A 230686-nucleotide genomic window follows, 5' to 3' on the forward strand; every position below is an offset into this window, starting at 1 on the left:
ATGAGATTGCGCGCCATATCGAACTGCCGTCCATAATCGATGCAAGCCATAGTGAAGCAAAGCTCAGCGATGGTGTGCTCGAACTTACGTTGCCAAAATCGGCTCCTCCCAAGGCCGTCAACATCAAGGTCGCATGAAGACATAGCCCTCGTTCGGTGCAGGGACGTTATAGAGCATCTTCCCTGTAGCTTGGTATCCCGGAAGGGGCGTGCAGCGGCGTTTTCATTGCGGAAAACGCCCATAGATGCGGAAGCCCTGATGCGGAAGCCCTATTCTACAACTGCAGGGAACAATGCTCTAGCCTCACGGAATGACTACGTAGGGAAGTGTGAATCTGCTTTCGCGAATATCGAGCAGAACCCGATTGATCTCATCCAGGCGGCAGGGCGTGACCTTTGGCCGCCATGAGAGGTTTGCAACAAGCTGCAGATACTCGGCGGCATCTCGCCGCGTGAGATTGGCGACGCTGCGGAGTTGCCGTTCTCCCCAAAGAAGCGTGTCGTAGTCGAACGACGGAATGCGGTCCAGATGGACGGCATTGATCGCGACGACTCCTCCCTTCGAGAGAGAGCGAAGGGCAGAGATAACAACATTACCGACAGGCGCAAAGGTGATTGCTGCATCAAGCTGTTCGGGAGTTTTCTCATCGAGCGGACCTGCCCAACGTGCGCCCTGGGTGCGGGCCAGATCCTGGTGGTCGGGTTCGCGGGTGGCCACGAAAACGTCACAGCCCCACTGGAGAAGAACAGGCATCACCATTTGCACCGAAGCGCCGTATCCAAAGAGACCCACGCTTGTACCGGGTTTGACGTCAGCAACGCGTAGACTCCTGTACCCTACTGCGCCAGCGCAAAGAAGCGGGGCGGCCGTTTCCGACGACAGGCTTGCTGGAATTGAATAGGTGAAACGAGCATCGACGGTAACGTATTCTGCAAACCCTCCATCGCGTCCGTATCCCGTGAATACGGGATGGTCGCATAGATTTTCACGGTCCGTCGTGCAGTATCGGCAGGTGCCATCGGTACCGCCAAGCCAGGCAACGCCAACGCGATCTCCAATTTGAAGAGAACTAACGTTCGTCTTCACGACCTCGCCCACGATCTGGTGCCCGGGAATGATGGCCTTTTTGATCGGAGGAAGGTCACCTTCAGCGATATGGAGGTCAGTATGGCAAACTCCACACGCCACAACTTTCAGTAACGCTTCACCGGGCAAGGGCGAGGGCACTGGGACGTCCCGCAGTACCAGCGGTGAGGTCTCAATCGGCGCCGGCTGTTCCAGGACTGCAGCACGCATCGGAGAATTCCTCGATGATCCATCATCGTACCGTCCTGGTAATTGGAGCAATCACTCCGTTCGGAGCGCGGTCATCGGGCTTACGTCCGCTGCTCGTCTTGCCGGCAGGTAGCCGGAGCAGACAGCGACAGAGAGCAGAAGCAGAATCATTCCGGAAAATGTGATCGGATCGCCAGGCTCCGTTCCATAAAGCAATGCGGTGATGGTTTTCGCCACCATGAAGGAAACGATGGTTCCAATGGCTATGCCGATGACCGAAAGGCGCACCGTTCTCCCAATAACACTGAACAGTACGCGGCTGCGTGTTGCCCCAAGAGCCATGCGAATGCCAATCTCCTGTGTCTGGCGGGCAACTGAGTAGGAGATGACACCGTAGATTCCAAGGCATGCAAGCAAAAGCCCAACAGCGGCGAAGATTGCGACGAGGAACGCAAAGAAGCGGCGAGGAGAGATGCTGTGGTCGACCAATGCCTGCAGTGGGCGGAGCTCTACCGCGGGCTGACCAGGGTTGAGTCGCCGCAGGGTAGAAAGTAAGGGAGCTGCAAGAGTATCCGGTGGCATGGAACTGCGAATCACCAGTTCTGCGCCATCTTCGCCCCATCCCTGGGCGATGGGCAGATAGACCTGCCACGAAGAACTCGCTTCGACGTTGGTTTCATGGATATCTGAGACAACACCAATGATGCGGACGTCTTTCCCGCTCATCACCACCATGTGATCGATCGCATCGCCATTGGGGAACAGGAAGCGTGCAGCCTTCTCATTGATGATGATCACCGGTTCGTTGGTAGCGTTGTCATTCCAGGAGATATCACGCCCACGAAGATGCATTCCCATGGTTGGGAGATAGCCCGGAGAGACGACGTAAACGAATGTGGACGGACGCTCGTTCCGCCCATACATCACCCCTTTTACTCCAGGAGGGCCCCAGGTGCGATTGCGTGCGAGGGGAAGATTGTCGGAGAGACCCGCAGTCTGAACTCCCGGAACCATGGAGACTTCGTGCATCAAATTGCGATAGAAACTGTATCGATCCTCATTCTTCAGGTTCGGCACATCAACCGTGATTGACGCGGATTGTGATGGCCGGAAACCGAGATCAACATCCATGACATGGAGAAAGCTCCTCAATAGGAGGCCTGCGCCGACGATCAGGACACAGGCCAGGGCGATCTCACTCACGACAAGCGCATTGCGCAGCCCTTCGTGCCGTTTGCCTTCACTGGCAGCCGGTCCACTGTCTTTAAGTCGAGACTGAAGGCCAGTATCGGTCGCTCGAAGGCTGGGGATTGTGCCAAAGAGGACCATCGCGATCAGGCCGAGAAGCACTGTCCACCAAAGGGTGATTGGATCGATACGAAGTTCTGAGATGAGCGGCAGTGCGATCGATCCCTGATGGGCAAGCCAGCGTACGACGGTTGCAGCAAGCGCGACTCCCAGGATCGAACCGGAAGCGGCGAGCAGGAAGCTCTCCGTGAGCAACTGCCGTATCAGTCGCCCGCGGCTGGCGCCCAGCGCAAAGCGGAGGGAAAACTCTTTGCTGCGCGATGCCGCACGGCCAAGCAGCAGATTTGAGAGATTGACACAGACGATCAGTAGGATGGTCGCAACTGCGGCCCAAAGAACATAGAGAGAACGGCGAAGCTGCCCGGCAACATGTTCCTTCATCGGGACAGCGATGGCTCGGCCATAGCTGCCCTTACTATCGGGGAATTTCTTTCCCCAATAGAACTGAGGGAACAGCGTTGCGGTTTCGGCCGATGCCTGCTGCGCGGGAATGCCCGGCTTTAAGCGCCCGATAAAAGTCAGCGTATTTCCGGAGTAACGGATCGCCTCTACATTCAGAGGCGTGAGCACGTCTACGCGTGTGCCGGGCGAAAATGTAGAACCGAAATCGAAGCTCTCCGGCAGTATTCCGACAACCGTTACTGGTGTGTTGTCGATGGAGACCGCGGTATTGATCAGGTCGCGGTCTCCATGGAAGCGCGTCATCCAGAATTCATGCGAAAGCATCACAACCGGTGAAGCGCCTTTAATCCCGTCTTCCTTGCGGAAGTCTCTTCCAAGACCAGGCGATACGCCAAGTACGTTAAGAAAGTTGGGAATGACATCGATCCCGCTGATTGGTCGCGGAATGCCGTTCCCGGTAAGTTTATGGTTGTTGGGCGAACTGAATGCAAAATAGCCCGTCACGCCGCTGTAAGAGCGATTCATGTCGCGCAGGTCTTCATACGCGTCGACCGAATAGGTGGAACCGGAGAGCCCGCCGCCGGCATCTGCGGGCTGAATCCATACCAGCGCTTCGGGATCGTGAAAGGACAACGGTCGTAAAAGGATCGTGTTCACCAGGCTGAAGACAGCGATATTGGCTCCCATCCCGATTGCGAGAATCGCAACAGCAACCACGGTAAAACCGCGATCTCGCTTCAGGGAACGAAGGCTGAACTGAAGATCCTGCCGCAGGGTGTCTAACCATGCCCGCGGATGCTGATCGTGACATTGTTCGCGTGCAGCTTGCATGCTGCCGAATTCAATGGAAGCCTGACGGCGGGCTTCGTGAGGTGACAGGCCTGACGCAATCTTTGCCTCGACGGCGTGCGCCATATGAAGGCGCAGCTCTTCGTCGACTTCCGTCGAGGCGTTGTGCTTGCGAAAGATATAGCGGAGGCGGGAGATGGCTTCGCGGATCATGCGAACTCCTCTCGGGATGCGTTAAGTACCGTAGAGATCGCGGTGCTCAAGCGCTCCCACTGTTCCAGCTCGGACCGTAGTTGTTTGCTGCCGACAGGCGTCAGGGAGTAGAACTTCGCCTTCCGGTTGTTCTCTGAGGCTCCCCAGGAAGCTTCAATCCAGCCCTTGTATTCGAGCCGATGCAGCGCGGGATAAAGAGAACCTTGCCCAATCTGGAGGACATCCGCTGAGATCTGCTGAATGCGAGTGGCGATGCCCCAGCCATGCATGGGGCCGTGAGCGAGGGTTTTCAGGATAAGAACGTCGAGTGTTCCCTGAAGAATGTCAGTGGACGGCGGCATAGACTCTCCCCTTGATATTCGACAAAAGGGTTTCGTATCTCATGTCGAATGTCAAGGGGAGGATGCCGTGGATCTGCGATCAGGCCTTCGAGCTAACCATTTGGAGCTCCTGCGGGCCGACGCTTCCGTCGAGGAGATCGTCGAGCTGCTTGGAAAACGCCTGGAAATGCGGGGTAGCGTAGTGGTACTCCAGGGCCGCTTTTGAGACCCAGTTTTCATAGACGACCCATGTATTTGCGTCATTCAGGGAATGGTGCAGGTCGTAATTGATGCAACCCTCTTCTGCGCGCGACGGTGGCACAAGTTCGAGAAGCGCCTGTCCAAGTGCCTCGCTCTTACCCGGCTTCGCTATCAGGGTTGCAATGATCGTAAGTTGCGGCATCGTTCCTCCGATTCTTATTTTGTGGTGGCTAGGTCCAGATTATTACTGCAATGGCTTCAAGGAGACGGTCTTTCCGGTTTGCACTGAGGTGCGAGCGGCGTCGAGGATCTGCATCACGATCAGGTTCGTGTCCAGGGAAGACAGATCGCCCTGATCTTTGACCTCTCCATGAAGAACGGCAGCCAGATATTTCAGAGAACCGGATTGGTCGGCGGGAAGCGAGGGAGAGGTTCCGGTCTGCTCTTCGGATTCGCCGACGAAGCGTTTGCGTGCATGGGAGGGGCCAACGGTAAAGACGGTTCCCCGGGTTCCGTAGAGCTCCATATCTTTGCGGGCGAAGCTCCAGTTCCACGACGCCATCAGAACTGCCTGAGCCTTCGGGTAGCGCACGATGATCGTTGCATCGTCGTCGACGTGCGGATAGATCTCCGGCTTGTCGGTCTGAGCGGAGGCGGTGACAGAGACTGGAGTTTCTCCATGCATCAGTACTGTGGCAAGGTCAGCACCGTAGCAGCCGAAATCGAAGAGTGCACCTGCACCATTGCGAACGGGATCGGTGAGCCAGGGAAGCCATTCCGGGCCGACGCCAATCTCCTTCGGGCCTTCGTGCCCATCGTGCACAACGACTTTCCGTACATCGCCTAGCTTGCCATTGGCAGCAAGGCTCAAGGCTTCAGCGTTGGAGGAGTACCACGTCGTCTCATAGTTGACGAGGACATGCACGTTGTAACGTTTTGCCGCGTCCCGGATGGCGAGCGTATCAGGCATGGTCGTCGCAAGGGGCTTCTCTACCATGGACGAGATGTGATGACGGGCAGCGGCCTCGATGACGCGGCGATGGTCCAGGATGGTGGTGTAAACCAGTACGGCATCAGGATGCGTGCTGTTGAGCGTCTCTTCCAGGTCGGCATGGAAGAGGGAATGGTCGAGAGAGAACTGCTTCTCGTACTTGGCGGCGAGCGCGGTATCGGGTTCCACGATTGCGACCAGTTGAGCATCCGTGGACTTGGGAAGATCGCGAAGGAAGCCTTTGACGTGGCCGTGCACGAGGCCGACGATCGCGACTCGAATCGGCTGCTGTGCGCGGAGCACAGGTGCGAGTGCGAGGAAGAGAAGTGCCAGGGGTAGTCTCAATTTCACTTGGGTCAAGCTCCTTTGCCGTCAGAGCATTTTCCCTGTAGGTGTGGTGTAGGGCTTCTGCATCGATGAGCGTTTTCCGCGATGAAAACGCCGCTGCACGCCCCTTCCGGGATACCTAGCAACAGGAAAAATGCTCCAGAAGGCAAGTGTGCCGTGTCGCTTTGATGGTGGTCAAGCAAACCGGAGGAAACCCAACATCTTGCAGAATACGGTGGCTGAACAAACGAATATTCTCGGTCCAGCCACCATAGGACACCTGGCCCTGGTCTTCGCGGTTATGTTGTGCTTGCGCTGTTCCGGCTGCGATACAGCATGACAGGCCGCCGTGCCTGCATCGTGACCGTGACCTCGCGGCCTGCCTGCTTCAGAGAGACGGGTTCTTTTCTGTCTGGGAAGAGTATCGCGCCTGTGACCTCCTGGGGGTTCCAGGAGGAGGGCAGCGTCGCGGTCAACGGGCCATCATGGACGGAATACATGGCGATGCGATCATTCCCCAGGGGGCAGAAGACGGCGTCCTTTCGTGCCACCTCCGCTCCGTTGAGGATGACTTTGTAACTCTGATCTTGCCAGTCCATCTCGATGGAGTTGCCGGAGCCTTCGAGGTGTGTAACTGTCCGGTCTTGAGTACGCTGAAAGCCCTCGATGTTGAGCAGGTGCAGACGGAACCACGGCACCATTGTCAGATAGAAGGAGTCGAGCATCTTCTCCTGTGAGGCATCTCCATTGAAGATGGAGTGCTGTGCTTCACCGTAGAAGGTCATGAGAAAGAGTGGAAGCTCGCCCGCGTTACCGGCGCGGCCCCAGACTGCGCTCTTGCGGTAGATCATGGAGAGCATCGGTACTGGCTTTCCACCGAAGGGGCAGGGCTTGGGACCGCCCGCGTACCAGCTCATGCTCATCTTGCCGATGAATGGATAGCGAAGCCCTTCCGACGTGACGTCGACGCCGTGCTTGGCGAACTCTTCCATAATGCGGTAACGGCCCGCATTGAGATTACGAATGCCGCTGGCTGGATGTTTGGAGTCCCAGTCGTTGCGGATAGCGTAGTACGAGAGCACGTCGACATGGATGGTTCCCGGCAGCTTGTAGCGTTCGCAGGTATAACGGACGCGATCCGGACCTGGGCCTTCCATATACTTGGCCAAGCCCTGAATGTACGATTCTTCGCCGGTCCATTCGCGGCTCTTCCAGAGCTGGCCATCGGGTTTGCGGGCGATCATCTCTTCGTTCCATGCCGGGCTGCTGCGATATGCGTCGTCGTAGTTGTCTGAAAGGCTGACGGTTGTGTTCAGAGCCTTCGCGCGGTCCATCAGACGCATCATGCCGTCATAGCCTCCAATGCGTTCATCCACAACGTTCACCGCGGGGTAGCCCGTGTCTTTTCCGCGGAACTGCCAGCCCCACAGGTGAACGAGTTGCGGAGAGCCATCAGTCAGGGCATGGATATCTCGAATGATTTGTTCGCAGCGCTCAAAGGTTGCTGACGGTTTGGGAAACTTCGGCTCGTCAACCCGAATGCCATAGATGAACTTGTCATCGTAGAAGTGATTGGGGATGGCAGGCATACGTGCCCGGACAAGTCTTGCTCCATCGACCCAGTCGAGGACCTTTCCGCCTGCTTCCGGTTCAAGGAAGTCGAGGCGGCAGGTAGACTTCTGCTCTACCAGTAGGTTAGGCGTAGCGTTGTTGCCACAGCTCTTCGGAGCGCCGCGTCCCAGGTTCATGTCGTAACAGGCGCTTCCGTCAACACGATGAACCTTCGTCGTTCCGAGCGCGGCGATTCTTTCGGGGGCTTCGCCTGTTACCGACAGGAGTGTGCCATCCATGAATGCCGTCGTCTCCTGCATGCAGACCGTGCCGGAGTGCCCGGCCATGATGACGGGAAGAACGCCGTTGATCTCTCCCCAGAAGGTATTGAGAGGCAGCTTTCCGGCCTTGGCATCGCGTAGCGAGACCAGATCGCCGCCGTCGTCCGCATGGGCGATCCATGCATTTGGATCAGATTCGTGCACGCTGACAAGGGAAGGCATCGAGAGTGAGATCAGCTCAAACCCGGGTTGCTCCTGTACATCCTCGAGCGTGACTTGAATGCGCCGCCCATCGATCGCATAGCGCAGGATGAAGTTTGCCGCAGGTGCGGAATCGCAGGTCGCCTGGAAATGAAAGTCGGCCGTAGACCGCGTTGTCTTTTCGGCGGAAGGCCGTATCTCCACATCACTGAAGGCGTGAGGTTCGCGCTGGAAGAGGCGGACCTTCAAGGGGGTAGCAGGTGCGCTTCCGCGATAGAGTTTGCCGGAGCGGAGCAACCGATAGGAGACAGGCAGGCCGGTCGTTGCGTCGAGTTGCAGAACGAGATGGAGCGATCGCAGCGAGGTGGTGCGGCCTGCAGAAACGGGCGCGGCCGGCTCAGAGAAGAGATCGCCGGTCTTTGCCATGGCCATGCCGGCGGCACTGATTTTGAGAAGGGTGCGGCGGCTCAGGCCATCGGGGCGAACGGTCATGTGTGCTGCTCCTTGTATTGCCTTGTGGGGACGAGCGTTGATGCGCTCGTCCCGATGGTTAGAAACTAAGTTTGCCGCCAAACTGCAGTTGGCGTACGGTACCGGCCCCCGTGATACGACCGAAGGTTGCCGTACCGATGGTGCCGCCCGGATTGGAGTAGCTGGGGTTGTTCAAGGCGTTGGAGGCCTCTGCCCTGAACTGGAACTTGACGCGCTCCGTAATCGGGAAGGTACGCGCCAGATTAAGATCGACATTGTGATACGCGGGGCCCGTCAGGAAATTACGAGGCGTGTTGCCGTTAACTGGAACACCATTCGTGGGTACAGCGTTCTGAACAAATGCTGATGTATTGAACCATTGGCTCAATGAGCGCTGCACCGCATTCGGCTCGCCTATCACGGAGGCGCGGTCGTTGGTCTGCCCGTCCAGGTTGGCATCGAGTGAATTCAACACAGTAAAGGGAGAACCGCTACGGAGACGAGCGAGAGGCGAAATCTCCCATCCCTTCGTGACCGCTTTGAGCCAGCGTTGTGATCCGCTGTAGTAGTCCGGCTGCCAGACGATGCCGATCGTAGACATCTGGCGGTAGTCATTGTCGGTGCGGCCACGTTCGTCGCGCAGGCGTGTGTAGTTCTGTGCTGTGCCTCCGGGGCCTGAGCTTTCAAGTCCGACGCTGGAGAGCGACTTCGACCACACATACGTGCCGCTGACAGAGAGATGGTGAGACATGCGCTGCGTCACCGTCGCCTGCAGCGAGTGATACGAAGATGACTGGTTGGACTCAGTGCGCAGAATTGTGCCAAACGGCTGGTAAGGTCGGCGGCACTGAACGTTACCCGTGGTTGCAGTGAGTGTTGGCGTGCCTGTTGCTCCGGTGGTGCATCCCGAACTGCCGGCAGCAAGACCATAGTTTGTGTTGAGGCCGGGGTAGTTGAGATCGGGAGCGTAGACCTGATTGCGGCTGAGTGCTCCCACATACGCGAGCGAGATGCCCCAGGAGTTTGTAAGTTGCTGCTGGACAGATAAGTTCATCTGCACGGTGTAGGGGGAGTCAGCCGACTTGCTTGTCGGCTGAATGGGGCCGGCTACCGGAAAGAAGTTGCCGGTGTATGGAAAGATATTGCCGGAGGGCTGGCCACGATACGGATTCGAAAGGCTGGCGCCCGTTGTGCTGGAGACGACCGGGAAGCTGTAGCGGATAGCGAAAGGAATCGTATTGCCGCTGGCCATCCAGCTCTCTTCCGAGAGTGAGCCCCAGAAGAGTCCTGCGCCGCCGCGGAAGGCGGTTTTGCCATTTGCAAACGGATCATAAGCGAAACCGAGGCGAGGAGAGAAGTGGCTATACCGCACAGGGGTGATGCCGCGGGAGATGCCTGCGTCGCCGGGAAAGAGCAGGCCAACAGGTGCATTCGGACGCACCGTAGATTGCTGCCCGGCAACAAAGCTGGATTCGCGATTCGCCGGATCGACCGGAGGCGTCTGAATGTCATAGCGTAACCCCAGATTGACGGTAAGCTGCCGATTGAGGCGGAGATCATCCTGCAGAAAGAAAGACGAGGTCAGAGTGACAGCAGAGACGGAAGCAGGCGCGTCCTGCTGTGCCGAACTGGGGAGACCGAGCAGGAAGTCGCCAAAGCCGGCAAGCCCTGTCGACTGACTGCCAACGCGGGTGACGCCTCCATTGAAGGAGAAGCTTCCCCAGTTATTCAGATTGGCGACCTTCTGCGATTTGTCGAGAACGGCCTCGCCCCCGAATTGAAGCGTGTGGCGGCCGCGCGTCCAGGTGACCAGGTCACGGACGGCATAGTTGTTCGTGAACCCGGGACCGGAGTTCGTTTGCCCAAGAGTGAAGTATCCAGTGATGGAGAGATTGGGCAGCGCCTTTGGCCCTTGCGGAGCAAAGGCAGAGCCGAAGTCAGCAAGCGAGAGGGTCGGGGTGTTGACGCGGTTTGAGAGCAGGCGCGTGTAGGAGATCCAGGCATTGTTGACGATGGCCGGCGTGATGGTCCAGGTGTGCGCAAGAACGAAGTTCTGCTGCCTCCAGAGCATGTTCTGCGAAGAGTAGGGGACATTGCTTGATCCGCCGCGCGCTCCATTAAAGCCGCTGGAGTTAAAGTAGGTGCCCGACAACTGCTGGTTTGCGCTCAGCGTGTGGTTCAGCTTCAGCAGGAAATCATCAGTGTTGTAGGGAGAGTTGTAATAGCCCTGCCATGAAGGATAGGCGCCCACTGAGCTGGAGAACGTCGTATTCGGCGCCGGCAGATAGCTCTGCATGAATCTCGTCGCAACGGGATCGAGATGGGCCGCGGGAATGATATTGCCTGGATATGTGGTTCGGCTGGCGGTGCTGGAGCTGCTGTATGGATTGCAGATCAGATATTTGCCGCTTGCAAGGTCGGCAGCCGATAGGACCGGGGCAGAACCTGACGCGCACGAGTAGGTCGAGCTTGAGGAAAGACTAGCAGGGAAGTGATCGCTCAGGTTGCCGGCCTGATTTGCGGCTGTGGGAATGATGGAGTTCTGCAGGAAGGTGCCACTGGTCTGGCGAAGGCCTGCATAGGAGCCGAAGAAGAACGTCTTGTTGGGTACGATCGGACCGCCAAGCGTCGCGCCGAATTGGTTACGGTGCAGAGGAGATTTCGGGAGTGTGGCGTTCGATCCCCAGTCGCGCGCATTGAGCTTCTGGTTACGAATGAACTCGAAGACCGTGCCGTGGACCGTGTTCGTTCCGGACTTGACCAGCGCATTGATAATGCCGGAAGCAAAGCGTCCGTACGGCGCACCGTAGTTGCTGGTCTGAACCCGAAACTCCTGCAGCGCGTCAGGATTGGGAAGAATGTTGCCCGAGTTGCGCAGACCGGTCATATTCGGCGCGCCGTCAAGATAGTAGTTGACCGAACCTGCACCGTTATCACTGCCGCCGTTGATCAGGGTGATCTGCGCGGGCGCGCCAAACGACTGAATGTTGGAGTTGGTTTGCACGCCGGGTGTCAGGTCGAGCAACTGATACGGATTTCGGTTCACCAGTGGCAGCTCGATCATCTGGCGTGAGTCCACGGTGGTTCCAACCTCGGCATTGACGGTGTTGACCAGCGGCGCCGAAGCCGTGACCTCAATCGACTCCGTCACTTCGCCGGCGGAGAGCGCAATGTCGACGCTTGCCGGCGCTCCTGCATTGAGCGTGATGCCTCTCTGCACAAACCGCTTGAAGCCGGGCATGGATACGGTGACGGTGTAGTTGCCGGTCAACAGGAAGTCGATGCGGTATGCCCCATCGCTCCCTGTCTGCGCAGACTTCGACTGACCGCGATCAGTATCCGTGGCGACTACGGTGGCATCTGCGATGGCGGCTCCGGTGGGATCCGTGACCGTGCCGACGATCGAAGTTGTAGTGACTTGGCCGAAAAGTGCAACGGGGGCCGCAAAAAGCAACACGAGGAATAGGGCGCGATACACGTATGACATAGTTTGATGTCCAAACAAATGAAGCTGGAACTACGCCGTTTTTTTACTCTTAGAAAGTATTTGTTGTAAATAAAAAACTGCATCTGGTTCGAAAAAGGCCGAATACGGGTGTCTCGATAGGCTTTCGTCTAAACATTTTTATTCGCGTTACTGATGATCGTCATGATTACGCTGCGAGGGGGAATAGAACCGGATTGGACGTATGCGCGTCGTTCGCCTTAAATAAATCTGCGCTCCTTGTGGAGCGCAGACCTGGGTGTGGTTAAGGGAAGCAATAAATCGTATGTGGTGACTCGCCCTAGACTCCGACGAGGACCTGTTTTTCTGAGCCCTCGATCATGCTGGTCAAGCGGCTTACAACCTCATTCAGCAGACTCGACTGTACGGTGAGTTCCATTGCTGCCGCGGCGCTCTGTTCGGCGCTTGAGGCAGAGGTTTGGGTGACACGCTCCATGGCCGAGATCGACCGGGTAATCTGATCGATGCCACGAGTCTGTTCCATGCTGGCTGAGGTGACCTGATCCATCAGGGACTTCACGCGGTTCGACTCAGCGGTTGCGATTCCGAGAACCTCAACGACCATGTCGAGCTTCAGCTTGCCGGCATGGGAACCCCGCATGGACTTGTCTACGATTACAGACGAGTCCTGGACAGCCTGGGCGCAACGCTGTGCCAGATTGCGAACCTCTTCCGCGACGACGGCGAATCCGGCTCCGGCCTCACCTGCGCGGGCGGCCTCTACAGCGGCGTTCAGCGCGAGGATGTTGGTCTTGAAGGCGATTTCATCAATCACGCGAATGATCTTCGAAACCTCGTCGTTCGATTTCTGGATCTCATTCATTGCGTCGACGAGTTCCACGAGGGATTGATTCGTTTGGACGAACCTCTCCTGCGATGCGGCCACAAGATCGTGGGCCGAACGGCAGTCATCGGTGCTGCGAGCTGCCATGGCATTGATCTGCTGTGATGAAGCTGAGGTCTCTTCCAGCGAGGCTGCCTGGTTCGAAGCTCCCTGAGCCAGCGATGCGCCGGAGTCGGAGACCTGACGCGCGGATGCGGCAACACGGCGCGCACCATCGGCAAGGCGTTCCGCCAGACTACGCAGCGGAGAAGAGACCTGCTTCTCCATCACGAAGATGGTCAGGCCGGCAAAGCCCGCGGCAATGCCGAACAGGACGAGGGTCAACCAGCGCTGCCATCCGTTGGAACTGTTGACAGCGGCAAACTCAGCTTGAAAGGCCTTGTCGCCGATGGCGGAGGCCATATCGTCGAAGGCCTGCTCCATCTTGCTGTTGTCCTGGGCGAGGCTTGCAAGAGAGTTCTGTGCTCCGTCGGTCATGCTGTCCGGAGAAGAGACCATCTTGGTGTAGGTGCTCTTGGAACGCTCCCGAAGGCCCGCATAGAAATCTGCTGCATCAGCGACCTGCTTTTGCAGCGCTGGGACTGTCTTGAGCTTATCCTTGGCTTGCTCCAGTGCTTCGGTGGCATTCCTGGCATCGTCATCCGCGGCCGCCAGGGCTTTGGCGTCCTGCAATAGTACGGCGTCCTTATAGTCCTTCACAACGGCTTGAAAGCTGCTGTGGGCGCGGTTGATGCTGAGTGTTGCCGGATAGATAGCACTCGATACCTGAGACAGATGCTGCTGCGTGCGGCCGGTGGTCCACTGCACCAGAGCAAAGAACAGCAAGTAGCCGCCTGCCAAGGCACCGACGCCAAACAGTAGTTTGGCTCGAATGCTGAAGTGTTTCATGTTTTTAATTCCTCCATCGCGATGTAAGAGGTGTGTCGCGCGTCGATGGCGAGGCACTCTAGGCGTATTCCTCACACATCATTTATCGGCCAGGGGTAAAAAACATTACTGTAACTAGCGGTTACCACTGGCGATTACCGTTGGGTTCACTCTCCTGTCATGTTGCCGAACTGTCCGTCGATAGAGAGTTTGAGACCGCGCGTTCATTGTCGCGGTACGCGATTTTTTAGGAGTTTCTAAGATGAAGAGGTTTCTTGCCTTTGCTGCGGCCATGTTGATGGGCGCAGTTATTCCAGGTCATAGCCAGAGTCTTGACGAGTTGAATGTTCAGATCCACGGATATGCTACGCAGGGCTTCCTGTACACGACGAACAACAATATCTTTACAACCAAGTCCAGCGATGGCAGCCCCTCATGGGATGAAGGCGTCCTCAATATCAGCGCACAGCCGGCCCAGAAGCTTCGCGTCGCTGTCCAGGGCCGCTACTTCGTACTTGGCAACTTCGGCAATAAGATCACTGTTGACTACGCGATGGCCGACTTCAAGGCGAACGATCACTTTGGCGTTCGCTTCGGTAAGGTAAAGACCCCTTCGGGCCTGTTCAATGAGACGCAGGATATCGATCCTTCCTATATCTGGGCGTTGCTTCCGCAGAGCATCTACCCCATTTCCAGCCGTAACTCGCTGCTCTCGCACTTTGGCGGCGTGGCCTACGGCTCGTTTGTGCTTGGCCATAAGCTCGGCAAGATTGAGTACCGCGGCTTTGCCGGTCAACGTACCCTGTCCAGCGATGACGGCTACTTCGTCAATCAGACCGAGGCGGGCATTCTACTTCCGAACGGGACTCACCAGAACATGTTTGGCGGAGCTATCCATTGGAAAACTCCTCTCTCCGGCCTGATGATCGGCGTATCCAACATCAAGAACATGAAGGGTTCGGATGTGGTTACAGCCGGCAACGGAGCGATCTCGGGTACGCAGTCGCTCAACACATTCAACCTCCCGAACTACTTCGCTCAGTATGAGAAGGGCAAGTATATGTTCGCCGCGGAATGGACCCGCATTCCGGTCTCGGGCTCGCTCGCATTACCTCCAGTGATAACGCAGCCGATCCATCTGGACCTGCGTAGCTGGTATGTCATGGGCAGCTATAAGCTGACGGACAAGTTTAGTGCGGGTCTGTATCACGGCGAGTCGTTCGACCGCAGAGCCACTCTTGGCGCCGCACGCTATTCGAAGGATTGGGCGGTTGCAGCTCGCTACGATTTCAGCCAGTTCATCTATGCCAAGGCGGAGCAGCACTTCATCGATGGAACCTCCATTGGCTATGACACGAACCTCAACACCGGTGGCCTGAAGCCGACCACGAAGATGACCGTCCTGAAGATGGGCGTCAACTTCTAAGCATTCGCGAAACGGAGATCCACACAATGAAAAAGATATTAGTTACTATTCTCTTCGTCGCGAGCGCATCATGCTGCACCCGTCACGCTTCGGCGCAGGCAATTATCGTCAACCCCAGCGTCAAGGCGACCGAGGCCAGCAAGGCTGAGTTGCGGGAGATTTTTTCCGGAGCGGCGTCCAGCCTGAAGGATGGTTCGCATGTCACACCCGTGCTCCAGAAGGGCGGGGCATCGCATGAAGCGTTTCTCACTTCCATCGTCGGCAAGGCAGACGCTGCCTTTCGCGTGAGCTGGCGCAGCCTGGTCTTCTCCGGGCAGGCGGTTATGCCAAAGAACCTGGATACTGACGCTGCCGTCGTGGAGTATGTCGCCCACACTCCCGGTGCGATCGGTTACGTCGCAAAAGATTCCGGTCACGATGGCGTGAAGGTTTTGACCGTCCACTAAACAACATTAGAGAGACCGGCCATGCAGGCGGTGACCGACCTCTCTCTTCTCCGTGATCATTCCGTCGATCACGGTGCAAAACGTAGTTGTCGTTTGTAGCAAATGGCAAGTTATTCTCCTTCGCCGGTCAGTATGTGGGCTCGCTGCGTTCTGACCGGCCCTCTTTTTCCTCAATCGACTTCCGTGTAAGCCCGCCGTAATGGCGGCATTTCTCTTTAGGGGGAAGAGAGTATTTGCATGGATGGTCTTCTTTGTATATAAATACCTACTAGTAGGTATTTAATTTTTAAGCTAAGAATTCTTCGGGAAAGTCAGGAGTCCATAAGATGAACAAGGTGAAATGTGCCGTGATCTTTGCGCTGATGTCGAACGTGTTTGCCATGGCGCAGGCGACGGAAGCAGGACAGTCCATCGCAAGACATCAGATCACGGTACAGGGAAGCGGCGTATTCACGCGGAAGGTGACCGTGCAGGGAGTGACCTATAGACCGACCTCATCCGGCGGTGGCATGGTGGGCTACCGCTTTAACTTCAGCAGGTTTCTAGGGGCGGAGGTGGAGTACGATTTTTTCCGGAATACGCAGAAGTTTGAGACATCGAGTACCTTGTTGTCGCTAAGGACCAATGTCCATGCCGCAACAGGTTCGGCCGTAATCAATCTCCCAATCCACTTACGAAGCGCTTCAAATCCTATGCGATGGTTGGAGGCGGTGTGCTGTTATTCGATCCACGGGACACGACGTTCATTCCCAGGCAGACTGCGAATGCCATCATGTTTGGAGGCGGAGTCGATATTCCCATTACCCGTCAACTCGCTGTCCGTGCTCAGGCAAAGAACTTTCTGTATAAAGCTCCGGACTTCTCTTTAGGAGTATCGCGTCCTGATAAGTTTTCCCAGATGATGGTCCCATCCGCAGGTCTCGTGTTTCAGTTCTAAGGCCGGTGCTGCGGCGTGGTCTGCGAATGTTATTTGCCGACCACGCCTTTACTTTTGGATCCCCGCGAGAAATGCCTGCTGAATGCGGTTAAAACTGCGTCCTCGCAGAACGGCGGCAACGATCGTCCGTGTGGCACGCGCATCGCTGACACGGATGTAGCGGCAGCCGGGGTTGCGGTCGATGGCCATCTCCGGAAGGAGCGAGATACCTACTCCGGCGGCGACCATTCCGATAAGACTGCTGAACTGGCCGCTCTCGAAGGCTATGCGCGGTGTGACGTGAGCATGCGTGCAGGCGGCAATACTGAGGTCGCGAAAGCAGTGACCGTCGCGCAACATGACAAAGGATTCGCCACGCAGCTCTTTCAGAGAGAGCAATTTCGCTTCGGCGCGAGGATGATCCTTGGGCAACACAGCGAAGAGTGGTTCGGTGTGGAGAGGGAAGAGCTCCAGATCCTTGTGGCGCAGCGGCAGGGCCAGAACCGCGATATCGATCGAGAGATTCCGTAGGCTTTCCACCAGTACGGGTGTCATCTCTTCCACAATGCGCAGATTGGCTTCAGGGTATCTTTTTGCAAAGGCAGCTGTGTAGCGCGGCATCAGGAACGGCGCAATCGTTGGGATGACGCCGACCGCCACGCTGCCACGGACATCAGCGGATTTATCAGCCACGGTCGCTCGAGCCGCCTCCATCTGGTTGAGGATAGAGCGGGCGTGAGGCACGAACGCGTGGCCGGCCTCGGTGAGGCGGACGCTCCGTCCCAGCCGGTCAAAGAGCTTTGCCCCCAGGTCATCCTCGAGCTTAAGAACCTGCTGTGAGAGCGATGGCTGCGCGACTTGACAGCGCTCCGCGGCGCGGCTGAAACTGCCTGTTTCGGCGATGGCGCAGACGTAGCGCAATTGATGAAACTCCATAGGAGATAACTATACTCCGGATGGGAAATATGTATTGGAGCTATAGATCCCCCGGGTGCTACAGTCATCTGGTCGAGAACGACAAGAGCGAATGGCGTGCGTGTTTTACACGCGGCTGAAGAAAACAACAACGGATCGGGCGTATAAGGAGTGACAGCCTCTGCAACCCAACGCAGGAGTCTTCCATCGCGCCAGATGCGATGAGCGAACAGAAGCGTTCAAGAAGGAGAAGAGACCCATGGCAACCGAAGCAAAGTGCCCCTTTCATCACGGCAGCAGCCCCGGGACAACGAATCGTGAGTGGTGGCCGAACCAGTTGAACCTGAATCTGCTGCATCAGCACTCGTCTCTGTCCGATCCCATGGGCGAGGATTTCAACTATGCGGAAGAGTTCAAGAGCCTGGATTATGCAGCACTGAAGAAGGATCTTCTCGCACTGATGACGGACTCGCAGGACTGGTGGCCGGCCGACTTCGGTCATTACGGCCCGTTGTTTATTCGCATGGCATGGCACAGCGCAGGCACCTATCGTACCGGAGACGGTCGCGGCGGCGGCGGCAGGGGACAGCAGCGCTTTGCTCCTCTCAATAGCTGGCCTGACAACGTCAACCTTGACCGTGCGCGCCGTCTGTTGTGGCCGATCAAACAGAAATATGGCAGGAAGATCTCCTGGGCTGACCTGATGATTCTTGCAGGTAATGTCGCTCTTGAATCCATGGGCTTCAAGACCTTGGGCTTCGCAGGTGGCCGTGCGGATGTATGGGAGCCGGATCTCGACGTCAACTGGGGACTGGAAACGACCTGGCTGGGCACGGACAAGCGTTATTCCGGAGAGCGCGATCTCGCCAATCCTTTCGGCGCAACGACCATGGGCCTGATCTACGTCAACCCGGAAGGACCTGAGGGCAAGCCAGACCCAGTCGCGGCTGCGCGTGACATTCGCGAGACCTTCGGCCGTATGGCGATGAACGATGAAGAGACCGTTGCGTTGATCGCAGGCGGTCACACCTTCGGAAAGACTCACGGTGCAGCTCCGTCTCACCATCAGGGACGTGAGCCAGAGGGATCTCCGATTGAAGAGCAGGGGCTGGGCTGGACGAGCGCTTACGCCAGCGGCATTGCCGGCGACGCGATTACCAGCGGCCTGGAAGTGACATGGACCAAGACTCCCACGAAGTGGAGCAATGATTTCTTTGAGCACCTCTTCAAGTTCGAGTGGGAACTGACCAAGAGCCCCGGCGGCGCCCACCAGTGGAAGCCAAAAGGAGACGCGGGTAACGGCACCGTACCGGACGCCCACGACCCGTCCAAGAGCCATGCACCGGCGATGCTAACCACTGATCTTTCGCTGCGCTTAGATCCGGTTTACGAAAAGATTTCGCGGCACTTTTACGAGAATCCGGCTGCATTCGCTGACGCGTTTGCGCGTGCGTGGTTCAAGCTGACGCATCGCGATATGGGTCCGCGGGCACGCTACCTCGGGCCGGAGGTTCCGGCAGAAGAGCTGATCTGGCAGGATCCGGTTCCCGCGGTCGATCACGTGCTTGTGGATGAGCAGGATGTTGCGTCTCTCAAGCAGAAGGTGCTGGCTTCGGGGCTGTCGATCCCGGAACTGGTCTCCACTGCCTGGGCTTCAGCATCTACCTTCCGTGGCTCCGATAAGCGAGGTGGCGCGAACGGTGCGCGAATTCGCCTTGCCCCGCAGAAGGACTGGGCGGTAAATCAGCCGCAGCAACTGGCGAAGGTCCTGAAGGTGCTCGAAGGCATTCAGAGCGACTTCAACGGCTCACAGGCCGGAGGAAAGAAGATCTCGCTTGCCGATCTCATCGTCCTGGCTGGCAATGCAGGTGTCGAACAGGCCGCGAGAAATGCCGGCGTCAGCGTGACCGTCCCCTTTACTCCGGGACGCACGGATGCCTCACAGGAGCAGACCGATGTGGTGTCTGTCGCTGTGCTGGAGCCGGCCGCGGATGGCTTCCGCTCCTATACCAATGGCAGTGGCATTCCGGCCGAGATCGCTCTGCTGGATAAGGCCCAGTTGCTCACGCTGACCGCGCCTGAGATGACGGTTCTCGTGGGTGGCATGCGCGCGCTGAATGCCAACTTCGGGCAGACCAAGTATGGCGTCTTCACCGAGCGGCCCGAGGCGCTAACCAACGACTTCTTCATCAATCTGCTTGATATGGGAACGCTGTGGAAGTCGACCTCGGACGCCAACGATATGTTCGAAGGACGCGACCGCAAGACCGGGAAGGTCAGGTGGACAGCAACACGAGCCGATCTGATCTTCGGTTCCAATGCCCAGCTCCGGGCTCTGGCTGAGGTCTATGGCAGCGAAGACGCGCACGGGAAGTTTGTTCAGGACTTCGTTGGAGTCTGGAACAAGGTAATGAACCTCGATCGTTTTGATCTCGCATAAATAACAGCGTCGCCGTATCAAACCGCTCAACCTCAACCTACACCGGTTGGGGTTGAGTGCGTTATGGCGCCGTGATTGCTCTATGGATCAGATAAGATGATGGGCGCGCATGTTTCAGCCCGATCCGCAACTCGCGAGAAGTGAAGTATTGCGAATCTTCAACCACGCCCAGATCTACCTTTTTCTGGGAGCGGCCATCAGCAGCGTCGGGGTGGTATCGAGCTTATTCGCGCTGTTGCGCCGCCGGTTTGATCCCTTACTTCTATGGTTTGCGCTGCTTGCCTTGCTTTATGGCGGCCGCTTGTGGATGAAGTATCAGCTTATTTGGGAGCTGGGCCTGCGACCTCCTGTCTTTTGGCGAATTTATACAGCGGTCGGGTTTCTGGTTCCTATCCCGGCGTTTTTCTTTTTCCGGGAGCTGAATCTGCTTGGGCGGGCTGGACGAATCGCATCCAACATCGTGTGGCCAGTTGCTTCGATGCTTGCTCTTGCAGGCTTGATATTCGGTTCTCAGCAGATCTTTTGGAACATCAATAATGGATTTGTTGTCATCGCACTCCTGCTCGTTTCTATTGCGCTCATCCGTGCAGACTCGGAGAAAGACGATATTCGTCTCGTTCGACGAGGACTTCTACTCTTTATCGGGTGCGCGCTCTACGGTAATCTGGGCGAGTTCTTCGGACGGTATGACGACATAGAGCCCTTCGGCTTTGTGGTTTTGCTCGCCTGCCTCGGTATCGTTGCAGGGCGCAGGGCTCTTGGAAAAGAACAGCAGTTATCTGTCATCCAGAAAGAGCTTGAGATTGCGCAGCGAATCCAACTCTCATTGCTGCCTGTTTCCTTTCCTGTCTCCAAAAGATTTCAGGTCGCAGCCCGGTACGTTCCTATGACCTCGGTCGCCGGTGACTTTTACGAGTATGTGGTTGCAAGTGACGACGAGGCTGGGTTGCTGATTGCTGACGTGTCGGGTCATGGTGTTCCCGCAGCGCTGATCGCCTCCATGGTTAAACTCGCCATTACCACGCAACATGAGAACGCACGTACTCCTGCGGAGCTTCTCTCTGGTATGAACGCTGTTCTTTGCGGGAATACTCAGAACCAGTTCGTTACGGCGGGATATGTCTACCTGAGTGCGGCCGAACGGGAACTGCGATATGCTGCTGCGGCTCATCCTCCAATGCTTCTTCTTCGTCAGGGTGCGACGATCGAAATTGAAGAGAACGGGCTCATGCTCGCCGCGTTCAACTTTGCGCAGTATCAGACCATGAGTGTTCCCATTCAGCCGGGGGACCGTTTCGTGCTCTACACAGACGGGATCCTCGAAGCTGAAGATGCTGAGAAGATAGAGTTTGGCAAGGATCGCCTTTGCGCGTTAGTGCGCGATACTGCAGATCGAACCTGTGCCGAAGCCGCCGATCACATCATTGCGTCAATCCGGCGATGGTCTCCTAACCAGAATGACGACCTTACTGTCTTGATCTGCGACTACGTCGCATGAAGGGCCAGAGGCTGACCTTATACGGTGTACGTAGCCTTTATTCTTCGCCCGGTAGAGAGCCGCATCGGCCTCCCGTAAGAGTGCCTCAGAAGGATTGCCGGGTGTGGGGAGATTACCAGGTGTGAACGGCGACAATCTCTGTCGAGACCGCCTTATAGTCCACGACCTTGATGCGGAGCACGACCTGCAGGTTCTGGCGCTGCCAGTTGGGTGCAAGCCTGGCGAGTCTCTTGATGGACTCGTCATCACAGACGAAGTCAGTCGCGGCCAGAGTGCCATATTGTCCCATGCCGGCAAGGCTGAGGAACGGCCCGGTAGCGTTGCCCGAGAGTAGACGGGTGATTAGCGCATAGTCTTCGGTGTCGTGCGAGTCGTTGGATGCGTTGAGCAGCCAGCTCTGGCCGGGGTTGAGATGATCATCGATACGGTTGCGGCTGGTCAGGGTAAAGCGCAGCTTCTTGGTGAACTCCCGCGTCATCTGGTTATTGAAGCCGCCGATGGAGACGGTGGGATTGCTGCGGACCTCGGCAAAGGAGATGTCGTTCGAGAAGCGAATCTGCTGCGGCTTGTTTAAGCCGGTCAGCGTACGCGTGATCTCCGCAACAGCAGCGACATCGCCAAGCGCGACAAAGCTGTCCGGCGCGGCATGCAGGCCGGCGGAGTCGACGGTCTGATGAGGATCGAGCGTGGGGAAGAACTCCATGCCGGAGGCTTCCAGATGGTGTTCCTTAACATAGTTGTCCGAGAAACTCTCTGAGAGCCGGTAGACGGCATTGCTTCCGACAGAGAGCAGCACCGGAGAGCTTGCGGTGACCAGCGGCGACCAGAACTGTTGCACGGCGCCATGGGGACGAGCGCTGTAAAACCGGATCCCGATTAGCGCAAAGAGGATGGCGAAGACAATGCCGAGCGTGAGGATGACTCGTCGATTGCGCCGAGCAGGGCTCTGGCTTACGTGGACGATGGGTGCTGGAACCTGCTGCTCGGGTTCCAGGCTGGCAGGCACCATCTCCGCAGACGGAGCAACCGCAGCATCCTCCAGTTTGGGAGGAGCGAGAAATTCAAAGGCCGCACGGTAGCCACCGACCGGGATGGAGATACGGGGGGCGGCTGACGGATGTGCCTGGTAATAGATAGCCAGGCGCTTACGAAGATCCGCGACCCGAATGCGAACGACCGGGTCTTCGCCGGGCTCATAATCCGCCGGCCGATGGAAGATCTCTTTCCCGATCACACGCTCCCGCAGCAGAGCTTCGTCTCCCGCGATGCTGTGCTCCACCACGTATCGCAACAGCGACTGATTCTGCGAAGAAGAAGAGAAGGAAGTGCTGGTCAGGATCTCCTGGACCGCAGCCCAGATCTGCTCCCGTTCACCTGAGGCGAGGGGAGGAATGTCTTTCGCGTGAGGGTCCGCAGCCTGGGGGACAGATTTCATTGGACAGAGAGGTATGCTACCTCCCCCTTTCTTCGACTGTCAAAGCTGATTTCAAAGGACTTAGGCCGGTTACCTGAATCGGAGTACTGTATTGCACCTTGTGGGCTGTATCTGCAGGCAAGTGTAGTGATTCGGCATCTGAATCTTCCTATTTTTTTGAGACCAAAAGAAAAGAGAGTGTGTGTTGGTTCGCAGACAGAGTCCGATCCGAGACCTTCTAGGAGGCTGCCGTTGGGCGACGGGAGCCGTCATCTTGCTGGCCACGTTAGCCGGGAGCGCGAGGGCGCAGTATGTCCTCCATCGCAATGAGGCTACGGTGGTGGTTGAGCCATACGCGGCGAACATCGTCCGCGTCAGCCTGAGTTTGAACCCGCAGGACGCAGCCGCTCCGGCGGGCTACGGCATTCTGGCTCGCCCGGCGGCAGATGGATGGGCACAGCGGCAGGGAACAGACGGCGATCATTTCCGGTCTCAGGCGTTGGATATCCAGCTCATGCCCGCCGGTCAGAAGATACCAGAGTCAGGAACGCACGCAGACATCGCGAAGTTCTTCAACGGATCGACTCCGTGGGTAGGGCTGCACATTGCTACTGCGGACGGCCGTTCGCTGGTTGACCTGAGGGGCTGGGGCATGGCCGTGCCGAACTACAAGGACGGCACGGCGTGGCTCAACGCGGACCGAAGATCTTCCGATCCTCCCTTCTTTACCGTGAGCGCAAGCTTCAGCGCCGCTGCCGACGAGCATGACTACGGCATGGGGCAAAACCAGGAGGGTTACCTCGACCGCCGCGGCCATGTGCTTCGTTGTGCGCATGACTACAACGCGGGCGGCGGGCAGAGTGTCTGCGTCCCGTTCGTCGTCACGAACAAAGGGTATGGGCTCATCTGGGATAACCCATCACGCACCACGGCCAGTTTTGGCTTCAATGACCAGAACACTTTTCTGAGTGAAGTTGGCCAGCGGGTGAGCTTCTTCATCATCGCCGGCGACTATGAGACGCAGTACAAGGGCTATCGGTTGTTGACCGGCGATACGCCGATGCCTCCAAAGTCGGCGTTCGGATACATCCAGTCGAAGCAGAGATACACCAGCCAGCAGGAGCTGTTGGAGGTAGCCAGGGGATACCGTGAGCGGCATCTGCCAATCGATGACCTGGTGATCGACTGGTTTCACTACACCAAAATGGGCCAGATGGATATGGATCCGGCAAAGTGGCCGGACCCCCTGGCGATGAACCGTGAGCTGCACCGGATGCACTTCCAGACAATGATCAGCGTCTGGCCCAGGTTCGTTCCCGAGAGCCGCTACTACAACACCCTTATGCAAAAGGGATGGTTGATGCATCAGGCCGACGGAACACCCACGAACGGTCTGCCCTACGATCGCGCCGGATCGGATATCGATACTACAAATCCGGAGGCCGCTCAGTGGTACTGGAATACCGTACGCGAGAACTATGTCACCAAGGGCTTCGACGCCTTCTGGGCAGATGAGACCGAACCTGATCTTCCGCCAAATGGCAGCTACTTCCATGTTGGCCCGGGGACGCAGTTCTTCAATGTATATCCGCTGTTCCACACTGCCGCTTTTTACAACGGTATGCGCAAAGATATGCCGGGACGAGCGCTAATCCTCTCCCGCGACAGTTATCTCGGCGCGCAGCATAACGGAGCGATCTTCTGGTCGAGCGACATCTCTCCGAGCTGGGATGTTCTGCGGCGCCAGGTTCCAACCGGGTTGAACTTCGTTGCCAGCGGTATGCCGTATTGGTCTACCGATATCGGCGGATGGCAGTACCTTTCACCGTCGCACAAACCGGAGCATCCACCGTTACTCGATCCGAGCGATGCACGCGAGAACGTTGGCGGGTTCGATGACTATCCCGAGCTGTATACGCGCTGGTTCGAATACGGAACCTTCCAGCCCAACATGCGGGCGCATGGATCTCGCCTGCACAACGAGGTCTGGAGCTATGGCAAGCAGGCTGAGCCGATTCTCGAAAAGTACCTGCGCCTGCGTTACGAGCTGATGCCGTATCTGTACTCGCTAGGATGGCAGTCGCATCTGACCGGCGCTCCCTTCATGCGCGGTCTCTTCCTCGACTTCGGCAACGATCCGAATGTTGCTGACCTGGGCGATGAATACATGTTCGGCCCCGCGCTGCTGGTGGCTCCGGTGACAGAGCAGGGAGCGACGACGCGTAGCGTGTATCTGCCGGCGGGAACTTCCTGGTACAACTTCTGGACCAATGAGTGTCTGCAGGGTGGTCAGCGGGTGACGGTGGCTGCGCCGATCGACACCATTCCTGTCTTTGTGCGCGCGGGATCGATTCTTCCGCTGGGTTCCGCGGTGGAGAGCACGCAGGACAAGCAGACCATCGCCGGTATCAAGGTCTATGCCGGAGCAGATGGCCACTTCACCCTCTATGACGACGATGGCACGACCTATGCCTACGAGAGCGGAAAGCACCACGTGGCCGAGCTGCGTTGGGATAACCGTGCGCGGCGCCTGAGCTCCAGCGATGCGTCGATTTCAGTCGATCCGGCAAAGGGCATCGTGCAGGTGGTGCATCCATGAAGCACCCCATCTTCGCTATCAGGGCGTCACCGATGCGATCTCTACCGATCGTTCAGATGTAAAGCGTTTCTATAGGGCCTATCAAGTGCTGTTTTGAGGGAGTCCATGATGAAGATAAGACAAAGTAAAACGACACGGTCAGGCCGCAGTATTGCGATCTTCTTCGCACTTCTGTTTGTGCTTGGCGGTTTTTCAGGAAGGCTTATGGCGCAAACGACGTCGAGTCTTTCCGGAACAGTGCAGGATGGGACCGGAGCAATCATTCCCGGAGCCCGTGTTGTGCTGACAAACACTGCCACGAACGAAATTCGCCGGCTGGAGACCAATTCGTCCGGCTATTTCAACTTTGCGGGAATCCTTCCCGGAAGCTACACCGTTGCCATTACCGCGGAGGGATTTCGTGGATATCAGCAACAGAATGTCGTGCTGAATCCGGGCGATACGCGATCGCTGCAAAATCTGGTGCTCTCGCCGGGAACGGCCACGGAGACCGTCACTATTAACAGCAGCGCGGAAGCAATCGCACCCGAGGACTCGGGTGAGCGCTCAGCCTTGCTGGATGCGAAAGACATCGAGCGGATCCCGCTTGCGAGCCGAAACTTCTCGGAGCTGTTGAAGGTGTTGCCGGGCGTAACGACAACCTCGACCGGAACAGGGAACGGTACCGGCTTCGACTTCACAGATGCGGGATCTTCGGGATCGGCTGTCGGTGTAGGCCTGAATACGAATGGCGCGCCCTATCGCGGAGGAACAGCGTATCTGCTGGACGGCGCCAACATCATTGATCCAGGCTGCGCCTGCTGGTCGATCGCTACCGTGAACCCGGATATGACGCAGGAGGTAAAGGTCCAGAGCTCCAACTTCGGGGCCGATGCGGCGCAGGGGCCGGTCGTTATCAACGTCATCAGCAAGTCCGGCGGAGCGGCATTTCATGGCCAGGCTTACCTCTACACACGTAACGCCATCCTCAACGCCAATACCTGGCAGAACAAGCACAGCACGTCGCCGACGGCGCGCCCGGATGCGCAGTACTACTATCCGGGCGGCAGCATCGGCGGCCCGATCCTGATTCCCGGTACGGGGTTCAATAGAGACCACAAGCTTCTGTTCTGGGCCGGCTACGAAGCATTTCGCCAGACGCTGCCGGCATCGTCACCTCTGCAGAGTTACGTGCCCTCCACCGCAATGCGGGCAGGGAACTTCAGCCAGACGGACTCCGCTAACGCTGCGCTGTGCAAGACGAGCACCGGCAACGACTTCTGTTCGTCACTGAATGGTGGCTACGCTCCCGATGGAACACCCTTGACCGGAACGCAGATTCCATCCTCGTATCTTGATGCCGGCGCGCTGGCACTGTTGAAACTCTTCCCCACAGCGAATGCCGATCCATCAGGCAACTCAGGTGGATACAACTACTATCTGCAGCCCACCAACGTGCATAACGGTTACATCTATCGCGGACGCGTGGACTACAACCTGAGCGACCGCAACAAGTTCTTTGTCAGTTATCAGTATGGTAGCGACTCCGCAACATCTGTCTCGCATATCTGGTGGACTCCATCGTATTCGGTCGCTTATCCCGGCGGGCCACTCATCAGCCCAACCCATTCCCACGTGCTGAGCGGAAGCTATATTCACGTCTTCAACGGAGCATCGACGAACGAGCTGCGTGTTGCTGTGGGCTGGCTCGACAATCCATTCACCGGTTCAAACCTGCAGGCGATGTCGAAGAGCGCGGTCGGATACAGCTACAATACGGTGTATAACGGCGCCTCTTCGTTCGTGCCTTCTATCAACTCTCCTGGCGCCAGGACGCTGCCTGACATCTCACAGCCAGATATCTTCCAGCAGGGAGGAACCTACAACTCCATCAAGAAGTCGCCATCGGTAGCAGATGATTTCACGGTTGTGTACAAGACGCACACCTTCAAGATGGGTGGCTTCTGGAGCCTGGCAGGCAATAAGCAGGGAACTTATGGTTCAGCAAATGGGTCCTTGTCGTTCGGCAGCGGTGTGATGACCGATCAGGTCACTGGAAAGAAGATTGGCACCGCCAACCCATTGGCGAACTTCCTGATGGGTATCACCAGCGGGTTCTCGCAGAACAACATCAATCCCGTGACCGATATGTACTACAACACCGGCGCCGGATACATTTTGGATAACTGGAAGGTCATGCCAGGACTTACCCTCAACCTCGGTCTTCGTATTGAGCATCTGGGGCGCTGGCAGGATGCTTCGGGAACCGGCATGGCCGTGTGGCGTGCCGATAAGTATACCTCGGAGCTCGGCTCAGGGAAGGCATATCCCGGTGTCTCCTGGCATGCCCTCGATTCAAGCCTGCCGAATGGCGGCTCCCCGGTGCAGACACTGTTCCTGTCTCCGCGGCTTGGCCTGGCCTATGATCTCCATCGGAACGGCAAGACTGTCTTCCGCGGAGGCTGGGCGCAGTATCGCTGGAACGATCAGTTCAATGACTACGGCGGCCCTCTGCAGACGGCGCTTGGTGTGAAGACCTACAACTCGACCGGGGGACAGGCGATCACGCTGAAAGAGATCAGCGCGCTCTCATCGTCCGGCTCTTCCTTGGGATCGTTGCCTTCGAGTGTCTATGTTACCGATCCCAATGACGATAAGGTCGGTGTGACGAACGCATACAATTTCACCATCTCGCAGCGATTGCCGAAAGCGATGCTGCTGGAAGTTGCTTACGTCGGTAACAATACTCAGAACATCCTGATGGGCGGCCAGAGCAACGGTTCGGGCGTTGGTGGATCGAACTTTGTAAATCAGAACAAGATTCCTCTGGGAGGCTTGTTCAAAGCGGACCCGGTGACCGGTGCCGCTGCTCCTAGCGACCCAGAGAATGTTTCCAATCTTGTGAACTACTTTCCTTACTACAAAGGCTATGGAAGCAACGCCATCACCATGGCTTCCCATCTTGGGTACTCCAACTACAACGCGGCACAGTTCAGCCTGGTTAGGATGACCGGACGGGCTACATACAATATCAACTACACCTACTCCAAGGCGCTTGGCATCGTCGGCAGCACGCTCGATGCGTTCAATGTCCGCAATAACTATGGGGTGTTAAATATCGATCGGCCTCACGTGATCAATACGTCTTACGCCTTCGATCTCGGCCGATGGGTGCACGGGAATCCCTTGCTTGGCGGCGCGGTGAATGGATGGACACTCTCCGGCACGACCACCTGGCAGGCGGGCGGTAATATGCAGGCCAACCTGGGGCAGAACCTTGGTATGACGGTCTATAACAGCACACTGGGACACTACATCACCTCGAATACCTACTACGGAACACCATCGCAGACGGTGCTTCCAGTGACGACGTGCAATCCCAACTCGAATCTCGGAACCTACCAGCACATCAATCTGAACTGCATTACGGCTCCCCAACTGGGGCAGGTTGGATTGCGTCAGCTTCCATATCTGAACCTGCCTTCGTACCTCAACTCAGACCTGGGGATCTACAAGAAGTTCCAGATCACAGAGCACCAGGGAGTGGAGTTCCGTGCGACAGCGTTCAACTTCCTCAACCATCCACTACCGGGCTACAGCTCCAGCAGCCTGGTGCAGCCGAAGCTGGTGACAACGGACAACAAGAGGTTCACCTCACAGGTTTCCAACGTGGGACGCGGTGTCACCGATGCAAAGTACACACAACGGACGATGCTGCTGGCGGTGAAGTACACCTTCTGATTCATCGCCGTTTCACCATATCTGGCCAGACACCGCTCCCGTCTGGCCAGATTTTTTTGTGCATCGATGACACGCCCTAATGTACTTTTTGTTTGAGAACAGACGAGTTGCCGAGAACACACTTTTGCACTCGATTCCGATGGTATTAGCGTCTGGACGCCGTTCGATTGTAGAAATATATAAGGACGGGGGTAGGATGATCGGGATTCATTCTTGGAAGAGGGGCAGATATTTCCGATTATCGGTTGTCCCCAGCGTGGTGATGCTGTTCGCAATTCATGTGGCGGATGCAAGAGCCCAGGTAAAGGAATCTCCGATTCAGCTTCACGATGACGAGAAGGAACTGACACGGCGGGATGCGTACGGTTCGACCAATGTGCCGATGGATAGTTGGGTCTACCCTGCACTGGAACGGTTGGCAAATGTTGGCCTGATTCCTTCGCAAAGCATCACGATCCGTCCCTGGAGCCGCAATGAGTGCCGCCGGCAACTGGCAGAGGCGGAATCGAATTACGTTTATCTGGCTGCATCACAGGGAGACCCCCTCATTGATGAGGTAGCGCCGCTGATCCACGATCTGAAACGGGAGTTCGATCCTATTGAGGCCGAAACCCCGGCGGCGGAGGTCGAGTCGATCTACGTACGAGCAGGGACGATCGCCGGACCGGCGCTCTCCGACGGCTTTCACTTCGGTCAGACGTGGTCGAACGACTATGGCCGGCCTCTTGGCCGGGGGAACAGCGCGCTTGCCGGATTTTCCATTCGTGCCAATCGCGGTCGATTCTTTTTTTACGATCGGCAAGAGCTGCAATACGGCCCCGGCAAGACAGCGATTACTCCGGGACTTTCGAATCTCTTCAATCAACTCGACATGCTTCCATTCGGCTCGGTCCCGAACAATCCCTTCCCTGTCACGCCCGCAACAGGGGCCGTGGTGCGTCAGCGACCGATTGAGTTATATGCGGGAGTTTCGTTCATGGGAACGCAACTCTCGTTCGGAAAGCAGCAGCTTTACTGGGGGCCGACCAAGAGCGGCCCATTCTCGTTTTCCAGTAATGCGGAGCCTACTTATAACCTGCGTTTGGTCTCTACCCGGCCACGGAACGTCCCGTTTCTCGGGGGCGCCGTAACCTATCGCTATGACGTGGTCTTTGGAAAGCTCTCGGGACATCAGTACCCGGCGCGCCCCTACTTCAACGGCCAGAAAATCGAGCTCACGTTTGGCAGTCATCTTGAGATGGGTGTAACCCGCTGGTCATTGTTGTGGGGGGAAGGGCATCCCATGACGCTAGGTTCTCTCAAGAGAAATTTCTTTAGTTCGAATTCGACTGGGGCGACCTTTGCTTATGGCGACCGGACAGATCCCGGTGACCGCAAGAGTGGATTCGATCTCCGTCTCCATGTCCCGTGGCTCGAACGCTATTTGACGATCTATGCGGATGGGTATGCTGATGATGACTTGAATCCCATCGATAATCCCCGTCGAGCTGCCTGGAATCCGGGGTTCTATCTTTCGCAGTTGCCGTTCCTTCCTCACATGGACCTTCGTTTTGAAACTCCCAGCTCGATGGCGATGAGCCAGGACGAAGGCGGCACGCGTTTCTTTATCAATAACCAATACCGTGACGCCAATACCAACAAAGGGTTCCTGTTGGGGAACGCCGTGGGACGCGATGCGCGGGCCTACGAGGTTTCCACAACGTACTGGCAGTCAGGGCGTACGACTTATTCAGCACTCTTCCGTCACGTGCAGGGTGGCCGCATGCTGCCTGGAGGTCAGTCCATCACGGATGTGGCGTTCACGGGTACGTTTGCCTTGTCGAAGGAGTGGAGCTTAACCGCGTTTACTCAGTATGAGCGCTGGCTGATTCCGGTATTGCAGCCTGGTCCGCAACGAAACGGAAGCGCCTGGGTCACGCTTACCTGGAATCCAAAGTCGGAATCGCTGCTCTCTCGCCACAAATAACAAGCCGCAAAAAAAGGCCCTTATCCACGACGGGATAAGGGCCCAGGCCAACGAGCTGAGGTCTTCGCTCGCTAGAGCATTTCTCCTGTAGGTGTAGTGCAGGGCTTATGCATCTATGGGCGTTTTCCGTAATGAAAACGCCGCTGCACGCTCCTTCCGGGATACCCAGCAACAGGAGAAATGCTCTATTTCGTAGCCGCTACGGACGTCTTCCACGCCGGGTTGCGGGACGCGCTGATCAGGTTCATGTAGATGCGGAAGGAGCCGGGAACGCCCTCCGGAATCTGGCGGAAGAAGGCGAACGACGTGTAGATGTACTGGCCCTTTCCGTATTTGGCGTAAAGCAGGCCACCCTTTTGTGCGTCCTGCCCGTCGTCATGCATCTCCGTCAAGGCGGTGAACTTCGGATCCCAGGTGCGTGCGAAGCCATGGCCGCGCTCTTCCACCCAGTTATTGAAGTCTGCGCTGGTGATCTTATTGGGCCAGTTCAGCAGCGGATCGGCTGAGTCGAGGATGGTTGTCGTGGACGTTTCATCCACGACCTTCTCAGCATCAGCCGGTACAGAGATGGCATATGGGCCGTAGTTGTGGTCGTACTCATTGGTCTGGTATTCCACGACTACCGTGCCACCATTGTTGACGTACTCCAGCAGGCGATTGTTATTGGCCCGCAGGTCCGGGCGGTTCGCGTAGGCGCGGATGCCGATGACTACGGCATCGAGTCCGCTCAGATTCGCAGAGGCAAGATCTCCGGCGGAGAGTTGCGTCACCTGCACCCCTGCATCGCTGAGCGAGGCAGGTATATCTTCACCGGTGCCCATGATGTAGCCGACCTTCAGATTGGCGGGCGTTTTCAGGTCCACACCCGTCGTGCGATAGGTTGCCGGACGGTAGGACGGATAGGGCCGCAGCCCGGGCCATGTAATCGTGGTGAAGCCTTCCTTGTACTCTTTACCGGCATACTTCGCGACAGCGGTAATGGTGTAGGGCTTCAGTTGCACGTTTTTTGGGGTGACGTCGAAGGATAGGTTCTTCTCGTCGCCGTCACGTGCGGTGGAGAAGGATGCAGCGCGTGGTGTCGATGTCCAGCCCTCGGGCAGGTTCAGCGCAACCTCTCCTTCGGCTGGGCCTTTAACGTTGCTGCGCAGCGTCACTTTGAGGGTGAGCTTTGCGTTGTTGGAAGGGATTACGCCTGCCTCCGGCGAGAGTAGTACCGAGATTGCCGGCGCGATCATCAACGGCTCCGGAACGGGACCGATGCCGTTGATGCGGTGTGTTGTCTGCACCGTCCCGGTCACGCTTGCCTGCACGCCTTGGAAGCTGTATTGCAGGCGCGCGGTGACGGGGTAGGGCATTGTCGGGAGGCCGAGATATGCCGGATTGTCCAGATTGTAGTAGGGCTGTTCCAGCGTGGGCCGGCTGAAATAAGGCTTGGTGATGGGTTCGTTGTCGGGGACAACTCCCTCTACCGTCAGGTCATCTGCCTGTCCGGCATTCATGGAGGCAGCGGGCTTATTGGTTGCGGCCCACTTCCAGTCACCGGAGTCACCAAGAACTGAGAGATCGTCGATCGCAACGTTCTGTGTTCCCTGGTTGGCAATGTGAACGTTGATCGAGACCGGTTGTCCGGGGATGGCGAACTGATACGTCGGCGTGTTGCCGCGCAGTTCTCCAAAGGGACCCATGCGCGGTTTCTCGCCCACGGGGTTGACGCTGGCGACGAGCATGACGCCGAGGGACTGAGACAGCGCGTCGTTGAACTGATCCTCCTTGATGGAGAACTCGTGCAGCATGTTGTACTTTGCTGCTTCTGGAAGGGTGCTGTGCTTGATCTCGTTCTGGAGAGTACGTGTCTTTTCCAGCCCGCGAGCGAGTGCTGGGGCAGACTGCGACGGGTTCGCGGCACCGTACTTCTCGGTGGCTTCGCTGACGATCTGTTGCAGCTCTTCCAGGCCTTTGCGCCACGCTGCGCGGTCGGCGACAGGAGCGTAGTCCGCGATGCCGGCGAGTGAGATGTCAATGCCGTCGAAGAAGGTCTTTTCTGTGGCAGGCAGCGTATCGCCGCTCACACGCGAGGCGTAGAGATGGTAGGGCGAGTTGAACTGTGCCGGCAGCGGAATGCCGACACCGTCGTTCTGCGACTTCTGGTTGGCCAGGCCTTCACGAGCCACCGACAGATAGCTGCGTCCGAAGAGCGCATTGTACTCTCCTTCGGGAACTTCGAGGGTTTTGGAGGGAACTCCTTCAATCCACGAGCCGGTGACGTAGTTCTTGAAACGCACAGGCTCCCACTTGCCGGTAGCGTAGTCGAAGATTCCCTGTTTAGTGACGCGGGCGAAGGGAACGCGGGCGTAGACCTTCAACGGAGACCACGGCTTCAGGCCGGCAGCAATCTGATCCGGGAAGACATTTGGATCTCCGGCGAGCTTGTAGGCTTCCTGCGCCATGACACCGGCGGTCTGGTGGTGTCCATGGCCGTCGGAGACATTGCCGGCAAAGACGCTGGTGATGACCAGAGGGCGGCTAATGCGCACCTGGCGTACGACGTCGTAGAGCACGCGGTCGTGGCCCCAGTTCTTCAGCGCTTCGTCGAGCGTTTTAGAAAAGCCGTAATCGGCCACGCGGGTCCAGTTCTGGTGGACCCCGTAGTAAGAGCCGGCGGCGAGCAGTTCATGCGTACGCATGATGCCAAGCTGATCCCAGTAGTCTCCGGTCATGACGTTCTGGCCGCCTTCTCCGCGATTGAGCGTCAGCAGCGTGGTATCTGCGCCCTGGCCGCGGCTTTCATAGGCCAGCATGCCACCGTCTTCGTCGTCGGGATGAGCGACAACCATCATCAGACTGGCGCGGGTTTTCAGCTTTTGCAGCGACTGCCACAGACCGGAGGCACCCCGATCCAGGGGAAGGGGATAGGCCTCCGGAGAGAGATAGCGGGGCTGCGGACCTGCCTGCGCCGTAGCCGCCATTGGAGAGAACGCAAGCCATGCGGCCAGGGAGTACGATATGCAGTGCTTCCACGTGGTCATGTGTGAGCCATTCCTCGGCGAGCGAACACAGAAGGCCGCCGCCGATGAGTGATGTTGGATTGTCCTTGTTGATATCACCCACTTGCGACTTTGTAAAGTTTGTTTATAATCTGCCTACACCGACTATGTCCTCTACGCTTGCCAATTCGCGTGAGCCGCGCATCTCTCGTCCGGCAAATCTGCGCCATTCGAACAACCGGGCCCTTCTTCAACTGGTACGGGAGAATTCCCCCTGCTCCCGTGCCGATCTCGTGCGGATGTCAGGGCTCTCTGCTCCGACCGTGACCGCCGCGATTGCAGACCTGGAAGCGTTGGAGTTGATCGAATACCTGGGCGAGGGAATCTCCTCCGGCGGGCGTCCTGCGGAGCTGCTTCGCTTCCGGCCGGAACATGCCTATGTTGCCGGCGCCGATATTGGGGGAACGCGTCTGCGCATGATGCTTGCTGACCTGGACGGCCGGCCGGCAGCACAGTGGGCATGCAAGCTGGGGGCGCGGGAAAAGGATCCGGTTTCGATCTGCCATCTGCTTCGCGGCGGACTGACGCAGATGTGCGCGGATGCGAAGGTCTCCCTCAAGAAGGTGAAGCACCTGACCGTGGGCGCGCCCGGTGTGACCGACGTAGCGCGCGGCGTTGTGCTGTCTGCCCCGAACCTGACCGGATGGGATGAGGTCCAGTTGCGTGCTCTGCTGGAAGATCAGCTTGGGTTCGAGGTGATCGCAGAAAACGATACGAACCTCGCCGCCGTGGGGGAGCACTGGCATGGCGCCGCTGAGAACGTCGACGACTTTGTGTTTATCGCCATGGGAACCGGTGTCGGCGCGGGTATCTTTCTTGGTGGCCAGGTCCATCATGGTTCCGCGTGGAGCGCCGGCGAGATCGGCTATCTCGGAGTTCCTGGAATGGCGCGTGAACCCCTTGAAATGCACCGCACCGGCCAATTGGAGCGTGTGATCGGTGGCGGTGGTATCGAAGCACAGTGGCGGGAAGAGCTGGACCGTGCAACCCGCGATGACGCCGAGCTGCGTGCCTTGCGCGCTTCGCAGATTTTTGATCGAGCGGCCTCCGGCGATGTACAGGCGAGGGCCGTTCTGAAGAACACGGCACGCATTCTGGCCGATTCCATTGCGACCATCACATTGCTCTTCAACCCCTCTCTGGTCGTTATGGGTGGAGGCATTGGATCGCACCTGGCGTTGTGTGAAGCCGTGGGTGGTGTTCTCGCGGACAGCGACTTCCCGCATCCGCGTGTGCGATGTAGTGTGCTTGGGCCCGAGGCCCAGCTCTATGGTTCCGTGGCTCTGTCACTACAAGCCATGGACAGCAAGCTGCTGGGTTGAACAATGCAGTAGCAGTAACGGAGGCCGCGCTGGAGTAGTCGTCGGCAGGCCATCCGGGTTACGTGGTTCAAATTTCAAGGTCAGTTGCTGAATGGGGGAGGTCAAAACTATGAGAACTCATCGTGTTCGATCAGTTCTGCTAGCGTTTGCCATGCTTGGGCCTGTTGCTCTCACAGGACCTGCGGCATATGGACAATCGCAATCCATCAATGGAACGATCCGCGGCCGTGTCGCGGATCCGAGCGGTGCAGCCATCGCGGGGGCGACGGTCACCGTAACAAATGCCTCGGTTGGTTTTACGCGCACCGTAACTACTGGCAACGATGGTTATTATGTGCTGGTCAATTTGCCTCTGGGTGAATACATCGTCAATATCACATCAACGGGGTTCTCTCCGCTGAAAGTATCGGGCGTGAACCTCAATGCCGGTACTGAGGCTGTCATTGACGGCGATCTAAAGGTTGGTACTGCCGACACGGCTGTGACAGTTGAGGCCTCCATCGCTTCCATCGATCCCACCAACCTGAATGTGCAGCGGACTCTCACTCAGACCGAGATTGAGAACGTTCCACTGACCTCACGTAATCCCTACAACTTCATCGTCTTCCAGCCTGGAGTATCGGGACATCCGAATCCGGAGCTTGGTATTCCTCGTACGTTGAATACCAACGGCCTGATGGATCGTATCAACTACCAGATGGACGGCATGGTGAACACCGAGGCCGATCGTACTGGCCTTCGTCTGTTCCCCATTGGCAATATCTTCGTGAAGGAAGTACAGACAGTCTCCAACTCCTTCGCGCCTGAGTACGGATGGACAACGGGTGACGTGTACAACGTCATTTCCAACTCCGGTACGAATCAGTTCCACGGGACATATCAGTTCATCAAACGCTGGGTCGACGCTACAGCCTATCCGCTGCTGCAGAACAAGGTGACGAGCCCGACGAAGCCTAATCTGATTCTTGAAGATCACTCCTTCAACCTCGGCGGGCCGGTCAAGAAGGACAAGTTATTCTTCTTCGGATCCTACGAACACGTACTGCGTGGTAGCCCGGCGCCTGTAACCATCACGGCAGCAAATGCAGCGGCAATCGGCCTGGCGGCGTCGGAGCTTGTACCGGCTCCCGGCTTGTTGCACGGTACCTTCGTCGATGTTCGTACGGACTACAATATCGATGCGAAAAACTCCGTCTTCCTGCGTTACAACTACTTCCGGAACTCCTTCCCGTTCAATACACAGGTCGGGGGTATCAACGCGACCACCGCGAATGTGGACTTCAAGGATCGCGCGCACGTCTTCGGGCTGCAGTGGATCTCAATGATTTCGAACAGCCTGGTGAATGAGTTCCGCTTCTCGGTGCCGTTCCGCTCTAATACTCACTTCGCTGGACCCAGCACGGGGAAAGGACCGGCAATTGTGATTTCCAACATCGCCGCCTTCAACGGAACCAGCAGCGGTGGAGATCAATACAACGACAAGCAACCCTCCGGCTCCGAGAACATCAGCTACGTTCGCGGACCGCATACGATCAAGGCCGGCTTTGTGCTCTCACAGTTACAGAACCGGCAGCGTTTGGTCTCGTTCAACCGCTACACCTTCGCGACAGTTCAGGCCTATCTGAACGCTAAGAATGGCACCGACCCCTACGGCTACGCTAACTATGCCTCGCAGACGGACGTCAATGGTATCGGCTATACCTCGCTCTTCTACGGCGGGTACGCGCAGGACACCTGGCAGCTTTCGCCTCGGCTGACGGCGGTGTATGGCATTCGTTACGATCGTTTCTCTTCACCCCAGGCGAATTCCAGTGCACTGTATCCGGATTCGCGTAAGTTCAACGTTCCCAGCACCAACTTCGCTCCGCGCCTGGGTTTCAGTTATCGCGCAACCGACACGACGACGGTGAAGGTCTCCGCCGGAATCTTCTACCAACAGACTCCAACTAATCTATGGTTCAATGCCTTGAACCTGGACGGCTCGAACCGTACCTCCTCCTTTACCTATATCGGAGGTGCCAGCGGTACTCCGGGACGCCCCGCTTTTCCCACTGTTCCTGCGTCAGGTGCAGGCGCCACGCAGAACGTGACGACTATCAATCCGAATATCAAGAACGAGTACACCTGGAATATCAATCTACAGGTGACCCAGCAACTCACAAATCACATCTCGACAACGCTCGGCTACATCATGTCCAACGGCCGCAACCTGCCGTGGATGCATAACGTCAACGTCATCCCAACGGGAGCAACACTGGCTGATGGCCGTCCGGTCTTCAGCGCGGCGGTGAACTCCTCGACCCGGTATGATCCGCGCTTCGATCAGGTGAACCGCGTGGAGTCCGGAGCGAACTCGAGCTTCAACGCCATGTTTGCCAATGTGACGATGTCGCCAATGCGGGGCATGCAGTTCAATGCCAACTACACCTGGTCGCACGTCATCTCCGACGCCCCAGAGGTCAATACCTTTGAACAGAACCTGGGCGTCTCGAATACGCTGAACCGCAAGTTTGACCGCGGCAATTCTTCGGTAAACCGGCCGAATGCATTCAACATGTCCGCTGTGCTTGAACCTCAGTTCAACGTTAGCAACCGTGTAGGCCGTGAGATTGCGAACCACAATATGCTCGCGATTCTCGGCAATATCTCCTCCGGAGATCAGGCAAACATCCTGGCCAGCAACACGACCTTCTATGGCGATGCGGCAACCAGCGGTGTGGCGCGTCCTGCCTTCGTCGGCCGGAACTCGGCTCGCGGACCGTCGATCGCTCAGATCGATGCCCGCTACACGCGTACCTTCCCGAAGATCAAGGATCGTTTCGCGCCGACCTTCCTTCTGGAGGCGAATAACATCCTGAACACAAACAACGTGAGCACGCTTGCTATCACGCAGCCGGTCAATACCTCGACTGGCGTCGCGAATGGCGCCACGACAACGACCCGCACCAGCGTACTGGAACAACGTATCGTCCAGTGGGGCGCGGCGATTCGTTTCTAACTATCCATCACAAGGGCCGCGGGTACATACTGTCCTGCGGCCCTTCCAATTTGCAGAAGGCATCATGGCATCCTCAAAGAGTTCGACATTTCCGGCAGTTATTTATCGCGATCAGGTGCTCTCCCATGTCTTTCAGGACGCCAAGCGCCTGTTTCTGCCGGCCATGCTGGAGATCGACTACGCGCACGTGCTGATGCTCGCCGAGCAACAGATCATCTCCAAAGAGACGGCAGCACATTGTTTTCAGGGATTGAAGGCGCTCCCGTTGCAGGAGATTGCGGCGGCGAAGTATGACGGGTCCGTGGAGGACCTGTTCTTTCTGGTCGAACGGAAGCTTGCCGAGTTTTGCGGGGAAGAGGATGCCGGGCGTATTCACACCGCCCGTTCCCGTAACGACCTCGATATGACGATGTACCGCATGGTCTTGCGTGGACGTCTGCTGGAGGTAGCCGAAGCCTGCCTCGCCCTACGCTCGGTCCTGCTGCGTCTTGCAGGGGAGTATCGTTCCGCCCTCATCCCGGCCTATACACATAATCAGCCGGCGCAGCCCACGACGATGGGCCACTACCTGATGGCGATCATTGAGGTGCTGGAGCGGGACACGGAACGTCTCCGTGCCGCCTATGCCCACGTTAACCGTTCACCGCTGGGCGCATGCGCGATTACGGGTACAGGGTTTCCGATCAACCGCGAACGTACCGCGGAACTGCTCGGCTTCAAAGGTCTGCAGATCAATACCTATGGCGCGATTGCGGCGGTGGACTACATTACCGAGCCATGTTCGGTGCTTGCCACGCTGATGGTCAGCCTTGGCCGGTTCACCCAGGAAATGCTGCTCTGGTCGACCGCCGAGTTCGGCTTCCTGCGGTTGTCAGAGGGGTATGTGCAGGTCTCAAGCATCATGCCGCAGAAGCGCAATCCGGTGCCTTTGGAGCACACCCGTATCCTGGCTTCGCGGGCTATGAGCGAGTCACAGGCGGTGTTGAACTCGCTGCACAACACGCCGTTCGCTGACATGAACGACAGTGAGGATTCGCTACAACCGCTGGTTGATCTTGCCTTCGCAGACGGCCTGCGCGCCTTACGGCTGATGGCGGGTGTTTTAGAGGAGACCTCGTTCGATATCGAGCGGCTCGCGGCGCGCGCTCATGGCGACTTTCTCTCGGTGACCGAACTGGCCGATACGCTGGCGCGCGAGGCTGATCTCTCCTTCCACGATGCGCATGCTATCGTTTCGGCAGCGGTCAAAGCATCTACGGGAAGGTATCAGCCGGAAGCGATGGTGGACTTTGTGGAGGTCGCCCTCCGGGGAAAACAGGCAAAGCCGATGGAGCGTGCGACGCTGTTGCGTGCGCTCGATCCGGATAATTTTGTTGCGGTACGGAACACAACAGGCGGCCCTGCTCCGTCAGCACTGAATCCACAGATCGACCGTGCAACTTCACAGTTCCACGAAGACTCAGCATGGCACCGCAGCGAGGTGGATCACCTATCGGCTTCGTCGCAACGGCTGCACGGGGCGGTGGATACCTTTGGCCGTGGCTGAGAAGAACCCGCAGCTTGTACGCGGTCTTTCTACCGCAGCGGCTACCAGCGCCAACATCATTGATATGGTGGGTGTGGGCCCGTTCATCACGCTCCCACTCATCGTCACTGCCATGGGCGGCCCGCAGGCCATGCTCGGATGGGTACTGGGAGCGGTACTCTCCCTTTGCGATGGTTGTGTGTGGAGCGAGCTTGGCACCGCCTACCCAGAGGCCGGCGGCTCCTATGCCTATCTGAAACATATCTATGGAAAGAATGGCGCGGGCAAAGTCTTTGCTTTTCTCTATGCGTGGCAGCTTCTTCTCTCCGCGCCGCTTTCGATCGCCTCCGGCTGCATCGGTTTTGCGCAGTATGTCTCATGGTTTGCGCCATCTGCCTCACGGCCCATTGCCAGCGGCCATCTCTTCCATGCGCCGATCATCTTCAGCGGCCAGACTCTGATTGCGATGAGCGCCTGCGCCATTGCTTTAGCAGCGTTGTACCGGCCGGTCGCGCATGTAGGACGCATCGCCCGTGTGACAGGGGTCGTTGTTGTCGCGACCTTGGTTGCTGTCATCCTGGTTGGTTTTACGCATTTTTCCCCGAGCCAGGCCTTCTCGTTTCCTGCCGGAGCTTTCCATCTGGATGCAGCCTTCTTCTACGGACTCGGCGCAGGTCTGCTGGTCTCAGCCTATGACTACTGGGGCTACTACAACGCGTGCTTCCTGGGCGCAGAGGTTGAGAAGCCTGAGAAGACGATCCCCAGGGCGGTGTTGGGCTCTATCATCATCGTCGGCACGTTGTACGTGCTGATGAATATCTCGGTGCTTGGAGTGCTGCCATGGCAGTCGATGCTGGCGCTGACGCATGACGCCGCAGCCCGGCAGTACACGATGGCTGCTTTTGTGCAGATGGCATTTGCCTCTCATCCCTGGGCGCACACCGCCGCATCGATCGTAGTGGTGTTAATTGCGACGGCTTCGCTGGCCTCGGTCTTCGGACTTCTCCTGGGATATTCACGTATCCCTTTTGCCGCAGCGCAGGACGGTAACTTTCCCGCGATCTTCGGAAAGGTGCATCCCCGTTTCCACATTCCGGCTATCTCTCTGTTTACGCTGGGCGGCATCGCGATGCTTTTATGCCTGCTGCGTTTACAGGAAGTGATTGCATCGCTGGTCATCATCCGTATCGTCTTCCAGTTCTTGATGCAGGGAATTGCGGTCATGGCGCCGAGGCATCGGGCGGAACGGCGAAAGCAGGGACGCTTCCGGATGCCGCTGTATCCCTTGCCCGCGCTGGTTGCCCTGGGCGGATTCATTTTTATTCTTTTCTCGCGGCAGAACTTCGCGGCAGAGCTCAAACTTGCCGGTATGGTCGCTGTCAGCGGACTACTGGTTTATTTTGTTCGCTCCCGTATCGCTGCCCGCTCCTGAAACTCAGAAGGTAGAATTCGGTCATCCGGAGATGACATGAACCTTCGCCCTGATCGCCGCGGCTTCCTCGCGGGCCTTGCCGCTCACAGTCTTTTGTTCTCTAAAGTTGCCACAGCCAGTGCGCAACCGACGTCCAGCATTGCCACCGACAGGGAAGTTTTGCTTGGCTACTTCGCGAAGAATGCACGTGCCCTGCTGCGTGAGCCTGCCGGATTGTTGAAGTATCCGAGCATCTCTCCCAGTCTTCCCAAGGCAGCGTATTCCTCGGAGCTGTGGGACTGGGACACACTTTGGACGGCGCGCGGCCTGTTCGCGATCGCGAAGCAAACCTCGGATACCTCATTGCGGCAGGCGATCGTCGCCCATGCCCAGGGAAGCATCGGGAACTTCTTCGACCATCAATCGAGCGAGGGCCGTATTCCTATGCTGATCAAGCTGAACGATCCTGATCCGCTGCACTGCCTGAGCGGAAGCCGACCTCACAAAGAGAACCAAGCCAAGCCGGTGCTTGCACAACTTGCGTTGTTGGCTACGGAGGAAAGCGGTGATGCCGCTTGGTTCGCTCCGTATATGGAAAAGCTACAACGCTTCTATGATTCCTGGACGGCGGATAACACCACCAAGGTGGGACTTCTGGTCTGGGGCGACGATGTCGCCATCGGCAATGACAACGATCCCACGACCTTCGGCCGGCCATTCTTCTCCTCCGCGAACCTCTTGCTGAACTGCCTGTATTACGAAGACCTCAAAGCTGCGGCGGAGATGGCGCGCAAGCTTGGGAAAAAAGATGCCGCATCGCGTTTTGCGTCGAGCGCGAAGCAGCTTGGTGAGGCTGTGCAACGGCAATGCTGGGATCCGCGAGACAAATTTTTCTATACAGTCGATGTCCAGTGCCAGGACCGCCGCGCCGAGCTGATTCCGAATATCAAGCGTGGTATGGATATGTCCTGGAGCGCCATTCCGATTCGTATCCAGACCTTCACCGGTTTCCTGCCGCTGTGGTGTGACCTCGCAACCAAAGAGCAGGCCGAAGATCTACGGCAGCACTTCTTGAACCCGGCAACCTTCGGCGGTAAGTACGGCGTACGTACCTTATCGCGCGCGGAGAATATGTATTCTCTGGCAGCCAGCAGCAATCCGAGCAACTGGCTCGGCCCGGTCTGGATCATCGCGAACTACTTCGTCTGGAATGGCCTGCGGCAGTATGGATTCACGCGAGAGGCTGAGGCGCTGGCGGCAGCGACGACGCAGTTGCTGGCGCAGGATCTCCGCGTGAACGGATCGCTGAATGAATACTACGATCCAGATACAGGCAAGGCACTGAGCCACAGAGGCTTTATGGATTGGAACCTGCTGGTGCTTGAGATGCAGTAGGTATCTCAAGCACCAGTGCGGTTATGGCTTCGGCGCTTTCTTCTGGAAGGTGACGCGAAGACCGCCAAAAATGTTGATGGGAGCGCCGGGAGCCAGGAAGGTCGAATGGCGCACCGGGTATTGCGTCTGGCCTTCGTAGTTGATGGAGGCAAAGGGGCGGGCAATGAAGGCTCCATTGCTGTCAAATGGCGTCCCGCCGAGCTGTGCCGCCGTGGCGTAATGTGTATCGAAGAGATTGTTGATCTCGGCGAACAGCTCAAACTTCGGCGAGAAGGCATACCGTGCCCCGACGTTGGCAATGCCGTATGCATCCGTGCGGCCGACGCCGAGATAGTATGTTCCGTCAGGCTGGTGAAGGTTATTTTCATTCCCGCGGGCGTATGAGCCAGAAGTAGAGACGACGTTGAAGTTGACCGTCAGCTTACGGGTGGGCTGGTAGTCGACGTTGAACTTCAGGATGTGAGATGGAGTCTGCGGTAATGTGTTGCCGACGCTGATGTCTTGGTCGCCATCGATACCTTTGGCTCCATTCAGAGCGGACTCATTGGAGCTGTTCCCGGCTCCATTGATTAGCTGTGCCGTTCCGTAGGTCGCCTGCAGGAAGGTGTAGTTGCTCGAGAAGGTGAAGGGATGGAGCTGATAGGTGATCCCGGCCTCCACTCCCTGCCGGATGGTGCGTCCGAAGTTGGTGAAGTAGCCGAACCCAGTGGCGGTGGAGGACGCGAAGAGCAGATCGTCATAGTTCGTGCCGCGGAAGAAGCCGGCATTCCACTGGAGACGATTCTCATTTTTACCGCGGATGCCCACTTCGATGGTTCGGCTGACAACCTGCTTCAACGGCGGATCACTGACCATGGCGTTGGGAAGGCGGCAGGGAAAGCTAGGATCGGCACAGCCCAGTTCGGTTGAAGTTGGAGCACGGTTGCCTTCGCTGTAGTTGAAATACAGCGTCGCCAATGACGACACGCGATAGGTCAGGCCGGCAGATGGGTTGAAGCGCTGGAAGGTGTACTTCGCGGTCAAGGTTCCCCGTCCAGCCGAAGGCGGCAGCCGGTCGAGATTATCCACCGTGGCGTGGTTGTAACGGCCAGAGACGGTGAAGGTAAACCTCGACAGCAGGATGGTATCCGTGGCGTAGAAGCTGGGAACGTTGACCGTCCCGTGCAGGTTGGCACGGGTATCCACCGGCAGGCCGTCTGCGTCGGTTGATCCATCGGTATAGGTCGGAATGGTGGTGAAGCTTAGTCCGTCCGGATTTAAATAGGCGAACTGGGAGATCTGTGTGTAGCTGATGTTGCTGCGATCCCAGGAGACACCGGCTGCAAGGCGGTTGCGTGCCGTGCGGTACGACAGCAGGCCGGAGAGTCCGTAGGCGTTCTGCTTGTTCTGCGTATAGGTGTCGGTGCCCGTGCACTTCTCCGAGGGCTCGTCTTTCAACAGGCCTTGCGCGATGCAGCGCCAGTAAGGGAAGGGCTGCTGCGTGGCGTTGCTGGTTCCCGTGGGGAAGCCGGTATAACCGTTGGCAGTGAGGATATTCTTCTCGGCGGTGCTTAGCGTATAGAGCGACTGATCGAAGGAGTCGTCGTTAAGATCGCCATTGAAGGTATTGGCGCGGATATAGCGGTAGTAGGCATTGGTCGAGAGCGTCAGCTTGTGATCTAGCTCGTGCGTCACGTTAAAGGTGAGTGACGGCGCGTGATTTCTGGTCTGGTCAGGAATGGTGTAGACGCTGCTGTAGTCCTTGCTCAGATTGCGGAAGTCCTGTGTGCCGTTTCCGCTAAGGTTGTTGATGGCATAGACACCGGAAAGCGACAGCGTCGTTCGGCCGAACATCCATCCAAGCTTGGCGAACGATTGCTTCACATCAGAAGGAGAATACTTGCGCCATCCGTCTTCGTGATAGAGATTGCCGGCGACGTACCAGTTAAAGCCGCGTGAGGTAAAACCACCCCATTCGCCTTCGACAGCACGACGTCCGAAGCTGCCGCCCGTGGACTTTACCGTGAGCCCGGCGTTGGAGATGCCGTCCTTGGTGCGCATGGCAAGAGCTCCGCCCAGAGAGTTGAGTCCATACAGGGGATTCGCCCCCGGGATCAGCTCGATGTCCTGTACTGCAACCTGAGGAATCAGATCCCAGGAGACGACATCGCCGAAGGGCTGGTTCTGCCGCACTCCGTCCAGATAGATTGAAAGCCCCTGAGGTGTGCCCAGAAGCGGGGAAGCAGTGTAACCGCGGTAGTTCACATCCATCTGGTACGGGTTGCCCTGGTTCTCGCTGATGTAAATGCCGTTCACTCGCTTATTCAAGCCGTCGCCGATATTGAGTGAGTTAATATCGGCAAGCTGCTGCGCTGAGAGGTTCTGCACCGGCACGGGAACGGTCGAGGTATCTGTATCGGCCTGGCCGATCGGCGTCTCAGAGAAGACGGTAACCGAGGTGGAGAGAGACGAGAGTGTCAGGGTGACAACACGTTCTACAACCTCCGAAGAGCGCACGTCGATCACGATGGTCTGCGTCGCGAACCCATTGCGGTAGAGCTGAAGCTTGTAGCTGCCGAGGGCAAGTCCCGTGAACATGTGCTCGCCATTCGCAGAGGTCTGGAACTGCCGCACCGACCCTGGACCATTCAAGGTGCCGGTCACCGCCAGACCTGAGCCTGAAGTATCTTTCACCACCAGGTGAAGTCGCCCGGAGTCACGAGACTGTGCAGGCGCTGAGAGATGGAGAAGAAAAAGCAACAGACCGCAAACAAGACCGGACAGACGACGCATGACACCTTTGTCCGGGCAAGTAGGCCCGGCCGAAACTCTGGATTTATGCTTCTGCAGAGATATTCCGGACGAAGTCCTTTTGTTCAGCGTTTCGGAAAAGTTTTTCAAAGAGGAGGAGATGGATTGTTGGCTACCCCGTCCCTCATAGAGCATTTTCCCTGTAGGAGTAGAGTAGGGCTTCCGCATCTATGGGCGTTTTCCGCAATGAAAACGCCGCTGCACGCCCCTTCCGGAATACCCAGCAACAGGGAAAATGCTTTAATGAGTGCATTCTCATGGGCTCTACCTTCAACCCGTCGAGACTCGCGATCCTTGCACCTGCCATAGCAGGTGAAGGAAAAGCACACGCCATTGAGGCTGAGGTGCTTGCGATGTTCGATCTGCACCACGCGGCACTCTTGCGCTACGCGGTTTCATTCGGCATCGCTGTGCAGGATGGGGAAGATGTAGTGCAGGAGACCTTCCTCGCTCTTTTCCGGCATCTGCTTGAAGAGAAGCCACAGGATAACCTTCGTAGCTGGCTCTTTCGCGTGACCCACAATCTGGCCTTGAAACGCCGTGGAGCGCACCGCCGCGAAGTGTCTGAAGCGGAGAGCGTTTCTCTTGAGTGCACCGATCCTACTCCCGGGCCGGAAGAGACGTTGCTCTTCAGCGAACGCAAGCTCCATTTGAGCCGAGTGCTGCAGGCAATGCCTGCGACCGACCGTGCCTGCCTGCAGCTTCGCGCTGAAGGCTTGCGATATCGTGAGATCGCCGAAGTGGTTGGGATCTCTCTCGGTTCGGTTGCGGCAGCGGTAGCGCGTTCGATTGAGCGTCTCGAACGATCGGAGGTGAGCCGTGGGCGATAACGTGCACCTTTCGCGGGAAGACCTCTTGCTGTTACAGGATGGAGAGTTGTCTGTTGCCGAGACGGCAGCCGCCGAGCTTCATCTCTCTGAGTGTGAGATCTGCCGTGCACTGAAGCTCAGAACGGAACAGACTTTCGCCGCAGCTGTGGCAACGATTGCCATCGAAACTTCGAAGATGCCGGACGACCTGCGCGACACATTGCACCATCGTATTGTGTTGGCAAGGCGGCGGCCATGGACGATTGGCTTCGCCAGTGCGGCGGCGGGTTTATTGGTGGCTGCTGGGCTTGGAATATCGCTGCATCGGAATCACCAGACAATTGTGCTTTACCTGGAAGATCGTCCCGTGCCGAATCCGCAACTGACGCCGGGCGCCGTTCGGATCATGGCTCTTGGCGAGGTGTGCGGCGAGAGAGACGACGATCTCGACCCAGCAGTTCCGGCAGCAACGCAGCAGGCTGTCTTTGCCGAGTACCACGTACCGCAGCAGCAGCGTAGCAAGGAGTTCCAGGTGGACTACCTGATCAGTCCACAGCTCGGCGGAACAGCAGAGATCCGGAACCTGTGGCCACAGCCCTACAGCACGATGTGGAACGCGCAGGCCAAGGACATGCTCGAGCGCAGACTGCACGGGATGGTTTGCAACGGGACAATGACACTGGAGCAGGCTCAGCATGATCTGGCAGGTGACTGGATCGAGAGCTACAAGCTGGAGTTTAAAACGCAAGCCCCGCTTCGCGTGGAAGCAGGGCTCGAACGTCCTTTGTTACCGTAACAATTTTAGGGCAGGGCCACCAGACCCCATGGGCCGCCTTTGGCTTTTGCCTTCTTCGTAACGGTGAAGCTTGCCAGATCGACAAACGAGACATCATTTGACGGTCCGTTAGCGGTGAAGAGCGTCTTGCCATCCGGTGAAAGTGTCATACCCCAGGGACGAGCGCCCACCTCAACCGAACCGGCAATCTTGTTGTCCTTCGTGCCGATCGCAAAGACCTGCTTGCCGCGGCCGGTGCTGACGTAGAGCTTCGATGCGTCGGGCGAGAGCAGAACATACATCGGCTTGATGACACCGGCCTGGCCCAGGGTGATGGTCTTGGTCATCTTGTGTGACTTCACATCGACGACGACCACGTTGCCATCATTCTCGGCATTGACATAAGCGGTCTTGCCATCAGGCATGAAGGCTACGTTGCGCGGACGATGACCGACCTTGATGGTGGCCGTGATCTTGCCCTTCTCCGTATCCAGAACAGAGATCTCGCCCGTTCCTTCTGAGGTTACCCAGACCTCCTTGCCATCAGGACTGACACGAACGCCCTCAGGCTCGCTGCCAATCTTGAACGACTTTTCAACCGTGCCGGAGTCGACATCAATGATGCTTACCGACGAGATATCCTCGTTCGAGATAAAGAGCTTCTTACCGTCTTTGCTAAGGTCGAAGTTCTCAGGGTCCGAACCTCCGGGAATGGTGCGAACGATCTTACGTGCCGCGAGATCGAAGACTGCGATGCCGTCGGCAGAGTGGTCTGGTGGGGGCAACGTGCTCTCGTCCACGCCGGGGCCGGCAATCGGCGTTCCACTGAGTGCAATGTAGAGCTGCTTGCCATCGGCCGAGGCATGGATGCCGCGCGGCCGCTTGCCTAGATGCACATTGGCAACGGTCTGCGCCGTGCCGATGTCGATGATGGTCAGGTCGCCGGAGACCTCGTTTGTGGCATACACGCGCGGTCCGGTCGGCTCCGGTCCGGGCTTGTTCTCCGCGGAAGGCGTAGGTGCGCTCGACTTGCAGCCGAGAGCCGCAAGAGCAAGGCAGGTGGTGGCAACAAAAGGCAGGGCAAGCTTCCGCATGATTCTGACTATTCTCCCTTGTAGGTGAAGTTGGCCGGAGTATCGCTCTTCGAAGAGACGCTTACGGTCTGCTCCTGGACGCCAAGTTTTTCATGCCATACGCCCAGCGTGTAGGTCCCGGGCGGCAGGTTTTCGATCTTGAAGGTGCCGTCATCCTTCGAGACGGCGAAATACGGATTGTCAGTGACGCCAATAAACGAGTGCATCCAGTCATGGATATTGCACTTCACCGGCACCATGATCTCCGGCTTGGTGAACTTACGCTGCAGCGGAGCATCTCCAGGGCCCATGCTGTGGTTCCATTCGCGGTTGATCTGGGCCACCGGATGAATGTTGTGCGTCACAGGGTCAGAGTTGGTGATGATGAGCTGCTGGCCGACCATGACGCCCAGCACATGCGGCCGGAACCAGCAGCCGGACTGGTCCAGCGTCACAGTTGTGGTGGGAACCTCGAAGACTTTTCCTTCCAGACCCTTCCTGATGTAGACGAAAGCGTTGGCCAGGTCGCCCTTGCTATCGACGACGAGCGACTCATCATAGGCCTTACCCTTATGAGCTTTGACGCAGGTGGGATCCTGGCTGATATCGATCAGCTTCGGCGTTGGACGTTTGCCGGTGTACTTCAGCGTGCCGGAGATGGAGCCGGCGGTCGCAGCGTCCACATGATAGAAGACCGGAGCAGACGAGGTTTCCGTCGTCACGACCGGTTCGGTGGGCTTCGACTTACAGCCGGCGAGAGACGCGGCAATCAGGACCAGGGCGAAGGATGGCTTCAGTCGCATATCACCGTCACTTTACTACCTGCGATGACTACTTTGCAGGCGGGCCCGAATTTGGCGGCAGGTCTCCGGTAAGCGCATTGAGGAATTCGACCAGGTCGCGGCGGTCCTGAGGGCTGAGGTGAATCTTCCTGATTTCAGGATCGAGATAAGGATTGGAGTTGCCCTGTCCGGCGTAGAAATCCACCACCGCAGCCAGAGTCTTGATGCTGCCATCGTGCATATAAGGCGCGGTCTGTGCGATGTTGCGCAGTGTCGGTGTCTTGAATGCGCCCTTGTCCGTCTCGACTTTGGTCTCGTGGTAACGGCCGATGTCCGTGAAGTCTCCGTCGCCGCTTACACCCTGGCCGATGTTGTGAAACTTGCCGTCGGTGAAAATCGCATCCTTCGGTCCGATGGTGTGGCAGGAGGCACAGTTGCCTCCGGCAGGATTTAGGAAGACCGCGAGGCCGCGAATCTGCGCCGGTGTAAGGGCGCTCTGGTCGCCGCCATATTGAAATCGGTCAAATGCGGAGTTTCCGCTCAGCAGCGTGCGTTCGAAGTTGGCCAGGGCCTTCTCGACACGGACAAGGTTGATCTCCTTAGAGCCGTAGACCCTGCGGAACATCGTGGGATATTCAGCGTCGTCTTTCAGCTTGTCGAGAAAGATTTCGTGTTTGGCGTTATTCATCTCGACAGGATTGGCGATGGGCCCTACCGATTGCTGTTCAAGCGAGATCGCACGTCCATCCCAGAACTGAAAGGGCATATATGCGGAATTAAGCAGAGTGGGAGCGTTACGAACACCAAGCTGATCGTTCACCCCCTTCGAGAGCCGCAGGCCGTCAGTGAAATAGAACTTCGGATCGTGGCAATGCGCGCAAGCCAGGGAGTTGTCGCTGGAGAGGCGCCTGTCATAGAAGAGCCGCCGTCCCAGGTCGACGGAGTCTGCCGTGACCGGATTGTCTGCAGGGACAGGAACCGGTGGAAGACCGAGCGGCGCTTTGATCGCGATGGGTTTGCCGACCGGGTTGTCCTGTGTCGTGGACCGGCATCCCGCAAGCAGCAAAGGCAGGATGGCGAGACAGGTAAGCGTGCGTGGTGACGGCATATCGAATGCTAGAGCATTTTTCCTGTAGGTGTAGTGCGGGGCTTGTGCATCTATGGGCGTTTTCCTTAATGAAAACGCCGCCGCACGCTTCTCCCGGGATACCCAGCAACAGGAAAAATGCTCTAACGGTTATGGGACGTATCAGGCTCTGTTTGGGTTCCAAGCTGGCCGATCATCGAAACGGCAGGAAAAATCGAAGCGTTTTCAGAAGTCCTTGACATTGGCTTCTCAGCATCGATACTATCCTCGCGGCAATGAGACGTCTCACGGTGCCGCTCAATTCTCCGCCTAAATACCCTCATCTGCTGCGTTTCCCGCAGCGTCGGGCAAAGGTGGGTGAGCGTTATAGTGTTCACGTCCTCAAACAACCGGATCCACTGGTTTCTGCCTGTCATGGGTGGGGCAGCCAGTTCTCCGCAACATAAGAAGGAAGATGTCACATGGTGAATCGCTCTATCGTCCAGGACGCTATCAATGCCGGTGAGGGCATCCTCCGGCTGGCTCCCTGCTGGGTCCCCCGTTCGTTTATGATCCCCGGCCGCCGTCTGCGGCTGCATCCGGACGATCTCTATGCTTTTGGCGCCAACCGTGGCGGCATCAACGAACGCTGGTTTTCGTCCACGACCAAGGCTTCGAACGGCCCGCTGACCACTGAGGACGAGGGCTTGAGCTACGTCGTGACCAACGCCGGTGAGAAGTTCCTTCTGAAGGACGCCGTGGATGAAGCCGGCGATCTGCTGCTGGGCTCCGATGTCATGGCTCGCGAGAAGGGCTGGAACATCCTCTGCAAGTTCTTCGACAACATGGGTCCCATTCCTCACCACATGCACCAGGACGATGAGTTCGCGGCGCGTGTCGGCTTCAAGGGTAAGCCAGAGGCATATTATTTCCCGCCGCAGTACAACCAGATCAAGAACAACTTCCCGTACACCTTCATGGGCCTTGAGCCTGGAACGACGAAGGACGATGTGCGCAAGTGCCTTGAGAACTGGAACAAGGGCGACAACGGCATCCTCGGCTTCGCGCGTGCCTATCTGCTGGAGCCGGGTACAGGCTGGCAGATCGATCCGGGCATCCTGCATGCTCCGGGCTCGCTTGTTACCTATGAGCCGCAGGTGAACTCTGACGTCTTCGCGATGTTCCAGTCGGAAGTGGACGGCCGTCTTGTGGACTGGAGCCTGCTGGTGAAGGATGTTCCGGCAGACAAGCAGCACGATCTGGATTACCTGATTGCCATGCTCGACTGGGATGCCAACGTGAACCCCGAGTTCGGCAAGTCGAACAAGTGCTTCCCAACTCCGGTGAAGCCGTTCGCCGAGACCGAAAAGCTGGGCTACCGCGAAGTGTGGGTCACCTACGGTACCGCCTTCTACTCGGCCAAGGAACTCACGGTGCTGCCAGGTCAGAAGGTGACGATTACCGACGCGGAAGCGTATGGTTGCATCGTTGTTCAAGGCCATGGATCGCTCGGAAAGCAGCCCGTATCCGCTCCGACGATGATCCGTTTCGGCCAACTGACGGAAGATGAATACTTCATCACCAAGGCTGCTGCCAACCAGGGCGTGGTGGTCGAGAACAAGAGCATCAGCGACCCGCTGGTGATCCTCAAGCACTTTGGCCCCGGCAACCCCGATGCCGCGCCGCTGAAAAAGAAAAAGTAACCGGAGAGTGTTGTGAGCACACACAAGAAGCCTGCACTGCATAACGCAATGTGGCCGGGTCTGGTCGGGAAAGGACCAGACTCGGAGCCGCCTATTTCTCTGGATCAGATGCTCGACCTGACCGCAGCCGCCGATGTGAACGGCGTGAAGTTCGACGGCGTGGACCTGTTCGCCTCAGCACCCCATACCGACATCGATTCGACACCGGACGATCTAAAGAAGCTCGCCGACTCCATCGCCGGCCGGAACCTGGTTGTGGGCTCGCTGGTAGCGCCGGTGTGGCCGCCGACAGGCGGCGGATCGTGCTTCGGTTCCGAAGAGGAGCGTAAGAACTATCTCACCCAGGTGAGGAAAGCTTGCATCATGGGCAAGACGCTCAAGGAGATCGGCATCCGCAAGTACGGCATCATCCGTGTCGATACCGCTGCCAGCCCTTCTCAGTGGGCGGAGAATCCCGTTGAGAACACGAAAAAAGCTGCGGCTACGCTGACCGAAGCCTGCAATATCGCCGAGGAGTATGGTGAGCGTCTGGCTCTCGAAGGCGAGATCTGCTGGGGCGCCATGCATAGCTGGCGCCGGGTGGTGGAACTGCTGGAGGCCGTGAATCGTCCACAGACGCTGGGCTACCAGGCGGATATGGCGCACTCCATGCTCTACACGTTGGGCTACAACGCACCGGAAGATCGCATCTTGCCAGTGAACTTTGACTGGAATGACAAGGCCACGCTGATGTCATCGTTCAAGACTCTGACCGATGCGCTGCGTCCCTGGACGGTTGACTTCCACGTCGCACAGAACGACGGTACCGTGCATGGAGCCGGATCGCACGACAAGACCGGACGTCATTGCCCGGTGAACGATCCGAACGGCAAGATGGATGTCGTCGAAGTCGCCGGCCTGTGGCTTCGCGGCGCGGATGGCCAGCCGACGAAGGCGATGCAGCACATCTGCTGGGACGGCTGCATGTTCCCCAACGCGATGATGCTGAATCCGCAGACATGGAACGACATTCTTGCCACCATGATCAAGGTGCGCGACGCGCACGGATGGGACTGAAAGAAGGGACGTGGGAGAACAGACATGGGTAAGAAAAAACTGAACGTCGGCCTCGTGGGCTATGGCTTCATGGGGAAGACCCACTCGAACGCCTTCCTGCAGGCTCCTCGCTTCTTCGACACGCCGTATGAGCCGGTATTGAAGGCCGTCTGTGCCCGCAGCGCAGAGAAGGCCAAAGGCTTTGCCGATACCTGGGGTTACGAGTCGGTTGAGACCGACTGGCGCAAACTGATCGAGCGCAAGGATATCGATGTGATCGATATCGCCAGCCCGAACAACACGCATGCCGAGATCGCTATTGCTGCCGCTGAGGCAGGCAAATGGGTCCTGTGTGAGAAGCCCCTGGCCCGTACGGCTGAAGAGGGCAAGCCTATGTGGGACGCGGTCAAGAAGGCCGGCGTGCCTAACATGGTCTGGTACAACTATCGCCGCGTTCCCGCCGTCGTGCTGCTGAAGCAGTTGCTCGATGAGGGCCGCTTCGGCCGCATCTTCCACTATCGTTCGCAGTTCTTGCAGGACTGGACAATCTCGGAAGACCTGCCCCAGGGCGGACAGGCGTTGTGGCGTCTCGACTCGGCTGTCTCGGGCTCCGGTGTCACCGGCGACCTGCTGGCGCACAACATCGATATGGCCATGTGGCTGAACGGCCAGATCGTCGATGTGACGGCCATGACGGAGACCTTCATCAAGGAACGCATGCACAATGAGACCGGCAAGAAGCAGCCGGTCACCATTGATGATGCCGCCGCCTTCCTCGGTCACTTTGAGAACGGATCGATGGCGCTGTTCGAATCAACGCGCTACGCTCGCGGACACAAGGCGCTGTTCACCCTGGAGATCAATGGCGAGAAGGCCTCGGCCCGGTGGGATCTGCACGACCTGCATCGTCTGGAGTTCTTTGATCATCGCGACGAGGGCCGTCTGCGCGGATGGAAGAGCATTCACATCACCGACGGCGATCACCCGTACATGAAGAACTGGTGGGTTCCCGGTCTGCAGATCGGTTATGAGCACACCTTCATCCACCAGGTGGCGGACTTCTTGATCGCCGCAGGCTCGGGCAAGAGCGCAGAGCCAACCTTTGAGGACGGACTGAAGTGCGACTACGTCACCGATGCCGTGTTGAAGTCGGCCAAGTCGAAGCAGTGGGAGTCGGCGCTTCCGCCGAAAGAGTAAGGGACAAACCAGATGTACATCAGTAATTTCAGAAAGACGGCAGGCCTGTTCGCGGCTGCCGTCTTTTTCGTCTCCGCAACTGTGACGTTGCCGGCGCAGAAGGCCGCTGCCGGTAAGAAGCTTCCTCCCCTTGGACCGGTGAACCGGGTTCCTCCCGAGCCCCGTAACTGGGAGGAGCACGCCGGCTGGACATCGCTCTTTGACGGCAAGACCCTGACCGGGTGGAGTGGCGCCCCCGAGGTCTGGAGCGTCGCCGATGGAGCCATCGTCGGCTCTTCCAGCGAGGCAGTGCCTTCGGGCACGACCAACCTGATCTACAAAGTCAGCCAGTTTGCCAACTTCCGCCTCCGCATGGAGGTGAAGATGGAGGGTACTGGCGCCAACGGAGGCGTCCAGTACCGCAGTCATATCGTTCCCGTTCGCGACCGTATTCCTCCCGCCAATCCAACGGAAGAGCAGAAGGCCCGTATGGCCAAAACGGCTGAGCTGAACAAGAAACATGCCGCCTGGAACATGACCGGCTATCAAATGGACTTCAACGACGACAACCGGTATACCGGCCAGCTATACGAACAGAGCTCCGAGCGCGGCATCATGACCTACCCCGGTCAGGTCGTTGCCTTCGAAGGCCGTGGAGCGAAGCCGCGCGTTGTGGCTGAATTGGGTACAGGCGAACAGTTGAAGTCATACTTGAAGAAAGACGACTGGAACGAGATCGAGATCATTGCCGACGGCCATACCCTGACCCATATCGTGAACGGGCATGTCTTTACGCAGACCATCGATACGGATCCGGAGCGCATGGCCGCCGCTGGCTACATCGCCCTCGAGATCGAGGGACCCGGAACACTGCGGATCCTCCATCGCAACATTTACATCAAGAAGCTTCCGTAACCCCGAGTCATGGTTTAGGCTTGCGCGGTGGCTAGCCACCGCGCAACTTGTTTTTAGAATGGGCCAAGGGAGATGGACGCGCATGAGTTCCGAAACTCGCACTTATATCGAAGAACGTATCGGCCGGTTGTCGCAGGTGGGCGGTGTCACCGCATTTGAGTACGCCGAAGGCAAGGCCAAAGGGGTCTCAGCTCTACGGGTTCGTACCGCCACAGGCCTGGAATTTTGGGTGATGCCGGGGCGCGGTATGGACATCGGGGAGGCCACTTATCTGGGCAAGTCGCTGAGCTGGCAGTCACCGACCGGCGTAACCAACTCCTCCTACTTCTCGAACCGCGGCCTGGAGTGGCTGAGTGGTTTCCACGGCGGACTGCTGTGTTTCTGCGGCCTCTCCCACGCGGGTGCTCCCTGCGACGACTGTGGCCAGCATCTCGGCCTGCATGGGCCCATCTCCAACACGCCGGCGGAGCAGGTGAGCTGGACAGAGGAGTGGAAGGGTGACGACTGTATCTTCACCATCACCGGAAAGGTACGTGAGGCCTCAGTCTTCGGTCCGAATCTGATACTCAGTCGCAAGATCACGACCTCGCTGAAATCCAGCACGATCTCGGTAGAAGACACCATCGAGAACCTCGGCTATAACGAGTCGTCTCTGATGGCGCTGTATCACCTCAACTTCGGTTACCCCTTGCTCACAGGCAAGAGCGAGATCTTTGCCAGTCCGGCGAAGACTGACGCAGCTACACCCTATGCGCAGGAGAGCCTAAAACAGTGGAGTCTCTTTGAAGAGCCCACACGCGGTATCGAAGAGCGTGTCTACTTTCACAAGATGAAGCCAGGAGCGGACGGCTGGGTGAACACCCTGCTGGTGAGCGACCGGGAAAAGAAGGACTGGGCCGTAAGCGTGCGCTACGACCCAAGCACGCTGCCTGACTTTGTCCAGTGGAAGCTGACGGGCGTGAATCACTACGTCCTCGGCCTCGAGCCCTCTAACTGCCGCAGCCTCGGCCGCAAGAAAGAACGCGAGCGTGGAACACTGAGGAGCCTGAAGCCGGGAGAGAAGACTGTGCTGCGGGTGGAGCTGACCGTCCACGACGGCGCAGAAGCAGTAGCCGCTGCCATCAAAGCCACCGAAGTCTAGGCTGGCAATGCACTGGGTGCCCCATGTCCCTCGGGGACATGGGCCCGGCCTTTACTATCCAGGCACGCTTCTCGATGTTTACAACAACAAAAATGCGGTTCGAGCTTTGCTCGAATACCCACGTCCCAAGAATCGGGACACCACCCCAAGGTACAAGTTCGTTGGGGACCCCGGACATGGGGCACCCCGCATGGGTTGTCTTAGAAATGCAGGCTGTCGACGTTGTTCTTATCGATAAGCAGCGGCTTGCCGAGAATAATCTCCGATCCATTGATCTCCAGATCACCCAACCGGCCGACATGCACACTCTTGGCTCCAGCCGGGATCTTCTTCTCCGCCTTCAACGCCCCCGCATAGACCGTTAGATATCCGAGGTCCTGCGTATTCCAGAGGAAGATCGTCTGTACCGAGCCATCGTGCAGATAGGTGCGGCAGATCGAGGGCAGGGAGAGCCCGATGACTTTGACGTCTGTGCGGCCCGCCTGTGCGACCGCCTCTGCCGCTCCCGGAACCGCCGGAGCGGAGATTGCGACAACCAGCTTCACCTGCGGATAGGCCTTGAGGATGACCTGCGTCTGATTGAACGCTTTGTCGCGGTCGTCGTCGCTGGGTTGAATGGTGGCGAGCTGCAGGTTTGGATGGTCGGAGGCGACACGCTTCTTGATATCGGCAATCCACTCGTTCTGGTTCTCGGCACTCAGGGCTCCGGTCACAATGGCAAACTGCCCTCCGTTCGGTAGCAGCCGTGCGCCTTCATCGGTCAGGGCGTTGGCGATGCCGACAGGAGTGGCCTGGTTCAGGAAGTAGTCGCGTGCGTTCAATTCAGCGTCGGCGTCCCAGGTCAGTACCGGAATGCCGTGAGCACGGGCTTTGCGAAGCACGGTGGAGATGCTGCCCTTGTTCTCCACCGCGACGACGATGGCGTCGACACCGCGCGTAATCCAGTTCTCCACCAATTCGTTCTGTTGCGAGGCGTCAAGACTGGTGGGGCCATCCCAGATGAGATCGACTCCGAGCTCTTTCGCGGCCTCTTCCGCTCCGGCGCGCGCGCTGATGAAGTAAGGATCGCCCTTGGCCTTCGGCATCACCGCAATGGTCAGGCGATGTCCAGCGGCAGCCGCACCATTGCGATGACCGGCAGCATGGAAGAGCAGCGTGCCCAGGACGCCAAGTGCAACGAGTACAGCTCCAGCGAATGCCGGACGCTTCCACAAAGGAACTCCGGCCGCCGTGACCTTGAATGCACCGGTGGAACGCAGCCGGTCGACGGCAACAATAGCCAGCAGCAGCACGCCGATCAGGACACCCGTGAGTTCTGACGGCAGCGCCATCAGGTGCATGCCATTCTGCAGCACGGAGAGAAAGAAGAGCCCCAACATCGAGCCGAGCAATGTGCCCCGGCCGCCAAAGACCGAGACGCCGCCGACAACCACCGCGGTGATCGCCTGCAGCTCATATCCGGTTCCGAGATCAGACTTTGCCAAGCCGAGGTGCGCCACGTAGATGATGGCAGCGAGTGATGCGATGACGCCGGAGAGCACATACAGCAACGCCAGCCGCTTGCGCACCGGAATTCCGGCATAGCGGGCGCCTTCTGCATTGAAGCCGATGGCGTAGATGGAGCGGCCGATCACCGATTTATGCAGCAGGACGCTGTACGCCGCCAGTACAACGATGAGGATGGGAAGCTGCACGGGAATAAGCTTCCAGAAGTATCCCTGGCCGAGATGGAGAAAGCCTGCGGAATAACCGGTAAAGCTCACTGCGCCATGCGTGATGCCCTCCGCGATGCCGCGATAGAGCGAGAAGGTGCCGAGGGTCACGATCAGCGGCGGCAGCCGAAGTCCCGCGATCAGAAGGGCATTCAGGCCGCCGGAGGCAAGACCCAGTAGTAGTGATAGCCCAACGCAGGCGGCAATGGGGAGATGACCGTCATGCCACATCGTGCCGAAGAGGACGGCGGTCATCCCGATGGCGGAACCGACGGAGAGATCGATGCCTCCAGTAATCAGGATCGGCGTAAGGGCAATCACCAGCAGGCCGAGCTCGACCGAGAAGCGGACGATCTCGAAGAAGTTTCCCCAGGTAGCGAAGCTGGGTGCCGCAACGCTGAAGTAAATGCACTCGAGCAGCAGCGCCGCAACCAGAGCAACTTCCGTAGCAGAGATATGCAGGCGCTTAAGCATGGCTCACCTGCCTCCGCCGATAGTGACTCAGGACATTGACCGAAACGGCCGCGAGAATAATGAGTCCCTGGATCGCACGCTCCCAGTAGGCGCTGACGCCGAGGAAGGTAAGCGCAGGCCCGATGATGCCGAGCAGAACGACGCCAAGCACCGTTCCGGCAATCGTCCCGGAGCCGCCGGTGATGGTGGCTCCGCCCACGGCCACGGCGGCAATCGTCTTCAGCTCCAGCCCAATGCCGGAGTTGCTCGGAATCTGGTTGAAGCGCACCGCATTGAGCGCGGCAGAGAAGCCGGTGAGCAGACCCGTGATGGCAAAGACGGAGAAGAGCACACGGTTGGTGTCGATGCCGAGGATGCGTGCCGCAGCCTCGTTCGAGCCGGTAGCGAAGATATTTCGTCCACCTCTGAAGTAGCGCAGCCCCACGGTAAAGATAACGACGAGCAGCACCGCAATCACCAGCATGAGAACGGTATAAGCCGCCTGCGAGAGACCGAATCTCTGGAAGCTGGCCGGAAGATCTCCCACCCATGCGCCCTGCGTCTGCCAGCGCAGGCCGTCGCGAATGGCCACCATCGATGCCAGCGTTACGACGATGGAAGGCATACGCATCCATGCGACCAGGGCGCCGTTGAACGAGCCGAGAAGGGCGCCGACAACGCTGGCAATCAGCATGGCGACCAATACCGGTAGACCTGCGCGTGCGGCCACTCCCGTGACAATGCTGCAGACAGCAAAGACAGACCCGACGGAGATATCGATCTGTCCGGTCAGGATGATGAGGGTCATACCGAGAGAGACGATAAGGACGGGGACATTCGCAAGAAACAGGTCAGAGAGGTTGTCGACAGTAAAGAAGCCGCGTGTGGTCGCAGCCAGCAGCGCCAGCACCAGCAGAATGGTTGCGCCTACGGCAAGCTCGCGTGCGTACGCCTTCATGCGTCTACCTCATGGCCGAAGGCCAGCGACATCACCTTTTGCTGCGTGGCTTCTTCCCGGCTGAGCGTAGCGACGATGGTGCCGTTATGAAAGACTCCAACGCGATCACTCATCCCCAGCACCTCCGGCAGTTCCGAAGAGATGAGGATGACAGCCATACCGCGCTCCGCGAACTCCACGATGAGTTCATGGATCTCTGATTTGGAACCCACGTCCACACCCTGCGTTGGTTCATCCAGAATCATGATCCCCGGCTTGATGGCCAGCCAACGCGCCAACGCCACCTTCTGCTGGTTTCCGCCTGAGAGTGCTCCGGCAACGGTATCGGTGGCAGGAGCCTTGATGCGTAGGCTGGTGCGATACCCCTCAGCGACCGACTGTTCCCGGGCGCTGTCCAGCAAGCCTCGCTTAGCCACCTCATTCAGGCTGGCGAGCGTGATATTGCTGGCGATACTCATGTCCAGAATCACACCATGCTGGCGACGGTCCTCGGGTAGATAGCCGAGACCATTTGCAATGGCTTCGGAGGGACTGCCGATCGTGATCTCGCGTCCGTGCAATGTGATAGGCCTATGTACGGGAGTAATGCCGAAGAGGGTCCGTGCAAGCTCGGTGCGGCCCGAACCCACCAGGCCGGCCAAGCCGAAGATCTCTCCCTTGCGCACCGAAAACGAGATGTCGTGCAGCCCAGCCTCCGGATTGTTAAGACCCTTCACCTCAATGGCTACCTCACCGGGAAAGACTGACCGTTTGGGGAAGACTGACTCTATCGATCGGCCGACCATCAGCTCAATCAACTTCGCACGGTCGACATCGCAGGCATTGCAGCAAGCGATGGTCTCGCCATCGCGCAGCACCGTGATGCGGTCGGCGAGCGTAAGAATCTCCTCCAGCCGGTGCGAGATGTAGATGATGGCGACGCCTTCGGAGCGGAGACGCTTTACCAGCGCGAACAGCTTCTCTGTCTCCCGCTCGGAGAGCAGGGCGGTAGGCTCATCCATCAGCAGAATGCGCGCCTTTGCTCCGATCGCCTTGGCGATCTCTACGACCTGTTGTTCTGCCATGCTGAGCGTTCCGGCTAGTCGGTCCGGATCAATATTTGCCCCGATGGATTGAATCAGCTCTTTCGCCCGTTGTTTGCGGCCGCGCCAGTCCACCGTGATGCCCCTCTTTTCGCGTTCCAGCGGCATGCAGATGTTCTCCGCCACCGTGAGGTGCGGGAAGATGGCTGGCTGCTGATAGATGGCAGCAACGCCTAAAGAGCGGGAGCGGTTGGGATCATTTTCCGTGATGCGCTGACCAAAGATCTCCAACTCGCCGGAGTCCGGGTGTATAGCTCCAGTGATGATCTTGGTCAGGGTCGATTTGCCGGCGCCATTCTCACCGATGAGGGCGTGAACTTCACCAGGCAGCAGTTCGAGCGAACCGGAACGAAGCGCCCGCACACCGGCATAGGACTTCGTCAGAGACTTCGCCGCGATGGCGAGCGGTGGAGCACTGTTCGATGAGACGTTTTGCATGCGGGAAACTGGGGGACCAGCTTATTCCTTCGCGTGCTTCTTTGTCTCGCTCTTTACGGGCTCGTCTTTCAGGCGGCTTGAAGAGGACTCGCGTACGACCAACTCGGCTGGAAGCTGCACGCGGGTGATGGGAGGTGGAGACTGCTCTCCGCCTTCAATACGCCGCAGCAGTACTTCCACCGCGCGATGACCCATCTCGTAGGTGGGCTGTACCACGGTAGAGATACCGGGCTTAAAGAGAGCCTCAGCGTTAACCTGGTCGAAGGTCACAAAGGCGAAGTCCCGCGGCGTACGCAGGCCAAGCGAGTAAAGGCTGCGGAGCGCAGCCATGCCGGTCACGCCGTTGGTGGCCAGCAGTGCGGTTGGCTTGCTATCGCCCGTGCGAAAGCCCCGCTGGCACAGGCCGGAGACGACCTCCTGGCCAAACGCCGCATTCCAGATCAGTGAGTCGTCCACCGGAATGCCCGCGTTGGTCAATGCGTTGCGATAGCCGCGAAGACGTTCACGCTCATTCTGCAGCGAGAGCGGGCCGGTGATGATGGCGATGCGGGTATGACCGTTCTCGATGAGATGCGCCGTTGCCATCTCGGAGGCGCCGGCGTCATCGACGCAGACCGAGTCAACTTCCAGGTCAACCGGCACGCGATCGACGCAGACGATCGGAGAGCCGGCGACGCTTTGCGGATCTTCGGCCTCGGCAGCTTCGCGTGATTGAGCCGTTACCAGCAGAATGCCTTCCACCCGCTGAGCGCGCAGCAGGGCGAGCATATCGTCCTCGCGCTCGGCGCTGCCTTCGGAGTCAAGCACGATGAGGAAGTATCCACGCTCACGCGCCGCAGCTTCGGCGCCACGCACAATCTTCGGGAAGAAGGGAATCGTGATGTCGGGGATAACGATGCCCAGCGTGTAGGTACGGTTAGTCTTCAGGCTCCGGGCGATCAGGTTAGGCCGATAGTTGAGGACGCGGATCGCTTCCAGCACCTTCTGCCGCGAGCGTTCGCTTACCTTCGCAGATCCGCTAATAACGTTTGAAACCGTACCGGCGGAGACGCCGGCGAGCTTCGCGAGTTCTTTCTGATTCGGTGCCATGGGCCGGGAACAATTCCTTTAGATCGTTGGCTATGCGTCCAGATACATCAACCAACTCTACATGCGACTGTATATGAGAGTCGACGCTTGGTCACGAACGAATACCGCGCAGACTCTTACGATCTGGCTCACCAGTTGGCCTGGTGAGAAGTCAGAATGTTAAAATCCCGTCAGGGTCTACCAACGGGAAGGTGAGGGAAATGAGCGCTTTACATACGAAATGGAATCAGCTCACAAGCAAGCTGAATCCGGTGTATCTGAAGTTCACGGGTGCAGGTATTGGGGTTGCGTTGTGTCTGGTGGCTATTTCGGTCACCGCAGAGCCGAAGCCGGCCGATCCGCCGGCAGCCGTAATGGCCGCGTATCAGCAGGACGAGCATCCTGAGTTTCCCGCCGGTCCGGGCCGCGATGTGACGCTGCGTGTGTGCAGCCGTTGCCACTCGCCCAACAACATTCTGAGCCGTCCGCAGAACCGCGAAGGTTGGGAAGCGACCATCGCCAAGATGGTAGACATGGGAGCCACCGCCAGCGATGAGGACTTCGCTGCTATCCTCGACTACGTCTCCAAGAACTTCCCCGCTCCCGGTACCGGAGGAGCTGCAGCGACGGCACACGTCAATGCAAACAAGGCAACTGCCGCTGACCTGGCCAAGGCTCTCAGCCTGACCGATAAGGAAGCTGCCGCGATCGTGGACTACCGCACCAAGAACGGCGACTTCAAGACGATTGACGATCTGAAGAAGGTGCCGGATGTAGACGGGAAGAAGATCGACGACAAGAAAGACGTCATCGAGTTCTAACGCGTACGAGATTACAGAAGCGAAAGCCCCTCAGTTCGAGGGGCTTTCTGTTTGTGCCTATACTCTGCGAGGTCGGAGGCCCTGGGGAGAAAAGCGGATTTCTCCGCTCCCCCCGGTCACTGCGAAATGACAAACAAACGCCAGCCACCGATTAAAGCGCTGAAGGCGCGTTCTATACCAGCCTGGGGCAACGCTCCAGGTTTCCGGTTCACGAAGAATAAAAGGGCTGAAGGCCTGCGCTATAACTCTGCAGTCAATCGAAGGATTAATTGGTCTAAGCATTGCTACGCAATGGAGAGGCACCCAGTGAATCGCCTATATCTAATGGACAGTTCTCATCCGCCGCTGCATGAAATCCATCAGCAGATAATTCCCCAGCGTCTGCGGCGTGGTGAAGTAAGCCTTCCCACGGCACATCGCAGTCACCTTCTGCACAAACTGCACCAGGGCAAAGTCATTGGTGAGCATGAAGGTATTGATCTGAATGCCGGAGCGCTTACACCGCCCAACCTCTTCCAGTGTTTCGGAGACGACAAGAGGATCGAGGCCGAAGGCGTTTTTGTAGATCCTTCCATCGGGCAAGGTCAGCGCCGAAGGCTTGCCGTCCGTGATCATCACGATCTGCTTCATCTGCTTGTTGGAACGGGAAAGAATGCGGCGGGCGACCTTGAAGCCTTCGCGAGTATTCGTATACCAGGGGCCCACCTTCACGCGGCCAAGCTGCGAGATGGGTATCTCTTCGGCCGAATCGTGAAAAAGCACCAGGTGCAGCGAGTCGCCGGGGAACTGCGTACGCGTCAGATGCGAGAGCGCCATGGCGACCCGCTTCGCCGGGGTGAAGCGGTCTTCTCCATAGAGGATCATCGAGTGCGAGCAGTCGAGCATTACCACCGTAGCGCAGGATGCCTGGAACTCTGACTGATGCACGTACAGGTCGCTGTACTCGATGTTCAGCGGCATGCTCAGACCTTCGCGTTCAATGGCGGACTTCAGCGTGGCGGTGACGTCGAGATTGAGTGTGTCGCCAAACTCGTAGGGCTTGGAGGATCCACTGGCTTCGACACCGGATGCTTCCTGGATCGTGTCATGACGTCCGAAGTTGGCGCGGCCCATAGAGCCAAGCAGATTGCGTAGCGCCTTGTATCCGAGAAAGTCCATCGACTTGTCGGTGACCTCGAAGCGAACCTGCGACTCGTTGCGGCCCACTTCGCCGGGAGCGGCGGACTGCTGTGTCTTGTCCGAGGTCTCCGCATCGGTGCGGATCATGTTCTCGTTCTGCATGCGCTCGACCAGGCGGTCGACCAGGCTCTCCTGCTGTTCGGCAGACATCTCGTCGTACTGCTGCTGTGTCTGCTCGTCGAGGAAGTCGCCGTTCTCCAGCACCTGGCGAATGGCGTCGCGCAAGTCGTCGAGCGTCTGATCGAGGTTCATCTCGTTGAAGTCGGCGTAGGGGTTCTGGAAGCCGGAGTCGAGCAGAAAATCGCCGAGCGCTTCCATCAGCTCTTCGAGGCCAAGCTCGCTGGCCAGGTCGCCCTCGTACTTCTTGTAGCGCGTCGTCTTCATCGGCCTGCTTCGATGATACGCCCCTTGTTATTGGCCTGCTTGGATGACACACCCTATAGATGCGTACCGGCCATTACCGCGAAGCGAGCCTCCTTGAACCAGCAGTCGGCGTCAGCGAAACCTGCCTCACGCATCCAGCGGAGTTGCTCCTCGACCGGAGAACACTTGTCATCGGTCATGCGGTAGAGGCTTGCTTTGATCTGCTCTTCCGTTGCTCCGTCCATCCGTACCTGGCGCAGCCAGAGCTCGTGATAGCGATCGGTGACAGTGGGAGTAGGGCCGGCCACCTGATCGGCATTGATGAAGACGCCGCGCGGTTTCAACGCCTTGAAGGCGGCGCCGAAGACCTTCTGCTTCGCTTCGTCCGTTGAGTGATGGATCGAAAGAGCTGAGACGACCGCACAGGCGTCACCGGGAAGGGAATCGTTCGCGTAGTCAAGCTGATGGAAGTGCATGCGGCTGTCGTGCGCCAGGCGCTCGCGAGCGATCTCGAGCATCGATGGAGAGAGATCGACGAGGTGAATCTGCGCCTCAGGAAAGTGCTGCCGGATGAGTGTGGTCAGAATGCCTGTACCAGCTCCCAGGTCGATGATGGTTTTGGCTGCCGGCGGAATCAGACGTATGGCCCAGCCATAGAAATCGTCGTGCGGCGGGATCAGCTTTGCACGGTCCCGGTCGTAGGTGGCGGCGGTGGTATCGAAGACAAGCTGCGTAGCGCTAATGTTCATGACCTGAACCATAAGCGCTGTTGTGGGTGGAAGTCGCTAGCTTATAAGAAATCTGAATCTTCGAATTACACGGATGATGCATGTCACGAAGCGATGTTTGACAGCCGGGGTGCCCCACCCTCACAACGTTAGGGTGGGTACAGGAGTCACAAAATCCAAAGAAGCCGCTGAAGACTTCATCTCATCCTGAACCAGGGACAATCGGTACAGTGTTATTGAGATCCTGGGTATTCCGAACCCACCCTAACGTTGTGAGGGTGGGGCACCCGGTGGGCTTGAAGTCTAAAACAAGCTCGTTGACGTCTTAGTTGAAGCCCCGCCGTGTCCGGTTCTTTGCTTCCCACTCAGCGCGTTCTTTCTCGCGTTCACGCACGGTCTCATGGTAGTTGGCCGCCTGTTCATTGCGGCGCGCCTTATCACCGGCGGAGAAGCTGCGTTCTTCACTGCGGGTAATGCGGCGGTGAGCCGTCATACCCTCCAGCAGAAACTCTGCTGCCGAAACCGCGAGTTCTGGAGACGACTTTGAGGTGATGCCCAGCGGCTCCAGCTTGTCCATCAGCCCTTGAATCTGCTTGAGTTCTTTCAGGGATGCGGCTGCAGCCTGCTGATCGTTCAACTGAACCGTACCGCCGAGATTGAACCACTCCTCAATCTGTTGCGTGTTGATGTTGGCGAAATACTTGTCGAAGCTACGTTGCACCGCCTGGCGAATGATGTCGTGCACAATCACGTCGGCGCCGCGCATCTCGCCTTCGTACTCGAGCTCGATCTTGCCGGTGATGCCAGGCAGCGCTGTGTAGATATCGCCGATTCGAGGCACTGCGCGGGTCTCGTCATGCATCAGCGCACGTCGCTCGGCGTTCGACAGAACAAGCTCCATCGTTGAGATCGGCAGGCGCTGTGAGACACCGGAGCGCTTGTCCACCTTCTTGTCTTCACGGGCAAGGAAGGCGATCAACTCAACGACTTCGCGGATGTATTGCGGAATCTCGATCTCCGCGTTGGGGCGTGAAGCCCATGCCTCCTGCGTGGTGATCGTGATGGCTTCTTCCAGAGACTCGGGATAGTGCGTACGGATCTCGGAGCCGATGCGGTCTTTGAGTGGCGTCACAATCTTGCCGCGTGCCGTATAGTCCTCGGGATTGGCGGAGAAGGCAATGGCGACATCCAGTTGCAGACGAACGGGGTAGCCCTTAATCTGCACGTCGCCCTCCTGCATGATGTTGAAGAGCGCCACCTGGATCTTGCCGGCGAGGTCAGGGAGCTCGTTGATGATGAACAGGCCGCGATTGGCGCGGGGAAGAAGACCGTAGTGCATGGTCAGTTCAGAAGAGAGCTCCTGCCCGCCGCGTGCCGCCTTGATGGGATCAAGGTCCCCGACCAGATCGGCGACGGTGACATCCGGGGTCGCCAGTTTCTCGACGTAGCGATCCTCGGGAGTGAGCCAGGCGATGGGCGTGTCGTCGCCCTGTTCCGCGATCAGGTCGCGCGCGAACTTGCTCAGCGGCTTATACGGGTTGTCGCGCAGCTCAGAGCCGGCGACATAGGGGATGACAGGATCCAGCAGGCCGGTCAACGCGCGCAGGAGACGGCTCTTGGCCTGACCGCGCAGACCGAGAAGGATAAAGTTATGCCGCGACAGCACGGCATTCACAATCTGCGGAACGACGGTGTCTTCGTAGCCAACGATGCCGGGAAAGATAGTCTCCCGGGAGCGCAGGCGTGCAATCAGGTTTTCGCGCAACTCGTCCTTGACGGAGCGGTTCACGCGCTCCGGAGTCCATTCGCTCGTCTTCAGCGCTCCAAGGGTCAGGGGCAGATTCGTCGGTACCGGCATGCCTCAAGTATAGGCTTCATGCATCGGAGCAGTCTTACTCTTCCCCTACTCTTCCCAGGAGAAGGTCTGAAGCCCCGGAAGGGCGCGAAGTTCGGTGAACGGTCTGGGTGTATGCGGCTGGTGTCCCCCTCTGGTATTCCAGGTGACGTCGCATCGCAACGTAGTGATTCCGTTGACCTGATCGTGCATCACGTGCCAACGGTCCGCTCTGAATCCTGTCGAGGCCAGCAGGAACATCACCTCGGTCTCGATGGTCGGTGTGTACGTAATCGATACCGCTAATGTCCCGCGATGCTTTCGTGGCAGTACGTCATCGAGGTAGCGCAGCAGCCAAAGGATGATGAGCGCGATGACAGAACCGATGCTGGCCAGCGCGAGCTGGCCGAGACCGAACAGGATGCCCAGGACGGTGACGATCCAGATAGTCGCCGCCGTCGTGAGACCCGTGATGAAGTTGTCGCGGCGGACAATCGCACCCGCGCCGATGAAGCCGATGCCGGTCAAAATGCCGAGTGGCAAACGCATCGGGTCGACCTGGACAAAGGAGTTGAGGGCCTTACCTACAGTCGGCAGAACCAGATTCGCCTGCAACGCGGCGAGAGTCGCCGCCAGGCAGACCAGCATGATGGTGCGGAGTCCTGCGGGGTGCGAACGTTCATCGCGATTGAAGCCAATCCCTGCGGAAGCCAGAGCAGCCAGTCCCAGGCGCAACGCGACATCCGTCCACGTCACCACAGGAGACATTACAGGCAGTTGGACAGCAAGCATGGCCACCATGCTAACCGAGGTGGGCTGTTCGCGATAGACGAAAGAGTTGCAGCAACTATGTCTTAGGGAAGGTCTGCCAGCAGCCCGGAGAGCTCTGAGAGGGCGTGCGCATTGCCGGTCTTCTCCGCTGCCGCCAGGCCTGCTTCGAGCCGTTCGCGCGCCTCACTGTAGCGGCCCAGCTTGATCAGTGTTTGTGCCGCCATCTGATGTCCGGGAACGTAATCAGGCTGGTGCTCACGCAATGCCTGAAATTCACGGAGGGCAGTCTCCGTATCCCCTTTGCCCAGATGCTCCATGGCGAGTCCATAGCGTGCGAAGGCGTTGGCGGGGTCCTGGGTGAGAATCTCGGTCAGTGCGGCAATCTTGTCCATGAGGTTAGTTTAGCGAGCCTAAGGCCGAAGAACGACACGCGGCTCGTTCGGCTCAGCCCATGCACTGGCCACTTCTTCCAGCGGACGCGTTACGAACTTCGTTTGAAAGGGCTTTTTGCTGCAGGCTTCAAAGAACTGTTTGATGGCGATGCGGAGCTCATCCATTGAGGCTGAACCGAAGCCTGAGCCCAACAACTCAACTCCGCTGGAACGAAGATGCGATGCAGGTAGTGTGATCGCCGGTCCGGCCGATGAGCCAATCTGAATAAACCGGATGCGTGGAGCGTGATGTGAGAGGCCCTTATGCGCAATGGCGCCAAGCATGGCCTCCGCGGGCGCTCCCCACAGATAATCGAGGACGACATCGACGCCGTTGTTGGCGATCTCATTCCTGAAGGCCTCGATAAGGTCTTCAGGCGGAAGCGTCAGAGAGATCGTCGCGTCTGCACCGAGCGTCGTGAGCTCTTCCAGCGCCGCCGCATTTCTGCCGCAGGCAACGACCCGCCGCGCGCCAAGATGTTTTGCGATCTGCACGGCGAGCTGTCCTGCCGCGCCGGTAGCGCCGAGGATCAGCACTGACTCGCCCGGTTGAAACTTCGCACGCATGGTCAATGCTGCCCATGACGACATCGCAGGGTTTGCGGCTGCAGCAGCGAAGCCGTCGTCCACACTCTCCGGAAGGTCGATCATGAAGTCGGCGCCCAGGGTGTACTGAGCCATCGATCCGAAGGGTGGGCGGGCAATACCGAAGAAGACGCGTCTGCCGTCAGGTGTCGTTCCTACGCCGTCTACGCCCGGAATAAACGGAAACTTTCCGGTACTGCCATAGTGCGTTCCGTTGGCAAGCGCCTTCACGACGGGGTGAACTCCGGCCGCCGCTACCTTGATCAGGGTCTCGTTCTCAGAAGGAACGGGATCCTGAAAGTCGTCGAAAGCTGGCAACTGGGTGTACGACGTGACGAGAGCGCATTTCATATATCTAGCTTGATGCATCCAGAGAGCATTTGGGTCAAAAGAAAACGAAACCGGCTACGGCGGTAAACTATTGCTATGCAAGAGAAGCGACAGCGTAAGGTCGTCGAAAGTCAGGCCGAGCGCAGCGAAGTGATCTTTCCCGCCGATGCAAATGGTCTCGGCAACCTCTTCGGCGGACGTCTGATGCAGTTTATCGACCTGGTAGGCGCAGTTGCCGCCTATCGGCACGCGCGAGCGACAACAGTCGTCACCGCAAGTATGGACTCGCTCGATTTTGTCGCGCCTGTCCACGTAGGCGAGGTGCTGATTCTGAGGGCGAGCGTCAATCGTGCCTTCCGTACCTCCATGGAGGTCGGTGTCAAAGCGATGGTGGAAGATCCGAAGACCGGCGAGCTCCGTCACGTCTCCTCGGCGTACCTCACCTACGTGGCCGTGGACGAGACGGGCCATCCCGTCGCGGTGGACTGCATCCTTCCTGAGACGGAGCATCAGAAACGCCGCTATGAGGATGCCCTGAAGCGGCGCGAAGCGCGCAGCGGCGAAACGGAGCGAAAGAAGCGCGTCCGCAAAAGTCTTGAAACCGGCTGGTATCTCTAACCGCCGTAACCGAAAGAGATTTGGGAGTCGACCATATGGGACACATGGGACATGGCGCGCCTCAGGGCCCGCAAAGATTGCCTGGAATTGCCAACGTCATTGCCATCGGAAGCGGTAAGGGTGGCGTAGGAAAAACCACAACCAGCGTGAACCTGGCCATCGCGCTTGCGAAGCTCGGATATCGTGTCGGCCTGGTGGATGCCGATATCTATGGTCCGAATGTGCCCATCATGCTGGGCACACAGCGCCAGCCGAACGTAGTCGGTGAGAACCGCATTGAGCCTATCCAGGCGCACGGGGTTAAGTTCATCTCCATCGGTCTCATCTCGCCCGGCGACAAGCCGATGGTGATGCGCGGACCGATGCTGCACCAGATCATCCGTCAGTTTCTGCAGCAGGTGGAGTGGGGTGAGCTGGACTACCTGGTGGTCGATCTGCCCCCGGGAACCGGCGACGTTGTGATCTCGCTGGTGCAGACGGTGCCTCTTACTGGTGCTGTGGTGGTCTCCACCGGCTCCAGCGTTGCGCTGCAGGACGCGCGTAAGGCGCTGGAGATGTTCCATCAGGTGAATGTCGAAGTGCTCGGTATGGTCGAGAACATGAGCCAGATGCGGATGCCCGACGGCAGCATGCTGGACGTTTTCGGAGCCGGCGGAACCGAGCAGACAGCACGGCAGTTCGGTCTGCCGTTCCTGGGCAGCGTCGATCTCGATCCCGAGATTCGCTCGAGCGGAGACCGCGGTCTTCCCGTGGCTCTCGGAGGCGAGGCCTCCGAACGTGCAAAGGGCTTCTATGAGATCGCCCGCAATGTCATCGCACGTGCCGCCGAAGTCAGCGCCAAGTCTGACGACGTGCTGGAGATCACCTAGAAGAGACCGTCTGCTGTTCCGTAGACCTGCCAGGAGTCCCAATGTCCCCAGTTGGCCACGCACACGATGGTTAGCAGGATCACGACGAGCGGAAGCATTGGGCTGCGGCGCAGCAGTTTCGGATCCAGTAGCACGGAACCGATACACAGAACCAGCAGGAAGATCGAGGCCAGAAAGCTGTATTGCGGCGACAGGATAAAGCCTGCCGCGACGATTTCCGCGACTCCGACCATGCGGCGGGCCAGTCTGTCTGTTCCTGACGAGTAGTCCAGAAGCTGCAGTGCTCCATCGGTACGCCGGAACTCTGAAACGCCGGCAACGAAGAAGATGAGGCAGCAGACGATTTGAAGAACGGGAATCAGCGTACGGGCATGGGAACCTGAGACCAGGGTGGCAAGTATAAGAGCGCAGGCAGTCATAAAGGCACGGCCAGAGCTGTGGCTCCTGCCGGAGTTTTCCTTGAAGTGCAGTATGTAAAGGCTTGATTTAGAGCGAGTATACCCGGGGTGCCTCTTTTGACGAAGGTATTTTTGTGCGGAAATAGTTCACAATAGGAGTATGGGGCAGGGTGTGACCGCAAACCTCTCTCTCCGCAAGCTGGCCGTGCTTACGGCCATCGTGGAAGAGTATGTTTCATCGGGCGAGCCGGTCTCGTCCCAGACCGTTGTGCGGAATGCCATCGGTGAGATCGCAGGCCTTAGCTCCGCGACCATTCGCAATCTGATGGCCGATCTCTCCGACGATGGTCTGCTGGAACAGCCACACACATCCGCCGGACGCATTCCTACCGCCTCCGGATTCCGTGTCTATGTGGAACGTATCCGCTCTGGACAGGCAACCTTGCTTGAGCAGTCACGTGTCGCGATCGATCAGCAGTTGCAGGGAGTCGGTAATACCCAGAACTTTCTGGAACGCACCAGCCGGGTCCTCGCCGCGCTCTCCAGTGGTGTTGGTATCGCGTTTGCCAGCGCGCGGATCAGCGACCAGTTGGAGCACATCTATTTCTCGCGCCTGGGCTCCGGCCGTGTGATGGCTGTCGTCGTAACCCGGCCGGGTGTTGTGCGTGATCGCATGCTGACGGTAAGTCACGATCTCACTGTCGCCGACCTGGAACTCGCGGCGAGCTATCTGAATGAAAACTTTCGCGGATGGACGCTTGACGTCATTCGAGAAGAGCTGGGACTTCGCATTGAATCCGAGCGCAGCGAATACCACCAGCTTCTTGCCCGCGTGAACGAGCTCTGGGGCCAGGCACTGCCATCCGGCGAGACCGTGGTGCAGACCGTATACGTGGATGGCGTTGCCAATCTGGTGGCCAGCCATTCGGATAGAGATCGTCTACGCGCCATGATGCAGGCGCTCGAGACCAAACAGCGGTTGATTGATCTGTTGAACGCATACATTGACGCGCAGCAGAAGAGCGTTCGCGTCATCTTCGATCTGGAAGAGCATGCTCCCGGAATGGAGGGGTTGGTCCTGGTGGCAGCTCCTGCATCGGTAGCCGGGGAAACCCGGGGAGCACTGGCCGTCATCGGACCCCAACGAATGCGTTACGAGCAGACGATGGGCGCCGTCAGCTACGTCGCGCATCTCTTTGACCGGATGCTCCACACCGGCGGCACCACAGAGTTGCCCTGATGCGAGAGAATAGATGAGAAGGATTTTCAGGAATATGAGTCAAGAAACTGAGATGCAGGATCAGGCGGTAGCTGCTCCCGTGGAAGGAACCGAAACTGCCACCGCGGCCGAGCTGGAGACAGTGAAGGCTGAGCGTGACAGCCTGGTGGATCGTCTTGCCCGGCTGCAGGCGGAGTTCGATAACTTCCGCAAACGTGAAGCCAAAGAGCGGTCGGAGTTCCGGGACTATGCCGTCTCGAACGCCGTAGAACACTTTCTGCCGGTGCTGGATAACTTCCAGCTTGCGCTGAAGTCGCAGGGAAATGCGGAGCAGCTTCGTTCCGGTGTCGAGTTGATTCTGAAGCAGATGGAAGAGGCGTTGAAGGCGCTGGGGGTTACCCCGGTCGAGACCGTCGGAGCGCAGTTCGACCCGCGCTTCCATGAGGCCCTGGGTTCGGTTGAAACTTCCGAGTATCCCGATCATCAGGTACTTGAGGAAGTGCGGCGCGGATACCGCATCAAAGATAAACTGCTGCGCCCGGCGATGGTAAAGATCGCCGTCAATCATGCGCAGGTAAACGACTGAGCAAGTCTCCTAATGGCGTAGAGCTGAGTCTGGACTGTCTGCGCCGTTTTCCTGCAAAGAAAACGGCTTTCGCAGATTTATCCAGGAGCTACAGTATTAGGAGAATTGCTCTAGCAATCTTGCAGGGATGCAGTACGGATGAGTGCGACGGCTAACGTGAAGATTGATTACTACGAAGTCCTGGAAGTATCGCGGACAGCGACAGATACCGAACTGAAAGCCGCCTATCGCAAGATGGCGCTAAAATACCACCCCGACCGCAACCCGGATAATGCGGACGCCGAAGAACGCTTCAAGGCCTGCAGCGAGGCATACCAGGTGCTCAGCGACCCGAACAAGCGTGCCGCGTATGACCGCTTCGGACATGCCGGTGTCAGCGGAGCGGGTGCGGGCGGCGGATTTACCGGAAGCCCCTTCGGCGACGCGCAGGATCTCGGCGATATCTTTGGCGACCTCTTCGGCGAGATGTTCGGTGGAGGACGCGGCGGCAGTCGCCCGACACGCGAGCAGCGTGGACGCGATCTTCGTTACGACCTCAAGATCGAGTTCGAAGATGCCGCCTTCGGCAAAGAGCTGGAGATCAAGATCCGCCGTCTGGAGATCTGCGACGACTGCCACGGCAGTGGCGCGGCGAAGGGCAAGCAGCCCATCACCTGCCCGCACTGCGGCGGCCGCGGACAGGTACGGATGCAGCAGGGTTTCTTCTCCATCGCTCGTACCTGCACCTCGTGCCAGGGCACTGGAACGTTGATTGTGGATCCCTGTCCGACCTGTCGCGGCGAAAGCCGTGTGCAGCACGACCACGTCATCCTGGTGAAGATCCCTGCAGGCGTCGAGGACGGTACACGTATCCGGTATGGCGGCGAAGGTGAGGCGGGCCGTTTCGGAGGGCCGTCTGGAGATCTGTACGTCGTGCTTACGGTGAAGGCGCATGCGTTCTTCGAGCGCGATGGCGATGACCTCCACTGCTCCATACCGATCTCGTTCCCGCAGGCGGCTCTCGGCACAGAGTTGGAAGTACCTACGCTCGAAGGCCCGGCGACCGTCAAGATTCCCGAAGGCACACAGAGCGGCAAGGTCGTCAAGCTCAAGGGCAGGGGGGTGCCTCACCTGAACGCCAGCGGGAAGGGCGATCTGCTGGTGGAGATTCGTGTGCAGACACCGACCAAGCTCAGCAAGCAGCAGCGTGAACTTCTGGAACAGCTCAGCGAGAGCATGTCGATTGAAAATGCGCCGCATGGCCGGGGCATCTTCGACAAGGTGAAGGATATCTTCACTTAGGGAGCAGAGCTCTTCGATTTGGATTGAAGGCGCGGCTATCAGCCGCGCCTTTCTCTTTTAGCGTTACAGAAAAGCTCCGGCGATCGCCAGCGCGGCAATCGCAGCCGTCTCTGCCCGCAGAATTCTGGGACCGATGGTTACCGGGGTCCAGGTGTGCTGCTGGAAGATCGCCATCTCCTCAGATGTCCATCCGCCTTCAGGACCGATGGCGAGTGCGGTGGCCTCAGTCTGGCGAAGTGCGGAAGCAATGGTGGTTTGCTGTTCAGTCTCCGAGAGCAGGATTTTGATCGCGGAGGTCTCTTTGCCGAGAGCGGACTTCAACATTTCGGGATCGCCGATCTCGGGCACGGATGCGCGGCGCGACTGCTTGCTGGCTTCCAGCGCAATGCGTCGCCAGCGCTCGACGCGTTTGGCCGCGGCTTGTGCCAGGTGTTTCTCTGTGCGGCGAGCCAGAATGGGAGTGATGCGCTCCACACCGAGCTCCGTCGCTTTTTCGATGGCCCACTCCATGCGGTCGAACTTGAAGACCGCCAGCAGCAGATGGACCGGAAGTGCGTGGTCGATCTCCTGCTCTTCGTGCAGATCGAAACGAACCTCATCCTCGCTGACACTCGCTACGGTTGCGCGATGCAGAAAGCCGCCTGCAACGACGTCAAAGGTCTGACCGACCTCGGCGCGCAGGACTCGTGCGAGGTGTTGCGCTTGTTCTCCCAGCAGGGAAGCAGAGGTTCGTTCGTCATTCCATCGATCGGCAATCCAGCGGCGTCGTGTCATCACATCCAGCTTAAACACTGTGGGGAGCGCTGTCGCGCTCCCCACATGTGTTGCCTTGTTTGTTGCCTTACGTTGGAGGCTGACTACCGGCGGTCTTCTTTTTCGCCGTTCGTGTCGCCTCTCTATTCTCCCTGTTGCAGCCAGTAACGCGACTTGCAACTAGGGAATGTATAGAAGTCTGAAAAAACTGTGTCAAGAGAAAAGTGAAGAAAGTTGTAACGAAGTTTGCGACGACCCGAATGCGAACTCGTCTCAACACTCGATGACATTCAATGCAAGACCTGCGAGCGAGGTCTCTTTATAGCGCGATTGCATGTCGAGACCTGTCTGATACATCGTCTTGATCACCTGATCGAGCGATACTTTGTGGCCTTCTGTTTCATGCATGGCCATGCGTGAAGCATTCACTGCCTTTACGGCTCCCATCGCATTGCGTTCAATGCATGGGATCTGTACGAGGCCGCCGATTGGATCGCATGTCATGCCGAGGTTGTGCTCCATGGCGATCTCCGCTGCGTGTTCCACCTGGTCGTTGCTGCCTTGCAATGCGGCGACGAGTCCGCCTGCAGCCATGCTGCAGGCAACGCCCACCTCGCCCTGGCATCCCACTTCAGCTCCTGAGATGGAGGCGTTCTCCTTGTAGAGCACACCGATAGCGGCGGAGGTAAGGAAGTAGCGCAGAATACCTTCAACGTCTGCATCCGGAATGAAGTTCAGGTAGTAGTGCGCGACTGCAGGGATAATGCCCGCCGCTCCGTTTGTCGGTGCGGTGACCACACGCCCTCCCGCGGCATTCTCTTCATTGACCGCCATGGCATAGACGGTGGCCCAGTCCATCGGCGCCAGCGGATCTTTACTGCCCTCTGCGCGTAGACGTGCCGCGAGTCTCGGAGCGCGCCGGCGTACATTAAGACCGCCGGGAAGAATGCCTTCTGTCGTGATGCCTTTCTCCGTGCACTGCTGCATCACCTTCCAGATGGCGAGGATACGCTCCCGAACCACTGCCTCACTGCCGGCGAGTGCGACCTCGTTCGCCATGATGGCTTGTGCAATCGTCAGGCCATGTTGCGCGGTAATCTGCAGCAGTTCAGCCGCCGAGTGAAACGGATACGGTACGTTACGTGCGGTAACAGCACTTTGCCGTCCGAAGTCCTCGGCCTGCACTACAAAGCCGCCTCCGATCGAGAAGATCGTCTCCTGGTGCAGCGTATTGCCTTCCGCATCAAACGCCGTGAACCGCATACCATTCGGATGAGAGGGAACTGCAGGATCGGGATACATCTGGTTGCGGAGGAAGAGAAGCTCCACTCCTTCACGCAGTGTCACGGCATGATCCGCCGCCAGTTGGATGTGGCCATCCGTTTGCCAGGCAGTAAGGAGTTGCTCGATGGTCGTGGGTGTTACCTGATCTGGAGCTTCGCCCGACAGACCAAGCACAATCGCCTTATCGCTGCCGTGTCCGTGCCCGGTGAGCGCCAGGGAACCGAAGAGTTCCACGGAGACCCGGCTGGTCCGCGGAAGCAGGCCGGCTTGCCGCAGATGCTGCGTGAATTGCAGAGCAGCGCGCATCGGACCGACTGTGTGTGAGGAGGAGGGGCCGATGCCGATCTTGAAGAGTTCAAAGAGAGAAGTATTCACGGTCGTTCACTAGCCGGCCGTTGCAAAGCAGAAAGGCAGAGCTGCCGGCTCTGCCTTTCAGAGTACATGGATGAAACACCCTAGTGCTTTACTGTCTTGCTCTTATGCTTCGGAACAATCGGAGCGGAGGGGCGCACTGAGGTCAGGCGAATGGCTGCCGCCGCAGCCGTAATTCGTACCGCCGGTTTGCTGTCGAGAAACAGAGGGATGAGATTCTGCGCGAGATCCGGATCCCGGAAGTCGCCGAGCATACGCACCGCAGTCAGCCGTACTTCCTGGTCCTTATCTTCGAGCGCGTCCACCAACTCCTTGCGGACCTCCGGGGTCTTGTTCTGCGCGATCAGTTCAGCCGCAATGACGCGCGGACTGTCTCCGCCGGCCTTGTGCAGATAGTTGTACGCCGCGATGCCGATACCGAAGGGACCAAGGAAGAACGGAGCCGTCATCTTTGCGAGCTCAGTAGGGGAGTGCACATCTTTATTGGCCTGATGAATCGCTCCGCCAAGCACGCCCGCGTTTCCTTTACGGTCGCCTTCAACGACTGCGAAGAGAAGATCTTGTCCTGAGTGGTCTCCCATACTCCACAGCGTGCTTGCAGAGGTGAAGGCGACCTGCGGTTTGGGATCGTCCAACAGTTTATGCAGCGTCGGAACGAACATGGCGTTCTTCGTCTGCCCCATGGCGGCGATGGCAGCTATACGTACGTCCTGGTCGGAGCTGTCGATTGCTTCCAGCAGCATCTTCTGTGCCTTCGGCTCTCCTCCGAGATCGCCAAGCGCAGTGACAACGATAACGAGCGTCTCAGTCTTCTTCTCGGAGGCCTCCTTCTCCAGGAGGTTCCAGGCATCGGAATTGATCTGTGAGGGGGTGACCTTCGGTGATTCGGGATCTGCTTCTGCAGCGTGCCGCATCTCCGCAGGTGCAACCGCGTGGAGACAGAGAAATAAAGCAATCAGTCCGCCGACCCAGGCAAGAAGATGCAGCGACCGACGCAAAGGAGAGGTGTAAACCTTCATGTTTGTCTTTCCGGCGCTTGCAGTGGGAAGAGTCCTGCAGCGTTCTACTGCTTGGTTGGATGCTATAGTCGGAAGAATTTACTGCCTTCGAGAAACACAGGTTTACATGCTCTTCAAAACTCGTAGTGCTGCCGTTTACGGTATCGACGCACATTTGATCGATGTTGAGGTTGACTTTTCCACAGTGGTCCGAGACGCGGAGACCTTCTCAACCGTCGGCCTGCCAGATGCTGCCGTTAAAGAGAGCCGTGATCGCGTACGTAGCGCTATCCGCAACTCCGGCTTCGACATGCCCCCGGTGCGCATCACCATCAACCTCGCTCCAGCGGATATTCGTAAGGAAGGTTCCGGGTTTGATCTACCGATCGCGCTCGGCATCCTCGGAGCCTATGGCGCATTGCAGCCGATTGATCTGACAGAGTTTCTCTTTCTCGGAGAGCTTGGGTTAGACGGCACTGTGCGTGCGGTGCAGGGAATTCTTCCCGTAGCTGTTGCTGCGCGGCAGAAGGGCGTGAAGCGGCTGGTGGTTCCAACGGTGAATGCGCGCGAGGCTGCAGTCGTCGATGGTCTCATGGTGTATCCGGTGCGGAGCCTGATCGAAGTAAGGGAACTGATCAACGGCATTGCTACCGGGCAGGAGAGTATCGCACCGGTGCAACTGGATAAGAGCACGCTGCTGGATGAGATTCAGGATGCGGTGCCGGACTTCTCCGATGTACGCGGTCAGCATACAGCGAAGCGCGCTCTGGAAGTCGCTGCCGCGGGCGGACACAACGTGCTGATGATTGGACCTCCAGGCAGCGGTAAGACGATGCTGGCAAAGCGGTTTCCGTCGGTTCTGGCTCCGTTGATGTTTGAAGAGGCACTGGAGACGACCAAGATCCATTCTGTCGCCGGCGTGTTGAATGCCGAGACTGGCCTGGTGACATATCGTCCCTTCCGTTCTCCTCATCACACTGTCAGTGATGCCGGTTTGATTGGCGGTGGAGCTGTGCCGCGGCCGGGAGAGGTCTCCCTGGCGCATAACGGCGTTCTCTTCCTGGACGAGCTTCCGGAGTTTCCGCGGAATGTTTTGGAGGTAATGCGGCAACCGCTCGAGGATGGCACCGTGACTATCTCGCGGGCATCCATGAGCCTGAGCTTTCCGGCACGGTTCATGTTGATTGCTGCGATGAATCCATGCCCCTGCGGCTACTTCAACGACAAGAGCCGCGAGTGTATGTGTACGCCCCCCATGATCCAGCGCTATGTCTCCAAGGTCTCCGGGCCGCTGCTGGACCGTATCGACATCCACATCGAGGTTCCGGCGGTGCAATATAAGGAGCTGCGGTCGGGAGCGGCAGCGGAAGGCTCAAAGGAGATCCGGGCCCGGGTACTGGAGGCACGCCGACGGCAGCACGAACGCTTTGCCTTGACACCGGAAGGCGCCCGTCGTGGCCGCAGGATCTACGCCAATGCCCAGATGTCGACGCAGCAGATTCGCCTGCACTGCGAGCTCGCCTCCGACGCGGAACGTCTTCTGGAACGTGCCATGCAGCAACAGGGGCTCAGCGCGCGTGCGCATGACCGCATTCTCAAAGTTGCGCGGACAATTGCCGATCTGTCAGGTGAAACACAGATCGGTGTGCCACATATCGCCGAGGCGATCCAATATCGCACACTCGACCGGCAGTACTGGTCCTGATGTTGCCCTGTTTTCAGGGCAGCATCTTCGTAAGTTATTGTATTTTATGGATCTAAAAAGCTTCCATTTTTGGAAGGAACGAATTCCGCCGAATACCGAAAAAAGTATTGACCTTGCCCCTGATTAGGCGTTACCTTCTGGAAGGTCGCGGTTGGCGGGCTGGTTTCCCGGTTCGCTACGGTGGCCAAAGGGTTTCCCGTCAGGCCAGGCGTAACCCAGTCGAATTCAAATCTAAGCACGGGGCGATAGAACCCCGATCATGGCGTCAGTTCCGTTTGGAGGTTCCTCTTGGGATCTGTCACGGCGCCATCTCCACAAAGGCAGATGTGGATGTAGACAGAGAGCGCAGATTTGCGTGCGCCCGAACGGACAAAAGATAGGTGCATCCTGGAGTACCGGTGCACCGTCTATTGAGACAGAAACACGATTTGCAGCTAACGAAGTCTGCGGTCGATAGCAGCGCCGGGTGAGGACTGCACCCCGGTATAGAGAGGAATAGGTATGCGCTCAGATCTTATTTTTGGAGCACTTACGCACGTCAAGAATCGTTACCAGCTTTGCCAGCTCGCTTCTAAGGCCACGCGTAAGCTCCACAAGCCCAACACCCGTGTTCAGGACACCACGAACGAAGTTCTTGGTCGTTTTCGCACAGAGTCGCCGGTCCATGGCACCGCCAGTCTGGCTCACTCTGATCGCGTGCAGAATCGCCGCGCGGCCTAATCGGCCCCGCGGCATTTGCCGCTTCCTTGTATCTGGTTCGTAGTTCCACCGTAGTACCTCTTCTGCAACATCCCCTTCAGCAAATCGCAGTCAGCCGTTCCGCAGTGGACATTCCCGCCCGCAGCAAGACATTCCCCAATTTACGTACAAAAGGCAACAATGACGATTTCAGAACTCAAAGAAATGAATATCCAGGAGCTGGGCAAGCTTGCGCGCAGCCTTGAAATTCCTGGGACCAGCGCACTGCGTAAGCAGGATCTTATCTTCAAGATTCTCCAGGCCCAAAGCGAGAAGGAAGGCCACATCTTCGCCGAAGGCGTGCTTGAAATTCTGCCTGATGGTTACGGATTCCTCCGTTCTCCCGATTACAACTACCTGCCCGGCCCGGACGACATCTACGTCTCTCCTTCACAGATCAGAAAGTTTGACCTCAAGACCGGCGATACCATCAGCGGCAACGTCCGCCCGCCGCACGAGGGCGAAAAGTACTTCGCTCTGGTCAAGATTGAGGCCATCAACTTCGAGTCTCCGGAAGAGACCCGCTCGAAAATCCTCTTCGACAACCTGACCCCGCTCTATCCGCAGGAACGCCTGAAGATGGAGACGGTGCGCGATAACATCTCCGGACGCGTGATGGATCTGCTGACGCCGATGGGCAAGGGCCAGCGTGGCCTGATCGTCGCTCCTCCGCGTACCGGTAAGACCATGCTGCTGCAGTCGATCGCGAACTCGATCACGGCAAACCATCCTGAAGTAGTGCTGATCGTTCTGCTGATCGACGAGCGCCCGGAAGAAGTGACTGACATGCAGCGCTCCGTCAAAGGCGAGGTCATCTCCTCGACCTTCGATGAGCCCGCTGCCCGTCACGTCCAGGTCGCCGAGATGGTGATCGAGAAGGCGAAGCGCCTGGTAGAGCACAAGCGCGACGTCGTAATCCTGCTGGACTCCATCACACGTCTGGCACGCGCCTACAACACCATCGTTCCGCCCAGCGGCAAGGTACTCTCCGGCGGTGTGGATTCCAACGCCCTGCAGCGCCCGAAGCGCTTCTTCGGCGCAGCCCGCAACATCGAAGAGGGCGGCAGCCTGACGATCATCGCTACGGCCCTGGTCGACACCGGGTCACGTATGGATGAAGTCATCTTCGAAGAGTTCAAGGGAACCGGTAACTCCGAAGTCATTCTGGAGCGCAAGCTGGTCGACAAGCGCGTCTTCCCGGCGATCGACATCCAGCGCTCCGGTACGCGTAAGGAAGAGCTGCTCATCGCGAAGGAAGATCTGCAGCGTATCTGGATCCTGCGCAAGGTCCTCAATCCGCTCAGCCCGGTGGAAGCAATGGAACTGCTCACCGACAAGCTGAGCAAGACTCGCAACAACAGCGAGTTCCTGCACAACATGAACTCACTGTAATCACGTTTCGCTCTTCTGGCGCAGAACCGCGTATGCGGTGCGTGCGGTCCAGGTGGTGAGAGCGAGAAAAAGGCGCAGCCCTCGGGCTGCGCCTTTTCATTGCTGTTTGAGGATGCTTTTCGGCTCTGCAAGAACCCCACGCGTTCGGCACGCGTCAGTCTGGCGGAGTTCAAGCGTGCTTGACGCGTGGTTCTCTTCCATTCCGTCCCTTCCTTTCTACTGGAAGATGCACAAGGGAATCTTTATCCGCGTCACCCACGCGTGGCCCACGCGTCGTCAACGCGTGCGTGGTTGCGAGGAGTGATTCACACGGCGGACGATAAGCTGGATGGTATGGATATCAGGGTTCGTTTTTATGAAGATCCGCAGTCATTTCTGGCGGTTGCCGAAGAGTTTCTCTTGTCGCGTGCGGTGCTTCATAATCTGGTCCTGACCATTGTGGATACCAGGTTGGCTCTGCCTGAGCCGGGCCGCTACTGGGTAGCGTTTCGCGATTCTCAGATTGTTGGCCTGGCGCTTCAGTCTCCTTTGACGTTTCCGGCTCTCCTGGTGCCGATGGAAGCGGAAGTAGCCGCTGCTCTTGTCGACGCCATCACGGATCGGGGAATCATGCTGCCGGGAGTGAACGGCGAAGTGGCAACAGCCGCGAGCTTCGCTGGCAGATGGACGGAGCGGCGCCGGTCAGGAGCGGTGCCCATGCAGGCGTTCCGCATCTATCAGCTGGCCGGGCTCAATGAAATTGCTCCGGTGGGTGGGCAGCTCCGAAAGGGTGATTACAGCGACCGGAATCTGGCAGTGAGCTGGCTGCAGAAGTTCTATACCGAGACGCATATGCACTCCGTGGACGCTGAGAGTTTTATCGATGCTGCGCTTGCCGAAGAGCGGCTCTGGCTGTGGGATATCGGAGGCACAGTCTCGATGGCTGTCAGTAGTAAGCCGATTGCAGGCGTCGTTCGTATCTCGGCGGTGTACACGCCAAAGGAACATCGAGGATGTGGCTACGCCGGAGCTTGTGTGCACGCCGTCTCCGCGCTTCTCACCAACGCGGGCTACCGCTGCATTCTTTACACGGACCTGGGTAATCCTACGTCGAACTCCATCTACCGCAAGATCGGATACAAAGCAGTAGGCGAGGCAATCCTCTATCGGTTTGAGTCGTAGCGTGCATTCCTAAGGTGCTGCAACGATGCAGTACCTTAGAAAGCGGTCTTAATCGTCGAGCTTGATAAAGCCGAAGGCCTTCTGGTCGCCGATGGCGTAATAGAAGCTCCAGAGCATCAACACAGTGATCACGACGACCCCGGTATACATCGGCGGAGCCAGCCAGTGCTCCGGATCGACAGTCCAGGGAAGTTGTTCCAACAGCTTGGACGTAAAGACAAAGACTGCGGCCGCGAGCGCGCCTACACGCGAGATGAGGAATGTAAGCATGGCAGCCCATACCGCTTCCACCAGCAGGCTCCACCAGTCTCCGTGTGCCGATACATGAGCCAGCAGCATGATGACCGCAAGGATCGCCGCGGCGAAATACGTCTTTTTCAGAACGGCTCGTAATGCGACAAAGACTGGAATGGCGAGAACCGTGTTCACCAGCACGGTGCCGGCGAGGATCAGCACAGTATTGAGCCAGGGAATCGGACCGCCAAGAAGCAACGGTTCAGCCTCCCAGAGTTCGATGGAATGGATCCAGGGTTTGAACAATGCGGTGAGAGCGAACTCGACGCCGGCGCAGGCAACGCCAAGGCTGACGCCGAGCAGGATGTCACGTGTCACCGTAAGGGAGGTGAACTGGCGCTTGAGCAACAGAGCCATGCTGATCAGCAGACGTGGAACCCGGCGGCGGGCGAACGGCTCCATGGCAACATAGCCCAGCCAGGCGATGCTGGCCGTCAGCAGGCCATACGACAGCTTGGTCAACAGCCACGAGAACGTCGCATCCGGACTGCCCGTTGGTTTGAACCCGCAGAAGGCAGCGGCGACAAAGAGCAGAAAGACTCCCGAGGCCAGCGTGTAAGCGCCGCGTGTATCACCGCGACGCATGGCGAGGTTACGACGCACCAGGGGAATGGCGGTGGCGAAGAAGGCGAGATAGAGGAAGATCTGGCTCCACGTTGCTGCGATAAGCCCCTTCGCGACCGACAGCGGCTTGTTCCACGGCGGCATCACGCGGAGATAGGTGAACTTGCCATACCAGGAACTGGCAGTGAAGCTGACCTCTATCTCCGGATGGCCAGGGTAGGTTCCGACCCATTCCCGCTGCTCGTGCATCGCAACCGGAGGCGTAATGGTTGGTGTGACCTCATGCATCAGCTTCGGATCGAGTCCCGCGGCGGCGAAGGCCGCATTCCAGTCCGTGGACTTGGCGTCGTGTTGCGCGTTCAGCTCTTCCTGGGCAGGCATGTTGACCAGCCGGATCAGCCGGCCGTTGGAGTCAACGTCGATGGAGACCATTCCCGGGCGGTTCGCCGCCGGATCGGTCTGCGTCGGCAGGTTCCTGGGGCTCAACTGGATTGGCAACAGGGAATCGCGATAGGTCCTGTAGGTGAGAATGAGCGGGCCTTCACTGGCTGAGGCCATCTTCTTTGGATCCGTCTGATAGTACTCGGCGATGCTTCCATTGGTCTGCAGCCAGGCTGCGGTATTTCTGGCGCGGTCGGGAATATGCAGTTCACGTAACAGCTCTTGAGAGCGATGGAGCATCTCGTCGTACGACAGAGCCGGCGGCGCAACGCCTAGCGTTGTGGCTTTCGGTGCGAACAGGAAGCAGCTCACAAAACCGAGAAGGGTAATTCCAAGTAGTGTCCAGGCGCGCAACAGCGGCAGCTCTGACTCATTCGCGGCCGACGTGAGAGCGTCGATCGAGATCGTCTCTCCCTGTGCCATGGCCGAGGCCACCAGATCCACGGCAGGGAACTCCTGCATCATGTATGCGGCGGAGATGGGCCGGTCAGTGACTGTGGTGGAGAGGCACTGCATGATCACCCGTTCGATGTCGTTGGGGACCTTTGGAGCATAACGGCGCAGGGGCGCGGGTGCGGCCTGTTGGCGCTCCTTGTAGTTCTTGGTATTCCATGGCTGCCGTCCGGCGAAGAGCTCGTAGAGAACGATGCCGAGGGCAAACAGGTCCGACCGTCCCGAGGCCTGCCCTCCGGTAAAGAGTTCAGGAGCCATGTAGCCGGGAGTTCCCGCGACCTCGTTCAAGCGGCCCTCTCCGGCGACAACGGCGAGGCCGAAGTCTGTGATCTTGGCATGGCCGCGTCCATCGACCATGATGTTGGCCGGCTTCAGGTCGCGGTGCAGCACTCCCTTGGAGTGTGCTGCCGCCAGGCCCGCCGTGATCTGCGCGGCCATCTCGATGGCCTTTTGTGTAGGCAGGCGGCCGAAGCGCTTGAGGAGAGCGGAGAGATTCTCGCCGTCCACGTATTCCATCGTCAGGAAGTGAACGGAGTGTCCGTGGGGATTCGGAATCTCGACGATATCGTGCACGCGGCAAACGTTGGAGTGGGTTACCTCCCGCGCGGTGCGAACCTCGGCAAAGAAGCGGGCCAGCCAGGCTGGATCGTTCGACATCGCCGGAGGCAGAAACTTCAACGCAACGGTCTGTCCGAGCTTCAGGTCTTCGGCGCGATAGACGCGGCCCATGCCGCCCCGCCCAAGAGGCGATACGACGCGGTAGCGTCCGACAAGCAAGGTGCCTGGAACCAGCTCCTGCTCGTCGAGCGATGTCTGACTGCCGGAAGGCGTTGAACCGCCGGTCGCTCCCGAAGGCCTGGCAGACATCGGCGTGCCGCCGCTATGACTGTGGCTGACGGGTAGGTCACTCGGCGTCGGTGTTCCTCCCGTAGAGACATCACCGCCCAGGGAAGAGGGCACTGGAGTAGGAGAAGGCGGTGCAACCACGCCCGGAAGGCTGCTGAAGGGCGTAGGCGTCGGCAGCGGAGGCGTAGGCGTCGCGTCACCTGTCACCAGGGTCTCTTCCGCCCAGATGCCCGTGTCCATCTCGTCTGCGGGTGTCAGGTACTGGCTGGGAACAGAGAGCAGCGTCGCCTCTTCCGCTGAAGAGCTCGATGTACCTGAAGAAGGCGTCGGCGTTGCTCCGTAAGGTGTCGCTCCGTTGATGCCGGGGCCCGATTCTGCAACGGCAATTGCTGTTCGATAGACCGGCTCGGACTTGCAGACAGGGCAAGGTCCAGGAGTCTCCGGTAACTCAGCGGTACAAACAATGCAGGTACGCATGGCAGATGGGAATCAAAGTGCGACAAAAATGGGATACGCGAATGGTACAGCAGCTAACTAACTAGGGGAAGGTGATTCGAGCGTTTCCCTGTGGGTGTAATGTAGAGCCTCAACATCTATGGCGTTTTCTGCAATGAAAACGCCGCTGCACGCCCCTTCCGGAATACCCAGCAACAGGGAAAACGCTCTAATAGCCCCGGGCGATCAGCCCGGCTTCCGTCAGCGTTCCGGTCGCAGCCAGCGACTGTAACCGCATCTGTTCGGCATAGCGTGCCAGGACGTCGGTTTCGAGGTTGACCTCGGCGCCTGCCTTGAGCGCATGCAGATTCGTGGCGCCGTAGGTGTGGGGAATGATGGCGACGGTGACTACATCGACCTCAATGGCCGCGACCGTAAGAGAGATGCCTTCGATGGTGATGGAACCCTTCTCTACGATGAATCGCGTCAGGGCAACCGGCACCTGGATTCGCAACCGCCAGTCCGAGTGCTCGGGCATGGCAGGGTGCAGCGGCGTAAGCTCCAGCAGTGTGCCGGTGGCATCGACGTGGCCCTGCACGATGTGTCCTCCCAGCGGAGTTCCAGCCGGAGTCGGCAGCTCAAGGTTCACGATGTGGCCCGGTGCGAGACGCGACAGCGAGGTGCGCGCGATGGTCTCTGCTGCCAGATCGGCAGAGAATACGCCTTCGGCGATATCGAGGGCCGTCAGACACACGCCGGAGACGGAGACGCTGTCACCATCCTTCAGGCGCGAGGTCAGTGAGACCGGAGCTTGCAATGTGATGCGGGTAGCACCATCGGTAGGAGTAACGGTCTGGATGGTCCCCAATGTCTCAATCAGGCCTGTGAACATGTTCCTATTTTAGGGCGTGCCATCAAACTCCTGTCAGTCCCGCAGTGGAGCAGGTTTTGCAGAAGTCTCCTTATTCCATCTACGAACCTGGTATAGAGCCTGTATTTTGGGTAGGCCGCCAGTTGAGGAGGGCTGCGTCACTATGGGAAACGACACCAACGCCAAATTCCTACTGTTTCAGGAGCTGCTGCAACGGCTCGCCGGCGAAATCGAGAAGCTGGCAATCGAGTCCGCTGCTTGTGAAAAGCTGGCAATCGCCAAAGGCGCGACCTTCCAGGAGGTTCATCAGGCCAAGGAGAGCGCTCTTGCCGATCCGGTAATGCGGGGGAAGATGAAGGAGCAATACAGCCGGATATGGAACATACTCCTTCAATCGGGAACGGATGCCTTTACCGAAGAGACCTTCGAGGACTTTCCGGCGGACGGGCCCTCAAACTGAGGGCTAGAGCATTTCTCCTGTAGGTGTAGTGCAGGGCTTGTGCATCTATGGGCGTTTTCCTAAATGAAAACGCCACTGCTAGCTTTTTCGGGATACCCAGCAACAGGAGAAATGCTCTAACTGCCCCAGGGATCGCGGAGATATCCAGTAACCAAAGTGTCGGAGCCGAACTCTGTCTTCGATAGACGGTTCAGCCGCTGCTCCAGCAGATAAGGAGACGGCCCGCCTTCAGCAAAGGGAACGGCTCCATGGCCAAGTTCGGCTTCCGAATAGAAGAGATTCACCTCATCGACGAGATCGCCGGCGAGGAAGGCTGCGTTCAGACGGCTTCCGCCCTCGACGAGTACTGAGGTGATCTGCCGCTCAGCGAGAGTGCGCAAGGCGTTTACCAGGTCGATGTGCTGTTGCGGCGCTTGCATGCGCTCCACCTGGACACCGAGTTCGAGCAAGGCATCTTCGTATGCCGCCGGAGCAGATTCATGACATAGGACCAGCAGATCATCATCGGCAGAGGCGACAAGCTTGCTGGAGAGGGGAAGCCGCAGATGCGTATCCAGAATCACCCGCAGAAGGTTGCGCCTGCGCGGCAGATTGGTGCGATCCGTAAGCAGCGGGTCGTCAGCCAGTACTGTGCCGATCCCGGTCAGGATAGCGTCAGAGGCATGCCGCATCTGCTGTACATGGGCTCGCGCCGCCGCGCCCGTCAGCCAGTGAGGTTCCTGGCTATAGCGGGTCTGAGGAGGAGGCGCCAGATATCCGTCGACGGAGAGTGCAGCCTTGAGGACAACGTAGGGTGACCCGGTAACGATCCACTTTGCGAAGGCATTGTTCAGCGCGCGGGCTTCTTCCTGTAGCAGGCCTGCTGTGACCTGGATGCCGGCCTGCGCCAGCCGGGCCAGGCCCTGACCGGCGACCTGAGGGTTGGGGTCCACTGTCGCTGCTACGACACGGGCAACACGGGCATGGATGAGTGCGTCCGCGCACGGGCCGGTACGGCCATGATGACTACAGGGCTCCAGCGTGACATAGGCGGTTGCAGCTTCAGCATCGCCTCCGGCCTCTTTCAGCGCGACGATCTCCGCGTGATCCCGATGCTCGTAAATATGGAAGCCACGTCCGATGACCTGGTCGCCTTTTACCAGCACGCATCCGACAGTGGGATTCGGCGAAGCGAGGCCTATGCCTTCACGCGCCAACGCCAGCGCTTGCTGCATGTACCGAATGTCGTCTATCAGTTCCATCGGCTTGCTCTCTATCGTAGCTGCTTGGGGAGTGATGGGATGGCTGGGAGCGGGCAACGCGCGACATATTTGAGAGCCCATACTCTGGGTGCCCCATCCATCGCAACGCGATGGGTAGGACGTTCGAGCGCAGCTCGAACCTGTTTGATCTCAGAATTGGAAGAAACGCCCAACGGGCGTGTTCTTCTGTTATCAACTTCCAGCTGCCGAAGCTAACTTGGGCTTGTCACTACAAAATAGACAAAGACGGTTCGAGGTCAGTTTGTCTCTTCTAGTTGAACAGCCCTTCGACAAACGCTGCCGAATCAAACTGCAGCAGATCTTCCATCTTCTCGCCGATACCGCAGAAGACGACAGGCAACTTCAACTCGTGTGCGATGGCAACGACAATTCCGCCTTTGGCTGTACCGTCCAGCTTGGTGAGCACAATGCCGGTGACACCGGCGCTCTCCGTAAACAGGCGTGCCTGTTGCAGGCCGTTCTGCCCGGTGGTGGCATCGATGACCAGAAATACCTGATGGGGAGCACCCGCAACAAACTTCTGTGCGATGCGGCGCATCTTGTCGAGCTCAGCCATCAAGCCTGTCTTGGTGTGCAGACGTCCAGCAGTATCGACCAGTACGACCTGTGTCTCACGCTTCTTGGCGGCATCGAGAGCGTCAAAGAGAGCCGCCGAAGGATCGCCGCCCTGGCGTGTCTTGACGATCGGCACGCCCGAGCGCTGTGACCAGACCTCGAGCTGTTCAATGGCCGCGGCGCGGAAGGTATCGGCGGCACACAGCAGCGTCGACCGATTCTGTGATTGGAAGAAGGCTGCGAGTTTGCCGGAGGTGGTCGTCTTGCCGGTACCGTTCACGCCGACCAGCAGGATTACCTCCGGTGGCGTTGACGGCGGGCGCACGAGGCGCTGGACATCATCGAGGATGGATTTGATCTCCTGCTTGAGCAGGTCTTTCAACGCGGCGCCGGATTCGATGCCTTCGCGCTTGGCTCGTTCGCGCAGACGATCGATGATCTCCGTTGTGGTGGAAAGGCCGATATCTGCTGTCAGCAGAATCGCTTCCAGGTCTTCGAGATCGCTCTCATCAACTGTCCGGGTAAACGAGAGGGCCTGGTCAAGCTGCGCGCTCAGGTTCTCGCGCGTGCGGGTGACCGCCTGCTTCATGCGGCCGAAAAAGCCGCGTGAAGCTTCCTCTTCCTGTTCCGGTTTACGGGGCTCGTCGTCCTTCAGCGAACCGAAGAGTGTCTGAATAGCCATCTCTTATAGTGTATCGCTCCCACAGAGGGCCGATGGCTTACTCAGCCCGCAGAGACCGGGTCATCAGCTCGCGGATTGCCTCCATGGGGGCCTTACCCTCATGAAGAATTGCCTCCACCTGCTGGGTGATCGGCATCTCCACATCGTGCTTGCGCGCGAGTCCCAGCGCCGCGGAGGTAGAGAGTACACCCTCGGCAACCTTGCCGTTGAGCGAGGCGATGATCTCCGGCAGCTTGCGACCCTTGCCAAGCTCAATGCCGACGGTGCGGTTGCGCGAAAGAGAGCCGGTGCAGGTCAGAACCAGGTCGCCTAGGCCCGAAAGGCCGGCCAGCGTTTCGGGACGTCCGCCGCAGGCTACGGCAAGGCGGGTGATCTCGGCGATGCCACGTGTCATCAGGGCCGCGGCGACATTGTGTCCGAGTCCAAGACCGGCAACGACTCCGGCGGCGAGAGCGATGACATTCTTCAACGCTCCGCCCAGCTCGACACCGACGACGTCGTCATTCGCATAGGTGCGGAAGGTCGAAGAAGAGAAGTCCGACTGGAGCTGTTGCGCCAGGGTGCGGTCCTTCGATGCGATGGTGACCACGGTCGGCATCCCCTGGGCAACCTCCTGTGCGAAAGAGGGGCCCGAGAGCACCGCTACTTTGGCTTGCGTCAACTCTTCAATCACCTGGCTCATCCGCAGGTATGTGCCTTGTTCAACGCCCTTGGTCGCTGAGATGACGGCATGGTCTGGCGTAAGGAGCGAGGTCGCATCGACAAAAGTGGTGCGCAGATGTTCGGACGGAACGACGCACAACACAATCTGGGAAGAGGGAATTGCCTCTGCCAGCGAAGTCGTGATCTTCAGATCTTCCGGCAGCGCAAAGCCGGGAAGAAATCTGCGGTTCTCCTTGAGGGCGCGCATCTCCGTGGCGTCCTGTTCGGTGTGTGCCCATAGTGTCAGCTCATGGCCGCCACGGCGTGCCAAAGACAACATGAGTGCTGTGCCCCATGCTCCTGCTCCCAGTACAGTGATCCGGCTCATCCTAGGCGACCTTCTTTTTGCCGAAGCGGTTTTCCGTTCCCTTGAGCAGCCGCTGAATATTCGAGTGGTGCTTGAAGATGATGACCGCGGGAATCACAACGAAGCTTGCCGCAACAATCGGGCTTACATTGCCGTGCGAGAAAAGAAAGGCGAAAACAGGAAAGACTGCCGCTGCCACAATGCTGGCCAGGGATACATACTTCCACAGCAGAAAGATCACGATGAAGACAGCCAGGCAGCACAGCGTCGTCAGCGGTGAGATTGCAAGAAACACACCGAGGCCGGTGGCCACTCCCTTACCGCCGCGAAAGCGGAGCCACACGGGAAAGATATGGCCAAGAATCGCCATCGCTGCGGCGGCTGCCGCCATGTCCTCTGTGTTCATCCCGTGTGCTGCGGCGATATGACGGGCGATGATCACCGCGGCGACACCCTTCAGCAGATCCAGCAGCAAGGTGGCAATCGCCAGGCCCTTCTTGCCGGAGCGCGCTACGTTGGTAGCGCCGGTATTGCCGCTGCCGGTTTTGCGGATGTCCTGCTTGAGAAAGACACGAACAAGGATGTAGCCGAAGGGAATTGATCCCAACAGGTAGGCAAGGACGAGAGTGAGAAGCCAGGGGTTCATTGCGTCAGAGGTGAGTGTAGCAAGGTCCTTGTAAGTCCCGCCTTAGAGCAACGTCACATCAGCTTTCTGCGCAGCATATCCAGCGCATTCTGTGTCGCCCACCAGCGAATACGCTCGCGGTCTCCACCGAGGCTCAGCTTCTTCACATCGGTATCCTGTCCGTCGGCAAGCGCCACAAACACCAGACCCACGGGCTTCTCGTCTGTGCCTCCGCCTGGCCCGGCGATGCCGGTAATGCCGATACCGATCTCCGCGCCGGTCCGGGTGCGGATGCCTTCCGCCATCGCGCGGGCAACTGCACCACTGACTGCACCGAAGGCTTCAATGACAGATGCGGGGACATCGGTAAAGCTGCTCTTCAGGTCATTGGAGTAGACAACCGCTCCGCCAAGAAAGGTGCGCGATGCATTGGGCAGTGAGGTTAAACGCTGTGCCAGCCAGCCTCCGGTGCAACTCTCGGCGGTTGCGACGCGTACGCCTTTCAGGCCCAGCAGCAGTTGCACCACCTCTTCCAGAGATTCTCCATGCGAAGAGAAGACGTCGTCTCCCATCTCCTGTTCGCATCGGCTGGCGACTTCATCGACGCGGGCCTGTGCCTGGTTCAGGGATACGCCGGCGTACTGGAAGTGCAGCTGGATCTCGCCGTTGTGCGCCAGGATCGTGGTCTCCACATCACTGTAGCCCTTGTAGATCGGGGCAACCCTTGCGTCTACGGTCGATTCCGGTACCAGCGCGATCCGCAGCATGCGTTTGGTGATGAATCGGGGCGGCAAGACAGAGTGCAGCCGCGGCCGCACCTCAGCGTCGTACAGCGCCTTCAGTTCCTTTGGCGGCCCGGGCAGAAGGATGACGAGCTTGCGATGCTTGCCGAAGACTGTGTCCATAAACTGCCCAGGAGCCGATCCATTGGCATTGGGCAATACCACCGCGCCGTCGATGACATCGGCCTGCTTGGCGTTGTTGTCGGACATGGTGATGCCGCGTTTGGCAAAGCGTGCATGAAGGCCGGCGAGCAGATCGTTGTTCCGCTTCAGATTGAGCTTGAGGACAGAGGCGACGGCCTCGCGCGTCAGGTCGTCTTCTGTTGGCCCCAAGCCACCCGAGAGCAGCACAATATCAACCCGTGATAGCGCTGTCGCAATAGCACCCGTGAGATGGGTGAAGTTATCGCCGACAATTGTCTTGAAATCGACCGTAACTCCAAGCGAGTTAAGACGGTCGGTCAGAAAGAGCGAGTTGGTGTCCTGGCGATGCGGCGTCAGCATTTCAGAGCCGATCGCGATAATCTCTGCGTTCATGAATTTGTAGATGGCAGAAGCTGCCCTTCGATGCCGAGTTCGACGTGATAGAGCGCGTTATTGGTAGCGATGGCGGCACAGCCGTCTTCCAGGAAGCAGAACCCGACAATCGAGCTACCGGAGACAATCAGCGATGCCTCTCGCCTGGGTGTGATGCGCACAATGCCGCGCTGTCCGTTCAGCGATGCCGCGACATAGAAGTTGCCGTCGATATCAAAGGCAGAGCCCTGGGGGCGTCCCAGTCCGTTGTAGAAGGTGTCCACCTCGCCATTGCGGTTAATGGTGTACACATGGTCGCGGCTGGAGGTCGTCGGCGCCGTTACGAAGAGAGTGCCGGTTGTGTCAAAGGTAAGGTGATAGGCTGCGACGCTGGGTTCGAGCGTGGCGTAGACAAAGATCTGGCGCTCGCGGTCGATCTTGAAGATGGTTCCGCTGCGGTCGCCTACAAACAGATTGCCGTCATTATCGAAGGCGATCCCGGTAGCGACCCCCATGCCTTCGGCGTATACAGTCATCGCTCCGGTGGGCGAGATGCGGTAGACGATGCCCTCCGCACGAGAGCTGGCGTAGAGATAGCCTTCGCCATCGAAGGCAAGCCCGGTAGGGTTCATCAGGTCGCGCACAAAAGGGCGCACCTGAAAGTCGCGATCGATACGGAAGATCGAAACAGGTGTCTTCTGATTGCGCGGTCCGGAGAGCGTGGCATAGACATTGCCTTGTGCGTCGACTGCCGGATTAGCGACAGGATGCAGGTTGTCCGCCATGGGAACCGCGACTCTCACGGGAAGGGGATTGCTGGCTGAGCCGTGAGAGCGGACGACCAGGTCCCCGGTGATAGAACCTTCCGGTACTCGAACCGACAGGCGGGAAGTCCGCGAGAGAGCAAGCCGCGCAGGCACATCGCCGATGGTGACAGTCGGCAGATGCCCTTCATACACACCCAGAGCTTTGCCCTGTACCTGGAACTCGCCGTTCGGCAGGGCTGCCAGTGGTGTTACCGAGTCGAGGTGAGGCGCTTCGACATTTGACCCAAAACGAAAGGCTGCTGCCATGGGTTAAGCCTAACGCAGGTGGGAAGTTTCGCGCTGCGTGAGGCAAATTCGAGATGCCCATGCTCTGGGTGGGATTTTGGGTCCCCGGCGAACAAGTTCGTTGGGGACCCCGGATCCGCGATGGATGGGGCACCCAGTTTCGGGGCTAATTTGGCAATATATCTAAAAATTGGGGAAGGCGAAGTGCGCGATCAGCACGAAACAGATCAGCGCGTAGACCCCCGCCATCAAGTCATCGGCCATGATTCCCGTGCCCTCAGGCAGATGTTCAAGCTGGCGAACCGGCGGCGGTTTGAGGATGTCGAAGAGCCGGAAGAGCACCAGCGCCAGCACGTAGTGTTTCCAGATGGGAGCGGCGAAGAGCAACGCAACCCACTGGCCGGCTGCCTCATCGATCACCACCATCTGCGGGTCTTTGCTGCCGCTCTCGCGGGCGACGCGGGTTGCCGCGGGAATACCGATGACCGTCGCCAGGATGGCGAGGACGAGTGTCAGAAGCGCTAATTGTGGCCGGGTAAGGTCAAGAAAGAAGGCCAGCAGACGCCAGATCAGTACTGCGAGCACTGATCCATAGGTTCCCGGACCTGGCTTGAGCAGGCCCGAACCGAAAAAAGTGCCGACAACCCATGCCCAAGTGGTTTTGCGTGCGTTAGTCGTCATCGTTGTCTTGCTGCGGACGCCGGGCATGTTCCGCAAGTCCTTCCAATACTTCAGGATCCAGAATTGGGGAAGAGATGCGGTAATCTCCCGAAGCCCATTTGCCGAGGTCGATCCGGCGGCAGCGGTCGCTGCAAAACGGGAAGTCGTTGTTCTTTTCCAGCACCAGCGCGCGGCAGGTGGGACAGCGGAGTGCCTTGTTCTGAGCCATCGGTTTTCCTTCTCCAAGGTACACCCTTGGCTGTGTACCGTGAAAAACCGGAAAAAATAGCAGAAAAATAGCAGCGCCGGCGCATTTGGCAACGTCTGTATTCGGGGCGTAAGATTTCACGCCGGAAGTAAAGCAGTACGCAGTCGGCAGTACCGCAGTACGTCGTTGAAGGAATTAGAAAGGTAATACCGCATGAAGAAAACAATCCGTTTTGTTATGCCGCTCGCAGCAGCGGCCATCCTTGCCAGCTCCTCGGTTATGACGCTGGCCCAGCAGACCCAGTCCCCTACCGCCGCGCAGTACAACGGCTCGTTCGCAGGCTCTCCGGAACAGGAGCAGGCCTACAAGGACGGCATGGAGGCGGCCAAACTGGATACGCTGGCCAAGCGTAAGATCGACCCCACCAGCTCGCACCTGTACAAGAACCCGCCTGCCCGCGTGAAGAAGGATCAGCGTGATGCATATCGCTCTGCCTTCACCTCCGGCTACAGCAAGGCGATCAACGATGCGAAGGCAAACGGCGGTTTCTAACGCAAGGAAAGCAGAAAACAAAAAGGCCCCATCACGGGGCCTTTTTTACTGTGTCTGGATGATTACTGCTCGATGATGCGGGCGACTACATCGTAGTCATGCGATTCGGTGATCTCCGCGCGATAGAAGGTGCCGGGAACCAACGCCTCGTGCGGCCCAAAGTCATTGATGAGCACCTTACCGTCGATCTCAGGAGCATGCAGCATGGTGCGTGCGTCCCACAGCAAAGGTGTCTCTTCATTCGGACCCTCGACCAGAATCTCGACTTCGCGTCCCACCCAGGCCTTCTTTGCCTTGGTGCTGAGCTTCTGCTGCAGGCGCATCAGCTTGCGGCGGCGCGACTCGATCGTGCGCGAAGGCACCTTCTCGTCCAGATCGAAGGCCTTGGCGCCTTCTTCATCTGAGTAAGAGAAGACACCCAGCCAGTCGATTTGTGCCTTCTGGATAAAATCCATCAGCTCTTCGAACTCAGCATCGGTCTCACCGGGGAAGCCGACGATGAAGCTGGTCCGCAGCACGATGCCGGGTACGGTTGCGCGGGCGCGTTCGATCATCTTCAGGAAGATGTCGCCGGAACCGCCACGCTTCATACGCTTCAAGGCAGTAGGCGAGGCGTGCTGCAGCGGAACATCCAGGTACTTGGAGATGTTGTCGTGCTTCGCGATGGTCTCGAGAAGAAGAGGTGTGACTTTGTTGGGATAGGCGTAGAGGAATCGCAGCCACTTGATGCCGCCGATGCCGGGAACGTTGATCTGTGCCAGGGCATCGAGTAGTTGTGCCAGACCGTCCTTCAGGCCGAGGTCTTCGCCGTAGCAGGTGGTGTCCTGGCCGATCAGCGTAATCTCGCGGACACCCTGCTTCACCAGCGACTCGGCTTCGGTAATGATCGACGACATCCGGCGTGAGCGGAATTTGCCGCGGAGCTGCGGAATGATGCAGAAGGTGCAGGGGTGATCGCAGCCCTCGGCGATCTTGATATATGCCGAGGCCTTCGGTGTGGTGAGAATGCGCGGTGTCTCGTCAGAGTAGAGATACTCAGGCAGGGAAGGCGATGCGCCATCCCATGCATCGCGGCTGAAACGGCCCTGCTCTTCACGCAGATCGCCTTCAGGACGGGAGTGCTTCTTCACCGCCGATGGAGCGCGGTCGATCAACTCAGACTCGAGTGACGGCATTGCATTGATGATGTTGAAGGGTGAAGGCTCTTGTTTGACTGGAGCCATGCCTGCGGCTGCGAGTACGGCTTCCAACTCACCCGTGCCGATGACGGCATCGACTTCGGGGATGTTCTTGCGGATCTCATCGCGATAGCGCTCGACCAGGCAGCCGGCGACGATGAGCTTCTGCGCGCGGCCCGCGGTCTTGTGTTGAGCCATCTCCAGGATGGCGTTGACGGACTCCTGCTTGGCAGAGTCGATGAAGCTGCATGTGTTTACGACGATGATGTCGGCTTGTTCTGCATGAGGTGTCAGCTCGGCGCCTGCGTGGTGCAGCAGGCCCATCATGACTTCAGAGTCGACCAGGTTCTTCGGGCAGCCGAGGGAGACAAATCCGATACGTGTTTTTTGCGTCGCGGTGTCGCGGTCGAGCACAGCTTCAGACGCGAAATCGCCAGATTTTACAGGGGTAGGCACCTTAATATTCTACCCTGATTTCCACCGCTTTCCGGAACGCCTCGGTGTGTCATCAGCAGGCTTCTCGAAACACTGCTAAACTAAACAAGTGCCGGGACCTACGCGACGTAATCCCGCGAACCCCGCCAGGTCCGGAAGGAAGCAACGGTAACGGGCCAGTACGTGCGCAGTAGGCTCCCCGGTACTCTTCAAAGCACTCTTCAGTTGTCTCCCCCACTCTACAATCCATCGCTGGTTCGATATCCTTCCTACTGGAAGTGTGAGGTGACCGTTTGTCTCTTGAGTTGAAGCCACACGTCAGCGTGCGGGCGAAGATCAGTTCTCTTGGAACCTATGTCCCCCCTCGGCTGTTGACCAATGCCGATCTGGAGAAGATGGTCGAAACCAACGACCAGTGGATCGTGGAGCGCACGGGCATTCGTGAGCGTCACATTGTGGACAAGGGCATAGCAACCAGCGATCTGGCGGCAGAGGCGGCGAAGAGGTGCCTGGAGGCGCGTGGAGTCTCTCCTCAGGAGGTCGACGCCATCATCGTCGCCACCGTGACTCCCGACATGATGTTCCCCTCCACGGCCTGCCTGGTGCAAAACAAGCTGGGTGCTCGCGGTGCATGGGGCTTCGACTTGTCTGCAGCCTGCTCCGGCTTCCCGTATGCCTTGCAGGTGGGCGCCAAGCTGGTGGAGAGCGGCGCTCACAAGAAGGTACTGGTCATCGGCGCCGATACGATGTCATCCATCCTCGACTACACCGACCGTACGACCTGCATCCTCTTCGGTGATGGCGCGGGTGCTGTACTGATTGAGCCTTGTGAGGGCGATGAGGTTGGCCTGATCGACTTCTGGCATGAGATTGACGGTGCCGGCGGAGTTTCGCTCAACATGCCCGGCGGCGGCAGCCTTCACCCCTCCAGTCACGAGACCATCGACCAGAAGATGCACTATGTGCATCAGGATGGCCAGGCGGTTTATAAGTTTGCGGTACGCAAAATGGCAGAGGCGGCCGAGGCTGTGCTCACGCGTAATAACGTGAAGGGCGAAGAGCTTGGCTGCTTTATTCCGCACCAGGCGAACAAGCGCATCATCCTGTCGACCGCGGATCGTCTCGGTATGCCCGAAGATCGGGTCATCATCAACATCGACCGTTACGGCAACACGACTGCCGGCACGATTCCCCTTGCCATGGGAACGGCCGTGGAAGAAAAACGGCTGAAGAAGGGCGACCTGGTACTGCTGGCTTCCGTTGGAGCAGGATTTACCGTTGCTTCCACGCTTCTGCGCTGGGAGATCTAGCACGGAGACAAATGACGCCGGCGCTTCAAAAGAAGCGCCGGCACATATTTTTAACCCGCTAGAGCATTTTCCCTGTTGCTGGGTGGCCCGGAACGGGTGTGCAGCGGCGTTTTCATTGCGGAAAACGCCCATAGATACGGGATCCCTACACTACACCTACAGGGAAAATGCTCCTAACTCTGAAAGCACGCCAGATGATTGTCAGCGTCATCGATATCACTGAATCAAGGTAGTCTGTTGTCATTCATGCGCCGATTCTGGGCTCATCTGCGGCTGGCTGCGCGCAACGGCTTTTACCACGACGTCTTTGGCACGGCCAAGGGCTGTGCCTATTCCGCTATCTTTGCGGTGTTCCCCGCACTCATCGTCACTGCCGCTGTGATCGCGCGGCTACCGGACAGCTCTCTCTTCCGGCAGCAGTTTTCTCTGATCTTTGACCGGGTACTGCCGCCGCAGGTACTGGGATTGCTGGCGTCGTACTTTCGGCATACCAGCGAGACGAGCGCAGGGTTGCCGGTGGGTGCTTCCATCGTGAGCCTGACCGGTGCTTCCGGCGTCCTGCTGACGCTGATGGAAGGCTTTCGCCGGGCCTACGATGTTCCCCAGGGAACATGGGGCTTCTGGAGACGGCGCGTCACCTCGTTTGTGCTGGTGCCGATCTCGGTGCTGCCGCTCGGCCTCGCCAGCGTGCTGGTCGTCTTCGGCCATTACATCGCTCTCTGGTTTTACGTGCTTGCCCCTTACCATTCACGCGACATCATCTACTTCGTTGCAACTGCCGCACGTTGGGTGATCGCCCTTACGGGTACGGTAAGCATTTTGTCGTTCATCTATCACTTCGGCACGCCGAGTTCGGTTTCGTGGCGGCGAACCTTGCCGGGAGCTCTGTTCGCGACGCTGCTCTGGTTCGCATCAACCCTCGGGTTCGGATGGTATGTCACGCACTTTGCCAACTACTCGCGGGTCTACGGATCGCTGGGCGCGGGCATTGCACTGCTGGTCTGGCTATATCTGGCGAGCATCAGCGTCCTGCTTGGATCAGAGCTCAATGCCGTGCGTCAAGCACATCACGCTCTGGCGCATCGCATGGCCAGCAGTCCACATCACGACCGATAATTATTGTGGTCGAACCAGCCACAAGGGCAAAGCAGGTAGAATGACTGCGGACCACTGCTGTATTGCCGCACCATAGGGGACTGAATCGCACATGTTGAATGGTTTGAGCCTGGGAGAGAGCGGCCAGCGCCGCGCTAAGATTGTCGCAACGCTGGGACCCACGTCGAGTGATGAGCTCATCTTCGGACAACTCGTCCGTGCCGGGCTTGATGTTGCCCGCCTGAATTTTTCACATGGCACCCATGCCCAGAAAGCCGAACTGATCCGGATGGTCCGCCGCGTCTCTCAGCAGGAGAAGAAGGCCATCTGCATCCTGGCTGACCTGCAGGGGCCGAAGATCCGTACCGGCAAGCTGAAGGGCGGCAAGCCCGTTCTGCTGGAGCAGGGAAAGCTGCTCACGATCTCCCCGAAGATCAAGGAAGGCACGGCAGCGGCCGTTGGAACTACCTTCACTACGCTGGCAGAGAACCTCGAGCCCGGCGCCCGCATCCTGCTGAGCGACGGCCTGATCGAGCTGATCGTCCGCGAGGTCAATGGCGAGGACGTAGTCTGCGACATCCTCAATGGCGGCATGCTCGGCGAGAACAAGGGCATTAACCTCCCCGGCATTCCGGTGAAGGTTCCCTCGCTGACCGAGAAGGATGAGGAAGACCTGGAATTTGCGATTGGCGAAGGCGTCGATACGGTCGCGGTCTCGTTTGTCCGCACGGCGGACGATGTGCGTCACGTAAAGACCCGGCTGGCTGCGTTGAAGAGCGATGCCTGGATCATTGCCAAGCTGGAAAAGCCACAGGCGATCGAGCACCTGGACTCGATCCTGGAAGTCGCCGACGGCATCATGGTGGCCCGCGGCGATCTGGGTGTTGAGGTCCCGCCGGAGAAGGTTCCCGCGATCCAGAAGCACATCATTACCAAGGCGAATGAGGCACGTAAGCCGGTCATTACGGCAACCCAGATGCTGGAGTCGATGATCGAGAATCCTCGCCCGACCCGCGCCGAAGCCAGCGACGTCGCCAATGCAATCTACGATGGCACCGACGCTGTGATGCTCTCGGCCGAGACTGCAAACGGCAAGTATCCGGTCAGTGCGGTGGCTATGATGGCCAAGATTGTCGTCGAGACGGAGCTGCAGATCCGCGACAATCCTGTGCCTAAGGTCCGTTCTTCACGCCGCGGAGCGTTATCGGTTACTGAGACCATCTGCGAGTGCATGGCCCTGGCTGCCCAGGATCTTGCCCTGACCGCAATCGCAATCTTTACGGAGAGCGGTTATTCGGGCCGCCTGCTGTCGAAGTATCGTCCGGAGACCCCGATCTACGTTCTCTCGCCGGATCAGGCGGTCATCAACCGCTCAATGCTGCTGTGGGGCACGACGCCGGTACTCTGTGCCCGTTTCCATGACACCGACGTTCTGGTCAGCATGGCCGACGACATTCTGCGCGATGCCGGCTATGTGCAGGATCGTCAGATTCTCGGCATTGTCGCCGGTACCCGCACTAAGTCCGGAGGCACGAACTTCATGCGTCTGCATATGGTCGGTGACCAGGAGTCGACTCTTTCGCTTTCTAAAAAGAAGTCCAAGAAAGACAAGACGAAGGACAAGGCTAAAGGGAAGTCGAAGTCCAAGAAGAAGTAAGCCGAGTCATCCGGGGGATGACTCGCATGGACTTCGCAGGCAACAGGCTATCCATGTAGGATGGCAGAAGGAGATTATTACCGCGATGTCGCACGCACAGAACACTTTCATCGACCGCTACTGGCAGGTATTCCTTATCCTCTTCGGCGTTTTCTTTGCCTTCCTGTGCGGTACTTTCAAGTAGAGCTCATGATCGCGCCCGCGTCCGATACTCCGGATGCGGGCGTTTGTATTTAAGCCCATCTTTCCTCACATCGAACTTTCCATAAAATATCCGGATGGGCCGTATCCGTGTGCTGTCAGACCAGGTAGCGAACCAGATTGCTGCCGGTGAGGTGGTAGAGCGTCCAGCCTCCGTCGTTAAGGAACTGCTGGAGAACGCGCTCGATGCTCGCGCTACGCGGATCCGCATCGAGGTCGAAGCAGGCGGGCGCAAGCTCATCCGCATCTCCGATGACGGACATGGCATGGGGCGCGATGACTCTTTGCTCGCCTTCGAGCGGCATGCGACCTCCAAGCTGCGCAGCTCCGATGACCTGCTGCAGATTGCCACCCTTGGCTTCCGTGGTGAGGCGCTGCCTTCTATCGCCTCAGTCTCCCGGTTGACGATGGAGACCCGCGCTCCAGAAGACGAAGCCGGCACGCTAGTAGAGATCGCGGGCGGCAAGCTCCTGCGGGTGGAGGATCTCGGGCGGCCGGCAGGCACGACCCTGACGATCCGGGATCTGTTCTTCAATACTCCGGCACGCCGGAAGTTCCTGCGTAGCGAATCGACTGAGCTACAGCATGTCGCTGCCCTGGTGACGCACTACGCCCTGGCGAATCCGACAAAGCACTTTGAGCTGCATTCGGCAACGCATGCCCTGCTGGTGGCTCCTGCGGTGACCTCCGCAGCCGACCGCATGTTCCAGATCTTCGGCCGCGAGACCGTGGACCAGATGATTCCTGTCGCTGCCGAGACTGACTTTGCCCGCGTCGGTATTCCGGAGCCGCCGCCATGGAAGCGGGACGAGAACTATGAGCCGCCCGAGCCGGGAGTGATGCGCATAAGTGGCTTTGTTTCAAAGCCGGAACTGCAAAAGCTCAACCGTAACTCGATCTATGTTTTTGTGAATGGGCGGCTGATTCGCGACCGTCTGGTGCTGCATGCCCTGTCGGAGGCCTATCGCAATGTCATCCCACCGACCAGCTTCCCGGTGGTGCTGCTGTTTCTCGATGTTCCGCCGGCCGAGGTGGACGTGAATGTTCATCCGGCGAAGACGGAGGTCCGTTTCCGGCAGCAGTCGATCGTGCATGACTTCCTGCGCGACTCGGTCCGTACCGCGTTGATGGCGGCACGGCCGGTGATGAGTTTTGCGATGGCGCTCACGGACTCGCCCCTGGCGGCCGAGGCACTGCGCATCGACGTCAGTCCCATGCCGGGTGCGCCTGATCTTCCTCCAGCGTCCGAAGGAGATCCGCAGGCGAGTGATGCGGCGGCGTTTTCGCTGCAGGCAGATCCGTTTCTCGCGACCGAGCAACGCATTGTCTTCCCTCAGACGGAGGCTCCGGTTGATGAGCCGCCATTTCTGCGGGAACCGGAACAGCGGGTCTCGGGGCGGCACTCCTGCTCTTCAGCGACGCCGGAGGAAGGCGAAGAACGCCCCGAGACACTACATTCGCTGGCGACATTGCGGGCTGTAGGGCAGTTACGCAATTCCTTCATCCTGGCGGTGAATGAAGACGGTCTTTGGATCATCGATCAGCACGTCGCTCATGAGCGTGTTCTGTTTGAGAAGATCCTGCGTGAGCGCCGTACCGAGTCGGTGCAGCGGCAAAGGCTGCTGATGCCGCTGCTGGTCGATCTGCAGCCGGCGCAGATGCTTGCTTTCGCGGATCTGGCCGATGAGCTGGACCGCAACGGCTTTGAAGCCGAGCCCTTTGGTCCGCGAACTCTGGCTGTCAAAGCGGCTCCGGTTGGCCTCGAGGGCAAAGAGTTGGAGCATCTGCTGGACGAGGTGCTGGCGGATGATCGCACAGGGCAGGTTGAGAATGCCGAAGCACGCCGCACCAGGATTGCCGCGTCGATTGCGTGCCATGCGGCGATCAAGATCAATATGCCGCTCGATCCGGCAAAGATTGAGTGGCTGCTGGCAGAGCTCGCGAAGACGCAACATCCGACAAGCTGCCCGCATGGACGGCCGATCGCGTTGCGTTATTCGCTGAAGGAGATTCAGCGGGCCTTCAACCGTATCTGAGCTCCGTTGTCATTGCTGATTGCATGATTCAGTGCGGGCTAGAGCATTTTCCCTGTAGGTGTAGCGCGGGCTTCCGCATCTATGGGCGTTTTCGGCAATGAAAACGCCACAGCACGTTCCTTGCGGGGTACCCCGCAACAGGGAAAACGCTCTAAAGTTCATCCTGACGGCTCCAGACGCGGCACTGGACAGCAATTGCCGATAGACTTAAAAGGTTATGACTCGTGAGCAATTGGATCTTGCGCGGCGTCGCGCCTTTGGGCTGGACAGCAATGCGCTTTTAATTTTGGAAGACGCCCGTGCGTGGGTTGACCGCATGGGACTCGTTCTGTGGACGCCGAAGACGCAGCTTGCTGCACCCGCCCCCGTCTTCGTTTCGGCGGTAAGTGGAGTTGCGGAACCTGGAGTGGCCGAGGCAGAGGCTGCAAAACAGATGCTGGGCCGTCTGGTTCGTGAGGGAGCAGCGGTGCCGTTACTCCTCCTTGGAGGCGCCGCCCCCGGGGATATCCCGGATTTTGTCGTGAGCGCAGCCGCGCTGCCGTATCTCTACACGCTGCGTGGCGACAAGAACTGGAAGGCAGCTCCGGCGGCATCGTCGCTTTCGCCACTCGCACTGAAGGTTTGGAGCGTGTTGAAGTCCAAGGGGCCGCAGACTGTCTCCAACCTGCTTCCGGAGCTTGGCCGCGAGCTGACGCACGCCGCCGTGCTGCGTGCGCTTAGCGACTTGTGGGCCATGCTGCGCGTGATCCCGGTGTACCAGGATGGGGACCAAGAGACCGAGTGGGAGCTGCTTACAGCGCGGTTTACCAAGCAGATCAAAGCCGGTGGCAATGCTGGTGTGCCGACGGCCCTCTCGGCAATGATCTCGCTGTATCTGAGCGCGGCGCTGGTTGCGGAGCTCGATGAGATTGAGGTGTTTCTCTCGCCTCTGGTAGCGCGTTCAAAGGTGCGTGATGCGGTGAGCGGCTTGAATGCCGCCCGTCAGCTTGATGAAGTGGTGCTCGAAGGCAAGACGCTGCTGAACATTCGCGGCGAGCTGCCGGAGATGCCGGAGATTGTTCCTGTCGAAGTGACCTCCGAAGAAGGCGAAGAAGGTGTCGATGTGGGTGATGTCGGCGAGTCTGAGCCTGATCGTGAGGGCCTGCTCGAACGCGCTCGTCAGCGTACCGAAAAGACCTTTGCCGCAGACCGCCGTCCCACGGAGCGCAGGCCGTCCGGAGAAGGTGAGCGCCCTGCCCGCAGAAGCTTCCGCACCGACCAAGGCACTGCCGGTGGTGAGCGTAAACCGTTCCGCCCCCGCGAAGCCGGTGAAGGCAGTGAGCGGCCAGCCCGCCGCAGCTTTGGTGGAGGTCGCGACCGCAAGCCTTTCCAGCGCAAGCCATTCGATGGTGAGCGTAAGCCTTTCCGCCCGCGCGAGGCGGGTGAAGGCGGTGAGCGTCCAGCCCGTCGCAGCTTTGGCGGCGATGGTGAGCGTAAGCCTTTCCGTCCACGTGAGGAAGGCGCAGGCGGTGAGCGTCCAGCGCGTCGCAGCTTCGGCGGCGACCGCGATCGCAAGCCATTCCAGCGCAAGCCGTTTGACGGTGAACGTAAGCCTTTCCGTCCGCGTGAAGCGGGCGAAGGCGGCGAACGTCCAGCCCGCCGCAGTTTCGGTGGAGACGGCGAGCGCAAGCCGTATTCGCGTAAGCCGTTCGATGGTGAGCGTAAGCCTTTCCGTCCGCGTGAAGCGGGCGAAGGCGGTGAACGTCCAGCCCGCCGCAGTTCCGGTGGCGACGGTGAGCGCAAGCCGTATTCGCGTAAGCCGTTTGATGGTGAGCGTAAGCCTTTCCGTCCGCGTGAAGCGGGCGCAGGCGGTGAGCGTCCAGCCCGTCGCAGCTTTGGCGGCGACGGTGAGCGCAAGCCGTATTCGCGTAAGCCGTTCGATGGTGAGCGTAAGCCTTTCCGTCCGCGTGAAGCGGGTGAAGGCGGTGAGCGTCCAGCCCGTCGTAGCTTTGGCGGTGACCGCGATCGCAAACCTTTCCAGCGCAAACCGTTCGATGGTGAGCGTAAGCCTTTCCGTCCGCGTGAAGCGGGCGAAGGCGGCGAACGCCCGGCACGCCGCAGCTTTGGCGGCGATGGTGACCGCAAGCCGTTCCAGCGCAAGCCATTTGATGGTGAGCGGAAGCCTTTCCGCAAGCGTGAGGAAGGAGCGGGTAGCGAACGTCCGGCACGGCGCAGCTTTGGCGGTGATAGTGACCGCAAGCCGTTCCAGCGCAAACCGTTTGACGGTGAGCGCAAGCCGTTCCGCAAGCGCGAAGAAGGAGCGGGAGAAGATCGTCCGCGCCGTACCTTCAAGGCTGACGGCGGTAAGCCTTCCTTCGGTGCCAAGAAGTTCGGAGGAGCTCCAAAGAAGTTTGGCGGAGCGCCCAAGAAGTTCGGGTCGAAGCCAGGTGGAAAGTCCGGAGTTCCAAAGAAGTTCGGCAAGCCCGGAGCCGCGAAGCCGTTCCGTAAAAAGAGTGATGAGTAATGGTGGATCGCAAGCCCGTCGTAGCCATTGACGGACCATCCGGCGCCGGTAAAAGCACTATCGCCACGTTTCTCGCAAAGCGCTTCGGCCTGTTGAACCTGGAAAGCGGTGCAATGTACCGCGCTGTCGCGTTGAAGGCTCTTCGTCTGGGGCTCCCCCTGGACGATGAGCCGGCGCTCTCTTCTATGGCAGAGACCATGGTCATCGAGCTGCAGCCGACCGAGAATGGGAACCAGGTGCTTCTGGATGGAGAAGATGTCACCGCTCAGTTGCGAGAGAAGGATGTAACCCAGGCCGCCTCAAGGGTTAGTGTTCATCCCAAAGTCCGTGCCCTGATGGTTGCCGCGCAACAGCGGATGGGAGCGCAGGGTGGGGTGGTCATGGAAGGCCGCGACATCGGCACGGTCGTCTTTCCGAAGGCCGAGGTGAAGATCTTTCTTGATGCCTCGGCGGACGCACGCGGACACCGCCGTTTCGTGCAGACCGGTCCCAGCGAAGGCCAACCGACCGAAGATGCGGTCAAGAATGAGCTGCGGGAGCGCGATGAGCGCGACCGTAATCGCGCCGAATCACCGCTGAAGCCTGCCGAAGATGCTGTGCTGGTGGACTCCACCACGCTGACGCTGGATGAGCTTAAGGCTCGGGCGGAGGCGATTGTGCTGGAGAAGTGGCGGCGATAGAGGTCGTTTCGGCGATAGCGACCGTTTCAAGAATCTGCCGATCAGATGGAGGAAGCACGCGATTGGATCGCGTCAACATCCAGATGAGCACCACTAGACCAAGAAGGCCGTACAGCACGAACGCGGCGTCTATGACACTCTGCTGACTCAGCAACGAGAGCGGGGCGTTGACGCTGGCGTGAGCCACGGCGAGCACGAAGATATTCCCATTCACGCGCTGCCACAGCGCGGTGAAAAGAAACGACAAGCCGAATACGCCGAACAGAAACGTAGACGCTGTTCGCAGGCCGCTGAGAAGAATGAAAGCGTGCCAGCATCCCCATATCGCCGCGACAATCATGGTTGCGACAACGGTCCGATGACGAGTCATCAGTTGCGGGAGCAGCCACCCGCGCCATCCCAATTCCTCGCCGCATCCGGCGAACACGAACTGAAGCAGTGCATGCGCCGCAAACAAGGGCCACGCCTGAGCAGTATGGGTGAGGTCTCGCGGTTTTACTCCAACCACGAGGGCGGCCGCTGCCGTGCAAACTACGCCTGTGGCCAGCAGTAGCGGCACCCAGAGCCATTGCCCGCGCGGATCGAGCTTCCGCAGTAACCCGCCGATGCCCTCTCTTCCGGTCACCAGCATTGCAGCTATCGCCGGCGCGTAGACGACGCCGATTCTCGGAAGGTATTGCGATGCCAGACCCGATGACGACGGCCAAAGCCACAGCAGGCCGTACCCGACCGTATACGCGATCAGGAACGTCAGCAGAACAAATTTCAGGGTGGGGCTTACGTTCCGAAGCATTTTCCCTGTGGGGGTGGTGTAGGGCTACGCATGTATGACGTTTTCCGCAATGAAAACGCGGCTGCACCCTTCTTCCGGCATATCCATTAACAGGGAAAATGCTTAGCCGTTCGATTGGAGTCCAACGACAAAGCCTGCTTACATGGCGGGCGGGTGGTGGATGTCGATCTCCTCGGGATCAGAGGATTCTTTCGGATTGACGAGGTCGCGCAGTTCCTTGGCCGGCTTGAAGTACGGCACCCGCTTTGCCGGGACGTCGACCTTGGCTCCGGTCTTCGGATTACGGCCGATGCGTGGCTTTCTCTGGCGCGTGCGGAACGATCCGAAGCCGCGAATCTCGATCTTGTCGCCGGTTTTGAGGGCGCCGATCACGGAGTCAAAGAGGGTATCGACGATGATTTCGCCGTCGCGGCGGGTCAGATCTCCGAGAGCGGTGACTTTTTCAACGAGGTCGGCCTTGGTCATCGGCATCCTTTCGGGGCTTGCGTGTACGGGGGATCCGAAAATCACGCGTAAATGCGAGACAGCTTTAGCTTTACACGTTTTGACGAACGACGGCAGAAGGTGGTTTCAAAGATTTTTGCCGAGTTACTTCCACATGAAATAGAAACCCGGGGCCTCATTCAGCAGTTTGCTCGGGTTTGGGAAGATATCGTCCGGATCGGAGTTCACCAGTGCCGAGAGCAGGCCCGTCTTCTCCTTTCTGGGGCGAACGATGCCAGGCTCGCCCGAGATTCCAACTTCTTTCGCGGTTTCCATCAAAGCGTCGCGGTAGCCACCCTGGCGGTCGATAAGGCCGAGGGGAAGGGCTTGCTCGCCGGTCCAGACCTGTCCTGTCGCCAGGGGCTTGATCTTGTCGTCGGCAACATGGCGCCCTGTAGCGACATCGTGAATGAACTGGACGTGCATGTTGTCGACCAGCGTCTGGAAGTAGGCCTGTTCCTGGGGTGTGAGGTCGCGGGTGGGATTTCCGGCATCTTTCAGCTCGCCGGCCTTGAGAATGACATTCTTCAGCTTGGCCCAGCGCATCAGGTCGCCGTAGTTCATCCACTCCATGATGACGCCGATGGAGCCGACGACCGAGGCCTGATTGGCGTAGATGCGGTCGCAACCGGAGGCAATGTAATAGGCGCCCGATGCACCGACTGACTCAATGCTGGCAATGATCTTTTTGTGCTTCGCCTGTTTGACCCGCAACACCTCGTGATAGATCTCCTGCGAGGCGGCAGCTCCGCCGCCGGGTGAGTTGATGCGCAGGATGATGGCTTTGACGTCGTCATTATCAGCCATCTTGCGGAGCTGCTCATTGAACTTGTCTGACGAAAGGATGACGCCGTCTACTTCAATGACGCCGATCTTGCCGCCGGAACCGAAGCCGCCTGCCGTGGACTCCGTGTCAACGCCGCCGGCTTTGATGACGGCATAGACAAACAGCGAGAAGAGGCAGACCAGGACGACCGCGGCGCCGCCGATGATGCCGATCCAGAACCACGGAGAGCGCGGCCGCCGCGGTGGACGGGCGGCATAGTAGCCGTAGGGCTGCTGCGGTGGCGGAGGAGGAGCGTAGGTATAGGCCTGCCGTGCAGCCGGGGCAGGTTGAGACTGCGGCGGAGGTGGATCCTGTGGCGGCGGGCTCTGGAACTCGTCCTGCATAGATGTCGTTGAGTGTACACCGCAAAACTGCGTCTGAGCGCATATCACTCACGTCTAAAGGAAGAGTATGATAAGCGGCGATAAACCCTTATCATTGCGAAGGCCGGCTATGCAGCACCCGAAGATCAGTATCGTCATCCCTGCGTTCAACGAACAGGCGCGTATTGAAAGAACCCTGGACCGCGTTCTGACGTGTGTGAGCGACCGTGGATGGGATGCTGAGGTACTGGTCGTCGACGACGGCTCAGCCGATCAGACGCCCGCCATCGTCAAGCGGTGGATGGAGCACCATCCGCGCCTGAAGCTCATCCACAATCGCGGCAACCGGGGGAAGGGCTACAGCGTCCGCAACGGACTTCTACAGGCTGCCGGCGAGATGGTGATGTTTACGGATGCCGATCTGTCGGCCCCGATGGAAGAGGCGGAACGGCTGTTTGCGGCCCTGGATGCCGGCGCCGATGTGGCCATCGGTTCGCGCTGGCTGGAACGCCAGCGGCAGACCATCTATCAGCCGCTCTACCGGCGTTTCTTCGGACGCTGCTTCAACGCTATGACGCGGCTGGTGATGGGGCTTCCGTACAAGGACACCCAGTGCGGCTTCAAGGCTTTTCGCCGCAGCGCGGCACAGGTTATCTTCCGCCTGCAGCGCATCGAACGTTGGGGATTCGACCCGGAGATTCTTTTCATCGCCCGCAAGCTCCGTTACGTCGTCCGTGAGGTTCCGGTGACCTGGGGCCACGACGAGCGGTCGCAGATGAGCTACCTGAAAGACGGCGCCAAGATGCTGGAAGAACTGGCCATCATCCGCTGGAACTCGCTGGTCGGACGGTACGACAAAGACATCGCCGCAATGAAAGACACCAGCAGCATGGTCACGCCGCAGGTTGAGCGCCCGGCGCCGGTGGAAGTAGCACGGCGGTAGAAATTCCCGGAAAACAGAGTAAAGCGACAATATTTGTCGCAGCGATGCCTTCGTTGCCCCATTCTTCGCGGAGCGAAGGGTGGGGTATCGAGCGAAGCGAGACCGCTTTGCTTGAGCGAGTTAGCACTGGATCACATTGGAGTCTGCCCCCAATAGACTGAAGAAACCGTCGCGCGAAGCGCGATACCCCATGCTAAGCCCCAGCGAACAAGTTCGCCGGGGACCCCACCCTTTGCTTCGCAAAGAATGGGGCAACGGTGAATGGGTTTTCCCGATTCGCTGTCCTACGAAGCGAATCGGCAGCAGTTGATCCAGCACGTTGTCGGCTGGGTAAGCAGACCGCCATTGCTAAATCGCCGAAAGAACTCTCCCAGAGCCTGTATAAACGCTGCATGGCGCGGGTCGCCGGACAGGGGAGCCATGGAGTACGACATCGCCTGGCCGGTCAGGGCATCCAGCGTCATCTTCTGCTCACCGGGAATGGCAGTCTGGCAAACCTCTCCTCCAGGAAAGAGCGTTTCCAGCTTGTCATGCACGCGATAGCCATCGCGGACGTAGGGATAGTCGGTTCCGTGCGTGGTTAGCAGAGACTCAAAGGCCTGTGAGAGAGGTGAGTCATCCTTGGCGCGCCCGATGCTGACGAGGGCCACCCAGCGCCCAGGTTTGAGGATGCGCCGAAACTCCGGAAGCGCCCGTGCGTGATCGAACCAATGAAAGGCTCTGCCTGCCGCTATCAGATCGACGGAGCGGTCAGGGAGCGTTGTTGCTTCCGCGGTGGCGTCGATCACGGTGAGGTTCGGATGGCCGCCGTACTGCATCGCGCAGGCAGCCCGCATCTCGGCGTTCGGCTCGATGGCGATGGTTGGATTGCCGTTGTTGAGGAAGAGCTCGGTCAGCATGCCGGTGCCGGCGCCGATATCGGCAATCGTGTCGCCAGATCTCAGGCCGGTCCAGTCGCGCAAAATATGCATGACCTCGGCTGCGGGATAGCTGAGCCGGTACTGTTGATAGGCGGCAGCACGACCTGTGAAGCGTTCTGTATGGCCCATGGCTGGTTCCAAGTAAGTACGGTCTGTTAGTTGCTCCGCCGGCTCATGGCCGAATGGATGCTAGCGCGACTTCCGCCAGCGATTCAGGGCGAAGAGGAAGTAGGCCGCCTGGATTCCCAGGACAAACGCATAGGCAAGGACAAGGTGACGATGCGCCATCTTAGATAGCCTCCTGCAGTTCCGCCAGACGTTCCCGGCGTGCACTGATGAGGCGGAAGCCGATCATGACGCAGCCCCAGAGAAACCAGCCGGCGAGATTCCAAAGGAAGGCTGGGTACATGGACTTATCCAGGCCCGCACCGTCGCCTCCGCCGAAGACAGGGGACGGATGCTGGGTGCGGAACCAGCGGATGGAGTAGTAGACGATCGGGACATCCACGGCCGCGAAGACCGAGAGAACGGATGCGAGGGTTGATGTCTGCCCCGGAGGCGAAAAACGACGCAGCAGCAGGTAGCTGACGTACAGCAGCCACAATAGAAGAAAGGTGGTCAGGCGTTCATCCCATGTCCACCAGATGCCCCAGGCGACGCGTCCCCACAGAGAGCCGGTGACCAGGCCGATGGTGCAGTAGACGGTCGTGATTTCGGCTCCGGCAAGAGCCAGCGCATCCCACGCCGCGGCCTTGATCTCATCCTTACGACGGAAGTAGAGATAGCCAAGCGCGCCGATCAAATTTACGTACGGGAAGCAGAGCGCGGAGATGGCCGAAGGGACGTGGTAGTAAAAGATGCGGTAGACCTCTCCCTGCTGGGCATCGACAGGGGCAACCATCGCCTTCTGAAAGCCAACGATCAGAATGAGAAGAGTCGCGAGAAAGAGTGCGATTCCGGATGCTTTTTTCAGGCCTTGCACGGTGTCATCAGTGTACCAACGTAAACCCGTGCCATTCAGGCGACGGCCCACATTGTGTGCGCTAAGCGAACAACCTGGGCTAAGGGATCAGACAGAGTGGGTGTATCGACGAATTTCAGTGAGCCAATGTTCTCGTTGCCCCATTCTTCGCGGCTTTCTCGGGAAGGGGTGGGGTTCCTGGCGAACTTGTTTCCGGTCCATTGGTTATTCCGAATGGGATTTCACGCCCTGAGCTTTACTCCGCCGAAAGGATGGTCTCAAACAGCAGCAGCGAGACGGTGGTGTAGACCGTGTCATAGATGAGAAGAATCCGCAGAGCCGATTGTGGTTCGGTCTCTCCCGTCAGGATTCCGGTAGCCGCCGAAATCATGGCGAGCAGTGCCGGCAGAGCGATGGGGAAGAGGATAAGCGGCAGAAGGAGCTCCCGGCTACGGGCACGCAGACCCAGCGCGGCAAAGAAAGTGCCGTTCACGACGATCGCCCAGGTGCCCAGAGGGAGCAGGGCAAGCAGCATGCTCGCTTGGCCTAAGATGTGCAAATTGAAAAAGATAAAGAATATCGGTGCAAGTATTACTTCCACAATCGTGACAAACAGAAAGTTCGCCAGAGCCTTGCCGAGGAAGAGTGCGGAGGGTGGTGAGGGTGACATCCGCTGGGCATCGAGGACGCCGTTCCGCATCTCGCGCGACCAGGACTGGTTCAAGGCTGTAGTGGAGGCAAAGAGCAGGCCGACCCAGAGCAGACCTCCGGCGATCTGCCGGGCGAGTGTCGGCTGCGAGGTGGGGTCAAAGGCCAGCGAAAAGACGACGACGATCAGCAGAGTGAAGAAGAGCATGCCCATCAGGGCATCGCGTGAGCGGAACTCGAGCAGGAGCTCCTTTTCGAGGTGCAGCCAGACGGTGCGGAGATAGTTCATGCCTGCTGCACCGGGGCTTTCGTGAGGTCGACGATCTCAGCTCCGGAGGCACGCAGGTAATCCGCTGGGGACAGCAGAAGCTGCATACCGCGCTGCCCGGCGGAGACGGAGATGCGGTCCCAGAGCTCAAGCGTCTCATCGGCGAAGGCACGGAAGGCCTTCTTTGCGCCCATCACGGTGACACCGCCACGGATGTAGCCGGTGAGGGGTTCGACGTCTTTGAGCGAGGCCAGCTCGGCCTTCTTCTCTCCGGCGGCGGCTGCGAGTTTTTTCAGATCGAGCTCCGCATCGCCGGGGACGACGGCAAAGACGTACTCGCCGGAGTGCAGGCGGGAGAGCAGTGTCTTGTAGACCTGCTCGATCGGCATCTCGATCTTCTTCGCGACGGAGATGGCCGTGAGGTCGTTGGGGTCGACCTCGTAGGTACGGATCTCATAGGAGATGCCCAACTGGTCGAGGATGCGGGCGGCGTTCGTCTTGGAGAGGTTTATTTTAGACACGTGCGAGCTCATTGCGTCCGTGTGGCCTCCATCGAGACAAACTCTCCGGCCTGGATACGCAGGACGTGATCAGCCAGCGGCATGGCCAACTCCGCCTGGTGGGTCGTGAGAACGATGGTGCGGGCGTGGCCGTTGGCCAGCGGCCAGGTGCGGAAGTCTTTCAACAGGTCAAGCATCTGGGCAACGGAATGGACATCCAGATTCGAGAAGGGCTCGTCGAGTAAGAGCATCTCGGGGTCTGCGGAGAGAACTCGCGCCAGCGAAACCCGCTGCCGCATCCCCTGTGAGTACTGGCTGACGGGCTTATTAAGGTGCGGATCGAGACCGACTGCTCGCAGCGCCATCTCGGGGGAGCCGGTACAGGCGCACTCTCCTGAACCCTTGCGCAGGCCGGAGTAATAGGTCAGGTTTTCCATGGCGGTCAGCTCGTCGTAGAGCATGGTGGCGTGGCTCATGTAGGCGACACGGCTCTGCTGCCTGTTGGCCGGTCCGTCAAGGACAGTTAGCCCGCCTCGGGTCGGTATGGAAAGCCCGGCGAGCATGCGCAGCAGGGTGGATTTGCCGGCTCCATTCTCGCCGAGAACAAGATAGACGGCGCCCGCCTCAAGCGTGACCGAAAGGTTCTTCAAGGCGGCGAAGCGGCCATAGAGTTTGGTGACGTTGGTGAGGACGGCAGCTTGCATGCGCTAGGGAGAGTATAGGTGTTTCGGAGAAGCGATGCCCGCCAGGTGCGATGATCCTGATAGGTACGATGATGCTGAGGGGATGCACGATGAAGACAGCGGCGGCAGGAATAGTGCTGGGGATAGTGTGTACGGTCGGAGCGTCAGCGCAGTCAGGCAGAAACGCCGGAAATGCCGAGGTAGCCGAAGCGCGGGCGATCTTCAAACAGCTGATCGAGATCAACACGACGGACTCCGTTGGCAGTGTGACTGCGGCGGCGGAGGCCATGCGGCAGCGATTGCTGGATGCAGGCTTTCCTGCCGCGGACCTGAAGCTGCTTGGACCCAACGACCGCAAGATGAATCTGGTGGCACGTTATCGCGGCAAGCCGGGATCGACGCTGAAGCCGATGCTGGTGATCTGCCACCTGGATGTGGTGGAGGCGAACCGCTCCGACTGGACGACCGATCCGTTTGTCTTTACGGAGAAGGACGGCTACTTCTACGGCCGCGGAACGTATGACGTCAAAGACGGAGACGCCGCAGCCATAGAGGCATTCCTGCGCATGAAGCGTGATGGCTTTGTGCCCAGCCGCGACATCATTCTGGCGTTGACCGCTGACGAAGAAGGGGGCGCCTCGAACGGTGTGGGCTGGTTAATGCAGCATCATCCGGAAGAAATGCAGGCCGAGTTCGTTATCAATCCCGATGGCGGCGGCATGACGACCGTGAACGGCAAACCATACTCGCTCAATGTTGAGGCGACCGAGAAGACCTATGCCGACTACGTCCTGACGGCAACCTCTCCCGGAGGCCACTCCTCGGAGCCGATGCCGGGAAATGCGATCTATCGTCTGGTGGCGGGCCTTGCGAAGGTGGAGAAGTATCAGTTCCCATTCGAGCTGAATGAGGTAACGCGGGCGCAGTTTGCTGCGCTGGCAAAGCTGGATGGCGGACGTCCTGGTGCCGACCGGATGGCCGTCCTGAAGACTCCTCCGGATCCGAGCGCGTTGAAGCGGTTGAACGAGAACCCTGAGATCTATCCTGCGCTGCACACCACCTGTGTGGCGACGATGATCCAGGGAGGACACGCGCCCAATGCTTTGCCGAATAAGGTGCAGGCCAATGTGAACTGCCGCATCCTTCCCGGGCATACGCAGGAGCAGGTGCGGGAGGAGCTGGTTCGTGTGATTGGAGACGCCGAGGTGAAGGTTGCGTATAAGAGCGACGGAGGCCGTGTGAGCGATACCGCTCCCAATCGCGCCAGTGCAGCGCCTCCTCCGCCACTACCGGCAGTCTTCGATCCGCTGAAACAGGTAGCCGGGCAGATGTGGCCGGGGCTGGTGATTGTGCCGTCGATGGAGTTCGGTGCGACTGACTCTATCTACACCATGGCTGCGGGAATGCCGAGTTACGGCATCTCCGGCATGGGAATGGATCGCGACGAGAACCGCGCACATGGGAAGGACGAGCGGATCAAGGCTTCGGATTTCGACGCTGGGTGTGAGTTCTTCTATCGCTATCTAAAAGCGGTCGCGAAGTAGCTCCGAAGAATATTTGGGCTGCGGTCAATCAACGACCGCAGCCCGATATGGTTAGTGAGGTAAGGCAGGGAGATTAGATCCCTGCTCCGCCGCCAACTTTGATGATTTCGCCGGTGATCCAGCGGGCATCTTCAGAGACAAGGAAGGAAGTCGGAAGGGCGATGTCCTCCGGCTGACCGGCACGTCCGAGCGGGGTGATGGAGATGAAGAACTCTTCCTGCGGGGAGCCGGTGACTCCGACCTTCTCGGTGCCCTCCGTGACAACATAGCCGGGGTTGATGGCGTTTACGCGAATCTTCTTCGGCGCGAGCTCCTTCGCGAGCACCTTGGTGATCGTGTCGACCGCTCCCTTGGTTCCGCTGTAGATGCTGGTTGTCGGTGGTGCGAAGGTGCTGGCGATCGAGCTGATGTTCACTACACTGCCGCCCTCGGCCGGGAAGTGCTTAACCGCCTCACGTGTGGCCTGCAGAAGGCCAAGAACGTTGGTGTTGTACTGGCGGGCATACTCTTCTGCGGTGACGTCTTCAAGGGGGACGAACGAATAAACACCGGCGTTGTTGATAAGAATATCGACTTTGCCATAGGCCTTTTTCGCTTCTTCGAAGAGCGTTACGGTCTGGTTATTGTCTGCAACCGAGCCGCCGATGGCGACGGCATTTCCGCCGGCAGCCTTGATCTCGGCGACTACCTTATCCGCACCTTCCTTCGACGAAGCGTAGTTAACAACGACGCTGGCGCCGTCCTTCGCGAGCTGTTTTGCAATGGCAGCGCCAATTCCTTTGCTTGCTCCGGTAACGACGGCAACCTTATTCGATAGTTTTCCCATAAACCCTCCGTGTCGAATGTTGTGAAAGTATTTCGACAGTCATCTAATTGATGTCATGCACCGGGCTAGGATTCATAAAAGTGCGGTTACTAAGACTCGTCTGAAGATTTGCTGATCGCGTAGGCAGGGAGTTGCGCGGCGCGGACTGAACTTTCTTCCAAAAAGAGCGCAGACTTTCCGTGCCGGCGCTCAAGGCGACTGCACAGCATATTCAAGCTTCGAAATATCGCACGTGATCGAGATCCGAAATAAGACCGGACTGCCTCGGATACCATCCCAATAATTTCTGAGTGACTGTACTGGAAGCGGGTATATCGAGACTCAGGAGGTGACCGAGGAAGCCGAAATGTTCAACCGCTTGGTCCGCAGATTTGCTGACTATGGGCAATCGCAAGCGCCGCCCGATAGCCTCAGCAATCTCACGTATCGGCACTGCTTGATCTGCCACCCCGTTGTATGTAGTTCCGGCTGTCCCACTCTCCAGCGCCAGCCGGAAGAGATGAGCAGCATCGAGCCGATGTACTGCAGGCCAGCGATTGTGTCCATCGACCACATATGCTGAAACGCCGCGTTGTCGAGCGGTGGCGATCATCTCCGGGATGAATCCGTTATCGCCTTCGCCATGAACGATTGGAGGAAGGCGAACTACAGAAGCTTGCACACCCAGCGCTGCTACGGTTTGTACTGCTTCTTCTGACGCGGTGCGGGGAATTCCGGCGGAGATGGATTGCGGATCTTCTTCGGTTGCGAGCTGGCCCGCGATGCGCGCCACTCCAGTGCCGGAGGCGGCTATCAGAGGGCGATTCGAGCCGGCGAGCCCGGATCCAAGAGCCTCGATTGCCCGGCGATCAATCTCGCAGCTAGTCGTCCAGTTTGTGAAGTCGTGGACGAAGGCTGTATGGATTACGCCATCGCACATCGATGCTCCAAGACGAAGCCTTTCCTGATCTTCCAGATCACCCATGTGTATCTCGGCGCCCGCAACGGCCAACGACTTTGCTCCCGCAGCAGAGCGCGTGAGTGCTAATACCCGATGTCCCGCATGGACTAATTCCTGAACGATTGCGGAACCGATAAACCCCGTTGCTCCTGTGACGAAAACGCGCACAAGTCCATCCTGTGCTCATTGTATGGGTCGCAAGACTGATTCTCTTACGATCACGTCGAGGCGCCAGCGATACACAGCTAGTCTCCGAAGTCTGACGGTCTCGTTTGGGTTTGGGTAGTTGCAAAAAACGCGAAGGTTGCCTGCCGAAAAAGGTTGCCTTTGCAGCATGAAAGTGGGAAGTGCAACAGGGAGACGATGGAACGCCGTCTGTGATTCGAGCCGCTTGAGGAGTCACCGATGAAGCCTTCTTCTTATTACCTGTATTACCTGGGTGCCGCATTAGCGATGGGAGTTTGCTGTTCTTCGCCGGCACAAAATGCCGCACAGTGGACACCCTATGGGCCGGGCGGAGGGGACGCACGGTCCTTTGCGCAGGATCCTTCGGACCATAACCATGTCTACCTTGGAACCGTGCTGGGAACGGTGTATGAGTCCCGTGACGGAGGCAGGAGCTGGGTTCGACTGACACAGATTGAAAATCGAGATGACCTCGCGCTGGACAACATGGTGGTGGACAGGAGTGACCCCAGGCATCTGGTAGTGGGCGCATGGGTGCTGGGTAACACCGATGGTGGCGTGTATGTTTCGCATGATGGCGGCCGTACCTTCGCGGCGAACGCAGCGATGAAGGGGCGTTCAGTGCGGGCGTTGAGCGCGGCTCCCTCGGAGGCGAAGGTGCTGGTCGCGGGCGCTCTGGATGGAGTGTATCGATCGGAGGATGGCGGCGACACGTGGAACCGTATCTCACCGGTAGAGAATAAAGAGATTCATGAGGTGGAGTCGATTGCAATTGATCCCACTGACCCGAAGACAATCTACGCGGGCACCTGGCATCTGCCGTGGAAGACAGTCGACGGAGGGGCGAACTGGACGCCGATGACGAAGGGCATCATCGATGACTCTGACGTTTTTTCAATCATCGTGGACCAGACGAATGCGCAGAATGTGTATCTGTCTGCCTGTTCCGGAATCTATCGCAGCACAGACAAGGGAGCGAACTATACGAAGGTGAAGGGTATTCCGCCGACGGCGCGAAGGACTCGGGTGCTGATGGAGGATCCCAAGCAGCCGAACGTAGTGTTTGCTGGAACAACCGAAGGGATATGGCGCACAGGTGACGCCGGACAGACGTTCGCCCGCAATGGTGACCCGGCCTGGATCGTGAACGATATTGCCGTGGATGCGTCGGACAGCAATCATGTTCTGCTGGCTACGGACCGGAATGGGGTTCTGCTGTCCAATGATGGCGGCAAGAGCTTTACGCAGTCGAACGCTGGATTCTCAGCGCGCCAGGTGACTGCGATGTTGACCGATGAAACCTATCGTCAGCGGCTGTACGTAGGCGTCTTGAATGACAAGACCGCGGGTGGCGTATTCGTGAGCGAAGATGGCGGGGAACACTGGAGGCAGAAGAGCGAAGGTTTGATGGGCGCAGACGTCCTGTCGCTGTCGCAGACGTCGAATGGAACGGTGCTGGCCGGGACCGCGCATGGGCTTTACCGGATGGAGGGCGAGGTGTGGAAGCCGTCAGGGATGGTTTCTCCCCTACAGCCCGAACCGGTTGCGGACAAGCAGATCAAACGCGGTAAACGCATTGTCACGATCAAGGCCCGTCAGCCGCGGCCGAAGCCCGCGGTGGAGACGACGGCGCGTGTGGATTCGATGAGTGTGTCGGGCAGCTCTGTGTTTGCGACTTTGCCCGATGGGGTTGTCGTGTCGCAGGATGAGGGACGGCGCTGGAATCACATTCGAAGTGCAGCGGACGTGCCACTTCGTAGTGTTGCCGCGACCGGAACGCGGGTCCTGGCGGCGGGTGGGGACAAACTGCTGCTGTCCGTGGATGGAGGAGTGAGCTTCCGTACGATGACGCTCCCGTCAGGTCTGGCCGAAACCTGGGCCACAGCCGTGGATGACATGGGGCGCTTATGGATTGCCGGCAGAGGCGGGTTATTTTATTCGGAGGACGACGGCGCCACGTGGAAGATCCATAAGAACCTGTACCTGACGAGCGCGAGCGGCCTGTACTTCGATCGGGCCGGTGGCCGTGTGCTGGTAACACCAGGAGACCCGGAGACCAAGGTCTATGCAGTAAACACAAAGGCGATGACGGTGACGAGCTGGGATGCCGGATGGTCTGTAAAGCAAGTACGTCCTGTCGGCGAACGGCTTGCAGGAGCAACGACGTACGAAGGTGTGGTGCTGCAACCGAAAGCGCCAAACAGCGAAACTGCGGTGGCTGAAAGGCAATAGGGCTCCGGTCAACTTGGTTCGAGCTTAGACTCGACACATGGCGCTCAAACGGATGGACAACGTAGGAATCGTGGTCGATGACCTCGACGGGACGATTGATTTCTTTCAAGAGCTCGGGCTGGAGCTCGAAGGTCGGGCTGCGATCGAAGGCGAATGGGCAGGACGTGTCACTGGACTGGGCGACCAGAGCGTCGAAATCGCCATGATGCGCACGCCGGACGGCCACAGCCGTCTCGAACTCTCGCGGTTCCTCGCTCCGGCAGTAGTCGCGGATCACCGCAACGCCCCGGTGAACGCTCTGGGCTACCTCCGCGTCATGTTCGCCGTAGATGATATCGACGAGACGCTGGAAAGACTTCGCAATCGCGGCGCGCAGCTCGTAGGAGAAGTTGTCCGGTATCAGGACTCCTATCGGCTCTGCTACATCCGCGGGCCTGAAGGGATTCTGATCGGGCTCGCCCAGGAACTTCGTTAAGCACAATGCAAAGGCAATGATGTACGGCAACGAATGCCGGCCTCATTCATGTCGCAACGCACGGATAGGATCAATGCGCGATGCTCGCCGCGCGGGGCCAAGCGCGGCTAACAGCGCAATGATAGCCAGCAACGCCGCGGCGGTTATCAACGTCAGCGGGTCGGAGGGCTTCAATCCGTACAGCATTGCGCTAAGGAAGCGCCCCAGCCATAGCGCTCCACCTATGCCTATCGCGACACCTGCTAAAGCCATCCACGACACCTCGCGCAGCACCATCGAGAGGACCTGGTCTGTGCGGGCTCCGAGAGCCATGCGGATGCCGATCTCGCTCGTACGGCGGGCTACAGTGTAGCTCATGATGCCATAGATACCGATGCTGGCGAGGAGGAGGGCAAGCAGACCGAAGCCGGCGGTGAGTCGCGCGAAGATGCGTTCGTTGGAGAGGCTGGAGTCGATCTGTTGGGTCATGGTACGGACTTCGATCAGGGGCAGGTTTGGATCGAGTGAGGCAACGGCGGCCCGGGCCTGATTGACGATGCCGGCGGGCTCTGCGAAGGTGCGAAGCTCGACGACCATGCGGCCCACGTTATCAGGATGCTGCAGGTAGGGAAGATAGAAGAGCGGAGGCGTGGGGGAGCGAAGATTGGCGTAGCGAGTGTCGGCGGCGATGCCGACGATCTGGATGGGGCCGTCAGCGTCTTCGTTCTCGAAGGTCTGGCCGAGAGGGTCCTGGTTGGGGAAGTATTTCCGTGCAAGAGTCTGATTGACGACCGCGACCTTGGGCGAGGTATAGGTGTCGTGCGTGTTGAAGCTACGGCCGCGCATGATGGAGATACCAAGCGTGGAGAGAAAATCGGTGCCGACGATATTCATCTGAACGCGGCGCTCACCCTCGATGATGGGGCGGCCGGAGACGTGGAAGGTGGAACCTGAGTAACCGTCACCGACGATCGCGATTGTGCTCAACGAGACCGAGCGAACACCAGGGATTGCGGCAAGTTTTTCTTCAAGCTGGCGATAGAGCGCAGTGCTTTGCGGGCCCGTATAACGGGTTTTCGGAGGGGCAAGGCGGAAGAGAAGGATGTTGTCTGGCCGGAAGCCAAGCGGAGTGTGGTTGAGATTGACGAGAGTCCGCACGAAAAGCCCGGCTCCGATGAGCAGGATTGCCGAAAGTGCGATCTGGAAGATGACAAGACCTTTGCCGAGACCTATCTTCTGGCGGCTGTAAGTGGCGTGGGCTGTGTCCTTGAGACCAGAGTTGACGTTCGTGCGTGTAGCCTGCCACGCGGGAGCGAGACCAAAAAGAATTCCAGTTGCGAGGGAGATACCAACAGTGAAGGCAATGACTCGTCCATCGAAGTCAAGCTGGATTGTCTCCGGGCTCCACGATTTTGCGAGGAGGTGTGGGATGAGGTTTCGACCGAGATAGCCGACGAGCAGACCGGCGGTACCTCCGAGTGAGGAGAGCAGCAGGCTTTCAGTGAGCATCTGGCGCACAATGTGTGCGCGGCCCGCTCCAAGGGCGAGGCGTGTACTTACCTCGCGTTCGCGGGTAGCCACCCGGGCGAGCAGCAGGTTGGCAAGGTTGACGCAGGCCAGCAGAAGCACGAGGCCGGAGAGTGAGAGCAGCATGTAGGAGGGCCTGGCGAACGCGTCCTTCAGGTAGTCGAGGCCGCGGTCTCCGGACTGAAACTGGAGATGGAATTGAGTGGGAGCTTTTCCGTCCGGCATACCTGCGGCTGCAGCCTGGCGCAGAATAGCGTCGAGCCTGGCTTGCGCGCGGACCTCAGGGACGTCGGGACGCAGGCGTGCCATGACGAGCAGCCACCAGGATTGAGGGTTGTTGAGTAATGAGGCGCTGCTGTTTTGAGGGCGCGGTAGAAGCAGCGGCTGCATGACAAGGGGAACGAAGACTTGTGTGACGGTGTCTATCTGCAGACCGGTGAAGCTGCCTGGGGCGATGCCGACGATGGTGGTGGGAATGCCATTGAGCGAGATAGTTTTGCCGAGCGCGGAGGAAGACCGGGCGAAGTGAGCGGCCCAGTAGGCTTCGCTGATGACGGCGACCGGGCCTGAGCTGGAGTCGGTGTCATCGGCGGCTGTAAGGGGCCGGCCGAGTATGGGCTGGACGCCGAGCGCGTTGAAGGTATCGCCACTCACGAATTCGGCGGAGACGAGGTCGGGTTGGCCGTCGACAGCAGCGGTCATCTGGACGTCTTTGAAGGCGAAGAGGTACTGGAAGGCATCACTCTGCTTGCGCAGTTCTTCAAACACAGGGTAGGAGAACGATGAGCTGATGTGGTCGCCACTGGCGTTGGAGGAAGCATCACCCCAGACGAGTGGTACCTTCTGATCGTGGCCGGCGACCCAGGTGAGCATGCGGAGCTGTTTCGGATCTTTGACGGGCAGAGTATCGAGGAGAACTTTTTTTGCGACAGCGAAAATGGCTGTGTTGGCGCCGATGCCCAGAGCGAGGGAGGTGATGGCGACGAGGGCAAGCGTCGGGTTACGGCGGAGCTGACGCACGCTGAAGCGGAGATCGCGTCCAAGATTGGAGAGGGACATGATCGAGCGCATCTCCCTCTGACCTTGCTGCAAGAGGGTCGTATTGCCGAATTGACGGCGCGCCGCCGAAGCAGCTTCTTCTGGACGCATACCTTGGCGAATGAATCGCTCCGTAAGGAGCTGCAGATGCAACCGCATCTCGTCGTCGAATTCGTGATCGGCTTTTCGACGGCCGAACATTCCGCTGAGCTTTGCCGCGAAAACGCGAAATCGGGAGGCCATCATTAACTTGCCCCTTCCTGGTCTAATACACGGCCGATGACCCCAGAGATGCGCTCCCAGTTCTCGGTCTCAATTGCCAATTGCTTCAACCCTCGCTTGGTGATGGAGTAGAACTTGGCCTTGCGGTTGTTCTCCGAAGTTCCCCACTCCGATGCGATCCATCCTTGTTGCTGAAGCCGCAGCAGGGAGGTATACACGGTGCCTTCGTTCAGTGTCAGCACCCCCTCGCTCAGCTGCTCGATGCGACGGGCAATCCCAAATCCGTGTAAGGAGCCGAGCGCATAGAGGGTTTTCAGGATCATGAGGTCCAGCGTGCCTTGCAAAACTTCAGACTTTTCGCCGCGCACAGTCACTCCTTTGGACAGCGCATAGAAGCTAACATCACTCCTTTGGAATGTCCACAGGAAAGATGGAATAGCAAAAGCAGTGCGGAAATTGCGTTCGGCTGGAGCGGTCAAGATTTTTCTTTGTCATGATGGCTCTACCTGCCTCTGGCTTTTGCACGATAAGCAGTTTTGCTAAGGGCAGAGTGGCTGGCGTAGAAAGATGGGAGCCCCAATTCTGTTTTGCGGCGAGAAGACTTTCAAATCAAAGGAACCTACGATGAAGCGAACGGCATTGGTAACCGGGGCATCGCGCGGTCTTGGGCGTGCTATCGCACTCGAACTCGGCGCATCCGGCATGAATGTAGTCGTCAACTACTTCAACGGCAAAGACGGAGCCGAAGATATCTGTGATCAGATCCACAAGCTCGGTGCACAGGCCCTGGCCGTAAAGGGTGATGTTCGAAATCCCACCGAGATAGACGCGCTGGTCTCGCAGGCTGAGAAGGCGTTCGGGGGCATCGATATCCTGGTCGTCAATGCGACGGGACCTCAGCCGCTGCTTTCGATTGAAGAGCAGACATGGGAAAGCTATCTTGATCAGCTGGAGTTTTTTGTGAAGTCTCCGCTTCTTCTGCTCAAGCGTGTTCTCCCCCGTATGAAAGAGAAGCAATTTGGCCGCATCATTCAGATTGGAAGCGAAGTCTTCGAATTGGGGAACCCTCGGTTCGCCAATTATGTGGCGGCGAAAGGCGCCCAGCTTGGGCAGACCCGTTCCTGGGCCCGCGAACTGGCGCCGACTGGCATTACCGTAAATCTGGTTGCCCCCGGCTGGATACCCACGGAGCGCCACGTCGGCACTCCGCAGGCAGAGATAGACCAGTATCTGCAAACCCTGCCGACAAAGAAGATGGGAGTTCCTCAAGATGTCGCGAAGGCCGTGGCCTTTCTCGCAAGCGACGGGGCTGGATTTGTCACTGGACAGAAAATCTCAGTGAATGGTTCCAATACGCTTGAGTAAATGAGCGGCGCCGGGTCCTGCAGTGAAGTATCTCTATGGCTTGTGGGTAGCGACAGTCTGCGGGCTTCCGATAACGGCGTTTATTGGGACTTTGAGATCAGCGGATCGAGTAGCCACCATCGACGACCACCGTGGTCCCCGTGACGAAATCGGATGCTCGCGACGCTAAGAACACCGCAGCTCCAGCAAGCTCTTCCGCTTGGCCCCACCGCCCCGCGGGAGTCCGCAGCATGATTTCATCATGCATCGCTGGCATCGTTTTCACCGGAGCAGTCATCTCCGTCTCGAACCATCCCGGTGCAATCGCGTTCACTTGAACGTTCCCCGGAGCAAACTCGATCGCCATCGACTTCGTGAGTTGGATAATCGCTCCCTTCGCGGCGCTATAAGAAGGGATAAGCCCGGACCCGAAAAACGAGTACATGCTTCCGATATTGATGATCTTGCCCGCCCTGCGACTGAGCATCCCCCTGGCAGCGATCTTGGATAGAAGAAACGTTGCATGCAGATGAGTCGCGATTACGTTGTCCCAGTCGGCATCTGCTTCGTTCATGATGCCGCCGCTCAGAGAGACATTCCCGGCGTTGTTGACGAGAATGTCGACAGCCCCGAGTTTCGCTTCCACCGCTTCGAAGGCTGGGGCAAGGTCGTCCCGACGGGTAAGATCCAGTGCCACGGCCGTACAAGGAACGCCAGCTTCTCGAAGCTCTCGCAGCACGGCGTTGTTCTTGGCTTCGGTTCTGCCCAGCACTGCAACAGCGGCACCCGCCCTGGCTAGTCCCAAAGCGATTCCGCGACCGAGACCACCGTTACCGCCGGTAACGACAGCCACTTTGCCCTTTAAATCAAACAGCTCGCCATTCGACATCACAACCTCCATTGCAAGTCCGGAAGATCAGTTCCGCCTCATAACTATGTGTGAACAGACTGATCCTACTCCGAGCCGCCGACCTTAAAGCCTCAGCCAAAGGACTGGAAAAATCTGGCCGGCCGTATTAAGTACCGGGAAGTCGGCTTTTCGTCAGCAATCTTCGGATCTTAGGAGTGTGCTTCAAGCGCTTGGACGAATGCTAATCCGGTACAAGGAACAAGACTGATCTCCTGGTTCTGTTCCGTCAAGGAAGGGTAAGCGAATTAATTCCGCTCCTTGCGTTGCAGCAGTTCATCAGATCCTGTGAGCCAAATCAGTACATTAGAGCGTTTTCCCTGTTCCTGGGTATTCCGAAAGGGGCTTGCAGTGGCGTTTTCATTGCGGAAAACGCCCATAGATGCGGAAGCCCTACACACTGCACCTACAGGAAAAATTCTCCAGGCAACGTGGCACTTGATTCAGGCTGAAGGACCGGGACGATCAATATGAACGCTATTTGTGGAAAGAAGGTCGCCATTGTCGGCGGAGGACCAGGCGGCCTTACCCTCGCACGGCTGCTACAGCAAAGCGGTGCGCGGGTGTCAGTGTACGAGCGTGACCAAAGCCGCAGTGCACGAGTCCAGGGCAGCGCGTTGGACCTCCACGAAGACTCTGGACTGGCAGCGCTGGAAGCCGCCGGCCTGACAGACGCCTTCTGGGCGAACCATCGACCAGACCTCAACAACCTTCGCCTTACCGATGAAAACGGTACGGTTCTTCACGATCACTCTCGCCGGATGTCCGGTCCGGGGAAACGTCCTGAGATCGAACGTGGTCCTCTGCGCGATCTTCTGCTCGACTCGCTTGAGCCTGATACGGTGCAGTGGGACTGCAAGCTGGACTCTTCAGAGATTCAGGGCGAGCAGGTCTTGTTACGCTTCGCAGGCGGAAAGACAGCACTGGCCGACATCGCCATCGGTGGCGACGGAGCAAACTCCCGCTTGCGTGAGCTGGTCACTCCCATCCGGCCGCAGTATGTCGGCGTGTCGCTCGTAGAGGGCCTTGTTCCTGCGGCAAAGCAGACAATACCGGAGTTGTGGGATCTTCTCGGAGGCTCAGCCTTGATCGCTTTAGGAGGCGAAAGGACGATTGGTATAGGAACTAAGCCCGATGAGAGCGTGTTGCTGTATGCGGGTTTGAAGACAGATGATCGTGCGGTTAGGCAGAGCCTTGAGGAGGCAGTCGACCCGGATCAGCGAGTTGGATGGTTCCACGCCAACTTCAAAGGGTGGAGTGACCTATGGGAACCACTCTTTAGAGAGGCCGTCTCGATGGTCTGGCGTCCGCTCCTTGTTTGCCCGATGGATCAACCGTGGAAGCCGAAGCCAAATGTTACGCTGATTGGCGACGCAGCGCATGTCATGCCGCCCTATGCGGGCGAAGGCGTGAACATGGCGATGCTTGATGCCCTGGTTCTGTCGAAGCTTCTTCTCAGCGAGAAGTCTTCTTCTAAGGCCATTGCGATCTATGAGGCGGAAATGTTTGCTCGGATGCAGCATATGACCGCAGACACAATGGTGAACACAGAAATGTTCTATGCGCCGGATGCCTGCGAGCGCGTCGTAGCTTTGTTCCGCAGTTTCTGTGGAAAAGACGCGGTTCCACCCGCTTCGGAAGCTTGAATACAAAAATGCGCTGCCGTCTTCTGTGCGTTTATCGATTCCAGCGGGAAGAACTTTCCGGTGTCCGGAATATTTTTCATCTTCGATCGATGAAAAGGAGCATAAGTTACTCGTACTACGTTGAAAAAACCTCAGCGATTTGCGGCCATCAAAGTGCAAGCTGCTTCGATCGATCCCCATCCCCGTAGGAGCAATTCGTTGAGAATACAAATCGGTCGCTTAGTCGTCCAGTGTCTTCGTGTGCCCACACTCATCGCAGGCGCATTGATATCCTGTGCGGTCCCTGCGTTTGGCGCCGTTGCTGTAACTACTCCTGCCAACGGCGCCACCGTTGGTACGTCATTCCCCGTCGTTGCCACTACAAACACAACCTGCTCCCAGGGCGTTGCTGCCGTCGGCATTTATGTTGACGACAAGCTACAGTGGAGCGCAGATGGAACGACCGTCAACACGACGATCACGCTTACTCCCGGTGCACACTATGTTGTCGTTCAAAACTGGGACTACTGTGGCGGAGCCACCAAAACAGGCTTGAACCTCAATGTCTCCGACAGTTCAACGTCGCCGGGCAGTTCGCTGCCGGGCACGCCGCACATCAACTACACCGATCTGAATGTCGGTTCAGGCAGCGGCGGCGATAACGGAAATGGCGTATATGTTCGAATCTTCGGAGACAACTTCGGAGCTTCGCAAGGAACAAGTGCGGTGACCCTTGGTGGACAACTCGTGACGAACTGCAGTCTGTGCTCTTGGTCAGACACCATGATCATCGCGCAACTTGGGCCGGCAGCGAAAACAGGAAACATCGTTGTCAACGTAAATGGGCTTCCCTCAAATGGCGTTCCATTCACGGTGACACCGACAACCATCGTCTTTGTTTCCCCGAAGGGACTCGATACGAACAACGGCAGCTTCACCGCTCCATTTAAAACATGGAGGGCAGCATTCAATTCGGTAACGTCGCGAGACTCCGCATCCCCTTCGCAAAATACCGTTATCTATCTTGAACCAGGAACCGACGTGACCTTCGACGATGGACGGGGCTATAAAGCGGCTATGTCGTTGGATCTTGGCGGCAGATCGGCCACGAGTCAGCTTTCCATCGTGGGCTACCCCGGTGGAACAGTGAATGTCGGCAGCACCAGTGTGGCAAACGGGATTAAGAGTTGGGGTAAGTTCACGACGATCGCCAACCTTAATGTCGTCGGCGAAAGGTCTGCGATCGACTCTGAGGTCGGCAATGTCCGCATCATCAACAACAGCGTGTCCTGCCCAGCGCCTCCTTCCGGTATCGGTGGGACGGCCTGCGTTCTGGCTGAAACTACAAATAGCTCTGACACCTGGGCGTTTCAGGGAAACAATGTGCATGACACCGGTGGCAATGTAGATAAAACCTATCACGCGGTCTACTTCTCGTCTGGCGCCAATCACGCAGACGTCGGTTGGAACACCATTGGACAAAACTTCAAGGGATACTGCCGCGGCATCATGTTCCATGCCACGACTGGTAGCAATCAGTACGACCTTCATGTGCATGACAATGTCATTACCGGCGGATACTGCGATGGAATCCAACTGGCATCGGTCAATCCCTCGCAAGGAACCGTTGAGGTTTACAACAACGTGGTGGCCCATGTCGCGATTGCCTCCAATCCTTACGGAGTTGCAAATGAGGCAGGCATCGCAATCAACTCAGATCCTGCCGGTTCAACAAGTGGAACGGTACAGGTCTACAACAACACTGTTGTGGATGCTGGAGCCTACACACTCGGAAATCAGAATGGATGCTTCGGTGTAGTCTATGCAGGCGCAGGCATCAACTTGACGAATAACATCTGCGTTCAGCCTTCTGCGGCGCAGCCTTATATCCAATCGAAGAGCCAGGGTGTAACTGGGACGAATAACCTCTGGTACGGAGCCGGAGCCGCTCCCGCTTTCGATTCACGACCAGTAGTCAGCCCACCAAGCTTCGCCTCGGCGACGAACTTCGCGCTGCAATCCAACTCGGCAGGTAAATCTGCCGGCACCTCTTCCAAGGCTTCGCAGGTAGACATCGTCGGAGATCAACGCGGCAGCACTCCTTCCATGGGTGCTTATCAGTAAGAAATGCGGGCCGCCGCAAATAATCGGCGGCCCACATTCTAAAGCTACGTTCTCGGGGAGCGTTTTCTCACGCCGAACGTGTGAGTGTGAGCACGGTAATATCGTCTTCCTGCCCGAATTGGACTGCGGCTCTGGAAGCCGTATCCGCGTCGTGGGCTTCGGCGAGAAGACGCTGCAGGCGTTCAAAGCTGAAGATCTCTCCCGAATCCGCTCGCGCTTCGAGAAGCCCGTCCGTATAGAGCGTGCAACGATCGCCGAGCTCAAGCTTGATTACAGTTTCTTCGTAGTCGATGGAAGGATCGATGCCTAACGGCAGGGCGCCGGGAAGCTCGATCTCTTTGCCGTTCAGATACGGCGCCGGGTGACCCGCGCTCGCAAGCATGCAGGTTCCGTCGGAATCGAGACGCATGGCCAGGCACGTCGTGAATCCACCCTGCAGCCGGCCGTGAAGGCGCCGGCTCAGTCCTGCCAGAATCATGGCCGGGCTTGAATAGTTTTCTGCCAACGTGCGCACTGCTCCGACGATGAGGGAGACAGCCATTGCAGCGCGAAGGCCTTTACCGCTCACATCCCCCAGGACGATCAAACATGAACCAGCCTGCTCGTCTTCGAGCGGAAGCACCTGGAAGAAGTCTCCACCTACCTCCAATGCCGGATGATAGGCGCTCGAAATCGTATACCCGGCCAGTTCGGGCGGCTTTTCCGGAATCAACACTCGCTGCAGCTCGCGGGCACTTTCGAGTTCCTGCTCGAGCAGCGCCTTGCGGGTCTGTTGCTCGAAGAGAAATCGGTACACGGCATAAACAATGGAAAAGAACAACAGCAGGTCGAGAACTTGAAGGGCGCTTAGGCTCACCGGTCCGATATGGAACAGCGGGGAATAGAGCTTCTGGGCAAAAGTCCAGTGGGTGAACCTTTGCCCTTGTCCTGCTGTGGCCGCAATCACAGCACCTAATTGCGAAAGACTTGCGCTGACAGCCACTATCCAGCGGACAGAGTCAAGCTTCTGGCGGAATCCGAAGATCGCGAGGACTACGAGATACAGATCGCAGGGTTCAATGACGACGGTAAGGATGCCATCGGCCCACGCGCCCGCCGTCGATGAAAGCCATGCGGCAGGGATGTAGATAAGGCATCCATCAAGGAAGGCAGCGGTGACGCTCACGATCGCCAGAATCCTGGCCCACTGGGCCAGGTGCTTTTTATCGCCGAGATGAAGCATCTCAATCAGCAAAAACCAAAGCGCAACATTGCGAAGTTGCCACAGGGGCTGAACCAGGAATTGAGCGAATTGACTGGAGACCGGAATTCGCATCGTGTAGACCGAACCCCAAATCGCCGGACAGACCGCGAAGATTGAGAACCACAACAGCAGCCGCTCATTTCTACGACGCGACCAGAGTGCGATGCCGGCAATCCCCACGATCAGGTACAGAAGATTGAGAGCGTTGGCAAAGAGTGTGCCTTTGAGGAATTCGTAGTTCCATATTCCGACATATCCCGAGATGGAATCCGCATCGCCCAGGATGGGCGCCTCGCTGAACCCGCCGACGATGCCGCTCGAACTCGATCCGAGTGGACCTTGCCAGACGCGAATCGCGAGAGTTCCGGTATACGGGCTTGGAAGGGTGAACCATTGGGGCTGATACACAGCAGGCCAGGAAGGGTGTGGAGACAGGATCCCATAGCGGCCGACCAGAGATCCGTTCCAATAGACTTCGTAGGCGTCGGAGATGCCGGGGATGAGCAGTTGAATCTGCGAACGGAGATTTGCTGCCGGAGTGATGTTGAGCCGTAGTCGATACCATGCGAACCCATGCGCGGCGAAGTGGCCTTGCGCACCCCAGGGACGGTCGGGCTTGATCGCCTCCCAACCAGCCTGACCCGGAGCGCTATTCACGTCTGGTTCGGCCCACTGAGGATCATCGCCGAGATGAAACTGCCACGGCTCGTTGAGGCGTACAAGCCCGCGGCCAAGCCCCTCAACCCTGACGACCGGAGCCAGATCCTGCGCCGCGACGGAACCCACGGCCATGGCAGCCAGGACGAGGAGAATTGAGAGCTTCAATGCATTAAGCATTTGCATGTTGCCAAGCATTTTAGCCGTACCGCATTCCGCCTTCCAAAGACTGCATCAAAGCGCTGACCTGTCACCCGAATCCACATTTCTCATACAAATTTCTCTCGTTGCTGAATCCGATGGGTCGCGGTCGTCATCATTTACTTCGATCGATATCGAAATAAATGATCGATATGAACCAACAGGCGCGAAAAGGAGCTGGCAATGGGAAAGCTGAATGGAAAGATTGCACTGGTGACGGGCGGAAACAGCGGTATTGGATTGGCAACGGCAAAGCGTTTTGTCGCTGAAGGGGCCTACGTGTACATCACGGGCCGTCGCCAGGAGTCGCTGGATGCTGCGGTGAAGGAAATCGGCGGCAATGTTACCGCTATACAGGGTGATGTATCGAAGCTGGAGGATCTGGACCGACTGTTTGCGCAAATCCAGAAGGAGAAGGGCAAGCTGGATGTGGTCTTTGCCAACGCGGGCGGAGGGGAATTTGTTCCACTGGGCAGCTACACCGAGGAGCACTTCGATAAGACCTTCAACATCAATGTGAAGGGTCTCGTGTTCACGGTGCAGAAGGCGTTGCCGCTGCTTCCAGATGGCGCAACGGTCGTGCTGAACGGCTCCATCGTCTCCATAAAGGGCTTCGAAAACTTCGGCGTCTACAACGCGACCAAGGCTGCGGTGCGCTCATTCGCCCGCACCTGGACGAACGAGTTGAAGGCGCGCAAGATCCGCGTGAACGTCGTCAGCCCCGGACCGATCGATACGCCGGCAATCTCCGGTTTGGTGGGCAATGATGCTGAACAGGAGAAACAGCTCAAGGCTGGACTGGCCGCCGGCGTACCGCTGGGCCGCATGGGTACTCCGGATGAGTTGGCCAAGGCGGTCGTATTCCTTGCGTCGGACGACAGCAGCTTCGTCGCAGGAGTGGAGCTGTTCGTCGACGGTGGTTTCGTCGCCGTGTAAAAGACGTGCCGGAGGCAGTTCTGCCGCCTCTGGCACACTTTCCAACTTGCGACAATCGCGATTGTCTTTACCTACTGGCATTCGCTCGGGCCTGTTGCCACTTGGATAGAACATTTCTACTGTTGCTGGGTATCCCGAGAGGAGCGTGCAGCGGCGTTTTCATTGAGGAAAACGCCCATAGATGCACAAGCCCTGCACTACACCTACAGGAGAAATGCTCTATGGATTCAGCAGAAATACGACGAAGCCACGAAAGTAAAGATTCGAGGCGAGGTTCGCCGGCTGTTGCCATTCGCCGTTTTCTAGCAGCCCGATACGAAACGGGATCTTCAATCTGTCGAGCCGGGTCAAGTACTGTTCATACCCAGGGATGACGTGGCGTCCCTGGTAGATCTGTAGTACGACCTCATCGACTGCGCCTGCCAGCGCGTCGAGACCCTGCGGATCGCCATGGCTGCTCCAATCGAGCAGGCCGGTGATGCCTAGCTTATAGTCCGCAGGCAGTCGTCGGCGCAGGTCTTTGAGGAACGCTGCATACTCTTCGAGACGGTGCGTGTTCGCGTCGAAGTCGATCTGGAGACCTGCGATGCGGTTGCCTGCCTGGCGCCAACGTGCGAGATCAGACAGCACCTGTGAGTAGAGCGTCGGAGACCAGTCGAGGGTTTCGACACGTACCACCATCCAGACATCARCATGTTGCACGTGAGGTAATGCCGGACGCTGCGAGATGAGCATAGACTTGCCGGGCCTCACCTCTGCATCGAGCAAATAGACCGTACGGGCGTGCGCGAGAGCAGGCTGCGGAGTGACTCCCGCCCAGAGCCAGAAGGCGTCGTAGCGGTTCACATCGACAACGGATGATTGCGCGCAGAAGATGTTGGTGGCGCCCAGCGCCAGCAGCGCGATCCAGTGGCGCGCTCTACCAGTAATACTGAAGCGCATTGGCCCACCGTGTGCCCGCGTAATCGTGCTTAAGAGTCGTGAACCACGCCTTGCGCTGTGCTTTGGGTACGTCTTTGCCGCCGCAGTCGTTATTTCCTGAAGGGGCATAGCAGTTCACGGCACGAAAGAGCGCGTACGCTTTGTCATTCCTGCTGGACTTAGCATTCGCAAGCACTGCCATGTATGTGTCCATGCGTACGAAAATCCCCCCAGGAAAGAGCGATGGGGTGTCGCCAAGCTCATCGCCGGAGGACGTCATCGATTCCAGGTATGTAACCGATTGATTGAGACGCACGAAGTCAGCGACACAGAGCCGGGCTGTTGGATTATCTGCATCCTTTACCAACTGCTCCTCACTTGCCCGTAGCCCCGGGCAGCCGAAGTTGGCATTTGTCTTGTCATGAAGAAAGATGCCTACTGGAATCGGCGGGGGCTGGGGTCCGTCGGGCGTGAAGTAGTTATCCGGGTAGTCATCGAGCGTGAAAGAGCCATCGGTCGGAGCCGTTGGTGGAACAAGCGCAAGGTCTTTCAGGAAATTCTCCGAATTACCACGTGTCACTTCCTTGTAGAGCAGGGTGAAGAGCGCTATGTCGCGTTCACGCTGTGGTGCGTTGGTGTTCTTTGCTTGTGTGCGCAACAGGTCGGCATCGGCGACCTTGGCAAGGAGCACCTCGCGTAGATAGGGATAATGCACGGGTGAAGCAGGTGCAAAGACATTGCGGATCTCGCCCGCCCGCTCCTCGTGATGTGCAATCGCAAGCTCCAGCGCAGGGCGCTCGTATGCGGCCTGCGCGCCTGGCAGCATCTGCATCCAGAAGCCCAGCGCGTTGTGATCCTTCAGCGCCTCCAGTGCCATGCCACGCAGCATCTGCCGGCTGAACTGCACGTAGCTGAACGAACCCTGACTGGCTGCGTCGGGAATCATCCGCAGCACTTCGGCAGGCTTGTTCTCTATATAAAAGGCATGCGCTGCGAGGAGGTATTCGTAGAGAGGCATCTGCGCCGCGAAGTACGGCTTTTGCTGCTGAAGCCTGGAGATCGGGATGAGGTCATCGTGGCTCCCCTCGCTCTCTGAGTTGCCCCTTACCTTCTCTGGTGTGCGCATGGCCTGAAGATCGAGCATCGCTAGTAGCAGCGGGTTCTGCGTGGACTTGAAGAGCTCATCCCCCTGGGCGCCGTCCCGTGGGGCTCCGAATGTGTCTGGAAGTGTTGTGATCTTATTGTCGATCTCTTGCACTAGCCCGATATCGCCGACGTTGCGCTGTTCCGGAGATAGCAGAAGCAGCGCGCCATATTCTTCCTGGAGCCTGGCGATATCTCCTGCCAGCCAGTATCCACGGCGCTTCAGGCCGCGTGCCGACTGCGCGTAGACACCTTTCGGATACTGCTGCAGATACTTGTCCAGTGCTGCCTCAGCTCCGGATACCGTCTTGGGATCCGCGTGCCAGTCTTTTTTGAAAGAGCCGTATTCGTCGAACGCTCCAACCTGCGCGCGATTGATGAGAGAGCGGCCGATCATGTAGATGGCAGTCTCACGCACCCAAACGGGTTGCGCGTCCGCAAGCGAGGAGAAGGTTGCGGTTGCCTTGTCGTAGTCGGATCGCCAGAACTCGGCAGCGCCCTCGAGGTACAGTGCATAGGCTTTGGCCGACACCGTCTTCGCCGCTTTCTCTGCGCCGGCAACAGCGCCTGCTGCTGCATCGGCAGCGCAGCCGCTCTGCGTCTGTTGACGTGCCTTTAGGAGGGCATCGCGCTCCTCCGGTTTCAGTTCGTGATCCGCCTGCAACGCCTGGGCAAAGGGATCATCCGGGGGCAGCGTGGCGGGGCATGACGCGGGATTTTTCTGTGTTTCCATATCGCCGTTCCTGACCGCGTCCTTGTCTGCCTGCGTTCCGAGCGTGCCCGCAAGTTGCTCCCATAGGAACAAGGGCTCATTGGGATGTATCGTTGTGCTCTTCTTCGCTACCGGACGGGGTTTTGCCGGTCTCAGGTCGGCCATCATTAGCAGAAGATTCACGCGCGTGTCGTTCGACGGCGACAGAAATGCCATATTGCTGCACCCCTGGTAGCCGTGATGCACCACCCGCCATATCTTGGAGCACCCGTAGTCTCCGCTGGCCATCGCCTGTTTGGTGAAGCCAATCAAGGCCCCAAAAAAGAGGATTGCTAGAGAGAATCTCTTTAGACCAGGCGTAGGACCGTTCATAGGTTAGTCACCTCTGATATTGCGAGCATGCTTTACGGGTACGGAAGCCACCAGAGGAGTTCTGACGTTGCGTAACCTCTAGTTACGCAACATGCTCGCAAAGATGGCACCCGAAGACAAGACCTTCATGGATGCTTCAGTTGTCCGCAACTTCTATGACGACACTGTTTCAGCTGCAGGCTGGCTCCTCGCAGTAACGACGAGCCGCTTACTTCCTGATATAGGCGGGATCGAGTGGCGGGCGAGTCGGTTCGAGTGGCGATAGGTTTGGGGCTGGAGTAGGACCAAGGGTCTGATCGACGGTCTGGTCATCGACCCAGGTCGTCGCGATACCTTCCTTTGGGATGGTCAGGTGTGCGGTCCAACAGATGGCGTTGACCACGACCTTGCGGTAGTCGTCCATCTGCCAGTTGGCGTAGTAGTGGCCAAAGGTGGCGCCGATGCTGCGGCCCTGAACCTTGCGGCCTTGTTGTTTCGGACGGTCATACGCCCAGAAGAACGTCTGTGCCAGAGCTGTGGCAAGCGGGCCGGGGAAGACCTTGGGATCGGCGGGAAGGCCGGTTGCGCGCAGCAGGGGAGTAATGCCGGTCATGCCATCGACGAAGGTGAGCTTGTAGTAGAACTCTTCACGAATCTGGAACGGATGAACTCCGTGCAACACCGGATGGGTGGGATTGGGAAAGACGATCTCCGTGGTCAGCGTCTTCTGCGTGAAATAGGGTGTCGGATGCGTTGGGCCGTCGTAGTCGACGTAGCCGCCGTTCCAGTTGAGCGCCTGCCTGGCGAACTGGTAGGGAATATAGGTGGCAAAGTGAAAAGTCATGAAGCCACAGCCGCGGTCGATCTGCCGCTGCATGAAGGCAATGCGCTCCGGCGACCAGGACCAGGGTGACCACTGCATGCCGTCGCTCAAGAAGACGATGGTATCGGCGGTTTCCAGCGTGGTCTGGTTCATAGGCCAGCCGTCGTAATACACCTCGGTGACGACGTTGTGCAGGCTGGGGGAGCGGTCAAGCATGACCTTGAGCAGGCGCGCTGATTTGAGGTATTCGTGCGCACCGGGGCCGTGGGACTTGGTGCCGGCAATCAGGACGACCTTTGTGCGTCCGTCGGCTGTGCGGGCATGCGCCAGCGGGGCAAAGAGGCAAAGCACGAGCAGCGCGACGAGAGCACGAGTTTTCATAGGAGTGTGCCGCAGGGAACTGCTGAACGCGAGCAAAACCACGCTAGTGGCGAGGTGAAGGCTGTGTCAATGGCTAAAAAATAGTTTTATATGCAAAATTTGTGGCCGCCGCTGTTTTGTCGGATGAGTGTTTGCGCCTTTGGCTTTGCAGCGTTGACAGTGCGTTGGTGCGATCAATACAGTGAGCTTCAACTGTTCTGTCGCGGCTGCTGTATTCCTTGGTTCTCTGGGATCGGTCTTTAAATGTATACGTGTACACACGTTGCCGCGGTAGCGGCTCTTCTCGTCTCCTCTTACCTTGGTGCGCAGGTAAGCGTCCTCACTCAGCACAATGACCTGGAACGAACCGGTGTGAATGCGAAAGAGAGGATGCTTACGCCGGCCAACGTCAACACCACTCACTTTGGATTGCTCTTCAAGCGTGAGGTCGACGATCAGGTTTACACGCAACCGCTGCTGGCGACGGGAGTCCAGATGAATGGCGGGACCCACGATGTGGTCTACGTTACAACGGTCAATAACAGTGTCTACGCCTTCGATGCGAATGACCGGGAAGCCTCAACACCGATCTGGCATGTGAACTTCGGCACTCCCGCGGGTCTGCATGATGCTGACTTTGGCTGTCTCGACATCAACGGCAAGATGGGGATTCTTGGAACTCCCGTGATCGATGTTGCCGAGCATGCTCTCTATGTGGTCGCTTCGACGAAGGCCGGCGACGGATTCATGCAGCGTCTGCATGCGCTCGACCTGGCGACAGGCGCCGATCTCCCTAACAGTCCGGTGACGATCTCGGCTCCGGGCTTTGATCCGCTATTGCAGGCCCAGCGGCCCGGGCTCGTGCTTGCGAATCACGCCATCTATATTGGCTACTCCTCGCACTGTGACAAGGGACCGTACCATGGCTTTCTGCTCGCCTATGACCAGAAGACGCTCCGCCAGACGGCTGTCTTTAATGCGACGCCTACGGGGCAGGCAGCAAGTATCTGGCAGTCGGGCCAGGCGCCGTCGGTCGATGAGCAGGGAAATATCTATGTCGTTACAGGGAATGGTTCCTGGGATGGGGAGCAGAACTTCAGCGAGAGCTTTCTCAAGCTAAGCCCGGATCTGAAATTGCTTGACTGGTTTACGCCCACAAACCATTTCGACCTCGACAAACGGGATATCGATTTGAACTCGTCAGGCGCAACGCTGGTTCCCGGAACGAATCTCGTGCTTGGCGGAGGAAAAGAGGGCGTGCTATACGTGCTCGACCGCGGCAGTTTTGGTCACCTGGGAGATGAACATGCGCTGCAGCACTTTCCGGCGACCGGCTCGCATCTGCATAGCCTGGTTTTCTGGAACAGCGCCCAGAGGGGATCGCTTCTCTATATATGGGGGCAGCGGGATCGCCCACGCGTCTATCGGCTGCAGGGAGACAGGATTGATCCCACGCCGGTGATGAGCCGGCCGGAGGTCAACGAAGGCCATCCTGGCGCAATGCTTTCGCTCTCGTCGAATGGCGGACGAAACGGCATACTCTGGGCCGCGATTCACGCGACGGGCGATTCGTGGCACGAGTCCCGTCCTGGTGTCCTGCACGCCTATGACGCAGACGACATCGGCCACGAGCTCTGGAACTCGCTTGAGAACCGGTCGCGCGACGACTGTGGCAACTATGCCAAGATGGCTCCTCCTACGGTTGCAAATGGAAAGGTCTATCTCGCCAGCTTCGGAACGGAGAATATCGGCACGGGACAGTTCTGTGTCTACGGTCTGCTTCCTGACGGAGCTCCTCCGTCTCGTCCGGTGAAGGTGAGCGCAGCAAAGCAGCCATCAGGAGTAGCGCTTACCTGGGAAGCTGCCGCGGCAGGCTCCATAGGTCATGTGACCTATCGTGTGAACAAAGCCGAAGATAACGGCAGCTTCAGGAATATCGCTTTGGGGCTGATGGCGCCGGCGTTCTTCGACAATTCCGTATCTGCAGGTCACAGCTATCGTTATGTCGTTACGGCTCAGGATGCAAATGGCGCCAGCCGCCCCTCTGACGAGGCCGTAATCGCTATTCCGAAACAGAGGGAGGCGACCAATCACGTGGCGCATTAAATGCGATAGAAACAAACGGTTGTTGATGAGCAGTCTAGCGGTCGCGTTCGTCTAATGAAGCATTCGTCGAAACCGAAGCGGGCCCTCAGGCATCAGCTTGTTGGAGAGTGTTATAAAAAGTCGACGGTAATCCCCGCCGGTCTTGTGGAAGCAGGGCTTGCTGCCGCCTGGTTAATCCATACCAATCGAGGAAGACGTGATGAAACAGTTAGTGTTCGCGGGAGTTTCTCTCGCGCTGGCGGCGTCCCATGCCATGGGACAGATCAATGCAGGCGACCAGAAGCCTGAGGCGAGTGTGCCGTTCAACATGGTTCAGGTAACAACGCTCGATCTACCGTGGCGGATCGCGTTCCTCCCTGACGGGCGGATGCTGATTACCGAAAAGACCGGAGCTCTGTGGCTGGTAACGCAGCAGGGCGCTAAGATGCAGGTTTCGAATGCTCCCGCCGTTCTTTATGGTGGACAGGGCGGCATGCTGGGTGTGTATACCTCGCCGCACTATGCCAAAGACCACAGCGTCTATCTGACCTACTCTGAGCCGGGCGAGGGCGGTTCGAGTCTGGCGCTTGCGCGTGCACAACTTAAGTGCAGTCAGGACGCGGCGAGCCTGGAAGATCTGAAGGTGATCTGGCGCGATGGCGAACGCGGAAAGGGAGGCCAGTTCGGCGCGCAGATCGCATTCTCTCCGGATAAGAAATATCTCTTCCTCACCGTTGGCGAACGGCAGCGCATGACGCCCGCTCAGGATCCCAACCAACCGCTGGGTAAGATCCTTCGCCTCACATTGGATGGCAAGCCTGCGCCGGGGAATCCGATGGCGGGAAAGACCGGGACGGCCAGCGTGCCGGTGATCAATCCTCCGGAGGACACGGAAGCCGCGAAGACTGCTCCAGTAGTGAACACCTACACCTTCCCCGGGTCAAACCTGACACCGTCGGAGACCTGGACCAGCGGACACCGCACGCCCTATGGTCTGGCCTTCGCGCCCGACGGCAAGCTGTGGGAAGTGGAGCATGGTCCGCGCGGCGGCGATGAGCTGAACCTGATCCAGCCCGGCAAGAACTATGGCTGGCCGCTGGTCTCCTATGCGGTGAACTATAACGGCGTGCCTATCCCCAGCCCGGACACCCGCTCTGACCTGACCAAGCCTGTTATCTACTGGACGCCTATCATTGCGCCCGGAAACCTGATGTTCTACACCGGCTCGATGTTCCCGCAGTGGAAGGGATCAGCCCTGATCAGCGCACTGGCAGGGAAGTCGTTGCTCCGGATTACCTTCGACGGTAAGGGCGGAGCCAAGCCTGCCGAGCGCTGGGATGTCGGTCATCGCATCCGCGACGTAGAGCAGGCTCCCGATGGCGCGCTTTGGATGCTGGAAGATGCCAGGGGTGGCGGCGTCTTTCGTGTGACGCCGAAGTAGGTCTGAGCTGTTTTGAAAAGGAAGCGGGTGACGAGGATTCGTCACCCGCTTTTGTTTTGCGACTACGCCGGATCAATGTTCATGGTGCTGACCTCGACAACCACGCCGCCCGGGGCGTTGCAATAAAAGCTGTGTAATCGCGTGTTTATCCCACACTGCTACGGTGAAGGTATTCCCTTTCAGGAGAGAGACGTTCATGATCGTGTCGCGGCGGCAGTTTCAACAGATGGCTTTTGCAGCAGCCGGAGCTGCTTTGCTGGAGCGCGGCGCGTTGGCGCTGACTCCTGCAAAGCCGGGCACCTTCCGCTTTGCTGTCATTACCGACACACACATCATCGACGACTTCTATCGTGGGCCGGAGGGAAGTCCCGAAGACACGGAGACGATCTTCAAGGCCAACGCGAATCTGCTGCAGACACGGGCGACGATCAACGCCATTACACCTGCGGTCGAGCAGGTCTTCCACGCTGGCGACTTCTTTCATAACTATCCTTCGGCGGATTACGACTTCTACTTCAAGAACAAGACCCGTATCGACATCGCGTACGAGATGGTGCAGGGTTTCAAGGCTCCGGTCCACATCGGTTTCGGCAACCATGACTACGACGAGCACCAGACGCCCGGCGTCTCGCGCGAGATGTCGAACCGGCTGTTCGAAGCCAAGCTGAAGACCAAGCCGTACTATGCGGTGGACTACAAAGGCTTCCGGTTTCTACAGTTGAATAACTTCCTGGGGGAGACCTGGGACCCGAAGGCTCCTGTGAAGATGCGTCAGATGGGATCTCTGGGAGAGGAGCAGTTGAACTGGACCGAGGCACAGTTGGCGGAGCGCAAGCCTACCGTGATCCTGATTCACTATCCGCTCTGGCTGCAGCAACCGACAGAAGTGAAGGACTATGGTCTGCATCCGATGCTGCGCAAGTACAGCGACAATATCCAGATGGTAATCGCCGGTCACTGGCACAAGTGGGTCGACTTCTCGCGCACCTATGGCCCGCGTCACATTGTGTCGGCGGCGACACGGTATGACCCGAACGCGTTCATGATCTTCGACGCTGACCCGAAAGCGGGAACGATCGAATGGATCGATATGGCGCGGACGCAGTGGTCCACGCACTACTCCACACCGTACAAGCTCTAGAGCATTTTTCCTGTAGGTGTAGTGCGGGGCTTATGCATTTATGGGCGTTTTCCGCGATGAAAACGCCGCTGCACGCATTCTCCCGGGATACCCAGCAACAGGAGAAATGCTCTAATTGGGATAGGGAATAACACGGGCTGCCAGGATGGCAGCCCGGCGATTTTTAATGAGCTGGGATAACTGCGGCGGCAGCCTTTGGCGTAACGGCTGCGGGTTGCTGACCTGGCTGTTGCTGTCCAGGCTGGGCCGGAGCATATTTGCTGGCGCACTTGGCCTGAATCTGGGTGGCGTGAAAGACGCCGTCGCGGCCGTAGGTACCCATGGCGAGAGCCTGGGCATCATCCTTGAAGGTGTCGGGAAGCGGCTCCATGCCCTGGTAGCTGACGCGGACGGTTTTATCCAGTTCCACGAGCGTGAAGTCGGCGTGAGTTCCGCTGCGAACGACGGAGCCGGGTTGCACGTTGCCCGCGACGCGCAGGTGACGCGTGTAGGCCTTGTTGCCCAACTTCTGCAGCTCACTGATGGTGACGTAGTAGCTCTTCGAGTCGCCGATACCGGAGATGGCAAGGTACACCACGGCGGCAATGACGACGGCACAGGCAAGACCGATACGGGTAGTGCTGTTCATAAGACTCCCGGAACCATTTTACCGTTTCCTGGCCGCCTTGGGGCAATGCTTCGCCGGCTCTACGGGCGTATACTCAAAGTTTCATACCCAGTCCTCTGGAGAGGTAGATAAGACAATGAGCGCACACGGAAACGGCCACACTGTACACGCCAACGGCAGCGACTATATCGTGCCGAAGCCGCGGGCGGAATGGATCGTTAACCGCAAGAAAGAGGCCGAGCGCACGGGCGACTGGAACATGAGCCAGATGCACTTTGCGCGTAAGGGCCTGGTGACGGAGGAGATAAGCTTCGTCGCCCACAAGGAGAAGCTGGCGCCGGAGTTTATCCGCGACGAGATCGCCGCCGGCCGCATGATCATTCCGGCCAATATCAATCATCCCGAGCTGGAGCCGATGGCGATCGGCGTCGGCTCGCTTTGCAAGATCAACGCCAATATCGGAAATTCGGCGATTACGTCGAACGTCGACGAAGAGCTGCGCAAGCTGCACACCGCCGTCCACTATGGCGCCGACACCGTGATGGATCTGTCCACCGGTGGCGACATCCCGATGATCCGCGAAGCCATTCTGCGCCACTCGCCCGTGCCGATCGGCACCGTGCCGCTGTATGAGGCGCTGAGCCGGGTGAAGAAGGTCGAAGATCTGAGCATCGATCTGTACATGGAGGTGATCGAGGAACAGGCGCAGCAGGGTGTGGACTACTTCACCATCCATGCCGGCGTTCTGATCCAGTACGTCCCGATGGTCTCCAAGCGCATTACCGGCATTGTGAGCCGCGGTGGCGCCATTCTGGCGCAGTGGATGACCTCGCATCACAAGCAGAACTTCCTATATGAGAACTTCGATCGCATCACGAAGCTGCTGGCGAAGTACGATGTCAGCTACTCGCTAGGCGACGGTCTGCGTCCTGGTTCCGTGGCCGATGCCAGCGATGAGGCGCAGTTTGCCGAGCTGAAGACACTGGGCGAGCTGACGCAGCAGGCCTGGAAGGACGATGTGCAGGTCATGATCGAAGGTCCCGGTCACGTTCCGATGGACAAGATCAAGGAGCAGGTCGACAAGGAGGTCGAGCTCTGCCACGGAGCTCCGTTCTACGTGCTCGGACCCCTGGTGACGGATATCGCTCCCGGCTATGACCACATCACCTCAGCCATCGGTGCTGCCATGATTGGCTGGCACGGCGCTGCGATGCTCTGCTACGTCACTCCGAAGGAGCACTTGGGGCTGCCGAACGAGAAGGACGTGAAGGACGGCATCATCGCCTACAAGATCGCAGCGCATGCTGCTGATATCGCACGGCATCGTCCAGGCGCCCGCGACCGCGACGACGCCATCAGCCACGCCCGTTATACCTTCGACTGGGATAAGCAGTTTGCGCTGTCGCTTGATCCGGATACGGCTCGTTCGATGCACGACGAGACGCTACCGGATGACTATTACAAGGAAGCTGCTTTCTGCTCGATGTGCGGTCCGAAGTTCTGCTCCATGAACTGGTCCAGCAAGGTGGATAAGTACAACGAAGAGGTTCACGGTCTGAAGAAGAACGACCTCACGCAGATCGTGACCGAGCAGATGGCTCTGCGGGGATAAGCCTCTCGCGAACATAAAAGAAGGGCCGCTTCCGATTCGGAGCGGCCCTTTCTACTGCAATGGTTTTCAGTTAAATTTCATTCTCCGGACTAACCTCGGGCCGAACGACTAAAACTGGTACCCAGACCAGGGCAAGAAGCGCAACACCGAAAATGAGGGTATGAGGCATGCCGGTTATTCCTTCTACAAACATCTTCGCTGCTTTCTCGCAGAATCGTTATCCCTGAACCGGGCCATAGGGATACACCGAAAGTTGCAAAATCAGCGGACGGTGGCGCGGGCGAGAAAGGTCTTCGGCTGTTCGTCTTCCGTGGACCAGGCGAGATAAACCGAGCCATCCTGACCGAGGGATGTAGTGGGATACCGGCCTCCCGATGCGACAGAAGGCAGCGCAGAGGTACGTGAGATGGCGCCTCCGGCTGAGACGCTATAGAGATATGGGACGAGGGGAGACCATTCGCCGGTCTGTCCGGCGGCGCGCCCTGAGAAGGAGACGGCGATGGAGCCGTCCTCGCGCTGTGAGAGATAGGGATGGTTGGCCGAAAGGATCCCTTCGCTCACGGGCTTGGCGGATTTAAAGATCTTTCCTCCGTCGGATGAGGTGGCCAGGCGAATGCCCGGTTTCTGCTCCGAAGCGGTATACCAGCTAACGACCGGGTTGTTGTGCTGAATGGCGATCACCGGACCGGACTCCGGGCAGCCGAACAGCTTCCACCGGTCGGTTGAGACGCGAACCGGGGCGCTCCAGTGTTGTCCGCCGTCATGTGAGCTGACGAGGGCAATATCCCGCTCATTGTCATCGTAGACGTGCCGGTAGACCACATACACGGTGCCATCTGCCGCAACCGCAGCCGACGGACGGCAGCAGGGGCAGGAGAGATCTGCCACACGGACGTTGGGCTGGAAGGTCATACCCTTGTCGGTCGATCGCGCCAGATAGACGGAGAAGGTTCCGGGGGCCGAAGCCGGTGAGCGGCCGTCGAGCCACACTGCGTAGATGTCGCCGTTAGGAGCGACCGTGAAGCTGGCAAAGCCTGTATAGCTTATATCTCCCGCGGGTTTATCGACAGGTGAGACGAGATGCGGCGGCATGTGCGCCATGCCGGGCGAGGTGCGGGCAAACTGCAGGGTCGTAGCGCCTGCCTCATCATGCTGTTGCCACAGGGCATAGGCGTACATGCCGCGTGCAGCAATCTGCGGTGCATTTTCCGCTGCAGTGGAGACCATGGTTCCTGCGGCGTTGAGTACGGCCGGTTGGCCCCAGTGGTCGCCCGCGTCGTTGCTGGTTGTCAGTGCGAGCTTCGATCCGCCTTGCGAACGGTCGACCCCAAGGAGATAGAGGTCTCCGTTCACCGCGGAGGCTACGACTGGCCGCATCAGCGCAAACGGGAGCTGATGCGGTTGTGGCTCAAAACGGAAGCCTGGTTCAGCCGTTGCCGCACTCTGCTCATGCCGGCATGCAGTCGTCAGCAGAGACAACAGCAGGGCAGCAGCGGGGACGAGGCGACGAGCCGTCATCAGTGGGCAGCGCCTTCCAGAATCTGTGCGGCCTGGTTGAGGGCTTCGGTCAGGACTCCGAGCTGTGCCTGGGCCACTGCGGCGTCCGGTTTGTTGTTGATGCCGCCTTCCATCGCCTCATTCACTCCCGGAATCACCACTGCAGCATAGCCGGTGTACTCGCCGGGAGCGTAGATGACGTGCTTGTACCAGGGGCGGTTGGGCAGGCCTTGCGACGAGATGAAGGCGCCTTCGACAGCCCGCAGGTTGTCATTCAGCGCCTTCGGGTTGCCGCTGACGCTGTTCTGCCGGCTGCGAATAGCTGAACCGGCAGTCTCAAACCGCTTGGCGGCGACGGCTGCGGCGTCGAAGTTCAGTGTCAGGCCATCGGTCGATGCCTTCTTTTTGGCGGTGGAGATGTACTCCTCTACTGCCTTTCCGTACGCCTGATAGTCATAGGGCAGAACGTCAGCGTCTGCCATATGCAGAATCTCCAGACCGAAGACGCGGGCCTGTTGCTGCTCATAGACGAAGGTCGGATCTGCGTTCTTGACGAACCACGCGTAGTTATCGAAGACCGAATGGTAGACGCCATAGCGGCCGCTGGAGCCGATGTCGGTTGCCGGTACGCCGATATGTTGGATAAAGGGCGTGTAATCAGACCCGGAGCCGAGAGCGTCGACCTTCACATCGTTGTCGACGGAGGTCACGACATTGCTGGCGCTGGTGGAGGTGCCGCGTCCGCGGCCTTCTTCCTGAGACTTCTTCCACTGGTCGTACACGGTGCCGCCCTTAGGGCTGGGGACGGACTTGGTTACTTCGCGGACAAACTGCTGCAGCGAGGGGACGGAGGAGGCTCCGAAGTCCGGGCCGCTGACGCCAACGTCGGTATTGAAGTAGGCGACGGCGTGCTGTAGCTCGGCCGCGTGCTCTTCGGCCCATTCGGTGGAGCCGACCAGGCCCTCTTCTTCCGCATCCCAGCTTCCGATGATGACGGTGCGCTTCGGCTTCCAGCCCTGCTTGAGCAGCTCACCCAGGCCATGTACGGTCTCCAGCATGGCGGCGGTGCCGCTGTTGGGGTCGACGGCGCCATAGACCCAGGCATCGCGGTGATTGCCGGCGATGACCCATTCATCAGGAGCGTCCGTGCCGGGAATCTTGCCGATGACGTTCCAGATGGTGCGTACGGCGTAGTCCTGCTCCAGACGCATGTGTGCGGTAACGCCCTTACCGCCGAGGTGGTAGGTGAAGGGAAGTGCGCCCTGCCAGGGGCGGGGAGACTCAGGACCGCCGAGGGCGCGCAGAATCGGCAGGGCGTCCTGGTAGCTGAGCGGGTTTGCAGGGATGCTGGGCTGATCGTCCTGCAGCTTGTTTTCAGGCAGACGTGCGGAGTCCGGCAGCTTCTCGGTGGAGGCGACGCCCGGTGTCTCGGGATCGCCGGTATATTTCGCGATGAACTGCACGCTGCCGCGCTGTACGGCGTTGTCAGGTCGGAAGGCTCCTTGCGGGTACTTGTCACCCTTCACCCAGCCATCATCGGCGGGGTCAGAGTAGATCAGTACGCCTGCGGCTCCCATCTGCTGGGCGATATAGACCTTTACGCCGCGGAAGTTCTGGCCGTAGCGCACCAGGGCGATCTTGCCGTGCATGTCGATGCCGAGTTCCTTGATCTTGCGGAAGTCGGCAAGCGTCCCGTAGTTACAGTAGATGACCTCGCCGGTCACGTCTCCCGAGGGAGAGGAGCCGTTGAAGGCGGGCAGGATGCGCGGATCGTCCTGGAAGGGATCGCCGTCGACATGCTCTTTGGTCGGACCGGCCATCAGCTTCTTGCCCTTGCTGTCGAAGGCCTCAATGCTGATCTTCTTCGGCTTATTCAAAAGGACGCGGTAGGGAACGACCTCGGTCTGCAGGCCGGCTTCCTTGAACTTCGCCGCGACGTACTGCGCTGTCTTCAGGTCTTCGGGAGAACTGGCCCAGTGGGGCTCGGCTGTAAGGGTCTTGAGGTGCTGGCCGGCGAGTTTGGGATCGGGCACAGCAAGGAAAGTCGTATCCCACTTCTGCTGCTGGGTGAAGTCACGATATCCGAAGACGGACGGCGACTGCGCTACGGCGGCGAGGCTGACAAAGGCAAGAGAGACGGCAACGGCCTGGGTGCGATGCACTCGTGAAGATCCTTCCTGTCGTGAATCTCGTATGAAGGACAGAGTACAGCACCCAGGCCGCTATTGCAGCGCCAGGGCATGGCCTAGGCGGCGGGTACCGGCTGTGTGCAGAACTTGCAGCGTGTGGCGTCTTTGGGAATGTCGCTCTTGCACTCCGGGCAGGCACGGGTGTCGGCCGGCGGTGGAGGATTAAAGCGCTTAAGAAGGTACTGCATGGGCAGCACCATAAAGAAGTAGACGACCGCGGCGTTTAGCAGGAAGGTGATGACGGCGTTAAAAAAGTTGCCGTATTTCACAACGCCGCTGCCGACGTGCAACTCCAGGTAGCCGAAGTTCGGTTTGCCGACGGTAGCCGCTATCAGCGGGGTAACGATGTCACCGACCAGGGAAGTGGTAATTGCTCCGAATGCCGCACCGATCAGGACGGCGACAGCAAGGTCAACGACGTTGCCACGAAGAATAAAGTCGCGAAAGCCTTTCAGCATGCCAGGTCTCCTTACGCGTATTAACATGCGGCTGCCGGATGACCGTCAGCGCGTGTTGGTAAGCCAATGCGCATAAGGATACAGAAGAAAGAAGACCAACAGGGTCATAACCATGAGATCGGCGTATATCAACAGAAGTACCCCCCCGTGATACCAGGACCATTTGCGGCGCATACAGCGAATGCACTCGATGGTTCCGAGGAAGGAGAGGAGCGTCGGCAGGATGAGCCACAACGTTGCCCGGTTATTTGGAAAGTCAGAAAGCCAAATGCCTACGGCAAACGAGCCAAAGACCAGTAGACCCCCACGTAACAGAGACTTCTGACGAAGGTCGAGCAAGCCCGGTACTGCCATCTCTCTATGGTACTTCTCTTGCGAGGCTGGTGCCTGCTGCTACCAAGCTGCGTGAGTCAACCAGTGAGCATAGGGATACAGAAGAAAGAGCAGCAACATCATCAGCACCATCAGATCGGTGTAGACGAGCAGCAGTACGCCACCGTGATACCAGTCCCAGCGGCGCTTCATACAGCGGAGTGTCTCGCATGTGCCCCAGCATGCGGTGAGCAATGGCACGACGATCCATGGCGAAGGATGGCTATTCGGAAAGCCGGAAAGAAGAAACCCTGCCGCAAAGCTCAGCATTGAAAGCAGAGAGCCTCGCAGCAGGGATTTCAGGCGCGGTTGAAACAGGGCGAACAGGGTGGCGTCGCCCTGGGTATAGCTAAACGGCCGGTACGGCAGACTCCGCATCAAGCATCTCCTTCATCGACACCTCGTAGGGTGCCTGAAGGACGCCGCGCTCGGTTATGATCGCCGTCACATACTTCGCGGGGGTGACATCGAAGGCGGGGTTCTCGATGCCCACGCCGTGCGGGGTCATCTGCTTGCCGTTCGAATGCGTGACCTCGACCGGGGAACGCTGCTCAATCGGGATCTGATCGCCGTGCTCTGTTGCCAGATCGATGGTCGACCAGGGAGCGGCGACGTAGAACGGGATACCGTGTTCCTTGGCCAGAACCGCGACGGAGTAGGTACCAACTTTGTTGGCGACGTCACCATTGGCAGCGATACGGTCTGCGCCCACGATCACAGCCTGAATGCGGCCCTGACGCATCAGGGTGCCGGCCATGTTGTCGCACAGGACTGTGGTGGGGATGTTGTCCTGCATCAGTTCCCAGGCGGTGAGGCGTGCGCCCTGGAGGTAGGGGCGGGTCTCATCGGCCAGGACGTCGATCTTGTGGCCACGTTCCACGGCGGCACGAATGACGCCCAGAGCAGTGCCGTAGCCGCAGGTGGCCAGAGCGCCTGCGTTGCAGTGCGTCAGTACGGTGCCTTCCTGCGGAAGCAGGGTCGCGCCGTGGGCGCCCATCTGCTTGCAGGCTTCGATGTCAGCGTCATACATGGCCTGAGCTTCAGTGATAAGAGCGGCCTTGATCTCGGGAATGGTGACACCCGGCTTCGCGAGGAGTTCCCTGTACTTCTCGTTCATGCGGTCGATGGCCCAGAAGAGGTTCACCGCGGTTGGACGGGTAGCCGCAAGCACCTTGCTCATCTCTTCGACTTCAGCGCTGAGCTGGCTGAGCGTGGTGGCGGAGCTGCGGTCGACACCAAGCGCGATGCCCATGGCGGCGGAGACACCAATAGCAGGAGCGCCGCGCACGATCATGTCACTGATGATGGTGGCAACGTCCTGGTAACTGGTCGCGGTGACGTAAATTTCGTCGAGCGGCAGCTTCGTCTGATCGATAAAGCGGACGCCTTCGGGTGTCCATTCGAGGGTGGGAATCATCGTCTATTAGTTTATCAATCGGGCGGATGTAGTGGGGAAGGACATTCGAGTGCAACTTGAACTGTAAGTTTGTTTGTCATTTCGTAGCGCAGCGGAGAAATCTGCTTCTCTATCGATACCTTCTCGGGAAGAACATCGCGCTTCGCCCGAACGTCCCACCCATCGCGTTGCGATGGATGGGGCACCCAATTCGTCGCTAAGTTTGGTTTGGGAGAGCGATATGCGCAGCCCTCACATCGTTCGCGGTAAAGGCGCTGATAAACGGTGCTCCGGCCGCTGCAGCCTCGATATTGGCTCGGCCACCCTGCTCGCGATCGACGAGGCAGAGGATACCGATGATGTCCATGCCTGCTGCCTTTACAGCTTCAATGGCCGTGATGGTGCTGCCGCCGGTGGTGCAGACGTCATCGACGATGACAACCTTAGCTCCGGGTTTGAGGAAGCCTTCAACCTGGCGTCCCGCACCGTGTCCTTTGGGCTGCTTGCGGACGAGGAAGCCGTTGAGCAGCGGTGTGTCCGGATGATCCTTGGCGTACCAGGCCGAGGCGCTGGCGGTGTTGGAGACGACCGGGTCCGCACCCATGGTCAGGCCGCCTACTGCTTCAGCCTGAGGGAAGTGTTGGCGGATCAGATCGTAGAGCACCAGGCCGGTCAAACGGCCGCCCTCGGCGTGCAGCGTAGTAATGCGGCAGTCGATGTAGTAATCCGACTTGGCGCCGGAGGAGAGCGTGAAATCGCCCAGGCGGAAGGAGAGGGTGGCGATCAGGTTCAGGAGGGCTTCGCGGTCGTTCATCTCAATGGAGATTGTAGAACCTGGGACGTGTTAACCATTGGATGAGATGCCTACCGCTGCAGCTTCTCCAGATGCTGGTAACCGCCGGTAGCAATGAAAGTCACCATAAAGAGCGTGGCGTTGTACGAAGCGTGTAGAAGCGTAGAGGCAGCCAGAGAGTTCAACCGCACGCGGACAGCGGTAAGAACGCAACTGACGCAGAAGAGAAGAAACACCGCACCCCAGGTGTTAGCTAGCTGAGTGGCATGCAGGGCAGCAAATCCAATGCTGGTAAAGATGCCCGAGAAGATCACAGCCTGCAGGCTGACTGTGCTGCTCGATTCCCAGTGAGCGCGGGCTGCATCCGAGCGTTCAAGCCGCAGCCAGTCGAAGGCGATGGCTACGCCAGGCAGGAAATAGCCTCGAAACATCATCTCTTCAAAGAACGGTGCGACAGTGGAGCCGAAGATCGTGATCAGCCATAGATCGGCGCGATCTTTGAAGAAGGCATTCATCGGCGCAGTGTCCGGTACAGAGACGAAGCGCTCAGCAATTCCCGCTGCGATGGATAGGCCTACTCCGCCCGTGAGCAGGAGCGGCCAGTAACGGCGTACCGCCGCGAAGTTCCACTGCAGCACATCGAAGTAGGGCCGCTTCCAGAAGTGAGGGTAAAGAAAGAAGCTCCAGACTAAGGTGCCGAGATAGCCGATCCCCATGGCATAAACGGACATGCGAGGCAGACTCGCGATTTTCTCGAAGCTATCCCTCTGTAGCTTGCCGTCGTGGCTTCCAATGACAGCTGACAGGACCAGAGTTGCGACTATCAGTAAGAGGAAAGCAGAAGCAGCAAAGGCGACGCCGTAGCCAAGATGTGGCTGGCGGACCACCGGAAGCCGCTCCTGCAGAGCTTCTTCCAGACGCCGGAAGTTCTCTTCCGCCCGGTCCTTGTCTATTTCGCTCACTTCCTGGCCTTCTTTCCGGGTTTCGCAGCCGGTGCGAAGTAGCGCATCAGGAATCCGGCCGTATGCGATCCTTTGACCTTTGCGACCTCAGATGGCGTGCCGGCAGCCACGACGGTGCCACCGCCTGTACCGCCTTCGGGTCCCATGTCGATGATCCAGTCGGCGTTGCGGATGACATCGAGGTTGTGCTCGATGATCAGGACGGTATTGCCAAGGTCAGCGAGGCGGTGCAGCACCTCCAGCAGCTTGCGGACATCGTCGAAGTGGAGGCCGGTCGTCGGCTCATCGAGCATATACATCGTACGTCCGGTCTGCCGTTTGGACAGTTCGCGGGCCAGCTTCATACGCTGTGCCTCGCCGCCCGAAAGCGTCGTTGCGGACTGGCCCAGATGGATGTAGCCAAGGCCAACGTCGACCAGCGTCTGCAGCTTGGTTTTGACGTTGGGAATGTCTTCCAGGATGGGCAGCGCGTCTTCAATCGCCAGCTCGAGAATGTCGGCGATGGAATAGCCCTTGAACTTCACCGCCAGTGTTTCCTGGTTGTAGCGGCGGCCGTTGCAGACCTCGCACTGCACATAGACGTCGGGCAGGAAATTCATCTCGATGCGCCGCTGCCCGTCGCCCTGGCACGCCTCGCACCGGCCGCCCTGCACGTTGAAGCTGAACCGGCCGGGCTTGTAGCCGCGCTCGCGCGACTCCGGCAACATAGCGAAGAGGTCGCGGATGGCGGTAAAGACACCTGTGTACGTCGCCGGATTGGACCGGGGAGATCGTCCGATAGGGGATTGGTCGATCTGGATGACCTTATCGAACTCGTCGAAACCCTTGATCGACTTGTATGGCTCGGGCTCTTCGCGGCTGCCGTAGAGCTTCTGCGCCAGGGCGCGGTAAAGCGTGTCGTTGATCAGGGTCGATTTGCCCGAGCCGGAGACGCCGGTCACCACCGTCATGATGCCGACCGGGACCTTCACGGTGACATCCTTCAGGTTGTGGCCCCGGGCGCCCTCCACGGCGACCCACTTGCCGGTCAGGGGGCGTGGCTCCGTGCGGGCGGAGATGGCGATCTGGTTCGATAGATACAGACCGGTCAGCGAATGCGGGTCTTCCATCATCTGCTGCGGAGTTCCCTGCAGTAAGAGATGTCCGCCGTTCTTGCCGGCGCCGGGGCCGATGTCGATGACGTAGTCGGCCTTGCGTATGGTGTCTTCGTCATGCTCGACGACCAGGACGGTATTGCCGATATCCCGCAGGCTTTCAAGTGCAGAGATCAGGCGCTGGTTGTCGCGCTGGTGCAGGCCGATGGAGGGCTCGTCCAGTACGTAAAGCACACCGCGCAGGCGCGAGCCGATCTGGGTCGCTAAACGAATGCGCTGGCCCTCGCCGCCGGAGAGAGTCGCTGCAGAGCGATCCAGCGACAGATAGCTGAGGCCGACCGCGTTCAGGAACTCCAGGCGCTCGATGACCTCGCGCTGCAGACGGTCTGCGATGATGCGTTCGCGGCCAGTGAAGTTGAAGTTCCGCGCTGTATCGAGCGCCCCGTCGAGCGAGAGTGACGTGAACTCGGCGATGGATCGCCCATCAACCCGCACAGCCAGCGACTCTGGCCGCAGACGAGCACCCTTGCAGACGGGGCACATGCTCGCCGACATGTACTGCATCATGTACTCGCGATAGCCCTCAGACTTGGTTTCTTCGAGCGAATCGCGCAGGTAGGCCAGGATGCCGTGGAAGCCGGTGCGGCTGGTCTCGCCTTTCGGCGGGCCGTAGAGAAGCAGCTTCTGATGGGCGTCCGGCAACGATTCGAAGGGCTTCTTCAGGTCGATCTTGTATTTTTCGGCAGCCAGCTTGATCAGCTTCAGCAGGTACTGCGAGGCCGATCCTGGCCCCATGGCGCCGTCCAGAAGCGGTTTAGACCAGTCAGTGATGGTCTTAGCCGGGTCAAAATCGTAGATCGAGCCCAGGCCATGGCATTCGGGGCAGGCGCCGTAGGTGGAGTTGAAGCTGAAGCTGCGGGGTTCGAGCTTCGGAACGTTGATGCCGCACTCCGGGCAAGCCATAGAGGAGGAGTACAGCGTCTCGTTCATGCCTGCTATCCCGATCAAAACAAGACCGTTAGCCATCTGCAGGGCTTTCGCGACAGAGGCTTCCAGACGTCGGGTGTCGGGTTTGCCGTCGGGGCCGAGCTTCAGGATGACGCGGTCGACGATGGCCTCTACCGTGTGGTTTTTGCGCTTCTCCAGGCGCATGCCCTCGGTGATCTCAGTGATTTCACCGTCGATGCGGGCGCGGAAGCCCTGCTGGTCTAAGGCTTCCAATTCTTCGCGGAATTCGCCCTTGCGGCCGCGGACGATGGGGGCAAAGACGGTGATGCGCTCTCCCGGCGAAAGAGCGACGATGCGCTCGACGATCTGGTCGGCAGACTGCCGGCTGATCGGGCGGCCGCACTGCGGGCAGTGGGGCTGTCCGACTGAGGCGTAAAGCAGGCGCAGATAGTCGTAGATCTCGGTGATGGTGCCGACGGTGGAGCGGGGCGAGCGGGAAGTGGTCTTCTGCTCGATGGAGATAGCCGGGGACAGCCCCTCGATGGCGTCCACGTCCGGGCGCTCCATCTGGTCGAGGAACTGGCGGGCATAGGCCGAAAGAGTCTCAACGTAACGCCGTTGGCCTTCAGCGTAGATGGTGTCGAACGCTAGAGACGACTTTCCCGAACCCGAGAGCCCGGTTACGACCGTCAGGGTGTTGCGAGGAATGGAGACAGAGATGTTCTTCAGGTTGTGCTGACGAGCACCGCGGACCGTAATGTGAGTGATGCTCATAGGCGCCGATTCGCGGGCAGGCCGCAAAACTCTAGAGTACATCCTCCGGCGGCCTGACACGCCCTAGGTCAGGCAACCCAGATTGGGAATACTGCGTATCTGAAGCATCAACAGCAAGTGCAACGTCAGGCTTGCACTGTGGCGATGTGTTGAAATAATAGAGACGCTGAAAGCGCGATGTGCGCTCAGCGGGGAGTGGTCGTGGTGACATCAGTCATGATTCTGTGTGCGGTTCTGGCATCGCTGGCAGCAGGTGTTCTGCTGGCTTATGGCATTTGCCAGGCATTGTTCGCCATCTTCCGGGTTCATTCGCGTTCGGTTGCGGCGACACGTGTCTCCGCGGCGCCGGCACGGACGATCGCCGGATAAGAGGCTTCGAAAAATTCTTTCAACAAGAAGAAGGGAGCCCTTGGGGCTCCCTTCTTCTTTCTGTTCGGCTTTAGCTATTTCGGAGTTTGCTGCTGGCGCATCTGCATGAGCTGCTGCAGAAGCTGCTCCGGTGTCTTCACACCGTTCGGCGTTTGCTGCTGTTGCTGCGGCTGCTGAGTATTCGAGTCCGGGGTAGAGGAGTCGGACGGAGATTGCTGGGGCTGTGAGCCATCTTGTTGTCCGGATGGCTGCTGTGGCTGCTGCCCGTAGCCGAAGGGACCCGGCTGGGGCCCCGGGCGTACAGCATCGGACCGGGGAATAACCGGCTCGTCCTCGTTGTTCCCGGAGCGATCGGCAGTCGCCGAAAAGACGTTGGGAGGCGTTACCGCGCCCTGGCGGGCGGTAAGGGTCAGGTGTGCCGGAGCGGTCGCCGTGGCCTCCTGGTAGAGCATGTTGCTCTTGGTGCCGTCGAGCAACTGGCGCAGAACCTCGCCGGCTGGAGCGGGGCCGTAGGTGCCGAAGACCCGCTCTTCGCTGACGCCTCCGGTGATGCTCATTCCGGTCTTGCGGGAGATCTCACGAAGAATCTGGTTCAGGCTGGAATTCTGGGTCTTTACCGTCAGGGTGCCGTTGTCATTGGTGATGGACGGCGGCTCCGCAGGCGGGACTGGCGTGGCCTGAGGTGCGGGAGCCGGTGCAAGAGATGTTGGCGGCGTAGCCGGTAGCGTGGCAGATGGCTTCTGTTGTGCCTGCGCAGAGAGGGCAGAGGCGGCCAGAAGGACGAGAAAAACGCCGGGAACAGTAGGATTGCGCGGCATATACAGGGATTAGACGCTCATCGACTGCGAAACGGGCGCATTTCGCGTCTATTCCACTAGACTATCAATGCCGTGGACTGGCTGGAGACAATGGCCGAAAGATTCGCGGGCGGGGTTCCGAAATGAAGCGTTTGTCTGCGCTGTTTGCTGTTCTGTTGGTCGCCGGTCCGTTGACGGCAGAGACGTGCACGACCCAGTCTCAGATGCAGGCGGCCGAGCGCGACGGCATTGCCGCGGCGGCCCGCACTCTGGCTGCCGCTCTGCAGGCAAATGACGCGGCGTCGATCAAGACCCGCAGCAGTGCGCAGCTTGCGGGCAATTTCGCAGCCCTGGCGTCGCTGACCGGGGATACGGCCCCGAAATTGAAAGGCGCGGCGCTGGCGGTGGAGAGCGTGTGGCTTCTTGACGCTACCTCTCTAAAACCAAATTCAGATGGGTCTGCAGCTACGGGACAGTTTTTCTGCACGCTGAACCAGAGCTCGGCGGAGACCGATTTCTCGATTGCAGGACTGCCGGCGGGCAAGTACGCCTTTGCTCTTGTCAATGCATCCGGTCCTAACCCATGGCAAATCAGTATGCTGCTGCGCGACGAGAGCGGGTGGAAGCTTGCCGGCTTGTTCCCTAAGGCTGCGACCTCAGCCGGTAAAGACGGCCTGTACTACTGGACAACGGCGCGCTCAATGGCAAAACAGAACCAGCCGTGGAATGCGTGGCTGTACTATCAGCAGGCTGCCGCACTGTTGCAGCCGGTAGGGTTCGTGAGCAGCACCCATCTGGAGAAGTTGCAGACGGAGGCGTCGACCGCCGCGCCGCCGGTGCTGCAGAAAGGGGTTTCGGCGGACCAGCCGCTGGTACTGCGCGCGACCGATGGGACGGAGTATCGGATTACGGGCTTCGGTTTCGACGATAGCTCCAGCAAAGAGAAGGTGGATCTGGTCGTACACCTCAAGGTAGACACGGCCGGTGATGCCGCGGCTACGCGGAAACGAAACTCCGAGGCTGCACGAACGCTCGTCCTCGCGTATCCTGAGCTTCGTTCAGCATTTCATGGAGTCTGGGTATCATCGGAGTCTCCGGGGGCAAGCCCATTCGCTACCGAGGAGCCGATGGAGAACCTGCGCTGAGCAGTACGGGCCACGGCCACGTTTTTGAGGGAGCAGAAGAACAGGAACGTATGAGCCGCGCCGAAATCAAATCACTCGCCCAGGCGATTCGCGAGCGCCGTGCAAGCCAGAGCTTTGACGGTGAGCCGATTCCGCAGGACGATCTGCGGAAGATTCTGGAAGCGGGGTTGCAGGCCCCCAGCAGCTATAACCTGCAGCCCTGGCGATTCATCGTCGTGCAGCAGCCGGAGCAGAAGCGCCGCCTGCGCGGAGCGTGTTTCAACCAGGCCAAAGTGGAAGAGGCCAGTGCGGTGATTGTCGCCTGCGGCGATGCGGACGCCTGGCGTAAGGACCTGGATGACGTAATCAACTCCGGGCTTCGCGGTGGCATGTCCGAGAGCCTGGCCGCCGCATCGCGAGAGAGCATTCCGCACTACTTCACCGAGTTCAACTCTGACCAGATGCATGGCTGGCTAAACAAGCAGGTCATGGTGGCCTTCACGCACATGCTGCTGATGGCCGAGGTGTTGGGCTACGATACCGCTCCGATGGAAGGCTTCGAGCAGGATAAAGTGCATGAGGTTCTACGCCTGCCCATGAGCTACTGGGTTGTCGCCGTTCTGGCGCTTGGACGAATACAGGGGCCCGACAAGTTCAATGGCGGCCGCTTCCCGTTCTCGCATACAGTCTTTTGCGAAGAGTTTGGCAAACCGCTGAAATGAGCGACACACGCGAGTTCCCCGGCGCTCCTGTCGTTGGGGTAGGAGCTATCGTCTTTCAGAACGACAACGTCTTGCTGGTGCGGCGCGGACGCGAGCCGCTCAAGGGCGAGTGGTCGTTGCCAGGCGGCCGGCTGGAGCTGGGAGAGCACCTGGAAGCCGCGGTGGTCCGCGAGGTCAGGGAAGAGACCGGGCTGGACGTCCGTGTTGTGCGGCATGCGGAGACCCTGGAACGGATCTTCCGCGAAGAAGAACGCGTCCGGTATCACTACGTCCTGGTGGACTTCCTCTGCGAGCTCACAGGAGGTGAGCTGCTTTGCGGAGATGACGCCGCAGACGCGGCATGGTTTCCCCTGGATTCTGTTCTACGAGGCGAGATCGCGGTCGCGCAATTCACGCTCGAAGTGTTGGAGCGGGTAGCTACTCGACAGCCTTGACGGTGATGGCGGTCAGGTTCCGCACCCAGCGCGCGGGCCGCTTCTCTTCCGTCGAGACCAGTTTGAAGGCTCCGTCGGTGGCAATGGGCCTTCCATCGATCTGGTCGGCGACCAGGACATCGCCGGTGTGGTTGGCGGAATCTACCTCCGCCAGAGAATAGAGCACGCGATAGTGATCTGTGCCCTCTACGATGACTCCCAACAGATAGAGTTTGCCGCGGAGCTTCTCTCCAGTAGGCACGTCAACCTGCTTCAGCAGGTCCGTGAGAGGAACACCGGTGTAGGTTTCCTTCGCCTTGCTGTGCTCGTTGAAGACCTCTACAGACTTGTGCGGCATGGCTTTCAGGTCTTCCGGCGACACCTTCAGTACCTTGCCGGTCGGGCCGGTTACTGTCAGTGAGGTAGAGGGAGTGGTGGCTTCGTGCGCATGGGCCATTGCAGGCTGCTGCGTGGTCTGGGCTGCGGTCTCGGCGAAGACGGGCAAGGCGATGAAAACGCAGGCGAGAGCAAGGATGACTGGGCGCATAGCGGATACCAGCGTAACCCCCGTGTGGCATATACTCAAACCATGTCCATCGTCAGCAACGTCGCCGCGATTGCCAAAGGCATGAGCATCACCTTCAAGGAAATGCTGCAGCCCACCGAGGTAGAAAACTACCCCGACGGTCCCGGACCGATGCGCGGCGCTCAGTTCCAGGAGCGCTTCCGCGGCAAGCACCAGTTGCAGCGTGACGAGAACGGTCTGGAGAAGTGCGTGGCATGCTTCCTGTGCGCTGCCGCCTGCCCCTCTAACTGCATCTTTATCGAAGCGGCGGACAACACGGAGCAAAAGCGTATCAGCTCTTCGGAGCGGTACGCCAAGGTCTACAACATCGATTACAACCGTTGCATCTTCTGCGGGTACTGCGTTGAGGCTTGCCCAACGGACGCAATTACTCATGGTCATGGCTTTGAACTTGCCAGCCTGAACGCCACCACTCTTGTGATGCGTAAGGAAGATATGCTGGTGCCTATGCCGGCGCTTCCCGCTCATACTGGATCCGCAGAAGAGAAGTCCGAAGTCCTGGCCTGACGCTGCCATTGCGAAAGGCCTCCCTTATGGATTCCCCCCACCGGAAAGCTGTTCTGCATGTCTGCAAACGGGACATGCTGCGTCCCCTGCGCGATCAGATTTTGCGCCTCTCAGGCTATGAGGTGGATTCGGTCATTAGCACGGAGGAAGGACGCTCGAGCTTCTGGCAGAAGCACTATGACCTCGTGTTGATTGATGTGGAAGGTGAGCGCGGTATCGCCGAAGCTGAAGCGCTCTGTAGTGAGCTGAGGGCGGCGCAGCCTGAGCAGCTTATAGCCTTCGTGTGCAACTGGCGCGTGGCCCTGATGACGGATTGTCCCGATGAGATTCTGCGGACGGAGTTCGATCCGAAGAGCTTTGTAGAGGGTGTGAAAGAGATCATCAAGCCGAATTAGGCCGGCCATTGACTTTGATTTGTCATTTCGGAGCGAAGCGGAGAACTCGGTTTTCTCGATTTCATTGCCCAGGTGCCCCGCCTCGGGGCTCCAGAGAACTTATTCTCTGAAGTGGGCGCTCACGAAGTTGGGGTTGGTAAGGAATACCGAAGACGCCTAACTGGCCTCAAACTAGTGCTCCCGAACGCGAGAAGCAGAGTTCTTCGCTATCGCTTCACCCCAACCAGTGAAGCCGGCTGGGACCCCGAACGCCGCGAAATGACAAAGGGTAAGCTGCTATCGCTTATTCCATTCCATAGAAGGCGCCAAAGAACTTATAGATGGACCAGTGGTCTACCTTCGAACTCATCTCATAGGTTGCATGCATGCTGAGCAGTGGAATGCCTACGTCCAACACTTCCATATTGCGCGCCGAGAGGAAGCCTCCAATAGTGCCTCCTCCGCCGACTTCAACACGCGGTGTCTGCGTCTGCCAGGTGATGTTGTTCTTGTCGAGCAGCGCGATGATGCGGGCAGTGAATTCCGCGTTCGGATCGAAGCCTGCGCCGTAGCGCTTGATAGTTACGCCATAGCCGACGACCGCGGCGTTCGATGCTTCCGAGTTACCAGGAAAGAGGGGATTCACGCCGTCATTACAGTCGGCTGAGAGGACAGCGGCATTGCGCAGCGCGTGACGGACATCGAGTGCTGAAGCACCTTTCTTCTGCGCGTCCATCAGCTCCGTAAAGACGGTATCGAGGAACTGCGAGTTTGCGCCGGTGTTGTTGATGGAGCCGACCTCTTCGAAGTTGGTGACGTAGACCATCGCGGTCTTTTTCGGCGTGCCCTTCAGGTCGAAGATGCTGCGTGACGCCGCATAGCTGAGCGCTTTGTCATCCTGGCCCCAGCTTCCGGTCAGGCCATTGTCGATACCGACATCGGCCGGCTGAGTTGCTGGAACAAGCTCCAGCTCAGCGGCAACCAGATCCTCGTCCTTGATATTGAACTTCGTACGCAGGGCGGCCATGACCTGGTCGGCAACGGAGTTCTTCTCGCTGGGAATCGAACCGGCCACCGGATTCATCTCCTCACCTGCGAGGACGGTGGTGTAGGTGCGTGTGCGGAGCAATGAGTCGGAGTGAGGCGCGGCGTCGGCGATCACGAAGACAGGATCGCCAGGAGCAAAGCCGATATTTACCTGCAGGTGCCGGCCATCTGTGGCGTCGATGCGGCCGACCAGTGCCAGTGGAAGATTCGACCACTGGTACTTTTTGATGCCGCCGTAGAGCGTGGTCTTCAGTAGCGCAACCGAGCCTGGAGCTCCGACGACCGGACGAGACTTCAGGTTCAGGTGTGGAGAGTCCTGATGAGTCGCGACGATGCGTGTGCCCGTTTCTACCGAGTCGGAGCCGATGACGGCAAAGACGACGGAGCGGTCGCGATTGTCGAAGATGAGCTTGGCGCCAGGCTTGATCTGTGAGGGAGACGTGAACTCGGTGAACCCTGCTGCTTTGGCCAGACGAAGGAACTCCGCCGTCGAGAGGCCGGCGCTCTTGGCGTGCCGCAGGTAGTCCTTGTAGGGGGCGGCAAAAGCGAAGACGTCGGACTTCTGCTGGGGCGTAAGCGTCAGCCAGGCGGACTTGGCGGCGACCTTGCCGTCCGGGTTCAACGGGGTCTCCTGCGCGGCGAGGGGAAGCGTGGCCACGGACGCAAAAGCAGCGGCTATGGCCGCGAAGGCTACGGTGCGAACCAGGAATTTCACCATGGCGGAAGAATAAACCGAAAAGGGTGGTTTTCCTGCAATTCAATGCACTTAGCCGCCGTTGACTGCTGCCATGGCTTGTCTGGAGGCGGATGGCGTGGTACAAACAATACATTCAAGCTAGCCCGCAAGGGCAAGCGCGAATTTCATGAAGAGTGGTTGAGGGACGAGCCCTGTGACACCACGACAACCGGACAGAACAAAGGCGTACCGGTGTCAACTCTCTCCTGGCGACAGGGAACATGAGATTCGGAGTAGGAAAGTTGCAAGTTCCCACCCCGCGCCTCCTCGTTCCTGAGTTAAGAGCGCCAATCAGAGAGACAGTCACACGTAAAGCCCTCCTCCACATGGAGAGCAAGGCCCTATGTCTTCCGGTGCGTGTGCGCCCTACGATCTGAAGTGCAAAGAGTGCGGCAAGAGCTATGGCAACCAGCCGCTTTCTGTCTGCGATGAGTGCTTTTCGCCGCTTGAGGTCTTTTACGACCTGGATGTGGTGAAGGGCAGCGTGACCCGGGAGTCCATCGCTGCCGGGCCGGCAAGCATCTGGCGCTATCGTGCGCTGCTTCCTATTCCTGAAGGCTTCCAGCCCGATCTCCCGGTTGGCTTCACCCCGCTGGTCAAGGCCAACAATCTGGGCAAGCGTCTCGGCGCTTCCGACATCTACGTGAAGAACGATGCCGTCTGCTTCCCGACGCTGAGCTTTAAGGACCGTGTCGTCGCCGTGGCGCTGGCCAATGCCCGCTACTTCGGGTTTGACACCGTCGGCGCCAGCTCGACCGGTAACCTGGCAAACTCAGTGGCAGCGCAGGCCGCCCGCCTGGGCTTGAAGAGCTGCATCCTGATTCCGGCGGACCTTGAGCCGGCAAAGATTCTGAATACGCTGATCTATGGCGCGCGGCTGGTGCGCATTGACGGCAACTATGACCATGTTAACCGTCTGTGCTCGTTGATCGCCGACCAGTACAGCTGGGGCTTCGTCAACGTGAACCTGCGGCCTTACTACGCTGAGGGTTCGAAGACGATGGGCTATGAGATCGCCGAGCAGCTCGGCTGGCGTTTGCCCGACAACGTCGTGGTGCCGATGGCCGGCGGTTCGCTAATCCGCAAGATCAAGAAGGCCTTCGACGAGCTGGTGTATCTCGGCATCGTTGAGGCAAAGCACGTGAAGTTCTTCGGAGCGCAGGCTACGGGCTGCTCGCCGATTACCCACGCGGTGAAGAACAATCTTGAGCGTCACGAGCCGCAGAAACCGAACACTATCGCCCGTTCGTTGGCGATCGGCAACCCGGCGGACGGCCCATACGCGGCTCGTCTAATCCGCGATACCGGCGGGTGGGGCGAAGATGTCTCCGACGTCGAAGTCGTCGCCGGCATTCAGGAGCTGGCAGAGACCGAAGGTATCTTCACGGAGACGGCAGGCGGCGTAACCACTGCGGTGACCGCGAAACTCTTCGCACAGGGCCGCATCGGTAAGGACGAGACCACGGTGGTCTGCATCACGGGCAACGGCTTGAAGACGACGGATGTGCTGCAGGGCCGCTATGACATCGGACGCGCGGTGAAGCCGCGGCTGGCCGAGTTCGACGCTTATCTACGGGAGCTGGATGGTTTGCCCGCGGAAGAGGCCGAGCTGGTGGCTCAGTAATGCTGAGCTAAGGCTCAGTTCGCTGAGCTGTGGCTCAGGTGGACGAGAAACAGAAAGAGCAGGGAAGATTCAAATGTCAATCAAAGTACTTTTGCCGACTGCCTTTGTCCGCCACACTGATGGCGTGAAGAAGGTTGATTCCGCTGCCACCAACCTGCCGGGCCTGGTCGACGACCTGGGCGTGAAGTTCCCGGCGCTGGGAGCGCATATCAAGGACGAGCAGGGCAAGCTGCGCCCGTTCATCAACGTCTACGTGAACGATGAGGACATCCGCTTTCTGGGCGGCGAGACGCATACCTTTGAGGACGGAGATGAGATTATGCTGATTCCGTCTATCGCCGGTGGGTGTGTGTAGGAATTCGTTCTCTGCATGAAGTAAGAAAGCCCGCCGTCCGGCGGGCTTTTGCTTTTGTTGAGGATGACTACGGATAAGGAAACAGTCGCGCGGAGCGCGATAGAGCGAACGAAGTTCGTTGGGGATCCAACCCTTGCGCTTCGCGAAAGAATGGGGCAACGAGAATGTGCTTGCGTCGTAGTTTGGTGGCGGTGCGAAAGCGGGTCCTTCGCATTCGCTCAGGATGACAGGCGAAGAGACTACACTACAGCGACCGAAGCCGTCTGCAGGCCTCATCCAACGCATCGTCCTTCTTTGCGTAGCAGAAGCGCAGCAGGTTCTCTCCTTTGCCTGCACGGAAGAATGCTGAACCAGCCACGGCAGCTACGCCAACCTGCTTGAGCAGGTTGCGCGCCTTCTCCTTGGAGGTGGAGCCCTCCACGCGGGTGACATCGGCGAGGATGTAGTACGCTCCCTGCGGGACCGTTGGCGTGAGCCCTGCATCTGCAAGCGCGGCTACCGTCTTGTCACGCTTGGCGACATACTCGGTCTGCATCTCGGTGTAGAAGCTGTCGGGAAGGTCGCACAGGCCTGCGGCCACACCATGCTGCAGCGGCGCCGGAGCGGAGATAAAGAGCAGGTCGTGGAAGTAGGCGATGGATGGGGTCCAGCGCTTACTGGCATGCAGGTAGCCGAGACGCCAGCCGGTGACAGAGAAGGTCTTTGAGAAGCCGGCGATGGTGATCGTTCGCTCCGCCATGCCGGGCAGTGTCGCCGGGGAGATATGCTCGTGACCGTCGTAGAGGAAGTATTCGTAGATCTCGTCGGTGATGACGAAGAGATCGGCATCGATCGCGATGGTCGCCAGGGCTTCCAGTTCCGTGCGGGTGAAGACCTTGCCTGACGGATTACCGGGCGTATTGACCAGAATGGCGCGTGTCTTCGGCGTGATGGCGTTTGCCAAAGCTTCGGGATCGAAGTCCCAGCGAGGCGCGGTCAACGGAACGATGACTGGCTTCAGATTCAGGCCCAGCAGCATGTTGACGTGGTAGCCGTAGAAGGGCTCGAAGACGATCACCTCATCGCCTGGATCAAACAACGCCATGCACGTCGCCAGCATGGCTCCGGTGGTTCCGGTCGTGACCAGGATCTCGCCATCGGGATCGGCGGTAATGGCGTTGTAGTGCGCAAACTTACGCGCGATGGCATGGCGCAGCGAATCAATGCCGTCCATACGCGCATAGATATTGAAGCCATTGCGCATGGCGTTGACGGCGCCCTCAATGACTGGATGCGGCGGGTCCGTATCGCAGACGCCCTGGGACATATTGATGCCATCGATGGCGTTGCATGCGATGGTCATGGCGCGGATCTCAGATTGGACGATCGAGGGAGCCAGTTTACTAAGTCGTAGGGCGGATGTAGTGGAAGCAGTCGGCATCGAAGACACTCCTACTGATGTGCCTTCGATGATAGCAATTGCGTAGGATGTGTCATCAAACTCCTGTCGCCAGCGTTGCGAGCGCAAATTTGTCCAGACGAGGCGAAGGCCTGTGGCGGGTCCACAGTCGAGGACGACAACGCACGGGCGAATTTGCGCCGCAACCGGAGGGCCGGGGCAGATTTTCTTCACCCCAGCCAGAAAAGCTGACCGGGGTCCCCGATTCCCGATCTCTTCGTCACTCGTCGTCTCAGTGGACTAGCTACAGTTCTCTCCTCACCCTCGACTCGTAAAAATCTGCTCCCGGCGCTGACGGTACGAGTTTGATGACACACCCTCAAGCCATTTGTCACGTTCTAAACCCGGTGTGTCAGCAGAAGTACCAACACAATCAGGACGATCAGGCCGAGGCCGCCACTCGGGTAATAGCCCCAGCCACGGCTATAGGGCCATGCTGGAAATGCGCCGAACATCAGGAGAAGCAGAACGATCAGAAGAATCAGCATAAAAAACCTCCATGAAGATCGATGAGGTAGATGCCGAACATGCGCATTTGGGCTGCCCTGGCGTATATCTCGCTAAATACAGGTAGCTAAAGCAACAAAAATGCCTCTATGGGACTCTTACTTCCCGCGAATGCCGCGCAATAGTGCGGATTTTTGACGACGAAAGGGAGGACACAACAATGTTTCTGGTTCTGGCAATCATCCTGGTTCTTGCGTGGCTTGGTGGATTTACGCTAATGCACGTCTCCGGATTCTTGATCCATCTATTGCTGATCTTTGCGGTGATCTCGCTGATCATGCACTTCATCGGCGGGTCGCGTAAGGCGGTATAAAAGCGCATCCGGTAAAGCATTTTTTCCTGTAGGTGTAGTGTAGGGCTTCTGCATCTATGGGCGTTTTCCTCAATGAAAACGCCGCTGCACACCACTTACGGGCGACCCAGCAACAGGGAAAATGCTCTAAAGAAGAAGGCCGGGCGCTTGCCCGGCCTTCTTGCTTCGCTTATTGAGGCTTACTGGTGGGTGACGACCGGCTGAACGGTCTCGGTAAGCGGGACCCCAAGGGCATCCGGTGTCTCTTCCTTCAGATCCGGAAGCTTGCCTTCCAGGGCGATCTGCAGCACCTCATCCATGTTCTCGACAAAATGCATCTTCATGCTGTTCTTCAGCAGGTCGGGCAGGTCGGCGAGGTCCTTCCGGTTATCCGCCGGGAGGATCGCTTCAAAGATGCCGGCGCGATGTGCGGCCAGCAGCTTCTCTTTCAGGCCACCGATCGCGAGCACCTTGCCGCGCAGCGTGACCTCTCCCGTCATGGCGACGTCCCGGCGTACCGGAATCTTCGTCAGGGCAGAGGAGAGTGCCGTTGCCAGCGTAATGCCGGCCGACGGGCCATCCTTGGGGATGGCGCCTTCGGGCACGTGCACGTGGATGTCGATGTTGCGATAGAAGTCCTTGCTGAGGCCCAGGTGATGCGCCCGCGAACGAACATAGCTGAGGGCCGCCTGTGCCGACTCCTGCATGACGTCGCCGAGCTGACCGGTGGTGGTCAGCTTACCCTTGCCGTCCAGGACCTGTACTTCGGTCTGCAAAATGCTGCCGCCAACCTCGGTCCAGGCAAGACCGGTGACCAGGCCAACCTCGCTCTTCTCCTGTACCTGCGACTCGCGGAACCGGGATACGCCCAGGAAGTCGGAGAGGTTGTCTTTCGTTACCTCTTCCTTGTGCTTTGGCCCATTCTTTACGACGCGGCGAGCTACCTTGCGGCAAACATTTCCGATCTCGCGCTCCAGGTTACGAACACCGGCTTCGCGGGTGTAGGAGCGGATAATGTCCTGCAGAGCATCGTCAGAGAATACGACCTGCTTCTCGGTCAGCCCCGTACCCTCGCGCTGTTTCTTGAGGAGGTACTGCTTGGCAATCTCAAGCTTCTCGATATCGGTGTAGCCTGACAGGCGCAGAATCTCCATGCGATCCTGCAGAGGGCCGGGGATCGTATGCAGCACGTTGGCTGTCGCTACGAAGAGCACCTGCGAGAGGTCGTATTCGACATCCAGATAGTGATCCTGGAAGCTGTTGTTCTGCTCCGGATCGAGGACTTCGAGCATGGCCGAAGCGGGATCGCCGCGGAAGTCAGACGCCATCTTATCGATCTCGTCGAGCATGATGACCGGGTTCTTCGTTCCGGCCTTCTTCATCGACTGAATGATCTGGCCGGGAAGGGCGCCGATATAGGTACGGCGGTGACCACGAATCTCAGCCTCATCGCGTACGCCACCCAGAGACATACGAACAAACTTGCGTCCGGTGGCTTTTGCGATTGACATGCCGAGCGATGTCTTACCGACACCCGGAGGTCCGACAAAGCAAAGGATCGAGCCCTTCGGATTCTTCACAAGCTGACGCACAGCCAGGAACTCGAGAATGCGGTCCTTGATCTTATCCAGTCCGTAGTGATCCTGGTTGAGGACCTTCTCCGCATGCTCGATGGAGCGGATCTCCTTGGACTTCTTCTTCCACGGCACAGCGAGCAGCCAGTCAAGGTAGTTGCGCGAAACAGTCGACTCGGCGGACATCGGCGGCATGGCTTCAAGCTTCTTGAGCTCTTGCGTCGCCTTATCGAAGGCTTCCTTCGGCATGCCTGCGGCTTCGATCTTTTTCTTCAGATCATCGAACTCGCTCTTCTCGCCGCGGCCCAGCTCCTTCTGAATCGCCTTGATCTTCTCGTTGAGGTAGTACTCTTTCTGGGCGCGCTCCATCTGGCGCTTCACGCGCGACTGGATGGTGCGGTCCATGTTCAGCTTTTCGATCGCGGTCTCGAGGGTGTCGGCGACGCGCGACAGACGCAACTCCGGTGCGAAGACCTCCAGCAACTCCTGCTTCTCATCGATGCGAAGCTGCAGGTTGGCTGCGATCATATCGGCCAGCTTGGCGGGCTCATCTAGGCGAACGCTGGCGGCCATGGTCTCGTAGTTCAGTGACTGCTGCAGCTTGACGTACTGTTCGAAGAGCGAGTGCACCTTCTGCACCAGGCCTTCTACCTGCGGAGTCATTTCAAGCTGTGTGCGGCCGGTGCGCAGCGTGGCGACGAAGAAGCCGTCTTCGTCATTGAGTTCGGTGGCGCGGGCGCGTTCAATGCCTTCTACCAGCACCTTGATGTTGCCATCAGGCATCTTGACGCTTTGCACGATGTTGCCGATGGTGCCTACCTGGTAGATATCGTCGGCGCTGGGATCGTCTACCGTGGCGTCATGCTGTGTCGCCAGGAAGATGCGGCGGTCGCCGTTCAACGCCTCTTCCAACGCGCGTACGCTGGACTCGCGGCCGACGACGAACGGAGTCATCATGTGAGGGAAGATGACCATATCGCGTATGGGCATCATTGGCAGCTTTTGAACCTCGCTGCTTAGGACTTCTTTCGAGCTCATATCTGTCATTCCTCCCATTAGACGCGCCAGGGCACAGCTGAGATGCGGTACTGGTTCCGCGGCGTTCCGATGATTGTAATTCGCTTTGCCTTAACATGCGGGGCAAGTCGCTTTGTTGAAGTGAAAGAAAATCGCCGTGGCTTGAAAGAGCCACGGCGATGGGTACGAAAGTGTAGAAGAACAGGCTATTTAGAGAGAAATGCTCTAGCCGGCTTTTTCCAGAGGGAGAGAGGTCGTCAGGTCGCGGTTTTTCACCATCTCCGCCGTGATCTCCAGCTCCTTGATCTTCTTGTTGCCAGGCACGTTATACATCAGATCGAGCATCAGCTCTTCCAGGATCATGCGCAAACCGCGGGCGCCGACCTTGCGGGCAAGAGCCTCCCGCGCAATGGACTGTGCCGCCTCGGCGGTGAAGGTTACCTTGACGCCCTCGTACTCAAACAGCTTGGAGTACTGCTTCAGAATGGCGTTGCGCGGCTTGGTCAGAATTTCGATCAGTGCTGCTTCGTCCAGCTCGTCCAGAATGCCAAGCACCGGCAGACGACCGATGAACTCGGGAATCAGTCCGTACTTCAGCAGATCCTGCGGTTCAGCCTGACGCAGCAGCTCGGTATCACGCTGCGCGCGGATCGGTGTAATGTCGCCGGCAGGCGTCTCCGGCTCGGTCAACGTCTTGAAGCCAAGGGCTTTCTTGCCTACGCGGCGTGCGATGACACGCTCTAGACCGACGAATGCTCCGCCGCAGATGAACAGGATATTCGTGGTGTCGACCGCGGTGAACTCCTGATGCGGATGCTTGCGTCCCCCCTGCGGGGGAACGTTGGCAACGGTGCCTTCCAGAATCTTGAGCAGCGCCTGCTGAACACCCTCGCCCGAAACATCGCGGGTGATGGAGGGGTTTTCGTCCTTGCGGCCGATCTTGTCGATCTCATCAATGTAGATAATGCCGCTCTGGGCACGCGCTACGTCACCGTCCGCCGCCTGCAGCAGCTTCAGGATGATGTTCTCAACATCTTCACCCACGTATCCGGCTTCGGTCAGCGTAGTCGCATCCACGATAGCGAAGGGAACATCCAGCATCTTCGCCAGGGTCTGCGCAAGCAGCGTCTTGCCGGAACCGGTAGGGCCTACGAGCAGGATGTTGGACTTCTGCAGTTCAACATCGTTGCCGCGCGTCCGGTTCATCTGAATGCGCTTGTAGTGGTTGTAGACAGCGACTGCAAGCTTTTTCTTGGTAAGGTCCTGGCCGATGACATACTCATCGAGAAAGGCCTTTACTTCATGGGGCTTGGGCAGGTGCGCTGGAGCTGCGCCTTGCTGCTTTTCACCACGGTCGTCCTCGAGGATGGAGTTGCAGACCGCAACACACTCATCGCAGATATACGCGCGGGGATAGTCAGAAGGAGAAGAGATCAGCTTGGCGACTGCGTCCTGCGACTTATGGCAGAACGAGCAACGTAGGGATTCGTCTGAGCCCCGTGATGTTTTCATCGGTAAGGCTACTCCTGGTTACAACGGGACGTGCTGGGGAACTTGTTGTCAGTTTACACCCGTTTCGCATGTCCCTTTGGAAACGGGTATCGACCTTATTTCCCATAACCAAAATGGGAAAAACGCCCGGGACGTCTCCCCGGGCGTCTCACTTTACGCCGATTGGGTTTGCATTTCAAATCAACCGCGAGTGCGATCAATAATATCGTCGATCAGACCATAATCCTTGGCCTGCTGGGCGCTCATGGTGAAGTCACGGTCAGTGTCGCGCTCGATCTGCTCGAAGGTCTGACCTGTGTGGCTTGCCATGATGGTATTCATGCGCTCACGCAGACGAAGAATCTCGCGGGCATGGATGTCGATCTCCGTCGCCTGCCCCTGAATACCATGGCCCATGATGAGCGGCTGGTGGATCAGGATGCGAGAGTTGGGCAGAGCAAAACGCTTGCCCTTGCTGCCGGCCATCAGAAGAAATGCGCCCATGCTGGCTGCCATGCCGATGCACAGAGTCTGCACATCGTTCTTGATGTACTGCATCGTGTCGTAAATCGCCATGCCGGCGCTGACTGAGCCGCCGGGCGAGTTGATGTACAGCATGATGTCCTTCTCCGGGTCTTCGCCAGAGAGGAACAGCAACTGCGCAATGATGACATTCGCGATCTGATCGTCGATCGGCGTCCCCAGGAAGATGATGTTGTCGCGGAGCAGACGACTGTAAATGTCATAGGCGCGTTCGCCACGACTCGTCTGCTCAATCACCATGGGTACAAGTCCCATACTTCTCCTCTTCTCTACCTGTAGTGGCGCCAGGGGCGCGGGTTGATTGCCTACGAAGCCAGCTTGTCGTAGAGCACGTTCCCAGTCTTTTCGCGACGAAGTTGTTCCCGGATTCTATTGAGGCCGCCATCCGACGTCAAACGCTGCTTCAATTGCTCCAGCGGTTCACGCGACTGGATGGAGAGAATCAGAAGCTCGCGATCCACATCCTCATCGCTGACTTCAACGTTCTCAGTTGCGGCAATCTTGTCCAGAATGAGTGATGCCTTGACCTCACTGACAGCCTGATCACGCTGTGCGGCGCGCAGGCGACTGAAGTCGAGCTTGCGCATGTCTTCGGCCTTCATGCCCTGGGCTGCCAGGGCGCGCAGGCCGCGATCCAGACGGGCATCGATCTGCTGCTGTACAAACGACTCCGGAACGGGGAATTCAAACTTTGCGATCAGCTCTTCGACCAGCTTCTCCTTGGCCTCGTTCTCGAGCGCGTGCTTCTTGCGATCGGCAGCATGCTCACGGAGTTTGCTGATGAACTCATCCCAGGTCTCGTAGTCGCCAAGCTGCTTGGCCAGATCATCGTTCTGCTCCGGCAGTGTCTTCTTTTTGATGGCCTTGACCTTGACGTCATAGCTGACGGTCTTACCGGCGAGGCGGGGCTCACCGAAGTCGGCAGGGTATTCGACTTCAAGAACCAGCTCGTCGCCCGGCTTCTTGCCCTGCAGTGCATCACTGAAGGCAGGAAGCGTGTTCTTGCCACCGAGCTCTACCGGTACATCTTCACCGGTGATCGGCTCTGACGGAGTTACGTTCTCCAGACCCTCTTCGCCGACTGTCTGTGCCAACGGCTTGATCTCGCCGGTGAAGCTGATCTCGGCCAGGTCACCAGTCGTCAGGGTACGGTCGTCCGTAACCGGCTCAATGGTTGCCTGCGAGTCCAGAGCGCGATCGAGCTCAGACTGATATTCCTCTTCGGTCAGCTCAACGGACGGCTTGGCTACCTTTACAGAGTCGTAGCCGGTGATGTCGATCTCGGGCAGCACTTCAAAGGCAGCCTTGAACTTCAGTGGCTGACCCTCGAACAGGGTCAGCTCAACGATCTGCGGCTGCGAGACCGGGTTGACGTTCTGCTCTTCAAGCGCGAGACGGAAGCGCTCGCTGACAAGCTGCTCCATGACCTCCTGGCGAACGTCCTGGGCAAACTTGCGTTTGATGACGTTGGCAGGAACCTTGCCCGGACGGAAGCCCGGAATGCGAGCCTGCTTCTGGAACTTGCGGACAACCTTATCGAATGCAGCGTCAACAACCTCGACCGGCGCTTCCACCGAGATCTCGCGCGTGAGATCGGGATTCAGCACCGGGCCATGATCATGATGATGGTGCGCATGGTCGTGATCGTGATCATGGTCGTGGGTATGATCGTGCGCTGCAGCTTCGGTGCTCGGGGTCTCGCTCTGAGGCGTCTCCGCCGCGTTCAACTCGTTGGTCTCAGTAGGGGTCAAAACAGTGCCTTCCAGGGTTTGAAAATCTCCGTCGCGGCGCCGGGTCAGAGGACCACTCGACGCGCAGAAACGACTCTCTCTATCCTAGAGCATTTTTCCTGTTGCTGGGTATCCCGGGAGGAGCGTGCAGCGGCGTTTTCCATTGCGGAAAACGCCCATAGATGCACAAGCCCCGCACTACACCTACAGGAAAAATGCTCCTAGGGCCGCGCCGGAACGGGGTCAAACGTGGAAGCATCGTTGGCCGCCTTCACCTGCGTTGATGGGATGAACAACTCCATGCGGACCCTCCATTGCAGGGTCTTCCCGGGCGCCAGCATAAGGTCATTCGCATTTTCGGCATCGAGCGGCTTGCCGGAGGAATCGTTCGGATTAGCGACCGCTGAAACCACAATCCAGTTCTTTCCAGAGGGGGCAAGCACCCGTATGCCATTGATGGAAGCGGACATACCTACGACACGCAGGCCATAATCGATCGCCGGATCGCGGAGTTCCACAGTTGGTCCGTTGTCGAAAAGGGAGGGCTTCGGATTGACGAGAGTGACGTCGAGCTCCTGTGTCCCGAGTGCTTTGCCCTGGCGGGCATTAAAGCCGTCGGAGGAGCTGCTGAGATTACCCGCGGTCGACGTTTTAGGAAGACGCACGGTGGCTTGTGCGCGATTGCCGCTCGGGATGGCGAACCGGGGATACCACCCGGCGCTCACAGGAACCGGTTCGGAACCGGTGTTGGTTGAGGAGATCAACAGATCGATCGCCCTCCCGCTTAGCAGGGTCGATACGGTTACCTCTAGTTTGCCGGGCCAGTGGCCGCCGAAGTTGCCCGTCTCATAGGTCGCTCGTCCTTCACTTCCATCCGGCATGGTGTTGATCTGCGGGATCGAGGTGCTCATCAGGCTCAGCAGGCCGAATCGGGCCATCGGTGGCGCGGCCGGATGATCAGGATCGATCGCGACAGGCAGGGAAATGCTCTTCCCGTGTACGTTGACGGCGAGATTCTTTCCGTCGGCACTGACGGAGCCGGCAAGGGGGTTGACAAAGGGAACAAGAAAGGCTGCTCCGGCGGTCGCATTGGCTTCTCCATGACTATCCGCACCTGTTCCTGTCATCAGAGCTGCGATCTGGCTGAGAGGGGGAACATTGAGAAGCTCCGTTTCGCCACGGCCGGGCAGGTACGCCTTGATGGATGCGATGTCCATACCGCGTCCGGGAAGTACAGTGATCGCGGTAAACTCGGGGACCTCGCCGCTGTAAGTCTGAAGGCGCTTCAAGGTCAACGCCTCCTGGCCGCCAAATTTGGGGGGAGCAGGCGGAGCCGGTACGGAGTCGTCTGTGCTGGCCAGACGCTTCAACGCCGCGGCGCCTTCACCTCGCTTGCAACCAAGACCTGGGAACAGCAACCAGCTTGAGAGGGTAAGGGCGATCAGGCCATGTCGCAGCCCATTCCGCCGAGGAGTCTGAAGACGAAAAACCTGAGAACCAGTGCTGCGGGGGGCAGGGAAGATTTCGGACAAACCGTTGCTCTCCTCGTACATAACTTCCGGCTAGTATACGCAGCCCGATCCCGGGGCTATCTAGGGTGTGTCATCTAACTCCTGTCGTCAGCGTTGCGAGCGCAAATTTGTTCATACGAGGCAGAGGCCGAAGGCTGTGGCGGGTCCACAGTCGAGGTCGATAACGAAGTATGGGCGAATTTGCGCCGCAACCCGGAGGGCCGGGGCAGATTTTCCCGATCTCTTCGTCACTCGTCGTTCCAGTAGACCAGCTACAGTTCTCTTCTCATTCCTCGATCTCGAAAAAATCTGCTCCCGGCGCTGATGACAGGAGTTTGATGACACACCCTAGAATCGCCCTGCGCGGATTGCACTATTCTTAAAGCGGATCTGTCTTATGTCTTCTCGTTTATCCCGTTTATCGTTGCCCGTGCTGGATCAGGTTGTTCAGTCAATTGTTGCCTGCGAACGGTGTGAGCGGCTTCGTACCTACTGCAAGGGAATTGGAGAGACAAAGCGGCGCGCTTATCTGGACCAGACCTACTGGGCCAAGCCGGTGCCCGGATTCGGAGACCCCAGAGCACGGATCCTGATTCTCGGGCTGGCGCCGGGCGCCCATGGCGCCAACCGTACGGGGCGCCCTTTCACGGGAGATGGTTCCGGAGACTTCATGTATCCGGTACTGCATGCCATGGGGCTGGCGTCCAAGCCGACGGCAGCGCACCGTGACGACGGTCTGAAGCTGAAGCACAGCTATATCGCGTCCGTAGTGCGATGTGCGCCGCCAGGCGACAAGCCTACACCGCAGGAGATTCGGAACTGCTCACCGCATCTCACCGCCGAGATTGCCTCGCTCAAACGGGTAAGGGTTGTCGTTTGCCTGGGGAAGATTGCCTTTGACGGTTATCTGGCTCACCTGGTTAATACCGGTGAACTTGCAAACAAGCGAGGCTTCAAGTTCGGCCACGGAGCAGAGTATGTTCTGCCGGGCGGCGTGCACCTGATCGCGAGCTACCACCCTTCGCTGCGAAACACGCTTACAGGAAAGCTGAATGCCGCGATGTTTTCCAAGATCTTTATCCGGGCCAGGGGACTGGCCGGATTGGATAGAGCATTTTCCCTGTAGGTGTAGAGCAGGGTTTCCGCATCTATGGGCGTTTTCCGGAATGAAAACGCCTTTGCACACTCTTGTCGGGCTACCCACCAACAGGGAAAATGCTCTAAGTGACACGCCCTAACGTCGCATCGCAGTGACGGCGTGGCGGGTGAGGGGCTTCTTCCGAGTGATGCGCCGGGGCGTCAGCGTCATACTCTCCAGACTCGGCAGTTCACCGGTGGATGTCGATTTTGCAACCTTCTCGCGCCCGCCGCGAAAGGCGAGCACTACTGGGAGCCCAATGAGCACGAGGTACAGTCCTACCTGAAAAACATCTTGCATGGCTGCACTGTACGTCCAACTACGGCGGCCGGACTATATCGTTCTGAGAAGGAGCACTCGCGTGGATATTGGCGAGCCTGATGCTAGGGCACTATCCCTGTTGCTGGGTATCCGTGAGGGGTGAGCAGCGGCGTCTTCATTGCGGAAAACGCTCTAGTTTTTACCGCCGGCGCGAACGGCAACAATAGCAGGGCCGATGAGCATAGCAACAAAGACTGCGCCAAGAATGAGGTCGTGCGTCATAATGGTGGTCCTTTCGGGGGGTGCTGCTCAGTGGCCCGGGAGAGAATGATTAGAACAATCTAAGGATGTACTGTCATAGTACATATCGCCATTCCACCTTTTGGGGAGCGATGCCACAAAGGTGGATGGCCCAAAGGTGCTATTTCGGTAGCGGACTTCGAGAGCTGACCCTTTTCAACGAACCAACCTCTCTGAAACTTCGTCCATCACAGTAACCAGGGATATGACGTTCCCGAACCGTGCAAGAAAGGGAAAATATTATGAGCGCTAAAGGAATCTGGATCGCATTTGGAATCGGCGTCGCTGCCGGCGCGACTGTGGCGCTGTTGTATGCTCCTCAGTCCGGCGACCGTACCCGCCGCCAACTGAGGAAGGGCATCGATGATGCAGGAGATTATCTTGAGGACGCGGCCGATTATCTTAAGGGGCGTGCCGATAAGGTTGCGAAAGAGTCTCAGAAGCTCTACAAGAAGACTCGTTCGCAAGTAGAAGATGCCATCGATACGGCAGGCGATGCCGTCAATGCGGCAGTCAAGTCTGTCCAGACACTGATGTAAAACCAATCCGTCTGATTGCAGGACCCCGGGTTCACGCCGGGGTTTTGTTATTCCGGCGGACCGACAGTCACCACAGAGTAGGAGACCCGTGTCTTGCCTGCGTTCGCCACATAGTGACGATCTCCAGCGACGCATGGAGCATTTTTCCTGTAGGTGTAGTGTAGGGTTTCTGCATCTCAATGAAAACGCCGCTGTACGCCCTTCCGGAATACCCAGCAACAGGAAAGATGCTCTAGCCCTACATCTCCGACGTTGAGCAGATGCGGCGTTCCGTTGATGTTCAGCTCCAGTGTGCCTTCGGTGATGAGCCAGATCTCGCTATGCAGATGGGTGCCCACGGCCTCGTGTATCTGACCCCGGTTCAATCGAGGTAAAGTGGCTCTCCAGCCGGATGTTGCCTGCCTTCAGCAGTCCCTGGCTCAGGATCGGCCCGGAGGTTCGTCCGGCTTGCGGCGTCGGCTTCAGGGCTCCTCGCTTGTAGCCTCCGCTCACCAGTTCTTTCAGTTCGGCTGCTTCGGCGGTTTCAGTTATCGTCAGACCCGCCAGCAGCGCAGGCAGAAGCGTTCCGAGTTCGCGCCGATTCATCGAGTATGGCCTCGGCTAGGCATTTTCCTGGAAAAATGCTCCAACCAAACCTATCAGAAAAGCAAAAAGCCCCGGGAAAGTTCCCGGGGCTTTTCGGGTTGGAACGCAGGTGTTATGGGATTGAGAGAGCTGCGCCGGCAAGCTTCTCTTCGCCTTCTGACGAAACCGGGCGATAGAAGAGCTTGTCGCCTTCGAGGTAAACCTCCAGGAATGCGGGCCGCATGGTGATGTTGCCTGCGATCAGCGCCTCGGAGAGCGGGTCCTCGATATAGCGCTGCAGCGCGCGGCGCAGAGGACGCGCACCGTAGGTGCGGTCGGTCAGCGTCTTGTCGAGAATCCACTTCTTCGCCTCGTCGGTGACCGAGATCGTGATCGCCTTGTGCACCAGGTTGGTGTTCAACTGCTGCACCAGGAGCTCCAGGATCTGCATCAGGTCGCTGTCGCTGAGCGCCGTGAAGACGATGACCTCGTCCAGACGGTTGAGGAACTCGGGGTTGAAGGTACGCTTTACCTCGCCCTTCACCAGCTCTTCCATCTTTTCGAGCACGACATCTTCCTTGCTCGACTGGAAGCCAAGTCCCTCACGCTTCATCAGGTGCTTGGCGCCGATATTCGACGTCATGATGAGGATCGTGTTCTTGAAATCGACCGTATTGCCGAGACCATCGGTCAACTGGCCGTCTTCAAAGACCTGCAGCAGCAGGTTGAAGACGTCCGGATGCGCCTTTTCGATCTCGTCGAGAAGGACAACGGAGTAGGGCGAACGCTTCACCCGCTCGGTGAGCTGGCCACCCTCCTCGTATCCCACGTATCCCGGAGGCGAACCGATCAGCTTCGACACGGAGTGCTTCTCCATGAACTCCGACATATCGAACCGGATCAGCGACTTCTCGCTGCCGAAGAGGAACTGCGCCAGGGTGCGCGCCATTTCCGTCTTGCCGACGCCGGTCGGTCCCAGGAAGAGGAAGCTTCCGATCGGGCGTCCGGGGTTCTTCAGGCCGGCACGCGAGCGACGAATCGCGCGGGCGAGGGCGCTGATGGCCTTCTCCTGCGAGATAACCCGCTTGTGCAACTCCTGCTCGACACGCAGCAGCTTCTGGGTCTCTTCTTCCTTGATCGCCGTGATCGGCACGCCAGTCCAGCGGCTGACGACATCCTCGATGTCTTCGCGGGTAACGATGCCCGAGGAGGAGTCGTCCAGATGGTACTTGTCGCGCAGCGTGCGCAGGTTCTCACGCTCCTTGCGTTCTTCGTCGGAGTAGAAGCGCGCCTTCTCGAACTCGTGGTTCGCGATGGCGTTCTCCATCCGGTGCACGATGAACTTGATGCGTTTCTGCACCTCGGTGATCTCATCCGGCAGGGAGGTCTGCTTCAGCTTCACGCGGGCGCCTGCCTCGTCGATCAGGTCGATGGCCTTATCGGGAAGGAAGCGATCGGGAATATAGCGGCTCGAGTGCGAGACGGAGAAGGTGATCGCGTCGTCGGTGTAGCTGACGGCGTGGAACTTCTCATAGCGCTCCTTGATGCCCATGATGATCTTGATGGCATCTTCCTCGTTCGGCGGGGGAACTTTGACGGCCTGGAAACGACGCTCGAGCGAGCGATCCTTTTCGATCGATTTGCGGTATTCCGCCGGCGTGGTTGCGCCGATGCACTGAATCTCGCCACGGGAGAGCGCCGGCTTCAGGATGTTGGCGGCATCGAGTGAGCCTTCGGCCGATCCGGCGCCGACGAGAGTATGCAGCTCATCGATGAAGACGATGGAGTTCTGATTCTCCATCAGCTCCTTCATGATGGTCTTCAGGCGCTCTTCGAACTGGCCGCGGTATTTAGTGCCGGCCACGATGAGTGAGAGGTCCAGAGACAGGACGCGCTTGTCCGCCAGGAAGCTGGGCACGTCGCCGTCGGCGATCTTCTGTGCCAGGCCCTCGACGATGGCGGTCTTGCCGACACCGGGTTCGCCGATCAGGACCGGGTTGTTCTTGGTGCGGCGGCACAGGATCTGGATGACGCGGTCGACCTCAGCGTCACGGCCGACCAGCGGATCGAGCTGGGCGTCCATGGCGGCCTGGGTCAGGTCGCGCGAGAACTCGGCGAGCATGGACTGCTCACGCTGCTGCTGCTGACGCTGCGCTGGTTTCTCCTGGGTGGTGCGCTGCAGCTCCTCGCGGATGGCTGGCAGCCGCAGGCCGCGCTCCTGCAGAATCTCAGCGGCAAAGCACTTTTCTTCGCGAAGCAGACCCAGCAAGAGGTGCTCCGTACCGATGTGCTTATGGCTCAGACGCTCTGCTTCCTCAGCGGCATAGGCCAAAACGCGCTTGCACTCGTTGGAAAGGGGTAGGTCAACCGAGGTCGAGACCTTCTCCCGAATCGTCGTATGTCCTTCAATCTGCTTGCGAATGGATTCAACTGAGGCGTGCGACCGCAGAAAACGGTTCGTCAGCGCCTTATCTTYGCGGAGCAGACCCAGCAACAGGTGCTCCGTCTCAATGTAAGGTGACCCAAACTGACTGGCCTCGTACCGGGCGAAGAAGATCACCCGCCGTGCTTTCTCCGTATACCGTTCGAACATGTTCCCCCTGCAGCTCACCGGATATCCCGGCAGTTAATCCGCCGGAGACTCGCGGTGCCTTCGGTACTTCAGACCATCACCGAATCAGTTATTTGATGCGGTGACACTCAGGTTGGGTGCCGCTCAAACGTCGGAACACCGCCCACATCTACTACTTCCAGTAGTGTAGCCGCTTGCCTAAAACCCTACTGGATGGCAACTTACCGCCCACAATACCAGTAAACGGCTGCACCATCTACTGTGAAAATCCGGTTACCTAACCCAAAGTGCCGACACAATTCCCAACTCAGGAAAAGTCCGCGGATATAGATATGGACGCGGGCTTCACCCCAAATGTGATGAACGTGAGGCTTGACTTTTGATTTGACAGAAAATTCATAGCGATGGCAACATCTCGACATAACCGCAAATCAAAAGGGCTCCTGAGAAAGTGCATCCGCTTTTCTGGTGAGGTGTCTTTCGCCGGAGCTACGAGCCGTCGCCGGGAACATCCCGGACTGTTGTGACGCTGTACCGAAGTGAGCCGTGCTCCGCGAGGAGCAGGGTGAAGTCGATCGTCAGTCCCAGGCAGTGCAAGCAGTTCCTCGTTTTATCGGTACAACCGAAGTCTTTTGCGTGAGGGTTCGCACCTTCCTCCCCGTGGTGTCTGGCCGCTGCGGCCAGGAAGAAGCCGGCTTTCACGCTTTCGCTGACGCGCGCCTGAACGTCCCGTCCTGCCCTTTCTGGCGGCCACGGGCGCGAGCAGATGTGTCTCTACCGCTTTGCCAGGAGGATTCCGTGATTGCTCATCTGTTTCGACTCCGTGCCGTCGTTGCGCTGTTCGCCGTAGCGTTGTTTTGTACCTCTGCGCTTCCGGCGCAGACCAACTATGGCGGTGTTCGCGGTCTGGCGACCGATGCCACCGGGGCGGTGGTGGCTGGCGCCGTCGTCACGCTGACCGACGAAAGCACCAACATCTCTCGTTCGGCCGTAACGACCAGCGCCGGAGAATATACCTTTGCTGCCGTCGATCCTGGAAATTACTCCGTGACGATTTTGGCGCCGGGGTTCACCAAGCTGACACAGACGCATGTCCTGGTCACGATTGGGGTTACAACCACCGTCGATATGGGGATGAAGACGGGTTCGACGGCGGAGAGTGTGGAGGTCACGGCGGATGTCCCCATGATCGATACCGCCTCCGCCTCCAACGGCCAGACCTTCGATCAGCAGAAGCTGCAGACGCTGCCCAACATGGGCCGAAACCCGTTCCTCTTCACGAAACTCGATACGAACGTCACTTTTACCGGAGATCCACGTTTCGTGCGTTTTCAGGATCAGTCCGGCTCGTCGCAGCTTTCCATCGCGGGCGGCCCGACCGGGACCAACAACTACCTTCTGGACGGTGTTCCGATCACAGACTCCACCAACCGCGCCGTGATTATCCCTTCGCTTGAAGCGACGGGAGAGATGAAGCTTCAGGCAAACACGTTTGACGCGGAAATGGGAAGAACCGGCGGCGGTATGTTCAATACCTCGCTGAAGTCCGGCTCAAATACACTTCACGGCACTCTGATGGGCCTGACCCGCCAAACCAACTGGACCGCCAACAGCTGGGCTTACAACCGTACTCCCTACGTTGTGAACGGTGTTACGGTGGCTCCGCAGACACCTCGCGGAGCGGCTGAATGGTATAGCTATGCCGGCGCCCTCGGCGGTCCGATACGTATTCCTGGTTTATATAACGGAAGGGATCGCACCTTCTTCTGGGTGGCCGAAGAGGGATATCGTCAGCGTTCACCGCTCTCCAGTACCGGCGCCCGGTTTCCAACGGCGCTGGAGCGGACCGGCGACTTCAGCCAGAGTGGCCTAACGCTGTATGACCCATACGCTGCGCCGACCGGAACGAATCGTACCGTCATTATTCCGAATGCGAAGATTCCTTCTTCCTATCTGTCTCCGGCTGGCTTGAAGGTTGCCGCAGCTCTTCCGCTGCCGACCACGACTTCGGCGACGGGTAACAATACTTTCGGCAACGATACTCTTGGGGATCGCGCTGATGAATTCAGTCTGAAGCTTGATCACCAGATCACAAAATGGTGGGGAGCGGCGGCTTCTTATCTTCACTATGGCTCCAAAGAACCATCGGGTAACGTCTACCAGATTCCGTACTCGACTGCGAACCTGCTATATCGCAAAGTTGACGCGATTAATGTAACGAGCGTGGTCACACTGAGCCCCACTATGGTGCTGAATGCAGGATGGGGTTTCAACCGGTTCCCGAACGAGACCAAACGTATCCATACGGGCTATGACCAGACGCAGCTTTTTCCGTCGGCGTATGTTTCACAGCTCAGCTCGAAGACCTTCCCTACGATCACGACCTCGGGAGGAACGACAAGTGTGCTGGGAGGCAGCGATTCGGGTCCATCCGATTACTTCTCGCGTAGCTTTGTCGTCGGTTTGTCCAAGAGTTATGGAAAGCACACCTTCAAGACTGGCTATGTCTTTCGCTCGATCTCGAATGTTCTCTGGAGCACGAGCTCGGGTGGCGGTTCCTTCACCTTTACCGGCGGATATACCAACTCAACCAACGTAGCCAGCACGGCGACCGGAAAGGTGGGGTCCGATATTGCGGACATGCTGATGGGGCTGCCGAACTCAGCCAGCCTGGGAGTTACGCCTGGATCCTTCCAGTTCAACACCAAGTACAACGCGGTGTATGGCCAGGATGACTTTCGCGTGAACCAGCGTCTGACGCTGAATATGGGAGTCCGTATCGAAATGGAGCCTGGCTTCCACGAGGCGAACGACAGGCTGACGATCGGGCTGGATCCGCTGGCGGTTTACAACTACGGATCGCTGACTAATTTGCGCGGTGGTGTTCAGTATGCAGGCGTCAACGGCGCAAAGACCTATACCAGCAACTACAGCTCGTTCAAGGTGGCTCCGCGCGTCGGTGTTGCCTACGGCATTTTGCCGAAGATGACGGTGCGCGGCGGCTTTGGCGTCTTCTTTGCTCCCTCCAGCTTCAGTCCGACGACTAACTATTCTCCAGGGTATGCGCCTTCGGCGTCTTACAGCGGTCCTTCGGGTGTTGCGGCGCTGCCGGCGAACTCTCATCCGCTCGATGCTCCGCAGAACCTCTACAGTGCTTCAGCGCTCGTGCCCTCCGGTAACACGCTTGGATATGCGGCGGGCATCGGTGGAAGTCTTAGTTTCATTGATCCGGCGCGACGTTCGCCGTTCGTCTATCAGTACTCGGCTGATATTCAATACGAACTACCGGCCGGTTTTGCTCTGAAGGTCGGCTATGTCGGAGCTCACGGCCGCGACCTGGCCAACAGCTTTAACTACAACCAGATCTCCTCGCAGACACGCGCAGCGAATGGATTTGCCTATGTTTCCGGTCCCGATGCCGGCGTAAAGACCGCAGCAGCCGCGCCGAACTCTGCGAACCCAATCGGAAAGGCTGGTGAATACAATGGTGTTTCGTCCGGGCTGGCAACTACGGTTACGAATCCCTACTACATCTCTGGCGGGAACGGCTTGCTGGCCCGAACCACGATTACGCGGGCACAGTCGCTGCGGCCGTTTGCGCAGTTCACGGATGTCACGTACGCGTCTTCTCTGGGGGGCACCCGCTATAACTCGCTCGCAGTGAAGGTGCAAAAGCGCTTTACTCATGGCTTGACCATGATGGCAACCTATACCTGGGCGTCTTCGTGGGACAATCTCTGGGGTGCGAGCAGCTCTCTCACCAGCTCCGGCGCGGGTCCCCAGGACACTGGCAATCTGGATATGGAGTGGGCGCGTTCGACGACCGGTTCTCCCCGGCGATTCACGCTCAATGGAACGTACGAGCTGCCATTCGGGCGCGGACGCCAGCACATGGCTAACATCAACCGCTTCATGGATGCCATCGTCGGCGGATGGAACTACAACCACGTCATGATCGTGCAGTCGGGTTCGCCCCTCGCGGTGACGCAGACCAGTGGTAGCACGGACGCAGGCTACGGCGCACAGCGTCCGTCTTTTGCTCCGGGTGAGGATGCTCACAGCGTATGCAGTGGAGGATCGCAGTTGCAGCGTCTGTATGCCAATAAGTTTATGGCTACGGGTGCCTACGCCTATGGCAATGTGCCGCGTACGCTGCCGTGCCTCGGACCTGGGTACTTCAACTCGGACATCTCCGTAAATAAGAAGTTCCACGTTACCGAGCGGGTGTCTGCGGAGTTCCGCGCGGAGGCGCTCAACGCATTCAACACTGTGCAACTGGCTGCGCCCGGCTCAAGCAATATCACCAGCGGTAGCTTCGGTACGATCAACTCGCAGATTGGCTTCAACCGCCTGATCCAGATGGGCGGAAGAATCCAGTTCTGACATAGGAAATGTCGCCGCCCTGGACGGCTCCGCTTTAGCGGAGCCGTTCCGCTGTTTGCGGGCGAGGCTTTGTGTAAAGATGGTTCCACCATGGGCCTTCTGCTGAAGAACGGTGAGATCGTTACGGCGACAGAACGTTATGTCGCCGACGTCTATGTTGAAGGTGAGACCATCGCCCGCATCGGACAGAACCTGGATGCTTCTCCGGGCGTCGAAGTGATCGATTGCACCGGCAAGTTCATCTTTCCGGGCTTCATCGATCCTCACGTCCATATCTATCTACCCTTCATGGGAACCTTCGCGCGAGACACCTATAGGACTGCCTCGGTTGCCGCGCTGACAGGCGGGACGACGACTCTGATTGAGATGTGTTGTCCCTCACGCGGTGAGGATGCCCTGGAAGGGTACAAGCTCTGGAAGTCGAAGGCAGAGGGGCAGTCGGCATGTGACTATGCCTTCCACATGGCGGTCAGCCGCTTTGACGAGGGAACGGCGGCACAGCTGCGCGAGATTGTTGCCGACGGAACCACGAGCTTCAAGATATTCCTCTCCTATAAGAACTTCTTCGGTGTGACCGACGACGAGATGTACCAGACATTGAAGCTGGCGCACGAGTTGGGTGTGATCGTCACCGCTCACTGCGAGAACGCGGAGCTGGTGGGACGTTTGCAGCAGGAGCTCCTCTCTGAAGGAAAGACCGGGCCGGAGTGGCACGAGCCCAGCCGTCCTGAAGTCGTGGAGATGGAAGGGACGACACGCTTCTGCGCCTTCCTGGAGACGACCGGAGCCCGCGGATATGTCGTACATCTCTCGTGCGTGCCTGCGTTGAAGGCGGCTTCCGACGCGAAGAAGCGCGGTGTCAAAGTTTCCGTCGAGTCGGTGCTGCCGCATTTTCTGCTCGATAAAACGATGGCGGAGCGGCCTGGCGTCGAGGGCATGAAACACGTCATGTCGCCTCCGCTGCGGCAGAAGCACAACCAGCAGGCATTGTGGGAGGCGCTGGCGGCAGGTGAAGTCGATACGGTTGGAACCGATCACTGTCCGTTCACCATGGAACAGAAGCTGATGGGAAAGGACGCGTTTACCGCGATCCCCAATGGCATTCCGGGTGTGGAAGAGCGTATGCCGCTGATCTATACCTATGGCGTAAGCCGGGGAAGTCTCACTCTGAACCGGTTTGTGGATGCGCTGAGTACRAGACCGGCAAAGCTCTTCGGGCTCTATCCGAAGAAGGGAACCATTGCCCTGGGGAGTGATGCTGACTTGGTGGTCTATGACCCTGCCTATCGCGGTACGGTTTCGGCCAAGACACACAAGACCAACACGGACTACAGCGGCTTTGAAGGTTTCGAGGTCGATGGCCGGCCCTCCCTGGTGACAGTGCGCGGCGAGGTACAGGTTCGCGATGGGGAGTTTGTGGGAACAATCGGCCGGGGGCAGTTCCTGTGCCGGAAACCGGAGCTACCGCATGCCGATTAATCCGCAACGCATGCTTGCCGACCTGCGGGAGCTGCGCTCGCTGACCGCTGATGAGGACGGGGCTCAACGTGTGGCGTGGACGCCTATCTGGTTGAAGGCCCGGGCCTGGTTCTACGAAAAGCTGAAAGCAGTTCCGGTCACGCAGCATCTGGATGCTGCCGGGAATAACTGGGTGACGCTTCCGGGCAAGAGCGGGAAGACGCTGGTTCTTGGCAGCCACCTGGACTCCGTTCCGAACGGCGGATGGCTCGACGGCTGTCTCGGTGTGCTGTGTGGGCTGGAGATTCTGCGTGGTGTCAATGAGGACTACGACGGCAAGCCGCCGTTTACCATTCGGCTGGTGGATTGGGCAGACGAAGAAGGCGCGCGCTTTGGCCGCAGTCTGTTCGGTTCATCCGCCTTCGCCGGAACGCATACGATCGGAGCCGATCGTGTTCGGAGAGACCGTGACGGCGTCACGCTGGAAGATGCGTTGCGGAAGTGTGGTGTCGACGTTGAGAAGATTGGTGGCGCTTCCGTCGAGCGTGGCGACATAGCCGCGTATCTCGAGCTGCATATCGAACAGGGACCGGTGCTGGAGCGCCTGGGGTTACCTCTCGGTGTTGTGCTTGGAACGAAGGGCGTGGAGCGACATGCGATCGCCTTCCATGGGCAGGAGGCGCACTCGGGATCGACTCCGATGGGAGATCGCCGGGATGCTTTGGCTGCTGCCGCCAAGCTGGCGCTGGAGATTCGCTCCATCGCGGGCAGGCATGCGGATGCGGTGTGCACCATGGGCAGCGTGAAGACCTTTCCCGGCATCGTGACGGCGGTGGTGGGTAGATGCGAGGCGACACTCGATCAGCGCGATCTCGATGCCGATGTCCTGGCAGGAATGTATGCCGATGCCAAAGCCGCCAGCGAGCGGTTTGCCGCGGAGGAGCGCTGCACGGTGGAGTGGTCGAAGATCTGGAATATCGAGCCGATTCCGTTTCATCCCGAGTTGATTGCGCTGTGCGAAGAGGCGGTCCGCGAGATTTCGGGGACGTCGCATCGCATGCCTTCCGGCCCGCTGCATGATGCGGCGGAGGTCTGCCGTGCCGGCATCCCAACCGTGATGATGTTTGTCCAGTCGCTGCGGGGGATCAGCCACAACAAGATCGAAGACACCCGGGCCGAACATCTGGAGATGGCTGCTCTGGCCTTCGACCGGCTGGCGCGTAAGACGCTGCGATGGATGGCGAGCGCGTGAGATTTGAGCTCTTTATTGCTGCACGATACTTACGTGCGAAGCGCAGGCAAGCCGTTATCGGCATCATCACCGGGATCTCGGTTGCCGGGGTCGCCGCAGGTGTGATGTCGCTGATTATTGCGCTGGCTATCACCAATGGCATGCAGCGCGACCTGCAGGATCGCCTGCTCAGCTCTACGGCGCACGTGGATCTGATGCGGATCGCTTCCGACGGCATCTCCGACTGGCAGAGCCTGCTGGCTCGTCTTAAACAGCAGCCGCATGTCACTGCCGCTGCTCCTGGACTCTATGGGCAGGTGCTGGTCTCCCGCGGCGCGAAATCCGGGGGCGCTCTTATTAAAGGAGTCATCCCAGCAGACGAGCGCACCGTCAGCGGCCTGTTGCAGCAGGTAAATCAGGGTTCGGCCGTGGCGCTAGAGAAGCAGGGACCGATCGCCGTCCCGCCGATTGTCATCGGTAAAGACCTGGCGGAGACCATTGGCGCTGCGGTCGGGGACACGGTGCTCGTGACCAGCCCGCAGGGAGGTCTCACGCCGATCGGGATCGTACCGAAATATCAGCGGTACTCGGTCGTCGGCATCTTCCACTCCGGCTTCTACCAGTACGACTCCAGCTATACCTTTATGCGGCTGGCGGATGCGCAAAGACTGTTCTCCGAGCCTGATCTGATTTCGGTCATCAGCTTTAAAGTGGATGACCTTTACAAAGCCAACGAGATTGGGCGCCAGATCGAGGCAGCCGCCGGGCAGGGCTTCCAGACAACCAACTGGATGGAGCAGAACCGTGAGCTCTTCCGTGCCTTGAAGCTTGAACAGATTGTGACGTTCATCGTCCTCGGGCTTATCGTGTGCGTCGCCGCGCTCAATATCCTGATCGCTCTGACCATGATGGTGATGGAAAAGACCAAGGACATTGCCGTCTTGATGAGCTTTGGAGTCCGTGCCGACCAGATACGCCGCATCTTCCTGTTCCAGGGGTTGTTGATCAGCGTACTGGGAACCGTCATCGGCCTGGTGCTCGGTTACGGGCTCTCTGTCTTCGGCGGCCACTATCGGTTCCCCCTCGATGCATCGGTTTACTCGATCGATCATCTGCCGTTCGCGCCCAGCATCACGGATGGGCTTCTGGTCTCAGCGGTATCGCTAGGCGTCTCGCTGCTGGCGACGCTCTATCCTTCGACCTCGGCGGCGCGGGTCCTGCCGGCGGAGGCGTTGCGATATGAGTAAGACCCTGCTCGATGTTCGAGGGCTTTCCAAGTCCTACGCCACGGGGCGGGGCCGCCTGGATCTGTTCCGCGAGCTCTCTTTCGAGGTGGCGGAAGGCGAGATGGTCGCCATCGTCGGCGAGTCGGGGGCGGGGAAGTCGTCTCTGCTGCACTTGCTGGCGGCGTTGGATAAACCGGACGTCGGCGAGGTGTACCTCGGTACTACCCGCGTCGACCAGCTCAGCCTGCGGGAACAGGCTGAGTTCCGCAACCGGCAGATCGGTTACGTGTGGCAGTTTCACTACCTGCTACCGGAGTTCACCGCGGAGGAAAATGTTGCCATGCCGTTGCTGGCGCGCGGGACGGCCAGGGCGGAGGCGATCTCGGCGGCTCGGCGCTGGCTCTCCGAGGTGGAACTGGGGGACCGGTTCAGCCACCGCACGGGCGAGCTCTCGGGCGGTGAGCAGCAGCGTGTCTCGCTGGCCCGGGCTCTGGTGACGCAGCCCAGGCTGTTGTTTGCCGATGAACCGACGGGCGATCTGGACAACAGGACCGCCGACGTCGTCTTCAGCCTGATTCAGCGGCTACACAAGGCGCACGGCCTGACCTCGGTTCTGGTGACGCACAATCTGGAGTTTGCGGGGCGGTGCGATCGTATTCTGCGGCTGCGGGACGGCGGACTAAGTCAAACTCCGGCAACGGTATAACGCCGCCACATCAACCACGGACCGGTGGCATAATTCATCGGCGTGCTCCGCAGTACCGGGGTATGTTGGATGGGCGAACCTCACGGAGGAGACATGCTCCTGCTGCAAGTGTTTGGGATTGGAATTGTTGCCGGCATGCGCACCATGATGCCGCTCGTGATGCTGAGTTGGGCGGCGCGGCTTGGTGTTCTACATCTGGAGAACACCAGTCTGGCGTTTCTTGGGGCGGCCTGGGCTCCGTGGGCCTGTTCGGCCGCCGGAATCGCCGAGCTGGTCGCTGACAAGCTTCCCTTTATGCCCAGCCGCAAGACACCGCCACAGTTCGGTGCGCGGATCGTCACCGGCACCTTTGGCGGTATTGTCCTCGGATTGGCAGGAGGTTCTCTTCCCCTGGGAATCTGCGGAGGAGCTGCCGGCGCCATTGTCGGTACGCTCTTCTGGGCGTGGGCCCGGGGCAAGATGGCCGAGGTCTATGGCAAAGATATGCCAGCGGCGCTGACCGAAGACGTGGCGGCGATCGTTCTAGGCCTGGTAACCAGCGGCCTGTTGTATTGAAAGGGGAGGGGGCCGGAGGGCCGTCTTTTCCTGATTTATACTTGTAGCTTGCCCTGCCAAATGCCGACTGACGGCGCGTAGCAAATCCCGGGCAATGCGCCTCAGACGAGAGGTCGCGTGTGAAGTGAAGGTTTAGTCGCCAAGCATGATCCGCATTCTTCAGAAAGACAATCGCCTCACGAAAGCTCTCTTCGCCGTCATCATCGGCGCTGCCGTTGTCACCATGGTCATTACGCTGGTCCCTGGCATCTTTGACAACGATGCGACTACCAGCGGGATCTATGCCAGTGTCCGTCGGCCGGGTGTCTTTGGCCGCTTTAGCCAGGCCGAAGATATCCCCACCACCCAGGTGAACGCGATCGCGGAGCGTCAGCTTCAGGCGCAGCGCCTGCCCGACTTCGCTCTGCCGTTTATGGCGCAGCGTGTGGCTCAGGGTCTGATTCAGCGCGCGGTTCTGAAGCAGGAAGCGGCGCGGCTGCACCTGGAAGTGACTGAGGCCGATGTTCGCAACGAGCTTCGCACCCGCTACGCCCAGATCTTCTTCCCGGGAGGCAACTTCATCGGGGAAGAGAAGTACAAGCAGCTCATCACATCGCAGGGCATCTCGGTTTCGGACTTCGAGAAGGACGTGCGTGACAGCCTCCTGCTGGATCGTCTGCAGTCGACGATCACCGGCGGCGTGACCGTCAGCGACAATGCGGTTCGCGAGGCGTTCCGCAAGCAGGGTCTGAAGGTGAAGTTCGACTACGCGTTGATCAGCGCCGACGACATCAAGAAGAGCCTGAACCCCACCGATGCAGAGCTGGAGGCGTTCTTCAAGACCAATGCCGCCCGCTATGCCACCGCGGTTCCTGAGGCGCGCAAGCTAAGCTACGTGGCTTTCGACGTGTCGAACCTGCCGGGCGGACGTCCGCAAATCTCTGATGCCGACATCCAGAGCTACTACAACCAGCACCTGGCCGAGTACAAGGTTGAGCCGCAGGTAAAGGTACGTCACATCCTTATCTCGGTGGCTCCTGGCGCGGACTCCAAGACCGATGCCGCTGCCAAGGCCAAGGCCGAGAGCCTGCAGAAGCAGGTGAAGGGCGGCGCCGACTTTGCCAAGCTGGCGAAGGAGAACTCTGACGATCCGGGCAGCAAGGAACGTGGCGGCGACCTGGGAATGGTCCGCAAGGGACAGATGGTGCCCGAGTTCGAGAAGCAGTCGTTCTCTACAGCTGTCGGTCAGACCTCAGATGTCTTCAAGACTCAGTTCGGCTACCACTTCCTGCAGGTGACCGAGAAGCAGGATGAGCGCACCAAGCCGCTCGCTGAGGTGAAGGACGCCATTCGCCCAATCCTGGAGCAGCAGAAGGTGGGCGGCGCGATGCAGAACTTTGCCAACCAGCTTGCGGCGGAAGCTGCCAAGCAGGGACTGGCTGGCGCTGCCGCGGCCCACGGTCTCAAGGTACAGACGACTGATTATCTGGGTGCGGACGGTGTGATCGCCGGCGTTCCTGATGGCTCGTCGATGCTGAGCAAGGCCTTCTCCACCCCCAAGGGTGCTGCTCCTGTCTCGGTGGCGACCGGCGAAGGTTTCGCTATCTTCCAGGTTGACGATATCCATGCGGCACATGCGCCGGCTTTCGCTGACTGGAAGTCGCATGTTGCCGACGACTATAAGGCCGATAAGGTTCCCCAGTTGCTGAACGCGAAGCTGAAGGCTCTGGCCGATCGCGCCAAGCTGCTGAACGACCTGAAGAAGGCTGCGGCGGAGGAGAAGATCACGGTCAAGACGAGCGATCTGGTGGATGCAGCCGGGAGTGTTCCGGACGTAGGCAGCATGAGCGGCCCGGCTTCGGCAGCCTTCGATCTGCCCAAGGGCGGCGTCTCAGGCCCCATCAATGCCGGTCCCAATGGCATTGTGCTGGCGGTAGTCGAAAAGCAGGAGCCCACGGCGGAGGAGATTGCCAAGAACTTCTCCCGCACTCGCGATGCCATGCTGAACCAGCAGCGCCAGGAGGTCTTCTCGGTCTACGTCACCAAGCTGGTGGAAGACTATGAGAAGGCAGGCGCCATCAAACTGAATAAACAGGCGGCTCAGACCGGACTTCAGTAAACCGATTTCAGCTCTTACACATCCGAATGGCCGGGAATTTCCCGGCCTTCGCTTTTGTTAGGGATTTCACTCAGCAAAGCGGCATCATGAAGAGGGAGAGCATCAGATTGAGCGTGGACAGGTCTCGTAGAGTCTCAGGAATTCTTCTTCATCTCACATCGCTTCCTTCGCTGGGTGGTATCGGCGACATGGGCCCTGTGGCCTTTGCCTTCGTCGATTTTTTGCACAGCGCTAAGCAGCGGTTGTGGCAGGTGTTACCGCTCAGTCCAGTTGGCTATGGAAATTCTCCGTATGCGGCCTTGTCTGCGTTTGCGGGAAATCCACTGCTGATCAGTCTGGAGAAGCTGGCCAGCGGCGGCTGGCTGCCGCACGAGCGGCTGCAGGGATTGCCCCCCGCCCAGGGCCCAGTAAACTTCGCCGCGGCCTCAGAGAAGTTTGCGTTGCTGGTGGAAGCTGCTCAGAACTTTCTGGACGCTCCCAAGGGGGATGAGTGGCGGCGTTTTGAACATTTTTGCGAAGAGCATCGGGACTGGCTGAATGACTGGGTGATGTATGCCGTGCTGCGCCGTCGTTTTGGGTATGCCTCCTGGAACGACTGGCCCAAGGAGTTTGCGACCCGGCAGCCGGAGGCGCTAGAAAACCTGCTCCGTGAGAACGGGCGTGAGTTGGCAATCGAGCAGATTATCCAGTTTTTCTTCGCAGTGCAGTGGGGGGAGCTGCTCGCCTACTGTCATGCACGCGATGTGAAGGTGATGGGCGATGTCGCCATCTTCGTGAACTACGACAGTGCAGACGTCTGGATCCACCCTGATCAGTTCTCCCTCGACGCCGACCTCAGACCGGTCGAGGTTGCCGGTGTTCCTCCGGACTATTTCTCTGAGACAGGGCAGAAGTGGGGCAATCCTCTCTACAACTGGGAGGCGATGCGACAGACAGGCTTCTCCTGGTGGGTTGCCCGGGCGCGTCGCGCCATGCAGCTCTATGACCTGATCCGGCTGGATCATTTCCGCGGATTCGAGGCTTATTGGGCGGTTCCCGCCGCCGATGAGACGGCAATCAACGGGCAGTGGGTCAAGGCTCCCGGCGAGGCACTGTTTGCCGCGTTGCGCCATGAACTGGGCACGCTTCCGTTCGTCGCGGAGGATCTGGGAATGATTACCCCGGAGGTCGACGAGCTGCGCATGAAGTTCGAGATGCCGGGAATGAAGGTTCTGCAGTTCGGCTTCGGTGACCGTGGAGCACATAGCTACCTGCCTCATCTGTATGAAGAGAACGCAGTCGTCTATACCGGGACGCACGACAACAATACGACGCTGGGCTGGTGGGTTGAGAACGTGGGTGAGGCGGAGCGCCTCGGCGTGCAGACCTATCTTGGAACCTTCACGCATGAGGCTCAGGTGGTGTGGGCGATGATCCGGGCGGCAGAGGCATCCGTCGCACGCATCTGCATCTTGCCTCTGCAGGATGTGTTGCACCTGGGCAGCAGCGCCCGTATGAACACACCGGCACTGCCGGATGGTAACTGGAGCTGGCGGTATGAGTCCGATGCGCTGCATTCGGACTTCGCCCGTCAGCTCGCCGTGCTGATGGAGATGACGGACCGCGATGGCTGGGTTGATCCTGATCTTGAAGCTCTTGGTCCGCCCGAAGAGCAAGGCACCGAGGATTGACGTATTCTGGTGGAGAAAGATTCACCAGGAGAAGTGACCCTATGCCGCTGTCCGGCGAAGCCATCCGCACGATGAACTATGTCGACGATATTGCTGTTACCCTGCGCCGGATTCTGGCTGTGCTGCCGACGCTGAACGCCGAGGAGCGGCAGCGTCTGCTGGACCACGTCGCCAAGTCGGAGCCGAGCTTCGAGTCCGTTCTGGCCGCCATCAAGGCAAAATAAATGCCTCCGCTACGAGTTGCCGTTATTGGTGCCGGCCGGCTGGGCCCCAGTTTTGCCCTGGAGTGTGCCCGGGCCGGCTTTTCCACGGTGCTCGAAGACGTCATGCCCCACAAGCTGCGCCGCGCCGGGGAGCAGATCGAGCAGGCTGGCCTTGATGTCGAACTGGCCAGCACGGTCGAGGCTGCGGTGCGCGAGGCCGATATCGCCATTGATTTCGTTCCTGACGAGCTGGAGTCGAAGCTCGAGATCTTCTCGCTGATCGACCGCATGGCTCCCCCGAAGACCGTCATCTGTACGCCCACCGATGCGCTCAGCATCACCGATCTGGCGAGCTGCACCTACCGTTCCGAACGCTGTGCCGCACTTCGTGGCCTGGCGCAGAAAGAAGTAACTCTCGTTCGGGGAGAAGCTTCGTCTAATGAAACGGTTGCGCTTGTAACCCGCCTTCTGGAGAGCCTTGGCCGTTCGGTTCGCGTCGAAGCGGACACCATGGCCCCCATGCTGACGAAGAATCTGTAACTTCTGCAAGTTACGGAACTCTGGGACCTGCTTCTGCGTAGATCAGGATATTCGTCCTTCGTATGGGTTTCTTCGGTGATATTGTCGGTCAGGTCTTCCGTGCCATCTGGGCGCATAAGCTGCGCTCATTCCTAACGATGTTCGGCATTGCCTGGGGTGTGGCGTCCCTGTTGCTGCTTATCGGCATGGGCGAGGGTTTCCGATCCGGACAGCAGCGGCAACTGAAGACCCTGGGAGAGAACATCATCATGATGTGGGGAGGCACCATGCTCTCCAACCAGGGCACTCTCCGGCCTTACCAGTTGACTATCAATGATGAGGCGGAGATTCGCACCCAGGCGCCGGATGTCGCCAATATCACCGGGTTTATCCAACGCGGCGATCTGAAGCAGCAGAGTCAGTACCAGAGCGCAGGCGGCGCGGTGATGGGCATTGAAGCCAACTATCACACCGTGCGCAATCTGCCGCTCGGTAAAGGCCGCTACCTCAATGACCAGGACATCAAAGACCGGCGCATGGTCGCGATCATCGGTAAAAAGAGTGAGACGCTCCTCTTTCCGAATGGCCTCAACGGTCTGGGAGAGTTCATCACCGTCAATGGCTACCGCTTCCAGGTCATCGGCGTGGCCCAGTGGATCGGCCGCGGCAACCGCGACTTCGACAACCAGAAGGTCTACATCCCGCTCAGCGTGATGGCGGATATCTTCCCCATCAAGGGCAACAACATTGCGCAGGGTGCACTTACCTCTATCCAATATCAGCCGATCGATCCCACGCACAACGCGCTGGCTAAGGACGAGGTCCATAAGATCGTCGCCCAGAACCATAACTTCGATCCTGAGGATCAGGAGTCGATCGAAGAGTGGGACACCATCAAGAGTCAGCAGACGGTTGGAAAGATCTTCACCGCGATGGATGTCTTTCTCGGCGGTGTGGGCATCGTAACGCTTGCTCTTGGCGCCGTCGGCATTGTGAATATCATGCTGGTCACGGTCTCGGAGCGTACTCGTGAGATCGGCCTGTTGAAGGCACTGGGAGCGACAAAGACCAGCATCCTGGGACAGATCATGCTGGAGGGGCTGGTGCTGACCGGAGTCAGCGGCTTTGTGGGGATATCTGCGGCTGCTATCTTCATGGGCGTGTTGCATGCGCTAATGGGCAACAGTCAGATCGGCTTCGACCCGCCCAGAATTGTGCCGTGGTCGGCTGCTCTTGCCATGGGAACGTTGACGCTGTGCGGCCTGCTCGCCTGCTTCTATCCGGCACGTCAGGCGGCAATGCTGGAGCCGGTGGAAGCCCTGAGAAAGGATTAGCCATGTTGAAGGACATCTTCGGACAGGCCATTGAAGCCATGCGCCACAATCTGCGGCGCACGATGATCACGATCATCGGCATGGCATGGGGTATCGCCACTGTTGTGCTGCTGCTGGCCTACGGAAATGGCTTCGGCAAGGCAATTGAGGCGATCTTCTCGCAGTGGGGAACCAACCTGCTGGGAGCGTTTCCCGGTAAGACCAGCGAACAGGTAGGCGGTTCCAAGGCAGGCGTCATCATCAAATTCACCCTGGACGATGTCGAGCACATCATGGAGACCGTTCCTGGGATCCAGCACGCCACTCCGGTTTTGTGGAAGCAGGTGCCGGTGAAGAGTGACCTCCACATCTTCACATGGGAGACGGACGGCGTCATGCCGGAGATCGCCGATGTGCAGAAGTGGTCCATCGGCCAGGGCCGCTTCATCACCGCCGAAGACGTGAACTCTCGCGCGCACGTGACCGTCATCGGCCCCGAGGCAAAAGATAAGCTTTTTGGCGGAGTCGATGCTCTGGGCCAGACCATCCGCGTGAACGGCATCCCATTTCAGATCGTGGGTATTCTGAAGCCGAAGATGCAGGAGGGCGACGACAACGTCAACCGCATCATCAATATTCCGTACTCGACGATGTCCGATATCAAGGACATCAAGTATCCGGACGGCATCTGGATGAGCTACCAGGGCAACCACACCCAGATCGCGCAGGCGGTTCGCAAGGCGCTGGCGCAGACGCATCATTTCAAGCCGACGGATAAGACCGCCGTCTTTACCGCCGACATCATGGAGCAGCTCGCGCAGTTCCAGATCATCACGATTGCACTTCAGGTGCTGCTCACCTTCATCGGTGCGCTGACGCTCGGCATCGCCGGCATCGGCCTGATGAACATCATGCTGGTGAGCGTGCAGCAGCGGACGAAAGAGATCGGAGTGGAGAAAGCCCTTGGCGCGCGACGTAAAGACATCCTCTTCCAGTTCCTGTCGGAAGCGATGGTCATTACCGGTATCGGAGGCGCGGGCGGCATGCTGCTGGCCTGGCTGGTAAGCGTCTTCGCCGGACGCATCACCTTCTACAGTGCGATTGCCAAGGGCGGGGAAGCGGCGGACATCCGGCTGATCCTCTCACCTACTATCGTGATTGTCTCGACCACGATCCTCATCGTGGTGGGCCTGGTCAGCGGAATGGTGCCGGCGTTGAAGGCCTCGCGGCTGAATCCGATCGATGCTCTGCGGTATGAGTAGGCGTTGAGAGACGATACGTACTCGGGTACCGCCTACCATCTCATCACGACTGAACCCTGCTCTTGTTACTAGTGCGCACGAAAGTAGGGCACACGGTTGGCTCAAGCGTTCATCGCGGCATCGAGGAATCGCTTTGCATGTGTCGAGCTCGCATCAGTACCTATTCCACAATGTGGTCGATGATCTCAAATCTGATTGTGCAAGAGCAGAACTCACATTCAACCGTGTTGATTCCAGTAATAGGGTTGAGCACGGGAAAGGTCCGTAGACAACCGGTGCAGGTCACGGCGACGATGCCGTTATCCCTTTTTACCCAGACCGCCGCTTTGTCTGGCTTGCCAATGCGCGGGCGCGCCGGGAGCTCTTGAAGCAGTTCCACTATCTTTTGGAACAGACCTTCCGCCTTGTACTGCCCCTTTGCAAAAAAGGCGTCGGCGAGGACGCTCTCTGGGACTGTAGTACCAGAAAACTCTCCCGAAATGACGATTACAGGAATTATAGGAAAACGGCGTCGCACGACGGATAGGAATTCAAACCCGTTCATGTGCGGCATACTCAGATCGGAAATGATGATGTCTGGCAATGCCCGCTTTAGTGCAAGCAAGCCTTCGAAACCGTCTCCGGCGGTCAGCACTTCATAAGCTTGCGATTCCAGCAGCAATTTGCCTAGCTCACGCAGCCGGGCATCATCTTCCAGGATCAAGATACGGTATGGAAATGAGTTTTCGGGCAAAAGCTCTCCATTCTCTAGCAGGATGCCAGTGGGCTCGTCAGATCCATCCAATAATGATAGACGCGGTTGTCAATAGGCGCGGACGCCCCGCGCCATATTTAGCCAGTTCCTGGAACTGGACATCTAGGGTACACCTTATGGGAGGGCTGCCTTGCAGGAACGCAGATGCGGAACACAGTACCGGTTCTTTGCCCCGCACCGGAACGAGTGCGCGCACGCGAATGGCACCGCCGTACTTGTGGGACGAGGCACTGGCGCACCCAGAGCCTCACACCAGTTCCTTGTCGCTTGGTCGAAAAGAATAGCTGGAAGATCGGGATCCATCCACGCTTCGACACTTCGGAGGAGTCATCGTCAACCGAAGGCTCTTCGACGCCTGGCTCCAGCTCAGCATCGGAGCGCAAAGAGGCATTGAACACAAAACAGCGCAGCCAGAACATCGTTCGGCTGCGCCTTTCCTAGAGCGATCGAGTAGTAACTAAGGTCAGGATGTTGGGATGGATTGTTCGTGGTCCACCATTGCAGATATGACCAGCTCCGGCGCAATCACAGCAGTGCGGAACGAGTGTGGCAGGTCCGATTCCTTGAATTCAATTCCATCTCCGGCAAGTCTGCGCGCCGTCTTGACCAACAATTCGCGTTTGCCATTCATCTTCCGGAGGGCCGTTTCGCGCTCTGCATCGGAAGCAAATATCTCGAACCGATTCAGGTGAGCCATTTTGCGATCATACAAACTGATTTCCTGGTGAACGGCCTTCAGATAGTATTTGTCTTCTACTTTGCCGGGCTTCTGCATTGATCCTCCTGCTTTGCGGTTGGACGTGCAATCTGAGGTAAACGGCGAGGTGCAGACGATTTCGCCGACGCAAAAGGGGCAGTCCTGAGGACTGCCCCTTCACTTTAGCTCTCTGACTTAGGCAACCTGAACGTTCTCGGCCTGCCAGCCCTTTGGGCCTTTGCTGACGTTGAACTGAACGTTCTGGCCTTCCTGAAGCGAGCGGAAACCGTTGCTCTGAATGGCGCTGTGGTGGACAAATACGTCCTCACCATTTGAGCGGCTCAGAAATCCGAAGCCTTTTGCGTCGTTGAACCACTTAACAGTTCCTTGTTCCATGATGTTGTTCATAATGCTTTTCCTTGTGACTTGATGTACCGCTGAACGCAATGTGGAATTGTTTGCGAGCAAAGCGACAAGCCAGAACAAGCAAGAACACCAGATCAAATTCGACGTCTAGAAACAGTCTACCACTGGTGGGAAAGGGGCAGAAAGAACTGAGCGATCGAAACAGCAGGTTTCCCAAAATGGATTAGTCGGTGCGCGGTGAGAGCTCCCACGCCTGGGACGCTACGAAGCAACATTCTTGCCTGTCGCTCGGTCTGCATGGGTTGCCACGGACGCACACACGGGTGCTTATTATTGGTGCGGGAATTGGCACACTCGGCGCCACCTCCATCTAATTTCTTCCCTCTAGTGAAGCGACAGAAGGACGATGCCGCTGATGCAGAAGCGACTTGCAATACAGTTCAGCGGATCGCAGGAGAGAGAAATGCGCCGCAAGAACATTGTCACATTATGGAATCAGCCGGTGCGTCCATGACCCACTAGCCATCAGCACGGCCGGAGTCAGCTTATCCCGCCGGGACGGCATTTCTCTTTATGAACGTTCCTCTATAATTCTTGTCCGACCAGTCGTTCGTTTGAATCGCCTGGCAAGCAAGACCCTCTAATCTGGTGAGAAGAGGAGCGTGCGGGTAGGAGACATGCGGCAACCGCACTCGCCATATAGGGGATTTGTGAAAGAAACAAAGAAGCATTCGAGCAAAGGTGAAAGAACACGCCGGAATATCATTGCCAAAGCCGCAGTCATCTTCAATCAGCGAGGCTTCGACGGCGCGTCAATGCAGGATATCGTCGAGGCGGTCGGGCTGGAAAAGGGGTCTATTTATGGTCACTTCGCTAGCAAGGAAGCACTGGCCCTTGAAGCCTTTGATTTCGCTTGGACCGATACAGCGCAGAAACGCCTGGCTAACCTGGATTCGGTCTCCAATGCGATAGACAAACTCGCAATCCACATCAGCAATTACGTCAAGACTCCAAGCTTTGCCGGCGGTTGCCCCTTATTGAACACAGTCGTCGATACGGACGACGGCAACATGGCTCTTCGCGATCGCGCCCGCAAGGCCTATCGAGGGTGGGAAGGCGTGCTGGTGAACATCATTACGGAAGGACAGAGCAGAGGTGAGGTTCGTAATGGCGTTCATCCGCAGAGTGTAGCCACCTTCCTAATCTCCACACTTGAAGGAGCGACCGCTGTTTCAAGGATCGACAAGCGCTCAAGCGCGCTCGCATACGCACAGGACAACCTGACTCGTTTTCTAGATAACGAAGTGCGAGCGCGCTCGTAAGTCTCGAAGATTTGGCTTCGAAATAGCCGCCTGTTGGGATTGCAATCCTCCTGTTCGTCAATCTTCTAAGCAAATGAGCCGGCTCATCGTTAGAATATTCGTATCGTAATTTACTTCCGACCGGTCGGAATTTTGCAACCTCGATTTACCGCTTGCGTCTGTTACAGTATGAAGTTGCGCATGAAGCGCAAAGAGTCGACATGCAGTCCTAGCAGACGCACGGCTATGAGCGTCACAGAAAACAAGTTTCTAAAGGGAGTAAAACCATACCAGTGTTTTGGGATCAATTTGCGAAGGGCCTGTACGTCAAGGAAATGGCCAGCGCGAGTCTCACCATCTCCCGATTCGCTCCTTTCTCGTTCGGGCGCATCCGGAGCGAAGAAGGACTTCCGGCAGTCACGCGCGGAGACGGCGCAGCGCGTGACTACATGGTCGCACTACAGCTTGCAGAGATCCCGACTATCGAGCAATTCCTAGGAAGCAAGAAAGTATCGCAAGGGTATTATCCCGTCGGCGGAGTGAGCGTGCTCAGGCTCGAAGATAGGCCGGGGATCTTCCTGCCCGGCCCTTTCGACACATTGGTACTGCATCTCACGCAGGACGCCCTAGACGAGGTTGCTGCTTCTCATCGGATGGGTCGAGTGGATCGACTCAGCGGGCCGTTCGGGCAACCGGATTCTATTGTGCATCACCTGGGCCAGGTTCTTCTCACGACGTTGCATCAACCGCACGCCGGCAAATTGTTCGTCGACCATGTATTGCACGCACTGCACTGTCATTTTGTCTGCTCCTACGGCGGCATCACACCCGTGACGAGGGCTGCTCAGGGCGGACTGACAGCTCAGCAGATGAAGAGAGCAACGGAGTTTCTCGATACTCATCTTGACGGAGAAATCGACCTTCAGCAGGTCGCCGACGTCTGCGGTCTGTCGCTCAGCCACTTCGCACGAGCCTTCCGGCAGACCTACGGTAGACCGCCGTATCGGTGGCTCATCGAGCGTCGCGTTGATAAAGCGAAAGATCTGCTGATGAACTGTCGTCTGCCACTTGCGGACATCGCTGTTCGGTGCGGCTTTACAGATCAGTCAGGGTTGAATCGATCCTTCAAGCGCATCTATGGAGTCACTCCAGGAATGTGGCGCAGGACCCAGGAATGACGAAGCGACAACACCGCCAACCCGTCTGCGATTGTTCGCCGTCGTGGTCGGGAGAATCGTTGTAGTCCATGCCGGGAGCGCCTCTTCGCGCAAACAAGCTTTTCGCACCTGTGCCATTCTGCAGCAGGAATGTCCCGTCTTTGGCGGTTTTCGCCTAGATAGGACGCCATACCAAACATAAGCTCAGATCAAACAAGAGAGCGAGTGTTGGAACTACCGCAGGAACCTGCGGTAGTCGACCTGCGCTTCGATTCGTACGGATCTTGAATGAGCCTCAAACCTGTATGGGGCAACTCTTGTGCTAAGGGAGTATGACAATGCAGATTTCAAAACTAGTTCGCAACATTATGGCGCCGTGCGCCGCTCTTCTCGCGTTCTTGCCCAATACCAATATGGCTGCTCAATCGGCGGCCAAGGAAGGAGTGAAGAGTGTCCTCCTTGTACATGGTGCATGGGAAGACGGTTCAAGCTGGTCCAAGCTCATCCCTCTGCTGGAAGCGAAAGGATTTCACGTCGTTTCCGTCCAGATTCCGCTTACTTCGTTTGCGGATGATGTCTCGGCGGCACAGCGAGCAATCGCGCTTGAGGATGGCCCCGTCCTGCTGGTAGGTCACTCCTACGGTGGTGCAGTCATCACCGAAGCCGGCAACGACCCGAAGGTGGCTGGATTGGTGTATGTCGCTGCCGTCGCTCCAGATAAAGGTCAATCTGCCTTCGGGCTGATTACAAGCGTGCCCACTCCTGTCGGCGCGGAACTGCGGCCGGATAAGAGTGGCTTCCTCAAACTTACGTCGAAGGGCATCGCAGAGGATGTGGCACCGGACCTCTCTGCCAAGGAGATCTCGACCTTGATCGCGACACAGATACCCACGAGCGTCGCAGCGATGAAGGGCGAGGTCACGGACCCAGCGTGGAAGTCGAAGCCGTCGTGGTACATCATCGCCGGCAATGACCGCACGATCTCGCCAACGCTCGAAGCCGCGGAAGCAAAGAAGATCGGCGCAACGACGTCCACCGTTGCATCCAGCCACGTCATCATGCTGGCCCAGCCAGCAAAGGTTGCAGATGTGGTTGTGAACGCGGTATCCAAGGTGGGCTCGAAGTAGAACCTAACTGCTAGGCCTCTCGAGTATGGACCACTCCGATCGAGAGGCCTCATTGCTAACAACGTCTTTTCATCGCTATGACAGAAGACCTGTCGCGAAAAGAAGACACCTAGAGAGAAGAATAAATGAATACGATCGTCATCTCTGCATTCGTCATCGGGTTTGCCTGTGGCCTTCGTGCCATCGTTGGACTCGCCGCTCTAAGCTGGGCCGCTAACTCGGAGCATCTTCCACTCCAGGGAACATGGCTCTCCTTCCTCGGAAAACGCATCACCGCGCTTATCCTCAGCTTCATGGCTTTAGGAGAGCTTGTCACAGACAAACTTCCGAAGACCCCAAGCCGCCTTGTTCTACCACAGTTCGGCGCTCGTCTTCTCATGGGCGCAACAAGCGGAGCGGCCGTTGGCCTCTCCAGGGGCAACACCATCGTCGGTCTCATTGCAGGCATCGTCGGTAGCGTCGCTGGCACATACGGCGGCTCTAAGGCACGGGCTTTCGCCGCCCGCTCATTTGGTCGTGACCTGCCGGCAGCATTGCTCGAGGATGTCCTGGCGGTCGCGCTGGCCTTCATCGCACTCCACTAGCAGTTAGCAACAAAATCTCCTGGGAGTTCCCACCAGAAAACATACCCAGGAAGTTACACCGAGAAAAGGATCAATGTATGTTCAGCTCTAACGTCAAGGCTTCCTTACGCCTTCTCGTTCCGGCGATGACTCTCGCTCTCGCCGGATGCTCTTCCCGGATCGCTAGCGTTCCGACGGTGCAGGCCTCTGGCCCAACCGGCATCAAGAATGTCCTGCTCGTACATGGAGCCTGGGCCGATGGCTCCTCGTGGAATCAAGTCATCACGAGCCTGAATGCAGATGGTTACAACGTGACAGCGATTCAACTTCCGCTCACCTCTTTGGCCGACGATGTCGCGACGCTTCAACGTGCTTTGGCGCGAGAGACTGGCAAGACCCTGCTGGTGGCCCATTCATATGGAGGCGTCGTCATCACTCAGGCAGGAACCGACCCGAAGGTTGCGGGGTTGGTCTATGTCGCGGCCTATGCACCTGACAATGGAGAGTCCGTACTCGACCTCAACGGCCAAGCTCCAGCCACGCCAATCATGGCCGATTTGCAGCAGGACTCGCTAGGCTACCTTACTCTCAGTACTGCGGGCGTAGCAGCGGATTTCGCCCCGGATCTTACGCCTGATCAGCAGACAACCATTGCCGCCACGCAGGGCCCTATCTCGGCTCCGGGCGCATTCGCCGCGAAGATCTCACAGGTTGCATGGAAGAGCCTCCCCTCCTGGTATGTCGTGTCAAGCAATGATCACGTCATATCGCCGACGCTTGAAGCCACAATGGCGAAGAGAATGAACGCCACGACGACCACGCTCTCCTCGGGCCATCTTGCAATGCTGAGCCACCCCGCGGACGTAACGAAGGTCGTGGAGAACGCCGCAGGCTCTCTTAAGCCGTAGACCGGTAACAACGATTGGAATGACTGCGCGTAGGGATCGTGTCGACAGGCGTCGTAGATTATCGCGTCGGAATGGGAACGTGCCGCCTGTCTCCATGTTCCCCCGAGGTCCGACGAGCAGTTCCTGCGCGCTTAGAGCATTTTCCCTGTTGCTGGGTATCCCGGAAGGGGAGTGCAACCGCGTTTTCATTGCGGAAAACGCCCATAGATACGGAAGCCCTACACTACACCTACAGGGAAATGCTCTAGCTCGCGTGAGAGTGCAATGCCAAGCATTCGTGCAATGACCGCGAGCTGACCAAGATGGTGCAGCTCGTGTTCCTTTGTTCTCAAAATCATCTCAAAGCGGGTCTTCAATGTTCCGTCGCGTTGGGCGACGCCTTCAGTCAGGAACCGCTCAGGCAGGAATTCCACCCACTCTGCCCAGCTTTCTCCCGAAGCTCTCAGCAGCTCAATGAGCTTGGACTTTGTATGGAGCCTCTTCTCCCGGGACTCGCTATCTCTAAGGAACTTGCCAAAATCGAAGGCCTCAATCGTTGTCATATGCTTTTCTTCGTGGAAGAGATAATCGAAGTTGGAGAAGAAGGCAATATGGATCAGGATTTCCGCGACTGAGCGGCTGTCCCCAGCCGGACGGAATAGGTAGTCATCTTCATGGACGTCTTCGGCGATAGAAACCGTGTTTCGTCGAACTGCGCGAATGCTGTCGGCCAACTGTTTTGGACCGTAAAGATTCATCTCTTCTCCCGAAGTGAAAAGACCTACTTCGCGTCCAAAACCTCTTGCTCAACGAGCATCGAGGTTGTGTCGTTGACCAATTTCGCCAGTGCGTCCCAGCGTTGTTTGCCGAGCCGTTTGCACAGAGTTTCCTGCGCGCTTCGCCAGTACGGAACTGCACGGTTGAATTCGGATTCCCCAGACCGAGTCAGACTCAGCCGCCGCTCTCGCCGGTCGGCCCCGTATTTCTTAGCAATCCATCCATGCCGGTCCATAATTGCGAGCGTTCGAGTCAGCGTGGTGCTGTCCATGGCGAGAATTTCTCCGAGCTCACCCTGCGTCGGCTCTCCCGACAATGAAAGCGCCTGAAGGATGGTGAACTGCGTGATCGTCAGTCCGAGAGGTCGTAGCGCCTCGTCATAGGTCTGGGTGAAAGCCCGAGCAGCACGGCGAATATTGGCGCACATGCAAGGAAGAGTTGGAGTCAACGAGCTCTTCATGCTAGAAAAGATGCGTATACATCTAATTAGGATTCAAAAATAACTCGAAATCCAACAGGAAGCGGGCGAGCCTTCACGGAGACCGTGCGTCCGGGAGGCGGCGGATTCCAAGCTTTGGATTTTACAAATTCCTTTTTGAATCTCAATTATATGCATATACATCTATTGTGCCATGGAAAACCGTACGAACTTTGCGTGTGTACGCGATTTCGTTCAAGTAAGGATGCCCGAAAATGTTGCCCCAAATAGGCTCATCTGCTGTGCAAAAAATCACTCTTCGAATCGGCTTTGCCATCGCACTAACCGCTGGAATTACAGGATGCGCGGTGGGGCCGAAGTATCAGCGCCCTACGGTCAACCTGCAGCCGTTTCATAACGCTCCCTCCATCGAAAGCCGTACTGCTTCCCTAACGGCACCGCCTCTCGATCAGTGGTGGACAGGCTTCCATGACCTTGAGCTGACAAGGATCGTGAAGCGGGCACTGGACCAGAATCTCGACCTTGCCGCTGCCATGACGCGAGTGCAGCAGGCGCGCGCCGCTGCACGGGGAGCAGGAGCGCAGCGGATGCCAGCAGGAAATCTCAATGCTTCGACCACCACAATTCACCAGTCGACAGAAAGCACGACCGGTCGTCTTGCCTCGCACCTGCCCGGCTATGACCGCAATCAGAACTATTACGACTTAGGAATTGCCGCGAGTTGGGAAACAGATCTGTTCGGCGGTTTGAAAAGAGGAGCCGAGGCGGCAACTGCTGAAGCCCAGGCAGCTGAAGCATCCCAAACGGGAACCAGGATCACAGTGGCTGCGGAAGCCGCCGATGCTTACCTGCAGATACGTGGCGCACAAGCTCGCCTGAACTTTGCCAAAGAGCAAATCGCCACGGACAACCATCTCGTCGAGCTCGTGCAGCAGCGCAGGGATGCGGGCATCGCTTCTGACCGCGAACTGGCTCAGGCACAAGCTGTACTGTCGCAAGCCAGGGCGACCATTCCACTGATTACGGTTTCCCTGGAGGCACAGCTCAACCGGCTTGATGTCCTGATGGGAGCCCAGCCGGGAACCTACGCAGCGGAGTTGACGTCGGTGGCCGACATTCCCGATGTACCGGAAATTTCCGCCTTCGGCACGCCCATGGATCTATTACGCAGGAGACCTGACATCATCGCTGCTGAGCGAATGGTTGCTGCTTCAAATGCTCACATTGGCCAGGCAATCGCCGAATACTATCCCAAGCTCTCCCTTTCAGGCATCGTCGGATCTCAGGCGGTCGCGCCCGCACACCTTTTCGAGCAGCAGGGATTTCAGCCCGCCAGTGTAGTTGGTCTTCGCTGGAGACTCTTCGATTTCGGCCGTGTCGCCTCAGAAGTGCAGCTAGCGCTAGGCGCGAATGCTGAAGCCCTGCTCCAGTATCGAAGCTCCGTCCTGCACGCCGCTGAAGACGTTGAAGACGCCTTCAGTCTCCTCGTCCAATCGGAGAATCGCCGCAATGAGATCCTTCGTGAGATTGCTGAACTACAGCGTGTGCGCGACCGCTCGGAAGAGTCCTATGCCGCGGGAGTCATCGGCCTTACGGATGTGCTCGACGCCGATCGCCAATTGCTTGTCGCCAAGGATGACCTGGCAGTAGCTCGAGAGAGTGCGGCACGCGCAGCAGTCGGCTCTTATCGCGCTCTCGGGGGCGGCTGGCTCCAATGATCAAAATCGAAAACTTCAAGAAGGATCGCCATATGAAAAAGATGAATTTCAGTTACGCCGCCCTGGTTATTACCGGTCTCGTGGTCAGCCTGGCTGGTTGCAGTCAGAAGCGGGAGTTAGACCCGAGAACGGAGCCGGAGCTGATTCGCATCGTTGAAGTAAGCTCACACTCCGGAGCAGATCGCGCATTCACGGGCGTGGTATCTGCGCGTGTAGAGAGCGATCTGGGCTTCCGAATCCCCGGCAAGGTTACGAAGCGGTTAGTCGACACGGGGCAGTTTGTCCGTGCCGGACAACTGCTTATGACGATCGATCGGACCGACTACGTCCATGCCATCACGGCGCGATCAGAAACCGTCGCTGCAGCGAAGGCAAAAGCTGTTCAAGCGGCGGCCGATGAGTCCCGGTATCGCGGTTTGGTCAAGAGCGGCGCGGTTTCCGCTTCCATCTACGATCAGATCAAGGCTGCATCCGATGCGGCACAGGCTGAGCTCGCTGCCGCCAAGGCTCAGGAGCAAGTTGCGCGAGATGAGGACGATTACTCGCAACTTGTTGCGGATGCGGATGGCGTAGTTATCGAGACCGAAGTCGAGCCCGGACAAGTGGTAGCGGCAGGCCAAACGGTCGTTAAGCTTGCCCGATCCGGCCCGAGAGAAGCCACCGTGAGCTTACCGGAGACATTGAGACCGGCGATTGGATCGACCGCATACGCAACCCTCTACGGCAGCACGACGAGAGTCCCAGTTCGATTGCGGCAGCTTTCTAATGCCGCTGACCCACAGACACGCACCTTTGAGGCACGGTATGTTCTCGAAGGCGCTGCCGCGAACGCCCCACTGGGAGCGACCGTTACCGTCCGTCTCTCCGGCGATCCGGGAATGGACATCTTGCAAATACCGGCGTCGTCCATCGTCGATCGAGGAAGAGGACCGGGGGTCTGGGTCCTGAACCAACCTACGTCCACAGTGTCATTTCAACCTGTACAAGTGCGCCAGCTCGATGAAGAGCTGGCAACCATCAGCGGTAACCTGCGTCCAGGACAAGAGGTCGTGGCCCTTGGAGTTCATCTCCTTCACGATGGCGAACGCGTGCGGGTAGAAGCCAAGGGAGAAGTTCGATGAGCGATCACTATACGTCAGACAACACCGAAAAGCTGCACCATGAGCATGGCATCTCTGGACCCGATGTTCGCGAACATGCCGAGAAGCAGTTTCTAAACCTTTCGGCCCTCGCGGTCCGCGAAAAGGCGATCACTCTCTTCTTGCTGATTGCGATCGCCGCCGCCGGTATCTTTGCCTTCCTCAAACTGGGACGCGCAGAAGATCCCAGCTTCACCATTAAGGTGTTTACTGTTGCAGCGGTGTGGCCCGGAGCGACAGCACAGGAGATGCAGGATCTTGTTGCCGAGCCACTCGAAAAGCGCATGCAGGAATTGCGCGACTACGATCGGGTAGAGACTTTTACGCGCCCCGGGTTGGCGCTGATGATGGTAACTCTCAGGGACAATACCCCTCCAAAGGACGTTCCGGAAGAGTTTTACCAGGCCCGGAAAAAGCTAGGCGACGAAGCGCACAACTTGCCTCAGGGCGTGTTGGGACCCTTTATCAATGATGAGTACTCGGATGTAACGTTCGCACTGTACTCGGTCGAGGCTCCAGGTCTTCCTCCTCGCCAGCTTACGCGCGAAGCGGAAACTCTTCGGCAGCGGATTCTTCAGGTCCCGGGTGTAAAAAAGATTGACATCGTAGGAGAACGGCCGGAACGTATTTTTGTCGAGTTCTCGTATCCACGGCTCGCGACGCTGGGAGTAAGCGCACGAGATATTTTCGACGCGCTGGTTCGCGAGAATGCGGTCACTCCATCCGGATCTATCGATACGAAAGCTCAGCAGGTTTACATTCGCCTGGATGGAGCGTTCGACGATCTCCAGAAGATTCGAGACACGCCGATTGTCGCCGGCGGGCGCACCCTCAAGCTCTCCGATGTTGCCGATGTAAAGCGCGGATACGAGGATCCCGCAACCTACCTTATTCGTCATAATGGCCAACCGGCCTTACTTCTAAGCATCGTGATGAAGGAGGGCTGGAACGGTCTGGACCTTGGTAAAGCTCTTGTGGCCGAACAGAAGAAGATTTCCGCTGATCTTCCTGCCGGCATCACTTTCACCAAGGTGACGGATCAGGCAGTAAACATCCGTGAAGCAGTGGATGAGTTCATGCTGAAGTTCTTTGTGGCTCTCGCAGTGGTCATGATCGTTAGCTTCATCAGCCTCGGTTGGCGCGAAGGACTCGTTGTGGCCGCAGCCGTTCCGCTGACCTTGGCAGGCGTCTTCGTCGTCATGCTTGCCACTGGAAGAGTATTCGATCGCATCACGCTGGGTGCGCTGATCCTGGGCCTTGGGCTTTTGGTGGATGACGCGATCATCTCCATCGAGATCATGGTGGTCAAAATGGAGGAAGGGTGGGACCGTGTCCGGGCCGCCGGATATGCATGGAGTCATACCGCTGCTCCCATGCTGGCAGGCACGCTGGTCACTGTCATTGGTCTCATGCCGGTTGGGTTCGCGCGATCGACTGCCGGCGAGTATGCCGGAAATATCTTCTGGGTCGTGGGTTTTGCACTGCTCGCCTCATGGATTGTCGCGGTGACCTTTACTCCTTTTCTCGGCGTGCAGATGCTGCCCGAGATTAAAATCTCGCCCGGCGGCCATGGAGCAATGTATGCAACACCCGGCTACGAGAAGCTCCGCCGGCTGATCGCCTGGGCGGTACGCCGGAAGCTTTTCGTTGCGTGCATTGTCCTGGGCATCTTTCTCGTCTCAGTCGCAGGAATGGGACTCGTCAAGCAGCAGTTCTTTCCTCAATCCGATCGTCCTGAACTCCTCGTAGAGTTGACGCTGCCTCAGGGCACGAGCATAGAAACTACGAACGCGACTTCAAAGAAGGTAGAGGACTGGCTGCGGCAGCAACCCGAGGCAAAGATCGTCACGGCTTACATTGGGGCTGGGGCTCCGCGCTTCTTCTTTTCCTATAATCCAGAACTTCCGAACCCCAATTTCGCGAAAGTCATCGTCCTGACGGACAACGAGAAGGATCGGGATCGTCTGAAGCTCAGGCTGCGTGAACGGGCTGAGCAGGGCCTTGCGCCGGAAGCCCGTGTGCGTGCCTCGCAGCTTGTATTCGGACCATATTCCCCCTGGCCGGTTGCGTTTCGCGTCATGGGCCCCGACCTGGCAAAGGACCGCGCCATTGCAGCGCAAGTACAGGCTGTAATGCGGGAAAATCCTCACACCCGACAAGTGAATTTGGACTGGGGCGAACGCGCGCCAACGGTGCATTTCGTGCTCGATCAGGCGCGGCTACAACTGATCGGCCTTTCATCCCACGAGGCTGCCGAACAGATCCAATTTCTTCTGACCGGTGCGCCGGTAACGCAGGTCCGTGAGGATATTCGAACGGTGGAGGTCGTTGCTCGAAGCGCTGGAACAGATCGCTTTGATCCCAGAAAGCTTAACGATATGACCTTGATGAATCGCTCGGGGAAGGCTGTTCCACTCAGTCAAGTCGGCCACGTCGAGATTCGCCCCGAAGAACCGATTCTCAAACGTCGTGATCGGTTGCCGACCATTACGGTACAAAGCGACCTTGATGAATCGCTTCAGCCTCCACAGGTCTCTGTTGAGATTGAAAAGGCAATTCAGCCGATCATCGCAAGCCTGCCCGAGGGCTACAGGATCGAGACGGGCGCCAATATAGAAGAAGCCGGTAAGGCAAACAGAGCTCTGGCGACGGTATTTCCCCTAATGATCGTGCTGATGCTCACGGTGATCATCCTCCAGGTCAGGTCATTCTCGGCGATGTTCATGGTGGTTCTTACAGCCCCTCTCGGTGTCGCTGGCGTTGTTCCGACACTGCTTCTCTTTCATCAACCATTTGGGTTCAATGCGATTCTTGGTTTGATCGCATTAGCTGGCATCCTGATGCGCAATACGTTGATCCTGATCGGTCAAATTAAAACAAACCAGGAGGAAGGACTTGATAGTTATCACGCTGTCGTTGAGGCAACAGTACAGCGATCACGCCCGGTAATCCTTACAGCGCTCGCGGCTGTGTTAGCCTTCATTCCCCTGACTTTCTCAGTCTTCTGGGGTTCGATGGCATACACACTGATCGGCGGAACCGCTGTGGGTACAGTGCTGACGCTCGTATTTTTGCCCGCACTCTATTCCATCTGGTTTCGAGTAAAAACAACAGCGGTCCAGAAGGATGAGGCGCAGGCAGTGCTGGCGCATTCCTAGCCGAAAGGCTCGATCATCAATAGCCGAACTTCAGACACAAAAAGCGATTCGTATCGTCCGTAATTAAGGAGCTCTTATGAAACTCACCGGTCGCACTATTCTCATCACTGGAGGCTCTGCCGGGATCGGCCTAGCTTTCGCGCTCAAGTTTCTCGAACTCGGCAACACCGTCATCGTGACGGGCCGCCGCCAGACGGTGCTCGATGAAGTGAAAGCCAAGTACCCAAAACTCCACACGATTCAGGGCGACGTTGCGGACCCTGCGCAAATCGCAGCGCTGGCGACGCGTGTGAAGGCTGAGTTCCCGAAGTTGGATGTGCTGATGAACAACGCGGGAATCATGCTCTACAAGAACCTCAAGGCGCCGGCCGTCGATCTCGACGGATTGATGACCGAGGTGAATATCAACGTGGGCGGTGTGATTCGCATGACCTCTGCATTCATCGACATCCTCACGGCCAACAAGGGTACCGTCATCAACGTGTCCTCTGCACTCGCTTTTGTGCCGCTGCCGTCCGCGCCGATCTATTGTGCCACGAAGGCGGCGGTTCACTCTTACACCCAATCGCTGCGTTTCCAGTTGGAGGAGACGGGCGTCGAGGTGATCGATGTTATGCCGCCAGGTGTAAAGACCGATCTGGCAGCAGATCTTGCAGAAGAAGGTGGAGTCGCTCTGATGACCACAGACGAGTTGATCAAAAAATCCTTTGCAGCTTTCAAGGCAGGTAAGCTCGAGATTCGGCCGGGGCAGTCCAATCAACTCGCGTTGATGCGGCGCCTCGCACCTAATTTCATCAACCGCCAGCTCTGGAAGGCTTCTAAGCCATTGGTCCCGACCGGGAAGAAATAAGGAGGCTCTGCCGGTGAAGATGCGGCACAGGACGTTCAGCTTCGTTTGGAGTACGCCCCCAGCGCCTCCGTTCGACGCAGGGCGTCCAGAGACCGCACCTCCTCATATTTTGCATGCTGTCAGTGCGAGGTTTGCTGCTTCAGCGCGAGAACGGTATGAGCGAGTGAGGTTGATCGCTGAGAAGCGCGGGCGAGTTTGAACGCTAGGGTAGGCACCCGGGCAATGTAAACGATAAGCGCTGAAGGCCCGCTCTATAACTCCGCAGCCAAGGCGAATGTGTCGATACGCCCCAGTGTAGTGAATCTAAAGTTCGCGACATAATCATGAAGCTTTGCCATCCGAAGCATTGAAAAAGCAGGTCCTTCACTACGTTCAGGATGACAACATTTACGACGCTCTCGTTGTCCATTCTCCGATGGTACGCATCCTTATGGGTTTCGCTTCGACACAAGAATAACTACCGACCTGGAACTGGCGAAGTAGCTGGGCGTTGTGATTGCCACTTCTGTACCGGGAGCAGCGATCGTATTGGGTGCGGGTRGAACCGTGTCGGCGAAGCGGAACCACTGTCGTCCCTGAAGTTGTGGAAGCTGGAAGGGAAGCGCCGTGAACTCCATGTTGAAGATCGCATGGATATGCTCCACGCCCGCCGGGTCGGCGATCGTGATGGCGAGTACCCGTGAGTTCGGGTCATTGAAGCCGGGCTGATATAGGTTGCAGCCGTGGAAGGAGATATCCTGCAGGCCGTCAGTTATGACCTGCCCGGTGAAAAAGGTCTGCCGGCTGAGCGCTGGGTGGCGCTTTCTGAAGTCGATCATGCCCGCTGTAAAGGCGACCAGATCTTTCTCCATTACGGGCAAGGTCCAGTCAAACCAACTGATTGGGTTGTCCTGGATGTAAGGATTGTTGTTCCCTTGTTGGGTGCGACGGCACTCATCGCCTCCCAGCAGCATGGGGACTCCCTGCGAGAGAAAGAGAAGGGCGAGGAAGTTGCGTATCTGGCGTTCTCTGATGGAGTTAATCGCCGGGTCGGCCGTGGGGCCTTCTACTCCATAGTTGTTGCTGATGTTGTCCGCATCGCCCGAGTCTTCAAAGTTCGCTTCGTTGTGTTTGGTGTTGTAGCTGACTACGTCGTTCAGGGTAAAGCCGTCGTGGCAAGCAAGGTAGGAGATGCCGTTGTGCGGGCCGTAGCCCGATTGCTGGAAGATGTCGGAGCTGCCGCAGAGGCGGCTGGCGACCTGGCTGATGAGTCCGGCATCTCCGCGGACGAAACGCCTGATCACATTCTTGAACTGAAAGTTCCAGGTAGCTGACCGAATATCCGGGAACTTCCCCAGCACGTCTCCCTGATCGCCCCCAAAGGGTTCGACGATGACCTTGATATTGGCAAAGCGTTCATCCAGGTTGATTGCCCAGACGATCGGCGGATACTCCAGCTCCCGGGCGTCTTCTCCCAGTGTCAGAACAGCCCCGAGGTCAAACCGAAAACCGTCGACATGCATGTCGGTAACCCAGTAGGACAAGCTCTCCGTCAGCATCTTGGTCATTGCTGGGTGGTTACAGCGTACAGCGTTCGGACATCCGGTGAGGTCTCCACGGTAGTACGTATGGTCCAGCTGCTGCAGGAAGTAAAAGACGCTGTTGTCGATGCCCTTGAAACTTATGACCGGCCCGTTCTGATCGTCCTCGCCGGTATGGTTGAAGACCACATCGAGGATGACTTCGAGGCCCGCCTTGTGCGCCGCTTTGACGAGATCTCGAAATTCGTTGACGTGGCTTGAAGTCATGGGCGAGACGCAATACTCCGCATGCGGCGCAAAGAAACAGATGGGATCATATCCCCAGTAATTGTTCAGCCCCTGGCCAGTTGTCGGATTAATTCTCTTCGGGGTCTTGGAATCAAAGTCGAAAACCGGCATGAGCTCGATGGCGGTCACACCAAGGGATTTGATATAGGGCAGCTTCTCGATCAGGCCGGAGAAGGTTCCCGGGTTAGCAACGTTCGACGATGGTGACTCCGTAAAGCCACGCACATGTAGCTCATACACTACCGTTGACTCCAGTGGAGTATTCGGCGGCGTGTCGCCCTCCCAGTCGTAGCCGGAGTCGTCGATGACCATGCTGCGCATGGATTGTGCAACGTTATCGCTGTTGTCCTTTGACGGCGCGGCAACCCAGAGGGTGTCGATGTTGCCTCGCGAATAAGGGTCGATCAATACCTTATTGGGGTTGAAGCGGTGGCCGAAGTTTGTCAGGTCGGCCGGACTGGATGGGCCATGCACGCGAAACGCATACGCAGTATTCGCCTGCAGGCCATCCACCTGGACATGCCAGTAAAACATCGTCGGTTGCTGAATCGTGATGACCTGCGAAGGCGCAGGATCCAGCGGTGAGGCAAACAGGAGCAGGTCAACCTGTGTGGCGTTCTGCGAGAACAGAGAAAAGTTGACGCCTGACGGGTTGACCGTTGCTCCCAGGGGTTGTGATTGTCCTGCTCGCGTGGCGAAGGGCATAAGTTTAGAAGTTGGCCACTACAGTAAGGACGGAAGCAGTATCGAAGACCTTCACGAAGACGGTCTGCAGAGAGACGTTGAAGTAGAAGGCATTGACRTTCGAGGCTCCCAGCGCGGAGGCGCCCGCCTGGTCACTGGAGCTTGTGAGATCGGGAACTGCGGTCCCGTTGACCGTAACACTGGCGGCATGTGTCGCCTGCAGGAGAGAGACATAGAAGAACGTCTCCTTGGGTGTGAACTGGTCGTAGGTCCGGGTTACCGTTACGGTGCGTACGCTGGGCACGGTCTTTTGTGCAATGGTCGTAAGCCTGTACTTGCCTTCCTGGTAGCCTGTGCCGATCTTGTCGTCGAGGTAGAGTGTGTAGTCGCGGTCGGGACCGGGATAGCACTCGAAGGTAAGCGGGCACAGAGGCAGTTGACCGACGTACTGCTCAAGTTCGCGCCGCGGAAGAATCGCTCCCGCACGAACGTACATCGGCACCAGGTCAAGCGGAGCATACCAGTTGAAGCTCTGGCCGCCCGCGTTCTTTTGCGGCAGAGGAGCCTGAGCATCCTGATAGGCAAACCAGTCACTGCCTGCCGGAAGATAGACGTTACGGTTCCAGCTCTGTTGAATGATCGGCGCGATCAGCAAGTCGTTGCCCACCATGAACTGAGTGTTCAGAAACGCTTCCTGATACACACCGGGGTCCTGGCGATCGGTAAGGAACAATGGACGGCAGATGGGAAGACCCGTCTGTGTGCACTGGTACAGCGTGTCGTAGAAGAGCTGCAGCAGCTTGTAGCGGATCTCAATGTACTTGCGGCATGCGGATTGGCAGGGATCCGGATATGCGTACGGCTCCTGGTACTGCTTGTTGTATCCGTCATAGTGGTTGCGGCACCAGCCGATGAAGGCGCTCACGGTGGTCCAGCGTGCCATTAGATCGGGATTAGTGACTCCATTGGGACCAGTACCGTTCGCAGAGCCTCCGGCAGAGCTGGTCGCAAAGCCTCCAACGTCTGCGCCTGACATTGGCTGACCTGAGAGACCGAAGTTGAGGATCTCCGGGATCAGGATGGAGAGGAAGTTCCAGTCAGACGCAGAGTCACCGGTCCAGCTGGCAGCGTAACGATGGACTCCCGCGTAGCCGCCGCGGGCGATGATGAATGGCCGCTTGTCTACACCCGCCGCTTTGCGAAGCCTGATCATGCCTGTATGCGTTGCGCTGATCAGGTTGAGCGCAAACACGTTGTGGATCTCGGCGCTGGGCACCATCTTGTTCTGCGTGTAATCGAACATCAACACGTTGAGCGGGAGTGTCTTATAAGGCGCGGAGTCGCAGATACTGGGCTGCGTTGCAGGATCGGTCATGTCCTGCCACACCATCTCGAGGCCGGCATCGAGCAGAGGCTTGTATAGTTCACCCCACCAGTCGCGGAACTGCAGTTGGCCGAGGTCCGCGTAGTAGCCATAGGTGCCCAGCGCCGTCCCGGAACCGGGATTGTAAGGAGCGCCTGGCGATGGATATGGATTGAACCCGTAGTTCACTCCATAGCTCTCATTGGTGACGAAGGGCTTTGGATAAGCCGGCCCCTGGCCTTCCGCGCGATTGTCCTGCACAAAGGCATTGATAGCGAGTCCGGATTGCAGTACGGAATACGGCGTGGCATTGCCGTTTTCATCGAGAGGCTGAATCGTCACGATTCCGGTGATATTCGTACTGCACTTGACGCCCATGGCGGCGGCCTGCGAGAAGCAGTTCGCTCCCCCATTGGGGAACTTCATCTGACTGGCGGTAAAGGTGCGGTAGTTATCCTGGAAGTCGACATCGATGTGCATGCCGTCGAGCGGGATATTGCTTGCGCGGTATTGCTGAATCGCATTCAGCACCCGGCCCTGGTCGTAGTATCCGTAGCATCCCTGGTGGTTTCCAAGCGCCCACATGGGAGCAAGAGCAGCCGGGCCTACCAGCGTTGAGTATTGCCGCAGCACATCCGGAGCGGCATCTCCGGCCATGAAGTAGTAATCGATCTCTCCATAGAGTGCGCCGAAGAAGTACTTCCCGTACATATTGCCGTTGTAGCTGGAACTTGCTCCGAAGTTCATGTAGCTCTGGGACTCGTTGTCCAGCAGGATGCCATAGGCATACGGAACGCCGGTGGGCTGTCCGCCCTGGTCAAGGGGATTCGGGTTGTCCTCAAGAAAGAAGGGGATCGAGTTGTACAACGGTTCAGACCAGTTCAGTGGCCCGGGCTGTACCATGGGGTCGTTGTAGTTGGAGTTGTAGGGGATGACTCGCAGGAACCCATCGCCGTTAGGAGCGGGAGGATCGTCGGAGTTCTGGCCGCAGTATTTGAAGTTGTCGTAGTTGAAGAAGGTCAGGGCGGCTTCATTCAACCGCAGGTCGTTGCCGCCCTTTTCTCCGGCTCCAAAGTAGTTGGCATTCGCAGGATAGGTCTTGAAGTTGGCGACGGCGTTGCCGCCGTTGGCGACATAGATGAGGCCAGGGGCCACATCTGTGCTGATGAGATGGTTCTTCCAATACACCTGCACGGTGAATGGCTGAAAGAGGACGTCGAGCCGCAGAGAGCCCAGATCCACTGAAAGCTTGACGGAGTCATTTTGCAGAATGTTGACGGCCGGTGCTCCCAGATCCTTGTTGACCACAGCGAAAGAGCCATCCATGCTGTAGTCGTTTTGGGGATTGAAGCGCACACGGAATGCCGCCGGCCCAAGCACATAGATCTTGAGTTCAGGAGGCTGACTGCCTCCCGATCCCGTGCCGGTCAGGGTAAAGATCCCATCACCTTTGTCATAGAGGCATTGGCTTACATTGCCGAATGATGTCCATCCTGTTGCACTGTTCGGGTTGAAGCCATCGACGGGAACATAGCGGTAGCTGGAATCTCTTGAATCAACACTCATTGCGAAATGACCCCTTTGCTGCTCTTCAATGTGGAGTTCTAGAGCATTACACCTACAGGGAAAATGCTCTACGGCTGACGATTGGGTGTGTGCATTGAGAAACGCTTTCGGGCCGGAACACTTGCTTCCGCTCCCAGGTTTTGTTTACTGGTTTCAATCTGCAGCATCCAGCTGAAGCTGGCATGGGCCGAACGTCCAAAGTGGCCGTTCTCTCCATAAATAGGCTGCTTCACTCCGTTGACAATCACGGGATTCCCGTTCATGTCTCGCTTCCAACCCGTGGCAATACCCGCGGAATAGTGGCAACCGACGCAGCTCTCCGTACCTGTCACCGGTGTGTTGTCAGCAGTGCAGTTGTCGGGTAGACGATCGTCCTGTTCCAGGCAGCCGGCGTTTTGTCCGCCCTTCTGGAAGTAGGTTTCCATGGTGGTGTTCACCAGAAAGACTGGAACCACGTCGCCGGGTGTCTTATTGGTGATGCTCTCCGGGGCACTCCCCTGGCCGCCGGCATAAGCGGGCGCGAATTTGTGTACGGGCCACTGTGTTCCGATCAGCTCATAATACTGAAAGACGGAACCTTGGCTGTGAAGCAGTGCCTGCACCTGCTTGTTCAGCTCCGCTACGGCGTCGCTGATCTTGTCATCGATGGGGTTGAGGCCATGCTGGAGCGGGATCTGTACGCGAGACGTCTGGACAGGTGTGGTGGTCAGGTTCTCATACCAGGTCTGGCAGTTCGTGCCGTTGGTGCAATCACCGTTCTTTGCTGGAAGCACGTTCACGGGAGCGTTCTTCAGCGCAGGGTTCATGAAGTTCGCGTGGCTCAGGCCGCCGTGTTCCAGAGGATTCTGACGCACATTGTCGATCTGCTCGAAGGTGCTCCAGATCCACTCCGGAGAAGATTCGGTACGCATCGCAATATGCATCCCGACGAGACCTGCGTCGATGGTGCGGTACTGCGGCGGCCCACCGTTGGTTGGTTCGGAAAGTTCAACACGAACCCGTTTCGTATAGAAACGTGACCGGTCGTCGTTTGGTCCCAGTTCCTTCCAGGAGAGCTTGATCTCGATTGATCCGTGCTTCTTATTGCCGGAATTGAGCGGCATCGAGACTTCGCTTTGGTTGACGTCTTGATTGCTGAAGCGAATCTGGCCATCGATACTATAGAGCTCATTCTTGTAGAGGTATTCGTACTCCTCTGGATCCACCAGTGCTTCATAGCGAGCCCACTTGCCGTTCTGGTCAACCAGCGGCCCGGAAAAGGCTTGAAAGTTATCGCTGGCAGAGGCCTGCTGCCGCCATGCCGCCTTTGTCATCGTCAATGAAATGCCGTTGGTTGCCGCGTCCTTCACCTGTTGCGCGGGATTCCATGGGAATTGGGGCCGAGCGCCATTTGGCAGAAAGATCTTTTCGATCGGGACCCAATAGCTCCATAGAGGCTGACCTGAAGTTGCATTGAGGCTCGACTGTGGCGACTCATAGGACTGTTGCGGCCAGTTCAGCGCCAGGAAGGCCTGCCACGAGAGGATGTCAAACTCCCGTTGCGCTTTCAGTACAAGCTCTGTGTCGTGGGGCGAGTACTCGCCGCCGTTCTGCGGATGGACCTCCGCCATCATCGCCTCAATCTGAGCGGCGTTTACATCGTAAGGAAGCTGTGGTGAAAGTGTTGAAGGGAACTGCCGCAGGCCAGCCTGCAATGGCTGAGCGCCTGTTCTTCTAACCAGGTAAAAACCTGCCAATGAGGCGATGACAAGTAAGCCGCCAACGAACGAGAGGAGAATCCATTTTCTCTGCATGATTACCCCGATTCTTTCCAAGAGGCAGTACAGAGCCAGCGCAATTCGCGCCGGTTTCACAGCCTCTTTTGTCACAACCAGAAATGAATTTAAAGGCCCGGTATTACGCAGTTCCCGCACAACCGATGAAGCGCGAGCGTGGATGGTCCACTGAGCAGTCGCGATCGACGCTGCGGATATCCAGCTACTTGAAACGCAATTACATTGTTCAGATCTGGGAAAGGTGTCTACTGCAAGCGGAGCCTAGACTCTTGAACTGAATAGAAACCGACTGTACCAACATCACGAGCAAATGACAAATGAAATTCTTGCTCGGGCGGGAATGCAAGGGATGAAGTGCAATCGATCATGCGTGTATGGCTGCCATATCACCCTTGCGTACACCATCAAGGACTTCACCGCGAATGATGTGGATGAATATTGGGACCTGCTTGGCCTGCTTCTATTCAGCACATTTACGGATAGGTTCTATACGGGGGTCGTAGAGCATTTTCCCTGTGGCTGGGTATTCCGAAAGGGGCATGCAGCGGCGTTTTCATCGCGGAAAACGCCCATAGATGCGGAGGCCCTACTCTGCACCTACAGGGAAGATGCTTGAATCTCCACACGAAGATGATGACCTCCGAGTGGAGATTATGACTCCGATTTATTCGTCCGTCTTCTCCCGCTTGTAGGGCGAAGCCATGCGTGCCCGGGCCTCGTTGATGGCGCCCTGGGTGTTGTCGTTGGTCTGGATAGCAAGGCGGTACTCATTCACGGCGCGATCGCGTTGACCGGTGACGTCGAAGATGTTGCCCAGCTTGATGTGGCTCCAGACCTCGGTCCACTTGGGATCGCCGTCTCCGCGTAATGTATCGCGGAAGGCGTTCGCTGCCGACTGGTAGTTCTTCTGCAGGAAGAAGATCTCGCCGATGCGGTAGTTGGCGAGGGATGAGTTCTTGTTTGCGTCCAGCGCCTTCTGATACTCATTCAGAGCGGCGATCAGATCGCCCTGGGCAGCCTGTTGCTGACCGCGCAGAACAGCGACGCGCACGGCAAGATCAGGAGTGGACTTCAGCACCCAGTTGTCCGGATCGATAGTGACACGGCGCGGACGCCCGAAGGTCTCGACCGTGTACTGCGACTCGGACCCGGAGACATCGATGCGGCGAATCTCTGTCTTACCGTCGGTCTCGATGCGCAGCTCCACCGGCATGCGGAAGAGGTCGAGGTCCTGGGTGATCTGGCCGATGGTGCGGAAGCCTTTCGAGCTGCCAAGACGGAAGACGGTGTACTTGTTCTGGAAGGCAGGTGCTCCGGTTCCGTCGATCCACTGGGCGAAGAAGGCTTCGAGCGTAGTGGCCTGCGGGTTCATCTTTCCGGCCAAGCTTTGCAGATCGCTCGATCGGACGCTCTTGTCGGTATAGACCGACAGCAGGTTGCGGAGGAACTTGATGAAGTTGTCGTTGCCGATCTCCCAGCGCAGCATGTGATAGACCATGGCGCCTTTTTCGTACGACATGGACTGGAACTGCGGCGAGAACGGATCCAGGCGGCCGATGGAGGAGATGGGCACCGTGTCATAGGCCAGGGCTCCGGCGGAGATATCGGGGATGGCGCTCTGGAGGGAGTTCTTGCCGTTGGCGTCTTCCATATACATCAGCTCCGAATAGCGAGCCATGCCGTTGGTGATCCAGGCATCGTTCAGGGTCGCGGGAGAGATTTCGCTGCCCCACCACTGGCGCGAAACGGTATTGGCGAGCAGGCGATAGCTGTTGTGGTCAGGCCAGCGGCTGCCGGCGATGGCAGCTACCTCCGGTCCCCAGGTAGAGCTCACGGCATCATCGGGCAGCTCCACCAGGTTCACGCGGGTTGATTCCGGCTGGCCGAAGGTGGAGCTCATGAACTCGAACTCCTTGGCGGCAGTTTCGCCGTAGCCGGCGGCATCTCCGGTGTGCTTCTCGGTGGTGTAGGTGCGGATGTTGCCAACGGTCTTTTCCGTGAACTTGCCGGCGATGACGGTTCCCGGAAGTCCCGGCTTGGTCCAGTTGAAGTCAAACTGGGTCTTGCCGCCGGCGATGTCTTTGTGCCCGCCCGCGCCGCTGGCGACTGCGGTCTCGCCCTTGGGGACGACGATATGCATCTCGGCGGTGAAGCGGTCGGTATAGAGGCCGCTCACGGGGAACCAGCGGCCGGGGTAGAGCAGGATCGAGATGGGGTCCGCAATTGCGGCCATCTTAATACCCTCCACCGGGCTGGTATCGGCATCCTTCAAGACGCCCGCATATTCGAAGGTGTAGGTCGCCGTCTCACCCTTGGCGAGCGGCTTGGCGGGGGTAATGTGAACGGTGGAGTCGGTCGCGACGCGGTCGGCCGACAGGGTTGCTCCGGCGCCGTCGGTCAGCTTGGTGATCTTGAGGCCGTTATTCAGCTCCAGCGTCACGCTGGAGAGGTCTTCCAGGGCGGTGAAGGTGACCTTGGCCGTAGCCGTCAACTCGTTCTTCGACGGGTTGAGATCGGCAGTGATGACGTACCCGGTGACATCGACCTGGGGACGGAGGGGAGCAGCATAAGCGCTGACGGAAATCGCAGCAAGAGCAAGCAGATAGCGGACGCGGCCGGACATTCTCTTCGATATCCTCTGGGGAGATGGTACTCCCATCAGTCGGTTAGACGCAGGTTTCTCCAAGTAGTTGGAGTACCGCTGCTTTTACCCGGCTGATGGCGGTTTCTCCGGGTTTCCCGGGTTCAAGTTGAAGCCTCAGCGCATGCAGATCCTGCCGGACTGTGGCCAGCTTCGCCGGATCGGCCAGCCAGCTTCGCAGTAGATCGGCGAGCTTTTCCGGGGTGAAGTTCTCCTGCAGTAACTCAGGAACAATTCTGCGGCCGGCGATCAGGTTGGCCATAGCGATGGGCAGGTTGCCATGCTCGTCCAGCGGAGCCGGAATCTCCGACGGATAAGAGACCAGCTTCTTAGCCAGCCGGAAGGTCAGCGGGGATACCTTATAGACCACCACGAATGGATTGCCGATCACGGCTGCCTGGACGGTCGCCGTACCGCTGGCGACGACGCCGATGGTGGCATGGTGCAGCGCTTCGCGCGCGTCAGGCACCAGGACCGGGCGGATCGTGGGTTGGGGCATAGCGGCGATCACCTCCTGAATTACCTCTGGATTCAGGGTCCATGCGACCGGAAGCAGGAACTCATAGCATGACTGGCGCAGCCTGCCTTCGGGAGAAGTGACCTGGAATGTGACCATCACGACAGATTCTTTCCGCGGCTCCAGCATTTCGGGAGGGACGGCAGGATTCAGGGAAAGCTGTTTGGCTGCCTCCAGCATGGTGGGCAGGTTGGCCTGGATCTCTTTCCTACGGCTTCCGGGCAGAAGGGCGATCCAGATTCTGTCCGGATTCAGACCGTGGCGCGCAGCGAACTCCTCGCGGCTGGAAGAGGGAAGCGCAAGCTCTGCCAGGGGGTGGCCAACGAATTCCGCATCGACACCACGCGCCTGGTAGAACGGTTGCTCGAAGGGGAAGATGACCATCATCTTCGAGATGCGTTCCTGCACCCAACGCAGGCGGCGTTTCTTCCACGCCCAGAGCTGCGGGCTGACAAAGTAGACGACCGGGACACCCTGCCGATGGAGCTCTTTTGCCAGGCGGAAGTTGACATCCGGGAAGTCGATCAGCACGGCTACGTCAGGCTTCCGCTCGCGGATGGCGCGGATCAGGCGGCGATAGCTGGCATAGATCTTCGGGATGTGCCGAAGGATCTCGGTAATGCCCATGTGAGCGACATCTTCGGCACGTACCACGCGTTGTTGTCCGGCCGCTTCCATCTCAAGGCCACCCAGGCCGAGGAAAGTGGCTTCGGGTAACTCCGCCTTGAGGGCTGCAATGAGCTGTGCGCCGTAGTGGTCTCCGCTGGCCTCGCCGGCAGAGACAAAGATGGTCGGGTTGGATTTGTCAGCGATGCTTCCAGCCTACTAGGCTAGGGCGTTGATGGGCCAGCAAGTGCAACGCTGCATTAATCCACGGCCTGCATAGTGAATACATGATGAAGCGTACGATTGCCTGTATGACGTTGTTGAGCAGCTTTGCCATGGCGCAGAGCAGCGATCCCTACCTGGCTTTGATGAAGAAGGCGGGCGAGCATGCCCGTACGAAAGGGGCGAAGCATACGCCGGTGCTATCCCCGGTAGACTCCAGCGTCGTCGGACCCAACGCAAAGGTACGCGTCGATACGCTCCATGCTGCCGGCTTCAAGGTCGTTTCCTGGACGACCAACGATGCGGCCAGGATGAAAGCACTGATCGACCTTGGCGTGGACGGCATCATCTCCGACCGCCCGGACATCCTGCATAAGGTCGTCGAAGATCTCCGTGCCTCGGGAAAGCCGCTGAAGGGTTTCGATATCACCGCGCACCGCGGCGGGCGCGGCCTGCGTCCCGAGAACACCTTGCCCTCGTTTGAGAACGGTATGGACCAGGGCGCCACCACTCTGGAAACGGATACCGGCGTCACGACCGACGGAGTCTCCCTGATCTGGCACGATCAGTTCCTCAACCCGGAGAGCTGCCGCCGCGCTGATGGAGCGTCCTACACCATGGAGAACCGTGTCTATATCAACACCATCTCCATGCCGGAGGCACAGAAGACCTTCATCTGTGACAAGCTGCACTTCGGTCCGGACCAGAAGAACGACCTGGCGCTTTCGCCGGTCGCTGTCGCCTTCGCAAAGCTGGAGAAGATGCCCAGTCCGTACGCACCTACGAACGCCGCGCAGCTCTTCCGCTTTGTGAAGTTCTATACGGAGTACTACAAGAGCGGGGCAGGGAAGAACACGCCTCATGCCGCGGAGCGTGTCGCCACCGGGGCGACGGTGCGGTTTAATCTCGAGACCAAGATCATGCCCGACCGGTTGCCATCTGAGGTGGCGGGAGCGCAGAATACCAATGCTTCGGCAGACCTCTACCAGAATCACTCGGCTGGGCCGCAACAGTTTGTCGATGCGCTTTGCGGAGCCATCATCCGCGAAAAGATGATTGGCCGCGCCGAGGTGCAGAGCTTCGATTTTCGGACCTTGCAATTAGTGGAAGAACAATTTCCCGAGATTCCAACGTACTACCTGACGAACAATGCGAAATTGCTTAGCAGCGAATTCGTTCCCGAGACGCTTCGTCTCTCGCCGGAAGAGACAAAGTAATGGCCTCCGTCCCGCGCTGATACCTTCCCGGCGCGGGACGGATTTTCCTCCGAAAACACAGGGGTTGAAACCTTATATTCACCGTCTCGTCACCGGCTTGCAATATGCGTTCCCTACGGTGCAAACATGCGAGATTTTGCGAGACTCCTTCTCCTGGCAGTAGTGTGTTTTGCGTTACCTGGGCTCTTACATGCCCAGTATGACAACGGCAGCCTGGTCGGTACGATTCATGATGCGACCGGGGCTCCGATTGCAGGCGCGAACCTTACCATCATCAACACTGCGACCTCCATCGCGACACAGGTCAAAACAAATGAAGATGGAGATTACAGCGTTCCGCAGTTACGCGTAGGCGTCTACAAGATCACTGCTTCTTCGACGGGATTTGCAGATACCATCGCGGACAATATCACCATCTCAGTCGGTGGCCGTCAGCGTATCGACCTGACCATGAAGGTCGGAACGACGGAAACCTCCGTGGAAGTCAGCGGCATTGCGCTGCAGGTTGAGACCGAGTCCAGCCAGCGTGACCAGACCGTAACCCAATATCAGTCGGCGGCGCTTCCTCTCGTTACCCGTAACTATGCCGACTTGATGGGCCTGGTCACCGGCGTTCGCCAGGCGCCCAGCGCGGCAACAACCAGCTCGATCAGCAGTCTTGTCCGTGCCGGCGCCTATAACGTCAATGGCCAGCGCAGCATGTTCAACAACTTCCTGCTCGACGGTCTGGATAACAACGCCTATGGCGAGTCCAACCAGGGCTTCGATAACCAGATCGTTGCCGTGCCGCCGGACTCGGTTGCGCAGTTCAGTGTTGTTACCAACAACCAGAGTGCTGAATATGGCCGCTCCTCCGGCGCTACGATCAACGTGGCTACCGCCAGCGGAAGCAATGCGTTCCACGGTGTGGTCTATGAGTTCCTTCGTAATACGGTGTTGAATGCCGCCGGCTTCTTCAAGCCGACTCAAGGCTCCGTGGCATTCAAAAAGCCGACGTTCAATCGTAACCAGTATGGCTTCACCTTCGGGGGTCCGATTCTGAAGGACAAGCTCTTCTTCTTCCTCGATTACGAGGGTTTCCGTCAGACGCTGAAGCCGCTAACGGTGCTGACGCTGCCCACGCTGAATCAGTTGAACGGCGTACTGACGCAGCCGGTGCGTGATCCGCGTACAGGCACCATCTATCGGGCCGGTTCCACAATTCCTACCGCCGCATGGAGCCCGCTCTCTCTTACTGTGGTGAATGCCTTCAGGCAGATTCCCGGTCTGCCGCAGTCCGGTGCGGCGACGACCGGTCTGGCATCGAACGACTACGCGGCTCAGGTCCCGTTTACCGATAAGAGCGATAAGGGCGATCTGCGCCTCGATTACCAGCAGAGCCCGGCGACCTCCTACTTTCTCCGTGTCAGCGACCGCAAAGAAAATGCCGTCAACTATCCGAGCATTCCGCTTCCTCTTGATGGCCAGACCAACGGAAAAATCCGCGTGCTGAATGAGCAGGTAGCGGCTGGTTTCAATCACTTCTTCGGTTCGAACAAGATCATCGATGCGCGTGTCGGTCTTTCGAAGACCAAGGCTGGTAAATATACGCTTTCGATCGGTAACAACTCCTTCTCGATTCCTGGCCTGCCCTCGAATCCGGTGGTCGCCGGCGGTCTGCCGTCCATCGGTATCACGGGCTTCAGCTCCTTTGGCCGTCAGAGCACGAATCCACAGTGGCAGAATCCCTCTCTGCTCGATCCGAAGGTCAACTTCACCTGGGTCAAGCATGACCACACTCTGAAGTTCGGTTACGAGTTTGAAAAGGTGTGGATGGCCGTCAACGATAACAATCCGCTCTATGGCGGATGGAGCTATGGCGGCGGCTACAGCCTCTGCACCCCGTCGATCAATGCCAGCCTCTGCGGTTTGAACAGCAGCGGTGGAGCGGCGTCTACGGCTGCCGTCTCCGATACCTACTGGGCTGATTTCCTCTTCGGCACCACCAGCGCCTATCAGCTCGCCAACTACTTCGTTGTTCACCTGCGCCAGAGCATGCACAACTGGTATGCCCAGGATGACTGGAAGGTGAACAATCGCCTCACGCTGAATCTTGGTCTGCGCTGGGAGTACGGCTCGCCTTACTCAGAGCAGAACAACTACATCTCCAACTTTGATCCCACCTCGCAGACCGTGTTGACCCTTTCCCCGGGAGCAGTGACCGGAAACGGCATCACGAAGCTGCCTGGCTCCGGCGGTGTCTACGGTAAGACTCTGATGGATCCGGATCTGAATGACTTTGGACCCCGCGTCGGCTTCTCATATGCGGCTACTTCGAAGACGGCGATCCGCGGCGGCTTTGGCATGAGCTACGTTCACTACTGGCGTGCGGGCTCGGGTAACATCACGGGCATCAATGCGCCCCAGGCGTTATTTGTCGCTGTGGCACAGTCAACACCGAGCACGACGAATCAGTGCCCGGCGGGTGCTCCCGATACCTCCTGCTACGTGCGTGCGGAGCAGGGTTTCCCCTCAACGCTGGTGACACAGTTCAACAAGGCAACGGACAACATTACCTGGGTTCCGCGCAACACGCGTGACGCCTACGTGGAGAGCTACTTCCTCAGCGTGCAGCAGCAGTTGGCCAAGAACATCCTGCTGGACGTCGCCTACGTGGGCAACCACGGCCTGAAGCTGCAGGGCTTCCTGAACGGCAATCAGAAGAATCCGTCACAAAACTTTGCCCGTCCCTATGGAAACTGGCCCAGCGATATCACCACAGCGCTGAACGAGTTCATGTCGAACTACAACGCGCTGCAGGTGCGGTATGAGCAGCGTGCGACCGGCGGCCTGACGCTGCTGAACTCCTTCACCTGGCAGCACTCCCTCGATAACGCCAGCGCCTCGCTCGAAGGCAACACGCCTTCGCCGCAGGATGCCAACAACATCCGCGCGGATTACTCTCAATCCGACTACAACCTTCCGGTATCGAACGTCACCAGCCTGGTCTACGAGCTTCCGTGGGGTCGCGGCCGCCGTTGGATGAACAAGACCAACGGTTTCGTCGATTCGGTTCTGGGTGGATGGCAGTTGAGCGCTATCAATACCCTGCAGGCGGGTACACCATTCAACCTGACCTATACACCGAACTCGGCGACAGCCGTTTCGCCGCAGATTGGCGCCAGCTACCGCGGTGCGAATCTCTATCGTCCGAACCGTGTCGCCGGAACTCCAGTCACGCAGGGACGTTCTGTTCGTGCGGCGGGCACCGGTTATGTGCAGTACGTAAACCTGGCCGCCTTTGCGCTGCCGGCGACCCGCGACTCCGCAAACAACCTGCTCAGCCCGTTTGGCAATGCGTCGCGTAACCCGGGCCGTACGCCTGCCTTCTACGAGACGACACTCGCGGTGAACAAGAAGTTCTCCACGCCGATCGAAAGCCTGAAGGCTGAGTTCCGCACGGAGTTCTACAACATCTTCAATCACACTAACCTCTACCTGCCTTCCGGTGGTCTGGGTGGCACCCTGGGCGGCGCCCCTTCCAGCGGCGGCGTGGTATCAAGCACCTTCGAGCCCCGTATTGTCCAATTCGGCTTGAAGATTCTCTACTAGACGAGAGGCACTTAACCGGCGGCAGACGTGACAAACGTCTGCCGCTTTTGTTTTCTATGTATGCTTTCTACGAGAGGAAAATCCTAGGATGCGTTTGTTGGGGAAGGCTGTAGCGGCCGCTGCGATGGCGGCGGCATGTGTCTCGGCGGTGGCCGATGAGTATCACGCAAAACCGAAGCTGGTTGTCATTCTGGTTCTGGACCAGATGCGCGGCGATTATCTTGACCGGTATCGCGACGACTTCAAAACCGCGAACGGCTTCAATCTCTTCCTGAAGAAGGGCGCGCACTTTACCGATTGCTACTACGACTACGCCAATACCCACACGGCTCCCGGCCACTCGACCATCGGTACCGGAGCCTATACGGATGGTCATGGTATCCAGGCCAACCAGTGGTGGGATTTCTCGCGTTCGACGGAGCATGTCTACTCTTCGGTGGATGACGACGACTACAAGGTCGTCGGAGCGCCTGCCGGAGCGACCATTACTCCCGGTCAGTCACCGCGGAACCTGATGGCTTCCACTCTCGGCGATGAGATTGTGCTGGCGACACATGGTGAGGCGAAGGTCTTCGGCATCTCGCTGAAAGACCGCGCTGCGATTCTGACCTCGGGGCATGCTACGCAGGGCGCCTTCTGGATTGATCAAAAGTCCGGCCACTTTATAACCTCGACCTACTGGATGAACGATCTGCCGGCCTATGTCGCGAAGTTCAATGCCAGCGGCAAGGCTGAGGCGGCGGCCAAAGAGGTCGGCGGCAAGGGACAGAACTTCTATAACGAGGTTGGCGCGACCCCGGCGGGTATCCGCTACGAGCTCGAGTTCGCAGAGACTCTCATCGATGCCGAGCAGCTCGGCAAGCATCCGGTCACCGATATGGTGACGATCAGCCTGTCGTCAACCGATATCCTCGGACATGCTGTCGGGCCGAACGATCCCAAGCAACGTGCCCTCCTGGATGGAGCTGATATAGAGCTGGACAAGTTCTTCACCTGGTTGAATACGCATGTCGACGGTGGCATGGCGAATGTCTGGGTGGCCATGTCGGGCGATCATGGTGTCGCTCCGGCGGTTGGTGAGACGCAGAAGCTCGGCATGCCGGCAAATACGTTTTCCTACGCCGGTCTGATCGATGCCATGAACGAAGAGCTGACGAAGAAGCTCTCCCCGGGCAATCCGCAGAAGTTCCTGCTGCAGGGCGGGGAATACGCCTACTTCCCGCTGGATCAGCGTGTGTGGGAGAAGCTGCATATGTCTGAGGCCGATGCCGAAAACATGGTTGCGGCTATGCTGCCTGAGGTGATGGCGAAGACACAGCCTGGCCTGCCGGGCTCAAAGCCGGCATCGAAGCCGATGGTGCGCCGCGTGTTCACGAAGGCACAGATGGCCTCGGGAGATCTGCCGAACAACGATCTCGGCCGTCTGCTGCAGCACAGCTACTCGCCGAATGGCGGATGGCAGGTCTTTGCGCTCTTCGGCGAGTACCAGCTTCCGGGTGCGGCGACGGGCACAACGCACTATGCGCCGTACTCGTATGACCGTCACGTGCCGCTGGATTTCTACGGTTCGGCGTTCATTCCGGGCACGTATCACGACCGCGTCGCGCCGGTGGACATCGCTGCGACCTTTGCTTCGCTGCTGCGCATTAATCAGCCATCCGCCTCGGTGGGGCATGTGTTGACGCAGGTTCTGAAGCCTGAGGCGGAGCCCACCGCCGCTGCCCCTAGGACAAAGTGAGGATGCGCGGACAGGGACACTCTTGATAAAGTTCTAGCCGTGATCACACGGCGTAGCTTTCTTGGTTCTCTGTCCGCGGTCTCCGCTGGTCTGGCGGTAGCCGACGCTCTCCCCCTTGCAGCTTTTGCGAAGTCACCCGCCTCCAGCGATGTGACCAAATATGTGAAGATCGCCATCGGTACCGGCGGTCACGGACATACCTATCCCGGCGCAACTATGCCATGGGGAGCTGTGCAGCTCAGCCCCGATACCGGTGTAAAGGGTTGGGATCACTGCTCCGGATATCACTGGGACGACAAGACCATCCTCGGCTTCAGCCACACCCATCTCAGCGGTACGGGCGCTGCCGACCTGCTCGACTTCCTGGTCGTGCCGCGGGTCGGAGCGGTAAAGCTGGCGCCGTCGGAGTATCAGCAGAGCTTCTCGCATGACGAAGAGGTTTCTCGTCCGGGGTATTACAGCGTCAAGCTGAAGGATTCCGGTATCTTCACTGAGCTCTCAGCGACCGAGCGTTGCGGCGTCCACCGCTATACCTTCCCGGAGTCAAAGTCCGCGACGATCATGCTCGACATGACGCATCTGATCGAAGGCAATCCGCAGAAGGTCAATTGGGCGAAGGTGAAGGTGGAAGGCCGCCGCATGTTGACTGGCGGACGCAGCACGCAGCTCTGGTCTCCCGGACGCGAGATCTACTTCGCCATGGAGTTCTCCCGTCCCGCGGACTCGATCCAGATCTTTGCCGATGACAAGCTGGTGCAAGGAGAGACCTCCAACGAGCCGCGCCTGAAGGTTGTGGCGCACTTCCATACCACGGCAGGGGAGAAGATCCTAGTCAAGACGGGCATCTCCGGCATCAGCACCGAGGGCGCGCTGGCGAACCTGAAGGCCGAGGTTCCGCACTGGGACTTCGATGCGGTGCAGCACAAGGCGCACCAGGCGTGGCAGCAGGCGCTCGGCGCCATTCAGGTGGAGACGGAGAACACCCGGCACAAGGAGATCTTCTACACCGGCCTGTATCACACCATGCTGGCGCCAACGCTCTTTGACGACGTGACCGGCAAGTACGCGGGCATGGACGGCAAGGTGCACGATCTGCCCGCGGGGCTGCACAACTACTCCACCTTCTCGCTGTGGGATACCTACCGCGCGCTGCATCCGCTCTACACGCTGATCGCTCCGGAGAAGGTGCCCGACCTGGTCAATTGCCTGATCCGCGAAGCGGAGCAGAGCCCGGGCGGCGTGCCCATCTGGCCGCTGCAGCAGAAGGAGACCTTCTGCATGGTCGGCTATCACTCGGCTCCGGTTGTGGCTGAGGCGCTGGTAAAGGGCTTCCAGGGCATCGACGCCAAGGCTGCCTACAAGGTCTTCCGCAAGCGCGCGATGGTCGATGACTATCGCGGCCTTGGAGCGTATCGCAAGTACGGTTACATCCCCTGCGATGTCGAGGAAGAGAACGCCTCCAAGACGATGGACTACGCCTACGACGACTCCGCCGTTGCGGCCATTGCGAAGGCTGCAGGTGAGCAGCAGGAGTCGGAGCAGTTGCACAAGCGTTCAAAGAACTACCGCAATCTCTACGACAAGGAGACCGGCTTCATCCGTCCGAAGTATACCGATGGCCGCTGGGCCGGTCCGTTTGCTCCGAACGCGATCAGCGTCTCGCGCAAGTGGCGCGACTACACCGAGTCCAACGCCTGGGTTACCACCTTCAGCGTGCAGCACGATCCCAATGGCCTGGCAGAGCTGATGGGTGGCAAGCAGGCTCTTGAGAAGAAGCTCGATGACCTGTTCTCGGCAGACTCCACGCAGCCGCCGGACATGCCGCCCGATGTCGCCGGACTTGTTGGTCAGTACGCTCACGGCAATGAGCCCAGCCATCACATCGTGTATCTCTACAACTACGCGGGCGTTCCGGAGAAGGCACAGAAACGTCTCCGCAGCCTGATGGAGACGATGTACGACAACAAGCCAAACGGCATGCAGGGCAACGAAGACTGCGGCCAGATGTCTGCCTGGTATGTGCTGAGTGCTCTGGGTATCTATCCGGTCGATCCTGTAAGCGCGACCTGGGATGTCGGCACGCCGCTCTTCGACCGCGCGACGCTCGAGGTAGGCAACGGCAAGACACTGACCATCGAGACCAAGCGCAGCTCAGCCGACGCGGCGATCGTGAAGAGCATTACCTTCAACGGCGAAAAGCACGAGGGACTGACCTTCGAACACGCCGCTCTAGCTAAGGGCGGGAAGATCGTTTTCGAGATGGCATAACTGCCATTTGACGCTCGACTCACCGCGTGTTGCGATGGAGATGTGAACGTTTCAAAACAGCTTCCGGTCGATCTCATCCTGCCGGAAGTTGTCCAGCATCTCCTCGCAACGCCTTCTCTTGTGATTGAAGCGGCTCCGGGCGCGGGTAAGACGACCCGCGTGCCTCCGGCGCTGCTTAAGATTCTTCCAGGCGAAGTCATCGTTCTCGAGCCGCGGCGTATTGCGGCTCGTATGGCCGCACGTCGTGTCGCCCAGGAGATGGGCGAGCAGGTCGGAGAGACGGTCGGCTACCAGGTGCGCTTCGAAGAGGTCTCCGGCCCGCGGACGCGGCTGCGTTTTGTCACCGAAGGTGTGCTGACACGCCGCCTGCTCTCGGACACGATGCTCAAGGGTGTCAGCGCCGTTGTACTGGATGAGTTCCATGAGCGGCATCTTGATGGCGATCTGGCCTTGGGGCTGTTGCGGCGGTTGCAGGTGACGACACGTCCAGACCTGAAGATCATCGTCATGTCGGCCACGCTGGATGCCGCGCCGATTGCTCAGTATCTGGATAACTGCCCGATCGTGCGCAGCGAAGGCCGTGCCTTTCCACTGCAGCTTGATTACGCGGGCTACTCCACCGCTCCGTTGGAGCAGCAGGTCGCTCGCGCGGTGGAGACACTTCTCTCCGAGGGAGAGACCGGAGATACGCTGGTCTTTTTGCCGGGTGTTGCCGAGATCCGTCGTGCTATTCGCGAGATTGAGCCCATCGCGCGCCGAAGAGGCATGCTGCTGGCTCCGCTCTATGGCGAGCTCTCTCCCGCCGAGCAGGACATGGCTGTGCAGAAGGCGTCGAAGCAGAAGATCATCGTCTCCACGAATGTTGCCGAGAGCTCGGTGACGGTGGAAGGTGTGACTGCCGTCGTCGACAGCGGCCTGGCTCGTATCGCCGGTCACTCACACTGGACGGGGCTTCCTATTCTTGAAGTACAGCGCGTCAGCCAGGCCAGCGCAAAGCAGCGCGCCGGGCGCGCAGGACGCACCGCGCCCGGCCGCGTGATTCGGCTGTATGCCGAAGAGGACTTCCGCCGCCGCCCTGAGGTTGATCGTCCCGAGATCGTGCGTGAAGACCTCAGTGGTGTTGTCCTGGGCCTTCGTTCGATGGGAATTGGCATTGATCAGATCCCGTGGCTCGATGCACCGCCTTCAGAGGCTGTTGCTGCTGCGAATGAGTTGCTCGATCGCCTGGGCGCAACAGGAGAGTCCGCGAAGCAGCTCGCAAGGCTTCCGGTGGAACCGCGCCTCGCACGTGTCGTGCAGGAGTCGATGCGCCGCGGCGTTGGCGAGAGCGGATGCGCGCTTGCTGGATTGCTTGCCTCAGGTGTACGGATCGAAAAAGGCGACATCCTTGAAGCAATGGATCAGCCGATGGACGACCGTGTCCGCCGCCAGGTCGACCAGTTGAAGCGAGCTGCCCGTCCTGCGAAACAGATGAAGCACGATGATGATGCGGTGCTGATCAGCGTCCTGGCAGGCTTTCCTGATCGTGTGGCTCGGCGACGTTCCGGTAATACCGTCATGCTTACCGGCGGCATGGGTGCTGAGGTCTTTGGGCAGCCGCGTCCGTATGAGTTTCTTCTGGCGCTCGATGCGGAGGAGCGCAAGGAGCGTGGGGCTCCTCTGATTCGCCTGACGGCGCGCATGGAACCGGAGTGGCTGATCGATCTCTTTCCGGAGCGCGTCCTTGAGAAACGCGAGGTCGTCTGGAATCGCCAGGGCGAACGCGCAGAGGCGATCAGCTCACTGGAGTACGACGGGCTGGTGCTGGAAGAATCACGCGGCCCTGCAAACGAAGAAGAGGCGGCTGCTGTTCTCGCGCATGAGGCGGTATTACTTGGGGTGGAACGCTTTGTCGATCCTGAAGCGTTGGCTGAGCTGCAGGCGCGGATTGCCTTCGCCGGGGTTGAGAGCATCGATATCGAAGGAGCGCTGCGCGAACTCTGTTATGGGCTCAAGCGCTTTGCGGAGCTACGCAGGGTCGCGTCGACAGATCTGCTGCCGTTGCTGGAGCAGCGTGCCGGCCGCCTGGATGAGGTTGCTCCCGCGAAGCTGAAGCTCGCGGGTGGGCGCTGGGCAAAGGTGCACTACGACCTTGGAAAACCCCCGTGGATCGAGTCACGGCTGCAGGATTTCTTCGGGATGCAGGAGACGCCGCGCATCGGCAGAGACCGCACACCAGTGGTGGTGCATCTGCTGGCGCCGAACCATCGCGCCGTACAAACAACCACCGACCTCGCAGGCTTCTGGCGGCGGCTTTATCCGGAGGTGCGGCGAGAGCTGATGCGCCGCTATCCGCGACATCAGTGGCCGGAGAAACCGGTATAAGCAGAATGTTTCGGATGTCTCGACCGGGTGCCCCATGTCCCGCTTTTGGGACGTGGGCATTCGCGCGAAGCGCGAACCGTCTTATGACAGCAGAGCGCCACCAGCACGGTATGGGTAGAGAAGCAGATTTCTCCCGCTCCCCTTTACCCCAGCCGGCGAAGCTGGCCGGGGACCCCGATCGCTGCGAAATGACAAAAGTGCATATTCGAGCTTCGCTCGAACACCCATGTCCCCGAGGGACATGGGGCACCCAGAGCCGAGGTGATTTCT

General features: G+C 58.4%; 176 protein-coding genes, 1 other RNA gene, 1 pseudogene and 1 riboswitch (1 of these 179 running past the window's edge). Of the genes and pseudogenes, 89 read left to right on the plus strand and 89 right to left on the minus strand.

What is annotated here, in order from left to right:
- A protein-coding gene (locus tag AB4Y89_RS01090; protein ID WP_442299066.1) for an Hsp20 family protein crosses the window boundary here: on the plus strand, positions 1-137 show its end. The gene continues 385 nt to the left of window position 1, outside the view; 137 of the gene's 522 nt are visible here — the last part of the coding sequence; its start codon lies beyond the left edge, outside the window; it ends in the stop codon at positions 135-137.
- 166 nt (positions 138-303) lie between these two features.
- On the opposite strand, the gene AB4Y89_RS01095 is transcribed toward AB4Y89_RS01090, so the two are convergent.
- The 8 genes and pseudogenes from AB4Y89_RS01095 to AB4Y89_RS01130 all read right to left on the minus strand — a co-directional run.
- Positions 304-1296 (minus strand): zinc-dependent alcohol dehydrogenase family protein, encoded by a 993-nt coding sequence (locus AB4Y89_RS01095; RefSeq protein ID WP_442299067.1) that lies wholly within the window; start codon positions 1294-1296, stop codon positions 304-306.
- Positions 1297-1347: 51 nt separating this feature from the next.
- A complete protein-coding gene (locus tag AB4Y89_RS01100; RefSeq protein WP_442299068.1) occupies positions 1348-3987 on the minus strand; it encodes an ADOP family duplicated permease in 2640 nt (879 codons plus the stop codon).
- On the minus strand, positions 3984-4328 hold the full coding sequence (locus AB4Y89_RS01105) for a PadR family transcriptional regulator (RefSeq protein WP_442299069.1): 345 nt from the start codon (positions 4326-4328) through the stop codon (positions 3984-3986). Before AB4Y89_RS01105 ends, AB4Y89_RS01100 begins: the two co-directional genes overlap by 4 nt.
- 79 nt (positions 4329-4407) lie before the next feature.
- A complete protein-coding gene (locus tag AB4Y89_RS01110) occupies positions 4408-4710 on the minus strand; it encodes a putative quinol monooxygenase (RefSeq protein WP_442299070.1) in 303 nt (100 codons plus the stop codon).
- Positions 4711-4752: 42 nt separating this feature from the next.
- Positions 4753-5850 (minus strand): Gfo/Idh/MocA family protein, encoded by a 1098-nt coding sequence (locus AB4Y89_RS01115; RefSeq protein ID WP_442299071.1) that lies wholly within the window; start codon positions 5848-5850, stop codon positions 4753-4755.
- Between the two features lie 275 nt (positions 5851-6125).
- Positions 6126-8351 carry an endo-alpha-N-acetylgalactosaminidase family protein gene (locus AB4Y89_RS01120; protein WP_442299072.1) on the minus strand — a complete coding sequence of 742 codons (2226 nt, stop codon included), beginning with the start codon at positions 8349-8351 and terminating at the stop codon, positions 6126-6128.
- A gap of 58 nt (positions 8352-8409) precedes the next feature.
- Positions 8410-11817 (minus strand): carboxypeptidase regulatory-like domain-containing protein, encoded by a 3408-nt coding sequence (locus tag AB4Y89_RS01125; protein WP_442299073.1) that lies wholly within the window; start codon positions 11815-11817, stop codon positions 8410-8412.
- Between the two features lie 298 nt (positions 11818-12115).
- A pseudogene (locus tag AB4Y89_RS01130) lies at positions 12116-12667 on the minus strand (methyl-accepting chemotaxis protein); the annotation flags it as partial.
- A 1141-nt stretch (positions 12668-13808) separates the two neighbouring features.
- Between AB4Y89_RS01130 and AB4Y89_RS01135 the strand changes: the two are divergent.
- From AB4Y89_RS01135 to AB4Y89_RS01145, 3 genes are all read left to right on the plus strand, one after another.
- Positions 13809-14972 carry a hypothetical protein gene (locus AB4Y89_RS01135; protein WP_442299074.1) on the plus strand — a complete coding sequence of 388 codons (1164 nt, stop codon included), beginning with the start codon at positions 13809-13811 and terminating at the stop codon, positions 14970-14972.
- Between the two features lie 26 nt (positions 14973-14998).
- Positions 14999-15418 carry a hypothetical protein gene (locus AB4Y89_RS01140; RefSeq protein WP_442299075.1) on the plus strand — a complete coding sequence of 140 codons (420 nt, stop codon included), beginning with the start codon at positions 14999-15001 and terminating at the stop codon, positions 15416-15418.
- 712 nt (positions 15419-16130) lie between these two features.
- Positions 16131-16355: a hypothetical protein gene (locus AB4Y89_RS01145; RefSeq protein WP_442299076.1), complete on the plus strand. Its 225-nt coding sequence runs from the start codon at positions 16131-16133 to the stop codon at positions 16353-16355.
- A gap of 48 nt (positions 16356-16403) precedes the next feature.
- On the opposite strand, the gene AB4Y89_RS01150 is transcribed toward AB4Y89_RS01145, so the two are convergent.
- Positions 16404-17270: a LysR family transcriptional regulator gene (locus AB4Y89_RS01150; RefSeq protein WP_442299077.1), complete on the minus strand. Its 867-nt coding sequence runs from the start codon at positions 17268-17270 to the stop codon at positions 16404-16406.
- A gap of 238 nt (positions 17271-17508) precedes the next feature.
- Between AB4Y89_RS01150 and katG the strand changes: the two genes are divergently transcribed.
- Positions 17509-19689: a catalase/peroxidase HPI gene (gene katG / locus AB4Y89_RS01155; RefSeq protein WP_442299078.1), complete on the plus strand. Its 2181-nt coding sequence runs from the start codon at positions 17509-17511 to the stop codon at positions 19687-19689.
- A gap of 109 nt (positions 19690-19798) precedes the next feature.
- Positions 19799-21187, plus strand: coding sequence for a PP2C family protein-serine/threonine phosphatase (locus AB4Y89_RS01160; RefSeq protein WP_442299079.1), 1389 nt, complete (start codon positions 19799-19801; stop codon positions 21185-21187).
- A gap of 112 nt (positions 21188-21299) precedes the next feature.
- Here AB4Y89_RS01160 and AB4Y89_RS01165 read toward each other — a convergent pair whose 3' ends face one another.
- Positions 21300-22622, minus strand: a complete 1323-nt coding sequence (locus AB4Y89_RS01165) for a hypothetical protein (protein WP_442299080.1) — start codon at positions 22620-22622, stop codon at positions 21300-21302.
- A gap of 253 nt (positions 22623-22875) precedes the next feature.
- On the opposite strand from AB4Y89_RS01165, the gene AB4Y89_RS01170 reads away from it, so the two are divergent.
- The 3 genes from AB4Y89_RS01170 (at position 22876) to AB4Y89_RS01180 (ending at position 30886) form a co-directional block, all read left to right on the plus strand.
- On the plus strand, positions 22876-25200 hold the full coding sequence (locus AB4Y89_RS01170) for a glycoside hydrolase family 31 protein (RefSeq protein WP_442299081.1): 2325 nt from the start codon (positions 22876-22878) through the stop codon (positions 25198-25200).
- Between the two features lie 204 nt (positions 25201-25404).
- Positions 25405-28920 carry a carboxypeptidase regulatory-like domain-containing protein gene (locus AB4Y89_RS01175; RefSeq protein ID WP_442299082.1) on the plus strand — a complete coding sequence of 1172 codons (3516 nt, stop codon included), beginning with the start codon at positions 25405-25407 and terminating at the stop codon, positions 28918-28920.
- 262 nt (positions 28921-29182) lie between these two features.
- On the plus strand, positions 29183-30886 hold the full coding sequence (locus tag AB4Y89_RS01180; RefSeq protein WP_442299083.1) for a capsule assembly Wzi family protein: 1704 nt from the start codon (positions 29183-29185) through the stop codon (positions 30884-30886).
- Between the two features lie 185 nt (positions 30887-31071).
- Here AB4Y89_RS01180 and AB4Y89_RS01185 read toward each other — a convergent pair whose 3' ends face one another.
- Entirely contained in the window at positions 31072-33912 is a 2841-nt protein-coding gene (locus AB4Y89_RS01185; RefSeq protein ID WP_442299084.1) for a PIG-L family deacetylase, read from the minus strand.
- A gap of 125 nt (positions 33913-34037) precedes the next feature.
- Here AB4Y89_RS01185 and AB4Y89_RS01190 point away from each other — a divergent pair, with 125 nt between their 5' ends.
- The 5 genes from AB4Y89_RS01190 (at position 34038) to AB4Y89_RS01210 (ending at position 42581) form a co-directional block, all read left to right on the plus strand.
- Positions 34038-35252, plus strand: coding sequence for an ROK family transcriptional regulator (locus AB4Y89_RS01190; protein ID WP_442299085.1), 1215 nt, complete (start codon positions 34038-34040; stop codon positions 35250-35252).
- A 109-nt stretch (positions 35253-35361) separates the two neighbouring features.
- Positions 35362-38250 (plus strand): TonB-dependent receptor domain-containing protein, encoded by a 2889-nt coding sequence (locus AB4Y89_RS01195; protein ID WP_442299086.1) that lies wholly within the window; start codon positions 35362-35364, stop codon positions 38248-38250.
- A gap of 64 nt (positions 38251-38314) precedes the next feature.
- Positions 38315-39796: an argininosuccinate lyase gene (argH, locus tag AB4Y89_RS01200; protein WP_442299087.1), complete on the plus strand. Its 1482-nt coding sequence runs from the start codon at positions 38315-38317 to the stop codon at positions 39794-39796.
- Positions 39789-41207, plus strand: coding sequence for an APC family permease (locus tag AB4Y89_RS01205; protein WP_442299088.1), 1419 nt, complete (start codon positions 39789-39791; stop codon positions 41205-41207). The genes argH and AB4Y89_RS01205 overlap by 8 nt, the downstream gene beginning before the upstream one ends.
- Before the next feature lie 36 nt (positions 41208-41243).
- Positions 41244-42581 carry an MGH1-like glycoside hydrolase domain-containing protein gene (locus tag AB4Y89_RS01210; RefSeq protein ID WP_442299089.1) on the plus strand — a complete coding sequence of 446 codons (1338 nt, stop codon included), beginning with the start codon at positions 41244-41246 and terminating at the stop codon, positions 42579-42581.
- Between the two features lie 21 nt (positions 42582-42602).
- On the opposite strand, the gene AB4Y89_RS01215 is transcribed toward AB4Y89_RS01210, so the two are convergent.
- On the minus strand, positions 42603-45353 hold the full coding sequence (locus AB4Y89_RS01215) for a TonB-dependent receptor (RefSeq protein ID WP_442299090.1): 2751 nt from the start codon (positions 45351-45353) through the stop codon (positions 42603-42605).
- Positions 45354-45628: 275 nt separating this feature from the next.
- Here AB4Y89_RS01215 and AB4Y89_RS01220 point away from each other — a divergent pair, with 275 nt between their 5' ends.
- Positions 45629-46201: an RNA polymerase sigma factor gene (locus AB4Y89_RS01220; RefSeq protein ID WP_442299091.1), complete on the plus strand. Its 573-nt coding sequence runs from the start codon at positions 45629-45631 to the stop codon at positions 46199-46201.
- Positions 46191-46976: an anti-sigma factor family protein gene (locus AB4Y89_RS01225; RefSeq protein ID WP_442299092.1), complete on the plus strand. Its 786-nt coding sequence runs from the start codon at positions 46191-46193 to the stop codon at positions 46974-46976. Before AB4Y89_RS01220 ends, AB4Y89_RS01225 begins: the two co-directional genes overlap by 11 nt.
- Positions 46977-46981: 5 nt before the next feature.
- On the opposite strand, the gene AB4Y89_RS01230 is transcribed toward AB4Y89_RS01225, so the two are convergent.
- Genes AB4Y89_RS01230 through AB4Y89_RS01240 form a run of 3 tightly spaced genes read right to left on the minus strand, consistent with a single transcriptional unit; the run spans position 46982 to position 49918 of the window.
- A complete protein-coding gene (locus tag AB4Y89_RS01230; RefSeq protein WP_442299093.1) occupies positions 46982-48049 on the minus strand; it encodes a beta-propeller fold lactonase family protein in 1068 nt (355 codons plus the stop codon).
- A gap of 8 nt (positions 48050-48057) precedes the next feature.
- Positions 48058-48831, minus strand: a complete 774-nt coding sequence (locus AB4Y89_RS01235) for a carboxypeptidase regulatory-like domain-containing protein (protein WP_442299094.1) — start codon at positions 48829-48831, stop codon at positions 48058-48060.
- Between the two features lie 28 nt (positions 48832-48859).
- Positions 48860-49918: a cytochrome-c peroxidase gene (locus tag AB4Y89_RS01240; protein ID WP_442299095.1), complete on the minus strand. Its 1059-nt coding sequence runs from the start codon at positions 49916-49918 to the stop codon at positions 48860-48862.
- A 440-nt stretch (positions 49919-50358) separates the two neighbouring features.
- Between AB4Y89_RS01240 and AB4Y89_RS01245 the strand changes: the two genes are divergently transcribed.
- The 5 genes from AB4Y89_RS01245 (at position 50359) to AB4Y89_RS01265 (ending at position 55846) form a co-directional block, all read left to right on the plus strand.
- Positions 50359-51579, plus strand: a complete 1221-nt coding sequence (locus tag AB4Y89_RS01245; RefSeq protein ID WP_442299096.1) for a hypothetical protein — start codon at positions 50359-50361, stop codon at positions 51577-51579.
- A gap of 12 nt (positions 51580-51591) precedes the next feature.
- Positions 51592-52635 (plus strand): sugar phosphate isomerase/epimerase family protein, encoded by a 1044-nt coding sequence (locus AB4Y89_RS01250; protein WP_442299097.1) that lies wholly within the window; start codon positions 51592-51594, stop codon positions 52633-52635.
- Between the two features lie 24 nt (positions 52636-52659).
- Positions 52660-53811, plus strand: a complete 1152-nt coding sequence (locus AB4Y89_RS01255; RefSeq protein WP_442299098.1) for a Gfo/Idh/MocA family protein — start codon at positions 52660-52662, stop codon at positions 53809-53811.
- 12 nt (positions 53812-53823) lie between these two features.
- Entirely contained in the window at positions 53824-54705 is an 882-nt protein-coding gene (locus AB4Y89_RS01260; RefSeq protein ID WP_442299099.1) for a 3-keto-disaccharide hydrolase, read from the plus strand.
- 82 nt (positions 54706-54787) lie between these two features.
- Positions 54788-55846: an aldose 1-epimerase family protein gene (locus AB4Y89_RS01265; RefSeq protein ID WP_442299100.1), complete on the plus strand. Its 1059-nt coding sequence runs from the start codon at positions 54788-54790 to the stop codon at positions 55844-55846.
- A gap of 200 nt (positions 55847-56046) precedes the next feature.
- Here AB4Y89_RS01265 and AB4Y89_RS01270 read toward each other — a convergent pair whose 3' ends face one another.
- Genes AB4Y89_RS01270 through AB4Y89_RS01285 form a run of 4 tightly spaced genes read right to left on the minus strand, consistent with a single transcriptional unit; the run spans position 56047 to position 61578 of the window.
- The gene (locus tag AB4Y89_RS01270; RefSeq protein ID WP_442299101.1) at positions 56047-58032 is read right to left on the minus strand and encodes an ABC transporter permease/substrate-binding protein; all 1986 of its coding nucleotides are present in this window, start codon (positions 58030-58032) and stop codon (positions 56047-56049) included.
- On the minus strand, positions 58025-58969 hold the full coding sequence (locus tag AB4Y89_RS01275; protein WP_442299102.1) for an ABC transporter permease: 945 nt from the start codon (positions 58967-58969) through the stop codon (positions 58025-58027). The genes AB4Y89_RS01270 and AB4Y89_RS01275 overlap by 8 nt, the downstream gene beginning before the upstream one ends.
- The gene (locus AB4Y89_RS01280; protein ID WP_442299103.1) at positions 58966-60489 is read right to left on the minus strand and encodes a sugar ABC transporter ATP-binding protein; all 1524 of its coding nucleotides are present in this window, start codon (positions 60487-60489) and stop codon (positions 58966-58968) included. The genes AB4Y89_RS01275 and AB4Y89_RS01280 overlap by 4 nt, the downstream gene beginning before the upstream one ends.
- Before the next feature lie 21 nt (positions 60490-60510).
- A complete protein-coding gene (locus AB4Y89_RS01285) occupies positions 60511-61578 on the minus strand; it encodes a LacI family DNA-binding transcriptional regulator (protein WP_442299104.1) in 1068 nt (355 codons plus the stop codon).
- A 200-nt stretch (positions 61579-61778) separates the two neighbouring features.
- Here AB4Y89_RS01285 and AB4Y89_RS01290 point away from each other — a divergent pair, with 200 nt between their 5' ends.
- Positions 61779-62378 (plus strand): ComEA family DNA-binding protein, encoded by a 600-nt coding sequence (locus tag AB4Y89_RS01290; protein WP_442299105.1) that lies wholly within the window; start codon positions 61779-61781, stop codon positions 62376-62378.
- A gap of 321 nt (positions 62379-62699) precedes the next feature.
- Here the strand turns inward: AB4Y89_RS01290 and AB4Y89_RS01295 are convergent, their stop codons facing one another.
- The 6 genes from AB4Y89_RS01295 to AB4Y89_RS01320 all read right to left on the minus strand — a co-directional run bounded on the left by AB4Y89_RS01295 (position 62700) and on the right by AB4Y89_RS01320 (position 68620).
- Complete coding sequence (locus AB4Y89_RS01295; protein WP_442299106.1) at positions 62700-63941, minus strand: vWA domain-containing protein; 1242 nt, start codon at positions 63939-63941, stop codon at positions 62700-62702.
- 53 nt (positions 63942-63994) lie between these two features.
- Positions 63995-64669, minus strand: a complete 675-nt coding sequence (locus tag AB4Y89_RS01300; protein ID WP_442299107.1) for a class I SAM-dependent methyltransferase — start codon at positions 64667-64669, stop codon at positions 63995-63997.
- 304 nt (positions 64670-64973) lie between these two features.
- Entirely contained in the window at positions 64974-66506 is a 1533-nt protein-coding gene (locus tag AB4Y89_RS01305) for a magnesium chelatase (RefSeq protein WP_442299108.1), read from the minus strand.
- A gap of 45 nt (positions 66507-66551) precedes the next feature.
- Positions 66552-67274 (minus strand): MgtC/SapB family protein, encoded by a 723-nt coding sequence (locus AB4Y89_RS01310; protein WP_442299109.1) that lies wholly within the window; start codon positions 67272-67274, stop codon positions 66552-66554.
- Positions 67275-67336: 62 nt separating this feature from the next.
- A complete protein-coding gene (locus AB4Y89_RS01315; RefSeq protein ID WP_442299110.1) occupies positions 67337-67645 on the minus strand; it encodes a tetratricopeptide repeat protein in 309 nt (102 codons plus the stop codon).
- A gap of 18 nt (positions 67646-67663) precedes the next feature.
- Positions 67664-68620, minus strand: coding sequence for a quinone oxidoreductase family protein (locus tag AB4Y89_RS01320; RefSeq protein ID WP_442299111.1), 957 nt, complete (start codon positions 68618-68620; stop codon positions 67664-67666).
- Between the two features lie 75 nt (positions 68621-68695).
- On the opposite strand from AB4Y89_RS01320, the gene AB4Y89_RS01325 reads away from it, so the two are divergent.
- The gene (locus AB4Y89_RS01325) at positions 68696-69217 is read left to right on the plus strand and encodes an acyl-CoA thioesterase (RefSeq protein ID WP_442299112.1); all 522 of its coding nucleotides are present in this window, start codon (positions 68696-68698) and stop codon (positions 69215-69217) included.
- A 35-nt stretch (positions 69218-69252) separates the two neighbouring features.
- Positions 69253-70086, plus strand: coding sequence for an Mrp/NBP35 family ATP-binding protein (locus tag AB4Y89_RS01330; RefSeq protein WP_442299113.1), 834 nt, complete (start codon positions 69253-69255; stop codon positions 70084-70086).
- On the opposite strand, the gene AB4Y89_RS01335 is transcribed toward AB4Y89_RS01330, so the two are convergent.
- Complete coding sequence (locus AB4Y89_RS01335; RefSeq protein ID WP_442299114.1) at positions 70083-70505, minus strand: hypothetical protein; 423 nt, start codon at positions 70503-70505, stop codon at positions 70083-70085. The two genes, AB4Y89_RS01330 and AB4Y89_RS01335, sit on opposite strands and share 4 nt — an antisense overlap.
- Before the next feature lie 151 nt (positions 70506-70656).
- Here AB4Y89_RS01335 and hrcA point away from each other — a divergent pair, with 151 nt between their 5' ends.
- The 3 genes from hrcA to dnaJ all read left to right on the plus strand — a co-directional run bounded on the left by hrcA (position 70657) and on the right by dnaJ (position 73570).
- On the plus strand, positions 70657-71724 hold the full coding sequence (gene hrcA, locus AB4Y89_RS01340; protein WP_442299115.1) for a heat-inducible transcriptional repressor HrcA: 1068 nt from the start codon (positions 70657-70659) through the stop codon (positions 71722-71724).
- A gap of 34 nt (positions 71725-71758) precedes the next feature.
- On the plus strand, positions 71759-72289 hold the full coding sequence (gene grpE / locus AB4Y89_RS01345) for a nucleotide exchange factor GrpE (protein WP_442299116.1): 531 nt from the start codon (positions 71759-71761) through the stop codon (positions 72287-72289).
- Between the two features lie 138 nt (positions 72290-72427).
- A complete protein-coding gene (gene dnaJ / locus AB4Y89_RS01350; protein WP_442299117.1) occupies positions 72428-73570 on the plus strand; it encodes a molecular chaperone DnaJ in 1143 nt (380 codons plus the stop codon).
- A gap of 63 nt (positions 73571-73633) precedes the next feature.
- On the opposite strand, the gene AB4Y89_RS01355 is transcribed toward dnaJ, so the two are convergent.
- The 3 genes from AB4Y89_RS01355 to AB4Y89_RS01365 all read right to left on the minus strand — a co-directional run bounded on the left by AB4Y89_RS01355 (position 73634) and on the right by AB4Y89_RS01365 (position 76998).
- Positions 73634-74344: an RsmE family RNA methyltransferase gene (locus AB4Y89_RS01355; RefSeq protein ID WP_442299118.1), complete on the minus strand. Its 711-nt coding sequence runs from the start codon at positions 74342-74344 to the stop codon at positions 73634-73636.
- A gap of 252 nt (positions 74345-74596) precedes the next feature.
- A complete protein-coding gene (locus AB4Y89_RS01360) occupies positions 74597-75982 on the minus strand; it encodes an L-serine ammonia-lyase (protein WP_442299119.1) in 1386 nt (461 codons plus the stop codon).
- An 80-nt stretch (positions 75983-76062) separates the two neighbouring features.
- Positions 76063-76998: a HEAT repeat domain-containing protein gene (locus AB4Y89_RS01365; protein ID WP_442299120.1), complete on the minus strand. Its 936-nt coding sequence runs from the start codon at positions 76996-76998 to the stop codon at positions 76063-76065.
- Between the two features lie 106 nt (positions 76999-77104).
- Here AB4Y89_RS01365 and AB4Y89_RS01370 point away from each other — a divergent pair, with 106 nt between their 5' ends.
- The 4 genes from AB4Y89_RS01370 to AB4Y89_RS01385 all read left to right on the plus strand — a co-directional run bounded on the left by AB4Y89_RS01370 (position 77105) and on the right by AB4Y89_RS01385 (position 81973).
- Positions 77105-78682 carry a YifB family Mg chelatase-like AAA ATPase gene (locus AB4Y89_RS01370; protein WP_442299121.1) on the plus strand — a complete coding sequence of 526 codons (1578 nt, stop codon included), beginning with the start codon at positions 77105-77107 and terminating at the stop codon, positions 78680-78682.
- A 501-nt stretch (positions 78683-79183) separates the two neighbouring features.
- The gene (locus tag AB4Y89_RS01375; protein ID WP_442299122.1) at positions 79184-79402 is read left to right on the plus strand and encodes a DNA-directed RNA polymerase subunit omega; all 219 of its coding nucleotides are present in this window, start codon (positions 79184-79186) and stop codon (positions 79400-79402) included.
- Positions 79403-79561: 159 nt separating this feature from the next.
- The gene (gene rho, locus AB4Y89_RS01380; RefSeq protein ID WP_442299123.1) at positions 79562-80812 is read left to right on the plus strand and encodes a transcription termination factor Rho; all 1251 of its coding nucleotides are present in this window, start codon (positions 79562-79564) and stop codon (positions 80810-80812) included.
- Positions 80813-81112: 300 nt separating this feature from the next.
- Positions 81113-81973 carry a GNAT family N-acetyltransferase gene (locus tag AB4Y89_RS01385; protein WP_442299124.1) on the plus strand — a complete coding sequence of 287 codons (861 nt, stop codon included), beginning with the start codon at positions 81113-81115 and terminating at the stop codon, positions 81971-81973.
- Between the two features lie 48 nt (positions 81974-82021).
- Here the strand turns inward: AB4Y89_RS01385 and AB4Y89_RS01390 are convergent, their stop codons facing one another.
- Both AB4Y89_RS01390 and AB4Y89_RS01395 read right to left on the minus strand, forming a co-directional pair.
- The gene (locus AB4Y89_RS01390) at positions 82022-85048 is read right to left on the minus strand and encodes a serine/threonine-protein kinase (RefSeq protein WP_442299125.1); all 3027 of its coding nucleotides are present in this window, start codon (positions 85046-85048) and stop codon (positions 82022-82024) included.
- 187 nt (positions 85049-85235) lie between these two features.
- Entirely contained in the window at positions 85236-85898 is a 663-nt protein-coding gene (locus AB4Y89_RS01395; RefSeq protein WP_442299126.1) for a riboflavin synthase, read from the minus strand.
- Positions 85899-86040: 142 nt separating this feature from the next.
- Between AB4Y89_RS01395 and AB4Y89_RS01400 the strand changes: the two genes are divergently transcribed.
- On the plus strand, positions 86041-86337 hold the full coding sequence (locus AB4Y89_RS01400; protein WP_442299127.1) for a hypothetical protein: 297 nt from the start codon (positions 86041-86043) through the stop codon (positions 86335-86337).
- A 116-nt stretch (positions 86338-86453) separates the two neighbouring features.
- Here AB4Y89_RS01400 and ribD read toward each other — a convergent pair whose 3' ends face one another.
- The 8 genes from ribD to AB4Y89_RS01440 all read right to left on the minus strand — a co-directional run bounded on the left by ribD (position 86454) and on the right by AB4Y89_RS01440 (position 93709).
- Positions 86454-87578: a bifunctional diaminohydroxyphosphoribosylaminopyrimidine deaminase/5-amino-6-(5-phosphoribosylamino)uracil reductase RibD gene (gene ribD / locus AB4Y89_RS01405; protein WP_442299128.1), complete on the minus strand. Its 1125-nt coding sequence runs from the start codon at positions 87576-87578 to the stop codon at positions 86454-86456.
- Between the two features lie 271 nt (positions 87579-87849).
- Positions 87850-88836, minus strand: coding sequence for a signal recognition particle-docking protein FtsY (gene ftsY / locus AB4Y89_RS01410; RefSeq protein WP_442299129.1), 987 nt, complete (start codon positions 88834-88836; stop codon positions 87850-87852).
- A gap of 37 nt (positions 88837-88873) precedes the next feature.
- The gene (locus AB4Y89_RS01415) at positions 88874-89866 is read right to left on the minus strand and encodes an NAD(P)H-dependent glycerol-3-phosphate dehydrogenase (protein ID WP_442299130.1); all 993 of its coding nucleotides are present in this window, start codon (positions 89864-89866) and stop codon (positions 88874-88876) included.
- 1 nt (position 89867) lies between these two features.
- Entirely contained in the window at positions 89868-90491 is a 624-nt protein-coding gene (plsY, locus tag AB4Y89_RS01420; protein WP_442299131.1) for a glycerol-3-phosphate 1-O-acyltransferase PlsY, read from the minus strand.
- 53 nt (positions 90492-90544) lie between these two features.
- On the minus strand, positions 90545-91789 hold the full coding sequence (locus tag AB4Y89_RS01425) for a competence/damage-inducible protein A (RefSeq protein ID WP_442299132.1): 1245 nt from the start codon (positions 91787-91789) through the stop codon (positions 90545-90547).
- On the minus strand, positions 91786-92841 hold the full coding sequence (locus AB4Y89_RS01430) for a gluconolaconase (RefSeq protein ID WP_442299133.1): 1056 nt from the start codon (positions 92839-92841) through the stop codon (positions 91786-91788). Before AB4Y89_RS01430 ends, AB4Y89_RS01425 begins: the two co-directional genes overlap by 4 nt.
- 162 nt (positions 92842-93003) lie before the next feature.
- On the minus strand, positions 93004-93501 hold the full coding sequence (locus tag AB4Y89_RS01435; RefSeq protein ID WP_442299134.1) for a phosphatidylglycerophosphatase A family protein: 498 nt from the start codon (positions 93499-93501) through the stop codon (positions 93004-93006).
- Positions 93491-93709 carry a DNA gyrase inhibitor YacG gene (locus tag AB4Y89_RS01440; RefSeq protein WP_442299135.1) on the minus strand — a complete coding sequence of 73 codons (219 nt, stop codon included), beginning with the start codon at positions 93707-93709 and terminating at the stop codon, positions 93491-93493. The genes AB4Y89_RS01435 and AB4Y89_RS01440 overlap by 11 nt, the downstream gene beginning before the upstream one ends.
- A 192-nt stretch (positions 93710-93901) precedes the next feature.
- Between AB4Y89_RS01440 and AB4Y89_RS01445 the strand changes: the two genes are divergently transcribed.
- Positions 93902-94240, plus strand: a complete 339-nt coding sequence (locus AB4Y89_RS01445; RefSeq protein WP_442299136.1) for a hypothetical protein — start codon at positions 93902-93904, stop codon at positions 94238-94240.
- Positions 94241-94302: 62 nt separating this feature from the next.
- Here AB4Y89_RS01445 and rimO read toward each other — a convergent pair whose 3' ends face one another.
- The gene (rimO, locus tag AB4Y89_RS01450; RefSeq protein ID WP_442299336.1) at positions 94303-95832 is read right to left on the minus strand and encodes a 30S ribosomal protein S12 methylthiotransferase RimO; all 1530 of its coding nucleotides are present in this window, start codon (positions 95830-95832) and stop codon (positions 94303-94305) included.
- A gap of 131 nt (positions 95833-95963) precedes the next feature.
- Between rimO and ffs the strand changes: the two genes are divergently transcribed.
- From ffs to cmk, 7 genes are all read left to right on the plus strand, one after another.
- An RNA gene (gene ffs / locus AB4Y89_RS01455) (signal recognition particle sRNA small type) lies at positions 95964-96061 on the plus strand.
- An 85-nt stretch (positions 96062-96146) separates the two neighbouring features.
- Complete coding sequence (locus AB4Y89_RS01460; protein ID WP_442299137.1) at positions 96147-97163, plus strand: beta-ketoacyl-ACP synthase III; 1017 nt, start codon at positions 96147-96149, stop codon at positions 97161-97163.
- 246 nt (positions 97164-97409) lie between these two features.
- Positions 97410-98279 carry a YihY/virulence factor BrkB family protein gene (locus AB4Y89_RS01465; protein ID WP_442299138.1) on the plus strand — a complete coding sequence of 290 codons (870 nt, stop codon included), beginning with the start codon at positions 97410-97412 and terminating at the stop codon, positions 98277-98279.
- 91 nt (positions 98280-98370) lie between these two features.
- Complete coding sequence (gene pyk, locus AB4Y89_RS01470) at positions 98371-99915, plus strand: pyruvate kinase (protein ID WP_442299139.1); 1545 nt, start codon at positions 98371-98373, stop codon at positions 99913-99915.
- 278 nt (positions 99916-100193) lie between these two features.
- Complete coding sequence (gene mutL / locus AB4Y89_RS01475; RefSeq protein WP_442299140.1) at positions 100194-102152, plus strand: DNA mismatch repair endonuclease MutL; 1959 nt, start codon at positions 100194-100196, stop codon at positions 102150-102152.
- Positions 102153-102369: 217 nt separating this feature from the next.
- The gene (locus AB4Y89_RS01480; protein WP_442299141.1) at positions 102370-104655 is read left to right on the plus strand and encodes a hypothetical protein; all 2286 of its coding nucleotides are present in this window, start codon (positions 102370-102372) and stop codon (positions 104653-104655) included.
- Positions 104655-105335, plus strand: a complete 681-nt coding sequence (gene cmk, locus AB4Y89_RS01485) for a (d)CMP kinase (RefSeq protein ID WP_442299142.1) — start codon at positions 104655-104657, stop codon at positions 105333-105335. The genes AB4Y89_RS01480 and cmk overlap by 1 nt, the downstream gene beginning before the upstream one ends.
- Here the strand turns inward: cmk and AB4Y89_RS01490 are convergent.
- The 3 genes from AB4Y89_RS01490 to sppA form a co-directional block, all read right to left on the minus strand.
- Entirely contained in the window at positions 105289-106128 is an 840-nt protein-coding gene (locus AB4Y89_RS01490) for a CPBP family intramembrane glutamic endopeptidase (RefSeq protein WP_442299143.1), read from the minus strand. The two genes, cmk and AB4Y89_RS01490, sit on opposite strands and share 47 nt — an antisense overlap.
- Positions 106129-106266: 138 nt before the next feature.
- Positions 106267-106593 carry an HU family DNA-binding protein gene (locus tag AB4Y89_RS01495; RefSeq protein WP_442299144.1) on the minus strand — a complete coding sequence of 109 codons (327 nt, stop codon included), beginning with the start codon at positions 106591-106593 and terminating at the stop codon, positions 106267-106269.
- Positions 106594-106716: 123 nt separating this feature from the next.
- Positions 106717-107781, minus strand: coding sequence for a signal peptide peptidase SppA (gene sppA / locus AB4Y89_RS01500; RefSeq protein ID WP_442299145.1), 1065 nt, complete (start codon positions 107779-107781; stop codon positions 106717-106719).
- Between the two features lie 109 nt (positions 107782-107890).
- Between sppA and AB4Y89_RS01505 the strand changes: the two genes are divergently transcribed.
- Positions 107891-108703: a dolichyl-phosphate beta-glucosyltransferase gene (locus AB4Y89_RS01505; RefSeq protein ID WP_442299146.1), complete on the plus strand. Its 813-nt coding sequence runs from the start codon at positions 107891-107893 to the stop codon at positions 108701-108703.
- A gap of 284 nt (positions 108704-108987) precedes the next feature.
- Here the strand turns inward: AB4Y89_RS01505 and AB4Y89_RS01510 are convergent, their stop codons facing one another.
- From AB4Y89_RS01510 to AB4Y89_RS01530, 5 genes are all read right to left on the minus strand, one after another.
- Entirely contained in the window at positions 108988-109752 is a 765-nt protein-coding gene (locus AB4Y89_RS01510) for a class I SAM-dependent methyltransferase (protein WP_442299147.1), read from the minus strand.
- A 160-nt stretch (positions 109753-109912) separates the two neighbouring features.
- Entirely contained in the window at positions 109913-110605 is a 693-nt protein-coding gene (gene ccsA, locus AB4Y89_RS01515) for a cytochrome c biogenesis protein CcsA (RefSeq protein WP_442299148.1), read from the minus strand.
- A 235-nt stretch (positions 110606-110840) separates the two neighbouring features.
- A complete protein-coding gene (locus AB4Y89_RS01520; RefSeq protein WP_442299149.1) occupies positions 110841-111521 on the minus strand; it encodes a heme exporter protein CcmB in 681 nt (226 codons plus the stop codon).
- Positions 111518-112021 carry a Cys-tRNA(Pro) deacylase gene (gene ybaK, locus AB4Y89_RS01525; RefSeq protein WP_442299150.1) on the minus strand — a complete coding sequence of 168 codons (504 nt, stop codon included), beginning with the start codon at positions 112019-112021 and terminating at the stop codon, positions 111518-111520. The genes AB4Y89_RS01520 and ybaK overlap by 4 nt, the downstream gene beginning before the upstream one ends.
- An 8-nt stretch (positions 112022-112029) precedes the next feature.
- Positions 112030-112704 carry an ABC transporter ATP-binding protein gene (locus tag AB4Y89_RS01530; RefSeq protein ID WP_442299151.1) on the minus strand — a complete coding sequence of 225 codons (675 nt, stop codon included), beginning with the start codon at positions 112702-112704 and terminating at the stop codon, positions 112030-112032.
- 89 nt (positions 112705-112793) lie between these two features.
- On the opposite strand from AB4Y89_RS01530, the gene AB4Y89_RS01535 reads away from it, so the two are divergent.
- Complete coding sequence (locus tag AB4Y89_RS01535) at positions 112794-114227, plus strand: M20/M25/M40 family metallo-hydrolase (RefSeq protein ID WP_442299152.1); 1434 nt, start codon at positions 112794-112796, stop codon at positions 114225-114227.
- A gap of 73 nt (positions 114228-114300) precedes the next feature.
- On the opposite strand, the gene AB4Y89_RS01540 is transcribed toward AB4Y89_RS01535, so the two are convergent.
- Positions 114301-115053: an SDR family NAD(P)-dependent oxidoreductase gene (locus tag AB4Y89_RS01540; protein WP_442299153.1), complete on the minus strand. Its 753-nt coding sequence runs from the start codon at positions 115051-115053 to the stop codon at positions 114301-114303.
- 211 nt (positions 115054-115264) lie between these two features.
- Positions 115265-116161 carry an SDR family oxidoreductase gene (locus AB4Y89_RS01545; RefSeq protein WP_442299154.1) on the minus strand — a complete coding sequence of 299 codons (897 nt, stop codon included), beginning with the start codon at positions 116159-116161 and terminating at the stop codon, positions 115265-115267.
- A 237-nt stretch (positions 116162-116398) separates the two neighbouring features.
- Here AB4Y89_RS01545 and AB4Y89_RS01550 point away from each other — a divergent pair, with 237 nt between their 5' ends.
- Positions 116399-118411: a WD40/YVTN/BNR-like repeat-containing protein gene (locus tag AB4Y89_RS01550; RefSeq protein WP_442299155.1), complete on the plus strand. Its 2013-nt coding sequence runs from the start codon at positions 116399-116401 to the stop codon at positions 118409-118411.
- A gap of 37 nt (positions 118412-118448) precedes the next feature.
- Positions 118449-118886 (plus strand): VOC family protein, encoded by a 438-nt coding sequence (locus AB4Y89_RS01555; RefSeq protein ID WP_442299156.1) that lies wholly within the window; start codon positions 118449-118451, stop codon positions 118884-118886.
- Between the two features lie 42 nt (positions 118887-118928).
- Here AB4Y89_RS01555 and AB4Y89_RS01560 read toward each other — a convergent pair whose 3' ends face one another.
- Both AB4Y89_RS01560 and AB4Y89_RS01565 read right to left on the minus strand, forming a co-directional pair.
- The gene (locus AB4Y89_RS01560; RefSeq protein WP_442299157.1) at positions 118929-121676 is read right to left on the minus strand and encodes an ADOP family duplicated permease; all 2748 of its coding nucleotides are present in this window, start codon (positions 121674-121676) and stop codon (positions 118929-118931) included.
- A complete protein-coding gene (locus tag AB4Y89_RS01565; RefSeq protein ID WP_442299158.1) occupies positions 121676-122131 on the minus strand; it encodes a PadR family transcriptional regulator in 456 nt (151 codons plus the stop codon). The genes AB4Y89_RS01560 and AB4Y89_RS01565 overlap by 1 nt, the downstream gene beginning before the upstream one ends.
- A 145-nt stretch (positions 122132-122276) precedes the next feature.
- Here AB4Y89_RS01565 and AB4Y89_RS01570 point away from each other — a divergent pair, with 145 nt between their 5' ends.
- Complete coding sequence (locus AB4Y89_RS01570) at positions 122277-123017, plus strand: SDR family oxidoreductase (protein ID WP_442299159.1); 741 nt, start codon at positions 122277-122279, stop codon at positions 123015-123017.
- Between the two features lie 97 nt (positions 123018-123114).
- Here AB4Y89_RS01570 and AB4Y89_RS01575 read toward each other — a convergent pair whose 3' ends face one another.
- Positions 123115-123885, minus strand: a complete 771-nt coding sequence (locus AB4Y89_RS01575; RefSeq protein WP_442299160.1) for an SDR family oxidoreductase — start codon at positions 123883-123885, stop codon at positions 123115-123117.
- A gap of 488 nt (positions 123886-124373) precedes the next feature.
- Here AB4Y89_RS01575 and AB4Y89_RS01580 point away from each other — a divergent pair, with 488 nt between their 5' ends.
- Together AB4Y89_RS01580 and AB4Y89_RS01585 are read left to right on the plus strand one after the other, a co-directional pair.
- Positions 124374-125549: an FAD-dependent oxidoreductase gene (locus AB4Y89_RS01580; RefSeq protein ID WP_442299161.1), complete on the plus strand. Its 1176-nt coding sequence runs from the start codon at positions 124374-124376 to the stop codon at positions 125547-125549.
- 240 nt (positions 125550-125789) lie between these two features.
- Entirely contained in the window at positions 125790-127652 is a 1863-nt protein-coding gene (locus tag AB4Y89_RS01585; RefSeq protein WP_442299162.1) for an IPT/TIG domain-containing protein, read from the plus strand.
- 67 nt (positions 127653-127719) lie between these two features.
- Here the strand turns inward: AB4Y89_RS01585 and AB4Y89_RS01590 are convergent, their stop codons facing one another.
- Positions 127720-129732 (minus strand): SpoIIE family protein phosphatase, encoded by a 2013-nt coding sequence (locus AB4Y89_RS01590; protein WP_442299163.1) that lies wholly within the window; start codon positions 129730-129732, stop codon positions 127720-127722.
- A gap of 204 nt (positions 129733-129936) precedes the next feature.
- Between AB4Y89_RS01590 and AB4Y89_RS01595 the strand changes: the two genes are divergently transcribed.
- On the plus strand, positions 129937-130689 hold the full coding sequence (locus AB4Y89_RS01595) for a glucose 1-dehydrogenase (protein WP_442299164.1): 753 nt from the start codon (positions 129937-129939) through the stop codon (positions 130687-130689).
- A gap of 219 nt (positions 130690-130908) precedes the next feature.
- Here the strand turns inward: AB4Y89_RS01595 and AB4Y89_RS01600 are convergent, their stop codons facing one another.
- The 3 genes from AB4Y89_RS01600 to AB4Y89_RS01610 form a co-directional block, all read right to left on the minus strand.
- The gene (locus AB4Y89_RS01600; protein ID WP_442299165.1) at positions 130909-131631 is read right to left on the minus strand and encodes a DUF3142 domain-containing protein; all 723 of its coding nucleotides are present in this window, start codon (positions 131629-131631) and stop codon (positions 130909-130911) included.
- Positions 131609-133837, minus strand: coding sequence for a tetratricopeptide repeat protein (locus AB4Y89_RS01605; protein ID WP_442299166.1), 2229 nt, complete (start codon positions 133835-133837; stop codon positions 131609-131611). Before AB4Y89_RS01605 ends, AB4Y89_RS01600 begins: the two co-directional genes overlap by 23 nt.
- A 208-nt stretch (positions 133838-134045) precedes the next feature.
- Positions 134046-135020 carry a ThuA domain-containing protein gene (locus AB4Y89_RS01610; RefSeq protein ID WP_442299167.1) on the minus strand — a complete coding sequence of 325 codons (975 nt, stop codon included), beginning with the start codon at positions 135018-135020 and terminating at the stop codon, positions 134046-134048.
- 243 nt (positions 135021-135263) lie between these two features.
- Here AB4Y89_RS01610 and AB4Y89_RS01615 point away from each other — a divergent pair, with 243 nt between their 5' ends.
- From AB4Y89_RS01615 to AB4Y89_RS01625, 3 genes are all read left to right on the plus strand, one after another.
- Positions 135264-137105: a hypothetical protein gene (locus AB4Y89_RS01615; protein WP_442299168.1), complete on the plus strand. Its 1842-nt coding sequence runs from the start codon at positions 135264-135266 to the stop codon at positions 137103-137105.
- A gap of 199 nt (positions 137106-137304) precedes the next feature.
- Positions 137305-138525, plus strand: coding sequence for a PQQ-dependent sugar dehydrogenase (locus AB4Y89_RS01620; RefSeq protein WP_442299169.1), 1221 nt, complete (start codon positions 137305-137307; stop codon positions 138523-138525).
- Between the two features lie 196 nt (positions 138526-138721).
- Positions 138722-139666, plus strand: a complete 945-nt coding sequence (locus AB4Y89_RS01625; protein WP_442299170.1) for a metallophosphoesterase family protein — start codon at positions 138722-138724, stop codon at positions 139664-139666.
- Positions 139667-139829: 163 nt separating this feature from the next.
- On the opposite strand, the gene AB4Y89_RS01630 is transcribed toward AB4Y89_RS01625, so the two are convergent.
- Positions 139830-140294 (minus strand): cytochrome c maturation protein CcmE, encoded by a 465-nt coding sequence (locus tag AB4Y89_RS01630; protein ID WP_442299171.1) that lies wholly within the window; start codon positions 140292-140294, stop codon positions 139830-139832.
- 115 nt (positions 140295-140409) lie between these two features.
- On the opposite strand from AB4Y89_RS01630, the gene thiC reads away from it, so the two are divergent.
- Positions 140410-141885: a phosphomethylpyrimidine synthase ThiC gene (gene thiC / locus AB4Y89_RS01635; protein ID WP_442299172.1), complete on the plus strand. Its 1476-nt coding sequence runs from the start codon at positions 140410-140412 to the stop codon at positions 141883-141885.
- Between the two features lie 261 nt (positions 141886-142146).
- Here the strand turns inward: thiC and AB4Y89_RS01640 are convergent, their stop codons facing one another.
- The 9 genes from AB4Y89_RS01640 to uvrA all read right to left on the minus strand — a co-directional run bounded on the left by AB4Y89_RS01640 (position 142147) and on the right by uvrA (position 152368).
- Entirely contained in the window at positions 142147-143403 is a 1257-nt protein-coding gene (locus AB4Y89_RS01640; protein ID WP_442299173.1) for a sialidase family protein, read from the minus strand.
- Positions 143403-145544, minus strand: a complete 2142-nt coding sequence (locus AB4Y89_RS01645) for a M28 family metallopeptidase (protein ID WP_442299174.1) — start codon at positions 145542-145544, stop codon at positions 143403-143405. Before AB4Y89_RS01645 ends, AB4Y89_RS01640 begins: the two co-directional genes overlap by 1 nt.
- 83 nt (positions 145545-145627) lie before the next feature.
- Positions 145628-146029: a large conductance mechanosensitive channel protein MscL gene (gene mscL / locus AB4Y89_RS01650; protein WP_442299175.1), complete on the minus strand. Its 402-nt coding sequence runs from the start codon at positions 146027-146029 to the stop codon at positions 145628-145630.
- 45 nt (positions 146030-146074) lie between these two features.
- Complete coding sequence (locus tag AB4Y89_RS01655; RefSeq protein ID WP_442299176.1) at positions 146075-146383, minus strand: permease; 309 nt, start codon at positions 146381-146383, stop codon at positions 146075-146077.
- Between the two features lie 39 nt (positions 146384-146422).
- A complete protein-coding gene (locus AB4Y89_RS01660) occupies positions 146423-146779 on the minus strand; it encodes a permease (RefSeq protein ID WP_442299177.1) in 357 nt (118 codons plus the stop codon).
- Entirely contained in the window at positions 146751-147818 is a 1068-nt protein-coding gene (gene mtnA / locus AB4Y89_RS01665) for an S-methyl-5-thioribose-1-phosphate isomerase (RefSeq protein WP_442299178.1), read from the minus strand. Before mtnA ends, AB4Y89_RS01660 begins: the two co-directional genes overlap by 29 nt.
- Positions 147819-148014: 196 nt before the next feature.
- A complete protein-coding gene (gene pyrE, locus AB4Y89_RS01670) occupies positions 148015-148611 on the minus strand; it encodes an orotate phosphoribosyltransferase (protein WP_442299179.1) in 597 nt (198 codons plus the stop codon).
- 50 nt (positions 148612-148661) lie between these two features.
- Positions 148662-149552 carry a CPBP family intramembrane glutamic endopeptidase gene (locus AB4Y89_RS01675; protein WP_442299180.1) on the minus strand — a complete coding sequence of 297 codons (891 nt, stop codon included), beginning with the start codon at positions 149550-149552 and terminating at the stop codon, positions 148662-148664.
- Positions 149549-152368, minus strand: coding sequence for an excinuclease ABC subunit UvrA (gene uvrA, locus AB4Y89_RS01680; RefSeq protein ID WP_442299181.1), 2820 nt, complete (start codon positions 152366-152368; stop codon positions 149549-149551). The genes AB4Y89_RS01675 and uvrA overlap by 4 nt, the downstream gene beginning before the upstream one ends.
- A gap of 201 nt (positions 152369-152569) precedes the next feature.
- Here uvrA and AB4Y89_RS01685 point away from each other — a divergent pair, with 201 nt between their 5' ends.
- Positions 152570-152737: a hypothetical protein gene (locus AB4Y89_RS01685; RefSeq protein WP_442299182.1), complete on the plus strand. Its 168-nt coding sequence runs from the start codon at positions 152570-152572 to the stop codon at positions 152735-152737.
- Positions 152738-152811: 74 nt separating this feature from the next.
- Here AB4Y89_RS01685 and AB4Y89_RS01690 read toward each other — a convergent pair whose 3' ends face one another.
- Positions 152812-153555, minus strand: a complete 744-nt coding sequence (locus tag AB4Y89_RS01690) for a hypothetical protein (RefSeq protein WP_442299183.1) — start codon at positions 153553-153555, stop codon at positions 152812-152814.
- A gap of 122 nt (positions 153556-153677) precedes the next feature.
- Between AB4Y89_RS01690 and AB4Y89_RS01695 the strand changes: the two genes are divergently transcribed.
- From AB4Y89_RS01695 to AB4Y89_RS01705, 3 genes are read left to right on the plus strand one after another with little or no spacing between them, the layout of a single operon-like run.
- Positions 153678-154679 (plus strand): hypothetical protein, encoded by a 1002-nt coding sequence (locus tag AB4Y89_RS01695; protein ID WP_442299184.1) that lies wholly within the window; start codon positions 153678-153680, stop codon positions 154677-154679.
- Positions 154680-154729: 50 nt separating this feature from the next.
- A complete protein-coding gene (locus tag AB4Y89_RS01700) occupies positions 154730-155380 on the plus strand; it encodes a nitroreductase family protein (protein WP_442299185.1) in 651 nt (216 codons plus the stop codon).
- Positions 155377-155814: an NUDIX hydrolase gene (locus AB4Y89_RS01705; RefSeq protein WP_442299186.1), complete on the plus strand. Its 438-nt coding sequence runs from the start codon at positions 155377-155379 to the stop codon at positions 155812-155814. Before AB4Y89_RS01700 ends, AB4Y89_RS01705 begins: the two co-directional genes overlap by 4 nt.
- Here the strand turns inward: AB4Y89_RS01705 and AB4Y89_RS01710 are convergent.
- Complete coding sequence (locus AB4Y89_RS01710) at positions 155798-156340, minus strand: hypothetical protein (protein WP_442299187.1); 543 nt, start codon at positions 156338-156340, stop codon at positions 155798-155800. The genes AB4Y89_RS01705 and AB4Y89_RS01710 overlap by 17 nt on opposite strands.
- A 42-nt stretch (positions 156341-156382) precedes the next feature.
- Here AB4Y89_RS01710 and nuoI point away from each other — a divergent pair, with 42 nt between their 5' ends.
- Together nuoI and AB4Y89_RS01720 are read left to right on the plus strand one after the other, a co-directional pair.
- Positions 156383-156886, plus strand: a complete 504-nt coding sequence (gene nuoI, locus AB4Y89_RS01715) for an NADH-quinone oxidoreductase subunit NuoI (RefSeq protein ID WP_442299337.1) — start codon at positions 156383-156385, stop codon at positions 156884-156886.
- Between the two features lie 74 nt (positions 156887-156960).
- Positions 156961-157281 carry a hypothetical protein gene (locus tag AB4Y89_RS01720; protein WP_442299188.1) on the plus strand — a complete coding sequence of 107 codons (321 nt, stop codon included), beginning with the start codon at positions 156961-156963 and terminating at the stop codon, positions 157279-157281.
- A 283-nt stretch (positions 157282-157564) separates the two neighbouring features.
- Here AB4Y89_RS01720 and AB4Y89_RS01725 read toward each other — a convergent pair whose 3' ends face one another.
- Positions 157565-159025, minus strand: coding sequence for a peptidase M18 (locus tag AB4Y89_RS01725; RefSeq protein ID WP_442299189.1), 1461 nt, complete (start codon positions 159023-159025; stop codon positions 157565-157567).
- Between the two features lie 140 nt (positions 159026-159165).
- Positions 159166-159271: riboswitch (SAM riboswitch) on the plus strand.
- Positions 159272-159386: 115 nt separating this feature from the next.
- Here AB4Y89_RS01725 and thrC point away from each other — a divergent pair.
- Positions 159387-160667 (plus strand): threonine synthase, encoded by a 1281-nt coding sequence (gene thrC / locus AB4Y89_RS01730; RefSeq protein WP_442299190.1) that lies wholly within the window; start codon positions 159387-159389, stop codon positions 160665-160667.
- 73 nt (positions 160668-160740) lie between these two features.
- Positions 160741-161022, plus strand: coding sequence for a MoaD/ThiS family protein (locus tag AB4Y89_RS01735; RefSeq protein ID WP_147647950.1), 282 nt, complete (start codon positions 160741-160743; stop codon positions 161020-161022).
- A 244-nt stretch (positions 161023-161266) separates the two neighbouring features.
- Here AB4Y89_RS01735 and AB4Y89_RS01740 read toward each other — a convergent pair whose 3' ends face one another.
- Positions 161267-162442, minus strand: coding sequence for a pyridoxal phosphate-dependent aminotransferase (locus tag AB4Y89_RS01740; RefSeq protein ID WP_442299191.1), 1176 nt, complete (start codon positions 162440-162442; stop codon positions 161267-161269).
- 356 nt (positions 162443-162798) lie between these two features.
- A complete protein-coding gene (locus AB4Y89_RS01745; RefSeq protein ID WP_442299192.1) occupies positions 162799-162948 on the minus strand; it encodes a DUF3309 domain-containing protein in 150 nt (49 codons plus the stop codon).
- 179 nt (positions 162949-163127) lie between these two features.
- Here AB4Y89_RS01745 and AB4Y89_RS01750 point away from each other — a divergent pair, with 179 nt between their 5' ends.
- Positions 163128-163280, plus strand: coding sequence for a lmo0937 family membrane protein (locus AB4Y89_RS01750; protein ID WP_442299193.1), 153 nt, complete (start codon positions 163128-163130; stop codon positions 163278-163280).
- Between the two features lie 179 nt (positions 163281-163459).
- Here AB4Y89_RS01750 and lon read toward each other — a convergent pair whose 3' ends face one another.
- The 5 genes from lon to AB4Y89_RS01775 all read right to left on the minus strand — a co-directional run bounded on the left by lon (position 163460) and on the right by AB4Y89_RS01775 (position 171146).
- Positions 163460-165871, minus strand: coding sequence for an endopeptidase La (lon, locus tag AB4Y89_RS01755; RefSeq protein WP_442299194.1), 2412 nt, complete (start codon positions 165869-165871; stop codon positions 163460-163462).
- Positions 165872-166075: 204 nt separating this feature from the next.
- On the minus strand, positions 166076-167362 hold the full coding sequence (gene clpX, locus AB4Y89_RS01760; RefSeq protein ID WP_442299195.1) for an ATP-dependent Clp protease ATP-binding subunit ClpX: 1287 nt from the start codon (positions 167360-167362) through the stop codon (positions 166076-166078).
- A gap of 180 nt (positions 167363-167542) precedes the next feature.
- On the minus strand, positions 167543-168139 hold the full coding sequence (gene clpP / locus AB4Y89_RS01765) for an ATP-dependent Clp endopeptidase proteolytic subunit ClpP (protein WP_147647957.1): 597 nt from the start codon (positions 168137-168139) through the stop codon (positions 167543-167545).
- A gap of 50 nt (positions 168140-168189) precedes the next feature.
- Positions 168190-169635, minus strand: coding sequence for a trigger factor (gene tig, locus AB4Y89_RS01770; protein ID WP_442299196.1), 1446 nt, complete (start codon positions 169633-169635; stop codon positions 168190-168192).
- Between the two features lie 200 nt (positions 169636-169835).
- Positions 169836-171146, minus strand: a complete 1311-nt coding sequence (locus AB4Y89_RS01775) for a hypothetical protein (protein WP_442299197.1) — start codon at positions 171144-171146, stop codon at positions 169836-169838.
- A gap of 376 nt (positions 171147-171522) precedes the next feature.
- Here AB4Y89_RS01775 and AB4Y89_RS01780 point away from each other — a divergent pair, with 376 nt between their 5' ends.
- Both AB4Y89_RS01780 and AB4Y89_RS01785 read left to right on the plus strand, forming a co-directional pair.
- Positions 171523-172251 (plus strand): uracil-DNA glycosylase, encoded by a 729-nt coding sequence (locus tag AB4Y89_RS01780; protein WP_442299198.1) that lies wholly within the window; start codon positions 171523-171525, stop codon positions 172249-172251.
- A gap of 815 nt (positions 172252-173066) precedes the next feature.
- Positions 173067-173363 (plus strand): YtxH domain-containing protein, encoded by a 297-nt coding sequence (locus AB4Y89_RS01785; RefSeq protein ID WP_442299199.1) that lies wholly within the window; start codon positions 173067-173069, stop codon positions 173361-173363.
- Positions 173364-173681: 318 nt separating this feature from the next.
- Here the strand turns inward: AB4Y89_RS01785 and AB4Y89_RS01790 are convergent, their stop codons facing one another.
- Positions 173682-173948, minus strand: a complete 267-nt coding sequence (locus AB4Y89_RS01790) for a hypothetical protein (protein ID WP_442299200.1) — start codon at positions 173946-173948, stop codon at positions 173682-173684.
- Between the two features lie 112 nt (positions 173949-174060).
- A complete protein-coding gene (locus AB4Y89_RS01795; RefSeq protein ID WP_442299201.1) occupies positions 174061-176520 on the minus strand; it encodes an ATP-dependent Clp protease ATP-binding subunit in 2460 nt (819 codons plus the stop codon).
- A 777-nt stretch (positions 176521-177297) separates the two neighbouring features.
- On the opposite strand from AB4Y89_RS01795, the gene AB4Y89_RS01800 reads away from it, so the two are divergent.
- From AB4Y89_RS01800 to AB4Y89_RS01855, 12 genes are all read left to right on the plus strand, one after another.
- A complete protein-coding gene (locus tag AB4Y89_RS01800) occupies positions 177298-180882 on the plus strand; it encodes a carboxypeptidase regulatory-like domain-containing protein (RefSeq protein ID WP_442299202.1) in 3585 nt (1194 codons plus the stop codon).
- Between the two features lie 90 nt (positions 180883-180972).
- Positions 180973-182361: a dihydropyrimidinase gene (gene hydA / locus AB4Y89_RS01805; protein ID WP_442299203.1), complete on the plus strand. Its 1389-nt coding sequence runs from the start codon at positions 180973-180975 to the stop codon at positions 182359-182361.
- A complete protein-coding gene (locus tag AB4Y89_RS01810; RefSeq protein ID WP_442299204.1) occupies positions 182351-183592 on the plus strand; it encodes a Zn-dependent hydrolase in 1242 nt (413 codons plus the stop codon). Before hydA ends, AB4Y89_RS01810 begins: the two co-directional genes overlap by 11 nt.
- On the plus strand, positions 183589-184818 hold the full coding sequence (locus tag AB4Y89_RS01815; RefSeq protein WP_442299205.1) for an ABC transporter permease: 1230 nt from the start codon (positions 183589-183591) through the stop codon (positions 184816-184818). Before AB4Y89_RS01810 ends, AB4Y89_RS01815 begins: the two co-directional genes overlap by 4 nt.
- Positions 184811-185503 (plus strand): ABC transporter ATP-binding protein, encoded by a 693-nt coding sequence (locus AB4Y89_RS01820; RefSeq protein ID WP_442299206.1) that lies wholly within the window; start codon positions 184811-184813, stop codon positions 185501-185503. The genes AB4Y89_RS01815 and AB4Y89_RS01820 overlap by 8 nt, the downstream gene beginning before the upstream one ends.
- 93 nt (positions 185504-185596) lie before the next feature.
- Positions 185597-186058: a DUF4126 family protein gene (locus AB4Y89_RS01825; protein WP_442299207.1), complete on the plus strand. Its 462-nt coding sequence runs from the start codon at positions 185597-185599 to the stop codon at positions 186056-186058.
- Positions 186059-186203: 145 nt separating this feature from the next.
- On the plus strand, positions 186204-188156 hold the full coding sequence (locus AB4Y89_RS01830; protein WP_442299208.1) for a peptidylprolyl isomerase: 1953 nt from the start codon (positions 186204-186206) through the stop codon (positions 188154-188156).
- A 113-nt stretch (positions 188157-188269) separates the two neighbouring features.
- Positions 188270-189826, plus strand: a complete 1557-nt coding sequence (gene malQ, locus AB4Y89_RS01835) for a 4-alpha-glucanotransferase (RefSeq protein WP_442299209.1) — start codon at positions 188270-188272, stop codon at positions 189824-189826.
- A 41-nt stretch (positions 189827-189867) separates the two neighbouring features.
- Entirely contained in the window at positions 189868-190050 is a 183-nt protein-coding gene (locus AB4Y89_RS01840) for a hypothetical protein (protein WP_263415879.1), read from the plus strand.
- Positions 190051-190569, plus strand: coding sequence for a 3-hydroxyacyl-CoA dehydrogenase NAD-binding domain-containing protein (locus AB4Y89_RS01845; RefSeq protein WP_442299210.1), 519 nt, complete (start codon positions 190051-190053; stop codon positions 190567-190569).
- A gap of 62 nt (positions 190570-190631) precedes the next feature.
- Entirely contained in the window at positions 190632-191882 is a 1251-nt protein-coding gene (locus AB4Y89_RS01850) for an ABC transporter permease (protein WP_442299211.1), read from the plus strand.
- A gap of 2 nt (positions 191883-191884) precedes the next feature.
- On the plus strand, positions 191885-193123 hold the full coding sequence (locus AB4Y89_RS01855; RefSeq protein WP_442299212.1) for an ABC transporter permease: 1239 nt from the start codon (positions 191885-191887) through the stop codon (positions 193121-193123).
- A gap of 160 nt (positions 193124-193283) precedes the next feature.
- Here the strand turns inward: AB4Y89_RS01855 and AB4Y89_RS01860 are convergent, their stop codons facing one another.
- The 3 genes from AB4Y89_RS01860 to AB4Y89_RS01870 form a co-directional block, all read right to left on the minus strand.
- Entirely contained in the window at positions 193284-193856 is a 573-nt protein-coding gene (locus AB4Y89_RS01860) for a response regulator (RefSeq protein ID WP_442299213.1), read from the minus strand.
- Positions 193857-194340: 484 nt separating this feature from the next.
- Positions 194341-194652, minus strand: coding sequence for a hypothetical protein (locus tag AB4Y89_RS01865; RefSeq protein WP_442299214.1), 312 nt, complete (start codon positions 194650-194652; stop codon positions 194341-194343).
- A gap of 117 nt (positions 194653-194769) precedes the next feature.
- A complete protein-coding gene (locus tag AB4Y89_RS01870; RefSeq protein WP_442299338.1) occupies positions 194770-194970 on the minus strand; it encodes a cold-shock protein in 201 nt (66 codons plus the stop codon).
- 680 nt (positions 194971-195650) lie between these two features.
- Here AB4Y89_RS01870 and AB4Y89_RS01875 point away from each other — a divergent pair.
- The 5 genes from AB4Y89_RS01875 (at position 195651) to AB4Y89_RS01895 (ending at position 199996) form a co-directional block, all read left to right on the plus strand.
- On the plus strand, positions 195651-196262 hold the full coding sequence (locus AB4Y89_RS01875) for a TetR family transcriptional regulator C-terminal domain-containing protein (RefSeq protein ID WP_442299215.1): 612 nt from the start codon (positions 195651-195653) through the stop codon (positions 196260-196262).
- A gap of 272 nt (positions 196263-196534) precedes the next feature.
- Entirely contained in the window at positions 196535-197419 is an 885-nt protein-coding gene (locus AB4Y89_RS01880) for a helix-turn-helix domain-containing protein (RefSeq protein WP_442299216.1), read from the plus strand.
- A gap of 317 nt (positions 197420-197736) precedes the next feature.
- A complete protein-coding gene (locus AB4Y89_RS01885) occupies positions 197737-198525 on the plus strand; it encodes an alpha/beta hydrolase (RefSeq protein WP_442299217.1) in 789 nt (262 codons plus the stop codon).
- Positions 198526-198650: 125 nt separating this feature from the next.
- Positions 198651-199109: a DUF4126 family protein gene (locus tag AB4Y89_RS01890; RefSeq protein ID WP_442299218.1), complete on the plus strand. Its 459-nt coding sequence runs from the start codon at positions 198651-198653 to the stop codon at positions 199107-199109.
- A gap of 77 nt (positions 199110-199186) precedes the next feature.
- Positions 199187-199996, plus strand: a complete 810-nt coding sequence (locus AB4Y89_RS01895) for an alpha/beta fold hydrolase (RefSeq protein WP_442299219.1) — start codon at positions 199187-199189, stop codon at positions 199994-199996.
- Positions 199997-200214: 218 nt separating this feature from the next.
- Here AB4Y89_RS01895 and AB4Y89_RS01900 read toward each other — a convergent pair whose 3' ends face one another.
- Together AB4Y89_RS01900 and AB4Y89_RS01905 are read right to left on the minus strand one after the other, a co-directional pair.
- On the minus strand, positions 200215-200733 hold the full coding sequence (locus AB4Y89_RS01900; protein ID WP_442299220.1) for a DinB family protein: 519 nt from the start codon (positions 200731-200733) through the stop codon (positions 200215-200217).
- Between the two features lie 23 nt (positions 200734-200756).
- Positions 200757-201212: a MarR family winged helix-turn-helix transcriptional regulator gene (locus AB4Y89_RS01905; RefSeq protein WP_442299221.1), complete on the minus strand. Its 456-nt coding sequence runs from the start codon at positions 201210-201212 to the stop codon at positions 200757-200759.
- 233 nt (positions 201213-201445) lie between these two features.
- Between AB4Y89_RS01905 and AB4Y89_RS01910 the strand changes: the two genes are divergently transcribed.
- From AB4Y89_RS01910 to AB4Y89_RS01925, 4 genes are all read left to right on the plus strand, one after another.
- A complete protein-coding gene (locus AB4Y89_RS01910; RefSeq protein WP_442299222.1) occupies positions 201446-202909 on the plus strand; it encodes an efflux transporter outer membrane subunit in 1464 nt (487 codons plus the stop codon).
- A 32-nt stretch (positions 202910-202941) separates the two neighbouring features.
- A complete protein-coding gene (locus tag AB4Y89_RS01915) occupies positions 202942-204030 on the plus strand; it encodes an efflux RND transporter periplasmic adaptor subunit (RefSeq protein ID WP_442299223.1) in 1089 nt (362 codons plus the stop codon).
- A complete protein-coding gene (locus tag AB4Y89_RS01920; protein WP_442299224.1) occupies positions 204027-207206 on the plus strand; it encodes an efflux RND transporter permease subunit in 3180 nt (1059 codons plus the stop codon). Before AB4Y89_RS01915 ends, AB4Y89_RS01920 begins: the two co-directional genes overlap by 4 nt.
- Positions 207207-207282: 76 nt before the next feature.
- Positions 207283-208056: an SDR family oxidoreductase gene (locus tag AB4Y89_RS01925; protein WP_442299225.1), complete on the plus strand. Its 774-nt coding sequence runs from the start codon at positions 207283-207285 to the stop codon at positions 208054-208056.
- A gap of 428 nt (positions 208057-208484) precedes the next feature.
- Here the strand turns inward: AB4Y89_RS01925 and AB4Y89_RS01930 are convergent, their stop codons facing one another.
- The 5 genes from AB4Y89_RS01930 to AB4Y89_RS01950 form a co-directional block, all read right to left on the minus strand.
- Positions 208485-210569, minus strand: a complete 2085-nt coding sequence (locus AB4Y89_RS01930) for a glycogen debranching protein (protein ID WP_442299226.1) — start codon at positions 210567-210569, stop codon at positions 208485-208487.
- A 4-nt stretch (positions 210570-210573) separates the two neighbouring features.
- On the minus strand, positions 210574-213477 hold the full coding sequence (locus tag AB4Y89_RS01935) for a TIM-barrel domain-containing protein (RefSeq protein WP_442299227.1): 2904 nt from the start codon (positions 213475-213477) through the stop codon (positions 210574-210576).
- A 68-nt stretch (positions 213478-213545) separates the two neighbouring features.
- The gene (locus tag AB4Y89_RS01940) at positions 213546-215270 is read right to left on the minus strand and encodes a hypothetical protein (RefSeq protein ID WP_442299228.1); all 1725 of its coding nucleotides are present in this window, start codon (positions 215268-215270) and stop codon (positions 213546-213548) included.
- Between the two features lie 646 nt (positions 215271-215916).
- On the minus strand, positions 215917-217875 hold the full coding sequence (locus AB4Y89_RS01945; RefSeq protein ID WP_442299229.1) for a M1 family aminopeptidase: 1959 nt from the start codon (positions 217873-217875) through the stop codon (positions 215917-215919).
- 43 nt (positions 217876-217918) lie between these two features.
- Positions 217919-219223 (minus strand): lipid-A-disaccharide synthase, encoded by a 1305-nt coding sequence (locus tag AB4Y89_RS01950; protein ID WP_442299339.1) that lies wholly within the window; start codon positions 219221-219223, stop codon positions 217919-217921.
- Between the two features lie 80 nt (positions 219224-219303).
- Here AB4Y89_RS01950 and AB4Y89_RS01955 point away from each other — a divergent pair, with 80 nt between their 5' ends.
- The 5 genes from AB4Y89_RS01955 to hrpB all read left to right on the plus strand — a co-directional run bounded on the left by AB4Y89_RS01955 (position 219304) and on the right by hrpB (position 230416).
- Complete coding sequence (locus AB4Y89_RS01955; RefSeq protein WP_442299230.1) at positions 219304-220455, plus strand: glycerophosphodiester phosphodiesterase family protein; 1152 nt, start codon at positions 219304-219306, stop codon at positions 220453-220455.
- A gap of 126 nt (positions 220456-220581) precedes the next feature.
- Positions 220582-224046, plus strand: a complete 3465-nt coding sequence (locus AB4Y89_RS01960) for a carboxypeptidase regulatory-like domain-containing protein (protein ID WP_442299231.1) — start codon at positions 220582-220584, stop codon at positions 224044-224046.
- Positions 224047-224134: 88 nt separating this feature from the next.
- Positions 224135-225784 carry an alkaline phosphatase family protein gene (locus AB4Y89_RS01965; protein ID WP_442299232.1) on the plus strand — a complete coding sequence of 550 codons (1650 nt, stop codon included), beginning with the start codon at positions 224135-224137 and terminating at the stop codon, positions 225782-225784.
- 39 nt (positions 225785-225823) lie between these two features.
- A complete protein-coding gene (locus AB4Y89_RS01970) occupies positions 225824-228052 on the plus strand; it encodes a GH92 family glycosyl hydrolase (RefSeq protein WP_442299233.1) in 2229 nt (742 codons plus the stop codon).
- Positions 228053-228094: 42 nt separating this feature from the next.
- Positions 228095-230416, plus strand: a complete 2322-nt coding sequence (hrpB, locus tag AB4Y89_RS01975) for an ATP-dependent helicase HrpB (protein ID WP_442299234.1) — start codon at positions 228095-228097, stop codon at positions 230414-230416.
- Positions 230417-230686 lie beyond the last annotated feature (270 nt).

This window comes from Terriglobus sp. 2YAB30_2 (assembly GCF_052114765.1).
In the GTDB taxonomy this organism is placed as follows: Bacteria; Acidobacteriota; Terriglobia; order Terriglobales; family Acidobacteriaceae; genus Terriglobus.

Coding starts and splice junctions, on each gene's coding strand:
- AB4Y89_RS01095 (WP_442299067.1), bottom strand. CDS start 1,296: ATGCGTGCTGCAGTCCTGGAACAGCCGGCGCCGATTGAGACCTCACCG.
- AB4Y89_RS01100 (WP_442299068.1), bottom strand. CDS start 3,987: ATGATCCGCGAAGCCATCTCCCGCCTCCGCTATATCTTTCGCAAGCAC.
- AB4Y89_RS01105 (WP_442299069.1), bottom strand. CDS start 4,328: ATGCCGCCGTCCACTGACATTCTTCAGGGAACACTCGACGTTCTTATC.
- AB4Y89_RS01110 (WP_442299070.1), bottom strand. CDS start 4,710: ATGCCGCAACTTACGATCATTGCAACCCTGATAGCGAAGCCGGGTAAG.
- AB4Y89_RS01120 (WP_442299072.1), bottom strand. CDS start 8,351: ATGACCGTTCGCCCCGATGGCCTGAGCCGCCGCACCCTTCTCAAAATC.
- AB4Y89_RS01125 (WP_442299073.1), bottom strand. CDS start 11,817: ATGTCATACGTGTATCGCGCCCTATTCCTCGTGTTGCTTTTTGCGGCC.
- AB4Y89_RS01135 (WP_442299074.1), top strand. CDS start 13,809: ATGAAGAGGTTTCTTGCCTTTGCTGCGGCCATGTTGATGGGCGCAGTT.
- AB4Y89_RS01140 (WP_442299075.1), top strand. CDS start 14,999: ATGAAAAAGATATTAGTTACTATTCTCTTCGTCGCGAGCGCATCATGC.
- AB4Y89_RS01150 (WP_442299077.1), bottom strand. CDS start 17,270: ATGGAGTTTCATCAATTGCGCTACGTCTGCGCCATCGCCGAAACAGGC.
- katG (WP_442299078.1), top strand. CDS start 17,509: ATGGCAACCGAAGCAAAGTGCCCCTTTCATCACGGCAGCAGCCCCGGG.
- AB4Y89_RS01160 (WP_442299079.1), top strand. CDS start 19,799: ATGTTTCAGCCCGATCCGCAACTCGCGAGAAGTGAAGTATTGCGAATC.
- AB4Y89_RS01165 (WP_442299080.1), bottom strand. CDS start 22,622: ATGAAATCTGTCCCCCAGGCTGCGGACCCTCACGCGAAAGACATTCCT.
- AB4Y89_RS01175 (WP_442299082.1), top strand. CDS start 25,405: ATGGCGCAAACGACGTCGAGTCTTTCCGGAACAGTGCAGGATGGGACC.
- AB4Y89_RS01180 (WP_442299083.1), top strand. CDS start 29,183: ATGCTGTTCGCAATTCATGTGGCGGATGCAAGAGCCCAGGTAAAGGAA.
- AB4Y89_RS01185 (WP_442299084.1), bottom strand. CDS start 33,912: ATGACCACGTGGAAGCACTGCATATCGTACTCCCTGGCCGCATGGCTT.
- AB4Y89_RS01190 (WP_442299085.1), top strand. CDS start 34,038: ATGTCCTCTACGCTTGCCAATTCGCGTGAGCCGCGCATCTCTCGTCCG.
- AB4Y89_RS01195 (WP_442299086.1), top strand. CDS start 35,362: ATGAGAACTCATCGTGTTCGATCAGTTCTGCTAGCGTTTGCCATGCTT.
- argH (WP_442299087.1), top strand. CDS start 38,315: ATGGCATCCTCAAAGAGTTCGACATTTCCGGCAGTTATTTATCGCGAT.
- AB4Y89_RS01210 (WP_442299089.1), top strand. CDS start 41,244: ATGAACCTTCGCCCTGATCGCCGCGGCTTCCTCGCGGGCCTTGCCGCT.
- AB4Y89_RS01215 (WP_442299090.1), bottom strand. CDS start 45,353: ATGCGTCGTCTGTCCGGTCTTGTTTGCGGTCTGTTGCTTTTTCTTCTC.
- AB4Y89_RS01220 (WP_442299091.1), top strand. CDS start 45,629: ATGGGCTCTACCTTCAACCCGTCGAGACTCGCGATCCTTGCACCTGCC.
- AB4Y89_RS01230 (WP_442299093.1), bottom strand. CDS start 48,049: ATGCGGAAGCTTGCCCTGCCTTTTGTTGCCACCACCTGCCTTGCTCTT.
- AB4Y89_RS01235 (WP_442299094.1), bottom strand. CDS start 48,831: ATGCGACTGAAGCCATCCTTCGCCCTGGTCCTGATTGCCGCGTCTCTC.
- AB4Y89_RS01240 (WP_442299095.1), bottom strand. CDS start 49,918: ATGCCGTCACCACGCACGCTTACCTGTCTCGCCATCCTGCCTTTGCTG.
- AB4Y89_RS01245 (WP_442299096.1), top strand. CDS start 50,359: ATGGTGAATCGCTCTATCGTCCAGGACGCTATCAATGCCGGTGAGGGC.
- AB4Y89_RS01255 (WP_442299098.1), top strand. CDS start 52,660: ATGGGTAAGAAAAAACTGAACGTCGGCCTCGTGGGCTATGGCTTCATG.
- AB4Y89_RS01260 (WP_442299099.1), top strand. CDS start 53,824: ATGTACATCAGTAATTTCAGAAAGACGGCAGGCCTGTTCGCGGCTGCC.
- AB4Y89_RS01265 (WP_442299100.1), top strand. CDS start 54,788: ATGAGTTCCGAAACTCGCACTTATATCGAAGAACGTATCGGCCGGTTG.
- AB4Y89_RS01270 (WP_442299101.1), bottom strand. CDS start 58,032: ATGCTTAAGCGCCTGCATATCTCTGCTACGGAAGTTGCTCTGGTTGCG.
- AB4Y89_RS01275 (WP_442299102.1), bottom strand. CDS start 58,969: ATGAAGGCGTACGCACGCGAGCTTGCCGTAGGCGCAACCATTCTGCTG.
- AB4Y89_RS01280 (WP_442299103.1), bottom strand. CDS start 60,489: ATGCAAAACGTCTCATCGAACAGTGCTCCACCGCTCGCCATCGCGGCG.
- AB4Y89_RS01285 (WP_442299104.1), bottom strand. CDS start 61,578: ATGGCACCGAATCAGAAAGAACTCGCGAAGCTCGCCGGCGTCTCCGCC.
- AB4Y89_RS01290 (WP_442299105.1), top strand. CDS start 61,779: ATGAGCGCTTTACATACGAAATGGAATCAGCTCACAAGCAAGCTGAAT.
- AB4Y89_RS01295 (WP_442299106.1), bottom strand. CDS start 63,941: ATGAAGACGACGCGCTACAAGAAGTACGAGGGCGACCTGGCCAGCGAG.
- AB4Y89_RS01300 (WP_442299107.1), bottom strand. CDS start 64,669: ATGAACATTAGCGCTACGCAGCTTGTCTTCGATACCACCGCCGCCACC.
- AB4Y89_RS01305 (WP_442299108.1), bottom strand. CDS start 66,506: ATGCCGGTACCGACGAATCTGCCCCTGACCCTTGGAGCGCTGAAGACG.
- AB4Y89_RS01310 (WP_442299109.1), bottom strand. CDS start 67,274: ATGCTTGCTGTCCAACTGCCTGTAATGTCTCCTGTGGTGACGTGGACG.
- AB4Y89_RS01315 (WP_442299110.1), bottom strand. CDS start 67,645: ATGGACAAGATTGCCGCACTGACCGAGATTCTCACCCAGGACCCCGCC.
- AB4Y89_RS01320 (WP_442299111.1), bottom strand. CDS start 68,620: ATGAAATGCGCTCTCGTCACGTCGTACACCCAGTTGCCAGCTTTCGAC.
- AB4Y89_RS01325 (WP_442299112.1), top strand. CDS start 68,696: ATGCAAGAGAAGCGACAGCGTAAGGTCGTCGAAAGTCAGGCCGAGCGC.
- AB4Y89_RS01330 (WP_442299113.1), top strand. CDS start 69,253: ATGGGACACATGGGACATGGCGCGCCTCAGGGCCCGCAAAGATTGCCT.
- AB4Y89_RS01335 (WP_442299114.1), bottom strand. CDS start 70,505: ATGACTGCCTGCGCTCTTATACTTGCCACCCTGGTCTCAGGTTCCCAT.
- grpE (WP_442299116.1), top strand. CDS start 71,759: ATGAGTCAAGAAACTGAGATGCAGGATCAGGCGGTAGCTGCTCCCGTG.
- dnaJ (WP_442299117.1), top strand. CDS start 72,428: ATGAGTGCGACGGCTAACGTGAAGATTGATTACTACGAAGTCCTGGAA.
- AB4Y89_RS01355 (WP_442299118.1), bottom strand. CDS start 74,344: ATGACACGACGCCGCTGGATTGCCGATCGATGGAATGACGAACGAACC.
- AB4Y89_RS01365 (WP_442299120.1), bottom strand. CDS start 76,998: ATGAAGGTTTACACCTCTCCTTTGCGTCGGTCGCTGCATCTTCTTGCC.
- AB4Y89_RS01370 (WP_442299121.1), top strand. CDS start 77,105: ATGCTCTTCAAAACTCGTAGTGCTGCCGTTTACGGTATCGACGCACAT.
- AB4Y89_RS01375 (WP_442299122.1), top strand. CDS start 79,184: ATGCGCTCAGATCTTATTTTTGGAGCACTTACGCACGTCAAGAATCGT.
- rho (WP_442299123.1), top strand. CDS start 79,562: ATGACGATTTCAGAACTCAAAGAAATGAATATCCAGGAGCTGGGCAAG.
- AB4Y89_RS01390 (WP_442299125.1), bottom strand. CDS start 85,048: ATGCGTACCTGCATTGTTTGTACCGCTGAGTTACCGGAGACTCCTGGA.
- AB4Y89_RS01395 (WP_442299126.1), bottom strand. CDS start 85,898: ATGTTCACAGGCCTGATTGAGACATTGGGGACCATCCAGACCGTTACT.
- AB4Y89_RS01400 (WP_442299127.1), top strand. CDS start 86,041: ATGGGAAACGACACCAACGCCAAATTCCTACTGTTTCAGGAGCTGCTG.
- ribD (WP_442299128.1), bottom strand. CDS start 87,578: ATGGAACTGATAGACGACATTCGGTACATGCAGCAAGCGCTGGCGTTG.
- ftsY (WP_442299129.1), bottom strand. CDS start 88,836: ATGGCTATTCAGACACTCTTCGGTTCGCTGAAGGACGACGAGCCCCGT.
- AB4Y89_RS01415 (WP_442299130.1), bottom strand. CDS start 89,866: ATGAGCCGGATCACTGTACTGGGAGCAGGAGCATGGGGCACAGCACTC.
- plsY (WP_442299131.1), bottom strand. CDS start 90,491: ATGAACCCCTGGCTTCTCACTCTCGTCCTTGCCTACCTGTTGGGATCA.
- AB4Y89_RS01425 (WP_442299132.1), bottom strand. CDS start 91,789: ATGAACGCAGAGATTATCGCGATCGGCTCTGAAATGCTGACGCCGCAT.
- AB4Y89_RS01430 (WP_442299133.1), bottom strand. CDS start 92,841: ATGGCAGCAGCCTTTCGTTTTGGGTCAAATGTCGAAGCGCCTCACCTC.
- AB4Y89_RS01435 (WP_442299134.1), bottom strand. CDS start 93,501: ATGACGACTAACGCACGCAAAACCACTTGGGCATGGGTTGTCGGCACT.
- AB4Y89_RS01440 (WP_442299135.1), bottom strand. CDS start 93,709: ATGGCTCAGAACAAGGCACTCCGCTGTCCCACCTGCCGCGCGCTGGTG.
- AB4Y89_RS01445 (WP_442299136.1), top strand. CDS start 93,902: ATGAAGAAAACAATCCGTTTTGTTATGCCGCTCGCAGCAGCGGCCATC.
- AB4Y89_RS01465 (WP_442299138.1), top strand. CDS start 97,410: ATGCGCCGATTCTGGGCTCATCTGCGGCTGGCTGCGCGCAACGGCTTT.
- pyk (WP_442299139.1), top strand. CDS start 98,371: ATGTTGAATGGTTTGAGCCTGGGAGAGAGCGGCCAGCGCCGCGCTAAG.
- mutL (WP_442299140.1), top strand. CDS start 100,194: ATGGGCCGTATCCGTGTGCTGTCAGACCAGGTAGCGAACCAGATTGCT.
- AB4Y89_RS01480 (WP_442299141.1), top strand. CDS start 102,370: ATGACTCGTGAGCAATTGGATCTTGCGCGGCGTCGCGCCTTTGGGCTG.
- cmk (WP_442299142.1), top strand. CDS start 104,655: ATGGTGGATCGCAAGCCCGTCGTAGCCATTGACGGACCATCCGGCGCC.
- AB4Y89_RS01490 (WP_442299143.1), bottom strand. CDS start 106,128: ATGCTTCGGAACGTAAGCCCCACCCTGAAATTTGTTCTGCTGACGTTC.
- AB4Y89_RS01495 (WP_442299144.1), bottom strand. CDS start 106,593: ATGACCAAGGCCGACCTCGTTGAAAAAGTCACCGCTCTCGGAGATCTG.
- sppA (WP_442299145.1), bottom strand. CDS start 107,781: ATGCAGGACGAGTTCCAGAGCCCGCCGCCACAGGATCCACCTCCGCCG.
- AB4Y89_RS01505 (WP_442299146.1), top strand. CDS start 107,891: ATGCAGCACCCGAAGATCAGTATCGTCATCCCTGCGTTCAACGAACAG.
- AB4Y89_RS01510 (WP_442299147.1), bottom strand. CDS start 109,752: ATGGGCCATACAGAACGCTTCACAGGTCGTGCTGCCGCCTATCAACAG.
- AB4Y89_RS01520 (WP_442299149.1), bottom strand. CDS start 111,521: ATGAACTATCTCCGCACCGTCTGGCTGCACCTCGAAAAGGAGCTCCTG.
- AB4Y89_RS01530 (WP_442299151.1), bottom strand. CDS start 112,704: ATGCAAGCTGCCGTCCTCACCAACGTCACCAAACTCTATGGCCGCTTC.
- AB4Y89_RS01535 (WP_442299152.1), top strand. CDS start 112,794: ATGAAGACAGCGGCGGCAGGAATAGTGCTGGGGATAGTGTGTACGGTC.
- AB4Y89_RS01540 (WP_442299153.1), bottom strand. CDS start 115,053: ATGGGAAAACTATCGAATAAGGTTGCCGTCGTTACCGGAGCAAGCAAA.
- AB4Y89_RS01550 (WP_442299155.1), top strand. CDS start 116,399: ATGAAGCCTTCTTCTTATTACCTGTATTACCTGGGTGCCGCATTAGCG.
- AB4Y89_RS01555 (WP_442299156.1), top strand. CDS start 118,449: ATGGCGCTCAAACGGATGGACAACGTAGGAATCGTGGTCGATGACCTC.
- AB4Y89_RS01560 (WP_442299157.1), bottom strand. CDS start 121,676: ATGATGGCCTCCCGATTTCGCGTTTTCGCGGCAAAGCTCAGCGGAATG.
- AB4Y89_RS01570 (WP_442299159.1), top strand. CDS start 122,277: ATGAAGCGAACGGCATTGGTAACCGGGGCATCGCGCGGTCTTGGGCGT.
- AB4Y89_RS01575 (WP_442299160.1), bottom strand. CDS start 123,885: ATGTCGAATGGCGAGCTGTTTGATTTAAAGGGCAAAGTGGCTGTCGTT.
- AB4Y89_RS01580 (WP_442299161.1), top strand. CDS start 124,374: ATGAACGCTATTTGTGGAAAGAAGGTCGCCATTGTCGGCGGAGGACCA.
- AB4Y89_RS01590 (WP_442299163.1), bottom strand. CDS start 129,732: ATGCTTAATGCATTGAAGCTCTCAATTCTCCTCGTCCTGGCTGCCATG.
- AB4Y89_RS01595 (WP_442299164.1), top strand. CDS start 129,937: ATGGGAAAGCTGAATGGAAAGATTGCACTGGTGACGGGCGGAAACAGC.
- AB4Y89_RS01605 (WP_442299166.1), bottom strand. CDS start 133,837: ATGAACGGTCCTACGCCTGGTCTAAAGAGATTCTCTCTAGCAATCCTC.
- AB4Y89_RS01610 (WP_442299167.1), bottom strand. CDS start 135,020: ATGAAAACTCGTGCTCTCGTCGCGCTGCTCGTGCTTTGCCTCTTTGCC.
- AB4Y89_RS01615 (WP_442299168.1), top strand. CDS start 135,264: ATGTATACGTGTACACACGTTGCCGCGGTAGCGGCTCTTCTCGTCTCC.
- AB4Y89_RS01620 (WP_442299169.1), top strand. CDS start 137,305: ATGAAACAGTTAGTGTTCGCGGGAGTTTCTCTCGCGCTGGCGGCGTCC.
- AB4Y89_RS01625 (WP_442299170.1), top strand. CDS start 138,722: ATGATCGTGTCGCGGCGGCAGTTTCAACAGATGGCTTTTGCAGCAGCC.
- AB4Y89_RS01630 (WP_442299171.1), bottom strand. CDS start 140,294: ATGAACAGCACTACCCGTATCGGTCTTGCCTGTGCCGTCGTCATTGCC.
- thiC (WP_442299172.1), top strand. CDS start 140,410: ATGAGCGCACACGGAAACGGCCACACTGTACACGCCAACGGCAGCGAC.
- AB4Y89_RS01640 (WP_442299173.1), bottom strand. CDS start 143,403: ATGACGGCTCGTCGCCTCGTCCCCGCTGCTGCCCTGCTGTTGTCTCTG.
- mscL (WP_442299175.1), bottom strand. CDS start 146,029: ATGCTGAAAGGCTTTCGCGACTTTATTCTTCGTGGCAACGTCGTTGAC.
- AB4Y89_RS01655 (WP_442299176.1), bottom strand. CDS start 146,383: ATGGCAGTACCGGGCTTGCTCGACCTTCGTCAGAAGTCTCTGTTACGT.
- AB4Y89_RS01660 (WP_442299177.1), bottom strand. CDS start 146,779: ATGCGGAGTCTGCCGTACCGGCCGTTTAGCTATACCCAGGGCGACGCC.
- mtnA (WP_442299178.1), bottom strand. CDS start 147,818: ATGATTCCCACCCTCGAATGGACACCCGAAGGCGTCCGCTTTATCGAT.
- pyrE (WP_442299179.1), bottom strand. CDS start 148,611: ATGAACGACCGCGAAGCCCTCCTGAACCTGATCGCCACCCTCTCCTTC.
- uvrA (WP_442299181.1), bottom strand. CDS start 152,368: ATGAGCATCACTCACATTACGGTCCGCGGTGCTCGTCAGCACAACCTG.
- AB4Y89_RS01690 (WP_442299183.1), bottom strand. CDS start 153,555: ATGCCGCGCAATCCTACTGTTCCCGGCGTTTTTCTCGTCCTTCTGGCC.
- AB4Y89_RS01695 (WP_442299184.1), top strand. CDS start 153,678: ATGAAGCGTTTGTCTGCGCTGTTTGCTGTTCTGTTGGTCGCCGGTCCG.
- AB4Y89_RS01700 (WP_442299185.1), top strand. CDS start 154,730: ATGAGCCGCGCCGAAATCAAATCACTCGCCCAGGCGATTCGCGAGCGC.
- AB4Y89_RS01705 (WP_442299186.1), top strand. CDS start 155,377: ATGAGCGACACACGCGAGTTCCCCGGCGCTCCTGTCGTTGGGGTAGGA.
- AB4Y89_RS01710 (WP_442299187.1), bottom strand. CDS start 156,340: ATGCGCCCAGTCATCCTTGCTCTCGCCTGCGTTTTCATCGCCTTGCCC.
- nuoI (WP_442299337.1), top strand. CDS start 156,383: ATGTCCATCGTCAGCAACGTCGCCGCGATTGCCAAAGGCATGAGCATC.
- AB4Y89_RS01720 (WP_442299188.1), top strand. CDS start 156,961: ATGCTGCGTCCCCTGCGCGATCAGATTTTGCGCCTCTCAGGCTATGAG.
- AB4Y89_RS01725 (WP_442299189.1), bottom strand. CDS start 159,025: ATGGTGAAATTCCTGGTTCGCACCGTAGCCTTCGCGGCCATAGCCGCT.
- thrC (WP_442299190.1), top strand. CDS start 159,387: ATGTCTTCCGGTGCGTGTGCGCCCTACGATCTGAAGTGCAAAGAGTGC.
- AB4Y89_RS01735 (WP_147647950.1), top strand. CDS start 160,741: ATGTCAATCAAAGTACTTTTGCCGACTGCCTTTGTCCGCCACACTGAT.
- AB4Y89_RS01740 (WP_442299191.1), bottom strand. CDS start 162,442: ATGCCGACTGCTTCCACTACATCCGCCCTACGACTTAGTAAACTGGCT.
- AB4Y89_RS01745 (WP_442299192.1), bottom strand. CDS start 162,948: ATGCTGATTCTTCTGATCGTTCTGCTTCTCCTGATGTTCGGCGCATTT.
- AB4Y89_RS01750 (WP_442299193.1), top strand. CDS start 163,128: ATGTTTCTGGTTCTGGCAATCATCCTGGTTCTTGCGTGGCTTGGTGGA.
- lon (WP_442299194.1), bottom strand. CDS start 165,871: ATGAGCTCGAAAGAAGTCCTAAGCAGCGAGGTTCAAAAGCTGCCAATG.
- clpX (WP_442299195.1), bottom strand. CDS start 167,362: ATGAAAACATCACGGGGCTCAGACGAATCCCTACGTTGCTCGTTCTGC.
- clpP (WP_147647957.1), bottom strand. CDS start 168,139: ATGGGACTTGTACCCATGGTGATTGAGCAGACGAGTCGTGGCGAACGC.
- AB4Y89_RS01780 (WP_442299198.1), top strand. CDS start 171,523: ATGTCTTCTCGTTTATCCCGTTTATCGTTGCCCGTGCTGGATCAGGTT.
- AB4Y89_RS01785 (WP_442299199.1), top strand. CDS start 173,067: ATGAGCGCTAAAGGAATCTGGATCGCATTTGGAATCGGCGTCGCTGCC.
- AB4Y89_RS01790 (WP_442299200.1), bottom strand. CDS start 173,948: ATGAATCGGCGCGAACTCGGAACGCTTCTGCCTGCGCTGCTGGCGGGT.
- AB4Y89_RS01810 (WP_442299204.1), top strand. CDS start 182,351: ATGCCGATTAATCCGCAACGCATGCTTGCCGACCTGCGGGAGCTGCGC.
- AB4Y89_RS01820 (WP_442299206.1), top strand. CDS start 184,811: ATGAGTAAGACCCTGCTCGATGTTCGAGGGCTTTCCAAGTCCTACGCC.
- AB4Y89_RS01825 (WP_442299207.1), top strand. CDS start 185,597: ATGCTCCTGCTGCAAGTGTTTGGGATTGGAATTGTTGCCGGCATGCGC.
- AB4Y89_RS01830 (WP_442299208.1), top strand. CDS start 186,204: ATGATCCGCATTCTTCAGAAAGACAATCGCCTCACGAAAGCTCTCTTC.
- AB4Y89_RS01840 (WP_263415879.1), top strand. CDS start 189,868: ATGCCGCTGTCCGGCGAAGCCATCCGCACGATGAACTATGTCGACGAT.
- AB4Y89_RS01845 (WP_442299210.1), top strand. CDS start 190,051: ATGCCTCCGCTACGAGTTGCCGTTATTGGTGCCGGCCGGCTGGGCCCC.
- AB4Y89_RS01850 (WP_442299211.1), top strand. CDS start 190,632: ATGGGTTTCTTCGGTGATATTGTCGGTCAGGTCTTCCGTGCCATCTGG.
- AB4Y89_RS01855 (WP_442299212.1), top strand. CDS start 191,885: ATGTTGAAGGACATCTTCGGACAGGCCATTGAAGCCATGCGCCACAAT.
- AB4Y89_RS01865 (WP_442299214.1), bottom strand. CDS start 194,652: ATGCAGAAGCCCGGCAAAGTAGAAGACAAATACTATCTGAAGGCCGTT.
- AB4Y89_RS01870 (WP_442299338.1), bottom strand. CDS start 194,970: ATGGAACAAGGAACTGTTAAGTGGTTCAACGACGCAAAAGGCTTCGGA.
- AB4Y89_RS01885 (WP_442299217.1), top strand. CDS start 197,737: ATGCAGATTTCAAAACTAGTTCGCAACATTATGGCGCCGTGCGCCGCT.
- AB4Y89_RS01890 (WP_442299218.1), top strand. CDS start 198,651: ATGAATACGATCGTCATCTCTGCATTCGTCATCGGGTTTGCCTGTGGC.
- AB4Y89_RS01895 (WP_442299219.1), top strand. CDS start 199,187: ATGTTCAGCTCTAACGTCAAGGCTTCCTTACGCCTTCTCGTTCCGGCG.
- AB4Y89_RS01900 (WP_442299220.1), bottom strand. CDS start 200,733: ATGAATCTTTACGGTCCAAAACAGTTGGCCGACAGCATTCGCGCAGTT.
- AB4Y89_RS01905 (WP_442299221.1), bottom strand. CDS start 201,212: ATGAAGAGCTCGTTGACTCCAACTCTTCCTTGCATGTGCGCCAATATT.
- AB4Y89_RS01910 (WP_442299222.1), top strand. CDS start 201,446: ATGTTGCCCCAAATAGGCTCATCTGCTGTGCAAAAAATCACTCTTCGA.
- AB4Y89_RS01915 (WP_442299223.1), top strand. CDS start 202,942: ATGAAAAAGATGAATTTCAGTTACGCCGCCCTGGTTATTACCGGTCTC.
- AB4Y89_RS01920 (WP_442299224.1), top strand. CDS start 204,027: ATGAGCGATCACTATACGTCAGACAACACCGAAAAGCTGCACCATGAG.
- AB4Y89_RS01925 (WP_442299225.1), top strand. CDS start 207,283: ATGAAACTCACCGGTCGCACTATTCTCATCACTGGAGGCTCTGCCGGG.
- AB4Y89_RS01940 (WP_442299228.1), bottom strand. CDS start 215,270: ATGCAGAGAAAATGGATTCTCCTCTCGTTCGTTGGCGGCTTACTTGTC.
- AB4Y89_RS01945 (WP_442299229.1), bottom strand. CDS start 217,875: ATGTCCGGCCGCGTCCGCTATCTGCTTGCTCTTGCTGCGATTTCCGTC.
- AB4Y89_RS01955 (WP_442299230.1), top strand. CDS start 219,304: ATGATGAAGCGTACGATTGCCTGTATGACGTTGTTGAGCAGCTTTGCC.
- AB4Y89_RS01960 (WP_442299231.1), top strand. CDS start 220,582: ATGCGAGATTTTGCGAGACTCCTTCTCCTGGCAGTAGTGTGTTTTGCG.
- AB4Y89_RS01965 (WP_442299232.1), top strand. CDS start 224,135: ATGCGTTTGTTGGGGAAGGCTGTAGCGGCCGCTGCGATGGCGGCGGCA.